This window comes from Streptomyces sp. NPDC093600 (assembly GCF_044764755.1).
Taxonomy (GTDB): Bacteria; Actinomycetota; Actinomycetes; order Streptomycetales; family Streptomycetaceae; genus Streptomyces.
Genome location: NZ_JBIWIU010000003.1, coordinates 170,714 through 401,399 on the forward strand (window position 1 = coordinate 170,714; position 230,686 = coordinate 401,399).

The following is a 230,686-nucleotide window of genomic DNA, read 5'->3' on the forward strand; positions in this document are numbered from 1 at the left end:
GGATTACGAGCCGTGGCGCGCCAGCGTGGTGTCCAGCGCCGGAGCACCCCTGCTCGTGCGGTGACTATGGAGGCACTCGGAGTGCCGGACGGTTTTCTGCCGGATCACCCCCGTTCGCGCGGGGGACCACCCGTGAGTGGGTCAGCTCTTGCAGTATGTCGTCTTGATGGCCTCGGCGATGAGTGTGCCCTTGGCTTCGTCGACGCTGGCCGTGCCGCCGTTGTAACGGTGGGCGGCGTTCTTCGCCACGGTGGCGTCGTCCTTGCCCTTGCGGATGTCGTCGCAGACGCCGACGGAGCGGCTGATGGCCCGCTCGGGTTTGGTGGTGAGGGCGGGGTCGATGGCGGTGAGCGCGGCCATGAGGGCGGTCTTTTGCTCGGGGGTGGGGCGCAGGAACGCGCTGTTCGTGGTGGGCGCCGGCGCGGCTGGGGCGGTGGATGCCTCGGCGCTGCTCTTGCCTGAAGCTGGCGGGTTGGCACTGGTGTTGCACGCGGTGAGAGCGAGTGCGAGGGCGGCAGTGGCTATGAGGCTGATCTTGATACGCATTGGACCAGACTGCCGGAGTGTGGTGGCGGGGTGGGGGAAGTTCACCACGTCGTGATGGGTGCAGGATGCCCTCTCGCTCCTGGACCGCGACTCACCCGCCTGCACCGGGTAATTGGTGGATTGGTGCTCCAGCCCTGCTGTGTTCGAGCACGCCGGAAAAGGCGCCAGTCCGACGCAGACGGAATGCCCCTGCTTGCGCGAGGACCACATCCGCAGGTCACCGCCCCTGCCGTGCCCGCGTGGAACACCCCCGCTCGCGCGGGGACCACGCCACCATGGCGCAGCCGTCGAGCCGCGGAACACCCCCGCTCGCGCGGGGACCACCTGCGCAACAGCACCGTCAGGAGGTGTCGGGCCGGAACCCTCCCGCTCGCGCGGGGGCCGGGTTGCCTCGACGACGTTGAGGCGCCACACCTTCGGGGCACCCCCGCTCGTGCGGGGACCGGATCAGGGCCTCCGTGGTCACGTTGGCCAGTGCTAGAACACCCCGCTCGCGGGGGGACCGGAGGATTAATTGTTTAGTTCTCAAGGTACGGAGGCGGAACGCTTACGCTGGCGGGGAACCAGACCCGCTCCAGGGTGTAGTCGACCGCCTTTTCGGAGCACCCCTGCACGCGGGGGGCCAGCAGTACGCCCGGTGATACCTGCACCTGCGGCGGAACACCCCCGCTCGCGCGGGGACCACACGGGGTCGAAGGATTCCTTCCGACCGTTGATCGGAACACCCCCGCTCGAGCAGGGCCACCGGGACTGGACGCCCTGGATCTCGGCGGCGTCCGGAACATCTCCGCTCGCGCGGGGGCCACACCGGGCTCACCACGGCCGGGTACCGGGACGCCGGAGCATCCCGCTCGCGCAAGGACCACTGGGCCGACGGCACCACCTCGTACATGCTCCACGGAACACCCCCGCTCGCGCGGGGACCACTGGATCGGGTTCGAGGACGTCGGATCCGGAAGCGGAACACCCCCGTTTGCGCGGGGGGGCGCGATTCCCTCCGCGGGGAGCGGAACCGGCCCGTGATTCGGGCCGCGGGCTGTCGAGAATCGCCCGCCGACGGGGCATTGTTCTCATGTAAGGGGTGACGGACCCCTGGGATCCGTCACCCGTGGCTCAGATGAGCCAGCTGACGAGTTCGCTGATCAGGACACGGAGTACCGTGCTGACCACTACACGAGACGCCTTGAGGAGGGCCTCGCGACGCAGGGCGAACTTGGGCAAGAACCGGGACACTGTATCTCCACGTGGCATCACACGGCCGAGGGCAAAGCGCCACGTCCCTCGGGAGGGTCATGCGTTTGTCCCGACAGTGCCGCCGGCTGGAGAGCCAATGAGGTTCCGCGCACCTCAGGGAGGCGTGCAGCGGTAAGTAGTCTACTGCGTCGAGGTGTTGGCGTGCTTGCGGTTGACTGGAACTTCGTTGGCCTTCGTATCGTCCCGGTGGGGCGGCGATGCGTTCGGGTGTGGATCCTTCCGCTTCCCGCTTCTGCAGCAGGCATGCGCTGCGGATCTGCGACAAGGAGAATCCGTGTCACTGGACTCCCGTCTTTGGGGCAAGCATGCCGGGCTGGGCAAGAGTGCCGGCGGTGTGCAGCACGCGCACCCTTTGATCTGTCATCTCCTGGACACGTCCGCTGTTGCCGAGGTCGTCTGGGACGAGTTGTTGACCGTGCGTCAGCGGAGCATGGTGACACAGGCGCTGCAGGTTGAGGATGAGCAGGCGCGTGCGCTTGTGGCGTTCTGGGCGGGGCTGCATGACGTCGGGAAGATCAGTGTGCCGTTCCAGCTGCAGAGCGGAGGGCCGAAGCGCGGGGACGGGGAACTGCAGGCGCAGGAGTTGATGGGTGAGCCGGGGTACGGATTTGGTGCCGGCGCTGCGCAGGACAAACAATCGCATGAAGCGGCGACCCACTGGTGGCTGGTGCGGGCGTTCAAGGAGATCGGCTATCCGTCGTCGCAGCGGCGTCCGCAGACTCAGCTCAGTCATGCCGTGGCCCAGTTGCTCGGCGGGCACGGCGGTGGTTTCCATCCGGTGGTCTATGACAAGGACTCGAGGTGTCCTGTCGCGCGTCACCCCGGTCTGGGAGCGGGAAGCTGGGAGGAGCAGCGGCGGATCCACTTCGATGAGGTACGCAGAGTCACCGGGGCGGAGGTGGTTCCGGCAGGGAAGATGACGCCGGGGGCGGCTGTTGTCCTGGCGGGGCTGGTGATCATGTCGGACTGGCTGGCCAGTATCCAAGAAGGGGTCCGGACCCGGCTGAGGGGGGAGGGGTGGGCTGGAACTCCGGCGGAACTGGATGCTTACTGGCAGGTTGCCCGCACCGCGGCTCCTCTTCTGGTGCAGCAGACGGACCTGCTGGGTACGCGGTTCGCTCGGCCGTCGTACCCGCCTGCGCGCCATGTCGAGTTTGGCCTTGCGGCAAGCATCGCTGGCCAGTTGCCTGACTTGGTAGCCGAGCACGGGCCGGGCATCGTGGTGGTGACGGCACCGGCGTCGCAGGATCGTACAGAAGCGGCTCTTCATGCAGCGGCGGTTCTCGGGCATGCGGCGAATGCGCGGGGGCTTTTTTATGCGCTTCCGACCGGTGCAGCGGCCGACAGTCATATGGAACAGGTGCTTGATTTCGGCCGACAGGCTCTGACAGGGCCCAAGGGGGCGCTGTTGCTTCACAGCTCGTCCCGGTTGAAGCCGGCGGAGGCCATGGAGCAGTGGGTGCAGGCCAATGCGGCAGGGGAGGTCTGTGCGGAGCTTGGTGAGGAGTGGGCCCTGGCAGCGGACAGTTGGCTCAACTCTCACCATCGTGCGCTTCTGGCTCCGTTCGGCACGGGAACGGTGGACGAGCTTTTGCAGGCTGTCATGCCGGTGAAGTTCAACGTGATGAGGCTGTTTGCCTTTTCCGGCAAGGTCATTGTGGTGGATGAGGCTCATGCCCGTGGGGCCTGGGGGCAGAAGCTGATGCTCCGGTTCCTGGAGTGGGCGGCTGCGCTGCAGATCCCGGTCGTTCTGGCCGCTTTGGCTGCGGACAGGTCGGTGGACGCGATGCTGGCGGCCTACCGTCGCGGCGCGGGAGGGGGAATCGAACCCCTGGCGCAGCCTCGTGGGCTGCCAGGGTGGTCGTTCGTGGATGCGCAGTCCGGAGGCAGGCACCTGCCCCTCCAGCCTGCCGGGGACATCCATACCGGCACTCTTAGCATCACGGTCGCTGACGGTGCGCCGTACGACGAGATCCGGCAGGCCCTTGCACCGCTGGCCGCAGCTGGTGAGGGAACAGCCGCTGTGTACTGCTCGACGCCCGAGGAAGCCATCTTCACGTTCCGCCGGCTCACGCAGGACCTGCCCGGGCTTGATGTGACCGTGGTTCACCAGCAGATGCGCAACAAAGACCGATGGCAGCGACTGGCAGCCTGTCGCAGTGTCTTCTCTGTCAATGGTGGGGTGTGCGGCCCTTCCGTGCTGGTGACGACGCCGATGCTGGAGCATGTCCGGGGTCTGCACTTCGACCTGGCCATCTCCGGCCCGGCGCCTCTCGTGAACCTGATGGCTCGTGCGGCGCAGAGCACAGATGACCGCGCGCGGCTTGTCGTGCTTCAAGAGGGCAACCGGACCGAACTGGACGACGCCGCGCTGGTGCGGCGCACCGGCATGGTCCTGGGAACGGGCAGGACGGTTTCCTTGCCCGAGGACCTGCCCTCACTGCTGGGTGAGGTGTACGCCGACGACCTCGTCGACGGCCTGGGAGAGCAAGCGGCTCGTGAGCTCCAGCGGCTCGACAACAAGCGCACGGTTCAAGAACGCAGAGCCAGCGTTACCGCAGGTTGGCTGGCGGTACCTGGACCGCGGGACCTCGATGGCGACCTCAGCCTGCTGAGCCGCGATTACGGTGGCATGGAGCCCGAACTGCTCTCCTCCGTGCTCGGCGAGGAAACGATGCATGTGGTGTGCCTGTACCCAGGGAATCTGTTGGAGGACGGTGTCCTGCAGGTGAAGCTCGAGCGGGACTCCAAGAAGAGACCGAAGGCCGGCCAACTCGTCCCCTACCTGATTCCGGTACCCAAGCGACTCGTCGAGGGTGTGGAGGGCGATGCCAACGCATCGTGGCGTGAGGTGGCCGCGCTCAAGACCGTCCTGCGGTTCAACCTCACCCCGCAGGACGGTGAGTGGGTGTACAGCGACGGGGAAAACCGCTTCTGCATGACTGAAACCGGCCTGATAGCTGGCTGATTTTCGTAACAGCCCGCGCCACCCCGCCCGTCCGTCTAGCATTCGGTGCACGTCTGACACGGGGGAGGGGCGTGACCACGCCTGCGTTCAATCTGATCGACCAGCCATGGATTCCTGTCGCATGGGCGGAGGGAAAGTCAGGCCCACCGGAAGTGGGCCTCAGGGACATGTTCCTGCGGGCACCAGAGATCCGCTCTTTGCTGATCCCGGAAGCTCCGGCTTACTCGGCTCTGCTGCGCGTGCTGTACGCGCTCACCGCCCGAATCACCGGCCTGGACGAAGCCCGCCCCGGAAGCTGGGGCGATCGGCGTGAGAAAGTTCTCGAGCAGGGCCTCTTTGAGCGGAACATGGAACTTCCCCATGGCCGCAGGGCCGGCGTCGAAGGCTACTTCGAGCAGTGGAGTCACCGCTTCAACCTGTTCGATCGTGATCGTCCATGGCTTCAGGACCCCCGCCTGCCCGACCAGTGCGACAGCAAGAACACTGCCGGGGCCCATAAGCTGATCATGAGCCGGGCAGCAGGTAACAATCACTCCTGGTTCGGGCATTGGAGCCATCACGACCCAGTACCCCCCAGCCTCTCGCAAGCGACTCTGTCACTGTTGACCTGGCACTACTGGGGAGCCCCCGGCGCGCTTTCGACACGCACGGTTGGCGAGGTGAGCCACCACTATGCGAAAGCCGCACCCCTGCGAGCTGCGCTGTCGTATCACCCGGAATGCGACAACCTTTTCCTGACGCTGCTGGCCGGACTGACGCCGCCGGCAGACGAGGTCAGCCGGCAGACCGATCTGTGTCCCTGGGAGCGTGATGATCTCCCGGACCCGCTCAAGCCGATGCCCGAACCACTGGGCCCCTGCTCGCAGCTCACCGCCTGCTCGCAGCACTCGCTCTACCTCGTCCCCGACCAGGACGGTGAGCATGTGGCTGATGCGTACATCACCTGGGCCTACGACGCTGAACGGATCCGGCCGCAGGACGACTACCTGATCTGGGACATCGACGGCGACGGAAACGCCTTCCCCCGCCTCGCAGACTCCTCCCGCTCTCTCTGGCGGGACATCGACGCCCTTCTGCTCAAGCAACTGGACGACTCCAGCCCCATCCAGCCAAGAGTCATGGACCACGCCTTCGACGTCAGCGAGTACCTGCGGATACGCGCGCTCGGCTTCGAGCAGGACGCCGCCCAGGCGGCCAACCGCCAATACGTCGATTCCACGACTCCCATGGTTCTGACCCGAGTGGAGCAAGCGGCGATGAGCACCGACCTGCCCGTACGCCAACTCCGCGAGCTGGGCGAGCTCTTCGGGGAAAGGCTGAATCTGGCCACCAAGGAAGCCTGGCTGAAGTACACGGACGACAAGAAAAACAATCCGGGAACCTGGCAGGACGCGGTCGCAGCACGCTACTGGCCGGCAGCGGAGGACGAGTTCTGGTCACGATTTCGACAGCTGACGCGATCCGACAACACCACGGAATCCAACTTCGACTTCCAGAACGCATGCCGGGCCTTCGGGCAGCACGCGCTGGAAGCATACGAGACGGTGACCGGCTCCGTGACACGCACAGCACGAGGCGCGAAGGCCGTCGCCGGCGCGAGAGCGATCATCCTTGCCGCGGTGAAGGACCCGCTCAAGGCCATGGAGCGAGCGAAGAAGAAAAAGGCGGCCAAGAAGTCATGACCACCCCCGCCGACTCAAGGACCCCCGCAGTGACCTCTCAAGCCCCTGAAGCGAGCAAGCGCCAGAAGAACCGTGCCGCGTACGCCGCCTTCACCGCGAACATCGAACGCTTGTGCCGCACGGACCCCGGCGCACATGCAGCGCTACGAGCGGGTCTGCGCCGCGACCTCAACCACCCGCGCGCCCGCCCCATGCACCGGCTGCTGGCCGCCCGAGTGCCGGAAGAGTGCGACGACGCCACAGCGCAGGCGTATTACACCGTAGCCTCGCTGATCGCTGCCCAGCCCCGACACGCCTTCTCGCCCAGCCAGGAAGAAGACGAACACAGCACAGACGAGCCCGAGGCGGCACAGGCGCAAAACCTCCAGGGGGGCGGCGAAGCGGACAAGGAGGATGTTCCCTCTGTGCCCTCCCCGTACGGCTCTTCGTTCGGCTCCACTCTGGGACAAGCCGTCATCGCACAGGGCGCCTCCCTTCGGATGAGCGCCGCAGAAAACCGCATCAACCTTCTGACACGGCAGAGCACCCGCGGCATTCACCTGCACCTGCCTGCTGCGGTCAACCAGGTGCGCGCCGCGGGCGCCCCCATCGATTGGGGGCAGTTGCTGGCAGACCTCGTCGACTGGCCTTACCGGTCCGGACGCATCAGCCGCCGCTGGCTGCAGGACTTCTACCGGATCACCGCCGCCTACCAGGACTGACCCTTCCTCACCCACAGGAGCCACCCCGTGAACCTCAAGCCACGCTTCATCGACATCCACATCGTCCAACCCGTCCCCTACGCGAACCTGAACCGGGACGACACCAACTCGGTGAAAACCATGCTCTACGGCGACGCCCTGCGTACTCGTGTGTCCAGCCAGTCCTGGAAACGGGCCGTCCGCGAGCACTTCCAGGACAAGCTCGGCGACAAAGCCCTGCGTACACGCCGCATTGGCGAGCGGGTCGCCGAGGCCCTCCGCGAACGGGGATGGGACCAGGCGATTGCCGAACGCGCCGGCGCGCATGTCGCGACAGGAAGCAGTATCAAGTGGGAGGTGGCCAAGGGGAAAGACAAGCAACCCATCACGAATAAAATCCTGACCAACGCACTCATCTACCTCCCCGAAGACGCTGTCCAGGAACTAGCGGACATCGCCGAAGCCCATAAAGACGCACTCACGGCCGACTTCACAGGCAAGGGAAGGAGCAAGCCCGAGAGTGCATTGAAAGGAAAGATCGACAAGGTCCTTCTCAAGAGAAACGGAGTCATCAACCTCTTCGGCCGCATGCTCGCAGAGGTCAACCAAGCAGGCGTCGACGGCGCCGTGCAGGTCGCACACGCTTTCACCACGCACACCACCGAAGTCGAACTCGACTACTTCGCAGCCGTTGACGATGTCACCGCGGCGAAAGACGACGAAACCGGCAGCGGCCACATGGGCACAGCCGAGTTCAGCACCGGCACTTTCTACCGGTTCGCTACCGTAGACCTCGAGGAGCTTGTCAAGAATCTGAGCGACGACTACGACATCGGACTCGAAGCCGCCCGCGAACTCGCCGGCCAGTTCCTCCTCTCCTTCATCGAGTCACTACCGCAAGCGAAGAAGAACTCCACCGCTCCGCACTCGCTCCCGCACCTGGTGCACGTAGCAGTCCGCTCCGACCGGCCGCTGTCATTCGCCGCCGCCTTCGAAGAACCCGTACGCTCTGCCCAACACGGCGGCTACGTCACGCGGTCAGTCCAAAACATCGACGCCTATTCCGAGGCCGCGAATACGCTTCTCGGCCGCGACCGCGTCCTGCACGCAGGGCACGCTTCTCTTCATTTCGACAAGCTGGAGCACCTTGGAGAGCGGCACTCCTCCTTCGAAGCTCTCGTCACCGCAGCCGTAGCCACCGCCCTTGCCGAGCACCCGCAGTGACCGCAAGGCCCGCCCGCGGACTGCTACTGCGCCTAGCAGGCCCACTGCAGTCCTGGGGCACCCACAGCAAATACCTGCAGCGTGACACGGCCCGGTTCCCTACCAGGTCCGGCGTCATCGGCATGCTGGCTGCAGGTCTCGGGCGACCGCGCGGCGCCTCCCTGGACGACCTCACGGCGCTGTCGATGACTGTCCGAGTCGACCGCCCCGGTGTCGTACTGCCCGACTTCCATACCGTAGGCGGCGGACTGCCGGCCGACGAGACAGTCATTACCGTCAACGGCGAACACCGACCCGAGAGCAAGGGCACTTTGGTGTCCAAACGCTACTATCTTGCCGACGCCTCCTTCACCGTCGCACTCACATCCGACGACGAAGAGTTGCTCCAGTCGTGTGCTGACGCCCTGAGAACCCCGCACTGGCCCCTCTTTCTTGGCCGTCGATCCTGCCCGCCAGAGGGACCGATCCTGCTCGGAATCGTGGAAGACCCGCTGCACCACCTGACGCGAATGCCACTGGCAACCAAGAAGCCACGCCCCAGCCCGCAGCCGATCGAGTTCTACGGCGACAGACCACTCGGAATTCTTCCCCTACCCACAGTCGTCCCAGACCACGACCACGGCGACCACCACAGCGGCGAAGTCAACGACGAACCAATGTCGTTCGCACCGTCAGCACGCCAGTACAGACCACGACCGCTCTACCGTCGTTCCGCCCTCCTCCCGGATGCCGAGTACGCAGGCTTCGCCACCGACTACCTGAGGAAGCTCCAGCTTTACACCGACACCCATTTCACTGCGCCAAAGAGGAGTGCCTGGTGACACTGTGGCTGACCCGCATCCTGCCCTCGGCCAGCTCTCCTGAAGCCCACCGGGACCTTAGCGGCAACGCTCAAGGACTCCGGTTGCATCAGCGGTTGCTCCAGATGTTCCCTGACGGAGTCGAAGATCCTGCCCGAGTAGCATTCGGCGTCCTGTTCCGAGCCGAGGAAACCCCACGTGGGCCGCAAATCCTCCTGCAAAGCCAAGTCAAGCCCGACCCCTCACGCCTGCCGGACACCTACGGCAGCATCGAAACCCGCTCGCTCGAGAGTCTGTTGTCAAGCCTTTGTAAAGGAACAGTGGTCCACTACCGCTGCGTGGCCAACCCTGTGCGTAAACCCGGAGCAACCTCCCGCGAGGCGTACAAACTCCCTCCCATTGTCGCCCTGAGCGGCAATGCTGCAGTCGAATGGTGGGAACGCCAGGCCACCGCAGCCGGCCTGGAACCCTTGCACATCGACGCTCAGCCACTCGCCAAGGTGAGCGGCTACAAACCTTCCAAGAACCGCACCGCAAAGCAGCTCGTCCAGCACTCCCGCACCCAATTCGACGGGACAGCCCGAGTCCTCGACGCCGACCTGCTGCGCGAGAAGATCGCTGCAGGCATCGGACGGGGCAAGGCATATGGGTGCGGAATGTTGACAGTTGCACCCATCCAGCAGCGTTCATGAGTACGGTTCCTGGCCCAAGGCCGCCGGGCACTTGTTGCTGCGGCTGCTTCTGTGTTCGCGGCCGACGTCCGGCAGCCGGTTTCGCAGTCCTGCTCTTCATACGAGTGGGGATGACCCCCACGGCTTGTTCACAGAGAACTGCGGCGCCAACTGCCCCTGCCCGCGCGGGAACCAGAGGAGCAGCAGGGCTAGGTTCTGTCGTCAAATGTCACGCCCACATCAGGAGTGAGGCGAGGGTGACGGCTGTTTCGTAGGACTCGGTCGTCTTGTCGTAGCGGGTGGCGATCCCGCGCCATTGCTTCAAGCGGTTGAAGCACCGTTCTACGACGTTGTGGTGCTTGTAGACCTCGCGGTCGAAGGCCGGCGGGCGGCCACCTTGGCTGCCTTTTCGGGCCCGGTTGCGGACCTGGTCGGCCCGCTCGGGAATCGTGTGGGCGATTCCGTGACGCCGCAGCCAGGTGCGGATCGCTTTCGAGCTGTAGCCCTTGTCGCCCAGGACGTGATCGGGCCGGTTCCGAGGCCGTCCCGGCCCGATGCGAGGCACCCGGATCGCTTCCATCACGGTGGTGAACCGGGTGCAGTCGTTGGTGTTGCCGCCCGTCACGATGAAAGCGAGCGGGCGGCCCCGGCCGTCACAGGCCAGATGGATCTTGCTGGTCAGCCCGCCTCGGGACCGGCCGAGGGCCGGGTCGCGGAGCCCCCTTTTCGGGCTCCGGCCGCATGCTGGTGGGCGCGGACGATCGTGGAGTCGACCGACACCAGCCAGTCGATGTCGCCCGCCGCGTCGGCTTTCGCCTGGGCGGCCCGCAGCATTCGCTCGAACGTCCCGTCCGCCGCCCACCTGCGGAAACGGGTGTGGAGCGTCGCCCAAGGGCCATACCGGTCGGGCACGTCCCGCCAGGCGGTCCCGGTCCGGAACTTCCACACGATTCCGTTCAGGACCCTGCGGTCGTCCAGCCGTTTCCGTCCCCGCAACGACACGGGCAGCAGCGGCCGGACGAACTCCAACTCGGCATCGGACAGTTCATGGCGACATATCACGACACCATGATCCACCACCCGAGATTATGCGAAGACACCCCCTAGGACGATCGGGTGCGGAACACCCCTGCTCGCGCGGGGATCACCACGTCGTGCACCTGGCCGACGACCCCCACACCGGAACACCCCCGCTCGCGCGGGGACCACGCACCAACCTGCACAGTGGGCAGGGCCACCGCCGGAACACCCCCGCTCGCGCGGGGACCACGCCGAACAGTAAGTAACGGGGAGGCAGAGACCCGGAACACCCCCGCTCGGCGGTCCCTACAACCGCCGGGGCGGAACACCCCCGCTCGCACGGGGACCACGCTCTCAGCACGGCCTCGTGCATCGGGACGCCCGGAACACCCCCGTTCGCGCAGGGACCACGACGCCCCGGACGGCCACGATCGGAGCACCGCCGGAACACCCCCGCTCGTGCGGGGGCCACTCTGTGCTGCCGGAGGGGCGGGACTGGATCGGCGGAGCACCCCCGCTCGCGCGGGGACCACGCTTCCTTGGCCGCCCAGTACATTAGGAAGTCCGGAACACCCCCGCTCACGCGGGGAGCGGATGGCCTGTGAACCGTTGTTCCTGAGCACCGACGGAACACCCCTGCTCGCACAGGGACCGGTTGATGCCGGACCAAAGGCCCCGCACGACGTCCGGAACACCCCGCTTAGGCGGGGACCAACAGATCAGGGTCGAGCTGGCGTAGTAGAGCTGCGTAGCAACCCCCGCTCGCACGGGGACCGATACACGGTGCGCGCCGACCGCCACGCCTGCCCCGGAACGCCCCCGCTCGCGCGTGAATCGGGACGAGGACCTGGTGGCCGCTGGGGCCCGCACCAGAACGCCCCCACTTGAGCGAGGAACGGATGTCCATGCGCGCTGCCTGGCCGCACATCGCCGGAACACCCCCGCTTGCGTGGTGACCGGAGGATCATTTGTTCAGTTCTCAAGGTACGGAGGCGGAATGCCCACGCTGGCGCGGGAACCAGGCCCGCTCCAGGGTGTACTCGACCGCCTTTTCGGAGCACCCCTGCTCGCGCGGGGATCGGTCGTTCAATGCGGTGGTCATGGCAGCATCGTAAGGAGCACCCCCGCTCTCGGGGGTCCGGCAGGATGCCTGGTCGATACCTGCGTCCGCACCGGAACACCCTTGCTGGCGCGGGGACCACACGAACTCGCGGAGCAGGGGCTCGATGAAGATCGGAACACCCCCCGCCCGCGCGGGGACCACTACGTCGAACACGCCGACACCGCGCGCATCGTCGGACCACCCCCGCTCGCGCGGGGACCACGCTGCCGATGACGCGGAGTGCCGGGCGGCTGACGGAACACCCCCGCTCGCGCAGAGACCCCAGCGGACCTCGGCGGCGACGACGAGGACCGGAACACCCCCGCTCGCGCGGGGACCACACGGACCGGGCCTGGTCCGTCCGGCCCCCCTTCGGAAGACCCCCGCTCGCGCGGGGACCACGGCTGGTACCGATTTGTTCGGTCCGACACGATCGGAACACCCCCGCTCGCGCGGGGACCACGCCGGCACCCCCGGCCCCGCCCGCTTCACGGCCGGAACACCCCCGCTCGCGCGGGACCACGACGACATGCCGATCATCTGGAACCCTGCCGACGGAACACCCTCGCTCGCGTGGGGACCACGCCGAGGACGCCGAGACCTACCCCATCGCCCACGGAACACCCCCGCTCGCGCGGGGATCACGGATCGTGGAACACGAACCACGCCTTCTCCGACGGAACATCTCCGCTCGCGCGGGGACCACGCGATGCCGTACTCCTCCTCCAGGTCCCGCTCCGGAACACCCCCGCTCGCGCGGGGACCACCGGCGCGTCCGTCATGTCGATCGTTGCCCCGGCGGAACACCCCCGCTCGCGCTAGGTGTTCTGTCCGGGGAGGTTGTGGACGGGTGATGCAGGTCTCGGCTGAGGCGACTTGAATGGGTGAGGGCCTTCCGGGTTCGGTGTGGATTGCGACGTCTACACCGACCGAAAGGCCCTCGTGGTCCACCGTAATGCACCCCTGACCGAGACCGGACGCCTGTGCCTGGCCCGCTGTGTGGTCGAGGACGGCTGGCCGCTGCGCCGGGCCGCGGAACGCTTCCAGGTCTCGCCGACCACGGCCCAGCGGTGGGCGGACCGTTACCGGCGGCTGGGCGAGGCCGGGATGACCGACCGGTCGTCCCGCCCGCACACCAGCCCGCGCCGGACGCCCACGCGGACCGAACGCCGGATCATCAAAGTCCGGATCCTGCGGCGGTGGGGCCCGGCCCGCATCGCCCACCATCTGGGCCTGGTCCCCTCGACCGTCCACCGGGTGCTGACCCGGTTCGGCCTGGCCCGGCTCACGCACCTGGACCGCGCCACCGGGGCCGTCATACGCCGCTACGAACGCAACCGCCCCGGTGAGCTGGTCCACGTGGACATCAAGAAACTCGGCAACATCCCCGACGGCGGCGGTCACAAGGCCCTCGGCCGCCAGGCCGGCCGCAAGACCCGCAAGAACGCCGGCTACAGCTACCTCCACACCGCCGTCGACGACCACTCCCGCCTCGCCTACAGCGAGATCCTCGCCGACGAGAAGAAGGAGACCGCCACCGCCTTCTGGACCCGCGCACACACCTACTTCACCAGCGTCGGGATTACCGTCGAACGCGTCCTGACCGACAACGGCGCCTGCTACAAGTCCCACACCTGGCGCGACATGCTGACGGCGGCAGGGATCACCCACAAGCGAACCCGGCCCTACCGGCCCCAGACCAACGGCAAGGTCGAACGCCTCAACCGCACCCTGCTCGACGAGTGGGCCTACGCCCGCCCCTACACCTCAGAGCAGGAACGACGCGACGCGTTCCCGCAATGGCTGCACTCCTACAATCACCACCGCGGACACACCGCACTCGCAGGCAAACCACCCGCCAGCCGCGTCCCCAACCTCACAGGGCAATACAGCTAGGGCCACTGCACCACCGTGGACGGCCAGCCGTTCACCGCCGGAACACACCCGCTTGCGCGGGGACCACTCCGACCCGGGTCCCGACTTCCCTTGGGATTACGGAACACCCCCGCTTGCGCGGGGACCACTCATCCAGGCCGAGGACCCCGAAAGGGGGCGTCCGGAACACCCCGCTCGCGCGGGGAGCAGAAGGACGGTGCGCCGCGATGAGCGCCCGGATCTGGAACACCCCCGCTTGCACGGGGACTACGTGGACAGGTCCTTGGTGGAGGCGGTCAGCACCGGAACACCCCCGCTTGCACGGGGACCACGTGGACAGGTCCTTGGTGGAGGCGGTCAGCACCGGAACACCCCCGCTCGCGCGGGGACCACGCTGCCAAGCAGGCGGCCGGGCTGCAGGAGTACGGAACACCCCCGCTCGCGGGGACCACACCCGGCTGCGGGCCATCGCCGCCGGCTTCGACGGAACACCCCCGCTCGCGCAGGGACCGGATCAGGGCCTCCGTGGTCACGTGGGCCAGCGCCAGAACACCCTTGCTCGCGGGGGGACCGGAGGATCATTTGTTCAGTTCTCAAGGTACGGAGGCGGAATGCCCACGCTGGCGCGGGAGCCAGACCCGCTCCAGGGTGTACTCGACCGCCCTCTTCGGAGCACCCCGCTCGTGCGGGGGCGTTCAATACGGCGGACACGCAGCATCGTACGGAGCGCACCGACAGCGAGGGTGTCGACCTCGTCCTGGACCATGCCGGAGGCCGAACCGTCGCCGAGTGCCTGCCGGCCACCAGTGTCGACGGCAGTGTGGTCAACATCGGCCGCCTGGACCGGGCCGAGTCCGGCGTCGACCTGGACGTCCTGTCGTACCGGCACCTGCGTGTCCGTGGGGTGTCCTTCGGATTCTCCCGGCCCGAGTAGCTCGGTGCCGTCCTCTCCGGGGCGGTGAGTGCGCTCGCGCCCGCTCTCCTCGACGGCAGGGTGCAGCCGCTGATCGACAGCAGATACGACTTCCGCACCGCCTACGAGGCCGTGCGGAGGCTCGCTTCTCACCAGGCACTCGGGAAGATTGTCCTGGCAGTGCCCTGAGGGGGAAGGGCGGGACGTAACCCTCGCACGCTCGGTTGGGAAGGTCTCCGACCTGGGTGATGGCTCATCAGGTAAGTCAGCATGAGGCGCCGGGCGTTCCCGGAGGATTGCCTGAACAGGCGTCGGCGGCGGCGCGAAAGTCCAGGTGGGGCCCGTATCGCGGGACCGGAGCGATGTTCCTCACAAACATCGGACGGGGGCGCCGGTGTACAGTCGACACCGCCCTTGACCTGCAGAAAGCAGGCAGGGAGCCGTCCTCAGGGAGTCCAAAGTGCTGCGTACTCTTTCTCCAAGATCTAGCATTTAGACGTCTGCGCAGGTCAGGGGCATGATAGAGGCTCCTCAGGTCAGCAAAAGGTCAGCATGCGTCGCAGCCTTGGCTCCGCTTGCTGACCTTCCGCCTCTGCGCAGCTCCTGTGCATGAATGTGACTGCGCCAAGCCCACCCGCTGCCCGCACCCGTACACGATTCGCTTCAGGGACGCGCTCGGCAAGCAGCGCGAGGAGTCCGGGTACGACACGCAGGACGACGCGATCGAGCGCCTCACGGCGATCTACGCAGAGAAGAAGAGCACGGCGCCATCCGTCGCCGAAGCCCGCCGTGAGCTGGGCCAGCAGAGGGTTGAGGAATACGCGAAGCAGTGGCGACCGCGGCAGCGCAAGATGACGGAGTACTCCACGGGCGAGCACGTCGATAGCTCGATCAATGTGCACATAGTCCCCCGACTCGGATCACGAAAGCTGAACTCCGTTACGCCGATCGTTGTCGAGCGCTTCCTGGACGAATTGGAGGCCGACAAGGTCGGTCGCGGAAATCAGGTGAATATATTCCGCACCCTCAAGGCCATCTTGCGAGACGCTTATGGCAAGGGCGCCATGGCAGACGACCCGGGTGAAGGGTGTCCAAGAGCCGGAGTACGTTCGCCAGAAGGTGGTTATCCCGTCCCTCACCTACGTGAAGAAGGCGCTGACTGTGGCCGACGACGATCTCGCGCTTGAGATCGTCATGATGGTCGGCTGCGGCCTGCGCAACGGTGAGGCCCGGGCGGTGAACGTCAACAATATTGCGGCGGACGACGTCTACAGGGTGCACGAGCAGATTCACTCCAACACGCACAAGCCGGCGAAGCTGAAGCACCGCAAGGCGGGCGAGTTCAGGGAGGTTCCACTCCCACGCTCCGTGAAGGAGGCGTTGGAGCGCTACGAGGAGCAGCACGGCACCACCAAGGACGGCTACCTTCTGCGCGGCCCGAGCGGCTACTACACGGAGCCGATGGAACGCCGTCGTGTGCAGAGACTCTTCAAGGACCTCCCCGCGGAGAACGGCGTCGGTATGTACAGCTTCCGGCACTATTTCGCCTCGAACGCGCTCGGGAGCGGCATACCCATCACCGACGTCGCCGAATGGATGGGGCACAAGTCCATCGAGGAGACGTATCGAACCTACCGGCACCTGATGCCGGGGAGCATCACCAAGGCCGCCCGCATTCTGGATGCCGGCCTCTGGGAAGCAGCCTGATTCGTCCCGGGCGCGTACCCGCTCCTCAGTCTGGCTGGGCCACCGACGGAGGGGCCGCTCGTGTGGGGGTTGATCAGTGGGTGGTGGCGGGGTGCAAGCTGCCACGAGCCCAGGGTTTGGCGGCCCGGATGGCCGTCACCGTGTCCGGTCCTGCTCCACGGCGGAGAGCCCCAGCATGTGGCCGCTGCTCAGCTTGATCGCAGGGCCGCTCAAGGGTCAGCACAGGGCCGACAGAGGTGCTTGTCAGTGGGCGCTGAGAGGATGGGGGAGTGGCAGGCTATGTGTTTGGCTTTGAGGTTCCTCGGGTGTGCAGGGTGCGCGGGGAACGTGCCGCCGCCGAAGATCTGATCCCGCAGGTCGCCGAGGCGTTCCGTGCGGATGATGATCACGTGGTCAGGGAGGCCGGGCGGCTTCGGGAGGGAGCCCTGGCGCTTCCCTCTGTGGTCGCGGCGGCGGGCGCGATGATCGTGCTGGGGGAGCCGGGCGCCGGGAAGACTTCCGTGCTGACACAGCTCACAGATCGGCTGCCCCGCGTCGTCGTCGATGCTTGGGACGGAGACTCCGACGCGTGCCTCTGGGTGACGGGTGGTGACCTTACCGAGCTCTCCTACCAGGAGGAGCTCGGAAACCATCTTGCCTCCTTGCCTCCGGAGGGAGACGCCACCGGGTGTGGTGGAGTTCTGACGGTAGTCCTGGACCAGGCTGATGAGAGCCCACTTCTGCCGTACCTGCCGAGGCGGTTGAGAAGGTCGCTCAGTGGCCGGGATCTCAGCCGGGTTCGGTTTCTCATGGCCTGTCGCACGGCCGACTATCCGGCGACGCTGACGCCTGTGCTGTCCGAGGCTTTCGGTGCCTGTCGGTGCGTTGATCTCGCTCCGTTGAGTCGGCAGGAGGCTGTGGCGCTGGCTGACAGCGCCGGCGTGCCGGGTGAAGACTTGGTGGCGGCGGCTGAGGCGGCGGGTGCCGCCGCGCTGGCCGGCGTACCGCTGACCTTGGAACTGCTGGTCATGACCTACCGGGCTGACGGCCAGCTGCACGGGCTGCCAGAAGAGTTGTTTGCTCGCGGTGTGGCACGGCTTGCTGAAGACCGCGACGCTCGCAGACTTAAGAAGTCCCTGATCACCACGGCCCCGCAGCGCCTGGCGGTAGCGGGACGCGTGGCCGCGTGGATGCTGCTGTCCGGCCACCGTACCGTTTGGCGCGGTGCCACCTTCGAGGCCGGCACATACGATCTGGCGGGCGAGATACTGGCGGGTGGAAAGGAGCGAACCGCTTCTGGTCCGTTCGGGGTGACGCCCCAGGTGGTAGAGGAATGCCTGGCTACCGCGCTGTTCACAGCACCGGACGACGACAGGATGGCTTTCCGGCATTCTTCCGTAGCGGCCTATCTCGCTGCCCGGTACCTGACCGATCGGAAGACCACGCCGCGGCAGCTGGAGAACCTCTTCCTGATCGGCTCACCGGACGGAGAGACGGCAACAATCCCAGCACCTCTGCGGGAGACTGCCGCCTGGTTGGTGGCCATGAAGCCCTCTGCCAGCAGCTGGCTGGCAACCGCCGATCCGGAAAGCCTGGCGGTTCACAGCGCTCTGGTTCGTTCCGACGAGGTCCGCCGACTGACCGTGAGCAGGCTGCTGGAACGTGCAGCACAGGTCGAACTGAGCGACACAAGATGGCAACTCTCTCGCTGGGACCTGCGCCATCCTGGGCTCGCTGACCAGCTCGCCGACGTGCTGGAGACGACCCCCGGCGAAGGTGCGGCCGACTGGCAGACCACAGCGCGAATCCGCCTGGCGATCCAGCTGGCCCAGGAGGCTGGCACGGCTCACCCCAGGTTGGCTGATGGGCTGCTGCGGCTGGTGAGGAACGACGCGTGGCACCAGACGGAACGTCGTCTGGCGGCGCGCGCCGCGTTCACGTGTGACCCAGACCGTGCCGCGCCTGTCCTCGCTGGGACTCTCGACTCGCTATCCGATCTCTCCTACGCCGAGCGTGTGGACCCCGAGCATGAGTTGCGAGGCACCCTGCTGAGCCTGCTCTGGCCGCACCATCTGGACGCCGCGACGATGCTGGCCGCCCTTCGCCCCCCGTCCCCAGACCTATACGGCAACTTCGCCCACTTCTTGAGGACCATGCCCCGGGAGTGCAGAGACCAGGATCTGCCCGATCTCCTGGCTTGGGCACATAGAGCGATCCTCCAGCCGGACAGTGGCTACGTCTTCACTCATGACCGCTTCGAGATCTCGCTAATCAATGGAGTGATCGATCGTGCGCTCCGGGCCCCGGACGCGGCTCAGTACACGGACACCTTGGCGAAGATCATCATCTGCCTACTCCGTGATCACCACAAGGTCGAGGTCCCGGACTGCCTGCAACCCGACGAGCACGGGCACGAAACCCAGGAGACTCAATCACTGCGCAGGCTTCTGACCCAAGCCCTCGTCACGGAAGCCGTGCGGGCAGACTTCGACCCGCGGGAGGCGGCTTGCCTGATCGCGTACGACTGGGAACGCCGCCCATCGCTGCGGCTCGACGGACCCTCGGCCCCCGAGCCAGCTATCCGTCACCAGCTCGTGGATCGGAAGGACTTCCCATGGATGCTGGAGCGGACAAGCCAGGCAGCGGCGTCCGACGACGAGGCGCACATCCAGGTCTACGGCGAGCTGGCCTCCTGCACGTTTCCTCCCGACGACCACCATGCGTTCGAACTGGCCTATGACGACAAGCACCCGGCTTGGCCATATGTACGTTCCTTCTACGAGGCGATATCCCTCGACAGCCGTCTCGCTCAGGCGCTGCGCCGCAACCACAGCGTCGGCAAGAAGCATTGGCCGGAAGCAGCGGATTTCATGGCCGAGCAAGTGCGACTCCTCGGTGAGGCTAGGAAGGGGGACAACGACAGTCTGTGGCAGTTCGTCTGGGGCCTACGGGTGGACCCGCGGACGGGAAAGCTGGTGCAGGACGCATCCGACGCCATGTCAACCTGGCCGGGTGCCGTAGCCCTCGACGACGATCTGATGGACCTCCCTGAGCTAGCCCTTCGCTATCTCACAACCGAACATGACCGCGCGGATTCCTGGCTGCAACACTCGCGCCGCAACAAGTGCTCATGGGCCGGATACGCCCTTCTGACCGAGCTCCACCGAACAAACCGCCTGTTCGAACTGCCCGACTCGGTGTGGGGCTCGTGGACCGCCGCCATACTCACCGAGTACCTGGGCATGTCGACGAGCTACATGGAACCCGCACGGGTGGACCTGCTGCGTCTGGCAGCCCGTCACGCCCCTGAATCTTTGGCTCTGCGCGTCGCCCAGGCGGCTCACGCCGCGCTCACGGCAGGCCAACAGCCCATCGAACTCAACCCCGTCGACCCGCGCTGGGCCTTGGAACTGCGCACGGCCCTAGAGCACCTCGCCACTGAACTCTCCACCTGCCTCCGGCTCGTGCCCGAGTCGACGGGCAAGGGCGAGACAGGCTCACCAACAAGCGAAGACCTGCCCATACGCCTGCCCGAGAGAGATGAGGCACGTGAGGCCGCGCTGCGGACCTGGCACAGCACCCTGGCCTCTCTCCTCACCACCGACAGCAGGACCGTGCACGGCATCATTGACAGCATCCTCGACGCGCCCCGGGAAACTCCGCTTACCACACGAGTCGCAGCCCTCGCCGCCCAGGCCCTGGTGACCGCAGACGCTGACGCGTACTGGCCACGCGTCAAGGCATTGACGGCAACGGACGCGGAGCTCGGCCGCAGACTGGCCGAAGCGTGCGCCAGGACTGAGACGGAGCGAATTCAAAGCTCCCTCAGTGAGGCCGGTGTTGCGGACTTGTACCTCTGGCTCAGCGGCCTGTACGACCCCGAGGGGGACCGGCCCCTTCGCGGCGCGCGCTGGATCGACGCTGATGAGCGAGCCCGAGAATGGAGAGACCGCCTGCTCCCTGAGCTAAGCCGACGAGCCACGGCTGAGGCGGTCCATCAACTGCGCCAACTCGCGACCCAGTACCCCAATCGACTGGCCATCGCCGCAGCACTCGTCGCGGCGACCAAGCAACATGCCGCTGCGACCTGGAGTCAAGTGCGCGCAGAGGACGTGATACGGCTCCTGGAGGATCCAGCGCGACGCGTCATCCGCACCAGCACGGACCTCTTGGACATGGTGCAGGAGGCCCTTGAGGACATGAGTCAGGACCTTCCCGCACACTGCGAACTGCTATGGGACCGTACACCGGGGAAGACTCCTCGAAAGCCGTCGGCAGACAACCCAGCAATCCCCGACGTCTGGCGCCCCAAACCCGAAGCAGCCCTGTGTGCCTACCTCACGCACGAGCTGAGTCTGAGGCTGGCCGGTCACCGCGTCGCGATCAACCGTGAGGTGCTGATCCACCCCACCGATCCATACGGTGCCGGCGACCGCACTGACCTCCTCATCGAGGCGCTGCTCTCACCGGGTGACGACCCCAACATCGCTTCGAGGGAGTCCATAAAACTGGTCATCGAGGTCAAGGGATCCTGGAACGATGAAGTTCCCACGGCTCAAAAAGAACAGCTGGTGGGCAGGTATCTACCCGAAGCCGGGACGGACGCAGGCATCTACATCGTTGGCTGGTATCCCATCGATCTTTGGACTGCCACAGGGGACAGCCGTAAGACCCGGGCGAGGAAGCTCCAGCCTGACCAGCTGCTGGTCGATCTGTTGGACCAGGCGGCGATCCTCTCCCAGGCAGGCCATGTTCACGTTCGGCCCATGGTGATCAATGTTCCGCGCCCCCACAAGCAGTAGGTGCGATCGCGCAGACCGGTGTACCGCTCCCCAGCTTGGACAGTAGGCGGGGCTCTGCTGAGACTCGATCGGGGCTTCCCAGAGCTTGCGCAGACCGGGTCTGGGCCCGTCTGCACCGGGTCCTCCTGGACGAACTCGGCGCAAGCGGCGAGCTGGTCTGTCGCGGTTCGCCGTTGACTCGGTCAGCGTTCGGGCCCTCAAAGGGGGCTCCTGACCGGACCGAATCCGACCGACCGCGGCAAGAACGGATCGAAAATCCACCTCGTCACCGACCGGTCCGGCCTGTCGGTCGCCGTGGCCGTCTCCGCAGCCAACGCCCACGACAGCCTCGCACTGCAGCCCCTGATCGCCTCGATACGCCCGGTCCGCAGCCGACGCGGACCACGCCGACGACACCCGGACAAACTCCACGGCGACAAGGGCTACGACTACCCCTACCTGCGGAGATGGCTTCGCACCCGCGGCATCACACCCTGCATCGCACGCCGAGGCCAGGACAGCTCGCAACGTCTGGGGCACCACCGCTGGGTCATCGAACGCACGATGTCCTGGCTCGGCGCCTACCGCCGACTCCACCGCCGCTACGAGCGCAAGCCCACCCGGCGATCGTCCGGCTCTGGGAGAACGCGTGGGAGGAATTCCCCCCGGTACCTCCGCTCAGACACCAAGATCGGTCGCATCGTCTGCACCACGAACGCGATCGAGTTCGTCAACGCCAGGATCCGGAGGGCGGTCACGGTCCGCGGCCACTTCCCCAACGAGACCACCGCCCTGAAGTGCATCTGCATGGCCGCCATGTCGCTGGACCCTACCGGCAAGGGCCAGGACCGCTGGGCATACGCTGGAACACCACCCTGAACGCCTTCGACATCACCTTCGACGGCCGACTCTCCCCATCCCGTCAGTGAGGCCCCTTGGCCTGGGTGCTGGCACCGTCTGCCACCGCAGGATCCGCAGACAGTACCTGCCGCACCGTGGCGGCGATGCGATCCGCGGCATCCCGTAGTCGGCCGGCCGGATGGGAGGCGTAGCCCACGACGAGGCCAGGGGGACCCGGGCACACGCGGTGCCACGAAAGCGGGTGGGTGAGGACACCGGCACGCCGAACTCGGTCGGCAAGCACGGTGTCCTCAACCGCACCGTTGAGATCGGGAAAGGTGATCAGAAGGTGCAGACCGGCAGCGACCCCCTGGACATCGATCGTGGGGAGCGCCCTCCGCAGGGACGTGAGGAATACGTCCCGCCGTGCTCTGTAGCGGCTGCGGGTAAGGCGGATGTGCCGGTCGAGGTCGCCCTTCGCCGTCAGATGCGCGAGTACGAGTTGGGGCAGCGCTGGGCAGCCGAGATCGCTCGCGTGTTTTGCGTCGATCAGTTCCTCTTGCATGCTTCGTGGAGCGATCAGCCAGCCCAGCCGCATGCCCGGGGCCAGCGTCTTGGAGATGCTGCCGGCATGGGCGACGTGCTCAGGAGCCGAGGCTTGCAGGGCGGGCACCGGTGCTCGGTCGTAACGGTGCTCGGCGTCGTAGTCGTCTTCGATGACAAGGGCGCCATTCCCGGCCCACTCCATGAGCTCCCGGCGTCGCCGCGGCGCCAGGACCACGCCCGTCGGGAACTGGTGCGCGGGTGTGAGAAGCGCGGCACGCAGACCGGTGCGCGCCAACTCAGTCACGCGCATCCCCTCTTCGTCCACTGGAACCGGCACTGGTCTGAGGCCCCAGTGGGCCAGTCCTTCGCGCGCCCCTCGAGATCCCGGATCTTCCACAGCGATCTCAGAGATGCCGGAAAGCCGAAGGGTCTGGGCGAGAAGGGCCAGGGCTTGCGCGACTCCGTTGACGATGATGATGTCATCGACGTCGGCGCGGACTCCGCGTGTGCGCCCAAGCCACCCGGCCAGTTCCTGCCGGAGCTCTCGAGAGCCTCGGGGATCGCCGTAGGCGAGGTCAGCTGCAGTGGCCCTGCCGAGTACCTCTCGCTCCGCGCGAAGCCAGGCGGCACGGGGGAACGCTGAAAGGTCGGGCACGCCCGGGGACAGGTCCGTGTCCACCAGTGCGTCCGCCGGCGGCAGGGGCAGGCGCGGGACCCCGGTCGCGGGCCGGAGCCGTCGCTCCGTCGGCGCAGGCCGGGGTGCGGGCGCCGGCAGCGCACTGACGACGGTGCCCGCACCGACTCGCGCAGTGATCAGCCCCTCTTCGGCCAGCCGCCGGTACGCCTCGATCACCACACCGCGCGAGATGCCGAGATCACCCGCCAGGAGACGTGTGGCAGGCAGACGCATACCGTCCTTCAGGCGCCCGTCGGCGATCGCCGTACGCACGGCCTCCACCAACCAGCCAGTCAGCCCCTTGGCGGGAGCTGAAGCGGACCGCAACTGGAGGAAGTCGGCTCCCTCGCCACTTTCGCCCACTGCCACATCCTCTGATTGGTCCGGTTAGCAGGCAGCCCAATGGTACTGGTGACCGAGCCATTCGGGTGATCACCATGGGTGTGAGCACCACTCGGGGGCTGGTCCGTCCGCACCGGCGCCCGGTGACCGATGGCTATGGAGGTTACGTCCGGTGAGCAGTGCCGTTGCCGACTTCGACCGGTGGATCAGGAATGACTTCGCCCATCTCAATACGGAATTGGAGGAGGCATATTTCGCGGCCAGGACACAGATCCTGCTCGATTGCGCGGAACTCGACGGCATCAAACAGCGGCTCATGCGGGAAGGTGCGGAACTGGCTCGCCGGATCACCGATAGCCGCGCCATGCCCCAGGATCCGCACATGCGTTACGAACTGCTGGGTTCTGTGGGTTACTACCTTGGCGCGTGTCGTCGTCACGAGATTGACGGGGCACAGGCCGCCGCGTGGCCGCTCGCCCGCCTCCTCGGTTCGTCACTGGGTGTCGCGCCCAGATTCGTCTTCGCCCACCAGGCGTTCTACAACCGAGCCGTCCGTGACCGGTTCCGTACCTTCACCTCACTCGAGGACGAACGAACCTTCATCACGTACAACGCGCTGGCCGCCCTTGCCTACCAGCGGACGGCGACCTCGCTCGGGCGCATTTCGCAACTCGGGGTGTCCAGTCCGTTGGCGGCATACCTGCTCCAGGACGCGCTGACAGGTCTCGACGAAGTGCTGCATTTCAGCAAGGTGCTGAGCAAGCAACTGGACACCGAACGATTCTTCTTCAACATCAGGCCGTACTTCAAGCCGTACCGCGTCGGCGGTGTCGAGTACCGAGGCGCGAACGCCGGTGACTTCGCGGCGATCAACTCCATAGACGTACTGCTCGGTCTCTGCTCGCCGTATGACCCCTTCTACCAAGCGGTACTGGCGGAGAAGTACCCCTACATGCCGCCCGAGGAGCAGGCGTTGCTGCGAACGACCACCGCAACCGAGCCACTGCTGGACGCCTTCATTCGGGAGTCAGCGGACGGCCCCCTTACGCCACAACTGCGCGACAACGCCGATCTTTTCCTCTCCGTGTGCCGGCGGTTTGGAGCCGCCTATGCGTTCCACCATCATCAGCTCGTCGGGCCGTTCCTGAAAGAACCGGCCACCTACGCCCCACCGGAACAGCAGAGCGACCTGACAGCAAGCGGGCCCCCGCTGGACGTGGTGATCGAGAACTTGTCCCGGCTGAGCGACCTGCGTGCCGCCCGTCCACGGCCAGGTGCGACGAGCGCGAGGGCCTCGCTCGACAAGCTGCGGGAGTTGCTCGATGCCACTGCCTGAGCCTGAGGATTCGAAGCGACTGATGTCTGTTGATGCCGAGCAGTTCCGGTCCAACTTCCCCGTACTTGAGAGGAAGACCTACTTCGCGACATGCAGCCAGGGCGCCCTTTCCGACGCGCTGACGGGGGCACTCACCGAGTTCCAGAGCAGCCTTGTCGAGTTCGGTGCCCCCTGGCCTCAGTGGACCCGGCGAGTCGAGGAGGCCCGCAGCCGCTTCGCGTCTTTGATCGGGGCCCGTGCCGATGAGATCGCGCTGGTGTCCTGCGCCTCGGAGGGCGCCTATCAGGTGGTCTCGGGAATCGACTGGTCACCGGGAGACAGCGTGGTCACCACTCTGGTCGAGTTCCCCTCGATCGCGCACGTGTGGCTGGCTCAGAGGGCTCGTGGCGCACGGGTGAAGTTCGCTGCGGCCCCCGACGGATTCACTACGGTCGAGGAGTACGAGAGGGCAATCGACCACACCACCCGTCTGGTCTCGGTTCCCTTGATCGGCTACCGCAACGGACATCGGCTCCCAGTGAGGCAGATCACCGCCCTCGCACGCGAGCGAGGGGCGCAGGTCTTCGTCGACGCGTATCAAGGAGCGGGTGTCGAGCCCATCGATGTCCGCGAATTGGACTGCGACTACCTCGTCACTGGCTCGTTGAAGTACCTGCTGGGCATACCGGGGGTGGCCTTCCTGTACGTGCGGAAAGGGACACGCCGGGACCTCGAACCGCAGCTCACCGGTTGGTTCGGACGCGTCGACCCGTTCTGCTTCGACCCGCGGCAGCTCGACTTCGCCCCGGCCGCGAGGCGCTATGAGACCGGCACGCCTCCCATACCGGCCGTGTACGGTGCGGTCGCCGGCATGCGGCTGCTCTCCCTGGTCAGCCCTCATGCGGTTGCCTCTCATGTCAGTGCGCTGACCGGGCACCTTCAGACGGAATTGACAGCGATGGGCGAGCACATCGGTTCACCCTTCCCGGCTGATGAGCGCGGCCCACAGGTCGCTCTCCGCGATGACCACCCTGACCGGATGGCCTCCTTCCTGTCGGAGCGGCACATCGTCGCCAGCCCCCGTGCGGACGTTCTGCGCCTCGCGGTGCACTACTACACCAGCGAGGCGGATGTGCGTGCGCTTCTACGCGGCATCACCGACTACCGGGCACAGTACGGGCTCAGCGCCGCTCGCCCGTGAAGACCATCTACCGCCGTGCCGCCGGTCGCATCGCCCGGTGCAGCGGGTGAAACCGGGCTACCGGGATCGCTGCTTGGGATTTCGTCTCCGCGAGGGCATGAAGTGACACGCCGAGCTTCCGATCGAGGCCACGTTCGCACAGAGCAAGGCCACCAGCACCTTCCCCGCGACGACATAGCCGCAGGCCGCCTCACCTCCCACCTGCCCGCCCACGACGGATGGACCACCGTCACGGTGCCCGCGGCTGACGCGTGGTGGTAGCCGGGCAGATGCGGCGTTGGGCGCGGTCGCGGGTCGCTCAACAAGGTGAAGGCGTCGGGCGGCGGAGGTCGAGGATCCGGATGAGGCGGCTGTCGGCACGACCGAGCGTGGTTTCGAAGGTTATGAGGTCCTTCCGAGGCAGGTCGGGTTCCGGCGGTCGGAGCGGACCGCCGGAACTCTCTGGTCATGGGCTACAGCCAGGGGCCTCGTATGGCGATGGTGCAGCCGGCCTTGGACTGTACGTTGACGTAGAGGGTGTGCCCGTCGGGGTCGAAGGTGGACCCGGCGAACTCCGCGTCCGGGTCACCTGCGACCGGAGCCAGCCGCGCAATGTCGAACAGGGCACCCCCCGCGGTGAGACCGCGCAGGTAGTTCTCCTCTTCGCCGTCCTCGCAGAGAATGAGGGTGCCACGTGGGCTAACGGCGATGTTGTCAGGCATGTCCAGGACGGAAGAGTGCGGCGACTGGTACACCAGGCGGAGGCGTTGGTGACGGATGTCGTATGCCCACACCTGCCCGCGGCCCGCTCCGAACGCAGAAAGCCCGCCCGGGCCGGGGGGGAATTCATCGCCCGGAGCTGCGTCGCCGCCCTGCGTGGAGACAAAATAGACGGAGCCGTCCTGGTAGACCGCGCCCTCCAGCCGGGAGAAGACCGCAGCGCCCTTGGCCTGGCCCTCTCGGCTGACGGTAGGGGCAGCGTCGAACCACGTGGCGCCGGGCGCGAACGTGGGGTCGGGGTCGTCGATGTCGACCCAGCTGACCTCATAGACAGCGCCCTTGGGCTGTCCCAGCTGGAGCTGCGCCCGGGGTGTCCCCGCGACAGCGAGCATCTGCAGACGACCACCGTCGAGGACCCGGCCGGCGCGCATCGGATGGACCGGCGGGAGGTAGCGGTAGAACCCGGACGGGAACAGGGGGTTGTCCTCCGTCAGGTACAGCGCGCCGCCGATGGGGTCGAAGCAGACGGACTCGTGCTGGAACCGGCCTGCCGCGCGGACCGGCTCGTTGGAGGAGGCTCCGCGCAGGGGGACCTCGAATATGTAGCCGTGCTTCTTCTTCAGCTTGCTGTTGTCCGCACCAGGTACCGGGCTCTTCACGTCGGGTCCGTCGACGGTCTCCTCGGCGCTGACCCACGCACCCCATGGCATCGGTCCACCCGAGCAATTCATGATCGTTCCGTTCAGGCTGATCCGCTGATCGGCCAGACGGCCGTGCCGATTGACGGTCAACGTCGTGGTGCCGCCCCCGCCGAGAGAGTCGTAGGCATGCGACAGGTCGCCGAACGCGCCTGGTGTGCCGGGAACCTCGTGGTTGCGAACCAGGACGGTGGTGCCGCCCCAGCCCCGGAAGGCGGCCATGCCGTCGGGGCGGGCGGGTGCGGGGTAGCCGTCGTCCATCGGGTCGCCTACTGCGGAGAAGGAGCGGTAGCTGAACCCGTCCGGCAGGTGCAGGCGCACCTGCCCGTCGCGGTCGTCAGCCACTGGCTTGAGCGGCCCGAGCGCAGGTGTGGCGGGCGCATGGCCGGAGCCGGTCGCCGCTTCGGCGGTGGCCACCAAGCCGTGAAAGGGGCCTGCGGCGAAGGCGGCGCCGCCGGTGACCACGGCGGTGGCGGTCAGAAACTCTCTTCGTTCCACTAAGTTCTCCTGACTGATTCTCGGTTGGCTGAAGCCGTGTTCCGATGAGAGGCGCGGGCTTGGACGCGTGCCCGCCCGTGGATGCGGCGTCTACTTCACGGCTCGGGGAATCTCGGCCTCGCTGATGGGGGCAGTTCCGGCGGGGGCGCCGAGGGGGCAGAAATGCTGGGCAGATAAGGCAAAGCCACTCTCAAGGGCTGCCCCCTGCTGCGGAAGCTCCGCTGCAGCACCGACCGCACCTCGGCATCGTGAAGGCCGATCTCGTCCGTCACCACGCCTCAACCTGCGGTTGAAGGCGCAGTGCTCGAATTGCTTTCAAGGGGTCGTCGGCCATTCTTTGGTCCGTGCCGAAGATCATGGTCGGGTGCGTGTTGGCTTCAAACGGAGCCCAGACGCTGCCAGGGGTGCCGCTCCGGGCGAAGGTTGCCCATGCTGCGCTCATCGCGCGAGCGAGGTCCAAGGGCGGCCGAGGGCCGGTAAACGTCTCGACTCCTGGCTGGTCGAGGTTGTCGAAGACGAAGGGGAGCTCCAGGGAATGGCAGGCGCCGAGGTCCGCGTTACCTGCTGTGGAGCGCCAAGTGAACAGGTAGAGCCACACGTTCGGGTTGTGTGACACATGGGCTTCGGCGAGCCGTGCGGTAGGAGCTCTGAACATCTGCTCCCCCGTTATGGCAGCCAGCAGCGCCAGCGGACTGGGGTCGTTCTCTGTTGCCCGGAAGGCTTCGAGCGCGTTGTGCGGATCCGCGTAGACGGCACCAAACAGGTTGAGCAGCGAAGCGTCGTCGATGGCCGGCGCGTCCGGACCGAGGAGGAACAGACGCCCCTCCTCCAGATTGGTTCCCAGGACAAGTGGGATGTCAGCGGCCACTCCGTTCTCGATCGCTTCGATGGGTGCCTGCGGTAGGACTGCGCCATCGATGACCGGGGCGAAGGGAAGCCCCATCCCTTCGCCCCGGGCGCGCATTGCCTCGCTCACGGACTGCTGTGCCTCCAGCAGTCGTGCCGCCGGGACGTCCAGGAGCTTGTCCGCCTCGTCTTCGGCGATGGACAGCGCGGTCAGGATCTCGCGGGTCACCGCGGTCGCGTGGTCCGGCCCGAGCACGTATTCGGCGCTTCCGCTCTGGGTGATTGCCTTGTGGAAGAGCCCGGCGGCGGCGGGTATCGCCATGAGTGAGACGACGCTCATCGCTCCGGCCGACTGGCCGAAGACGGTGACATTGCCGGGGTCTCCACCGAACGCGGAGATGTTGTCACGGACCCACTCCAGTGCGGCGATCTGGTCGAGCAGTCCGAGGTTCCCGGACTGCTCGTACCCCTCGCCCAGCAGCTGCGCGAGGTAGAGAAATCCGAGTGCGCCCAGTCGGTAGTTGAGCGTAACGACGACCACGTCGTGCTGCTGGGCAAGGCGGCTTCCGTCGAAGACGGTGTCGCGTCCCGACCCGGTGAGGAACGCACCTCCGTGCAGCCACACCATGACGGGGCGCGCCTCGCCGTGAGGACTCGGTGTCCAGGTGTTGAGGGTGAGGCAGGACGCTTCGTCGGTGGGGAACGGCGGCTGGCCGAACATGGCCTCAAGCAGGACATCATGCGGCTGAGGGGCAGCGGGTCCGTAGTCTGTTGCCGGGCGTACGGCGTCCCAGGGATCGGGTGGGCTGGGCGGCTGAAAGCGGAGCGGCCCGACTGGGGGCGCGGCGTAGGGGATTCCTTTGAAAGCGACTCCGTGTTCACTCGTGGAGCCCTTCACCGGCCCGTACACCGTGTGGGTGATCATTAGGAGCCTCCTGAGGCGGGACGGGGCGAAGTGCGAGGCGGGCCGGAGGTCTGGGTCCGGCCCGCCGCTGGATGGCGTGGCGCGCCGCGCGCCTACTTGGGTGCCACCTCCCAGGCGAGGTCGGGAAGGTAGCTGGGGGCGGTTTCGAAGCCGGTCAGCTTCTTGCCGTTGAAGGCATACATCCCGTCCATACGCATCACCGAGACGAACCACGCCTGGTCGACGACGTACCGCATGACGTCCTGGTACAGCGCCGGCTGCTTGTCCGCCTCGGCGGCGGCCGCGGCGGCGAGCATGCGGGTCAGCGTGGGATCCGATGTCGCGAACGGATTGAACGCGGTGGCATGCGGGAGCATCCAGTCCAAGGAGAGTGCGTAACTCGTCGCGCCGCCGTAGGCGAAGCCGAGTGCGGAGTACTTCCTGGAGGTGGCGTTGGCGAGCCACTGTCCGACACTGGTGTCAGTGGTGACGTTGGCGGTGACGCCGATCTTCTTCCACTGCTGGACGACGGCTTGGGTGACGAGGTCGATGCCGAAGAAGCCCTGGGTCTCCATCTTGAGGGAGAAGCCCTTCGGGTATCCGGCTTCCGCAAGGAGCTTCTTGGCCTTGGCCGGGTCATACGGGTAGCGGTTGTCGTAGTCGGCGGCGAAGCCGTCGAGGCCGGGCAGGGATATCTGGCTGGTGGAGTGCCCGTACTTCTGAACCACGGCCTTGGTGATGGCATCACGGTCCACGGCGTAGTTAAGAGCCTGCCGGACGCGGACGTCCTTGAGCGGCTTGGCCAGGGTTCCACCCCGGTCGGCGAGGTTCACCCCCACGAACACGCTCGGCGATCCGACCACCTGCAGGCCCCCGGATTTCGCGGTGTTGACCTGGTTGGCGGTGATGCCCATCGCGTCCGCCTGACCTGTCCTGACAGCCTGAAGACCTGAGTTCGGGTTGGAAACGATCTTGATGACCACCTTCTTCCAGTGGATCCTCTTCTTGTCCCAGTAGTGGGGGTTGGGCTTGTACGTGTAGTGATCACCGGAAGCCGTGTTCGCGGAGTCCAGGACGTACGGCCCAGCACCGAAGGACTTCGTCCCCATCTGCTGGGGCGCCGCCAGGCCCTTGGGGCTGATCACCGACCCGACCATCAGCACTTGGGTCAAGAGCTGGGGCAGGATGGGGTTCGGGCTGGAACAGTGGATCCGTACGGTGAGGGGACCGGTCGCCGTGACCGACTCGATAGCCGACGTCCAGGAGACATTGAGGCCGTTCTTACGGCTGTAGTTCAGCGAGGCCGCCACCGCCTTGGCATCCAGCGGACTGCCGTCGGCGAACTTCAGCCCGCTGCGCAGGGTGAACTCGAACTCCTTGTTGCCGGTCCCTTTGTAGCCCCACGTCGTGGCCAGCCCGGGGCCGGCCTTGCCGTCCTTCCTCTGCCGCAGGACGCTGTCGTAGGTGAGGTTGACGAACCAGTTGTCGGAGCCGACGTTCGCCTTCGCCGGGTCGAGGCTCGCGGGCGGGCTCAGGGACACGACGGTGAGCGTGTCTCCCTGGCCGCCGGCCGCGCCGGACGAGGAACCTGATCCCGATCCTGTGCACGCCGTGGCGCAGACGGCGAGTACCGCCAGCGTCGCCAGGCCACTGGTCATTCGCTTGCTGAACATGGTGCTTCCTTACCTGTGGAGCCCACGGCCGTGGGCTGGTTCTCGTGCGGCTGGGACTCTCGCGTAATGGCCGCTGGGCCCAGTTCCGCGGACCGATGGCAGGCGACGAGGTGCGGGGAAGGGCCAACGTCTCCGCCTCCGCCGGTGAGGGGCGACAGGAGGGGCCGCTCGCGATGACACGTGTCGATAGCGTGCGGACAGCGGTGGGCGAAGACGCATCCGCCGACCGCGGGCGCACCCGTGGTGGGGGTTGCGCCACGCGCCGCCCTGCGGGCGCGCTGGGCGCGCGGGTCGGGTTCGGGTATGGCTTCGAGCAGTGCGCGGGTGTAGGGGTGGCCGGGATCGGCGTAGAGAGTCTGCGCGGGCCCCGACTCCATCACCTGACCGCGGTAGAGGACGACGATGCGGTGGGACAGGTGACGTACGACGGGGAGGTCGTGGGCGATGAAGAGGTAGCTCAGCGAGAGTTCGCTTTGCAGCTCGGCCAGGAGGTTCATGACCTGGGCCTGGATGGAAAGGTCCAGGGCGCTGACCGGTTCGTCGCAGATGACGAGGCTGGGGTGGAGCATCAGGGCGCGGGCGATGGCGATGCGCTGGCGCTGCCCGCCGGAGAACTGGCCGGGGTACCGGTCGGCGGTGTCGGCCGGCATGCCGACCCTTTCGAGCATGTCGCCGACGCGGGCAGCCGTCTGCCGCTGATCGAGCCTTTGATGGACGAGCAGGGGCTCGGCCAGGGCCTGGCCTATCGTGCGGGCGGGGTTGAGGGAGGAGTACGGGTCCTGGAAGACCACCTGGAGCCGTGCGCTGAGGTTCCGTCGGGTGCGGGGCCGGGCGCGGGTGATGTCGGTGCCCTCGAAGTGGACCTGACCCGAGCGCACGGGGTTGAGCCCCAGGACCGCGCGGCCGATGGTGGACTTCCCCGATCCGGATTCGCCGACGAGGCCGACGGTCTCCCCCTCGGCGATGCTCAGGGAGACACCGTTGACGGCGCGCAGGGGCGGGAGGCGACGGCCCTGACGGAATTCGACGATCAGGTTCCGGATGTCAAGTACGGGCGGACTGTTCATGTGCGGGCGCCTTCCGCCAGGAGCTGCTGGGAATGGATGCACCGGGTGACCCGGCCCGGCGCCGGCCGGGTGAGGGCGACTGGCTCACTCGTGCACGCCCCAGTGGCCAGGGCGCAGCGAGCGGCGAAGCGGCAGCCGGAGGGCCAGTCACGCGGTGCGGGCACGGTGCCGGGGATGGTCGGAAGGGCTTCGCCGTCACCGGCCAGATGAGGGTTCGCGGCCAGAAGGCCGGCGGTGTAAGGGTGGAAGGGACGGGTGAACATGGCCTCGACATCGGCTTGCTCGACTACCTGGCCGGCGTACATCACCACCGAGCGGTGGCACAGGTCGGCGACCACACCCCAGTCGTGCGTGACGATGAGCACCGCCATGTCGGTCTCGGCCTGGAGCTTTCGCAGCAGGGCGAGGATCTCCGCCTGCACGGTCACATCCAGCGCGGTGGTCGGTTCGTCGGCGATCAGCAGCTGGGGGTCACCGGCGAGGGCCAGAGCGATCGCGACCCGCTGTGCCATTCCGCCCGAGAGCTGGTGCGGGTAGCGCCTGGCGACCACGGCCGGGTCCGGAATATTGACCATCGTCAGGAGTTCGCGCACGCGATCGCGCGCGGCGCGGCCGCTGCACCTGTGGTGACGCCGGACGGCCTCGGCCAGCTGTTGGCCCACTGTGTACGTGGGGTCGAGGGCGACCATCGGTTCCTGGGAGACGTACGCGATTCCCGACCCACGCACTCTGGCAAGGGCGGCGGGCGAGCCCGCCAGGTCGACGCCGTCGAAGACCACACGTCCGCCGGTGATCCTGCCGCCGCCCGGTATGAGACCGAGGACGCCGAGCGAGGTGACCGACTTGCCGCAGCCTGATTCGCCTACCACGCCGAGTGTTTCGCCCGGCTGCACGTCGAAGCTCACCCCTTGGACGACGGGTGTTCCGGCGATCTCGATCGACAAGTTGCGTACCGAAAGCAGCGCACCAGGATCAGGGGGAGAGGCGTCTTCCCCGGTGGAGGGCTCAGTGTTCGCCCGCGCCGAGCGTGCCGCAGCGTGCCCGGCCATCGTGGAGAACGACCAGCGCTGGGTGGCCGCGTCGCGAATCGCGTCGCCGAGCAGCCCGAGGGCCATCACGGTGATGACCAGAGGGACCCCGGCAGGAACGAGCATCCACGGAGCCCGGTCGATGGCTTGCGACGCATCCGCCACGAGGCCGCCCCACGACGGGTGGGGCGGCTGTGCGCCCAGGCCCAGGAATCCGAGCCCTGCCTGGATGATGACGACGATCGCCGCGAAGAGAGCAGCTTGGACGATCACCATGCTGGTCATGCGCGGAAGGATGTGGCGCCGCAGGATCTGGGCGCTGGTCAGTCCGGCGACCTTGGCCGCGGCGACGTACAGCTCTTCACGAACGCTCAGAGTTTGTGACCGCAGAACGCGGATCAGACCGGGGCTGCCGAGGATGCCGAACGTGATCATGGCGGCGTGCAGATTCCCGGGGAAGACGGACAGCACGACGAGAACGATGATGATGCCGGGCAGCGCGAACAGCAGATCTGCGGTTCGCGTGGTAAGCCAGTCCACGAAGCCGCCCAGGAACCCCGATGCCAGGCCCAGGGTCACGCCGATGAGGAGGTACACGGAGAGTGCCTCACCCACGGCCAGCAGCGTGGAACGGCCGCCGAACAGGAGCCGGCTCAGCAGATCGCGGCCGAGATTGTCGGTGCCCAGGAGGTGGTCCGTCGACGGACCTGCCAGTACGTGGCCGAGGTCCTGATCGAGCGGCCCGTGGGCTGCGATCAGGGACGCACCGAGAGTGGCAAGGGTCAGCAGGACCAGCCAGCTTGCGGAGATCGCGCCGGCTGGGCGCCGCAGTACGCGTCGGACCAGACCTGGCTCTGTGGTGGCCTTTCCTGCCGCTGCTCGCTTCTGCTGGCTCATGAGGCACGCACCCTCGGGTCGAGTTGGCGGTAGGCGAGGTCGACCAGCAGGTTGACGATCACCACCAGCACCGTGATGTAGAGCACGGCTCCCTGGATGACGGGGATGTCGTGCTGGATGGTCGCCTGCTGCGTCAGAAGCCCGAGCCCCGGCATGGCGAACACCGTCTCCACGAACACAGCAGCGGCCAGAAGGCTGATCAGGACTACGCCCAGCACGGTCACCACCGGCAGTGCCGCATTGCGCAGCACATGGCGGTAGAGGATGGACCGCTGCGAGAACCCGTTCGCCTGCATGACGCGGATGAAGTCCCTGCCAAGGGTGTCCATCACGGAGTCGCGGGTCTGCTTGGCGATCACGGCAACGGCGCCCAAGGACAGCGAGGCGACAGGCAGGACCAGCGAACGCCCCCACTGAGCCGGGTCGTCGGAAAAGGGAACGTAACCGGTGACCGGGAACCAACGCAGCTTCACCGACAGGATCGCGATCAGTACGAGTGCGAACCAGAACGCAGGAACCGCCAGGCCGACCAGTGAGAGACCGTCCACGATCTTGACAAGGAAGCCGCCACGGCGAGCGGTGACCAACCCCAGTGATACGCCGAGAATCCCGGACACCGCAGTGCCCGCCACGATGAGCCACAGCGACACCGGAAGCCGGCTGTTGAGCACCGCGGTCACCGGTTCCCCACTGAAGAGGGAGGAGCCGAGGTCTCCGTGCAGGACGCGGACCAGCCAGTCCCAGTACTGCACCGGGAGAGGCTCGTCCAAGCCCAACTGGGCCCGCACCGCCGTGTATTGCTCAACTGTGGCGTGCTGCCCGACGATCGTGCGAGCCGGGTCCCCGGGGACCAAGGACACCAGCACGAAGGTCAGGGCGGAGACGAGGAACAACAGTGGAGTCGACGACAGCAGCCGTCTCCCCACCAGCCGGAGAATTGCCATGCTCACCTCATCGGGATTGTGCAAGCCGACCGGTCATTGAAGGGTTTCCGCCAACGCAAGGGCATTGAGTGCTGTGGGCAGTCGGAGTGCCTCCTCGTCGACCCCCGAGGCGCGCGTCGCGAGGAGACTCCCGCCCCTCCGGGGGCTCTCGATACGGATCGTGGGATGTGGGGCTTCAGACGGCCGGGGAACCGAGGTGGCAGCGGCCGGGGCAGTCCTCAGGCTGTCCGTGGCCAGGGATTCCCGGCCGGCGTCCCGCGCGTACCCATCCCGGGGTTGAGGTGGGGGTGACCGACTGGCGGAGGACCTTCAGGAGAAGCTATCGCGCTCTATTCGCGACCGCCATAATGAGTCAATAAACGTTGGATAACGGGGTCGTCCTCAACCGCCCTGCCGCCGTCCTCATGTCGCACGCGTGATGGGTAAGGAAGCCCCGGTCTTCGTCGACTGAGGCGCCGACACCGGCCGGGGCGTCCTGACCGCTCCCGGGTCTCAGGATGTGGCCGGCCCCAATCCGCGGCCCTCCCAGAAATCACATTCGTGGTCGGCTGCGAAGGTGCGCGAGGTGCTGATGGTGTCCGGGTTGAGCGTCAGCGAGGTGTGCGGGGTGCCGGTCGGCGGCCACGGCGTTTGGCCCGGGACGCTCGGGTTTCCCGAGCGTGCGAAGGCGCCCCAGTACCGCTTCATCTGGTTTCCCAGGGCTGTCTGCTTTTCCGTCAGAGGGCGGTCACCCATCGTGTATGCGAACAGGTAGGCCAGTTCTGCGCTGTGTCCGTTGGACTGGTCCAGCCCCGGTACCTGCGCGCCGTACAGAGTGGGGGAGTCAGGGTCATCGAACTCGTAGGCGTACGTCGGTACTTGCGGTGTGAAGAGTCGGGCCGTCCAGTAGGTGTGACAGGCGAAGGTGGTGTCGGTGAGCACGGCCGAGAGCGCGTGGTACGGGGTGGGGAAGCGGGTCAGGGGATAGCGGGTGAGCACTTCCTCGGCCATGGGCCCGTATGAAGTCCGGATCTGATCCGTGTACTCCTGTGCGGTCAGCCGGGGCTGGGTCAACGCGACGAAGAACCGTGCCTCGGCCCGCGTGCTGCCGATCAGGATCGGTACCTTGTTCCAGTCCCCCGACGCGATGGCCTTGCTGGGCTCCAGCGGCAGCAGCCTGTCGCCGTATGCCGGCCCAGTGACCGGCAGGGTCGTCGCGGCGCTCACCAGATCGGCGGCCCGGGCGCCCCGGATGCAGGCCGCCACGTCGCCCGGAGCGGTGCAGCCCAGTCGGGTGGCGTAGGCGCGCGCCTGGTCCTCGGCCTTTGCCCGTTCAGGCGCGCGCAGCAGTGTGCACGGCCCACTCTGCAGCACGGCCCGGCTGAAGAGGCCCCTGGCCTGTGGGGACGTAAGCATGGCGCAGACGGAGCCGCTGCCCGCGGACTGGCCGGCGATGGTGATGTTGCTCGGGTTGCCGCCGAAGCCGGCGATGTTCTGCCGGGTCCACTTCAGTGCCGCGATCTGGTCCATGAGCCCGAACGAGCCAGACTGCAGTGCGTTGGTCCGGAGGACCTCCGGCAGTGCGAGATACCCGAGCTGCCCCAGTCGGTAGTTGATGCTGACGACGACACTGCCGGTGAGGTCCGCCAGGCTGCGGCCGCCGAACTGGGTGCCCGTGCCCTGGCTGTACGCCCCGCCGTGTATCCAGAGCAGTACCGGTAGCCGAGCCCCGGGGTGCGCGGCTCGCGGTCGGTAGATGTCCAGGTAGAGGCAGTCCTCACTGACCGCCTTCGGGTCGCGCAGCCCGAAGGGCGAGAACTGCAGACAGGCGGGCGCCGCAGTGGCCGCGTCCCGGGGCGTGTTCCAGGCCGCGGGTTCCTGTGGTGGCCGGAACCGCAAGTGCCCTATGGGTGGTGCCGCATAGGGGATGCCCAAGAATTCCTGGGTCCGGTCGTGGGAGCGGCCGATCAGGGCTCCCTGGGCAGTGTGGACCACGGGTCGCGGCTCGCCTCCTGGCACGGTCGCGGCGGCCGCCGGCACCGTACCCATCAGAGTCGTACCGAGCAGTGCGGCCAGAGCGAGCAGCCAGGCAAAATCGGCTCGCGGTCTCACCGTGCGAAGCGTCTTCACTCTTCCTCCTGATTCATGGGGGCGTGTGGGCGAAGGAGGGGCAATCTCGGGCTAGGTGTGCTCGACGGAGCCGTCCCTTTCGCCGGCGGCCAGGGCGGGCCGGTCAACTTGATCGCGGGGCGCCTCGTACGCCGAGGTGTCGGCGATGGGATGTCCAGTCAGTCGTATGGGCGAGCTGCGACACTCCGCCTGTTACACGTGTCACCTGCGGCTAGGGACTGTGTAGCAGCCGGTAGCCGCCAGCGCCAGAGCTCAGGACGAGATTGTTGGGCCGGCAAGTGAGATCGCGTGTCCGCCCACGTACGTCACGTTGGCAGGTACGGGCGCGGGGGTCGGCCGGCAGCTCGCAGGTCGGCTTGGCGAGGGCGATACTGAAGGCCAGGCGTTGCTGGAGGCGATATGCGCGGACCAGAGTCTCGCGTCCTGAGCCCGGACTCGACGTCCGTCAGGCAAGCGGCGGCGATCGTGCTGGATGGCCAGGGTGTGGTCCTCGCCTGTTCGTCGCTGGCCGCGACGCTACTGGAGTGCTCACTCGGCCGCGTATGTGCTCCTCTGCAAGCGTTGCTTACGCGCAGTGAAGACCCATCGGACTCGCCCGGGCGACTGGTGACAGTGTTCGGCAGGGAGCACGGAGGTCACAGGGCTCTCTTGGAGTGCGAGGTAGTCCCGCTGGCAGGGCACGCTCCGGGCCAGTCGCACGACGATGGGCAGTGGCTTGTGCTGGTCACCCCGGTCCGAAGGGTGGTCGAAGCGGGCGAGCGCGACGAGGAGCAACGTGGCAGGGAGCTGTCCCACGCCGCCGCCGCAAGCCTCGGTGGCTCCCTCGATGTGACCGAGACGGCCGAGATTCTCGTGAACCTGCTCGTTCCGGATTTTGCAGACTTGGCGACTGTGGACCTCGCCGATCCGGTGCTGGTCGGTGACGAGCCGGCGCGCCTCGACGCCAGCGGGGATGTCCGCCTGCGCCGGACCGCGGCCGCCCAGAGTCCGGGGATATCCGCTGAGGAGCTCCTCCAGGTGGGTGAAGCTCTTCCCTCTGTCCCGGACAGTAGGTTGATGCGTCCCCTCATGGAGGGGCGGCCCGTGGTCGTGTCCGACGTGTCGGTTCTCAGCGAAGCGCTCGGCGTCGGTGCCGACCAAATACCGCTGTTCGTCCCGCGCGGGGCGCACTCCTCCGTGGCGGTGCCGCTCTTCGCGCGGGGTCTGATCCTCGGCTGCCTCACGGTCTGGCGGAGTCAGCTGCCTGACGAATTCAGCGAGGATGATGCGGCACTCCTCCAGGACGTCGTTTCCCGCGCCGCCCTGGGCGTGGACAATGCCCGCCGCTACACCAGGGAGCACCGGTCGGCGGTGGCGCTCCAAAGGAGTCTGCTGCCGCACTCCACTCTGAATCTCACGGCTGCGGAAACCTCAGGCATCTACCAGCCCGCGAGCGGCGGTGCCGGGGTGGGCGGTGACTGGTTCGACGTCATACCGCTGTCGTCGTCGCGGGTGGCGTTCGTCGTCGGGGACGTGGTGGGCCATGGCCTCGAGTCGACGGCGGCCATGGCGCGACTGCGGACCGCAGTACGCACGCTGGCCGACCTCGATCTGGATCCGGGGGAGCTCCTGACTCACCTCGACGACTTGGTGCTTGGCTTCTCCGGTGAGCAGATGGCCGTGGAGTCCCGTGCGGAGCCGTCGGTGCTCGGAGCTACATGCCTTTACGCCGTCTACGACCCGGTTACGGGGGAATGTGCTGCCGCCGCGGCGGGCCATCCCCCGCCCTTGGTGGTGCCGCCGGGCGGTGAGCCGGTTTTCGTCGACGTGACCCCGGGCCCGCCGCTGGGAGTCGGTGGAATGCCTTTCGAGGTTTCCGTGTTCGGCGTGGAACCCGCGAGCGTGCTGGCGTTCTTCACGGACGGCCTCGTGGAGAGCCGCGGCGGTGACATCGAGCAGGGGATGGAACGACTGAGGAGCGCGCTCGCCTCAGCCGATTCGGCCCGCAGCCTCGATGAGATGAGTAGCGGCCTGATCAACAGTCTGGCGCCTCAACAGCCAGCAGACGACGTGGCCTTGTTGCTGGCCCGGACCAAGGCCATCCCCTCCGACCACGTCGCTGAGTGGAAACTCGAAGCCGATCTGTCTCTCGTCGCGCGAGCCCGCGAGCTGGTGGTCGGCCAGCTGGCCGACTGGCAGCTGGACGAACTGGGCTTCGTGACGGAACTGGTGGCAAGCGAACTCGTTACGAACGCGATCCGCTATGCGGGCGGTCCCGTCGGGCTCAGGCTCATCCGCGATCGAGCGCTCGTCCTCGAGGTCTCCGATCCCAGCAGTACCCTGCCGCGCCTGAGACGCGCGCGCGAGACAGATGAGGGGGGCCGCGGTCTCTTCCTCGTTGCCCAGCTCACCGACCGCTGGGGCAGCCGGTTCACCAGTACCGGGAAGACCATCTGGACGGAGCAGCCCATAGGCGGTCCCCTCGGCTAAAGCGTGTCGCAGAAGGCTGTGAGGCGGGCAGTTTTGCCTGTATGGGTGGGGTGCTGAGGGCTGAGCCGAAGGACCACGCCGAACATCGACGGGACAGGGCCCGTTTCGAGCACGCCTTCGCCCGCATGAAGCACTACAAGATCCTCCGCGACTGCCGCCAGGGCGGCACCCGTCTCCACCACGCCGTCCAGGCGGTCGCCCACATGCACAACCTAACCCTGGCCGCGTGATCACAACACCCCAGGAAGCCGACCCTGACCTGCCTGAACACAGCCTTCTGCGACACGCTTCAGGTCAGACGGCCTCCGCCGGATCAGTGCGGCGCGAGATGGGAAACGGCCGTAGTGACCCTGTCGAAGCGCATGGTGGTGCGGGTGCGCTGGTCGTATCGGTCCCAGCGCGGGATGGCCGGGTGGTTGGGGTCACCGGTACGTATGAACGAGATCCATGCCTGGTGCATGGACTTGGCGAGGCCGTCGCTGGTCCTGGCGTGCAATCCCGCCAGGAACGGCGCATGCGACCAGGCGGCGAGATTGTCGAACACGAAGGGCAGGTCCAGGCAGTGCGGGGCACCCAGCCGGCCGTCGTACGCGGGTGTGGGGAAGTCGAACTCGTACGCCCAGACCGGGCGGCCCTTAGCTGCCCGCGCCTCCGCGAACGCCAGGATGGGCTTCCTGAACGCCTCGTCGGTGGTCAGGTCGACGAGGACGTCGATCGGCCGGGCGCCTGGGCGGGCGGCCGCGTACGCCGCGTACGCTTCGGCCGCGCTGCCGCCGAAGGTGTCCTGCGCCCGGCGGAGTACCTGCTCCTTGGTCGCCGCCGCGTACATTTTGTTGAGGGTGAAGTGGAAGCTCGCTTCCTCCCTGGTCCAACCGATGAGCACGTCGATATCGGCGCCAGGACCGCCGAGCAGGTTCTCGACGGGGTGTCGCAGCACCGTGGAGCCGTCCAGAACCGGCATGAACGGCGCGGTCCAGTGCCCCCATTCCCCGGTGGCCCCGACAAGCCGGACGGTGGCCTCGACCAGCAGCGGCCACGGTACGGTGCGCAGTTCCTCGATGTCCTTCGCGCCGGCGATCTCGAGATAGGCGGCCGTGCGGGCGAGAGACTCGGCGGGTCTGGAGAGCGGCATCCCGAGCGGGGCGCTCTGGAGGATGGCACGCTGGAAGAGCCGGGTGGCGCCCCCGCGTCCCGCGAGCGCAGCGGCAGACAGGGCTCCGGCGGATTGGCCGGCGACGGTGACGTTGCCGGGGTCTCCGCCGAATGCGGCGATGTTGTCGTGGACCCAGCGCAGTGCGGCGAGTTGGTCGGTGAGCCAGACGTTGCCGTGCTCGGCACCGTCGTCCGGCTCGAAGTAGAGCAGGCCGAGCGGCCCCAGCCGGTAGTTGAGGTTCACCACCACCAGGTCCCCGGCCCGGGCGAAGGTTTCACCCGAGTACTGGGGCATCGCTCCGGACCCGGATATGAAGGCGCCGCCGTGGATCCAGACCAGGACCGGTCGGCGCGCGTCGTCCGTGCCGGGTGTCCATACATTGAGCGTGAGGCAGTCCTCATCGAAGGGCGGGAGGCCATGGCTGCCGAGGACGGGGTCGCCCTCGCGGACGGCTTGCGGCGAACTCGGGCTGTACGTGGTGGCATCGAGGGTTCCGCTCCATCCCGGATGTGGCTGGGCGGGGAGCCACCTGAGAGGTCCGACGGGCAGCGCGGCATAGGGCACGCCCTTGAACACGACGATGTCGCCTTCGGCGATGCCGCGGATGCGGCCTGAGTGAGTGTTCACGACGGGTGGGGTTTGGTCCTGAGCGAGACCCATCGGTGCTTCCTTCCAGGACAGTGGTGTCACTCCGTACGCGTGGGCGGGAGCGAGCGCCATGGGAGCCCCATCCGCAGTGGCACGCCGGGCCACGGGGGCCTTGACAACGCCCAATGTATTGCGCATTTTTAGCGAACGTCAATATTATTCGATTCATCGGCAGGGTGGGCTCACGTGGTGATGTGGCGCATCGGTACCACGACGATTCACAAGGTGCTGGAGGCGGAGGTGACTGCTCCCCTCACGGCAGCCTTGCGGACGGACGACACCGCGCTCTTGAAGAGGTACCCGTGGCCGGCGGCCGACTACAGCCGGGCGGACGGCACCTTCGTGATCTCGGTGCACGCGCTGGTGGTGGATACCGGCAGGCGCAAGGTCCTCGTCGACACCTGCGTCGGCAACGCCCGGGCCTCGGTGCCGATGCTGCCCATGTTGGACACGACGTGGCTCGAAGATCTCACCGCCCTCGGATACCCTCCCGAGTCGATTGACACCGTTGTGTGCACCCACCTGCACTTCGATCACATTGGGTGGAACACACGCCTGGTGGAAGGAAGGTGGGTGCCGACGTTCCCGCGGGCGCGCCACCTGGTCACGCGCGTGGAATGGGATCACTGGACCGATGAAGAGGGTCCCGAACTCCACGACACGATGCATCCCTTGGTTGATCAAGAACTCGTCGACTTCGTCGCAACCGACCATCAGGTGTGCGACGGAGTGCGCCTGGAGCCCGCCCCCGGGCACACCCCGGGGCAAGTGGCGGTTGTGGTCGAATCCGAGGGAGCGCGTGCGGTCATCACCAGTGACCTCGTCCACCACCCGGTGCAGTTCATCGAACCCGACGTACCCAGCCTCGCCGACACCGACGCGACGCTGGCCGCCGCGACCAGGCGTGCCTTCGTAGAACGGTACGCCGACACCGGGACGCTGGTCATCGGCACGCACTTCCCCGCACCGACGGCAGGCTTCCTTCGGCGCGGTGGTGACGGGGCCGTACGGTTCGTCGCGGACCGGCGCTGAGCCATGAACTTCCGGCAGCTGCAGTACTTCCTCGCCATCGTCGAGCACGGGGGCTTCAGCCGCGCGGCGGCGGCACTCTACGTGTCACAGCCGTCGCTGTCACAGGCCATCCAGGGCCTCGAGCGCGACCTGGGCGGCAGCCTGTTTCACCGGATCGGCAGGAGGGCGGTTCTGACCGAGGCGGGCACCGCACTGATCGGTCCGGCGCGTGAGGCCCTGCGGGGCCTGGAACTGGCCAGGGCCAGCGTCGGTGCCGTCCGTGAACTGCGTGGGGGCCGCCTCGACATCGCCGCGATGCCCTCACCCGCGATCGAGCCCCTCAGCACCATGGTCCAGAGCTTCACCACCCGGTATCCAGACGTGTCCGTCAACCTGCGTGTGGCTCCCACCCGTGTCGACGTGGTCGACACGGTGCGAACGGGAGGGTGCGAGCTCGGGCTGCTGACCACCACCTCGCCGATCAGGAGTCAGGGCATCATCGCCCATCCCCTCGGAGACCAGCGGCTGGTCCTGGTCACTTCAGCGGACGGTCCCTTTCCGGCCGGCCGGGCCGTCCGCCGCGAGCAGTTGGAAGGGCACCGCCTGATCGTCGGGCAGCGGGGAACCGGGATCAGGGCCTACGTGGAAGACCTGAGGGCCCGAGGCATCGACGTCCGCATCGCGGTGGAGAGCGAACATCGCATGGCGTTCCTGCCCCTGGTGCTCCGCGGCGTGGGACTCGCGGTGGTGACGGAATCCTGGGCCGAATTGTCCAGGAGGGCCGGAGCTCTGGTCCTCGAACTGGAACCGCGCTCCGTACAGCACGACGTCCTGGTGAGCCGCAAGGCGGAGCTGACGCCCGCCGCCCGCGCCTTCCTCGACTCCGCTATTCCACGCGACACATAGGTTCCGCCTATAGGGCGCATCACCGATGCGTCTTGGACCCGCGTGGCGCCTGATTGCTGGAATTCGGTCATGACGAACCACAGCATCGCCCTCATCCCCGGTGACGGCATTGGAACCGAGGTCCTTCCAGCGGCATGCCGCGTACTCGACGCCATCGGGCGCCGCCACGGCATCACCTTCACCTACGAGCAGTTCGACTGGTCCTGCGAGCGGTACCTGCGCGCAGGCTCCATGATGCCGGAGGACGGACTGGACCATCTCCGGCGTCACGACGCGATCCTTCTGGGCGCCGTCGGCTACCCGGGCGTACCCGACCACGTTTCCCTGTGGGGGTTGCTCATCCCGATCCGCCGAGCCTTCAACCAGTACGTCAACCTGCGTCCGATCCGTGTCTTCGACGGCCTTCCCAGCCCAGTCAGCGCCGCCACCCCTGGGGAGGTCGACTTCGTCGTCGTACGGGAGAACACCGAAGGCGAGTACAGCGAGATTGGTGGCAGGACGAACCGCGGGCTTCCCGATGAGACGGCCATGCAACAGGCCGTGTTCACCCGGACGGGAGTGACCCGCGTGGTGGACTTCGCCTTCGGCCTCGCCGAGCGGAGCGGCGGCCGCCTCACCTCGGCAACAAAGTCCAACGGCATCGTGCACACGATGCCCTTCTGGGACGAGCTGGTGGCCGAGCGGGCCACCGAGTACCCCGCGGTCGACTGGGACCAGGAGCACATCGACGCACTGGCTGCCAAGTTCGTCCTCGACCCCGCCCGCTTCGACGTCGTCGTCGCGTCCAACCTCTTCGGAGACATCCTCAGCGACCTCGCGGCGGCCGTGGCCGGCGGCATAGGCATCGCGCCGTCCGCCAATCTCAACCCGCCGCGCGAGCACCCCTCGATGTTCGAGCCGGTCCACGGATCGGCCCCCGACATCGCCGGGCAGGGCATCGCCAATCCGATCGGCGCGATCTGGTCCGCCGCGATGATGCTCGACCACCTCGGCCACCCGGAGGCCGCCACGCACGTCACCGAGGCCATTGCCCGCGTCCTGGCCACAACCTCGGTCCGCACCCGTGACCTCGGCGGCACCGCGACCACCGCCGAGTTCACCTCCGCGCTCATCCAGCACCTCTGACAGGGCGCCGGCGGAGCGGCACACCACCACAGAAGGGGCGGAGCGCACCTGCGCTCCGCCCCTCAAAATCCGCTGCGTCCCCAGGACACGCCCCTAGGGTCAGGGGCGCAGTCCGGCGAGCAGACTGCCCACCTTGGCGAACTCGGCCGGCCCGGTGTTCCAGTCGGCGGACATGGGACTGACCGCGACCTTGTCGGCGTTCACCGCCTCCACGTCGCCGCCCTTGGCGGCGGGCTGCGGCGTGAACCGCACCGTGACCTTCCAGGTGCCGTCGCGGGAGTCAGTGAAGTCCGGCTTCAGTGCCTGCTGGGGGTCCTGGAACGTGGTGGCGACACCGGCGGCGGCTGACTTGCCGTCCGCGCCCACGACCGGGTGGTTGATGTTGAGACCGACGCCCTCGGGCAGCAGCGGCTTGTTCCCGGACCGGGCCTGCAGACGGTCGATGAGCTTCACCGCGAAGTCCATGGTCGGGCGCATGGCGTTGACGGTGGCGACCAGGTCGGGAGCGGCGAAGTCGCCCGTGCTCAGCGCGATGGCAGGCACGCCGTACTCCAGGGCGGCGACTGCGCTGCCCACCGTGCCGGAGTGGTTCGCGAGCCCGGCGACGTTCGGCCCGAAGTTGGTCCCGGAGACGACCAGGTCGGGCGCCCGGCCTTCGAAGACCTCGGAGAGGCCGAAGACGACCGAGTCGCCCGGCGTGCCGTCCACGGCCCACACCTTCGGCTCGGGGTGTTTGACGGTCACCGTCGTCCCGCTCATCATCTTCGTCCCGGTGCCGCTCTGATTGGTGAGCGGCGCGACGATGGTGACATCGTGTCCGGCGGCGGTCAGGACCTGGAACGCCGTACGGATGCCCGGGGCGTTGTAGCCGTCGTCGTTGGTGAGCAGGATCCGCAGCCCGCCGGCGGGCGCGTTCGCCGGCGCGGCCGCCGCGGACGCCGTGCCGGCAAGCAGGGGCATACACAGCAGCAGGGCGGTCGCGGGCAGAACTCGTCTGCTTCTCACGGAGTGCTCCTTGAAGAGAGGTGAAGGGAAACCGGCGGGCGCTCGACCCTCGGCACGCGCCCGCCGGAGACAGGTGGCCGGGCCGCGACCGTGGGGACAGGCGGCCCGGCAAGGTCAGCGCACAGTGCGGATCGGCAGGATGGCCAGTGCGCCGATCAAGGAGAGCGCGCCGCCGACCAGGAAGAGCGGCGTGTAGCCGCCGAAGGCGGTGACTGCCGCGGAGGCGACGAACGGGGCGATGATCTGGGGCCCGGCGTTGGCGATGTTGAGCACGCCCAGGTCGCGGGCGGCATCCTTGGCGCTCGGCAGGACCAGGGTGACCAGCGCGGTGTCGACGGCCATGAAGCAGCCGAAGGCGAGGCCGTTGAGCGCGTTGAAGACGATCATGCCGGTCCAGGTCGGGCTGACCACGGGGACCACCATGACGAGCCCGGCGAGCGCGGCGGAGACGCCGACGAACACCTTGCGGCGGTTCCACCGGTCCGACAGCACACCGCCGACCACCGTCGACACCGCCATGGCGACCATCGTCACCGGCGTGAGCACCGCCATCGCCGCGGGCGGGGTCAGTCCGGCAGGCAGCTCGATGTGATCGTCGAGGATGTACAGCTGGTATCCGATCACGCAGAAGTAGCCGAGGACCATCAGAGCCCGGCCGATGAAGGCCCAGCGGAAATCGTGGCTGGCCAGTGCCGAGAGGAACGCGGCGATCTTCTGGCGGGCCGGGACCGGAGCGGCGGGGACGGAGCGGGGGACGTCCCGGCACAAGGCGCTCAGGAGCAGCGCCGAGCCGGCAGCCAATGCGCCGAGGATGAGGTATCCGGTGCGGGGCTGCGTTGCGGTCTGCGAGGCGATCAGCACGCCGATGGTGCCGCCGATCGGCAGAGCCAGCCCGACCACCGCGGAGGCGGTGCCGCGCTTGGCCATGGGGATCCGGTCCGGCACGATGGCGGTGACAGCAGCCTGGTAGACATTCATAGTCGCCTGGATCAGGCACCAGCCGATGCCGACGAGCAGCGCGGTACGGAAGCTGCCGAGAAACGCCAGGAGGGCCAGGGAGGCCAGTGCGCCGCCCAGTATCCAGGGGTTACGGCGGCCGGAGCGGTCGGACAGGGCACCGCCGATCGGATTGAACGCGGTCCCGAAGACCGCGCTGATCCCGCCGACCAGACCCAGGATGGCGACCTTGTTCGCCGGGTCGATCGCCGCGATCTGCATGGGCAGCAGCACCGAGCCGACACCCATGTAGACGGCCAGCATCGATGAGTTGGCCAGCAGCAGCAACAGCAACAGACCACGGCGCTGGGGGGCTCTGGGCGCGTCATCGATGTGCGTATCGATCATTTCGTTCGTGGTCACGACGACCACCGGAGAGTGCGGGCCGCTGCGGGGCGGCAGGTGGGGACGGACATGCCAACTCCTCGGAGAGGGAGCAGAGGGAGGAAGAACCGCTAATCCAGGAGCGCGCGGCCAGAATGCTCCGGACAAGGGAGCGCACACCGGCGTGGTTACACGTGTTACACACCGGCTGAGACCTGTGTAGCACGCTTCCCGGCCACTCGGCTAGACGTGCCCGGCGTCAAGGGGGCTCCGTTCGCGGATTCCGCCGGCATTCGGCCTACGGGAGTCCTTTGAGGCGCCGGATCGGCCGAAAGATATGTTGCGTTTGCTTCCGGCGTCATATATTCGCGATACCGCCTGCTTCCCTCGCGGCGCCCCCGCGTGATTCGCACGCCCGACCTGGGTGACACGGGTCGCCGGGATCCGGCGTCTGCCTGTGCGCCCGTCCCACTTCACGCCGAGACATGCAGCGCCCGGCCTGGTGTCCCTTCGGATCTGCGAATCCGTACCCACCGCCTTCCCCGCTCGAGGCGAGGAAGGCGCCTGCGAATGAAGGCAGACATGATTGATTCCTGCTCCATGACGGAGCCTCCCCCGAGGTCGTCCGCTCCTCCTCGGCACCACGTTCCCGCCCCTGTGCCCCGCGCAGCGCTGCTGTCTGGAACCGGGCTCCTGCTGGTGGCCCTGTCCATTGGGCTCATGCTCCGGGGTGACGGTCCGGCGATCTTTCAAAGCCTGGACGACCGCTGGGCCCACTGGGTCGGCGGCGGGAAGAGTGGAGCTGCGGGAAGCTTCGCCCTGGTCCTTGACCGGTTGGGCGGCCCTCTGGGGGCGATCTTTCCGCTCGTGCTGGCCGGCGTTCTGTGTGTCTACGGGCGCTGGAGATCCGGGCTGTTCGCGGTCACAGCGGCACTGGTGGCGAACATGCTTGTGGTCCTGCCGCTGAAGTCACTGGTCGACCGCCCGAGGCCTCCGCACCCCCTGGTGCTGGTCAACGACGGGTCCTACCCTTCCGGGCAGGTCTTCGCTGCCGTGACCCTGGTGGTCGCGGTCGGCGTCGTGCTGTTTCCCCCACGCGCGAGACACTGGTGGTGGCTGTTCGGGGCCGCGTATGTGGTGGCCATGATGTGGAGCCGCACCTACCTGCAGACGCAGTGGCTCAGCGATGCCGCCGCGGGAGCCCTCGCCGGCGGGGGAACCGCCCTGCTGGTGCACACGGCCTTTGCTCCCTTGCTTGAGCGGGAGGCGGAACTCATCGCGGCCAACCGGCTCTGGTAGACCGCCACGCCAAAGGAGCGAAAGCCCGTCCCCGTTCCCGTTGACCAACGAGATATGCGCCACCGCTCGAAAGATCGCGGTTACACGTGTAATCTGGTCAGGGGCGCCGCGAGGGGGCGGCGACGCCGACCCCGTGTGCAAGAGCGCCGGGGCCGGCACCCCTCTGATCACCGGACCAGCGCCGCGACCCCGCGGGTCGCCTCATGACACGCAGCCCTATGGGGCTCGACGGCCCCCAACCCGGAGGAGAATCCGATGGCACACAGTCAGGCGGTCCGACCGCGCATCCTTGCCGCTCCGGACGGCACGCCGTTCCGCGACCTGAACGGCAACGGCGTGATGGAACCCTATGAGGATCCCCGGCTTCCCGTGGCCGAACGCGTCGAGGACCTGCTGGGGCGCATGACGCTGCAAGAGAAGGCGGGCCTGCTGTTCCAGACCATGGTCGCCATCAACCCCGACGGCTCCCTGGTCGAACCGCAGCCGGGAGAGCCGGACGACGATCCCATGCGCGCCTCCACCTCCGCGATGGTCACCGGCAAACTCATGAACCACTTCAACCTCTTCGGAGCGGCGGCGCCGCGCCGCATGGCCGAGTGGAACAACCGCCTGCAGGATCTCGCCGCAACGACGCGCCTGGGAATCCCGGTGACCATCTCGACCGACCCCCGTAACGGATTCGTCGACAATCCGGCCGCGAGCGTCCACACGGAAGGCTTCTCGTTGTGGCCGGAGCCGCCTGGCCTGGCCGCTGTCAACGATGAGGAACTGGTGCGCCGGCACGCCGACATCGTGCGGCAGGAGTACCTCGCGGTCGGTATCCGGCTGGCCCTGCACCCCACGGCCGACCTGGCCACCGAGCCCCGCTGGCCGCGCGTCCTGGGCACCTTCGGCTCCGACGCCGAGGTGGCCGCCCGCCTGGTCGGCGCGTACGTGCAAGGACTCCAGGGCGACACGCTGGGGCCCGGCAGCGTCGCGGCGATGACCAAGCATTTCCCTGGCGCCGGACCGCAGTTGAACGGCGAGGACGCTCATTTTCCCTACGGGCGCGAACAGGTCTACCCCGGGCGCAACTTCGACTACCACCTGATCCCCTTCGAGGCAGCCTTCGCCGCCGGGACTTCGCAGATCATGCCGTACTACGCCATCCCTGTCGGCACCCCCTACGAAGAGGTCGGATTCGGCTTCAACAAGGGCGTCATCACCGGCCTGCTGCGCGAGAAGTACGGCTTCGACGGCATCGTCTGCACCGACTGGGGCCTGGTCACCGACACGCAGATCTTCGGGGCACCCTTCCCGGCCCGCGCCTGGGGCGTGGAGGAGCTGGACCGGCTCACCCGGGTCGAACGCATCCTCGACGCCGGAGCCGACCAGCTCGGCGGCGAGGCAGCCCCCGACCTCATCGTGGAACTCGTCACCACCGGCAGGGTGACGCCCGAGCGTATCGATGCCTCGGCCAGGCGTCTGCTGCGGGAGAAGTTCGTCCTCGGACTCTTCGACAACCCCTATGTGGACCCCGACGAGGCCGCCCGGATCTGCGGGAATCCCGAGTTCGCCGCGGCCGGCCTCGCCGCCCAGAGCCGTTCGATCACCATCCTCAAGGACCGTCCCGACAACGCCACCGAGGCCCTGCTTCCGCTCGATCCCGGGGCGCGGATCTATATGGAGGGTGTCGACCCGGCCATCGCCGCACGGTACGCGACCGTCGTGGCCACACCCGAGGAGGCCGAGGTCGCGGTGCTGCGTATCGCAGCCCCCTACGACAAGGAGCGTACGACGGGCTTCGAGTCCTTCTTCCGGGCTGGCCGTCTGGACTTCACCGAGGAGGAGCTGCGGCCCGTACTGGAGGTTGCATCCGCCGTCCCGACGGTCGTCGACATCTTCCTGGACCGAGCCGCGGTGATACCCGAGATCGCGGAACGGGCGGCGGCGCTCGTGGCGAACTTCGGCGCCTCGGACACAGCACTGCTGGATGTTCTCTTCGGCCGGGCGCAGGCCGAAGGGCGGCTGCCCTTCGAACTGCCCCGCTCGATGGCGAGCGTCGCCGCCGGGCACGAGGACGTACCCAACGACTCCGCCGATCCTCTGTTCCCCTACGGTCACGGCATCCGGCTGGGCTGATCCCGCCCCGCGAGCCAGTCCCCGCCGTGTGGGCAGTTGCTGCGCCGACGGACTGCCTTCCCGTCGGCGCAGGTCACCAGCCGCCCAGCGAGTTCCACCAGCCCCACCGCGGTGTCGCCGGGCCGCTGTCGGCCACCGGTTCGTCGTGACGCTTGTCCGGCACTGCCATGACGGGAGGGGGCACGAGCGCTGCGGCGGCACCGGGGCTGGGCGGCACCGGGGTGAAGTTCACCGGAAGTTCGTCGGGGGCGGCGCACCACAGGGAAGGCTGCCGGCGCACAGCGGTGTCGACGGCCTGGAGAGCACCCAGCCGGCGCAGTGCGACCGTGACTGCCGTCTCGGCGACGGACCGGGCCACGTCAGCGGCGGGGCATCGGTGCGAACCGGCTCCCCAGGCCAGGTGGGCTCGGCTGCCCAGCTCTTGAGCGCCGTGTGCGATGAGCTCGGTGTTGGCGGCCGTCAGGCAGGGGATGAGCAGATCCCCTGCGCGAACCCGGCGCCCCGCGAAGGTGAGGTCGTTGCGGGCCCAGCGTCCTGCGATGTTGGGCACCGGCGAGCCGTCCGTCAGGGCCCGGTCGGCGGCGTCCGCGATGGTCAGCCGCCCGGTGGCGACGGCGGTGTGCAAACGGGCATCGACCAGCAGCAGGCGCATGGTGGCGTGGATCCAGCTCAGGGTGGACTGGGCCCCCGACAGCAGGATCACCGCCACGTTGTGGGCCACCTCGGCCTCCGTCAGGCGGGCGGAGTGCGCGAGCAGCCGGGAGGTGAGATCCGGTCCAGGCACCTCCACCTTGTCGGCGACCAGGCGGTGCAACATGTGCATCAGTTCCGCCTCAGCGCGGGCCGCTCCGCTGGTGCCTGCGGCGAGAGGGGCGAGCAGTGCGCCCATCGTGCCCTCCTCCGACGGGGCAAGGCCGATGAGCACCCGGAAGATGCGGCCTACCAGCGGGGCCCCGTACTGGCTGAGGAGATCCGCTGTGGAGTGCGCCGACCATCGGTCGATCAGCGTCTCGGCCTGCACCCTGACGACGCTGCCCAGCCTGCGCAGGTCGATGCTGCTCAGGGCCTCGGCCACCGCATGGCGCTGCCGGCGGTGGGCCTCGTCGTCGAGGCGGTTCACGGCGGGACGCCAGCCAAGGACCGCCAGCAGAGGGGAGTCCTCGGCGAGCAAGCCCCCGGTGACCGCCTTCCAGCGCCGTGCGTCGCTGGAGAAGGCTTGGTCGTTGCGGACGAGCTCGAGCACGTCCTGGTGCCCCATCACCAGCCAGGCCCCGATGCCCGGACCGAGCTCGACGGAGGCGATCGGGCCATAGCGCCGGTGCAGAGCGGCGTAGAGATGGCGCGGGTCTTGTACGAGCAGACCGTCATGGAGGGGGAGTGGCCCACCTCGGGCGGGGCATGAAAGCGAGGGCTGGTTGGACTGGTCCATGGGGCTCCGTTCCGTGCCGATCGGCGGGCATCACATCGGACGCCGGGACCGGCGCTGCAGTCAGCAACATCGGTAATGCGTGTAACCTGAACGGGGAAGCGGTCATCCTGCCGGAAATACGAGCGAAGAAGGACGTCATGGCCAAAGAAACAACTGGCGCCGCCTCGATCACCAGCGCGGACGTGGCCCGCCTGGCGGGAGTGTCCCGGGCCACCGTGTCCTTCGTGCTCAACGACACCCAGGGCCACCGGGTCAGCGACAGCACTCGGGCCCGAGTGCTGGCCGCGGCCAAGGACCTCGGATACGTACCCCATGCCGCCGCCCGCTCCCTGCGCGCCGGGCGCAGCAATCTGGTGCTGCTGCCCGCCTCGGTCTCCGCCATCGGCAGCCTGGTCAGCAGCTGGGTGGACGATCTGCAAAGCGAACTCGACCGGCACGGATACACCACCGTGCTCCACACCGGCCGCTTCGCCGACGCGGCGAGCGCCGCACGGGCCTGGGCCGAACTGCGACCCGCGGCAGTGCTGACGATGAATGCCGACCGCATCACCGCGGAGGCGGCCGGCATCCTGCGCCGCGCGGGTGTGCGTGGGTTGCTCGCCGTCGCGGCCCGGCCCCTGGAAGGAATCCACACCGTGGTCTTCGACCACAGCCGCATCGGTGAAGTCGCAGCCGAACACCTCATCGCCCGCGGCCGGAGCAGGATCGGTGTGGTCCTGCCGCAAGAGCGCGGTCTGGACTCCTTCGGTCGGCCGAGGCTAGCCGGCGCTCAACGGGTCGCCTCTCGAACCACGGCGACGGTGACACCGCTCGACCTCGCCTACACCCGTGAGTCCGCCACCGCCTTGGCCAAGAAGTGGCCGGCACTTGACCTGGACGCGGTCTTCGCCTTCAACGACGAGTACGCAGCTCTCCTCACCCACGCGCTGCGCAGTGAGGGCATCACCATCCCCGGCGACGTGGCTGTCGTCGGCGCTGATGACCTCGTCATGTCCGCCCTTCAGGAGCCGCCGCTGACGACCGTGCGGCTGCGCTTGCCCTCGCCGGCGACCATCGCAGACACCCTGCACCTGCTGATCGAGAAGGGAACGGCACCGCCAGTGCCGGACGTCGAGGCCGAGCTGGTGCACCGGCTGAGCTCCTGAGACGCTCTCAGCGCCGGGGTACTGTGCCTTCCCGGGCAAGTCGGTGCCTGAACAGCCACCAGAACAGCAAGCCGGCGCCGCCGCCCGCCGCGGCGCCGGCCACGGTGTCGCTGAGCCAGTGTGCGTGCAGCCACGTGCGACTCCACATCATGGCCAGGGTGAACAGCGCCCCCGCGATCCACCATGCGCGGCGACGCGCCACCGGTATGACCAGAGCACCGACCAGCACCACCAGGAGCGCCGCCCCGGCGGCGTGCCCGGAGGGGAACGAACCGTGGTCCACCCGGACCAGGGGGTTCGCCGGCCGAGGCCGGTCCACCAGGTGCTTCAAAAGCAGCACCACGGCCATGTTGCCGACCAGATAGGTGGCGAGCAGGCAGGACACGGACCACCAGCGCTTGCGCACGATCAGGAAGATCAGCATGCCCACGGGAACAACCACGCCCAAAGGCCCGCCGAACCAGTTCAGAAAGGCCGCCGCGGCGGCGTAGACGCCTTGGTGCGGGCCCCCCATCCAGACCAGCCAGCGTTCGTCCAGACCTTGAAACGGCGGACGTGCGGCGTTGGCCGTCACCGTGAACGCCAGCAGCGCGGCGAGGAGAAGGAAGAAGACACTGCAGGGGAGCACGCCGGCACCTGGCGGAGCCGGAACGGATCGGCGGTGTCTGGAAGCGGCCGGGACGGCAGGGGAAGCAACCTGAATGCCGGACATTGCAGCCTTTCGCGGCCGCGGCCTGCGCCACGGCCCGTATCTGTGCGTCGAGATCGACTTGAGTACGCCAGCAGGAAGAAGGTGTGGGGCGTCGCAAAGGATCATCCGGCGCCCCACACCGAAGCAGAGATGACTGAGGCCCGTCAGGCGCCCAGGTGCCGGGCCAGGAAGGCGACGCTCCCGGTGACGATGGGAGTGACGTCGGGGGCCCCGAGGAAGATGTGGTCCGCTCCCTCCACCGGCTCGAGGGTCACCTCGCCGCCGGCGCTGCGCAGCTTCTCGGCGAGCAGCTCGCTCTGGTTGTAGGGCACGAGCTTGTCCTCGGTGCCGTGGACCAGCAGGAACGGCGGGGGCGTGGCCCCTTCCGCGTAAGTGACGGGACTCGCGGTGCGGGCCAGCTCACCGCGCTCGTCTTCGACGCCGCCGAGCAGCGTGGTGAACGGGTTGGGGATTTCGACCCCGGGCGTCAGCGGCAGCGGATGCGAGAGCAGCGAGGCGATCTCGGACACCCCGTACCAGTCCACGACGGCCTGCACCGCGGTGTCCCCGTCGGGTATGCCTTCGCCGCCCTCCAGTGCCTCGCCGGCAGGGCCCTCGGGACGGGTGAGACCGGCGAGTGCGGCCAGATGACCGCCTGCCGACTCGCCCCAAACTCCGATCCGCTTCGGGTCGATACCGAAGATGTCGGCGAAGTGCCGGACGTAGCGGATGGCGGCCTTCACGTCGTGGAGCTGAGCGGGGAAGGGTGCCTCAAGGCTGTGCCGGTAGTCGATGCAGACGAGGGCCAGCCCGGCCCGCAGGATCGAACCGTGGAGCAGCTCGACGGGAACCGTCGGCGGGGGATAGCGCCGATCACCTTCCAGCCAGCCGCCGCCGTGGATCCAGATGACCGCGGGGACCGGCGCGTCGGCCGCCGGGACGAGCACGTCGAGCAGCCGGGGCCGGTAGCCGGGAGTGGTCGCGTAGGTGATGCCGTCGAAGCGACGTACATCGTTCTCGGTGACGACGAACGGCACGGGCGCCTGGTAAGGAGGCGGCGGCCATCCGGTGTCGAGCGCGGCCGTCGGCGGTTGCGGCATGGAAGCGATCTCCGATCGGAGTAGATCCAGAATTTGGCACGTCGTGACTTTTGTCCGAAATGCTGGCGCTCCCCTCGGGAGGCGCTAGCATGTTACACGTGTAACTGTCATCGCGGTCAAGTCTTGCGAGTCCAGCGGTACGCTCCCTGTGGGATTTTTGTCGCGCAATATTGACGCTCGCAAGTTTATCGAGATACTTGCTCCACTCTCCCCGCTGCCCCGAGATTGAGGTGCCGCCCCATGGAGCTCTCCCCGTCAGCTCATGTCGACTCGTTCTGCCGTGATCGGCTCCCGCCCTTCGCCCTCTGGCCCGAACTGCACTTCGATCTGCCGGAGTTGCGCTACCCCGACCGCCTCAACTGCGCCCAGCGGCTGCTCGACGACGCCGTCGAGCGCTGGGGGCCCGACCGGCCCTGTCTGCTGACTCCCGCAGACCGGTGGACCTACGGTGACCTGCTGGAGCGCGCCAACCAGGTCGCCCAGGTCCTGACCGAGGACTTCGGCCTCGTCCCCGGTGGGCGGGTCCTGTTGCGCGGCCCCAACAACCCTTGGCTGGTGGCGGCTTGGTTCGGCGTCCTCAAGGCCGGCGGTGTGGCGGTGACCACCATGCCGCTGCTGCGTGCCGGCGAGCTCGCGGAGCTGCACGCGATCAGCCGGCCGGCCGTCGCCATCTGCGACCACCGCTACCTGGACGAGCTCACCGCCGCCGACGCGCCCGGACTTGCCGTACTGGCCTACGGCGGCCCGGGTGAAGCGGACCTCGTGCAACGCTGCGCGGCCAAGGACGGGCAGTTCGCCAACGTGGTCACCGCGGCCGACGACGTGGCCCTGATCGGGTTCACCTCCGGAACGACCGGGCGCCCGAAGGCGACCCTGCACTTCCACCGTGACGTCCTGGCAATAGCCGACACCTTCTCCCGCCACATCCTCAAGCCCCGCCAGGACGACGTCTTCACCGGGACTCCGCCCCTGGCCTTCACCTTCGGGCTCGGCGGACTGGTGGTCTTCCCCCTGCACGCGGGTGCGGCGACGCTGTTGATCGAGCGGGCCGGCCCCGAGCGGCTGGCCGACCTTGTGGCCGAGCACGGCGCCACCGTGCTCTTCACCGCCCCCACCGCCTACCGCGCGATCGTGTCGGCCGGTGCGACCGGGCGGCTGTCCGGGCTGCGCCGCTGCGTCTCCGCCGGAGAGGCGCTGCCGGCATCGGTGTGGGAGGAGTTCCACGCCGCCACCGGACTGCGCATCATCGACGGCATCGGCGCCACCGAAATGCTCCACGTCTTCATCTCGGCTGCCGACGACGACATACGCCCCGGCGCCACGGGCCGGCCCGTGCCCGGATACCGGGCCCGCATCGTCGACGAGGCGGGCGAGCCGGTTCCCGACGGACAGCCCGGACTCCTCGCCGTCACCGGCCCCACCGGCTGCCGGTACATGCAGGACCCGCGTCAGACCACCTACGTGCGGGACGGCTGGAACATCACAGGCGACACCTACATCAAGGACGCCGACGGCTACTTCTGGTACGTGGCCCGCAGCGACGACATGATCGTCTCCTCTGGGTACAACATCGCCGGCCCCGAAGTCGAAAAGGCCCTCGCCACCCACCCCTACGTCGAAGAGTGCGGCGTGGTCGGCGCCCCGGACGACAAGCGCGGAATGCTCGTCAAGGCGTACGTGATCCTGCGCCCCGGTGTCGCCACCGACGAGGTCACCGTCAAGGAGCTCCAGGACCACGTCAAGCAGAGCGTCGCTCCGTACAAGTACCCCCGCGCCATCGAGTTCGTCACGGAACTGCCGCGCACAAGCACCGGCAAGCTCCAGCGCGCCGAGCTACGCCGCCGCGCCCAATCCCCCTCCCGCTAATCGCCCTTCCGAAAGGCATGGTCATGGACAGCACCAGCCCCCAGCACGCAGCCTCCGCCCCGACGGACAGCTGCGCCGGCGGATGCCCGGAGGCGTCCGCCGAGAACCTGCCCAGCGTCGTCATCGAACGGTGTGTGGAGTGGCCCGACACCGACGCGGCCGGCCATTACCACCACTCCACCGTCGTGCGGTGGGTCGAGGCGGCCGAGGCCGTCCTGCTGCGGCGGCTGGGGCTCGCCCATCTCTTCGGCAGCACGCCGAGGGTCCACTTCGAGGCCGACTACCGCGCCCGGCTGTGGTTCGGCGAAAAGGTCCGTACCGAACTGAAGGTCACCAAGGTCGGAACCAGCTCGCTCCACTACGCCTTCACCGTTCACGGCGAGGCGGACGAAGCGGCTGTCAGCGGCCGCATGGTCATCGTCCACTCGGCATCGCGCGCCACCGCCACCACTCCCTGGCCCGACGACGTGCGAGATGTCCTCACCAAGGCCGGCCCCCAGGCCCCCGAACTCATCGCCTGACCCGACCCCACCCCCGCTCTATGTTGAGTTCTTTACGTTCGACAATTATCCGGCATAGTCTGTTTTTGAACCACTAGGAGGAACACCGTGCGTGTAGCAGTCATCGGGGGAGGGCCCGGCGGGCTGTACTTCGCGGCCCTGGCCCAGCAGCTCTCACCGGAGTGGGACATCACTGTCTGGGAGCGCAACGCCCGTGACGACGCGTTCGGCTTCGGTGTCGTCTTCTCCGACGAGACGCTGGACGGGATCGCGCAGGCCGACCCCGCGGTCTTCGCGGCCATGTCCGCGGAGTTCGCCCGGTGGAGCGACATCGACGTCCGCTATGCCGGTGAGGTACACGTCTCCGGCGGGCACGGCTTCGCAGCCTTGGACCGCAATCGGCTGCGGGAGATCCTGCAGAAGCGTTGCGCGGAGCTCGGCGTGGATGTGCGCTACAGCACTCAGGCACCGCCCGTGGAGGAGCTCTCCGCCGACTACGACCTGGTCGTCGCCGCTGACGGAATCCGCTCGGCGACCCGGGAGCACTATGCCGACAGCTTCCGTCCGGAGCTTGACGAACGCCACTGCCGCTACATGTGGCTGTCCACCGACCGGGTCTTCGAGGCGTTCACCTTCATCGTCGAGCAGCGGGACTTCGGCAGCATCCAGGTGCACGCCTACCCGTACAACGACAAGTCCAGCACGTTCATCGTGGAGATCGCCGAGGGCGACTGGCGGCGGGCGGGCTTCGAGGCTTTCGCCGATCGGGAGTTCGCCCGCGGCGAGAGCGACGAGGAGAGTGTGCGGCTGTGCGAGGAGATCCTCGCCGACCACCTCGACGGGCACCGTCTGATACCCAATCAGTCCCGTTGGATCCGCTTCACCACGGTACGCAACGCTTCCTGGCGCCACGAGAACGTCGTCCTGCTCGGGGATGCCGCGCACACCGCCCACTTCTCCATTGGCTCCGGCACCAAGCTCGCCATGGAGGACGCCCTGGCACTGGCCGCCTGCCTGCACGAGAACGCAGACATACCCTCCGCGATCGCCGCGTACGAGGGCGAGCGCAGACCGGTCGTCGAATCCACCCAGCGCGCAGCCCAGGCAAGTCTCGAATGGTTCGAGAACGTCGGCCGTTACACGGACCAGCAACCCCCGCAGTTCGCCTTCAACCTCCTCACCCGCAGCCGCCGCGTCACCTACGACAACCTGCGCGTGCGCGACGAGGAGTTCACCACGGCGGTCGATTCCTGGCATGCGGCCAACAGCCCGCTCGCGGCGCCCGGACCTTCCGGCGGCGCGGCGGGTGCCCCTCCGATGTTCCGCCCGTTCCAGCTGGGTGGTCTGCACCTGCGCAACCGCGTCGTCGTACCGCCCACCGCGCTGTACACCGCTCGGGACGGTCTCCCCGGCGACTTCGAACTCGTCCACCTGAGCACCATGGCCATGAGCGGCTCCTGCCTTGTCTTCGCCGGGATGACGGCGGTCAGCGCGGACGGCCGGGCCACTCCCGGCTGCCCCGGCCTGTACACGGAGGAGCAGGAGGCCGCCTGGCGGCGGATCACCGACTTCGTCCACGGCCAGTCGGATGTCTGCCTGGGTATTCAGCTCACCCACGCCGGCCGCCGTGCGGCGACCGCCATCCCGCGGCCGGACGGCAGGTCCGTTCCCCTGGGCATCGAAGGGTGGCCGCTGGTCGCGGCCTCATCAATCCAGTGGGACGAGGGCGCCGCTGTTCCGCGGGAGGCGACCCGTCAGGACATGGACGCCATCACGCGTGACTTCGTCGCCGCCGCTGGGCGCGCCCACCGGGCCGGTTTCGACGTCCTGGAACTGCAGTACGGTCACGGTCACCTGATGTCCACCTTCCTCTCGCCCCTGACGAACATGCGGACGGACGCCTACGGCGGCAATCTCGCCGGACGGTTGCGCTTCCCGCTGGAAGTGCTGCGGGCGGTGCGCGCCGTATGGCCCGAGGGGAAGGCGCTCGTGGTCCGCATCTCGGCCACGGACTGGGCCGAAGGCGGCACCAGCGAAGCCGACGCCGTGGACATTGCCCGCGCTCTCGCCGCGGCCGGCGCCGACGCGGTCGACGTCTCCACCGGAGAGGTCGTTGCCCATGAGCGCCCCCAGTACGGCCGCAGCTACCAGACGCCGTACGCCGACCTGATCCGCAACACCACCGACATCCCCGTCATCGCGGTCGGCGCCATATCGACGTACGACGACGTGAACTCGATCATCCTGGCCGGTCGTGCCGACCTCGTCGCAGTCGGCCGTGCCCATCTCCATGACCCCCTGTGGACCCTGCACGCCGCAGCCGCCCAGGACTACATGGGCCCGGCGGCGCCGTGGCCGGCCGCCTGGAAGGCGGGCAGCGGTCGCCCTCCGGGCGCGCGCACCGACCGCGTCCCGCCCCGCCTTGAGCTGCTGCGCACGCCCCCCGCCCCCGTCCACCAGCGCTGGCTCCCGCACCACCGGGCCCGCGCGGTCGCCGCGCCCCGCTGAACTGGAGAGACCCGATGGATCTGCCACGCTTCACCGCCGCGGCCGTGCAGGCCGCCCCCATCTACCTGGACGCTACGGCGACCGTCGACAAGGCGACGGAACTGATCGCAGAGGCAGCGGCGGCCGGCGCCGAACTGATCGTCTTCCCCGAGGTGTTCATCGCCGGGTACCCGTACTGGAACTGGACGATGAACCCGGTCCAGGGCTCACCCTGGTTCGAGCGCCTGCTCCGCGCGTCCATCGACATCCCCGGCCCGCATGTCGACCAGCTGCGCGCCGCCGCCCGCCAGCACGGCGTCGTCCTCGTCATCGGCGTCAACGAACGTGCCCCGCACAGCCTCGGCGTCCTCTACAACACCCTGCTCACCATCGGCCCGGACGGTGAACTCCTGGGAGTTCACCGCAAGCTGGTGCCCACCTGGGCGGAGAAACTCACCTGGACCGGCGGTGACGGCAGCTCCCTGAAGGTCCACCACACACCCGTGGGCCCGCTCGGTGTGCTGGCCTGCGGCGAGAACACCAACACGCTGGCCCGATTCACCCTGCTCGCCCAGGGCGAGCTGGTCCACGCCTCCAGCTACATCGCCCTGCCCGTGGCGCCGGCCGACTACGACATGGCGGACGCCATCGCGGTGCGTACCGCCGCCCACAGCTTCGAGGGCAAGGTCTTCTCCGTCGTGGCCTGCTCGACGATCTCGCCCGAGATGGTGGACACCATCGCCGGCGACGACGAGGAGGTGCGGCGCATGCTCGCCCGCCCCCGCAGCGCCCTGTCCGGGATCTTCGGCCCCGACGGGCGGCCCGTCACCGAGCCGCTGGTCGACGACGAAGGCATCGTGTACGCCGAGATCGATCTGGCCAAGTGCATCCAGCCGAAGCAGATGCACGACATCGTCGGCCACTACAACCGCTTCGACGTCTTCCAGCTGCACGTCGACAACCGCCCCCGCACGCCGGTGACCTTCGCCACCGATCCCGCGCACACCGCCGCACCCCTTGCCACCGACCTCACCGGCATCACCGGCATCACCGGCATCACCGGCATCACGAAGGAGGACGCATGACCACCGAGTACGACGACAGCCAGCTGGGCCGAGCACGGGTGTCCGACTCTCCCGAACTCGCCGCGTTCTACGGCGAACTCGCCCAGCTCGAAGCCGGCGCGCTGTGGACCGTGGCCAACGACATCGAGCCCTGGTATCCGCAGCCGAAGTCCGTCCCCGTGCTCTGGCGCTACGACGCGCTGCGGCCGCTGGTCCGCAAGGCCCTCGACCTGGTCAAGGCCGACGACGCCGGCCGCCGGGTCGTCATGCTGGTCAACCCCGGCCGCAAGGACGTCAGCGCCGCGGCCGGCCTCCTCTACACCGGCCTTCAGATCATGGGCCCCGGCGAGGCCATGACCGCCCACCGCCACCAGGCCGCAGCCCTGCGCTTCGTCCACGAGGGCACCGGCGCCTGGACCATCGTCGACGGCCAGAAGCTGAAGGTGGCCCCGGGCGACTTTGCCATCACCCCCAACGGCACCTGGCACGAACACGGCAACGAATCCGACGACGCGCCCGTCATCTGGCAGGACGGCCTGGACATCCCGCTGGTCAACGCTCTGGACGCTGGCTTCTATGAGGTCCACCCCGAGCTCTACCAGACCCCGGGCAAGGTCATCAACTCCTCTGTCCTCACCTACAGCGCGAACCTCATGCCCTACGGCTCGGAGAAGTGGACCAGGCCGTACTCGCCGCTGCTGGCCTTCCCCTGGGAGCCCACCTACGAGGCACTGCGCAACCTCGCCAAGGCCACCGAAGGGTCCCCGTACGACGGTGTCATAGCGGAGTACACCAACCCGCTCACCGGCGGGTCGGTCATGCCCACCATGGGGGCCCACATGCAGCTCCTGCGGCCCGGCCAGGCCACCCTCGCGCACCGCCACACCGGCTCGGTCATCTACACGGCGGCCAAGGGCCGCGGCGTCTCGGTGATCGCCGGCCAGCGCTTCGAGTGGAAGAAGGGCGACATCTTCTGCGTGCCTTCCTGGGCCTGGCACGAGCACCACAACCTCGACCAGTCCGAGGATGCCTGCCTGTTCTCCTTCAACGACTTCCCCGTCATGCGCTCCCTCGGCTTCCACCGCGAAGAGGCGTACACCGACAACGGCGGGCACCAGCCCACCGCCTGAAGCCGCTCCGCCGGACCGGAGCCGCCGGCCCTGACACCGGCACCGGCCCGGCGGAGTGCAAAACCGGGGACGGAAAGCCCTGCCCCGCGACCGCCCCGGGCACGGGGCGGCGGACAAACGCTCCAGCGCTGCCGCCGCCCCACCACCTCGCCAACCCTCTTCCCTCCTCGCATTCAAGGAGCACCCATGCGACTGGTCACCTACACCCACAACGACTCCCCCCACCGCCTCGCCGCACAGGTGGGCAACCAGCTGGTCGACCTCGCCGTCCTCGCCGAGAAGGCTGGCACACACCTGCCCGCAGACCTCCTTTCGTTCATCCAGGCGGGAGCCGGCGCGCACGAGACCGCGGCCCGCCTGCTCGCCGACGGCCCCGCGGCCTGGCCAGCCGAGGCCGTGCACGAGTTCGACGACGTGGACCTGCAGGCCCCGCTGCGCCCTGGCAAGATCATCGGCGTCGGGCTGAACTACGTCGAACACGTCGAGGAGTCCAGCCGCAGTCTGGACACCGACAAGGACCTGCCCCCGCGCCCGGTCCTCTTCAGCAAGCCCGCCACCGCCGTCACCGGCCCCGGCGCGCCGATCCTCCACAACGCGGACCTGACCAATGAGCTGGACTGGGAATGCGAGCTCGCCGTGGTCATCGGACGTACCGCCTTCCGCGTCAGCGAGGAGGACGCCTACGACCACATCTTCGGCTACAGCATCGTCAACGACATCAGCGCCCGCGACCAGCGCCGCTCCGGACAGTGGTTCTTCTCCAAGGCCCAGGACTCCTACGCCCCCTTCGGCCCTGCCGTCGTCACCGCCGACGACATCGCCGACCCGATGGCCCTGGACCTCGAACTGCGCGTCAACGGCGTCACCAAGCAGAAGTCGAACACCCGCCACATGCTCTTTCCCATCGCCCGGCTCATCGCCGACATCTCCTCCGGCGTGACCCTGGAGCCGGGCGACATCATCGCCACGGGCTCCCCTTCCGGCGTCGGCGCCGGCATGGTCCCGCCGGAGTACCTCACCCCCGGCGACACCGTAGAGGCCACCGTCGAAGGCATCGGCACCCTCACCAACCCCGTCGTCGACGCCCGCTGAGGAGCACCCCCATGTCCGCCCGCACCTACCGCATCGGCCAGATCGTCCCGAGCTCCAACGTCACCATGGAGACCGAAGTCCCGGCCATCCTGCGCGCCCGCGAAACCATCGCGCCCGAACGCTTCACCTTCCACTCCAGCCGTATGCGCATGACCCACGTGACCCCCGAGCAGCTCAAGGCCATGGACGCCGACTCCGACCGGTGCGCCCTCGAACTCTCCGACGCCCGCGTGGACGTCCTCGGCTACGCCTGCCTGGTCGCCATCATGAGCATGGGCCTGGGCTACCACCGCACCTCCGAGGAACGCCTGCACAGCCGCACTGTGGACAACGGAGCACCCGCCCCTGTCGTGACCAGCGCCGGCGCCCTCGTCCACGGCCTGAACACCCTCGGCGCGAAGAAGATCGCCCTGATCGCCCCCTACATGCGACCGCTGACCGAGACGGTCGTCGACTACCTCACCCATGAGGGCATCGAGGTCCTCGACTACACAGCACTGGAGATCCCCGACAACCTCGATGTCGCAGCCCACGACCCGGCGAAGCTGCCCGGCCTCGCCAAGGCCCTGAACCACAGCGGCGCCGACGCCGTCGTCCTCTCCGCCTGCGTCCAAATGCCCTCACTGGGAGCCATCGAAGAAGCCGAACAACTGCTCGGCAAGCCCGTCGTCTCGGCAGCGGTGTGCACGGCCCACCAGATGCTGCGCACGCTCGGCCTGCCGGCCATCGCGCCCGGCGCGGGCCACCTTCTGTCCGGCGCTTACGCCTGACGCGCAGCGCAGCCCTGCACCTGGACGGTGACCTGTCCGGCCGGCTCGGTAGGATCGCGACCGCATCCGACGGAAGGCGATCATGGCGGACACTCCCACCCGGCCCAGCTCCTTGATCAACACGGTCTACGGAGCGTTCCTGCGCCGCCTAGGCGGATGGATCTCGGTCGCCGACCTGATCACCCTGATGTCCGAACTCGACGTCGATGGCCCGGCGGCCCGCTCTGCGATCTCCCGGCTCAAGAAAAAGGGCATACTCGAGCCCGAGCGCCGGGCCGCCACTGGCTACAAGCTCAGCGCAGCCGCGCAACCCGTCTTCGACGAGGGCGACCGGCGCATCTTCGGCAGCCTGGAACCGGCGAAGCTCGCCGACGGCTGGGCAGTGGCCGTCTTCTCCGTACCGGAGTCGGAGCGCTCCTACCGCTACCAGTTGCGCACCCGGCTGGCCTGGATGGGATTCGGGAACATCGCCCCTGGAGTATGGCTGGCGCCGAGCCGCCTCCTGGGCGATGCCCGCGACATGCTCATCCGCCGTGGACTGAGTGACTACGCGCATCTCTTCGCCGCGGACTACGCCGCCTTCAGCGACCTGCCCGAAACAGTCAGCTCCTGGTGGGACTTCCCCGCGATCCAGGATCAGTACGCCGCATTCACACGCGAGTACGGGCCCCTCGCGGCGGAATGCGCACAGCAGCGTGACATCGACAGCGCCGAGGCGTTCCGCCGCTACGTCCCCATGCTCACCCAGTGGCGCCGGCTGCCCTACCTCGACCCCGGCCTGCCCGCCGAGCTGCTCCCCGCCGACTGGAACGCGGTCGCGGCACGCCAGACCTTCCAGCAGCTCCACGAAATCCTCGCCACACCGAGCCTGCGACACGTACAGCAGGTCACCGGCCTCGCAGAGGCGACGGAGGGCTCTTAGCGGTCTCTTGCTGCCCAGCTGCCTGAAGGTGTTTCCGCTACGGCGTGGGGAGAGGTTGAGGTCGGGGCGTTGTGCCAGGCGGATCGTCTGGTGGGTGATCAGCAGGTGGTCTGTCGGCCCACAACTCACCCAACCCGTCCGGCCCTGTCGCAATACGCCCGAACCCGCTGCCCACACCGGCCAGGAGCCCCATGAGTGACCCGATCAGCATCCGCACGACCCTGCTGGTCCTGTACTCACCCCAGCTCGAAGAGTGCTGTCGCTTCTACAGCGACCTCGGCCTGCGCTTCGTGACCGAGCAGCACGGCCAGGGCCCCCGTCACTACGCGGCGATCCTTGCCGACGGCATGGTCTTCGAGATCTGTCCCGCCCGCTCAGGCCGCGAGACCGGCGCCGTTCGCCTCGGCCTCGCCGTCATCGGCACCGCCGCGAAACCCCCACTCGCTCCCGGCCACCACCAACTCATAGACCCGGACGGCCGAATCATCGACATCCATGCAACCTGACCAAGATCAATAGCTCGCCAGGTCCTGAAGCTCTCCGCCCCCGGAATGCCGGGGGCGGAGGGCTATATCGTGCGGGACGTTAGCGGGCAGTCACAGCCCGGACTTCTTGCGCCAGATCCGGTGCGAGGCGGCGAGCGGGTCCTCTGCCTCGGAGGGTTCGACGTCCCACAGACGGGTCATCGGTCGGTCCTCTGTGTAGGGGTCCCATCCCGGGTCTCCTGATGTGGCGAAGGAGATCCAGGACGCGCGCAGCTGTTCGGACAGATGAGTGAAGTCTTTGGAGGGGGGCTTGCCGCCGAGCAGGAAGGCCGCCAGTGTTCCCTCCGTGTTGCCGAAGGTGGCCGGGATGTCCACGGTGTGGCAGGCGCCCAGAGCGCCGCCGAAGGCAGGAGCGCTGTAGGTGAAGTCGTAGAGCCAGGCTCGTCCGCCTGCGGCGGTGTGGGCCTGGGCCAGCCATGTGGACGGCATCCGGAACAGCGCGTCGGAGAACATGGTGACGTACAGCTGGGCGTCGGTCAGGCCGGGGTATGCGGTCCGGTAGTCGGCAGCTGCCTGGCGGCCGAGCCCCAGGCCGTCGGTGATGGCGCCTAGATCGAGGTCGCGGATCTTCGCCGGCCGGTCCGGCTTGGGCGTTGTGCGCTCGCGGAATCCCGCGCGGGCCGCCGAGAGCATCATGGGCAGGGCCTTGATCATTGCTGTGGGCTTGATCTTGACGAGGCCGCGTTCCATGGCGAACAGGGTGAACTCGTCGTGCGTGTAGCCGGAGATCAGGTCCACGTCGCGGGCGCAGCCCGAGCGGATGGCAAGCCAGGGCTTGTCGATAACGGTGACGCCGTCGATGACGGGTGAGAAGGCGGTGATCGCCTCGGGGGTCGTCCAGTTCGCCGGGTTGGCACGCATCGCCGGCAGGGGCGCGTCCTGCACCGCCAGCAGCGCCTCGGGCGGCAGAGAATCCAGCCTCTCGACAGCCACACCGGCCGCTTCCGCGATCATTGTGGAGATCCGCTGCGCTTCCTCCTCAGGGAGGAACCGCCCCGCCATGCTCTGGACGATGGCGCGGCGGAAGAGGCCGTGTGCGGCGGGTGCGGACATCAGGGCGGCCACGGACGCGCCTCCGCCGGACTCGCCGAAGATCGTCACGTTGTCCGGGTCGCCGCCGAAGGCCGCGATGTTCTCATGCACCCATGCGAGGGCGGCGGCCTGATCGAGGAAGCCCCGGTTGGCGGGCGCATCCGGAACGAATCCGAATCCCTCGAAGCCGACCCGGTAGTTGAACGTCACCAGGACCACGCCACCGCGGGCGAGGACCTCCCCGTCGTGGATCGGGTCACCGGCATAGCCCGTCTTCCACCCTCCGCCGTAGATCCACACCATGACCGGCAGCCGGTCTCCGGCGCCTCCGGGACTCCACACGTTCACGCTGAGGCAGTCCAGGCCGTCCTGGGGCCGCCAGGCAGCCGGCATGACCGGCACCAGCGGGAGCTGCGGCGGCGCGGCGCCGAAGGACTTCGCCGGCCGGACACCGTCCCAGCCGGGGACCGGCGCCGGCGCCTGGAACCTGAGGGGTCCTTCCGGCGGAAGGGCGTAGGGGATTCCCTTGAAGACCGACAGCCCCTCCGCGGCCGTGCCTTCGATCTTGCCGGCCGAGGTCTCGACGACGACATCCATGGGGTGGCTCCGTTCAAAGTGAGAGTCTGAAGACCGCGTCCAGCAGGCACTTCCCGCCGAACATCAGGTCGCTGATCCGGGCATGCTCGTCGGGCGCGTGGATGAGGCGCATGATGTCCGCATCACTGGCGGAGGGAAAGAATCCGACCACTTTCGTGTCGGGGAAGGCGCGGGCGTCCGTTGCGGCCGGGTTGATGTACGGCAGGATGCGTGCGCCCGGCTCGTGGGCCGCGACAGTCTCGCTGAGAACGCGCAGGATCTCCGGATCGTCGCAGGCAGCGTGGCTCACCCTGCCGTGCAGCAGGGATACTTCCACACGGTCCCCGACCGCTTTTTGCACCTCCGCCACCCAGTGCTCAGGCAGCTCGCCAGGCAGCAGACGACCGTCCAGCACCGCGCTCGCTTCGACGGGTACCACGTTCGGCCGCTGGCCCGCGGACAACAGCGTGGGGGTGGCGGTGTTGTGCAGGGCGGCGACGACGAACTCACGCAGCACCGGATCGATGGGCAGGCTGTTCGCCTTGGCCCATGTTGGGTTGGTCAGCAGGTGCTCGATGGCCTGTGCGCCGGCGCCCGGGTGCAGATCCGCCAAGGTGCTCAGCATGCGATGGGCCACCGGGTGCCGCATCGACCGGGGGGCGAACGCGCGCAACCGCATGAGGGCTTCGACAAGCGTGAAGACCGCTGCGTCCAGGCGCGGTACGGAGGCGTGGCCGCCGGGCCCGCGCGCGGTGATCCGCATCCGGGCGCTGCCCTTCTCGGCGACCTGAACCGTGTAGAGGGGGCCTCCGGGGGTCATCAAGCGCTGCCCTCCGCCTTCGTTGAACGCCCACTCGGCCTCGACGAGGCTTCGGTGGTTTTCCCACAGCCAGTACGCGCCCAGCCGGCTGCCTGCCTCCTCGTCGGCGGTGACCACCAACAGCAGATCCCGGCGCAGGGCAACCCTGTGCGCGGCCAGGAGCTGCATGATGAGCAGGCTCGCGGCGATCTGGCCTTTCATGTCGAGCGCTCCCCGGCCCCACACGCAGGCGTTGGCGGCCTCACCCGAGAGGGGTGGGCGGCTCCACTGACCGGGCTGTGCCCCGACCACGTCGGCGTGGCCCAGCAGCATCAGCGGCGCCCCGCGTCCCGTCCCGGGCAGCCGGGCGACGAGGTTGGCCCGCCCGGGCTCGGCCTCCAGGATCTGGTGCGAGATACCGGAACGGGCCAGCTCGCGGGAGAGATAGCGTGCGACGGTGATCTCGTTGCCCGGCGGGTTCGAGGTGTCCAGGCGGATCAGCGCCGACAGGTGGTCGACGAGGTGCCGTTCCTGATCCGCCCAGGAGAAGGGCAGCGGCATCGCCGGCTTCCCCCGCGGGTGCGAAGGCGAGCTCATACGCGGTGCAGGCGCCGCCAGTAGCCGGCGAGATCGTCGGTGGCGGCGGTGACGGAGTCCAGGCTCATCGTCGTACGGAAGTTGCGGTCGTAGCGGTCCCAGTGCGGCATGGCGTGGTGGTTGGGGTCACCGGTGCGGACGAAGGAGATCCAGGAGGCGTGCATGGTCGCGGCGAGACCGTCTCGGACCCGGGGATTGAGGCCCGTCAGGAACGGTGCCTGGGACCACTTGTCGAAGTTGTTGAAGGTGAACGGCAGTTCCAGGCAATGTGCGGCGCCCAGCCGGCCCTCGTGCGCGGGCGTCGGGAGGTCGAACTGGTACGCCCAGACCGGACGTCCGCGCATCGCCCGCCGCTCGGCCAGCGCCAGGGCCGGTATGCGGAAGAGGTCATCGGAGATGATGTCCATGAGTACGTCCACGGGACGGGCGCCCGGCCGGGCCCCCGCGTATGCGGCGTAAGCCTCGGATGCCCGGTTGCCGAAGGTGTCCGTTGCTCGAGCGAGCACCTGGTCCTTGGTCGTCGCGGCGTACCTCTCGTCCAGTCCGAAGGCGAAGTTGGCCTCTTCCCTGGTCCAGCCGATCAGGACGTCGATGTCGGCCCCGGGGCCGCTGAGCAGCAGCTCAGCGGGGTTGCTGTCCAGCGTGCCCATGTCGATCACTGGCAGGAACGGCGTCGACCAGTAGCCCCAGCGCGCGGTGCGGTCGAACATCTCGAAGGTGGCGGCGATCAGTCGCTGCCAGGGCACGGCCCGCAGCTCCGCGACGTCCTTGGCCCCGAGGATGTCGAGGAAGGCAGCGGTGCGTTGGAGCGACTCGGCGCGGGTGGGAATTTCCAGGCCCAGCGGCGGGCTTTGCAGGATGGCGCGCTGGAACAGCGGGCGGCCCTTGGTGCGGGTGCCGGCGAGGGCCGCGGTCGAGAACGCGCCGCCGGACTGACCGGCCACCGTGATGTTGTCCGGGTCCCCGCCGAACGCCGTGATGTTGTCCTTGACCCAGCGCAGTGCAGCGAGCTGGTCGGTGAGCCAGAAGTTGCCGTCGGCTCCATTCTCGCCGAAGTAGAGGTATCCCAGCGGCCCGAGGCGGTAGTTGATGGTCACGACGACAAGGTCGCCGTTGCGCGCGAAAGTCTCGCCGGAGTAGTTGGGCAGCGAGCCCGATCCGGAGATGAAGCCGCCGCCGTGGATCCACACCATCACGGGCCGCTTGGCGCCGCCGGCTGCCGGTGTCCAGACGTTCAGCGTGAGGCAGTCCTCGTCGAAGGGCGGCGAGCCGTGCGTGCCGAGCACCTGGTCGCCCCCTTCCCGATAGGGCTGCGGCGCGCTCGGACCGAAGGCGGTCGCTTCGCGCGTGCCCTGCCATCCCGGGTGAGGCTCGGCCGGGCGCCACCGGAGGGGGCCGATGGGAGGCGCCGCGTAGGGCACGCCCTTGAATACGGCGAGACCGCCTTCCGTTGCGCCGCGAAGACGGCCCATGGGCAGCTGGACCACGGGCGGCTCGCCCTGGGAAGGAGCGGCGTGCGCCGCCGGCCCGCCGAGCGCACCGGCGAGCAGTGCGCCGCCGGCCAGCGACCCTGTGGTCTTGATGACGTCGCGCCGGGATGGATCGTCGGTCATGTTGCTTCACTCCCTGACTGATCGCGATCTCACCACGCCATATGGCGCAAAATTGACGATGGCCAGTACTACGCCATATCGCGGAAGCGGTCAAGAGGGGGCGAGGGAGTCCGCGCCGCCATCTCGTGAAGTATTGACGTACGTCTGAGAGACACGATAAACACGTGTAACCTTCTGCGCTCCTGCAGAGCTGACATACGTTCGGAGTCACCATGGCACGTCGGTTTCGTCCCGTTGGTCTGATCGCGGTCGCAACAGGTCTCCTGCTGGCCACCACGGCATGCGGCGGGGCCAGTCTCGGCAGCGGCGGTGACCAGCAGAACGGGCCCGTGAAGATCGGGCTCCTCATCCCGCAGTCCGGGACCTACAAGGCGCTCGGCGACGACATGAAGCAGGGCTTCGAGCTCTACGTCAAGCAGCACGGCGGCAAGCTCGGCGGCCGCGAGGTCCAGATCGTGGTCGCCGACGAGGGGGACACGGCCGACTCGGGCAAGGCGGCCGCGGAGAAGCTGGTCAAGCAGGATCGGGTACTGGCGGTGAGCGGGGTGGTGAGCTCGGCCACCATCAACGGGGTCAAGGACCTGTTCGAGACATCCAAGGTACCCCTCGTCGGCTCGAACGCCTCGCCGACAACCCTGACCGGCGCCCAGTACGTATGGCGTACCTCGTATGTCAACGACGAGCCGGGCAAGGCGCTGGGCAAGCACGTCGCCGAGAAGGCCGGCGGTCCGGTCTTCCTGATCGCCGCGGGATACCAGGCGGGCAAGGACGAGATCGAAGGCTTCAAATCGACCTTCCTCCCGGCGGGAGGCAAGATCGCGGGGAAGGAGGTCTACACACCGTTCCCGGGCACCAAGAACTTCCAGCCATATCTCGCGCAGATCCAAAAATCCGGCGCGAAGGCAGTCTTCTGCTTCTACGCCGGCGGTGCGGCCGTGGACTTCGTCAAGCAGTACCGCGATTTCGGCCTGGCCGGCAAGATCCCGCTCTACGCGCCCGGCTTCCTCACCGAAGGTGGCGTACTCAGGGGGCAGGGAGAGGCCGCCAACGGCATCCTCACGGCGTTGAACTACAGCGCGGACCTGGACAACGCGGCCAACAAGGCGTTCGCTCCGGCCTACCGCACCGCATACGGCGCCGACCCGACCACCTACGCGATGGCCTCATGGGACGCGGCGCAGGTGCTTGACAAGGCGATCAAGGCGGCTGGCGCCGATGTGACCCCGGAATCGGTCAACACCGCCATAGCCAAGGTGGGGGACATCGACAGCCCGCGCGGCACCTGGCGGTTCAACCCCGGCGGCACCCCGATCCAGCCCTGGTACCTGCGAGAGGTCAAGCAGGGCGCCAACACGCTCAGCTCAGAGCTCGGCCGGCTGGGCGGCTGACATGCCCCAATGGTTTGACGGCAACGTCGTCAGCGTCGTCGACGGAGTCGCCTTCGGTCTGCTGCTGTTCACGATCGCGGTCGGCCTCTCCCTCGTCTTCGGCATGATGGACGTACTCAACCTGGCTCATGGCACGCTCTACCTCGCCGGCGCCTACATCGCCTACGCGCTGTCCGACGGCAGCCTGACGGGCCTGCTCCTCGCCCTTGCGGCCGGGGCACTGGTGGGCATCGTGGGCGGAGCAGGGCTGACGTTCCTCACACAGCCGCTGGCCCGGCGCGGACACCTCGACCAGGCCGTGCTGACCCTCGGCATCACCTTCATCGTCGCCGATCTCCTCACCGCGACCTTCGGAGGCGATGTGCTGCCCACCGACCCGCCGGCCTTCCTGCGCGGCACGGTCAACCTTCTCGGCCACACGTATCCGGTGTACCGGCTGGTGTTCATCGCCGTCGCGGCCTGCCTCGCGATCGTCATGTACCTCGTCTTCGAACGCAGCTCCATCGGGGCGCTGGTGCGAGCCACCGTCGCCGACCGGGACATGGTCCGCGCGCTGGGCGTCGACATCCGCAAGGTGCTCTACGGGGTCTTCGCGTTCGGCGCGGCCCTGGCCGCAGTCGGCGGTGTCCTGGGCGCACCGATCCTCGGCCCGGGCCCAGGCGTCGATGAGACCGTGCTCGTCCTCTCCCTCGTCGTCGTGGTCGTCGGCGGCCTCGGATCGGTACGCGGTGCGCTCGCCGGCGCCCTGCTCATCGGCCAGGTGCAGACCCTCGGCGTGGCACTGTTCCCGGAGTACGCCCCGTTCCTGCTGTTCGGCACGATGCTGGTCGTCCTCGTCGTCCGCCCCCACGGCCTCGTCGCATCGGCGGTGCGCACATGAACCCCGCACGCTCCGCCGCACGGCGGCCCCTGACAGCCGCTGTCCTCCTGGCACTCGCTGTGGCGCCGTTCCTTCTCGGCCCCTACGCGGTCGGTACGCTGTCGCGGATCCTGGTGTTCGCCCTGCTCGCCCTCAGCGTGAACCTGCTCACCGGCCTGACCGGGCTCCCGACGCTCGGCCAGTCGGCCTACTTCGGCGTCGGCGCCTACACGGCGGCGATCGTGGCCAGAGGGCTCACCGACATCGGGATCCTGCAGCTCCTCATCGCCGCGGGCGTCGCCGCGCTGGTTGCCCTGCCCACCGGCTGGCTGGCTGTCAGGGCCCGGGGAGTGGTGTTCCTGATGCTGACCCTGGCCATCGGGGAAATCGTCTACAGCGCCGCCGTCAACTGGAAGACCCTGACCAACGGCACCGACGGCTTGGCCGCCATCCCGCCCGTCGTCCCGCTGCCCGGGATGTCCGCGCTGGAGCTCGACGGACTGGTCTACTTCTACGTCCTGGGCGTGTTCGTCCTGCTCTTCGCGACTGTGTCCCGCCTGGGCTCTACGCCGTTCGCGCTCGCCCTGCGCGGAATCCGCGACAACGAGTCCCGGATGAAGGCGATCGGATATCCCACCTCGAGATACGCCCTGACCGTGTACTGCGGCGCCGGCGCGCTGGCCGGCGTCGCCGGGGCCTTGTGGGTGTCGGTGCAGCGGTTCGTGTCCCCCGGCGACGCCGGCTTCGAGATCGCCGCCCTGGCGCTGCTGGCCGTCGTCATCGGAGGCTCCGGCTCGATGTGGGGCGCCTGCGCGGGCGCCGCGCTCATATGGCTCACCCGTGACTACCTCGGCAACCTCGAAGCCGTCGCCGGTCGCGGCCCGCTCCTGCTCGGGCTGCTCTTCGTCACCGCCGTCTACATCCTGCCCCGCGGCCTGGCCGGCATACGGCTCCCGCGCAAGCCGAGCCGAAGGAGCACCGCATGAGCGAGCCCGACCTGCTGCAACTGCGCGGGATATCCCGGCACTTCGGGCGGTTCAAAGCACTCGACGAGGTATCCCTGACCGTAAAGGCAGGCTCGCGACACGCGATCATCGGCCCGAACGGGGCTGGCAAATCAACGCTGTTCAGTCTCATCTCCGGAACCTCGGCGGCTACCGCAGGGTCCATCCTCGTCAACGGGCGAGACGTCACCCGGCTCCCCGTGAGCCGGCGGGTCGGACTCGGTGTCGCGGCAACGTTTCAGCACTCCAGCCTCTTCCTGCGCGAGACCGTTCTGGAGAACGTCCTCCTCGCCGTACTGCGGCAGGCCAGTACCCGACCCGGTCTCTGGCGCCCCGTAAACGCCCGGCGGGCGGCCATCGACCGTGCCCGCACCTTCCTGGAGCAGGTGGGCCTCCTCGCCCGGCACGACGTTTCGGCGGCCGCGCTTTCCCACGGCGAACGGCGGCAGCTGGAGGTCGCCGTAGCACTGGCCACCGAACCCCGCCTGCTGCTGCTCGACGAGCCCGCCGCCGGCATGTCGCCGGCGGAGACGGCGCGACTGACCGAACTGATCGTCGCCCTGCCGACCGACGTGACCGTACTCCTGATCGAACACGATCTTGACTTGGTCTTCGAACTCGCCGACACCGTGACCGTCATGCACCTCGGCAGACACCTCACAACCGGCTTGCCGGACGAGGTGCGCGCATCCGCCGAAGTCCAGACCGCCTACCTCGGCACCATGGAGGTCACCTCGTGAAGCCCTTCTTCAGCGTGCACGGTCTGCGCTCCGGTTACGCGGGCGGGACCGTTCTGGGCGGCGTGGACCTCGACCTCGACGCGGGCGGGATCCTCGCACTACTCGGCCGCAACGGCGTCGGAAAGACCACCCTCATCTCCACCGTCATGGGATTCGTCCGACCCTACGAGGGGAGCGTCACCCTGGACGGCCAGGAGATGGCCGGAGCCCGCGTGGACGCGATCGCCCGAGCCGGGGTGGGCATCGTCCCCCAAGGACGGCGGGTCTTCGCGCCGCTCACCGTGGCCGAGCACCTCGCCATCGCCTCCCGCCGCCCTACCGGGCCCTGGACGCGGGGCCGGATCCTCGACCTACTACCCCGGTTGGGGGAACGGCTCGGACACCGCGGCGACCAGCTCTCCGGCGGGGAACAGCAGATGCTCGCGATCGCCCGGGCCCTGCTCGGCAATCCACGCCTGCTGCTCCTCGACGAACCCTCGGACGGTCTCGCTCCCACCGTCGTCGACCAGGTGGGTGACGTGATCCGCGAGATCAGCAGCGACGGCATGACCGTCGTACTCGTCGAACAGAATCTGGGCCTGGCACTCTCCGTCGCCCAGAACGTTGCCGTCATGCAGAAAGGCCGCATCATCCACCAGACAGACTGCGCCCAATTCCAATCCAGCCCGGATACACGGCGTCGCCTATTGGGCGTCGACTGACAAGCCTGGCTGAAAGGGACGGCCTTCTTGTACAGCACCTTGGCGTTCCTGCCTCGGCCGAGCTTGCAGCCCTTCAAGCCCGGTTTCGATGCCCCCTTATAGGCCCAGCTCGTGGACATGTTGAGCATCGTGGCGACCTCAGAAGTGTCCATGAGGACGGGCTCGATGCTGCGGCGCCTGTCCGACGACATTCCAAACGTCCTTGACGCTCGTCCTGTGCCACCGCCAGTAGTCACCGGACCAGCTAGAACCATGGTCATGGGAATCGCCGGTCTGGCTAACCGGCGATCCGCGGCTATGTTGCCGTTCCGCTTCGGCCCATCGGATTCCTGTTGAGCCATGGGCGCCTCCTCCGGCGGCATCCTTGAGGTGGAATGGAGGGGCCTGGGGTCGCCATGAACCCATGGCGGTGCGCATCCCGGTTCCCTGGCGACCGCCCTCGCGCCTGGCCGCCTCCCAGACCGCCAGAGTGACGGTGATCACGGACACCCTTCGGACGCTGCTGCGTAGGCTTGTGCAGTCGTCGCGGTGGGGTCCAGGAAGGTTGGCGAAGCTCTCCTGCAGTCACCTGACGGCTCGTCAGAAAAGTCGGCAATTGGTCAGCATCAGTCCTCAAGAGCCAGGTGAAAGCTGACCGAACATGCGACTCGTTGTAAGGTAGGGAAACCGCCCTTGACCTGCAAAAACGCAGGCAGGGAGCCTAAGTCCGGGAGTACCTCGATGATGCGTACCATGTTCAAGTCCAAGATCCACAGGGCCACCGTGACGCAGGCCGACCTTCACTATGTCGGTTCCGTCACCGTCGACGCCGACCTCATGGAGGCGGCGGATCTGTTGCCCGGGGAGCTGGTCCACATCGTCGACATCGACAACGGGGCCCGGCTGGAGACCTACGTCATCGAGGGTGAGCGCGGGTCCGGTGTGATCGGGATCAATGGTGCCGCCGCGCATCTCGTGCACCCCGGTGATCTGGTGATCCTCATCAGCTACGCCCAGGTCGAGGACGCCGAGGCGCGGAGTCTGGTGCCGCGGGTGGTGCACGTCGACGCGGACAACCGGATCGTGGAGTTGGGCGCGGATGCTTCCGCGCCGGTGCCCGGCAGTGACACCCGGCGCAGCCCGCAGGCCGTCGCCAGCCGCGTCTGAGGCCGGGGGAGGGCCTCCAGGGACCGGACGGCCCCGGCGGCGGGGTTCCGACCCGGATGAATGGTCCCGGCGGGCGGGGGCACGCGTCTCGGGAGAACCTGGTGCAGAAACGGCCCGTCGACCGAGAGGTCCGTCATGACCCACCCGTACCCCGATCCGGTACCCCCGTCGCCGGTTCCGCCCCCGGGGCCGGTGCCCCCGCCCACGCCGGGGCCCCAGCCCGAACCGACTCCCGTCCCGCCGCCGAACCCGGTTCCGGAGCCGCCGCAGCCCACTCCCGTACCGGAACCCGAGCCTCAGCCCCAGCCGGGTCCTGCCGGCCCCTGACCGCCAGGTGACACAGAGGAGTTGAGGTTCCGCCCGGACCCTTGCCACGGCCTCACCCTGCCCCTACCTTGGACGGCTGCTGACGCGTTCAAGGGGGGCGGGGCCATGGCCGTACGCGGACGACACCGCAGACAGCAGCCGAGCCGGATCAACCGGGCCTCGCTCACGGTCACGGCGGGCGGTGCCGGGATCGCGTTGCCGCTGGTCGGCGCCGGTTCGGCACAGGCCGCCGCGCTCGACGTCTGGGAGAAGGTCGCCGCCTGCGAGTCCTCCTCCAACTGGCGCATCAACACCGGCAACGGCTACTTCGGCGGGCTGCAGTTCACCCAGTCGACCTGGGAACGGTACGGCGGCACCCACTACGCCCCGCGCGCCGACCTGGCCTCCAAGGACCAGCAGATCGCCGTCGCCGAGAAGGTGCTCAAGGGCCAGGGCCCCGGAGCCTGGCCGACGTGTTCGGCACGGGCCGGGCTGGTCCGGGGTGGCGACGCCCCCGAGGTCCGGCCCGCGTCCCTGCCCGGGCAGCGGGGCCCGGTGCAGACCGGACGTGCGGCCGAGCGGCCTCCCGCCGCCACGCCGACCACCGTGCCCACGGTCCGTGAGATGTACACCGTCACGCCCGGGGACTCGCTCTCCCGGATCGCCCGCGAGGAGCGGGTGAACGGCGGCTGGCAGCGGCTGTACGAGGCGAATCGCACCGTGGTCGGCGACGATCCGGACCTGATCCACCCGGGGCAGAGGCTGACCCTCCGGATCACCGTGCCCGCCAAGCCCTCGCCCGCCACCGAGAGGCCCGCGGCCAAGACCCCGACGGCCAAGACCCCGACGGGCAAGACCCCGACGGCCCAGGCGCCGACCACCAAGGCCCCGGCACCCAAGCCCCCGACCACCCAGGCGCCGACCACCAGGCCCCCGGAGACCAAGGCCCCGGCACCCAAGCCCCCGGCCGCCAAGCCTCCCGCCACCAAGGGCCCGACCGCCAAACCCGCCGCCACCAAGCCCCCCGCCGCGCAGGCCAAGACCCGGCCCGCCACCCGGCCCGCCGCCGCGCCGCAGGCCGGACGCTTCAGCGCGCCCGTCTCAGGGTCCCTCGGCACCCGCTACCGCGTGTCCGGCTCCTCCTGGTCGAGCGGCTACCACACCGGTGTCGACTTCCCCGTCCCCACCGGGACCTCCGTCAAGGCCGTGGCCGGCGGCACGGTGGTCTCCGCCGGCTGGGGCGGGGCGTACGGCTACGAGATCGTCGTCCGCCACGACGACGGCCGCTACAGCCAGTACGCCCACCTCTCGGCGCTCCACGTCCGTGACGGCCAGCGGGTCAGCGGCGGCCAGCGGATCGCCCGTTCAGGTTCGACCGGCAACAGCTCCGGACCGCATCTCCACTTCGAGGTGCGGACGGGGCCCGGGTACGGCTCCGACATCGACCCCCTGGCCTACCTGCGTGCGCGGGGGGTCTCGATCTGACACCCCCGCATCTGACACCGGCAGCGAGTCCTCCGCCGTCGTCAGGCGGTCCAGCGTGAGCTGGACGATCCCGGCCGCCGCCACGGCGCCGCAGATCAGCGCCGCCACGGTACCGGCGGCGCCGTAGCGGAAGGTCTCGCCGAAGAGCGTGAGCCCCACCGCCGCCGCCACGACCGGGTTGACGACCGTGACCGTGGCCAGCGGCGCGGCGAGGCCCGCGCCGCGGTACGCGGCCTGCGAGAGCAGCAGTCCGGTGACCGCGAGCGCGGAGAGGACCAACAGGCTCGGCCACTGGGCGAGGGGCGCGCTCGCCGTCCACTCCACCGCGACGGTCTTGGTGAAGACGGAGGCGATACCGAAGGACACCCCCGCGGCGGTCGCCAGGACGAGGCTGCGCACCACCGGACGGCCCACCACCCGTGCGGCGCTGAACAGCGCGACGACGACGCCGAGCGTCCCGGCGGCGAGGAGCGAGCGCTCGCTCCCGGCCAGAGACCCGGCCAGGGGCCCGGCCTGGGCACCGCCGGTGAGGCTGAGCAGGCCCGCGAGGCCGACGGTGGCCGTCAGCGCGCCCCGCCAGGCCGTGCGGCCGGCCCGGCGGCCGACGAAGAGCGCGGCCAGGGGCAGCGCGAAGACGATGGTGAGGGCGCCGAGGGGCTGGACGACGCTGAGCGGCCCGTAGGCGAGGGCGGCCACGTGGAGGGCGGCGCCCAGGCCGTTGAGCATCACCGACCCCCACCAGGCCGGGCTCCGCAGCGGAGCGTACGTATGGCTGCCGGCGGTGGCCGCGACCCGCTCCTGCACGATCGCCGCGGTCGCGTAGGCGATCGCCGAGACCAGTGAGAGGAGCACGGCCGCGAGGAGGGGGCTCATACTTCAACGATCTCTCGTTCCGGCGCTCCCGTCGTCCTACCCCGGGACCCCCTCGGGCGTACCACCGTCGCGGTTCGGGCCGCCCGCCGTACGCCCGGGGATGTATACCGCCGCACGTCAGGAGAGGTGAAAAGCCACCTTTCCGCTGTCCAGGTCGAAGCGCGCACCCACGATCAGGGCCCGGTCGAACGCCGTGTCCCGAGCCAGTCTTCGCCGGATCATGGCCACGTTGGCCCGCACCGTGTGCTCCACCCAGTCACCGGGCAGGTGGCGTGTCTCGCGCGCGGCGGGGGCGATCTCCTCCACCACCCGGGCGAGGTGCCCCTCGACCGGACGTCCGGTGCGGACGTACTCCACGGCGGCGGTCGCGGCCCCGCACCGCTCGTGCCCGAGTACCACCACCAGGGGTACGCCCAGCTCCTCCACGCCGAACTGGATCGACCCGAGCACCGCCTCGTCCAGGGCCTGCCCGGCCGACCGTATGGCGAGCAGATCACCGAGCCCCTGATCGAAGACGAGTTCGGGCGCCACCCGGGAGTCGACGCAGCCGAGTATCAGGGCGAAGGGGTGCTGGGCGACGGCCACGGCCGTGCGCCGTACGGCGTCCTCGTGCGGGTGGGTCTGCCGCATGGCCGCGAACCGGGCGTTCCCGGCCCGGAGTTCGGCGAGCGCGCGAGCGGCGGTCGGCGGCTCCCCGGCGCGCGGGCGAGCCGCCGGGGCGGTGGCGGCGCGGGCGGCGGGAACGCCCGCAGCCATGGCCCCGGCGGCTGTCAGGGCCAGCACGGCGCGCCGCCGGGGAGCGGCGGGATCCCGCGGGGCAAGGGCAGCAGGGGGGACGGAAGGAGCGAGGAGGGAGGGAGTGGAAGGGCGAGGAGTCATGCGCCTGAGCGTTACGGTGATGGGCGGCCACCGGAACCGGCTTGGTTCCGTCATGACCCGATCATGACCGGGGCCGACCCCGGCCTTGACCGGAGACGATCCCGGCTTGACCCGGGGCGACCCCAACCTTGACCGGGGGTGACCCGACCTTGACCGCGCCTGTCGGACATCCGGGTGCGGCCGACAGCCGGGAGGCGGTGCGGTGGATCTCGTCGAGAGCGCGTCGGTGGGCGGCTTCTTCGCCTTGCGGACGAGCGCGCCGCCCGGGGCCGTCCCGGCCGCCGCCGACCCGCCCGTCGGTGAGCCCTCGCCGGCCGCCGCTGGCCCGTCCGTCGGTGAGCCCTCGCCGGCCGCCGCTGGCCCGTCCGTCGGTGAGCCCTCGCCGGCCGCCGCTGGCCCGTCCGTCGGTGAGCCCCCGCCGCCGCCCGCCGTACCGTCCATCGGCCAGCCCCCGCCGCTCGCGCGTCTGTACGCGGGGGAGACCGGGCCCCTGACCGCCCGCGTCGACTCGGTCGCGGCCCGGCTCGGCACCCCCGAGCGGCGGGTCGCGGCCTCGCTCGCCCAGCTCGGCCTCGCCGCCCGGCTGTGGTCCGTCGCCCTCGGACCGGCGGCACTGTACGGCCGGTTCCCGGACCTCGACCCGCGCGACGTGTACTGGGACGGGTCGCTCACCTCGCCCGACGATCTCTGGTGGACGGGCACGGCCACCCGCCCCGGCACGGTCGAGGAGCTGCGCGAGGCCGTCCAGGAGGCGCATCTCGTACCGCTGGCCCAGGCCTTCCACGCCGACAGCCGGATCTCGCCCCGCCTGCTGTGGGGCAACGCCGGCTCCGCCCTCGCCGGGGCGCTGCGCGAGCTGGTCCGCTGGGCCCGCGCCCGGGGACGCCCCGAGGTCGGCGAACGCGCCGCCGCGCTCGTCTCCGGGCTCCTCGACCACCCCGACCTGGCCCGCACGGTCCAGGGCCCGGCCCTGCGCCGCACCAGCTGCTGCCTGTACTACCGCAGCCCCGCGGGCGGCCTGTGCGGCGACTGTGTCTTCGACCACCCGCCCGCGCTCAGGGGGCCGACGGGTTTGGAGACACGGCCCCCGGCTCCGTAAAGTTCCTCTTTTGAGATATGGGCGCGCGCGAGCGTACGAGCGATCGAGGAACGGCAGAGGCCATGACGGTGACTGAAGAGACCCAGGAGTACGGGCCGGGCATCGACCCCGAGCGCCTGGCCGTCTGCCTGAGCGTCCTCGACGAGCTCGACAAGCTGGACGTGGACCACCCGGACGCGATCGCGGTCCGCCGCGCGACGGCCGGTATCTACCGGACCGTGAAGCAGCGCCGCCGTCAGGAGCGCCGGGCCGCCAAGACCGCGCACGACAAGGCCGTCACGGAGTCCACCGCCACCGGCTCCGCCCAGCGCATCGACGACGAGACCGAGGGCATCCTGCCCTCGTCCGTCACCGAGGCCGGCCAGATCGCCGGGATACTCCAGCGCCCCCGCTCCTGCTACATCTGCAAGACGCGGTACGTCGAGGTCGACTACTTCTACCACCAGCTCTGCCAGAACTGCGCCGCCGAGAACCGCGCCAGGCGGGACGCCCGCGCCGACCTCACCGGCAAGCGCGCGCTGCTCACCGGCGGCCGCGCCAAGATCGGCATGTACATCGCGCTGCGGCTGCTGCGCGACGGCGCGCACACCACCATCACCACCCGTTTCCCCAACGACGCCATCCGCCGCTTCAAGGCGATGCCGGACAGCGACGAGTGGATCCACCGCCTCAAGATCGTCGGCATCGATCTGCGCGACCCCGCCCAGGTCGTCGCGCTCGCCGACTCCGTCGCGGCCGAGGGCCCGCTGGACATCCTGATCAACAACGCCGCCCAGACCGTCCGCCGCTCCCCGGGGGCGTACAGCGAGCTGCTCGCCGCCGAGTCCGCCCCGCTGCCCGCGGGCGAGCTGCCGCCCGCCCAGGTCATCGGCACCTTCGGCTCCGGCGCGGTGGACACCATCCCCGCGCTGCCGTCCGCCCGCCACGGCGACGCCCTGACCGCGCAGGACGTGACCGAGCTGGCGCTCGTCGGCGGCTCGGCCTCCCTGGAGCGGATCGCGGCCGGTACGGCGATCGACGCCGGCGGCCTCGTCCCCGACCTGCACGACACCAACAGCTGGATCCAGACCGTCTCCGAGGTCGACCCGGTCGAGCTGCTCGAAGTGCAGCTGTGCAACTCCACCGCGCCGTTCATCCTGATCAGCCGGCTCCGCCCGGCGATGGCGGCCTCCGCCGCGAAGCGCACGTACGTCGTGAACGTCTCCGCCATGGAGGGCGTCTTCAGCCGTGGCTACAAGGGCGCGGGCCACCCGCACACCAACATGGCCAAGGCGGCACTGAACATGCTGACGCGGACCAGCGCGCAGGAGATGTTCGAGTCCGACGGCATCCTCATGACCGCCGTCGACACCGGCTGGATCACCGACGAGCGCCCGCACCCGGACAAGATCCGGCTCGCCGAGGAGGGCTTCCACGCCCCTCTGGACCTGATCGACGGCGCGGCCCGGGTCTACGACCCGATCGTGCGCGGCGAGGCGGGCGAGGACCTGTACGGCTGCTTCCTCAAGGACTACGCGCCCGCCAACTGGTAATCGGCCATCCGGTCGACTTTCACCCGATCGCGTCACACTTCCGAGCCCCATAGAGCGCTGGTGCGCTCATTTGGTTACTCTGATGTCCACGGTCGGCCACCGGGGTTTCACCAAACCTCCACGGCCCGCCTGGGGACTGGCCTTCCACCAAGGCCGCGGTCCCGCCCGAAAAACGGCGCCACCGCGACCGAACGGCCATGTCCTCATAGGTACGCGACACAAGGGAGTGCGCGGTGACACCAGAACTGACGAAGCAGGAAAAGCGACCGGCCGAGAGTCCGGAGCGGCCCCGCCGGTCCGGCGAGCTGGGCAGCCTGGAAGTGTGGGCCCGCTCGGCCCCCATCCGACTGGCGGGCTACGAGGACGATCTCGCGGAGCCGCACATTCTGCCCGGCATCGACTGAGTCGTAGCCGTCGCTTCGTCTGTGCCCCCGGCCGAACCTCTCGGCCGGGGGCACAGACGTGTCCCGCCGCGTGATGCTCCGTCCCAGCCGTCCCAGCCGTCCCAGCCTCCCAGCCGTCCCAGCCGTCCCAGCCGTCCCCGCCGTCCCCGCCGTCCTACCGGCGCACGGGCTCGCGGAGCCGGACCGGCGGCATGTACTCCCGCAGCAGCGTCCGGTGCCACCAGGCGCCGGTCTCCCGCAGCTCCCGCCACGTCGTGTACCGGTAGCGGTAGAGCCGTGCCCGGACATGCGTCGGCGGCGCGTCGGGGAAGGGGTTGTGCCGCAGCAGCCGCAGCGTGTCCCGGTCTCCTTCGAGCAGCCGCTCGACGAAGCCGCCGAACCAGTCACGGGCGTACGCGGGGGAGAGTGCGGCGAACCACATCAGCCAGTCGAGCCGCAGATGGTACGGGGCGAACTGGCGGGGCAGCCGGCGCGGATCGCCCGGCTTGCCCTTGAAGCCGTACTCCCGCCACACCGTGCCCGGGTGCGGCTCCGGGTCGTCCGTGCCCTCGATCACGATCTCGTCCCGGATCCGGCCGATCGATCCGAAGGCGCCGTACGTGTTGACCAGGTGGAACGGGTCGTACGAGCGGTTCATCGCCTGGTTCTTGGAGAGCAGGTTGCGGGCCGGGCGGTAGCTGAGGATCAGGACCAGCGCCGTCGCGGCGACGACCACGACCACGTACCAGAGCGGCGGGTCGGGCTGCGGATGGTCACCGACCAGCAGCGATCCGTCCATGGCGGAGAGCGCCAGCACGATGGTGATCCAGTTCAGCCACGCGAAGTTGCCGGAGAGCACCAGCCACAGCTGGGTCGCCACCATCAGGCCGGCGGCGACCGTCGCCACCGGCTGAGGGGCGAAGAGCAGGAACGGTACGGCCAGCTGGACGACGTGGTTCGCGGCCACCTCCACCCGGTGCAGGGGCCGAGGCAGATGGTGGAAGAACCAGCTGAGCGGGCCGGGCATCGGCTGGGTCTCGTGGTGGTAGTGCAGGCAGGTCAGGTCGCGCCAGCAGCGGTCGCCGCGGAGCTTGATCAGCCCCGCGCCGAACTCGACGCGGAAGAGCAGCCAGCGCAGCAGGAACAGCACCAGGATCGGGGGCGCGGTGTCGTCGTTGCCGAGGAAGACGGCGAGGAAGCCGGTCTCCAGGAGCAGCGACTCCCAGCCGAAGGAGTACCAGGTCTGGCCGACGTTGACGATGGAGAGGTAGAGCGCCCACAGGACCGCCCACAGCAGCATCGACACGGGCAGCGGGACCGCGTCACCCGCGCCCGCCACCAGGGCGAGCGCCAGGGCGGCGCCCGTCCAGGCGACCGCGGCGAACAGCCGGTCCGAATAGCGCCAGTGGAAGAGGCTGGGGGCCCGGCGTGGATCCACCCGGCGCACGTACTCCGGCACGGGGAGCATGCCGCGTTCGCCGATGAGGGCCCGGAACTGCAGAGCGGCGGAGACGAACGCGACGAGGTAGAGCCCGGCGAGCCCGCGCTGGAAGACGATCCGGCTCAGCCAGTAGTCGGGTGCGGTGAACCACTCCATCCCCTCCAGTATCGACCCGGGGGGTACGGCGCTCACCCCGCCCGCTCAGCGGCATCCGCTCGGGGGCGCGTCCGCTCGGGGCGCCGAGCTGCCTTCGGAGCGTCGCCCTTCGCCGGGCTACCCATGGGGCGTCAGCCCTTCTCCTCCTCGTCCGCCGTGCGCTCGCCCTCCGCCTGAGACGGGGTGGTGCGCATGGTCTGCGGATGGCGCTGCGTCCGCTCCTGGGGGTCCATGTCCTCGTCGAGCCGCTCGCCCTCGGCCTGCGAGGGGCTCGTGTATTCGTCGTACTGGCTCATCGCCGGCTCCTTGAATGGAACGACCGCGTACAAAACGACCGCGTACAAAACGACCGCGTACAAAACGACTGCGTACAAAACGACTGCGTACAAGGTGCGTACAAAAGGAGCGTAACGCCCGAGGTGCGCCGCTCACTTCTCCCCTTCGACGATTCGCCGCAGCGTACGGCCGAGGCGGCGGGCGTACGCGTGCTGGAAGGCGGGCGCGAGGGGTCCCGCCAGGCGGGTGTACAGGGCGGCGGGGCGGCTGAAGGCGGTGACCGTGAACCAGACCGATCCGTCGGGGTGGAGATCGACCACGAAGGACTCCTCACCGCACTCGGGGTGCCGGGCGCGGGTGCCGTACGCGAATCCGGTGCGGTCCCTCTCGTAGGCCGTCCATACCACCTGGCAGGGGGCGACGAGGCGGACGGGTCCGGCGCCGATCGAGACCTCCACCAGGGCGCCGGGCTCCACGCGGAGCGCGTCGGCGCGGACCCGGGCGCCCGAGGCGCGGTGCATCCGCCAGGTGGTGACGGCGGCCCCGGCGGTCTCGAAGGCCTTCCTGCCGTGGCCGACCCGGACGGTGTGGTGGAGGTACTGGTATCCGGCGGGCAGCCGGCCCGACCCGGTGGCGCCGACCTCGGGATAGGTGAGGACGCCCGGTGCGGCGGCGGGGTGGGTGAGGGCACGGATCAGACGGACCATGAGGCGTTCTCCCGGCGATTGAACGTGTTCAAGCGTTCGCCCCTTGAGCGTAGACCTCCCCTTGAACGCGTTCAAGGGGAGGGGGCCGGGTGGTCCCGGATGGATGTACTCCGTTTGCGGGACCGGGGGGGATGCGACAGACATTGGAGGATGTCGCGAATGTCTCGGGCGGAAGAGGCGGGAGATCACGTGCGCTCATCCACACGCCGGTCACGACGGCCCCTCGCCACGCTCGCCACGCTCGCCGCCCTGACCTCGGGGCCGGTGCTCGCCGGCTGTTCCTCCGGCGACGGCCGCGACGGAGGGGGAGGCGGCGGTGAGCAGGCCGCGGCCGCCTCGCGCGAGGTCCTCCTCCAGCCGGTGGCCGCCCCGGGGCCCGACCCGTTCACTCCCTCCACCGCGCGAGGCCCCGCCCCGCCGGCCACCCCGCCGGACGCGTCCCCGCCCAGGACCCCCGCCCCGGAGGGCCCGGTCCGCGAGGTCACCGGCTCCACGCCCGGCCTCTACGGCGGAACACGGTCCGTCGCCAGCTGCGACGTCGAGCGGCAGGCCGCACTCCTCACCGCCGATCCGGCCAAGGCCCGCGCCTTCGCCGAGAGCGCCGGCATCCCCGACTCCGGCATCGCCGACTGGCTGCGGGGACTCACTCCGGTCCTGCTGCGCGCCGACACCCGGGTCACCAACCACGGTTTCCGCGACGGCCGGGCCACCGCCTTCCCGTCCGTCCTCCAGGCGGGCACGGCCGTCCTCGTCGACCCGTACGGCGCGCCCCGCGTCCGCTGCGCCTGCGGCAACCCGCTGCGCTCGCCCGCCGTCGACCGGGGAGCCGTGCACCGCGGCCGGCCCTGGACCGGCTACCGGCCCGACCGCGTGGTGGTCGTCAAGCCCACCGCGGCCGTCGTCCACAGCCTCGTCATCGTGAACGTCGCGGACGACACCTGGATCGAGCGACGTACCGGATCCGACGGAGAGCGGGACCGTCCGCCCGCCGCCGTACCGCCGTGCGAGCCCGAGGACTGCCTCGCCGCGCCGCCGGACACCTCGCCGTCCGGGACGCCGACCTCCCCCGACGGCTCGGATACGCCCGAGGCCCCGCCGCCCCCGGGCGAGTCCCCGCCTTCCGACACCGACGCGCCCGGTGACGGTCGCGAACGTCCGCCCGACGACCCGCCGAGCGACTTCCCGCCGCCCTCCGCGACCGACTGCCCCACCCCGCCCACGGTCCCGCCCACGCAGATCGCGCCGGGCGAGCCCGATCCGTACGACACGGTCCCGCCGAACCCCGAGGTCCCGTCCGACTGCCCGCCCTGGGTGCCGCCCGAGCTGCCGGAACCTCCGGTCGAACCGGAGGAGCCACCGCTCCCGGAGGACCCGTTCCCGTTCGAGACCGGACCTGAGCAGCCGGAGACCTTCGAAGGCTGACGGCCGGAACCCGGCGCCCGCGTCGCCCCCCGGCGCGCGACGGACCCGATTCCGCGCCCGAGCCCCGATCCCGCCGCGAGCCGAGCCGAACCCGACCCGTGTCCGAGCCACGCCCCGCCCGTGCCCCGATCTCCGCCGTGCGCGCGGCCGGGGCTGCGCCTAGCGTGGCCCCATGGACGCGGGCCGAGGGGGCGCCGAAGCGGCGGAGACCTGCCGCTGCGAAGCAGGGACAGGGGGCGTGACCTGCTGCTTCCTGCGCGCCCATGGCGAGCGGTTCGGCATGGGCAGCTTCGACTGGGACCTGGTCAGCGGCACCATGATCATGGACGCGGGGGCGCTCAAGGTCTTCGACATGGGCCCCGACGAATACGACGGCGACCCCACCACCCTCAGCTCCCGTGTCCTGCCCGACGAGGGACGCCGGCTCGACACCCTCGTCACCCACGCCCTGAAGGACGGCAGCGACCGCTACGGCGCCTACTTCCGCATCCGCCGCCGCGACGGCAGCCAGCGCTGGACCCACACCCAGGGCCTCATCCACCGCGACGAGACCGGCCGCCCCCACCGCATCCTCGGCATCGTCCGCGACGCCTCCGAGGAGCTGACCGAGTCCGCCGCCCGGCTCGGTCTCGACGAGGGCCGGCGCAAGCGCACCAGTGTCGTGGAGAGCACCACCGCGGCCCTCGCCCACGCCCGGACCGTCCAGGACGTCATCGACCTCCTGAACGACTCCCACGGCCTGGAGTACTTCGGCGCCACCAGCCTGGTCATGGGGCTGCTCGAATCGGGCCGGATCCATCTGGTGGCCGAGGGGCCGGCCGGCGCGTTCGTGCCCGGCACCCGGTTCACCCGGGTGGACGAGCCGTACCCGATGAGCGAGGTGGTCCGGACCCTCACCCCCCGGTTCATCGAGTCGGCCGAGGAGTTCGCCGACTCGTACCCCATCCTCTGGCCGCACATCAGCGGCCTCGGCATCACCTCGGCCGCCTATCTGCCGCTGATCGCGCAGGCCCGCCCCATCGGCGCGCTCGGTCTCCTCTACGGCGACAGGACCGGCTTCAGCGCCGACGAGCGCAACCTGCTGGTCGCGCTGGGCAGCAGCATCGCCCAGAGCCTGCAGCGCGCCATGCTCTACGAGCAGGAGCACGACCTGGCCGAGGGGCTCCAGCAGGCCATGCTGCCGCGCCGCATCCCCGACGTGCCCGGCGCCCACATCGCCGTCCGCTACCGCTCGGCCCGCCTGGGCCGGGACATCGGCGGCGACTGGTACGACATCATCCCGCTGCCCGGTGGTCGGGTCGGGGCCGTGATCGGGGACGTCCAGGGGCACGACACCCACGCGGCGGCCGTCATGGGACAGCTGAGGATCGTGCTGCGGGCCTACGCCGCCGAGGGGCACACCCCGGCGACCGTGATGGCCAGGGCCTCCGTCTTCCTCCACGAACTGGACACGGACCGCTTCGCCACCTGCACCTATGTGGAGGTGGACCTCGCGACCGGGGTCATGCAGGTGGTGCGCGCCGGGCATGTGGATCCGCTGATCCAGGACGCCGACGGCAGCTGCCGACGGCTGCCCGTCGAGGGCGGGCTCCCGCTCGGGCTCTCGGCGGAGTTCGGCCGGCTGGACTTCCCGGTGACGGCGCTGGAGCTGGACCCCGACCAGACGCTGCTGCTGTACACCGACGGACTGGTGGAGAAGCCGGGGACGGACCTCGACGAGGGCATGCGGTGGCTCTGCTCGCTGGTACGGCGCGGACCGCGCGACCTCCAGCGGCTCGCCGACGAGCTGTGCGAGGTCGTGGACGAGCAGGGCGGCGACGACGACGTCGCCATCCTGCTGCTGCGCCGCCACGGGGCGTACTTCCCGCGGACCGGCGGGCGGCTCCAGCAGCACGTGGGGCAGAGCGACCCCGAGGCGCTGCGCTCGGCCCGGCACATGATCAGGGCCGCCGTGCGGGCGTGGGGCGCCGCGGACCGCTCGGACGAGATCGAGCTGGTCGCCGACGAACTGGTCACCAACGCGCTGATGCACACCGACGGCGGGGCGATCGTGACCCTGCGGATGCTGGCCGGGCCCGAGCGGCGGCTCCGGGTGGAGGTCGAGGACCGCTCCAGCGCCCTGCCCCGGCGCCGCGAGGCGGGGGAGTCGGGCGTGTCCGGCCGGGGCCTGCTGCTGGTCGAACAGATCTCCGACGTGTGGGGCGTGGAGTCACGCGGCAGCGGCAAATGCGTCTGGTGCGAGTTTGATGTTAACTCTATGTACATAGATCGTACTTGACCGTAACCGACTGTACGCGATTGACTTCGGTCTCCTGCTGCCCTTCTAGGACATGAGGATCCGTTGAGCAGTGAGCTTCTGGCCCCCCTCGATCTGGCCTTCTGGCACCTCGAGTCCGCCCACCACCCGATGCACCTGGGCGCCCTCGCCCACTTCGGCCCGGCCCCCGCCGAGCCGGACGTCCTCGGACTGCTGGCCTGCCGGGCCGCGGCGATCCCCCGGCTCCGCATGCGGGTTCGCGACGTCTGGCTGCCCGTCGGAGGCGCCGCCTGGGCCGCCGACAAGGAGTTCGACGTACGACGGCACGTGCGGGAGATCGCCCTGCCGGGCGCCGACTTCGGCGCCGAGACCGCCCGGCTGGCCGGCGAGCTGATGGAGCGCCCGCTCGAACGAGGACGCCCGCCCTGGGAGATGTACCTGCTCACCGGCGCCCCCGACGGCTCCTTCGCCGTCCTGGTCAAGCTCCACCACGCCCTCGCCGACGGCATGCGCGCCGTCGCCATCGGCGCCGGGATCTTCGACGAGATCGCCGCCGGCCAAGGGGCCGGCGTCCGGCGCGCCCGTCCCGTACCCCCGCGCTCCTGGCTGCCCGGACCCGGCCGGCTCGTCGGCGCCGCCCGCGACCGCATCGAGGACCTCGGCCGGGCCGTCGAGGTCGGCGCCAGCGTGCTCCGCGCCAGCCGGCTCGACGTACGCGACACCGACGCCCTCGCCGCCCACTCCAGCGGCACCCGCCGGGTCGCCACCGCCACCCTGGACATGGACCGGATCCACCGGGTGCGCCGCACCGCGGGCGGCACCGCCAACGACGTCCTGCTCACCGTGGTCGCAGGCGCCCTGCGCCGCTGGCTCGACGGACGCGGCGACCCGCTCCCCGGCACCGACCCGCGCGCCCTCGTGCCCGTCTCCCGCCGGCGCCCCGGAACCCCGGCCGCCGCCGGCAACAGCTTCTCCGCCTACCTCCTGACCCTGCCGGTCACCGAACCCGAGCCGGCCGCCAGGCTGGCCGCCGTACGCCGGGCGATGGACCGCAACAAGGCCGAAGGCCCGCTGCGCGGCGCCGGGGCCCTCGCCGTACTCGCCGACCAACTCCCCCCGCTCGCCCACCGCTTCGGCGCACCGCTGGCCTCGGGGGCCGCCCGCATGCTCTTCGACGTCCTCGTCACCAACGTGCCGCTGCCCCGCTCGGCCCTCTCCCTCGCCGGGGCGCCGCTGCGCGCGCTCCACCCGATGGCGCCGCTCGCCCGGGGCCAGTCGCTCGCCGTCGCCATGTCGCCGTACGGCGGCCGGGTCCACGTCGGGCTTGTCGCCGACGGCGAGGCCGTCCCCGACCTCGACGGGCTGGCGGACGCGCTCGCCGACGAGCTCGACCTGCTGGAGCAGACGGCGGGGAGCTGAACGCGCGGCGCGGCGGCGGCCCTGGCAGGGTGGAGCCATGCCCGAACTGCCCGAGGTGGAAGCGCTGCGAGAGTTCCTCGACGAGCATCTCGTCGGCAAGGAGATCGCCCGCGTGCTGCCCGTCGCGATCAGCGTGCTCAAGACGTACGACCCGCCCCTGAGCGACCTCGACGGCGCCGAGGTCGTCGCGGTCGCCCGGCGCGGCAAGTTCCTCGACATCGAGACCGCGGGCAGGACGGGCGAGCTGCTCCACCTCCTGATCCATCTCGCCCGGGCGGGCTGGCTGCAGTGGAAGGACCCGCTGCCCTCGGGGCCCCCGCGCCCCGGCAAGGGCCCGCTGGCGCTGCGTACCGCACTGACCACCGGCGACGGATTCGACCTCACCGAAGCCGGCACCACCAAGCGCCTCGCCGTCCACCTGGCCCGCGACCCGCTCGACGTGCCGGGCGTCGCCCGGCTCGGCCCCGACCCGCTCGCCGACGACTTCGACCTGGCCGCGTTCACCGCGCTCCTCGCCGGCGAACGGCGCCAGATCAAGGGCGCCCTGCGCGACCAGAGCCTGATCGCCGGCATCGGCAACGCGTACAGCGACGAGATCCTCCACGCGGCGCGGATGTCACCCTTCAAACCGACCCAGAACCTCGACGAGGCGGACACCGCCGCCCTCTACGAGGCCATGCGGACCACCCTGCGCGAGGCGGTGGAACGCTCGCACGGCATCGCGGCCGGCAAGCTGAAGGCCGAGAAGAAGAGCGGCCTGCGGGTGCACGGCCGCACCGGCGAGCCCTGCCCGGTGTGCGGGGACACCATCCGCGAGGTGTCCTTCAGCGACTCCTCGCTCCAGTACTGCCCCACCTGCCAGACCGGCGGGAAGCCGCTCGCCGACCGCAGGATGTCCAAGCTCCTGAAGTAGCCGGTTCTGCGGCGGGCGCGGCCCGCCTACACTCCGCTGCATGCTGCGCGTACTGGCCGTCGACGACGAAGAGCCGGCCCTCGGGGAACTGCTCTACCTCCTGCGTGCCGACCCCCGGATCCGCAGCGCCGAGGGCGCCACCGACGCGACCGGGGCGCTGCGCAGGATCGGGCGGGCCCTGGAGGCGGGGCACGACGGAGAGGAGGCCATCGACGTCGTCTTCCTCGACATCCACATGGCCGGACTCACCGGGCTCGACGTCGCCCGGCTGCTCGCCGGATTCGCCCGGCCCCCGCTGATCGTCTTCGTCACGGCCCACGAGGGCTTCGCCGTGCAGGCCTTCGACCTGGAGGCGGTCGACTACGTCCTGAAGCCGGTACGCCGGGAACGGCTCGCAGAGGCCGTCCGCCGCGTCCACGACCTGGTCCACGCCGCCCCGGTGCCCGTCGGGCCCCTGTGCACACCGGAGCAGGTGCCCGTCGAACTGGGCGGAGTGACCCGCTTCGTGGCCGTCGACGACATCGCGTACGTGGAGGCGCAGGGCGACTACGCCCGCCTGCACACCGATCAGGGCAGCCACCTCGTCCGCATCCCGCTGTCCACCCTGGAGGAGCGCTGGGCCGACCGCGGCTTCGTGCGGATCCACCGCAGCCACCTCGTCGCCCTCGACCGGATCGACGAGCTGCGCCTCGACGGCGGCGCGACCTCCGTGCGGGTCGGCACCGCCGAACTGGCCGTGAGCCGCCGGCACGCCCGCCAGCTGCGCGACCTGCTGATGCGCCGGGCGGCGGGCCGCCCCTGACATCCGGCTCGCGCCCCGGCCAGCATGCCTCGACCGCCGCCCCGGAACGCGTCTACCGCCCGTCATCGCTTCTGCGTAGACTCCACAGGCCCAGCAGATCGAGAGACGCCGGAGCGGACGCCGATGCCCCAGCAGCCACCGCCGCGCAGGCCCCGGCGTGAGACCGTCACACACGCCTCGGCCCTCCGCGACGGTGCCGCCGGTCCGCCCCGGCAGTCCGCCGGCCCCCGCCCGGCCGCCCGGACCGGCCATCCGCCCGCCCGCTACGAGATCAGCGAACAGACCACCCTCGGTCACACCTACGTCCGTTCCCTGATGCGCAGTCAGCTCAGGGCGGCGCTCACCGCCCTCGGCGCGCTCGCCCTCCTGGTCGGCTCGCTGCCCCTGCTCCTCGCGCTCCCCGCCCCCGAGACCGTCGTCTGGGCCGTCCTCGGCGTCGGCGTGTACCCGGTCGTCTGGGCCGTCGCCCACTGGTACGTCCGCCGCGCCGAACGCAACGAACGCGACTTCACCGGCCTCGTCGAGGGCCGCTGAGCGCGGGGGACGGCACGTGAACCACACCTACGCGGTGGCCGCGGTCACCACCGTCGTCCTGGCGACCGTGCTCATCGGCGCCCTGGGCCTGCGGATATCCCGCACCACCTCCGACTTCTACGTCGCCTCCCGCACCGCCGGGCCCGGCCTCAACGCCGCCGCCATCAGCGGCGAGTACCTCTCCGCCGCCTCCTTCCTCGGCATCGCCGGCCTCGTCCTCGTCCAGGGCCCCGACATGCTCTGGTACCCCGTCGGTTACACCGCCGGCTATCTCGTCCTGCTCACCCTGGTCGCGGCGCCGCTGCGTCGCTCGGGCGCGTACACGCTCTCCGACTTCGCCGAGGCCCGGCTCGAATCCCCACCCGCCCGCCGGCTCGCCAGCCTCCTCGTCGTCGGCATCGGCTGGCTCTATCTGCTTCCCCAGCTCCAGGGCGCCGGGCTCACCCTGGAGATCCTCACCGGAGCCCCCGACTGGGTCGGCGGCGTGCTCGTCGCCCTCGTCGTCACCGGCATCGTCGCCGCCGGCGGCATGCGCAGCATCACCTTCGTCCAGGCCTTCCAGTACTGGCTCAAGCTCACCGCCCTGCTCGTCCCCGCGATCTTCCTGACCGCCGCCTGGTTCGGCGACGACACCCCGCGCGTCCGCTTCGACGCCCCGGCGGTCTTCCGCGAGCACACCGTCGTCCGCGTCGCCGACACCGTACGGATCGAGGTCGGCGCCCCGCTCACGCTCACCGTCACCGGCCGGATCGACGCCACGGAGTACGAGCGGCGGCCGGTCACCCTCGACGAGGGCGCCCACCGCGTCGAGGGCGGCACCGAACTCGCCTTCCCCGAGGGTGCGACCGTCCCCGAGCGGGCCTCCACGGGCGCCGACCCCCTCGGCTGGTCCCAGCCGCTGGCCGGCGGGAGCGACGGCCACCAGCTGTACGCCACGTACGGGCTGATCCTCGCCACCTTCCTCGGCACCATGGGGCTGCCCCATGTCGCCGTCCGCTTCTACACCAGCCCGCACGGCCGCGCCGCCCGGCGCACCACGCTCGTGGTGCTGGGCCTGGTCGGCGCCTTCTATCTGCTGCCCCCGGTGTACGGCGCGCTGGGCCGGATCTACGCCCCCGAACTGGCCCTCACCGGCGCCGCCGACGCCGCCGTCCTCGTACTGCCGGACCGGATGCTCGGCGGAGTGCTCGGGGAGCTGCTGGGCGCCCTGCTGGCAGGCGGGGCGTTCGCCGCGTTCCTGTCCACCGCCTCCGGGCTGACCATGTCGGTCGCCGGAGTCCTCACCCAGGACGTGCTGCCCAACCGCGGCGTACGGCATTTCCGCCTCGGTGCCCTGCTGTCCACCGCCGTTCCGCTGACCGCCGGGGTCCTGGCCTCGAAGGTTCCCGTCGCGGACGCCGTCGGCCTCGCCTTCGCCGTCTCGGCGTCCTCCTTCTGCCCGCTCCTCGTCCTCGGCATCTGGTGGCGCCGGCTCACCCCGCCCGGTGCCATCGCCGGACTGCTGCTCGGCGGTGGCTCGGCGCTCACGGCCGTGATGGCGACCCGGGCCGGTCTGCCCGCGGAGGGCTGGGCCCACACCCTGCTGGCCTGGCCGGCCGTCTGGTCGGTCCCCCTGGGGTTCGTGACCATGATCCTGGTCTCGCTGGCCACCCCGCGCCACGTGCCGCCCGGAACCCCGGCGATCCTGGCCCGGCTGCATCTGCCCGAGGAGCTGCTGCGCCAGGGAGCCCGCCGGTGAGCGGCACCGCGCTCGCGGCCGCGGGCGCCGCCGCCGCCGTCCTGCTCGCGGCCGGGTTCGTCCTGGGCCGGATCACCGCCCGGCGCGGCGGACGGGCCGCCGATCCTGACCTCGGCACGCCCGTCGAACGAGCCACCTTCCACACCCTGCACACCGCCTCCCTCGCCGCGCCCCCGCTGCGCGCCGGGCTCACCGAGGACACCGCCCGCAAGGCCGTCGGGCGGCTGCGTTCCCTGCTCGGCACCGAGGCGCTCTGCCTCACCGACCGCTCCGCCGTCCTCGCCTGGGACGGGCCGGGCGAGAGCCACCACCGGGACCATGTCATGGAGCAGGTGGCCGAGATCCTCGCGTCGGGGCGCAGCCGGTCCGCGCACACCGGCTGCGCGGAGTTCGAGTGCCCGCTGCGCTGGGCGGTGATCGCCCCGCTCACGGGTGAGGACGGAGTGCTCGGGGCGCTCGTCGCCTACGGTTCGCGGGAGTCCGCCGTCCTCGTGCGGGCCGCGACCGAGGTCGCCCGCTGGGTCTCCGTACAGCTGGAACTGGCCGAGCTGGACCGGTCGCGGACCCGCGTCGTCGAGGCGGAGATCCGCGCCCTGCGGGCCCAGATCTCCCCTCATTTCATCTTCAACTCCCTGGCCGCGATCGCCTCCTTCGTCCGCACCGACCCCGAGCGGGCCCGGGAGCTGCTGCTGGAGTTCGCCGACTTCACGCGCTACTCCTTCCGTCGGCACGGGGAGTTCGCCCAGCTCGCCGACGAACTGCGCTCCATCGAGCAGTACTTGGCGCTCGCCGGGGCCCGCTTCGGCGAGCGGCTCAAGGTCACCCTGCAGATCGCCCCCGAGGTGCTGCCGGTGACGCTGCCGTTCCTCTGCCTCCAGCCGCTGGTCGAGAACGCCGTCAAGCACGGCCTGGAGGACTCGGTGAACGTCTGCCGGGTCACGATCGCGGCCCGCGACGCGGGCGCGGAGGCCGTGGTGACGATCGAGGACGACGGCGTGGGCATGGACCCGGACGTGCTGCGGTCGATCCTGCGCGGAGAGCGCCCCTCCGGCGCGGGGATCGGCCTGTCGAACGTGGACGAGCGGCTGCGCCAGGTGTACGGCGCGGAGTACGGGCTCGTCGTCGAGACGGGGGTCGGCGCGGGGATGAAGGTGACGGTGCGGATCCCCAAGTACCGGGCGGGAGTGCACCGTACGGCCCTCTAGGGTCCTGCGCCTGAAATTTCGGTCAACGGCATCATCGCCGGCACCGGACTCACCCTCGACGACCCGACACCACCCTGCCTCCCGCCCACCCCCTGGTCCAAGGGGGGCTGGCCGCACCATCCAGGCTCCCGCTGCCCGGATGGTCCGGTGGATCACGGCCGGACAGGCTGAACTCGGTACGGATCCCCCGAGCAAAAGGACCCCCCGTGTTCAGCCGCCGCGCCACCCGCACCGTCGCCGCCACCGTCCTCGCCGCCGCGGCCTGTGCCACACTCACCGTCGGCAGCGCCAACGCCATCGTCAACGGCTCCGACTCCACCGAGCGGTACCCCTTCATGGCGGTGATCCCGGAATCCGCGCCGGAGCACGGGCTGATCGACGGCAACTGCGGAGCCTCCCTCATCGACCCGCAGTGGGTCCTGACTGCGGCGCACTGCGTGAAGATGGAGGGCATGAAGCTGGACGGCATCGTCCGTGTCGGCAGCGACCAGCGGAAGTCCGGCGGTACGGTCCGGAAGATCGACCGGATCTTCGTCCACCCCGGCTACGTGAACGGCGACAACAAGGCCGCCAACAAGGACGACGTCGCGCTGATCAGGCTCGACAAACCGGTCGGCGAGCAGCCCATCGAGATCGCGAAGAAGCCGGGGAAGCCGGGCACGCCCACCCGCCTCATCGGTTTCGGCACCACCGTCGACGGGAAGTTCCAGTTCCCGAACCGGCTCCAGGAGCTGGACACCCGAAGGGGCGCCGAGTCCGAGTGCGCGCCCGGGTACGCGGACCGGACCCGGCTGTGCACGATCTCGACCGTGCCCAGGGCCATGGCGTGCTTCGGGGACTCCGGCGGGCCGCAGGTCCGGAAGGGCCGGGACGGCAAGTGGGAGCTGATCGGCGTCACCTCGGGCCCCGGCGTTCCGGACATGCCGTGCACGGGCGGGCCCGGCCTCTACAGCAGCGCCCCCGCCTATAAAGGCTGGATCGACAAGACCATGAGGAACAACGGCGGCAAGGCGCTCGCGGAGACCGGCACGAACGACAGCACCGCGGCGGTCGCCGCGGGTGCGGCCGGGCTGCTCGTCGCCGGTGGCGGTACGTTCGTCAGCCTGCACCGACGAAAGGCCCGCCTGCGGGGCCGCGCAAGCCTCACCAGGCGCGGGTTCCGGGCATCTGCGAAGCGGTGGGTCAGCTCCGGCGAAGGGGAGTAGTGCAGAGCAGGTCCTTGAGATTGCCGTCGTCGAGGCAGACGCGTACGAATGCGGCTCCTCCGACGACGTCGGCCGGCACGCTGAAGCGGTAGCTCTTGGTGTTGCCGCACGCCGTCTCGGAAAGGACGGAGCCGGCCGAGCCGATCTTGTTTTCGTGGGCGTCGTAGGTGTACGCCCAGGTGCGCCGGCAGTACGCCTCACCGGCCGTGCTCACCGACTTGTGCGTCCCCGTCACCTCGATCGATCGGTTGTACCAGGTGACCGTGCCCTTCGTCCATGTGTTCCCGACGGCGACGTGGAAGGGGGTGGGCAGGCCGGCGGCGGTCTGTGCGCCGGCGGCGGGAGCCCCCAGCAACGTGCCCCCGATGAGCACGGCGGAACCGAGGGCGGCGGCGAGATGAGTCCTCATGCGATCTCCAGGTTGGGTGAGCCGGTTGCGGCTTCACATCCTGGGCGGGTGGACCGCCTGCGGCCTACCTCTTAAGTCACGGCTTAAAGGGGGTGAGACGTCCGGCACGGCGCCTCGCGCACCTGGCCGCCATTATCCGGTGGAGCCGTACAGGGCGGCGCGGCGCCCATGAACCCGGCGCGGCGGCACCCCCGGGGTTTCACGGTTCCCTCAGAGCGCCGGCCCGCAGCAGGGCAAGCCCGAGGGGGGTGATGAAATGCAGTACGGACCCGCCTCGGCGGCTGGTGGTGATGAGGTCCGTGTTCCGCAGCACTCTCGCGTGCTGACTGGCCGCTGCGGCCGTGACGTTGAGGCGGCGGGCCAGTTCGCTCGTCGTGCAGCCTTCCGCTGTCACACGCAGGGCGGCGGCTCGCGTGCGGCCGAGCAAAGACTCCAGGTCCCGCACTGCGGAGCCGTCGGCTTCTGCCGGTTCGCTGCCGGTCAGCGACCGGCGCAGAGCCGGCACGGTCAGTCGGGGAGGCTGGGAGGGGTCGAGCGGGTCCCACAGAAAGCTCACCGGGTGTTTCGAGAAGACCGTGGGCGTGATGATCAGCCCCCTGCCCTGGAGACGCGCCTCAACTCTGCGGGGGTAGGGAGCTTCGAGCACCGGTGGACGCCAGCGGACCAGCGGTGCGCAGATCGAACGCAGCAGCAGATCGATGCCGCCCTCCAACATCAGATTCGCGCAGCGGGTGGTCAGCGCGACCAGCTCGGACCGCCCTTGAGGCCAGTAGGGCTCCACGGTCAGTCGATGGCAGGCGCGCACGGCCTCGGCGAGCTGCTGTCGCGCCTCGCGGTCGCCCTCGGACACCTGCCTGGCCCATGGCAGGTGCTGGGGGTGGAAGTCGAGACCCTCAAGCTCGCGTCGCAGCCGGGACACCGGCGCGTGCAGCAGGTTGTCCACGGCGTGGTCCAAAGAGGGCACATCGCCCATCAGGGCCAGCAGATCAAGCCCTGGACCGCGCACCGGAACCAGGCACGTCAGGGGGCGCGTGTCCGCTCCCATCCGGCCCGCGACCGCTGACCGCCACGTGCGGAGGTGAGGAAGCTCCCGGTTCTCCCTCAGCAGCTCCAGGCTGTAGTAGACCTCGGCTGCTACGCCGATCGTTGCGGCCACCCGGGTCCGGGCGAGGTCCTCGGCCGTGAAGTGAATGCGTAACACCGACTGGCCCCCTGCGTCGAAGTTGAGCGCGTGAGCGCACCCCCAGCATGTCCCAACCCGCCGGGGTCGATGCGGCATTCAGGCGTAGCCCGCTCTTGCTCACTGATCCCTTTCGTGCTCGCACCACTCCTGTTCTACCTGGGGGCAGACGCTGGAGTACCCATGTCCTGCGCCTGAAGTTTCGGGCTCAAGTCCCTCGCTGGTTTTTTGCGGGCCAATATGACCAGCCCCTGCGGGGTCAGTAGAGGTGGAGCGCCAGGTGGCCGAGCGGCAGGCCCACCTGCCAGGCGGGGATCCACACCTGGGCCGACTCGTCGACCGGGAACCCGGGCGCCGACGGCATCGGACCGCCCAGATCGGCCGCGCGGATCTGGGTCGCCTCCAGCTGCCGCCAGGTCTCGCGGGCCAGGGCCAGATCGGGGCCGTCGTCGCCCGCGCCGGCCCGGGCGGCGAGCCGCTCGCGCACCCACCGGTCCCAGGGGTGGTCGTACGCGGTCCGCGCGATCCACTCGTCGAGCCGGCCCGCCGTGCCGGCCAGGGACCGGGCGCCCGGTCCTTCGCAGAGGTGGATCGTGAGGGCCAGCGTCCGCTGCCCGGCTCGGTACTCCAGTGAGCCGGGCGCGACGAGACAGCCCGCGCGGAGCAGATCACCGGCTGTGAACTCGGCACACAACCAGGCCATCGGGACGGCCAGTCCGCCCCCGCTGGTGCCGTTCGTGCTCTCGGGCAGCAACGCTTCCACCTTCTTCGGACGTGTCGGTCGAGGCCCCCAGGACCCCAGGACGCCGGGAACTGAGGACGAGCCTCCACCGAAGAGGACGCGTGTGGGTCGCTCTTTACTCAACTCGCCCGTGTGGTTTCGGATACGTTCCTCCGACGCATCGGTGCCGGTGGGAGCGGTGATGCGGGGGAAGACGTCCGGGGCGGATGGGGAACCGCACGACGATCTCGGGCGGGAGCGACGAGAACCGCGCCGGGGCCCTCAGCCGAGCAGCGCGTACACCGCCGTCGCGTGGGCGGCGGTCTCGCTCGTCCCCTCGGCCGTCATCGCGATGTCCGCGAACGCCATCCGCTTCCCGGTCTTGGTCAGCCGCGCCCGTACCAGGACGTCCCTGCCGAGCACCGCCCGCTGGAAGGTGATCGACTGCTGCACCGTCGTCATGGGCACGAATCCGCCGCGTGCCGCCGCGACGGCGATCACCGTCGCGGTGTCGGCGGCGGCCATCAGCGCCTGACCGGACAGACCGCCGCCCTCGCGGGCCAGCCGGTCGGACCAGGGGAGCCTGAGGACCGCCTCGGCTCCGTCCAGGGAGACCACCGAGAGCCCCAGATCGAGCACCCAGGGGGCGAAGTTGTCGGCGAGAACCTTTTCCGCGCTTGCGAGAGTCAGCGTCACGCGGTCATTGTGCTGCCACGGTCCTCGGCCGGGCAACGCCCGCACGCCCGGGCCGGTATCCCGGCAGCCGGCGGCCGAGCTGGCGCAGCGCGTAGTGCGAACGGGACTTCACCGTCCCGGCCGGTATGCCGAGGTCGGCGGCGGCCTCGTTGACGGTGAGACCGTGGAAGTAGAGCCGGACCAGGACCGCGCGGTGCTCCGGGCTCAGCCCCTCGACGGCCGCCCGTACGTCGAGCGCGGCGACCGCCGACTCGGTGACGTCCGCCGGGTCGGGCGTGGCGGCGAGCATCCCGTCCCCGATCTCGGCGGGCCGGGCGAGGCGGGAGCGCCGGGCGTCGATGGCCAGGCGCCGGGCCACGGTGAAGAGCCACGGCCGCATCGACTCGTAGGGTCCGTCGAACGCCTCCGGGTGGAGCCAGGCCCGTACGAGCGTCTCCTGCGCAAGGTCCTCCGCCCGCTGCCGGTCGCCGTAGGTCAGGCCGAGCAGAAAACCGAGGAGGGCCTGGCCGTGGTCGCGCTGGAGCGCCGCCAGGGCGCGTTCGTCGGTCGTCGCCGTTGTCATGCTTCACACCTCTCCTGCGGCTCCCTGTTCTCGTGGCGTATACGAACGCATGCGAGCGGCGAACGACAGGGAACGCACACGTCCGTGCGGCGAGCGGTCGCACCGAGCGGCGAATGGTGCGGTGAACGGTCGCTGGGAGGTCCTGCGTCCGTTTCAGCGGGGTTTGGTGTGATAATCGGCTTTGTTCCTTGACTGAGGCTTATATCCGCTGTGAATTCATCAGGACAGATGTTCGTCCGATGAACGGCGGAGTCCGGCAGATGACCCAGCGCACGAGACAAGGGGCGGTGGCCGTCGCCACCGTCCTGCTCACCGCGGCGACCGGCTGTGCCGGTGCCGCCCGCACCTCCGGAGCGCCGCCCGCCGGGCAGGACTCCGCACGCCCCGCCGCTCCCGTCGCACCGACCGCCCCCTCGGCGGCCGCCGGTGCGGCCTCGGCGCGCACCGGCTTCACCCTCGTCGCCTCCGGCGACGTCCTGCCCCACGACTCGATCATCCGCCAGGCCGCCGCGGACGCGGGCGGCCGGGGCTACGACTTCCGCCCGATGCTCTCCGGGGTCAAGCCCGTCGTCTCGGGCGCCGACCTGGCGATCTGCCACATGGAGACGGTGTACGGGAAGGAGGGCGGCCCCTACACCGGCTACCCCGCCTTCAAGTCACCGCCCGAGATCGCCGCTGCCCTCAAGGACACCGGGTACGACTCCTGCTCCACCGCCTCCAACCACACCCTGGACGACGGCGCCGCCGGCCTCGCACGCACCCTCGACGCCCTCGACCTGGCGGGGGTGCGGCACGCCGGTTCGGCCCGTACCGCGGAGGAGGCGGCCCGGCCCACCCTCCTGAAGGCGGGCGGCGCGACCGTCGCCCAACTCGCCTACACCTACGGCACCAACGGCTTCCCGCTGCCCGAGGGGCAGCCGTGGGCGGTGAACCTGATCGACGAGGAGAAGATCGTCGCCGACGCTCGGGCGGCCCGGAAGGCCGGCGCCGACGTGGTCGTCGTCAGCCTGCACTGGGGCACCGAGTGGCAGACCGCCCCGGACGACCGCCAGCTGGCCCTCGGCAGATCTCTCACCGCCTCGCGAACCGCGGGCCGCCCCGACATCGACCTCATCCTCGGCACCCATGCCCATGTGCCGCAGGCGTACGAGAAGGTCAACGGCGTCTGGATCGTCTACGGCATGGGCGATCAGATCGCCGGGGACATGATCAACTATCAGGGCGCCTTCGATCCCCGAGGCAACCAGGGCACCCTCGGACGCTTCACCTTCACCCCGCCCGCCTCGCCCGGCGGCCGATGGGAGGTGGCCAAGGCGGAGTTCATCCCCCAGTGGTTCGACACCTCCCGGGGCCGGGTGGTCAACCTCAACGCGGCCATCGAGGAGGGCGGCGGCCAGACCGCCGTACGCGACACCATCCGCGATGTCGTCCTCAGCAGGGGCGCGGCCGCGGACGGTCTGCTGATGGGGGAGTAGGCCGGTTCGGCTCATCGGGTGTTTTCGGGCGGACGGCCGGTGTGGACGCGGGGCGCCGCCCTTCGCCCATGCGAGTCATTGGTCATGAAAAAGGATCAGATGCCCAGCGGGCGTCGTGCGGTGCTGCGCATCGCCGCCGCCCTGGGGGCCACAGCCACCGTGGGAGTCTTCGCGGCGGAGCACGCCGCCACGCCCGTACGGCCGAAGGGCGCGCCTCCCGACCCCGTCGCCGCCCCGGCCGGGGGACCGGCGCCGGGCGCCCAGGCGAGTGCCCGGCTCAAGCCCTCCTCGTACCGGCTCCAGCCGATGACCGCGTACGCGCCGCCGGCCTTCCGCAGGGCGGTGCCGCCCGTCCGGCAGCGGCCCTTCCTGAGGATGTCCGGCGTCGGCCGTTCGATGGTGCTGACCTTCGACGACGGACCCGACCCCCGCTACACCCCGGAGATCCTCGCCACCCTGCGCCGCCACGGTTGCCGGGCGATGTTCTTCGTCTGCGGGGAGATGGCCGTCGAGAACCAGGACCTGCTACGGGAGATGGCGGCGGACGGGCATGTCGTCGGCAACCACTCCTGGTCCCATCCGCTCATCCCCAAGCTGCGTCCCTCCCGCATCCGGGACGAACTCGGCTCCACCAGCGACATCATCGAGCGGACCCTCGGGACGGCGCCCCTGTGGTACCGCGCCCCCTTCGGCGCCTGGAACCGGCACTCCTTCGAGATCGGCGCCGAGCTCGGCATGGAGCCGCTCGCCTGGACCGTGGACACCCTCGACTGGCAGGAACCGGGCACGAACAGCATCGTGCGCCGGGTCCTGGACGGGGCCGCCCCGGGTGTGGTGGTCCTCTCGCACGACGCGGGAGGCGACCGCTCGCAGAGCGTGGCCGCCCTCAAGCGCTATCTGCCCGAGCTGCTCGACGCCGGCTACAGCATCACCGTGCCCCGCCGCTGAGCGCGTACGACGGAGGCCCCCGGCGCCGTGCCGGGGGCCTGTTCCGCGCGGCTCAGCGAGAGCCGACCATGCGGGCGTAGACGACGACGTTGCCGTCGTAGCCGTGGGCCCGTGAGTAGCCGCCGCCGCAGGTGATGACCCTGAGCTCGGGCTCCCCGGTGTCGCCGTAGACCTGGACGCCGGGGAAGTTGTGCTTGGAGTACACCTCGACGCCGTAGATCTCGAAGACGGCGACCCGGCCGTCGTACCGCTCCACCTCGATGTGCTCGCCCTTGTTCAGTGATCCCAGGGAGTAGAAGACCGCCGGGCCCGTCGCGTTGTCGACATGGCCGACGACGACGGCCGTTCCGCGCTGCCCCGGCGCGATGCCGTTCTGGTACCAGCCGGCCAGGTTGGAGTCCTCGGGGGGCGGCGCCGCGATCCAGCCGTTCTCGTCGAGGCCCACCTCCATGATGGGTGCCGCGACCCTGATGGACGGGATCTTCACCCGCGAGGCCTGGGCGAACGGCAGCGGCTCCAGGCCCGTGGCGAGCGAGGGCACCCCGCTCGGGTGGGTGTCGGGAGCGGCGGCGGCCGCGGGCTGCGGCGGGCCCAGCTCGACATCGACTCCGTTGCGCATCATCGCCAGGCCGGACAGCATGACGAGAGCCAGGACGCCCCACGGTTGGCGTCTTCTGCGCTCAAAGACGCTGAAGTCCTTGGGGCTCATGGTTCTCCCTTCGTGGCGTCGTCAGAACGGTAAGGGTGGCGGGCCGGACCGGCGATCAGGGAAAGGCGAACGGGTGGCGAGGGGCGTGGCGGCCGTGCGGTGGCCGTCCGGTGGCGCCGGGAGATCAGTCGTACCTCAGGGCGGGGCGGGTGACGAGAACGATGACCCATCCGAGTAATCATCAGATAAGCGTGCTGACGGACTGTGACCTGCGGCTCCGTCAGGTTCACCGGCTTCCTGCCCGGCGTGTCGCCTCACCGGGGTGGACCAGTGCCGAGATGCGGTGATCGTCCGTAGTTGTGATGGTTCGTCATGGAAGACGTACTCGTCGAATTTCCCGGGGCACCGCTTTGGGGCGTCTTCCACTGGAGGTTCAACCATGCGTGCTGCACGCACTCTGGCGGTGGCCGCCACCGCGATGGCGGCGGTCGGGCTCGCGGCCCCTCTCGCCGCCGCCACGAACGGTCCCAGCAGTGTCACCGTCGGCTCCCTCGGCACCCAGCGGGGAGGCGATTCCAAGAGCGTCACCGTCACGCCCTTCGCGGTCCACCAGGGGTCGACCATCACGATCACCGTCAGGGGCTGCCACGGCGGGACGGTCACGTCCGCCGCCTTCCCGACGACCACCCTCTCCGCGAACTCCAACGGGGTCTCCAGCGCCGTCGCCCGCATCCACAACAACGCCACGCCGGGCAAGCACAAGCTGACCGTCCACTGCAACGACAGCAACCGCGTGCTCACCCAGGAGTTCGTCGTCCTGGCCGGCCAGGGCGCGCAGGGTGGTATCGGCGGCTCGCTCACGCCGAGCTCCACGGAGATGGCCGTCGGCGGTTCGCTCGTCGCCGCGGCCGCGCTCGGCGGCGGTCTGTTCATCGCCCGCCGGCGCCGTCTGAGCGGCGCGGGCGTCTGACCGGCCGAACCTCCCGGTCGGCCGCGCACGCCGGTCGCCCCCGACTCCTGATGGTCCAGGACTCGGGGGCGACGGGCTTGTGGGGTGGGGCCTGTGCGTTCGGGTGGGGCGTGCGACCGCGGGCGGGGGCGGCGGGTTCCGGTGGAGGACACCGGTCCCCGCCGTCAGTGGCGCCGGGGCCGGTCGAGGCCGGACCGGCGTCGCACCACCACGTAGACCAGACCGGTGGCCGCGACGGCGACCAGTCCGGCACCGGCCGCCAGGGTGACCGTGTCGACCCCGCCCGTCGAGCCGCCGAGGCCGCCCTGCACACCGCGCGGGGGGGTCAGGACGGTCGAGCCGGTCGTCGGGGTCGGGGGCGCATGGGTGCCGCTGATGGTCAGGGTCACGGTGTCCTGGACGCCGCCGGTGCAGTTGAACGAGACCGTGTAGACGGCACCCCGCTTGGCATCCCAGTCCACCACGGCGGTGGCCGAGGCTCCGGGCGGGATGGTCACGGTGTCGAAGATGCCCGCGGAGGCGGTGGCCGTGCTGCGGCAGCCGGGAGCGGTGAGCGTCACCCGGCCACCGGGCGCCACGAGCGAGGGGGAGACGACGAAGTCGCCCGGAGCCTTGGCTCGGGGCGCGTTCTGGGCAGGGGCGGGGGCGCCGTCCGCCGCCGAGGCGAGGGGAGCGGCCAGGGCGAGGGCGGCCGCCCCCAGCAGGGCAGTGGACGCGGCACGTATCGCGCGCATGGTGTGTCCTCCGGGTCCTCGAGGAGCAGCCGCGGAAGCGGTTTCCGCGAAAGGGAAGGAAATGCACCTCGACGCCCGCAACGCTAGGAGCGCACTACCACAGCCGCGATCCCAGGCGGGCGAATGGGGCATGGATGTCCACCGTTCGGCTCAGGAAGCGCCCCGTCCGGCCCCGCTCGCCGCCGTCCGCGGCCGCTCGCTCAGCCGCTCAGCTCCGGGAAGAGGTCGGTGAACGGTGTGGCCGTCGCCGACATCCCGCGTCCGAAGGGCGCGTCGAAGTCCCAGATCAGGAAGAGCAGGAACGCGATGAGCGCGCTGAACAGGCCCGCGAGGAGCAGCTCGCGCCCGGTGCGCCGGATCTGCAGGGTGAAGATCAGCCCGACCGTCACCAGGGCCCCGGTGATCAGGCCGAACCAGACCACGCCCGGCATGGTCGCGCCCGCGCTCTGGCCCCGGGCGCCCCGGGCGTCGTCCGCCGCCGCGACCTGGTCCACCAGCGGCTGGTACGCCTGCCCCTCGTGGTCGTTCGCCGGCTGGTAGTCGGTGACGCTCCGGCGGACCTGCTGGAGCAGTTCGGTGCCCTTCTCGCTGAGTTCGCCGTGCTCGGACATGTGGCGCCACTCCTCGTCGACGACGAAGGCGACGTACGCGTCGACGTCGGCGCGGATCCGGGCGCGGACGTCGGCCGGGTACACCTCTACCCGTTCCGAGACCTCGTGCAGCGCCTGGGCCTCCTGGCGCACGGTCTCCTGGGCGGCGCTGCGGGCCTCCCAGACGCCGGCGATGGCGAGACCCAGCACGATCGCGTACACCACGCCGATCATCATCGTCATGTACTCCATGACGTCGGGGGTCTCGGTGGGATCGTCGTCGTCGGGGATCCTCCGGTTGTTGATGACGACGATGGCGAGGACGACGGCGCAGGCGGCGGCCATCGCGATGGTGAGGACGAGCCATTCGGACACGGTGGGCTTCCTTCGGCGGGGCTCAGCGGGAGCGGGGACGCAGGATCGCGGTCGCGAGTACCGCCGGGGCGAGGACCAGCAGCGACATGGACACGAGCGAGGGGCCGCCCTCGGGTTCGGGCCGCGGGGCGGGGCGGTAGGCGGGCAGGGCGACGGGCGCCGGGGCGGGCGGCCGAGGCCGCAGCGAGGGCGTCGGCGTCGGCGTCGGCGCGGGCGCCGGGGCGGGCGCCGCCGGGGGAGGCATCGGTGCCCGAGCCGGGGGTGGCGTCGGCGCCGGCTTCGGCGGGGGCGGTGGGTCCGCTGGTACGGGAGGCGAGGGCTCCGGCCGCGGTGGTGTCGGTTCCGGTGGTGTCGGCTCCGGTGGCGGGGGAGTCGGTGTCGGGCTGGGCGCGGGAGGCGTCGGCTCGGGCGGGGTGGGTGTGGGCGGGCTGGGGGTGGGTGAGCACGCGCCCGGCCCGGCGACCGCGACCGAGGCGTTCGAGCCGCCGGGCCCGGTCACGGCGTAGGCGCAGGCATCGGCGGCGGCGGGCGGCGCGGTGGCCAGGAGCCACAGCAGCGCGGCGGCCGCCATGGGCCGCGCGAGGATCGATCCGTACGGAGACACGCCGACGAGCATGATCACAAAACCGGCGGAACGTGCGGGAAACCGCCCGGATTCCCCGGATGGAGGGGTTCTCGAAGGGCGCCGGTTTGACCTTCCGGCGGAAGATTCTTCGCCGCCTCTTGAGCACCCGGCGCCCGCGCCCCGTATCCAATGCCGGGGACGGCGCCCGACGCCACTCCGACAAGTCATGAGGCAAGGGGAGTTGACATGAGGACCTGGCGGAACACGGCACTCGCGCTGACGGCGGCGGCCGTTCTGGCGCTGACGACGGCGTGCGGTCAGGAGCAGGGCGGCCAGTCGATCGGTAACGCCCCCGCAGGGGCCGCGAACCCTGCCGGGGCGCCCGCGGAGAACGGCTACGCCTCCGGCGGATACGCCTCGGGGGGTTACGGATCCGGCAGCGACTCCTCCGCCGGTGCGGGAGCGGGTGCGGCCGCGCCCGCCGGGCAGCTCGTCGCCTCGGACACCAAGCGGCTCGGCAAGGTGGTCACCGACAGCAAGGGTTTCACCCTCTACCGCTTCGACAAGGACTCCGCGAGCCCGCCCCGGGCCACCTGCGAGGGCGACTGCGCGGTGGCGTGGCCCGTGGTCAGCCCGGAGGGTGCCAAGCCGCCCGCCGGCGTGGACCCGTCGCTGCTCGGCGAGGTGACCCGCGCCGACGGCTCCAAGCAGCTCACGCTCGACGGCTGGCCGATGTACCGGTACGCCAAGGACATACAGCCCGGAGACCTCAACGGCCAAGGTGTCGGTGGCACCTGGTTCGCGGCCGCTCCCGACGGAAAGAAGGCCGCGCCGGCCGCCGAGACTGGCGGAGGAGATGATTCCGGTACCGCCGCGGAGACCGACGGAGGAGATGATTCCGCTAAGGCCGCCGCCGGGCTCTCGGTGCGAAAGGATCCCAAGCTCGGTGACGTCGTGGTGGATTCGCGCGGAATGACGGTTTATCGCTTCACCAAGGATTCCGCCTGGCCGATGAAGACGGCCTGTACGGGACCCTGTCTGAAGAAGTGGCCGGTTGTCGCCCCCGTGGACAAGAACAGCATCGAGGGCGTCACCCGCAAGGGCTTCGTCACCTTCAGCCGCCCGGACGGCGTCAAGCAGCAGACCATCGACTGCTGGCCCCTCTACACCTTCGCCGGCGACGAGAAGCCCGGGGACACCAACGGCCAAGGTGTGGGCGGCACCTGGTACGCCGTGTCACCCGAGGGGAAGCTGGTCGGAGCGCCCCGATAGGTCCCCCCCGCCGCGCTCCGGCCGCCCGGGCCCGCCGTCACACCTCCCGTGACGGCGGGCCCGACGCACGTCCACATGCACGTGAATATGCACGGTCCCAAGGCGTGAAGTCTTCGTTCCGCTCGCACGTGCCAATGGCGTGTGACCAAGAACGGACCGCGAATTTCCGTTTCCCCTCGCTCTCTCGGCGGGCGATCAGTAGCCTCGGCTCGAACACCGGCCGCGAACACATGGCCGCACCCCCGTGGCGACTTGTTGGAGACATTGATGGAGCGTCCCGCCTGGGCTCCGCCGGGTATCGATATTTCGGTGCCGAGCGTGTCCCGTATGTACGACTTCTATCTGGGCGGCTCGCACAATTTCGAAGTGGACCGCGAAGCGGCCCGCAAAGCCATGGAGTTCGTGCCCGGCCTGCCCAAGGTCATGCAGGCGAACCGGGCGTTCATGCGCCGCGCCGTACGGTTCGCCGTCCAACAGGGCGTCACCCAGTTCCTCGACATCGGCTCCGGCATACCGACCTTCGGCAACGTCCACGAGGTCGCCCAGGCCGCCAGCCCCGACGCCCGCGTGGTCTACGTCGACCACGACCCGGTCGCCGTCGCCCACAGCGAGGCCGTCCTGGCGGGCGACGACCGCTCCGCCGTCGTCGCCGCCGACCTGCGCAAGCCGCGGGAGATCCTCAACAGCCCCGAGGTCGGCCGGCTCCTCGACCTCGACCGGCCGGTGGCCCTGCTCCTGGTGTCCGTCCTCCACTTCGTGGAGGACGCGGACGAACCCCAGCAGGCCGTCGCCGAACTCGGCGAGGCACTCGCCCCCGGCAGCCTCCTGATCATCTGCCATGCCGGCTACGAAGGCATCCCCCTGCCCCAGGAGCGGGTCGGCGGAGCGGTCGGCGTCTACCGGGACATCCGCAACCCCCTGGTGATGCGGACCCGCGAGGAGGTCCAGCGCTTCTTCGACGGGTACGAGATGGTCGAACCCGGCCTCGTGTTCATGCCCGACTGGCGCCCCGACGGCCCGGTCGACCAGGAGGATCCGTACGCCTTCTCGGGCTTCGCAGGGGTGGGGCGCAAGGCGTGAAGCCGCAGTCTCAGCCGTCCGGTTCCGGCGCGGAACCGGACGACGTCGAGGACAGACTCAGGCGGTTCGTGACCATCTGGAGCCGGGCCATCTTCCCGGTCACCGCCACCTCGCTGACCCGCGCCGAGTTCGAGGGCCATCTGCTGCCCCTGGCCCGCTCCCTGAGCGCCGCGCTGCACGGCAGACCCTTCGACACCGCCCCCGCCCACCGCGCGGGCGCGGGCCTGGTGGCCGCCCACTGCACGGACCCGGACGCCCTCAGCCGTACCCTCGGCGTCGTCGACTCCTACCTCGTGCTCTACTGCGGCACCGCGCGGGACACGCCCGGCGAGGAGCTGCGGGCCCGCTGCGCCCGGCTGCAGCACGCGATGGCCGCCGGGTTCGCCCAGGCCCTGCGCGAGCGGACACTCGCCGAGCAGGAGGCCATCGCCCGCTCCGCGCTCTCCGCCCGCAGCGCCGCCGAAGTCGCCCTGCACGCCACCGAGAGCCGCTTCCGGGCCGTCTTCGACGGCGCCGCGATCGGCATCGGCATCGCCGACCTCGACGGCAACGTCCTGGAGGTCAACGAGACCCTCACCCGGATGTTCGGCGGCCTGGAGCACCACGTCCGCAGCCGCAACATCAGCGAATGGGGCCACCCCGAGGACGGCCCGCACGTCTGGCGGCTCTACGACGAGCTCGTGCGCGGCGAACGCGAGCACTACCGGGTCGAGAAGCCGTACTACCGCGGCGACGGCACCGTCCTGTGGACCAACCTCACCGTCTCGCTGCTGCGGGACGCCGAGGGGTTCCCGCAGTACCAGCTCGCGCTGATGGAGGACACCACCGAGCGGCGGCTGCTCAACCTGCGGCTGCGCTACGAGGCCACCCATGACGCACTGACCGGACTGCCCAACAGGACCCTGTTCTTCGAGCGCCTGGAGAAGGCGCTCGCACCGTCCGACGGCGCCCGCTTCGGGCTCTGCTACCTCGACCTCGACGGCTTCAAGGCCATCAACGACAGCCTCGGCCATTCGGCCGGCGACCGGCTGCTCGTCGAGGTCGCCGACCGGCTGCAGAGCTGCGCGACCGCGCCCGGCGAGATGGTGGCCCGGCTCGGCGGCGACGAGTTCGTCGCCCTCACGACGGGCGCCGGCACCGAACGGGGCGTCGTGGAGCTGGCGAACCGTATCCTCGCGGCGCTCGCCACCCCCGTCCGGATCGACGGCCGCGAACTGACCGTGCGCGGAAGCGTCGGCGTCGTCGAGGGACCGGCCGGGGAGCGGACCCCCGCCGAGGTGCTGCGCAGCGCCGACATCACGATGTACCGCGCCAAGTCGGCGGGCGGCAACCGCTTCGAGTTCGCCGACGCCGAGGCCGACGCCCGCGCCATCACCCGGCACGGCCTGACCACCGCGCTGCCGGCCGCGCTGGAGCGCGGCGAGTTCTTCATCGAGTACCAGCCGCTCGTCCACCTCGGCGACGGCAGCGTGCACGGCGCGGAGGCCCTCGTACGGTGGTGCCACCCGCAGCACGGCGTGCTCGGGCCCGACCGGTTCATCCCGCTCGCCGAGAACACCGGCCTCATCGTGCCGCTCGGCCGCTGGGTGCTCCAGGAGGCGGTACGCCAGGCCCGGTTCTGGCAGACCCGGCACTCCGACGGGGGGCCGCTGCGGATCAACGTCAACCTCTCGCCGACCCAGCTGCACCACCCGCGGCTGGTCGCCGACACCGTCGACGTCCTGGAACGCTCCGGCCTTGAGCCGGGGGCGCTCTGCCTGGAGGTCACCGAGTCGGCGCTGATCGGCGCCGACGACGACCTGCTCAAGCCGCTGCGGCAGCTCGCCGAGATGGGCGTGGACATCGCGCTCGACGACTTCGGCACGGGCTACTCCAACCTCGCCAACCTGCGCCGACTGCCGGTCAGCGTCCTGAAGCTGGACCGCTCCTTCACCCGGGGCATGCAGCAGCATCCGGCGGACCCGGTCGACCTCAAGATCGTCGAAGGCATCGTCTCGCTGGCGCACAGCCTGGAGCTGGCGGTGACGGTCGAGGGCGTGGAGACGGGCGCCCAGGCGCAGCAGCTGCGGGAACTCGGCTGTGACACGGCCCAGGGCTGGTACTACGCCAGGCCGGGGGCCCCGGACCGGATCCACTCCCTGGTCCTGGCGGACGCGGTGTAGGGCCTCTCGTCCGGATCATGCCGGGCTCGCGGGCCCTGGCGCCCCGCCGCTGTGCCGCACCAACGCGGCGCTCCGGCGCCGTGTCCGCACCGGGGGCGGACGCGGTGCAGCGTCCCGGTGCGGAGCGCACCGGGGGCCGTCACGTCGAGCGCAGCAGCAGTCTCTGGAGCTCGCGGGCCGCACGGGGCGGGGCCACGTCACTGCGGTGCGCGAGCGCGATCGTGCGCCGCAGGCCCGGGCGGGCCAGGGCCGTGACCCGCAGGTCGCGGCCCGCCCGCGCCGCCACCATGGCCGGCACCACCGCGACCCCCAGGCCCGCCCGTACGAAGCCGAGCACCGCGTCCATCTCGCCTCCCTCCACCGTGAACGACGGCTCGAAGCCCTCCGCCCGGCACGCGGCCACCGTCAGCTCCCGCAGGTCGTAGCCGTGCCGGAACATCACCAGCGGCTGGTCGCGCAGATCCGCGATCCGCACCGGCCGCCGCGGGGCCGGGGCCGCCGCGCTCGACACCACCACCAGGTCCTCCCGCAGCAGCTCCACCGTCGTCAGCGCCGGTGACGGACTCGGCAGCGGCAGCACCACCAGCGCCAGATCGAGCGCGCCGCGCGCCAGCTCCCGTACGAGATCGTGCGAGCCGCCCTCCTCGATCAGCAGACGGATTCCCGGGTGCAGATCGTGGAAGGCGCGCAGCACGTCCGGCAGCAGTCCCGTGCACAGACTCGGCGTCGCGCCGAGCCGCACCCGCCCGCGCCTGAGCTGCGCCAGCTCCTGCACCTCCTGCCGGGCCGTGTCCGTGTCGGCGAGGATCCGCCGGGCCAGCGGCAGCAGCGCCTCACCCGCGTCCGTCAGCGCGATGTTCCCCCGTGCCCGGCTGAACAGCTCCGCCCCGAGCTCCTGCTCCAGCGCCTTGATCTGCTGGGACAGCGACGGCTGCGAGACGTGCACCCGCTCCGCGGCCCGGGTGAAGTGACGGGTCTCGGCCACGGCCACGAAGTAGAGAAGCTGCTGGAACTGCATAGGCACAGCCTATCGAGATCAGCCGGACCATGTCTTGGACCTCTCACCCCTTCCGGGCCTAGCGTCACTGGCATGGCTCTGGCAACGAAGACGACGGACCGGGGGACCGGCCGACCACCGTCCCCGACGCGCTCGCGCGGCTTCTGGGGATCGACCCTCGGCAAGAAGACGGTCATGGCCGTCAGCGGCCTGCTCATGCTCGGCTATCTCGTCGCCCATGTGATGGGCAACCTCAAGGTCTTCTTCGGCCCCGAGGAGTTCAACGCGTACGGCCACTGGCTGCGCACCATGGGCGCCCCCGTCCTGCACCACTCCTGGGCGCTGTGGCTCGTACGGATCGTGCTCCTCGCCGCCGTCCTCGCCCACGCCGTCTCCGCCTACCAGCTCAGCCGGCGCGACATCAGGGCCCGCCCCACCGCCTACGCGCACCGGCGGAAGAAGGCGAGCTACGCCACCCGCACCATGCGCTGGGGCGGCGTCATCGTCGCCCTCTTCATCGTCTGGCACATCCTCGACCTGACCACCGGCACCGCGCACCCGGGCGGCTTCCAGGAGGGCCGGCCGTACCAGAACGTCGTCGACACCTTCTCCACCTGGTACGGCAACGTGATCTACATCGTCGCCATGCTCGCCGTCGGCCTGCACGTCCGCCACGGCTTCTGGAGCGCCGCCCAGACCCTCGGCGTCGGCAACGCGCGCCGCGAACGGGCCCTGAGGCTGCTCGCCAACGGGCTCGCCCTCGCCCTGACCCTGGGCTTCGTCTCCGTACCCGTCGCCGTCATGACCGGAGTGGTGAGCTGACATGAGCTTCCTCGACTACGAGACCGGCGCCCCCCTCGCCGACGAGAAGGCCCCCGCCGGACCCATCGCCGAGCGCTGGGACACCCGCCGCTTCCAGGCGAAGCTGGTCAACCCCGCCAACCGGCGCAAGCACACCGTCATCGTCGTCGGCACCGGCCTCGCCGGCGGCTCCGCCGGCGCCACCCTCGCCGAACAGGGCTACCACGTCGTCCAGTTCTGCTACCCGGACTCCCCGCGCCGCGCCCACTCCATCGCCGCCCAGGGCGGCATCAACGCCGCCAAGAACTACCGCAACGACGGCGACTCCATCCACCGCCTCTTCTACGACACCGTCAAGGGCGGCGACTTCCGCGCCCGCGAGTCCAACGTCCACCGCCTCGCCCAGATCTCCGTCGAGATCATCGACCAGTGCGTCGCGCAGGGCGTCCCCTTCGCCCGCGAGTACGGCGGACTCCTCGACACCCGCTCCTTCGGCGGCGTGCAGGTCTCCCGCACCTTCTACGCCCGCGGCCAGACGGGCCAGCAGCTCCTCCTCGGCGCCTACCAGGCGCTGTCCCGGCAGATCGCGGCGGGCAACGTCGAACTGCACGCCCGTACCGAGATGCTGGACCTGATCGTCGTCGGCGGACGGGCCCGCGGCATCGTCGCCCGCGACCTGGTCACCGGGCGGATCTCCACCCACTACGCCGACGCGGTCGTGCTGGCGAGCGGCGGCTACGGCAACGTCTTCCACCTCTCGACCAACGCCATGAACTCCAACGCCACCGCCGTCTGGCGGGCCCACCGGCGCGGAGCGTACTTCGCCAACCCCTGCTTCACCCAGATCCACCCCACCTGCATCCCGCGCACCGGCGACCACCAGTCCAAGCTGACGCTGATGAGCGAGTCGCTGCGCAACGACGGCCGCATCTGGGTACCGAAGGCGAAGGGCGACACCCGGCCGGCCGCCGAGATCCCCGAGGACGAGCGCGACTATTACCTGGAGCGGATCTACCCCTCCTTCGGCAACCTCGTCCCCCGGGACATCGCCTCCCGCGCAGCCAAGAACGTCTGCGACGAGGGACGCGGCGTCGGCCCCGGCGGCCAGGGCGTCTACCTCGACTTCGCCGACGCCATCCGGCGGATGGGCCGCAAGGCCGTCGAGGAGAAGTACGGCAACCTCTTCGACATGTACGAGCGGATCACCGCCGAGAACCCGTACGAGGTGCCGATGCGGATCTACCCCGCCGTGCACTACACGATGGGCGGACTCTGGGTCGACTACGACCTGCAGACCACCGTGCCGGGCCTGTTCGCCATCGGCGAGGCCAACTTCTCCGACCACGGGGCCAACCGCCTCGGCGCCTCCGCGCTGATGCAGGGCCTCGCCGACGGTTACTTCGTCCTGCCGTCCACGATCAACGACTATCTGGCCCGCCACCCGTCGAGCGAGCCGCTCGACGACGACCACCCCGTCGTCCGGGAGGTGCTGGCCGAGACCGAGGACCGGATCAACCTCCTGCTCGCCGTCGACGGCGACCGCACGCCGGACTCCTTCCACCGCGAACTGGGCGAGATCATGTGGGAGTTCTGCGGCATGGCCCGCACGGACGAGGGCCTGCGCAAGGCGCTCGACCGCATTCCGCGCCTCCGCGAGGAGTTCTGGCGCCGGATCAAGGTCCCGGGCACCGGCGAGGAGTTCAACCAGTCGCTGGAGAAGGCCAACCGGATCGTCGACTACCTGGAGCTCGCCGAGCTGATGTGCCTCGACGCCCTGCACCGGACCGAGTCCTGCGGCGGCCACTTCCGCGAGGAGTCCCAGACCCCGGACGGCGAGGCCGCCCGGCGCGACGAGGAGTTCTCGTACGTCGCCGCCTGGGAGTTCCGGGGCTCCGCGGCTCCCGGAGAGCACGGCACCGGCACCGGCGACGCCCCCGTCCTGCACAAGGAACACCTCGACTTCGAGTACGTCCACCCCACCCAGCGGAGCTACGCATGAAGCTCACCCTGCGCGTCTGGCGCCAGAAGAACGCCGGCGCCGAAGGCGCCATGGCCACCTACGAGGTGGACGGCATCTCCTCCGACATGTCCTTCCTGGAGATGCTCGACACCCTCAACGAGGAGCTCATCCTCCGCGGCGAGGACCCCGTCGCCTTCGACCACGACTGCCGCGAGGGCATCTGCGGCGCGTGCAGCCTCGTCATCGACGGCGAGGCCCACGGCCCCGAGCGCACCACCACCTGCCAGCTCCACATGCGGTCCTTCCGCGACGGCGACACGATCGACATCGAACCCTGGCGCGCCGCTGCCTTCCCGGTCGTCAAGGACCTCGTCGTCGACCGCTCCGCCTTCGACCGCGTGATCCAGGCCGGCGGCTACATCAGCGCCCCCACCGGCGCGGCCCCCGAGGCGCACGCGACGCCGGTCCCGAAGGCGGACGCCGACTTCGCCTTCGAGCACGCCGAATGCATCGGCTGCGGCGCGTGCGTGGCTGCCTGCCCCAACGGCTCGGCGATGCTCTTCACCTCGGCGAAGATCAACCATCTGAACGTGCTCCCGCAGGGCGCGCCGGAGCGCGAGACGCGGGTCCTCGACATGGTGGCCCAGATGGACGCGGAGGGCTTCGGCGGCTGCACGCTGACGGGGGAGTGCGCGACGGCCTGCCCGAAGGGCATCCCGCTGCCCTCGATCGCGGCGATGAACAAGGAGTGGCTGCGGGCACGGCGGAAGGTCCGCGGCTGAGTCGCGCTGCGTCACCCGCCGCTGCCCGGCTCAGCACTTCAGGGTGAGGGGCGGCCGCCAGACCTGCCCGTCGCCGGGCACGCCGGGCGTCGGCGCGTAGCTGAGCGGTACGAGGTGGGTGGCCGCCCCGGCCTCGTTGCGGGTCCCGAGCCACAGGTCGATGATCTGCCAGGGCCGGCCGTCCAGGACCGTCACGGTGCGGGGCTGCCCGCCGCACGAGTTCGCGTGGAACGCGCGGCGGCCGAACGCCGGGGCGCCCCACCCGACGTTGCCCGGCGCCGACCAGCCCTCGTAGAGGCTCGGGGCCGTTGCGTAGCCGATGGGGGTACCGGCGCAGTAGCCGCAGCCGTGGTCGGAGTAGGTCAGGACGTACCGCCGGTGGACGGGGTCCCAGTAGCCGCCGGGCCCCTCCGCCCTGCTGATGCCGGCGATCCGCTCGACCCCCCGGCCCGGAGTGCCGCCGGTGCCCCACCGGTCGAGCTCCTGGAGGGAGAGCGCCGCCGTGCCGGCCCGGGTGCAGACGACGGCCGGGCGGGCTCCCGGCGTGGCCGAGTCGATGAAACCGAAGTCGCCGTTGCCCCGGCAGATGTCGAGGTCCGGCTTTCGGTACGACCCCGAGGGTGCCCCGGCCTCCGGACCGCACGGCCCCACCGGACCGTTGCAGCCCATGGCGTTGTAGGCGTTGCGAGCCCCCATCGAGTACTGGCGGGGCGCGTTGAACCACAGGATGAACGCGCCGTCGTCCTCGCCCCAGCCCTTCCGCCGGATCATGCGGGGGTTGAAGCAGCCCTGACCGGTCCGGCCGCACGTCTCCTGCCAGGACTGGAGCGTCGAGGGATCGGTGGACGTGGGGGAGAACAGCAGCCGGGGTTCGCTCCAGGGCCCCTGCGGCTTCCGGGCCGTGCTGACCCCGAAGCCGCACCACTTGGTGCCGCGGACGTACCACTGGAAGCCGCAGCCGTACATGCTGCCGTACATGAAGTAGCGGCGACCGAACTTGACGATCTGCGTGTCATGGAGGTCGACGCCGGAGATCGTGAACGACTTGGGCCGCGACGCGGTGCCGTGCTGGTCGCCCGGGGACGGAGCGGCGGCCAGGGCCGTCGTCGGCATCGACAGGAAGAGCAGCACTGTGGCCAGGATTCGGCGGAAACGCACAGCACATCTTCATCTCTTCGGTCCGGGCGCGAGGTGCGCGACACGGCACTTCCGCGCCCGCATCACGCGGCCGGCCGCGTGCGCGTGACGAGGACTCGGGCTCCGGGCGGGACGTTCTCCGGTATCAGGCGTCCGCGCCGCTCAGGCCCGCGACGCGGGCGAGCCGGCGGTACGAGTCGAGCAGCGCCCCGCGGTCGTACGTACTCGTCGTCACCAGCACCTCCTGCGCCCCGGTCTCCTTCACCACCCGCTCCAGCGCCTCGGCGACCTGCTCCTCCGTGCCGTACACATGGCCCCGCAGCCCCGACTCGAAGAAGCCGCGCTGCTTCTCGGTCATCGCCAGCCGCTCGATCCGCTCGGCGGGCATCAGCGGCGGGAAGACGCCCCGCGTGCGCGAGTACGCCAGTGACCACGCCTCCGGAACCAGCAGACGCCGGGCCTCCTCCTCGCTCCCCGCCACGGAGACCGTGCCCGCGACGACGACGTACGGCTCCCGCGCCCAGGCGGAGGGGCGGAAACCGGACCGGTACGCGTCGATCGCCGTCAGCAGCCGCTCCCGGCCGCGCAGATCCCCGATGACCAGTGGCAGCCCCGCCTCGGCGGCGAGGGAGGCGCCTTCCCCGGTCGCGAGGACGTACGGCGGGACCCTCAGGCCCTCCGCCGGGCGGGCGTGCACCTGGGGATGGGCGGTCTGGGTGCCCGTGAACCAGCCCAGGAGCTCGGTCAGCTGCTCCCCGAACCGTTCGGCGTCCTCCTTGTCCCGCCCCAGAGCCCGCCGGATCCCGTCGGTGAAACCGACCGAGCGGCCGAGCCCCATGTCGATCCGGCCGGGGAACAGCGCTTCCAGGACGCCGAACTGTTCGGCGACGACCATCGGCTGGTGGTTGGGGAGCATCACCCCTCCCGTACCGACCCGGATGGCCGAGGTCGCGCCGGCCACGGCTGCGGCCAGGACGGTCGGCGCCGACCCCGCCACGCCCGGCACGCTGTGGTGCTCCGAGACCCAGAACCGGTGATATCCGAGCCCCTCCGCCTCCCGGGCGAGGCGCACGGTGTCGCGCAGCGCCTGAGCGCCATCCTCGCCCTCCCTGGTGCGGGAGCGGTCGAGCACGGAGAAGCGGATGCCGTCGAGTGAAGAGGTCACGCCCGGTTCAACGTCCTCGCGCCACGAGGATTCCCGAGATTCCCTAGGCTGGCGACGTGACGCGCATCAGCAGGCCAGTGGCCGTCTTCGACCTCGACAACACGCTCTCCGGCACCGCCCACCGCCAGCACTTCCTGGAGCGGCGGCCCCGGGACTGGGACGGCTTCCTCGCCGCCGCGCCCGACGACCCGCCGCTCGCGAAGGGCGTCGAGTTCTGCCTGGAGGCGGCGCGGGAGTGCGAGATCGTCTATCTCACCGGGCGCCCCGAGCGGTGCCGCCGCGACACCGTCGCGTGGCTGACCGCCCAGGGGCTGCCGGAGGGCCGGATCCACATGCGGCGCGACACCGACCGCCGTCCGGCGCGGGTGACCAAGCTGGAGATCCTGCGCGGGCTCGGCCGGGAGCGTGAGATCCGGATGCTCGTCGACGACGACGACCTGGTCTGCGACGCGGCGGAGGCCGCGGGCTTCACGGTCGTACGGGCCCGCTGGGCGGTGCCGTCGGCGGAGCTGAAGGACGCCCAGGAGAGGGAGGGCCGCACCTGACGGCACCGGCAGGCGTCGTCGCCGGCCGCCGCGGGGCCCGTCGCCCGAGCCCCGCGCTTTCCCCGTCGCGGGGCCCGTCGCCCGGGCCCGGTGCCGCCGCCGTCGTCACTCGCCGTCCTCCAGGCGGAAGCCGACCTTCAGACCGACCTGGAAGTGCTCGATCTCCCCGTCGACGATGTGGCCGCGGACCTGCGTCACCTCGAACCAGTCGAGGGACCGCAGCGTCTGCGCGGCACGGCCGATGCCGTTGCGGATGGCCTGGTCGACGCCTTCCGTGGAGGTGCCGACGATCTCGGTGACGCGGTAGGTGTGGTTCGACATGGGGGCCGAACTCCTCTCAATGGGGGTCATTCCACCGTGCCCCACCACGCCCCGGTCCGCGACACGTCGCCCGCTGGGCGGCCGGGCCGAGCCCCGTGCACCTCCGGAACGGAATCGTCCAGGACTTGACCACCCCGTTGGTCCAGACCAGAATCCAGGCCACATACCCGCGCGAACACCCCGTTCGTTCCCCCCACGTCGGGTCAGCTCCTCATGCCGCACTCCATGCCATGGAACGCAGAAGGTGACCTACGTGAAGAACCGCCCTCTCGCCTGCCCTCTCGCCGTCGCCACCGCCCTCGCGCTCACGGGCTGCGGGCTCCTGCCCGGCGGGGACGAAAGCCGCACGGTGAGCGTCTGGCTGATGCGGGACAGCGTCAGCGAGGACTTCCTCAAGCGTTTCACCGCGGCGTACGAAGCCGAGCACGCGGGTGTGAAGCTGCGGTTCACGTTCCAGGAGTGGACCGGCATCGGCAAGAAGGTCACCGAGGCGATCCAGGGACCCGGCGGCCCCGACGTCATCGAGGTCGGCAACACCCAGGTCGCCCAGTACGCGGACACCGACAAGCTCTTCGACCTGACCCTGGAGTCCGTGCGGGACCTCGGCAGCGAGGAGTGGCTGCCCGGCCTCGCCGAACCCGGCCGGATCGCGGGCTCCCAGTACGGCATCCCCTGGTACGCGGCCAACCGGGTCGTGATCTACCACAAGGACCTCTTCGCGGCCGCCGGCGTCACCCAGCCGCCCGCCACCCGCGCCCAGTGGCTCGACGACACCGAGAAGCTCAACCGCGACGGCACCCAGGGCATCTACCTCGCGGGCCAGGACTGGTACACCCTGGCCGGCTTCATCTGGGACGAGGGCGGCGAACTGGCCGAGGAGAAGGGCGGCGACTGGACCGGCGCCCTGGACAGCCCGGCGGCGCTGCGCGGCATGGACTTCTACAAGGACCTGCAGTCCCTCGGCTCGGGCCCCAAGAACGCGGACGAACAGACACCGCCCCAGGCGGAGGTCTTCGCCAAGGGGGACGTCGCCCAGATCATCGCCACGCCCAGCGCCGTCTCCGCCATCACCCGGGCGAACCCGGCGCTGAAGGGCAAGCTCGGCTTCTTCCCGATCCCCGGCAAGAAGGCCGGTGAACCCTGTGCCGTCTTCACCGGCGGATCCGACCTGATCATCCCCGAGAACGCGCCCGAGCGGACCGCCGCCATCGACGTCGTGAAGGCCCTGGCGGGAGAGAAGTGGCAGACCGAACTCGCCCGCGCCATGAACTACGTCCCCAACAAGACGTCGCTCTCCTCCGTCGTCGAGGGCCAGGAGGCCACCGCCGTCATGGCCGTCGGCGCGGCGCGCGGCCGAGCCACCCCCAACTCCCCCCAGTGGGCCGACGTCGAGGCCGCCAACCCCATCAAGCCGTACATGACGGCGGTCCTCCAGGGCGAGGATGCGAAGCGGGCGGCGGAGCACGCCTCCGAGCAGATCACCCAGGCGCTCGCCGAATAGCCGGGCGCTCGCCGAACAGCATTCAGCGCATCCACACCCGCGAGCCCCCGAACGGTCACGTCGAATCCAGCCGGTCACGGAAGAAGTAAGGAGCCGGACCACCGCCTCGCGCGGGCCCGGCCCTCACCGTCCCCCTTCCGTACGCCGGAGGAGCCCGACATGCCCGCACCGTCGCCCGCAGTCGCCGTCGCACCCGCCGTCGCACCCGCCGTCCCGGTCCCGGCCGGCATCCCGACCCAGGCCGGCGTCACGGCCCCGCCCGGCGTGCCGGCCCTGCCGGGCCTCGCCGCCGGCGGTGTCCCCGCCGAGGCCGGGGCGCCCGCCCGCCCGGCCGGGGACCCGCAGCCCCGCTATGTCGTCGGCCTCGCCCGCGACCAGGAGGACGTCCGCGCCGCCCAGCGGCTGCGCCACCAGGTCTTCGCCGGGGAGATGGGCGCACGCCTCGACGGGCCGGAACCCGGCCTGGACATCGACGCCTTCGACGCGTACTGCGACCACCTGCTGGTACGCGAGGAGTCCACCGGCGAGGTCGTCGGAACGTACCGGGTCCTGCCGCCGGACCGCGCCCGGATCGCCGGACGCCTCTACTCCGAGAGCGAGTTCGACCTCGCCCGGCTCGCGCCCGTCCGCCACGACCTCGTCGAGGTCGGCCGCTCCTGCGTCCACCCGGCCCACCGCAACGGCGCCGTCATCGCCCTCATCTGGGCCGGACTCGCCCGCTACATGACCCGCACCGGCCACAACTGGCTGGCCGGCTGCTGCTCGATACCGCTCGCCGACGGCGGCGGACTGGCCGCGGCCACCTGGGGCACCGTCAAGGCCAAGCACCTCGCCCCGGAGGAGTACTGGGTCACCCCGCACCGGCTCTGGACCCCCGACGGCGTCGCCCGCCCCGCGGGCCGCACCGAACTCCCGCCGCTGCTGCGCGGCTACCTCCGGCTCGGCGCCTGGGTCTGCGGAGCGCCCGCCCACGACCCGGACTTCGGCGTCGCCGACCTCTACGTCCTGCTCTCGCTGCGCAACACCAACCCCCGCTATCTGCGCCACTTCCTCTCCCTCGCACCGGCGCGGTGAACGCGGCCCCGCCCCCCTGGCTGCCGGCCGCGCCCTGCACCCCCGGACGGTGCGGCGCGCACCACGGTCCCGGGTGCGCCACCGTGCGGCCCGCCCGAGCCGTCGCGCGGCTGACCGCCGGGCTCGCCGTCGTCCTCGCCGGAGTGCTGCTGGCCCCGCTGACGGCGCTGCTGCCGGCGCACGTCCGGCTGTGGTGGGTGCGGTGGTGGTGCCGGGCGGTGGTACGGGCCTTCGGCGTACGGATCAGGGTCACCGGCGCTCCCGCCCCCACCGGCGGCCCCCTCCTCGTCGTCGCCAACCACATCTCCTGGCTCGACGTCCCGCTCCTCGCCGCCGTCCTGCCCGGCCGCATGGTCGCCAAGCGGGAGATCCGGGCGTGGCCGGTGCTCGGGCCGCTGGCGGCCCGGGGCGGCACCCTCTTCATCGAACGCGACCGGCTGCGGGCCCTGCCCGGCACCGTCCAGGAGATGGCCCGGGCGCTCACCGGCGGCGGGCGGGTGATCGTCTTCCCTGAGGGCTCCACCTGGTGCGGGCGGGCCGCCGGCACCTTCCGCCCGGCCCCCTTCCAGGCCGCGCTGGACGCGGGGGCCGCCGTGCAGCCGGTACGGCTCGACTACCGGCCCGCCGGGCCCGCCGCCTTCGTGGGCGACGATCCGCTGGCCGCCTCTCTCTGGCGGATAGCGGCGGCCCGGGGGCTCGTCGCCGAACTCCGGATATTGGATCCGATATCCAGCATCCGATATACGGACCGGCGCGCCCTCGCCCGCGCGGCTCAGCGCGCCGTCGCCAGCGACAGCGCGAACCGCCCCTCCGTATCCGTCCACCAGTGGGCCGGCTCCAGTCCGGCCGCCGTCAGCTCCGCACGCACGCCCGCCTGACGGAACTTCGCCGACACCTCCGTCCGTACCTCCTCACCCCGCTCGAACGGCACCACCAGATCCAGCTCGCGCACCTTCACCGTGAGCGCGTGGCGGGCCCGCAGCCGCATCTCGATCCACTCCCGCTCCCGGTTCCAGAGCGCCACATGGTCGAAGTCCTCCGGCCGCACGTCGGCGTCCAGCTCACGGGCGATCACGGACAGCACGTTCTTGTTGAAAGCGGCCGTCACCCCGGCCGCGTCGTCGTACGCGGCGACCAGCGTCGCCTCGTCCTTCACCAGGTCCGTGCCGAGCAGCAGGGCGTCGCCCGGCGTCATCATCGCCCGCACCGAACGCAGGAACACCCTCCGCTCGGCCGGCAGGAGATTGCCGATCGTGCCGCCGAGAAAGGCGATCAGGCGCGGCCCGGGCGTGCCCGGCAGCGCGAGACCCCGTGTGAAGTCGGCGACCAGCGCGTGGAGGTGGAGCCCGGGCCGCTCCGCGAGCAGCGCCTCGGCCGCCCCGGTCAGCGCCGACTCGCTCACGTCCACCGGCACATAGCTGTCCAGGCCGGGCAGCAGCGCCTCGATCAGGAACCGGGTCTTCTCCGACGAACCGGAGCCCAGCTCCACCAGCGTCCGGGCGCCGGTGGCCGCCGCTATGTCAGGTGCCCGGGCGGCCAGGATCTCCCGTTCGGCGCGGGTCGGGTAGTACTCGGGCAGCCGGGTGATCTCCTCGAACAGCTCACTGCCCCGCGTGTCGTAGAACCACTTCGGCGGCAGCTCCTTGGGGGTACGGGTCAATCCGTGCAGCACGTCGGCGCGCAGGGCGGCGTCGGTGGCGTCCTCGGGAAGGGTGCGGGTCAGCTGGAACGGGCTCACGCGGAGGGCTCCTTGAGCGGGGACAGGGTGACGTCGGTGCGGGTGGCGGAGAGCAGCGTGCGGTCCGGAACCTCGCGCCAGAGCGGATCGTCGTCGTAGGGCTCGGACGCCACGACCGTGCGCGGCGCGCCGCTCCGGTCGGGGCCCGTCAGATAGAAGAGCGTGTTCCCCCAGGTCGTTGCGGTGATCCGGGACCCGTCGGTGACGAGCAGGTTCAGCCGGGAGCCGGGGGCCGCCCCTGCGGCCTCCCGCACGGTGTCGGCGAGCGCCCGCCCCGGCGCGTCCCCGGCCCGCAGCCGGTGCAGCACAAGGCCCCACAGCAGGGCCGAGTCCGTCCGCGCCTCCAGCCCGAGCAGTTCCCCGGCCGACAGCGCCGCGGCCGGGCCGACCATCGACTCCGGCCAGCCTTCGACGGCGCCGTTGTGGCTGAACAGCCACGGCCCCGCGCCGAACGGTGCCGCCGCGGCCTCCCCGTCGGCACCGGGCAGGGTGGCCCCCCGCACGGCCGCCAGCAGGGCGCCGCTGCGCACCACCCGGGCGAGATCGGCCAAGGACGTGTCGGCCCAGACCGGCACCGCCCGGCGGTAGCGCGCCGGGACCGGGTCCCCCTCCGCGTACCAGCCCACCCCGAACCCGTCCGCGTTCACCACGCCACTGACCTGCGTACGCGGCGCCCACGCCTGCCGGCACAGGGAGTGCTCCGGCCGGAGCACCAGCTCCCCGAGGGGGACCGGCTCGCCGAGGTAGGCGACATGACGGCACATCAGGAAAACTCCGCGTCCCGTGCGGTACGGAATCCGGAGAAGATCTGGCGCCGCACCGGCAGGTCCCAGTTGCGGAACGTGCCCCGGCAGGCGACCGCGTCGACGGCGAACGACCCGCCGCGCAACACCTTGTGCTCGGGGCCGAAGAAGACCTCGGAGTACTCCTTGTACGGAAAGGCCCGGAAGCCCGGATACGGCAGGAAGTCGCTGGACGTCCACTCCCACACGTCCCCGATCAACTGCCGCACCCCGAGCGGCGAGGCGCCGTCCGGGTAGCTGCCCGCCGGAGCCGGCCGCAGGTGCCGCTGGCCGAGGTTCGCGTGCACCGGCGCCGGGTCGGCGTCACCCCAGGGGTAGCGCCGGGAGCGCCTGGTCGCCGGATCGTGGCGGGCCGCCTTCTCCCACTCCGGCTCCGTGGGGAGCCTGCGTCCGGCCCAGCGGGCGTAGGCGTCCGCCTCGTACCAGCTCACATGCACCACGGGCTCGTCCTCGGGGACCGGCTCCGTCACCCCGAACCGGCGACGCAGCCACTGCCCGCCCGCCCGGCGCCAGAACAGCGGCGCCCCGATGCCGTGCCGCCGGATCTGTGCCCAGCCCTCGGGCCGCCACCAGCGTTCGTCGGTGTAGCCGCCGTCCGCGACGAACGCCATATAGGCGCCGTTGGTGACCGGAGCGGTGTCGATGAAGAACGCCGGGACCACCCGGGTATGGGCGGGGCGTTCGTTGTCCAGCGCCCACGGCTCGTCGGAGGTGCCCATCGTGAACGGACCGCCCGGGACGAGGACTTCGGCGGGCAGCGGCCCACCGCCCGCCGTCGGCGGCGGGGGAGCCGTCAGCGCCGCCGGTCCCTTGCGCAGCTGATGGGTGATCAGCATGGTCTCGTCGTGCTGCTGTTCGTGCTGGGCGATCATCCCGAAGGCGAAGGCGGCCTCCACCAGCGGGCGGCCCTCCAGTGGCGTGCGCTCCAGGACGTCCAGGACCCGGCCGCGTACGTCCGAGGCATAGGCGCGCGCCTCGGCGGGCGGCAGCAGCGGCAGGGACGGCCTGCTGGCGCGGGGATGCTCGAAGGCGTCGTAGAGCGAGTCGATCTCGGGCCGCAGCGCGTCACGGCCCGCGACCGCCCGCCACAGCCACTGCTCCTCCTGGTTCCCGATGTGCGCCAGGTCCCACACCAGAGGCGACATCAACGGGGAGTGCTGTGCGGTGAGTTCGTCGTCCTCGACGCACGAGGTGAGGAGCGCGGTGCGCTTCCGTGCCGTCGTGAGAGCCTCCAGCGCCCGCCGCCGCAGCGTCGTCGGATCGTCGGTCACGGTCATGACGTCACCTTCCGGAGTTCGTCGGCCGGGCAGCCGCCAGGGATCACGTACCGCTCGTGGAAAAGGGCCACCGCCCGCTGGACGGACTCGCTCGCCCCCAGCCGGGGGAGCGCCTCCAGCGCGGCCGGGAACGCCACCAGGGCGGCGGCGTGCAGATCGGGATCGGCCAGCCCGTCACGGGCCGCCGCCAGCCAGAGCGGGTTGCGCGGAGCGGCCGCCGAACCCGCGTACTCGGCGAGCGGTTTGACGGCCCGGTACACCGTCTCGGCGGCCTCCGGGTCGTCGAAGAGCGCGGCGGTCACGGCCACCGGCACGATCCAGCCGTCGACGCCGGGCTGCGCGTCGATCATCCGCAGTTCCAGATGGCCGCGCGGCCGTACGGGAGGGAAGAGGGTGGTCAGGTGGTAGCGCAGATCCTCCTCGTCGACCGGGCGTGGCCGTCCCGTACGCAGCCACTCCCGGAAGGTCAGGCCTTCCGGGACGGCCCACGTCCCTTCGTCGGCCCGTACACACAGCACCGGGGTGTCGAGCACGTGCGCCGCCCACGCGGCGCGCGGCTCACCGTCCACGGCGGGCGGCGCGAGCGCGCGGGCCGGGTCGAGATCGGTCCACAGGGCCTGCCGGGTCGATCGCCATCCGGTGAGACGGCCGCCGTGGAGGGGCGAGTTGGCGAACGCGGCCACCAGGACCGCGCCGAGGAGATGCGCCAGCCGCCAGCGGCGGTGATAGCCGAGCGGGCCCGGTTCCTCGAGCCCGGCGTCCAGGCAGACCTGCACCGACGCCGACTCGCACATCATGGCGCGGCCGGCCGGGCCGGTGCGGTCGAGGACGAGCTCCATCGCGTCGTAGCGGGGCTCGCGCAGCAGCCGGTCGCGGGGAGCGTGCCAGGGGTCGACCCCGTACCCGCTGAGCGAGAGTCCTAGGGGGGCGAGCGCGTCACGTACCGCGCGGAGATCGGTCGAGAGGGTGCCGACACACTCCATGAGGGAGGCGGCGGGCGGCGAGCTGAGTTCCAGCTGTCCGCCGGGTTCGAAGGTCAGTGCCGAGGCCAGTGGCAGGGTTCGTACGGTGTCGAGGGCGGAAGCCAGCCGCCGCGACGGGACGGGGAGCCGAGGGTCACGCAGTTCGTGGAGGAGCCACTCCACCTCCACCCCGATCGTGCGGGGCGGTCCCGTCTTGAAGCAGATGCATCGCAGCAGATCCTCCGCTTCGTCCTCGGTCAAGGGCGGACCGCCCGGCGGTATCCCGCTCGACCCCATGCCGGATCCTCCTGTCGTGGAAGGCGCTGACTCCACCTAAAGCCACCCTCGACGGGCGTGCAAGACCGCCCTTCCGCCCCCGCGTGGGAAAACCCCTTGTCGGAAGGGATGGAGTCGATCAAGCTTTCGGTCATGAGCGCACGGTTGCGGGGGATCGCGAAGCAGACCGAGGAGATCGTCGAGGCGGGCCACTACCGCGCCCCCGGCGGGCGGAAGGTGTCGATCGAGACGGAACTGACGGCGGCGGTACGGGCGACACGGCTGTACGGCCCCGAGCCCGTGCCCGTCACCCCGGACACCGACCGCGACACCCTCATCGAGGTCACCGACGAGAGCAGTCTCGCCGCCGCCCGCCGCATGACCCGCGCCCACGACGGCCCGGTGGCCGTCCTGAACTTCGCCTCGGCCCGCAACCCGGGCGGCGGCTATCTCAACGGCGCCCAGGCCCAGGAGGAGGCCCTCTGCCGGTCCTCCGCCCTCTACACCACGCTGCTGCGCGCCCCCGAGTACTACGCCCATCACAGGGCCGGGGGCACCTCCGAGGCGAACTCCTGGGGGACGGACGTCTTCTACAGCGACCGGGTCATCCTCTCGCCCACCGTCCCCGTCTTCCGCGATGACCGGGGCGCCCTCCTGGACGAGCCGTTCACGGTCGGCTTCCTCACCTCGCCCGCCCCGAACGCGGGCGTGATCCGCCGGCAGACACCCCACCTCGCACCCCGCGTCCCGGCCGCCCTGGCCTCCCGCGCCGAGCGGGTCCTGGAGACGGCCGTCGCCGGCGGCTACCGCCGGCTCGTCCTGGGCGCCTGGGGATGCGGGGTCTTCCAGAACGACCCGGCCGAGGTCGCGGGCGCGTTCAGGAGGCTCCTGACGGGCGAGGGCCGTTTCGCCGGTCACTTCGACGAGATCGTCTTCGCGATCCTGGACCGTACGGCGGGCAGGACGACGCTCGCCGCGTTCCAGCGGGTCCTCACGGGAGCCCGACCGGCGGACCCCGGCGCCTGCCTCACTCGCGCCTCCCCGGTGTACCGAAGACGCGCGCTCGCGGACCGAAGGCCCGCGCCTCCCCGGCGCACCGGAGTGTGACCGGGCCTCCCCGGAGCCTGGATGGCCCAACCCACGGGGCGCCGCGCGCCCCGTCCGCCGAGGCTCGGTCCATGGCCCTCGCGACACCGTCCCGCACCCGCACCCGCACCCTCGCCCTCCTGGCCGCGCTGACCGCCCTGCTCATCGCCGCGCCCCCGGCCGCCGGGGCGGCCCAGGACGACCCCCCGCGCACCGTCTCCGCCTGGCTCCCCTACTGGGACCAGGAGGCCGCCTACCTCGCCGCGCTGCGCCACGCCGACCAACTGCACACCGTCAGCCCCTTCTGGTACGAGACGAAGGCCGACGACCGGATCGCCCCGCACCCCGGCGCAGGGGAGCGGCTCGTCATCGACGGCCTCCACCGGGCCGGCATCAAGGTCGTCCCCACCGTCATGGAGACCCTGCCCTCCGGCGTCCTCGCGGGAATCCTCACCGACCCCGCCCGGCGTGCCACCCACGCGAAGGCCCTGGCCGCCGTCGCCGTGTCCCGCGACTACGACGGCCTCGACCTCGACTACGAGTCCATCGCCACCACCGGCGACTCCGCCTACCCGGCCGTACGCGACGGGTACACCGCCCTGGTCGAGGACGTGTGCGCCCGACTGCACGCCCTCGCCAGACAGTGCGTGGTCACGGTGAACCCCAGGACCGCGACCACCGGCCGGGTCTGGGACTACGCCGCCCTCGGCAAGGCGGCCGACCGGGTGCGCATCATGGCGTACAACCTGCACTGGGCGGGTGGCGCCCCCGGACCGATCGCGAGCACCGCCTGGTACGACGAGCTGCTGCGCACCGCCACCTCCCTCGTACCGCCCGAGCGGATCGAGCTCGCCCTGCCCGCCTACGGCTGGGACTGGGCCACGGCGGGCAGCGGGAAGGCGGACGGGGCAGGAAAGGCGGACGCCGGGAAGACCGCGCACGTCACGTGGAAGGAGGCCGAGGCGCTGCGCCGCGCCCACGGCGCCCCCTACCGGCTCGACCCCGTCTCCGGCACCCCGTACTTCACCTACCGGGACGGCGACCTCACCCGTGAGGTGTGGTACCAGGACGCCAAGGGCGTCGCCGGACACCTGCCCGTCCTGCGCCGCCACGGCGTCGTGAACACCGCCCTGTGGGCGCTGAACTTCGAGGACCCCGACCTCTGGCCGGTGCTGGCCGGGCGTGCCCCCACGCCCTGACATGCGCCGCTCGCACCCTCGTGCGAATCTGGGAACGGCCCAGACGTCCGGAGTCCGCTCCAGGAGTCACAGGAGGCACGATCGTGGGCAAGAAACAGACCCGGGTGAACCACGGAGCCCGTACGGGCGGCCACGAACACCGAGCCGTGGCGGCGACGACGAAGGAACAGACCGGCACGTCGGCGACCAGCGAGACCCCCCGCACGCTGCAGCGGCAGGTCGCCCACAAGAAGGAGCGGAAGTTCGGCCACAACTGACCTTCCGCACACGGTGGCCGGGGCCCGGAGCCGCGTGGGCCCCGGCCACGGTGTGGTCCACTCGCCGGACCCGTACGCGCGCGCCGGTACCTCAGATCCAGCCGTCCAGGGCGGTCATGAAGCCGTCGAGGTCGTCCCGGTGGATGGTGTGGCCCGCGCCGACGACCGTGCGGAGCTCGAAACCGCGCTCCTTGAGCATCTGCTCGCTCTCGGGCGAGACCAGCATGCTCGGATCGGCGAGCGTGACCAGCGAGGGGACGACCGGCTCGACGGGCCACGCGTCCCGGCCGGCGAAGCCCACCAGGCCGTGGGCCGTCCGCTCGTCCCAGAGCCGTATCGTCTCGATCTCTATGTCGAGATCCTCCTCCTCCCAGCGGGGATTGAACTCCCGCAGGTGCTCTCGGGTGAGGAACTTGCTCTGCGTGAACAGCTCGGGGCGGTAGCCGCCGGGCCCGGCCGGCAGATGCCAGGCGGGGTCGGAGTAGACCGCGCGGCGCGGTGCGAGCCGCTCCACGGCCAGGGCCAGCGTCAGCCCGCCGAGCGAGTGCCCGATCGCCAACTCTGCGCCGACGGGCAGGGTTTCGACCACATCATCGGCGTAGTCCTCCGGGGTGTACCCCTCCGGGCCGGTGGCGCGGCGGCTGGCGCCGTGACCGCGCAGGTCCACGGCGACGACCCGGTAGCCGCGCGCGGCGAGCGCCGGCCCGACCCTGCGCCAGGTGCGGTGGTCGGACATGATGCCGTGGATCAGCAGGGCGATCCGGTCGCCTGATCCCCAGGTGGTGGTGTGCAACCGCACGGTGACGCCTTTCGGGACGGGGTGCTCAGCGCACGCTACGGATCGGGCGCACGGCCAGCGCCCCGAGCACCGACAGTACGGCGGCGGCCAGGAAGAGGGCCGTGTATCCGCCACTCGCCGAGACGATCAGCGAGGCGACGAACGGGGCGACGATCTGCGGGCCCGCGTTGGCGATGTTGAGCACGCCCATGTCGCGGGCGGCGTCCTCGGCCTTGGGCAGGACCAAGGTGACCAGCGCCGTGTCGACCGCCATGTAGCAGCCGAAGCCCAGGCCGTTGACGACCGAGAAGGCGAGCATCGCGGTCCAGCTCGTCGAGACGGCGGGGATCACCAGGGCGACCGCGGCGAGCGCGGCGGAGGCTCCGACGAAGAGCTTGCGGCGGTCGTAGCGGTCCGAGAGCCAGCCGCCGAGGACGGTGGAGACCACCATCGCGACGCCGTTGACCGGCATCAGGATCGCCACCGCCTCCTCGGCGGACAGCCCGGCCGGCAGCTCGGTGTGGTCCTTGAGGATGTACAGCTGGAAACCGGCGACCGCGAAGTAACCGAGCACCAGCAGCGCGCGGCCGATGAACGCCCAGCGGAAGTCGTGCTCCTTCAGAGCGCTGCCGAAGGCGGCGAGCTGTGCCCTGACGGGCATCGGCGCCTTGGCGGGCATCCTCCGCTCGCGGGCGCAGAGGGTGAAGAGCACCGCCGTGGCCGCGACGATCACCCCGAAGACCAGATAGCCGGTGCGGTAGTCCTCCGAGAAGGCGGCCCCGACCAGGGCACCGATCGTGGAGCCGATCGGCAGGCCGAGACCGACGGCGGCGGAGGCCCTGCCGCGCGCGGAAGGCGGCACCCGGTCGGGGACGACGGAGGTGAGCGCGGCCTGGTAGACGTTCATCACCGCCTGACCCAGACACCAGGCGATCATCACCAGCAGGATGGTGTCGACGCCGCCGAGCAGGAACATCACGGGTACGGCGAGCAGTCCGCCCGCCAGGATCCAGGGGTTGCGCCGCCCGGAACGGTCCGAGAGAGCACCGGCCACGGGGTTGAAGACCGTGGCGAAGATGGCGGAGACACCGGAGACCAGGCCGAAGTTGGCCACCTTCTCCGCGGGGTCGATGGCCTCGATCTGGAGCGCCAGAAGCATGCCGGGGACGCCGACGTACAGGGCGTACATCGCCGTGTTGCCGGCGAGCAGCAGCGGCAGCAGCCCGCGGTTCGGCCGGGGAGCCGGGGAGGACCCGGAGCCGGTGGTGTCGGTGCCGGGGGAGGAAAGGGCCACGTTGCCCTCCTGAAAGGGAGCTCGCCCGACGCCGGGCGAGGAGCGGAAGTGATGGAAGGTGACACGTGAGAGCAGCAGGAAGCGATGGCGGGGCGACACGTGAGCTGACGACACGCGGCCGCCCGGTGAGGCTGTGATGACACGTGTAAGCGCCGCGTGTGAGCACTGTGTAGCACTCGAATCCGGCCATCCGCCAGACCCCGGTCGGGACCGGTCTGGAAAGATGCCGGAGCGATGAGCCAGTCACCCAGACAGTCCGCCGAACGTCCCGTGCCGACGAGCGCCGATGTCGCGCGGCTCGCGGGCGTGTCCCGAGCCACCGTCTCGTACGTGCTGAACAACACCGCGGCCGTACGGATCAGCGAGCCGACCCGCCGCCGGGTGCGCGAGGCGGCCGAGGAGCTGGGCTATGTGCCGCACGCCGCGGCCCGCAGCCTGCGCGCCGGCCACAGCCGGATGGTGCTGCTTCCCAGCGCGCACGTGCCGGTCGGCCCGCTGTACAGCCGGTTCTTCGACGAGCTCCAGTGGGCGCTGCGCCGCCTCGACTACACCGTGGTGCAGTACGGCAGCCTCGGCCTGGAGGGCGACGAGGCCGCCCGGGCCTGGGCCGAGCTCCGCCCCGTCGCCGTGGTCTCCCTCGGTGAGGTCCAGCTCACCCCGAGGGGCGTGAAGATCCTCAAGCGCTCCGGCGCGAAGGCGGTGATCACCGTCGGCCCGCAGCGGATCGAGGGCACGCACGCGCTGGTCATGGACCAGGCGCGGGTGGGCCGTGTCGCGGTCGCGCATCTCGTCGAGCGGGGCAGGCGGCGGATCGGCGTGGTCGTCCCCGAGGAGCCGGGCCTGGAGCTGTTCTCCGGGCCGCGGCTGGAGGGCGCCCGGCAGGCGGTGGAGGACACGGACGCCACCGTCGTACCTCTGCCGCTGCGGTACGAGGAGGAGTCCGCCACCGAACTGGCCGCACGGTGGCGGGAGTCGGGCCTCGACGGGGTCTTCGCGTACAACGACGAGTACGCGATGCTGCTGATGCGGGCGCTGCAGGACGCGGGCGTCTCGGTCCCGGACGAGACCGCGATCGTCGGCTCGGACGACCTGCTCCTCGGGCGGTTGCTGCGGCCCCGGCTGAGCACGGTGCGGATCGACATGGTGCTCGGCGAGGAGCTGGCCGAGCTGGTCGACCGCGCGGTCCGTGACCCGGAGGCCGTCCCGTCGACGCGGGATCTGATGGCCTCGCGGGTGGTGCCGCGCGAGTCGAGCTGAGGCCCGGGATACATGTCCGGCGCGGACCGGGGCGAGCGCTTAGCGTCGGAAGTATGAGGAAAGTTCCGAAGCGTTTCGAGATCCTCCTGGTCCCCGAGCACGTCGAGGACCGCGGTGGCGCGTCCGTGGAGGACAGCGCGGTACGTTCGGCGGTGGTCGAGGCCACCGGCCGCCAGGGCTCCTCGGGCTACCCGCGCTACGAGGGCCACGGCATGGCCGCCGACATCGATCCGGAGACCCGTACGGTCGAGGCCCTGCTGGTCGACGGACGTGAGCTGGACTACGGCCTGACGGCGCTGGTCCGCCACGACGCGGGCCCCTGAGAGCGCCCCGCGCCGTCGCCCACCGGCCCTCCGGCGGATCGACATCTGTATGGACCACATATCGCCCCTCCGGACCGTTGACAGGAGCCGCCGTCCGGCAGAGACTCGGCGCGCGTGATCCCGAAGGAACGTTCACCTGGCGAACGCTTCCTGTCGCAGTCCCCGTGGGAGAGAACCGATGAGCATCCGCGACGTCTACATCGTCGACGCCGTCCGCACGCCGATCGGCAAGTTCGGGGGCGCCCTCTCCTCCGTCCGCCCCGACGACCTCGCCGCCCATGTCGTCAAGGAGCTGATCGGCCGCGTGCCCGATCTCGACCCCGCCCGGATCGACGACGTGTACTTCGGCGACGCGAACGGCGCCGGCGAGGACAACCGCGACGTGGCCCGGATGGCCGTCCTGCTCGCCGGCCTGCCCACCTCCGTGCCCGGCGTCACCGTCAACCGCCTCTGCGGCTCCGGCCTGGAGGCCGTGATCCAGGCCGCCCGCGCCATCGCGCTCGGTGACGCCTCCGTCGTCGTGGCGGGTGGCGTCGAGTCGATGTCCCGCGCCCCCTGGGTCCTGCAGAAGCCCGAGCGCGCCTTCCCGGCCGGACACCAGCAGCTGCACTCCACGACCCTGGGCTGGCGCATGACCAACCCGAGGATGCCCGCCGACTGGACCGTCTCGCTCGGCGAGGGCGCCGAGCTCGTCGCCGACAAGCACGGCATCACCCGCGAACAGCAGGACGCCTTCGCGCTGGCCAGCCACCGGAAGGCGGCCGAGGCGTGGGCGAAGGGGCTCTACGACGCCGAGGTGGTGCCCTACGACGGCGTGGACCTCGCCCGTGACGAGTGCGTCCGCGACAACACCTCGCTGGAGGCCCTGGCCCGGCTGAAGCCGTCCTTCCGTGCCGACGGCGGCACGGTCACCGCGGGCAACGCCTCGCCGCTCAACGACGGCGCGGCGGCCCTGCTCCTCGTGGACGAGGAGGGCCTGCGGGAGACCGGAAGCGAGCCGCTCGCCCGTATCCGGGCCTCGGCCGTCACGGGAATCGAACCGCAGCTCTTCGGTCTCGGCCCGGTCGAGGCCGTCCGGCGGGCGCTCGGCAAGGCGGACCGTTCCTTCGCGGACCTGACGACCTTCGAGCTGAACGAGGCCTTCGCCGCCCAGTCCCTCGGCTGCCTCGCCGAGTGGCCGGAACTCGACCCCGAGATCGTCAATCCGCGCGGCGGCGCCATCGCCATCGGGCACCCGCTGGGCGCCTCGGGCGCCCGGCTCGCCGGCTCGGTGGCCCACCAGCTCGCGGCGGCCGGCTCGGGCACGGGCCTCGCCGCGCTCTGCATCGGCGTCGGCCAGGGCCTGGCGCTGGTCCTGGAGCGCTGAGGAGCGAGTGTTGCGGCGCTGAGCACGGAGCGCCGACAACGAGTACGGAGCGCTGACGCCGATCACCGAGCACCGGCAGCGCGAAGGGCGGTACGGGTTCTCCCCGTACCGCCCTTCCCGTGCGAGACCTACTGCTTGGCGTCCTCGATGGACTTGCGCACCTCGGCCATGTCGAGCTTGCGCGCCTGACCGATCACGTCCTCCAGCGCGGCCTCCGGCAGCGCGCCGGGCTGGGCGAACACGGCCACGTTGTCACGGACGATCATCAGCGTGGGGATCGAGCGGATCTCGAACGCGGCGGCCAGCTCCTGCTGCGCCTCGGTGTCCACCTTCGCGAAGACCAGATCCTCGTGACGCTCCGACGCGGCCTCGAACACCGGCGCGAACTGGCGGCACGGACCGCACCAGGAAGCCCAGAAGTCGATCAGAACGAAGTCGTTGTCGCTCACGATCTGGTCGAAGTTTTCCTTGGTGAGCTCTACGGTGCTCATGCTTCCTACCTCTCCGGGGCTCCTGACGGTGTCCTCACGGTCCCCTGGGGACTCGCCCCGCACAACGGCGCGTCGCCCCCGGCTATTCCAGGACCGCACCGGCCGCGCCTTCCCCTGTGGCCTCCGGGCACACCTGCGGCCAGACTGGGGCCCATGACACGAGCGGTGGAGCATGAGTACGACGTGGTGGTCCTGGGCGCGGGACCGGTCGGCGAGAACGTGGTGGACCGGGCCAGGGCGGCCGGACTGAGCGTGGCGGTGGTGGAGAGCGAACTGGTCGGCGGGGAGTGCTCGTACTGGGCCTGCATGCCCAGCAAGGCGCTGCTGCGCCCGGCCATCGCCCGCTCCGACGCGCGCAAGGTGCCCGGGCTCCGGCAGTCGGTCCAAGGGCCGCTGGACGCCGCCGCCGTGCTCGCCCACCGCGACTACTACGTCTCCCACTGGAAGGACGACAACGCCGTCACCTGGCTCGACTCCACCGGCGCACGGCTCTTCCGCGGCCACGGCCGGCTGGCCGGAACCCGGAGGATCGCCGTCGAGGCACCCGAGGGCGAGCGCCACCTCCTCGCCGCCCGGCACGCCGTCGCCGTGTGCACCGGCAGTCGCGCCGTCCTGCCCGAGCTGCCGGGCCTGACCGGCTCCAGGCCCTGGACCAGCCGCGAGGCCACCAGCGCCCACCGCGTCCCGGACCGGCTCGTCGTCGTCGGCGGGGGAGTGGTCGCCGCGGAGATGGCCACCGCCTGGCAGGCGCTCGGCTCGCACGTCACGGTGCTGGTCCGCGGCGACGGCCTGCTGACCCGGATGGAGCCGTTCGTCGGCGAGCACGTCGCCGAAGCCCTCACCGCGCGCGGGGCCGACGTCCGTACCGGCGTCTCCGTCTCCGCCGTCGTACGGGACGGAAGCACCGGCCCGGTCACGGTGGTCCTGGAGGGCGGCGACCAAGTGGTGGGCGACGAGGTCCTCTTCGCGACCGGCCGCGCCCCCCGCACCGAGGACATCGGTCTGGAGACGGTCGGCCTGGAGCCCGGCTCCTGGCTCTCGGTGGACGACAGCCTCCGGGTCACCGGCCACGACTGGCTCTACGCCGTCGGGGACGTCAACCGCCGCGCTCTGATGACGCATCAGGGCAAGTACCAGGCGCGGATCGCGGGCGCCGCGATCGCCGCCCGCGCCGCGGGCGACTCCCTGCCCGAGGAAGACTCCTGGGGCGCGCACGCGGCCACCGCCGACCACGCGGCGGTGCCGCAGGTCGTCTTCACCGACCCCGAGGCCGCGTCGGTCGGCCTCTCCCTGGCGGAGGCCCGGCGCGCCGGACACCGGGTGCGCGCCGTCGACCTCGACCTCTCCGGCGTCGCGGGCGCCGGTCTGTACGCGGACGGCTACCGCGGCCACGCCCGTATGGTCGTCGATCTCGAACGCGAGATCGTCCTCGGTGTCACCCTCGTCGGGCCCGGCATCGGGGAGCTGCTCCACTCGGCGACCGTCGCCGTGGCGGGAGAGGTCCCGATCGCCCGCCTCTGGCACGCCGTTCCGGCCTATCCGACGCTGAGCGAGGCGTGGTTGAGGCTGCTTGAGGCGTATCGCGACGGCGCCGGAACGTCATGAGCCCGGGGTCGGGGGCGAATGCCGGGTCGGGTGCGGGTGCGCGGCCGGGGGGCTTCGTCAACGACTACGACGGGCCGTGCGCGGTGTGCGGCGCCGTCGTCCCCGCCGGTTCGGGGGTGCTCCGGCACGGCCGGACCGGCGGCTGGGAGGTCTACCACCCCGAACACGTACGGGAGCCGACGCCCCCGGCCCGGCTGGACCACCCCGGCTGGCACCGCCGCCGGCTCATGGCCCTGGACATCGCGACCACCGGCAACCGGGCGGCCGTCGACCGTATCCTCGCCGCCTCCGTACGGACGAGTGACGGCCTGTCATCGGACTGGACATTGGATCCAGGATCCGATCCGCTCTCCCTGGCGCCCGGCAAGAGCCACGGCATCACGATTGACCGGGCGCGAAGGGAGGGCGTTCCGGCGGCGCGCGCGCTCGGCGAGGTGGCGGACCTGCTCGCCGGACACCTCGCGTCGGGGGAGCTGCTGGTCGTCTGGTTCGCGCCCCACGTCCTGACCACGCTCCACGCCGAACTCCTGCGCCACGGGGTTCGCCCGCTGGCCGAGCGGCTTCCGGCGGGCGTCGCCCCCGTCTGCGACCCTCTCGTCCTGGACCGTCACGCCGACCGCTACCGCCCCGGCCGCCGTTCCCTGGACGCGGTCACCGCGTGGTACGGCGTCCCGCACCCCCACCCCGGGGAAGCCGCCTCCGACGCCGAGGCCACCCTCGCCCTCGCCCAGGTCATCGGCGCCTCCTACCCCTCGATCGCCCGGCTGTCACGGCCCGTGCTCCACGCCGAACAGATCCTCTGGAACGCCGAGCTGTCCCGCCACCGGCCCGGCACGCCGGACTGGCCCATGACTCCCGTGGAGCCGTCGGAGTGGGAGAACCCCACGGCGGGGTGAACGCGCGACGCGCCTGGAAGGTCGACGACCTCAGCGGGCTCGCGGGATCAGCCGTTCGGCAGCCGCTCTCGCCGCCTCCAGGGCCGGGCGGGGATCCCGCCCCTGCTCCTGGCCGAGGACGACCCGGGTGCTCAACCCGTCGAGGAGCGCCAGGAGTTCGGAAGCGCGCTCCGTCACCTCCGCGGCGTCCATCGGAGCGAAACGCCCCTGCGCGACGCCTTTGGTGAGCAGCGCCTCCAGGTCCTCCTGCCAGCCCCGGTCCAGGTCGCGCTGGGCCTCGCGGAGGGACTCGTTGGCGGGGGTGCGGGCCCAGAGTTCGATCCACAGCGTCCAGCGCGGATCGCGCGGACCGCGCGGGAGATACAGCCGCAGGAAGAGGTCCAGCTTGCGCTCCGCCGTCAGCCGGCGGGACAGCAGCGAGCGGCGCTCCTCGGCGAGCGCCGTCTCGCTCCAGCGCAACGCGGCCAGCAGCAGCAGGTCCTTGCTGCCGAAGTAGTACAGGATGTGGCCGCCGCTCGTGCCCAGGCGTTCGGCCAGCGCCGACATGGTGAGCGCCGCCAGACCGTCCTCGGCGATGGCCGCCATGGCCTCCTCGAGCATCCGCTCCTGGGCGATGTGCCCGTCACGCCGTCGTGCCGACCCTGCCACCGCTCCGCCTCCGCCGTCCGGTCCCGAGGTCACGACTCTAACCGCAGGTCCCCGAGGTCTTGACGCGGCGGGCACCCCTCCCACATCTTGAATGGCGTTCTAACTTCTAGAACGTCATTCAAGGTCGGCGGGCATGGTGGAGGCGGGAGTGGGAGCGGACATGGCACCACAGGAGAGAGCGGCCGGTGTCGGCCGGGACGAGGTCTTCCAGGTCGAGGGGCACGGCATCGACCCCATCCCCGACACCGAACGGCACGGCAGCGCCAAGGACCTCTTCTGGCTCTGGTTCGGCTCGAACCTCACCTTCACCTACGTGATCAACGGCGCCCTCGCCGTCGCCTTCGGCCTCTCTTTCTGGCAGGCCACCGCCGTCGTCGTCATCGGCGGACTCCTCTTCTTCGCCATCAGCGCCGCCGGACTCAGCGGCGTCCGCACCGGCACGGCGACCCTCGTCATCTCCCGTGCCGCCTTCGGCGTGCGCGGGAACTGGCCCGCCGGACTGCTCAACTGGGTCGTCAGCATCGGCTACACCATCGTCAACACGGTCGTCGGCACCCTCGCGCTCGAAGCGTTCTTCGCCGACCTGGGCTGGGGCGGCGGCGCCGTCGCCCGCGCCGTCGCGCTCGCGGTCACACTGACGCTGACCTTCGCCGTCGCCCTGTGGGGACACGCCACCGTCCAGTTCGCCGAACGCTGGATGGCCTACGCCCTCGCCCTCGGCTTCGCCGCCCTTCTCGTCTTCGTCCTGCCCGGCGCCGACACGGCCGCGCCGGCCACCGGGCCGGGCGCCTCCGGCTGGAGCCTCGCCTTCGTCGTCATGCTCGCCGGCCCCTTCTCGTACCTCCCCATGCCCGCCGACTACACCCGCTATCTGCCGCGCGCCACCTCCCTCAAGGCCCTCACCTGGAGCGGAGCGCTCGGCGGCTTCCTCTCCTCCGTCGCTCTCGGCGTCGCCGGGGTCGCCGCCGCGACCCAGACCGACATGGCGGACGCGGTCGCCGGCGCGGAAGGGCTGCTCCCGGGCTGGTTCCAGCCGCTCTTCCTCGCCCTCGTCCTCGGCGGCTCGGTGACCAACTCGATCATCACGCTCTACTCCTCCAGCCTGAACCTCCAGGTCCTCGGCATCCCCTGGAGCCGCGCCCGCGCCATCGTGATCAGCGCCGCTGTCACCGCGCTCGGCTCCCTCGGCGCCCTGTTCCTCACCGACTTCACCACCTCGCTGCTCTCCTTCCTCTCCCTCCTGATCATCGTCTTCGCCCCGTGGGGCGGGGTCTTCCTCGCCGACATGGTGCTGCGCCGCTGCGCCTACGACTCCGAGGCGCTGCACGCCGGCGCGCGAGGGGCGTACTGGTACCGCGCGGGCTGGCACCCCGCCGGAATGGCGGCCCTGCTCGCCGGCATGCTCTTCGCCGCCCTGACCTGCGACTCCGAGCTGTGGACCGGCCCGCTCGTCGCACCGCTCGGCGGGGCCGACCTCACGCTCCTCGGCGCGGTCGTCTCGGCGCTCGTGTACCTGCTCCTCGCCCGCCACACGGTCGCCCCCAACGGGGTCGCGCCCAGCCGCCCGGAAGGCTCCCCGGCCCACCCGTAAGCCTGCGTAGCCCTCCCTCGTACGCCCATAAGCCCCCGTAAGCCCCCTAAGCCCCCGTACGTCACCGCGACGCCCCCTCAAGGCGCCCCGTGACACATGGAGTTCCCTCTCATGCACACCCCTGTCACCCAGCCCGCCCCCGCCGATCTGGTCCTCACCCACGCCGGTATCCACACCGTCGACCCCGATCTGCCCGAGGCCGAGGCGCTGGCCGTGCGCGACGGACGGATCGTCTGGGTCGGCGCGGACGCCGACGCCGCCGCGTGGACCGGTGCCGACACCCGGATCCTGGACGCCGGCGGCCGCCTCGTCCTGCCCGGCTTCATCGACGCCCACAACCATGTACGCCTCGGCTCCGACGACGCCTGCGTCCAGCTCGCCGGAGCCCGCACCCTCGACGCCATCCACCAGCGGATCACCTCCTGGCGGGCCTCCCACCCCGACGCGGCGTGGATCGAGGCCGAGGCGTTCGACTACTCCGCGATCCCCGGCGGCCGGATGCCCACCGCCGCCGACCTCGACCCGGTCACCGGGGACACACCGGCGATCGTCCTCAGCTACGACGTGCACACCGCCTGGCTCAACACCGCCGCCCTGCGCCGCCTGGGCGTCCACCGCGACCGCACCAGTCTGCCGTTCGGCGAGGCCGTCACCGACCCGGCCACCGGCGAACCCACCGGCTTCGTCCGGGACTTCGCCGTCATGGGACTGTCGCGCGACGGCCACCGCGCCCTGCGAGAGCTCGGCGTGCCGTGGGCCGCGCCCGACCGGCAGTACGGGCGGCTCACCAAGAGCCTGGACGACGCCATCGGTTACGGCATCACCACGGTCGTCGAACCCCAGAACTCCCTCGACGACCTCGCCCTCTTCGAGCGGGCACGCGCCGAGGGCCGGCTCCGCTCACGGCTCGTCGCGGCCCTCTTCCACCCCCGCGGGACCACCGAGGCCGACCTCGACGAATTCGCCGCCGCGGCGAGGAAGTACGACGACGACCGGCTGCGCGTGGGCCCGCTCAAGCTCTACATCGACGACGTCGTCGAACCGCGTACGGCGGCCCTCCTGGAGCCGTACACCGGCTGCGGCCGGCACCGCGGCGACACCTTCTACCCGGCGGAGGAGTTCGCCGAGCTGCTCACCCGGCTCGACGCCCGCGGCTTCCAGTGCTTCGTCCACGCCACCGGCGACCGAGGCATCCGTACGGTCCTCGACGCCGTCGCCCGCGCCCGGGCCGTGAACGGCCCCCGGGACGCCCGGCACCAGATCGTCCACGTGGAATGCCTCGACCCCGCCGACACGCCCCGCTTCGCCGAACTCGGTGTCGTCGCCTGTATGCAGCCCCGCCATGCCGCGCCCGACATCGCGGGACCCGGCCAGGACTGGGCCGAGAACATCGGCCCCGAGCGCTGGCACAAGGCATGGCCGCTGCGCGGCCTGCACGCCGCCGGAGCCGTACTGGCCCTCTCCAGCGACTGGAACGTGGCGGAGATGGACCCCATGGTCGGCATCTACACCGCCGTCACCCGCCGCCCGCTGTCGGGCGGCGGGGAGCCCTGGACGCCGCAGGAGACGATCGACGTCACCACGGCCGTCGAGGGGTACACGATGGGCTCGGCGTACGCCAACTTCCTGGAGAACGACCGGGGTTCGCTGACCGTCGGCAAGCTCGCCGACTTCGTGATCCTCTCCCGCGACATCCTGCGCGTGGACCCCGAGGAGATCCTGGGCACGGTGGCGGAGACCGTCGTGGTGGGGGGCGAGATCGTCAGCACCCGCCCGCGCGCCTGACATCGCGGGCCCCGGGGGCGCCCCCCACCGCGAGGGGCGCCCCCGGGGCGTCGGTCAGAGCCGTCCGAGGATCGTCCGCAGCTGGGTGACCTCGGCGGACTGCGTACGCACCACGTCGTCGGCCAGCTTCTTCGCCGACTCGTTACGGCCGTCCTTCTGTTCGGTCCTGGCCATCGCGACCGCGCCCTCGTGGTGGGCGATCATCAGCTCGGCGAACTTCCTGTCGAAGGCCTCGCCCTTGGCGGCCGCGAGGTCCTTCATGTCCTGCTGCGACATCATCCCGGACATCGTCCCGGAGACCTCGTGGCCGCTGCCGTGGCCGTCATGACCCGCGGACTCGGGCTTGCCCCACTGCTTGAGCCAGGACTTCATCCGCTGGATCTCCGGGTCCTGGGCCTTCTCGATCTGGACGACGAGCTTCTTGATCTCGGGGTCCTGGGCCCGGCCGTCGGCCAGCTTCGCCATCTCCAGGGCCTGCTCGTGGTGCGGGATCATCATCTGGGCGAACGCCACGTCGGCGTCGTTGAACTCACCGGCCGCGTCGGCCGTGGCCGGAGCGGAGGACGCGGCGGAGGTCTTGCCCCCGTGCTCGGTCCCGCTCGGCGAATTGCCGTCCGAGCCACAGGCGGAGAGCAGCAGGCCGGCAGCGGTCGCGGCGCCGATGAGGGCGAGCTTCCGGGCGGCGGGGTTCGTCAGGGCACGCATATGTGTCACACCTCGTGTGCTGTCTGTGCGGCGTACGCCCGTGCGTACGCGCGGAAAAGGCTGAAGGGACGCGTCAGCGGGCGGCGCGAGGCGCCCGCGGTGGCGATTCGGCCTAAAGGCGCAGGACGGACAGCTGGGCGAGGTCGGGGGGACGGGGCGGCGGGGCGTTCGGCCCGAGGCCCGGTGAGAAGCCGGCGATGACCCGGGCGGCCCGGTCGCGTCGGCGGCTGAGTGCCGCCCGGACGAGCCCCGCGAGCAGCCAGACGCTGAGGACGGCCACGCAGAGCGTGGTCATGTCCATCGTCATACCGGAGTCGTGCGACGGGGCGGGCGCGGGCTCCGAATGGCCCGGTCCGGGCGCGTGCGGTCCGGGCGCGTGCGGTCCGGCGGCGGAGACGTGCGCCGTCCCGGCCGCACCACTGCCCGAGGACTCCGACGGATGGCCCACCGAGTGCATCACGAAGACGCCGAGCGCGAGCACGACGACGAGCAGCAGGTGCGCCAGGGCACCTCCCGCTCGCATGCCGCTGTGTCCCAGCCGTTCCGCGCGCACGGTCCGAACCTCCCGGACCGACCCTACCGAAGCCCGGTGTCGGTTCTCGCGAGGGGCGTCGCCGACGTGCCGGATGAGGGATTGCCCCTTGCGGGAGGACGCCTCGGCGGCTCAGGGGCGGACGTGGCTCTCCGCGTCCGCCCTGAGATCACTCCGCCAGCTCCCCGGCCATCGCCGCGGCGAGCCGCAGATGCGGCGCCGCGTCCGCGGTGCGCCCCTGCCGCTCCAGCGTGCGCCCGAGCATGAGGCGGGCGTAGTGCTCCACCGGGTCGCGCTCCAATACGGCCCGGAGCTCGGTCTCGGCGCGGGAGAGCTGGGCCGAGTGGTAGTAGGCGCGGGCGAGCAGCAGGCGCTGGGCCGTCTGCCCGGGGTGTTCGGAGACCAGACCCCGCAGAATGCGCGCGGCGGTGAGGTACTCCTTGGCCTCGAAGAACAGCCGCGCGCGGTCCCAGCGCTCGGCGGCCGTACCGAACTCGTAGTAGGTCTCGCTCATCGGATCTCCTCCACCGGCTTCTGACTCTGCCACCCCGTGAGGGCGTCACCGCCGTCAACAGAACCCGATGGTTGAACATTCCACTATCCTTTTCGCGTGGGCACACCCGCTCCGTGCCCGGACAGGAATAGGTTGAGAGCCATGAGCAATCTTGATCGTCAGGCCGCCCTCAACGTCTGCGGTGGCCGCGGCTTCGTCGTCGCCGAGCCGGTACGGGAACTCCTCAGCCCCCGCCGTGTCCAGCTGGGCGAGTCCACCGAGGTCCGCCGTCTGCTGCCCAACCTCGGCCGCCGCATGGTGGGGGCGTGGGCCTTCGTCGATCACTACGGTCCGGACGACATTGCGGACGAGCCCGGTATGCAGGTGCCGCCGCACCCGCACATGGGGCTTCAGACGGTCAGCTGGCTGCACGAGGGGGAGGTGCTGCACCGCGACAGCACCGGCAGTCTCCAGACGATCCGGCCGCGCGAGCTGGGCCTGATGACCTCGGGCCGGGCCATCTCCCACTCCGAGGAGAGCCCCCGGCCCCACGCCCGCTTCCTGCACGGCGCCCAGCTCTGGGTCGCCCTCCCGGACGGCCACCGCCACGTCGAGCCGCACTTCCAGCACCACGCGAACCTCCCGCAGGTCACCGCGCCCGGCGTCACGGCCACGGTGATCCTCGGCGAACTGGACGGCGCGACGTCCCCCGGCACGGTCTACAGCCCGCTGGTCGGCGCCGACCTGTCCCTGTCGGCGGGCGCCGAGGCGAACCTCCCCCTGGAACCCGACTTCGAGTACGCGGTCCTCTCGATGTCGGGCGAGGCCCACGTCGACGGCGTCCCCCTCCTGCCGGGCTCCATGCTCTACCTCGGCTGCGGCCGCACGGAACTGCCCCTGCGCGCCGCGTCCGACGCCGGTCTGATGCTTCTGGGCGGTGAGCCGTTCGAGGAGGAGATCGTCATGTGGTGGAACTTCGTCGGCCGCACGGACGAGGAGATCCGCCAGGCCCGCGAGGACTGGATGACCACCACCCGCTTCGGTGAGGTCAAGGGCTACGACGGCGCCCCGCTGCCCGCACCCGAGGTCCCGGCGACCCAGCTGAAGGCGCGAGGGAGGGTGCGCTGACCTGCGGCTTCACCTCCGTCGCGGCAGCCTAGGGTCGATCCGTCGATCAGCGCATCCGGGCGGCTTCGGCGCGAATTTACGGCGGGACTCCACGTGCGCTCGCAGGGGGCGATGCGGCGGACCGCGGTTCGAGGGTGAACGCGCGTGTGAGCAGGTCTGATCGGACGCATGCTGACCCTTTGCTGACCTTACTGACGCGCAATCAGGTCGTGGTCGCTTGTCTAGGACGCAGGTGGGAGGGGCGAGGCCTGCAGCCGAACGTCCGCTCGACGACCCAGCGCCGCGGAATCACCTTGAAGCCCTTTGGGCAGGGTCGCGTCGGGTGACTTCAACGTCGATCCCGAGACGGGCGCCGTGGTCGATGGCCTTGGTGCGGTAGCCGGTGTCGGCCCACGCCTTGGTGACACGTGGGTGGTCTGCAGCGATGCTCGAGAGAACCTGAATACCGCCGACGTTGTCGGAGATTCTGGCGGCGGTGACCAGAACAGCCAGGAGAAGGCCGAGTGTGTCGACGCCGAGGTGGCGTTTGCGGCCTGCAATCTTCTTGCCCGCGTCGATGCCCTGGCCAGCCGCGTGCACGTAGGCGGAGGTCTTGACGCTCTGGGGCGTCGAGGATGCAGGCGCTGGGCTCAACGTCGCGGCCTTCCGCCTCCCGGACCAGTCGTCGCAGGAGTCCGTTGAGCCGGTCGAAAACCGCGTCCAGAACACTTCCTCGGTTTCGCAGCCATCGCCACCAGCCTCATCAACTACCGACGACTCACCAGGTGAAACGGCTTCCAGGAACCGTAAGATCCACCTGGCTATGGGGAGGCGACTGCGAGGTGGCGCAAGTGAAACCGGAGAAGCTGAGTGTCGCAGCCGAGATCTCCGCATCTATGAGTGCTCTTGGTGCCACGGAGCCGGAGACCCAGGAGCGGGAGCTCGACGGTGGCGGCTGGATGACCGAATGCGTCATGAGGCTTGACGGCGAGGTCGTGCAGTTCGACGTCATGCACTACGAACGAATCGATACGTCCGTCCGCCTCATCCTCGAGGGATGGCACTTCGATCAAATCGACACGTCACGCCTTCGACAGGTCATCATCAACGTCCTGTCGGGTAATGCGGTGATCAAACCCAGGCGCACGCTTCTTCGTCGCACCGACCACGTCCTGAAGGTGGCGAGCGGCACCGTCACCTACTACGCATGGAGCGGAGCGTTCGCGAAGGAGCGGATGGCTGCTTGGGAGGCACGTCTTCTTCTCCCTGCTGAAAGCTAAGGCTGAGCCAACGCCAGCAGCAACCACGCCCTGATCTTTCGGTTGACCGCCCGGCCGGGCGGTGAGGAGGGTGAGACATGGAACGGGTCGGGGACGCTCGGCTGGCAGCCGAGCCTGAGGCCACCTGGTACGTGGAGGCGGCTTCCACGCCCGGTGCGGGGTGTCCATCGAAGGCCTGACCGAATCCGACGGCTTCCATCTGGCGCAGGACACCGGCGACGGTTTCACCGCACTCTTCCTCGGTGAGGACCTGCGCGACGAAGGTGATGATCGCGTGAGCGACGCCTTCCGCCGCGTCCGGCCCGGCCTGCGCCCAGCCGCGCAGGGTGGCCACGAGGACCCGCCCGACGGCCTCCAAGGCAAAGGAGTCGTCGCACGGGTCCGGGTCGATGCCGCACAGCGCGGTGATCGGGACGACGATCCGCTCGGCGACGTCTGCGAGCAGTGCAGGCATCCGTGGATCCTTACTGGCGAACCCGGCAGCCGCTTCGGTGTCGCCGGCCTCCACGGCCCGGAGGTACCTGAAGGCGCTGAGCACCGCGTCCGGCGTCATCGGGGCGAGCGGCACGGTGGGGTTCTGGACCATGGACGGCTCCTCACGTACGGGCTGCCCGCCGGCCACCCGGCCGCCGGCAACGACGCGTCTGGTTCTCCCGGAACCCGGGCACCACGGGGCCGAGTGCGGGAGGCGCTGCCGGTCGAACACGACGGATCCTGCTCATCCCCTACCAGGCCTGCACGAGAGGGCGATGCGGCTCACCGTGCCCCATTGCCCGTAACGTTGGTCAGCGGCGCATCGGAGAAGCTACGTACAAGAGCGGTGGACCTTGGGTACGAGTGGAAAGCAGCGCGGTGAGCAATTCGCCGACATCTGCGCTGAAACCGGACGGTGCCGACTGCACCCCATCGGTCAGCACCGGAGCACCGTCTCCTGCGTACCGCCTGCCGCCACGACGTATGCGCGTGGCCTGCCCGGCCGGCATGACATCGGCACCGCGCTGCGGCGGACACCGGCATCGGTGTGGAACGACAATCTGACGGACTGCGCCGCCGCGCTCACGTACTACGCGGTGCTCGCGCTTTTCCCCACCCTTCTGGTCACGGTCTCGCTGATCGGGATCGCCGGCGCCTCGGCCACTGAGAGCCTCATCAGCAATGTGATCGCTGTTGTCCCGGCCGAGTCCCGCCCGGTAATGCACAGCACGCTCAGGAGCATGGCCGACCAGCGCACAGCTGCCTGGGTTCTGGCGGTCTTCGGCACGATCGGCGCTCTGTGGTCTTCCTCCAGCTACCTGGGAGTTTTCCGCCGAGCCCTGCACGCCATGCACGGCGTCGAGGACCTCCGGCCCGCATGGAGGACCGCACCACGACTGGTGATCACCGCTCTGGTCTTGCTGGCGCTCCTGGTCACCAGTGCCCTGGTGCTCATCCTGACCGCCGAAGCGGCCCCCGTCCTCGGCCGGCTGGTGGGCATGGACAGCATGGCCGGCACCGCGTGGAACGTACTGAAGTGGCCACTTCTGCTCGGCCTGGTCGCCGTCCTGGTGCTGGTGTTGTTCCGCTCGGGCCCGGCCCAGACGCGCGGCGTGCGGCAACGACTTCTGGGCGACGCTCTGGCCATGGTCCTGTGGCTCGCCGCCTCCGCCGGCTTCGCTCTCTATGCCTCGCAGGTCGGCTCCTACAATCGGCTGTACGGCTCCCTCGCCGGGATCGTCGTCTTCCTGGTGTGGGTCTGGCTGTCCAACCTCGCCCTGCTCATCGGTGCCCAGTTCAACGCGGAACTAGCCAAGATCCACCGTTGATGAGAACCTGCGCCTCTCTCACCCCCAAGGAAACCCGATGGCTGGGCGGTTCGGCCAAGGGGCATCGAGGGGGGCCGACTGGAGAACGCCGACAGTGTTGCTCGCTTCAGAGCTGCCTGCTGAAGATCCGGCATAGGTGTGCCGCGCCCCCTGTTCGACACCGGGCTGCCCGGATCCCGTGTCGTACGGTCCGACGTCGCGGTCGCCCACGGTCCGCAACGGATCTCACCGAACCCGGCGGTGCCGCCGGTAGGGCCGAAAGATCTGAACCAATAGTGGGATTCAGGCCGCGACGAGCTCCTGCGCGCGGTCCGGCGTCTTGACCTTGGGCTTCTTGTTCGGCAGCGAGAGCCGGAAGACCTTGCGCCACGCGGAGAACACCTGTTTGGGCAGCGGCCCGGTGACGTACTCCAGCTCGTACTTTTCGAACAGCGCGCGCACCTTCACCGCGACCTCGGCGTACCGGTTGCTCGGCAGGTCCGGGAACAGGTGGTGCTCGATCTGGTGTGACAGGTTGCCGGTCATGAAGTGCATGGCCCTGCTGCCGCTGATGTTCGCCGAGCCCATCATCTGGCGCAGGTACCACTGGCCGCGCGTCTCGCCCTTGATCGACCGGCGCTCGAAGACCTGCACCCCCTCGGGGAAGTGCCCGCACATGATCACCGAATGGGACCAGATGTTGCGGACCAGGTTCGCGGTGAACGTGGCGGCGAGCGTGGGGAGGAACGACGGGCCCGACAGCATCGGGTGGATCACGTAGTCCTTGAGCACCTGCTTGCGGATCTTGCGGCCCACGGCCTTGGCCTGCGCGCGGAACTCCGGGTTCTTGCGGCGGCGCTTGTGCAGGTTCTTGCCGAGCTCCAGGTCGTACGCTGCGATGCCGTACTCGAAGAAGCAGGCGTTGAGGAAGTTCCACAGCGGCTGGCCCAGGTGGAACGGGTGCCACTTCTGGTCCTCGTCCACGCGCATGATGCCGTAGCCGAGGTCGTTGTCCTTGCCGATCACGTTGGTGTACGTGTGGTGCAGCTCGTTGTGCGAGTGCCTCCACTGATCGGACGGCGAGACGTGGTCCCACTCCCAGGTGGTGGAGTGGATCTTCGGGTCCCGCATCCAGTCCCACTGGCCGTGCAGGACGTTGTGGCCGATCTCCATGTTGTCCATGATCTTCGCCACGGACAGACCGGCGGTGCCGAGCAGCCACGCGGGCGGGAAGATCGAGAACAGCAGTACGCCCCTGCTGACCAGCTCGAGCTTGCGCTGCGCCGAGATGACCTTACGGATGTAGGCGGCGTCTTTCTCGCCGCGGCCGGCGATCACCTCGTCGCGGATCGCGTCCAGCTCGCGGCCGAGCTCCTCGATCTGCTCCGCGGTCAGGTGGGCGGTGGGGTCGATGGCGGTCAAGGTGCTCCTACCGTTCGATGTCGCAGGGGCCCGCCGCGGCGGACACGCAGGTCTGGACGAGGACGCCCGGCTCGGCTTCGGTGATCTCGCCGGTGCGCAGGTCGCGGACGGCGCCCGCCTTGAGCGGCGTGACGCAACCGAAGCAGATGCCCATGCGGCACCCGGAGGGCATGAGCACGCCGGCCTCCTCGCCGATGTCCAGCAACGGCGTGGCGCCGTCCGCGTCGACGGTCTTGCCGGTGGCGCTGAACGTGACCTCGCCGCCGTCGCCGGCGACGACGATGCTGGGGCGGAAGCGTTCGGTGTGCAGGCGCTCTTGGACGCCGTGCTCGGTCCAGTGCTCTTCGGCGGCGTCGAGCAGGCCTGCGGGCCCGCAAGCCCAGGCCTCGCGCTCGGCCCAATCGGGTACGAGTTCGTCGAGACGGGCGATGTCGAGCATGCCGTCGGTGTCGGTGTGCACCTCGGTGAGCCGCAGCTTTCTGTCCGCGACCAGGTCGTGCAGTTCGTTGCGGAAGATCACGTCTTGTGGCTGTGGCGCGCAGTGGACCATGACGACGTCGTCGAACTCGGTGTCGCGCAGCATGCCCATCACGGGCGTGATGCCACTGCCGGCCGTCAGGTAGAGCACCTTGGCGGGTTTGGCCCGCGGCAGCACGAAGTCACCGGTCGCCTGGTCGAGCTGGATCAGCGTGCCCGGTTTCGCCCTGCGGACCAGGTGGTTGCTGACCTTGCCGTCCGGGATCGCCTTCACGGTGATCGTGACGCGGCCGTCCTGGCGGTTTGTCGGCGAGGTGAGGGAGTAGGCACGCCACAGGCGCACCCCGTCGACGTCCACCCCGATCCGCACGTACTGACCGGCTGTGTGGCCGCGCCAGCCCCGTCCCGGCCTGATCACGATGGTCGCGGCGTCTTTCGTCTCGGGGTGCACGGCCTCGATGCGCCCACGCAGGTCAGCGCCCGCACGCAGGGGGCTGACCAGGTCGAGGTAGTCCGACGGCAGCAGCGGCGTCGTGACCATCTCGAGCAGTTTCCACGCCCTGCTGCGGAGGGCTGCACTCGTCATGACTCCAGCTTGCTGCGCCTGAAGGCGTAAAGTCCTGACCGTAGGATGTGAATCTGGTCGGTTGAATTGTTCGCAGGGAACAAAAACATGAGCCATGCACTCCAGAGGGCCAGCGAACTGGCTCTGGACGAGACGACGGTCACCGCACTGCGGGCCGCGCTGAAGAGCACCGCCGACGAGGTCGTCCAGGCGATCATCGACGAGGTCCCTTCCTACGCCAACGCCCTTTCGGGCAGCATGGGCGGAACCATCCGCCGAGCCGTCCGCACCGCCCTGGGGCACTACCTGGACCTCGCGAGCGGGAAGGCCACAGGCGGCGACGCAGGTGACGCAGCCTACGAGCTGGGCCGCGGCGAGGTGCGCGACGGCCGCTCGATGGACGCCCTGCTCAGCGCCTACCGCGTCGGCGCCCGCGTGGCCTGGCGATGCCTGGCAGCGGGTGCCGTACCCGCAGGTCTGCCCGCCGCCGAGGTCGCCAAGTTTGCCGAGCTGACCTTCGCCTACATCGACGAGCTCTCCGCCGCGAGCGCCGCGGGCCACGCCGACGAACTGGCCGCCCGGGGCAGGGCCCACGAGCGCCACCTGGAACACCTGGCCCGCGACCTCCTCGCCGGCGCGAGCCAGGACGTGCTGCTGGCCTCTGCTCAACGGGCCGGGTGGCAGCCTCCGGTTTCGCTGACCGCGGTACTGCTGCCCGCCGCCCAGGCCCGGCCCGCCTACCGCGCGCTCGACCCGAGCACCCTCGTCCTCGACGATCTGCCGGACGCCACCGGTGTGCTGCTCGTGCCCGATGAGGACCGATCACATCTCTTGCGGCAGCTGAGCGACCGCACCGCCGTGGTCGGCCCCGCCCGGCCATGGACTCGTGCGTCCGCCTCGTACGCACGAGCCGTACGCGCACGCTCCCTCTCCTCTGATATTCGCGACACCGAGGACCACCTGCCCGAGCTGGTGCTGAGCGCCGACGTTGACGCGTTCGCAGACCTGCGTGCCCGAGCCCTCGCACCGCTGCGAACCTTGCCTGCCGCGACCGCACGGCGGCTGGAGGAGACGTTGCGGGCGTGGCTGCTGCACCAGGGCAGGCGGGACGAGGTGGCGGCGGCGTTGTTCGTCCATCCCCAGACAGTCCGGTACAGGATGTCGCAGCTGCGGGAGCTGTTTCCGGATCTCGCATCGCCACACCGGGTCCTTGAACTGACGCTGGCGGTCGGTCTTCGGGTCAGCTGACGAGTACTCCCTCGTTCTCGGTGCCATCAGCTGGCTCATGCGGCCCGCCAGGCCGGCGGCCACGGGTACTTTGCGCACCGCTGACGGGGCAGGCGTGGGGAGGGCAGGCCGGGAAGTGCACCGGTCGGGGTACACCGCCGTGTGAAGGGAACTGTTGAAGATTCAGAGTGCGGATATCCGTGAGTGGCGGACCCACGACGCCGTCGACGTCGGTGGCCGCAACATCGTGTACTGGAGGCCGTCTACGTGGACACCAGCAGCGACGAGTCGGCCATGGCGACCGTCCAGGTCGGTCTGCCCACCCGCCGCCATCTGGTCTTCGTCCCGCTGGCCGGCGCGATCGTGGGTCCCGGCTACGTCAAGGTCGACTACGACAAGTCGCTGGTGAAGAAGTGCCCGGCGATCGGCGCGGACGACGTCCCGCCCGCTGAGGACGAGGCCGCGGTCTTCGCGCACTACGGCCTGTCCTACCAGCCCGGCGCGAACGGTGAGCGGCAGCTCGCCCGCCGCTGACCGGCGCAGCCGCACGCTTCGCTGACCGGCTGCGCCGGCGTCTTGGGTCTACCTGGGGAGTAGGGCGCTCACGGTCTTGCTGCCGGTCGCCTGGCGGGTCATGGCGGTGGTGCCGGCGATGCGGTCGAGCATGGGCCAGCCGAAGCCTCCGGTGCCGTCGTTCAGGTCCGGGGGTGCGCATGCGTGGCACCTGGGGGCCGGGGTCGTGTACGGCCACCTCGATGCTGTCCGGGTGCGCGCTCAGGTCCAGGGTGCAGGGGCGGCCGCCGTGGCGCAGGGCGTTGGTGACCGGCGCGGAGACGACCAGGACCACCGTGTCGGCGGCCTCGGGGGCCGAGCGCCGGCAGGAGACCTTTGAGGAACTTCCGGGCGCTGTCGCGTGCGTCGGCTAGGGATGTCGCCGAGCGGAGTGTTGCGACGTTGACGCTCCTCGTATCCCTCAGGGCGCCGCGGTCTCTGGATCGTCGGCGTCCGGTCCTGTCTGCCCGGGGCCTGTGCCCCGGCTGTGGCCCGTCAACCCGGATCGCCCCGGGCACCCATCACTGTTCGAGGGTGATTACCTCCCTGCCGAATACGCGAAAATCTATGTCGGCCAGAGTAGACATTGGGCAGTGGGGTGGTTATGTTTCTCTCGTAACCCAGAAGGACCGCAGGGCCCGGCAGAGACGAACTGCCGGGCCGCAGTACCCGCAGTTCGCATGACGGTGCGGTGGTGGAGTTTCGAAGCCAGGGTGGTTGCAGGAAGGCGACGGGACTGGCGACCGGACCGGGCGGCCCGCAGTGATCAGGGGCCGCCACCGTAGTGGCAGTACCCAGCAGTGAAGTCAGTGAGCAGTACCAGCGGTAGGAAGTTCCTTTCGGTAAGCAGTTGATCAACGAGGGAAGAACGGAGGAACGAAGCGCCATCAGGATCGCCCGGGCGGAAGTCTTGGGCCCGGGTACCGCAGGACATCGATAGTGAGGTGGTCTCCGGTCAAGCAACCGCGATCCCCGCACCCCCGACAGCAGCCAGGTCGGGTCGGCGGACACAGAAGGCCGGCGCAGCATCAGGGCCGGCAGATGGTGTAGTTCCTTCGGGGCCCTGGTGCCGTACGGCACCAGGGCCCCTCCACGCGTTCCATGAAGCTCCATGAGAGAGGTGCAATGACAGCAGACGACCCCTACGGCCGTCTCGACGACGACGACTACCCCGCCTACACCATGGGCCGGGCCGCCGACATGCTCGGCACCACACCGAACTTCCTCCGCGCCCTCGGCGAGGCACGCCTCATCACCCCGCTGCGCTCAGAGGGCGGACACCGCCGCTACTCCCGCTACCAGCTGCGCATCGCCGCCCGCGCCCGCGAACTCGTCGACCAGGGCACCCCGATCGAGGCCGCGTGCCGCATCATCGTCCTCGAGGACCAGCTCGAAGAAGCCCAGCGCATCAACGCCGAGTACCGCCGCACCGCCGAATCGGCGAACCCCACGGTTGCGGCCTGAACGGTGGGCGCCCGCCGGACACCGGCGGGGCCCGCGCACCCATACAGGCGTTTCCTGTGGAAGCGGGGGAGGGTCTCGAAGGTGGCACAAGTCTCCTCCGGGCAGCACGACGAAGGCCCCCGGCGGGTGCCGGGGGCTGCTGTTGGCGGTGCTCGTTGGTGGTGCGCGTTCCTTGGCGCGCGGTGGTGCTCAGTGTGCTTGTTTGGTGTCGTCCGGGTCGTGATGTGAGGGCTGCCAGAGAGCGATGACATTCGCTTCCGACCTGGGGCCGCTTCCCGCGTGACGGGCACCTGAGAAGAGCATTCGTTCGCTGCTCCCGCCTGGCGGGACGTACCGCTGATCGGCCTTTTCTTGCAGGTCAGAGACGTGTGGCGTGCTCTGCATGACAGCGGATATATGGGTTGTCCGGGCCGGTCGGATGTACCGCTACTACTTGCGCGAGACCGTTGTCGGCGACGGCCGCCGCCCGGCCCGCACGCAGCTGCGAGAGGCCCAGGAGCAAGCTGGTGTCCCGGCCGGGTGATGGATGGGCCGGGGGCTTGCCGTGCTCGGCCTGGCGCCGGGTGAGGAGGTCACCGAGGCGCAGCTGCGGAACCTCTTCGGCGAGCGGGGCCGGCACCCGTACGCGGACAGGATCGAGGCCGACCTGTTCGCCAAGGGCGCGTCCCCGAAGAAGGCGTTCAGGCCGGCGCCCTCGGACGCCGGGTGATGGTCACGGGTGTCGACTTCGTCTTTAGGCCGCAGCCGACGATCTACCTGCTGTGGGCGCTGGGGGATGAGGAGACGCGGCGGGTGATCGAGGCCGCGCACGAGCGGGCGATCGTACGGGTGCTGGAGTGGATCGAGGACGAGGTGGCGGTGATCCGGTACGGCAAGGACGGCATCTACCGGGTGCGGCCGCCCCGGCGGTCTGGTCGCCGCGCGCTTCCGCCACTACGAGGCGCGCTCCGGGCGGCCCTTGCTCCATGACCATCTGCTTCTTTCCGTGAAGGGGCAGCGCCTGGACGGGAAGTGGGGGTCGATCCACACCCTGGCCCTGTACGAGAACACCGTGGCCGCCTCCGCGCTCTACAACGAGATCGTGGCGGCGGAGGTCTGCGAGGTGCTGGGGCTGGCGACCGAGCCGCGCACCGTCACGTACGTCACCGCCGTCGACGACGACGGTGAGCTGAAGTTCCTGCCCGTGGTTTCCGAGCGGGCGCGCGCCAAGCTGAACCAGATCGCCGCCCGCAAGACCCGCCCGCCCAAGCAGAAGACTCCCGCGCGCGACGCCCGGGTCACACCGGTTCTCACCCCCCACCCGGCCGTTCGCCGCGGCGCACACCGGCCGCGGCGAACGGCGTCGCGCCGCGAGAGAGAGGTGAGTCCCCGCCGGTGTTACGTCAGATACACGGCGAGCGGGAGGTTCTGCCGCCGCACGTCGCCGGCGACGAGCCCGGCGACCTGCCGCGCCCCGTGGGTGTCGAAGTGGGTGCGGTCGTTGCAGAAGAAGGCTCCTACCGGACCCGACCCGAAGTCACCGTTGTGGGGGCAGAAGCGCAGGCTGTTGTAGAGCGAGACGCTCAGCGTCTGCAGGTCGATGACCGGCGCTCCGGCGGCGGTCCCGGCGGCGAAGGTCTGGTTGACGAAGCCCCGGTTCTTGGTCGCCGTGCTGCCGGAGCAGGTGATGGCGGCGACCGGGGTGAGCAGCACCGGGTGCGCGCCCCGTGCGAGGGCGGCTTTCGCCATCATGGTCATCAGCTGTTGGTAGCGGGCCGGGCCGACGTGCCGGGGGCAGGTCGAGGAGGAGTCGTTGATGCCGAACTGGATGAACAGGTAGTCGCCGGCCTTCATCCCGGTGGTCGCGTTCAGCATGGCCTGCCAGCGGGCCGAGTACGTGGGGGACGTGATGACGCACTCGCCGTCGGAGCCCTTGGTGTTGCTCACGTTGGACTCGTACAGCCAGGACTGGACGCTGCGGCCTCCCACCGCGTGGTTCCTGACGGTCACGTCGGTGTTGAACAGGGCGTCGAACTGGCTGCCCCAGCCGACCGGGCATCGACCGGCGCTCGGGTTTGCCATGGTGGAGTCACCGGCCAGCCACACGGTGACCGGCTGGGCCGCCGTGCGTGGGGCCGGGGCCGCTGCGCTGGAGGCGTCCGCGCAGTCCGCCGCGGTGCTCTCGGCCGCCGAGGCGGCGCGAACGCCGAAGCTCGACAAGGCGATCACCAGCGCGGTGGTGATGAGCATCCGTATACGTAGCCTTTTCATCGTGTTTCCTCTCAGGGACGGGCTCCGCCCCGCTCAGGTCAGCGCAGGTACGCCGCCAGGGACAGGCGCTGCTCCCGGATGCCCTGGAGGAGCAGCTCGCCGAACCGGGTCGCGCCGTACTGCGAGAAGTGGGTGTTGTCGGTGACCCCGTCGACGGAGGAGCGCAGGAAGAGCTGTGCGGAGGCGGACGGGCCGAGCGACTCGACCAGCGCCTTGCTCTTGGCGGTCAGATCGATCACCGGAACGCTCTGCGCCGCACCGAGCGCGCGCATCTCGGCGGGGAGGTTCACGCCGACGCCGTTGACGTGCAGCGCCGTGGGCGTGAGCCGGTTGCCGTTGAACAGCCGTCGGACCGGTGGCGTCACCAGGACCGGGACGCCGCCCTTGGCGCGGACCCGCGAGATCATGGTGTTGAGGTTGTTCCGGTAGGCCGACGCGCTGGTCTGCTTGTCGTTGTGTCCCAACTGGATGAAGACCAGGTCGTTCGCCCTGACCTTCGACAGCAGTGCCGGGAAGAGCGCCGAGTTGCTCAGGAAGCTGCCCGAACTCTCCCCGGAGTCGGCGTAGTTGGCGATGACCGCACCGGGCCGCACAGCGGTCGTGATCATCTGACCCCACCCGGTGTACGGAGCGTTCGGTTGATCGCACACGGTCGAGTCACCGGCCAGGTAGGCGACCAGCGGCTGGGCCGCCGGTTTCACCGAGACGGCCGAGACCTGTGGGTTGGACCCCGAGAACCTGATGTTCAGACCGGGGTTCCCGGTACCGCCCTGACCGGTCGGCTGCCCCTCCGGCTGCCGCACGTTGACCGTGAACGAATACGAGGCGACACTGCCGGCCGCCGTCCTCGTCGCCGGAAGCATCAGCCGCCGGGCCTCCACCCACATCTCGGTCTGCGCGGCGGAAGCGGCACCACCGAGAGAGACCGTCACGTCGTAGTTGCCCGGAGCGACCGCGTAGTGGCAGGTGATCGGCGAGGTGCCGGAACAGCCGGCCGGCAGCGCCCGCGGTGCGGCGACATCGGCCTGCGCCGCACCCGTACCCGCCAACGCCGCAAAGGTCAGGAGGCCGGATGCTCCCAGCCGGGCCCCGCGCCCGCCGCGGCTCCTCAATGGCATGCTCATAACAATCACTTCTCCATCCTTGGTCAGGAAGACGTACGGGGTACGGGCCGATGGCCCGTCGCTCAGGCCTGCGTGAAGCCGTTCATGATGGTGGTGGGCCGCTGGGTGGCGGAGTCCCAGGCACCCATGCCGTAGCCGGTGAACGGGGACATGCACTCCGGTTCCCAGTAGAAGATGCCCTGCCCGCCGTTGGCCTTCAGCGCCTTGGTGTAGGCGACCAGGGCGGCCTGGGTGGAGGAGGCCCTGTCCACCCGGCCGCCGAACTCGCTCTGCAGGAACGGTTTGCCGTAGGCGTCGGAGATCCTCTTCATGTTCGCCACGATGCCGGGGGCGACGTCGGCGCTGCCGTAGGAGGAGAACACCGACATGTCCCACTTGCCGCCGTTGGCCGCGTAGCGGCTGAAGAACGTCGTCATCACGTCGTACTTCTGCGGCTGGGCCAGGTGGATGCACACCGTCGTGTTCGGTGACACGGCCTTCACCTGGGTGTACGCCGCGTTGAGCAGCCCGGTCATCTGCGCCGGGTTGGAGACGCTGCCGACAGGGCGGCAGATCCCGCTGTTGATCTCGTTGCCGATCTGCACCCAGGTCGGGAGCACGTCGTTGTTCTTCATGACCGTCATGGTCTGGGCGACGTACGTGCTCATCGCGGTGCGCATCTGGCTGTGACTCATGTTCCGCCACGCGGCGGGCGGGTTCTGCACGCCGACGGAGTTCCAGGTGTCGCCGAACATGTAGTCGAGCATGATCGACATTCCCGCGGCCTTGACCCGCTTGGCGAAGGCGGCGACCTCGTTGATGCTGCAGTGCCCGTCGGTCGGGCTGCTGGAGGGGTTGACGAAGGTGCGCAACCGCACGGCGGTGATGCCGTACCCCTTGAGAATGGTCAGCAGGTCCTGCTTCTGCCCGCTCGCGTTCCTCCAGGAGAAGCCGCGCGCCTCCATCTGCGGCACCCAGCTGATGTCGACGCCCTTGACGAAACCCGCGGCGGCATGGGCCGGCGTCTCCAGTTCGGCGAACGCGGCGGCGGTGGCGATCGCCCCGGCGGTGGCGGTGGTGGCCTTGAGCAGGGTCCTGCGGCTGACCGGTCCGGAACCGGATACCTCGGTGGGGGGCATGGTCGTTCCTTCCTGCGCGCCGGCCGCACATGAGTCGCTGTGGCCGACGAGCGGTTGGTCGTGGGGGGTGCTTCCAGGCTCGGTGGAGGTCAGTGGGGCGATCGGCGGTGGCCCGTGTGTGGGGGCAGAGAGGCGTTTCGCACCGATACGACCGAGCCGCGCGTGCAGGGTGTCGTTATCCGCCCCGGCCGCGGCCGGTCTCACGGCGAAGCAGCCGGCCCCCGGCCGCCGACCGGCCGCCCCACCGGGCGGGATGGACGGCCGGGGAAGGTTCAGGGCGTGCGGACGGTGGGCCGCGGAGCCGGCGGCATTCCGTTGCCTATGAAGAAGCTCGGGTGTGGCGGCTGGTTGTAGGCGGTGTTCTGCCAGGCCAGGGCGGTGCGGTACATCGTGTCGTGGAGGAGGGTCGTGATCCTGGTGTTCGTCTGGTGCGGCGTGGAGTAGATCCGCAGGGCCGTGTTGCCGGCCGTCGGCCAGACGACCTCCTCGCGCCAGTCGCCGAGGATGTCACCGGACAGGGACGGCGTGGACTTGGTGCCGTTGTTGGAGTGGACGCCGGAAGCGGTGAGCAGGCGGGTGTCGCCGGAGGTGCCGTACTTGTCGATGCGGGTGCCGTCGAGGAGTTCGCGCAAGGGGTCGCCGTCCCACCAGCTGACGAAGTTCATGCTGGACGGCTCCCGGCCCAGAGCGGCGCCCGCGGCCGAGCGCAGGGTGGTGTCCGTGGCCGACCAGGCCTCGGCGCCCGGGCTGCCGGCGTGGACGTCCGCGGCGACCCCGCGGCCGTTGTCCGCACCGGAGGCCGTACGCCACAGGATCTGGCCGGTGCGCGCGTCGGCCATCCACGAGCCGGGCTTGCTCCGGTCCTCGGACACCTTGAAGTACTCCAGGCCCGCGCGGGAGGGGTTGAGGTCTCCGACATGGCCCGCGTCGCCGTGGCCCAGCCTGGTGGTCCACAGCCCGTTGCCGTTGTCGTCCACGGTCATCGCGCCGTAGACGATCTCGTCCTTGCCGTCGGCGTCGACGTCCGCGACGGACAGGCTGTGGTTGCCCTGACCGTCGTAGCCCTTGCTGCTGTTGGCGGAGGAGGCGGTATCGAAGGTCCAGCGACGGGTGAACCGCCCGTCCCGCCAGTCCCAGGCCGCGATCACCGACCGGGTGTAGTAGCCGCGCGCCATGATGAGCGACGGCCGGGAGCCGTCCAGGTACGCGGTCCCGGCGAGGAAGCGGTCGACGCGGTTGCCGTAGTTGTCACCCCAGGAGGAGACGTTGCCGCGGGCCGGGACGTAGTCGACGCTCTGCATCGCCTTGCCGGTCTGCCCGTTGAACATGGTCAGGTACTCGGGCCCGGACAGGATGTACCCGCTGGAGTTGCGGTGGTCGGCGGACGCGTTGCCGATCACGGCGCCGGTGCCGTCCCGGGTGCCGTCGGCGGTCTTCATGGCGACCTCGGCCTTGCCGTCGCCGTCGTAGTCGTACACCTGGAACTGCGTGTAGTGCGCGCCGGAACGGATGTTGCGGCCCAGGTCGATGCGCCACAGCCGGGTGCCGTCCAGCTTGATGCCGTCGACGATCGTGTTGCCGGTGTAGCCGGACTGGGAGTTGTCCTTGGCGTTGGTCGGCTGCCACTTCAGGATCAGATCGAGCCTGCCGTCGCCGTCCAGGTCGCCGACACTGGCGTCGTTGGCCTCATAGGTGTACGGCGAGTTACCCGGAGCGGTGCCCGCGGCCGGCGGCGAGATCGGCACATCCAGGTATCCCGACCGGAATTGCAGCGCCCGCTCGGAGGGGGCCTGCTCGGTGCCGTTCACCACCGGACGCACCGTGTAGTCGGCGGCGTCAGGGGCGCCGGAGTCGAAGTAGTTCGTCGAGCCCGTGATGGGCGAGGAGTTGAGTTTGGTGCCGCCGCGGTAGACGTTGAACGCCACGGCGTTCGGGTCGGTGGCCAGCCAGCGCCACGACACCAGGTTCCCGCTGCTGGTGTGGACACTGGTCAGCCCTCGGTCGAGGCGCTCCACCTGTCGCGCGGTCGCGGCCTGCGCGGTCTGGGGAAGCATGGTGAGCGTGGAGGCGGCGAGTACGGCGGCGGCGAGAACGCCTGCCATGCCGCCGCCCGGGACTCGGCGGATTCCTCGTTGCCGCGGCGCCGTGCGGGGGCGCCGGGGAGAGTCGGTCACAGTGACCTCCGGTGTGGGGGGGGTGATATGCGCGCCTTGCAGTGAAGCGTGGGGTGGTGGACGACGGGTACGCGCACCCGCGAAAGCCGTAGGGGGTGATGCGTTGCGCCGGGGGGTCCCGTTGCCACCGGATACGGCGGGCGGCCCGATCCCTGCGAGTGGCCTGATCATGACAATCCAGTGGGACAATTCAGACGCAAGGGCGAGGAGCGGATACCTCTCAGTTCAGGGCGGCTTCCCACCTGGTGTTGGGTCCGGCTGCGTCGGTGGGGAGGCGGTCGCGTGCGGTGGTGTCGCCGTACATGCTCCAGCGGGCCCAGTCGACGACGGTGTTGGGGAAGCGCCTGTCGCTCCAGAAGCTGGTGTGGTTGCCGCCGATGAAGGTGAGGAAGGCCTTGGGCCGGCTCATTTCCGCGTATGCCTGTCGGGCGGAGGAGTATTGCGTGGTGGAGTCGCGGTCGCCGTGGACGAAGAGGACCTTGGCGGAGACTGAGCTGGAGGGGTTGCCCATGTCCACGCAGGACTGGGGGTTGGCGGAGATGATCCGCCTGTCGGGCCAGGAGGTGAGCAGGCCGTGGGTGACCATGCCGCCCAGGGAGTGGCCCGAGACGCCGACGCCGATGTTGGTGTTGATGTGCCCGGTCAGTGGTCCGCTCGCGTTGAGCGCGAGGGTGTTGGTGAGGATCTGTGAGACGTCCTTGGAGGTGTTGCCGTTGTTGACGTCGGTGAAGTTGTGGTTGAAGTGGGGGGCGGGGACGATGAAGCCCGCGGCGGCCAGGGCCCGGATGATGAACAGGGAGTTCTGTGGGCTGCTTCCGAAGCCGTGGGTGAAGTTGTAGACGGGGAAGACGCCCGCTGCGACGGGGGCGTTCGTCACCGGGTTGCCGCCGGGGGTGCCGGTGGCGGGGTAGTAGACGTAGGTGGTGCACCGGCGGCTGCCACGGGTCCAGTCGTATCGGCGCACACCGACCGCGAACGGCGTGGTCGGCGCGCCCTGGGGCCTGACGAGGGCGCCTGCCTGCCCTGCGCTGAGCAGGGAAGCGCCGACGCCCGCCGCACCGGCCGCGCTCAGCGCCAGGAATGTACGCCGCTGCATGCTCATGGATGACTCCTGTGTGAGTGGGGGGTGATCGCGGGGGGAACGCGGGGGGGTTTCGTGGCCCGGTCGGCCCGTTCGGGAAGGTGACGGTCGAGCCGACCAGCCGTAACTCCCCCATGGGGATGCCTCCTGTCACCACTGATGCGGAGGTGCAAAGGCCCGAGGTGATGGAGGGGCGATGCATGTGATCGGCTCGTTGCGCGCCACATGTCTGTGAACGTTCCCACACCGCTTCGAATGACAGAAAGATTCGCGACCGGACTCTCATCTGTCAACCGCTGCGACCCAATCCGTTTGATCTCAGCTGGGACTGTGACCGATACCGGCACTCATGCCGGCGATCGTGTGGGCACTGATGTCGTGGTGCGGACCGGCCGCGGACCGGGCCGCCACCGAACGGACGTGCTCCTGGGCCGGTTGGGCCAGACCGTCGTACACCGCGACGCACACCGCCCGCGCCCGGGAACGAGGCCAGTCGGCCGGCAGTAGATCGATGGGCAACAGGGGGTCCAGCACCGGGAAGTGGCGGTAGGTGTTCATCACCTGGGTACGAGCACGCACCGCCGCCGCGCCGGTGAGGCCACCGGCGCCGATACGGGGCAGCAGGCTCTTCCACCGCCGGATGAAGACCTCGTACTGGCCGGCGATGCCGGGCAGGTCCCATGCCTCGACCGGGCTGCGGTTGGCCTCCGTCTCGAGATCCACCTGTCGCGCGCGGAACACGCTCACCGCCCCCAGCGCCAACTCGGCCACTTCGGCACGCCCCTTGGGGGTGAGGGGGTGCGGCGACGCCCAGACCGCGTCGTACAGCGGCGCGTACCCCCGCCACCGCAGCGCGGTGCGCAGCGCACGCCGTCGCGTGCTCTCCTGTTCCGGCACGGAGAAGGCGACCAGTGTCCACCATCCGTCCCACGAGTCGGGTTGTGTGGTGAACGTGGCGATCGAGCCACCGCCGGTCCACAGATCGACAGCGGCCTCCCGCGTCAGCCGGTACGAGCTGTAGCGCCCCTGCCGACTGCCCTCCAGCACCCCTCGGCGCGCCAGCCTGCTGATCGTCGTACGGGCGGCGCCGTCGGCCACGTCGAACTCTCCCAGCAACGCCACGATCGCCGCCGCCGGCAGCCAGGACCGGGCCGGAAGCGTGTAGTCAGCGATCAAAGTGACCGCCAAGCCCGCTGGCGAACCCTCGGCCTGCCAGCGCGGCAACCGCATCGGCCGAGTGCCGTCGCAGGAGAAGATCTCCTCGAGGTGGGACAGGTTCGTCACGTTCTGCTACCCCGCGTCGAATACGGCGGTCCCCCTGTGACGGCCTGGCTCGAAGCCCGCACGTGACTCGGGCGGCGACTGCCGCCAACCCTGTCCACCGATGTCGCGGACGGGCGCCTCGCGCCAGGGAACGCACACCCGGAGTCGCCTGACTGACATAGTTGAGCATCAGTTCGATGCCCGGTCGAACACCGGGTGAAGCATGTGTCCAGCAACAAACGGACCTGCCGCCTTGGTTGCGCGTGCCACGGACGGTCCGCCGTCACCGCATCACCCCTACGGTGACCAGGAAGCTTCCTGGGCGATCGACCGCGACCGCGGCCGCGGTGAGCCTGCCGCGGACCCCGGGCGCACTGTGCACGTTCACACCAGTTCGCGCGCAACGCTTGAAACGATCTCCAGCATGCGCTTTCATCGGCACGTGTTTGACCGTGCACGTACACAGGCTTGACGTAGGGCCACACGTCGCAAGGCCGGGCGGCACGGCAAACGGGTCGCGGCGCCGAGTCCGCCGAACTGCTCCGCGGATGCGCCCGCGCTCCCCACTCATGACCACCGGGGGCGCACGACTGTGCCACGACCACCGCCACCGCGCCCGGGCGGGTGGATCCACCTGGTTCTGGCACCCTCGAAACCGGAAGAGAGGAAGTGCCCATGATTTCACTAGTAGGGAAGATCAGAGCCATCTTCCTTGCCGTCATATTGGCGGCAGTCGCATGTGTCTACGGTCTGACGAACCCGGCATCGGCCAACACCGCCGCACAGTCGAACGCTTCACAGATCGTTGCCGATATGGGCGCGGGATGGAATCTGGGGAACCAGCTGGAAGCCAATGCCAACGGCTACCCCAGTGAAACGGCATGGGGTCAGCCGGTCGTAACGCAGGCCCTCATCGACAAGGTGAAGGCGGCAGGATTCAAAACGATCAGGATCCCGGTCTCCTATTTGAGGCACATAGGACCCGGCCCAGGTTACGCGATCAATTCAGCCTGGCTGAACAGGATTCAAGAGGTCGTGAACTACGCCCATGGCCGGGGCCTGTATGTAGTGATCAACATGCACGGGGACGGCTACAAGACCATCAACGGCTCCTGGCTGATCTGTGATTCGTCCTCCCAGGCGGAGATCAAGGGCAAGTACCAGAAGGTTTGGCAACAAGTGGCCTATAGGTTCAGGGATTACGACCACCGCCTGATCCTGGAATCCATGAACGAAGAATTCGACGGGCAATACGGCCGTCCGACCCAACCCTGCTACTCCAACATAAACAGTTACAACCAGATCTTCGTGGACACCGTACGGAAAACTGGCGGAAACAACAGTTCAAGGTGGCTGCTTGTTCCTGGCTGGAACACGAACATCGATTACACCGCGGGGAATTACGGCTTCGCAATCCCGACCGACCAGTATCGGTCCCCCTCCATTCCCGGTAATGAACGGAGGATCATGATCTCCGTTCATTACTACGCCCCATGGGATTTCGCCGGGGAGGAAAGCGGCACCATCACGCAGTGGGGGCGAGCGGCGACCGCTCCGTCGAGAACGTCGAGTTGGGGGCAGGAGGACTACCTGGAGTCGCAGATGAAAAAGATGTACGACGCATTCGTCGTGAAGGGGTACCCGGTAGTTGTCGGCGAATACGGTGCGATCGACAAGTCGTCCTTTGATTGGTCGAACAACAGGTATCGTGCCGACTTTGCACGTGCCGTCGTGGCCACTGCGAAGAAGTACGGGGCAGCCACCGTTTACTGGGACAATGGCGAAAACGGACAGTACGGGTTCGGGCTGTTCAACCGACGTTCCCACGCGGTGACCCAGCAGGGCATCGTCAGCGCCATCATGAGCGGCGTTCGTAGCTCTGCCGGCAGCGCGGGCCTACCGTCAGGCACCTAGGGTCTTTCCGCCACGTCATGAGCCCCCGTCAGCTTGCTGACGGGGGCTCGGTGTTTCTGCGGTGCGGTGCGGTCGCCGCCGGTCGGCATCGGTCCGGTCCGCCCGGGAGCCCCAGCGCGGCACGTGCACGGGGGATCGGTGACGACGAACCGGCCGTTCCGGTGGATGCCGCTGTCCGCGGGAGCCACGGGCCGGCCGCGTTTACCGCCGGCGGGACTGCTGGCCGCCGTCTCGCTGGTCGCTCTCCCCAGGCCGCGAGCGCACGCCGCCCACACCGAGATCGGAAAGGTCCCTGGCGCTCTGCTCAAGCCGGTGAAGGGTGGTCACACGCGTGGAGTACTCGGCGTATCGTGCGGCCGGCAGCATCCATTACGGAGCCGCTCAGCCCCAGTGTCGCAGTATCCGGTCGTACTCGGCCTGGGTGAGGGGCAGGACGGTGCCATGGCGCGGGCGCCCGGGCATGGTGTAACCGGAGACGGCTGACCATTGCCGGGTGTTCAGGTCGGTAGTCGTGAACGGGACGTAGCCACGCCCTCCGTACTCGTCGATGAACATGTACCAGCGCTCCTCGGTGTTCGATTTGAAGACCAACGGACCCTCGCCGTGGCTGATCGCGTTGTTCCCGAGGCACTCGGCGACCGACGAGTAGCCGCGGTTGAGCACGGTCGGCGACTTCTCCGCGAGGATGAACTTGCCGCACGGTGTCTGCGACGCGCTCCGCTCGTCCTTCGTGAAGCGGTAATACGTGCCGTTGTGCTTGACGAGTGTCGAGTCGATCGTCGAATAGCCCTTGTCGACCCAGACCTGTGGGGCGCTGAAGGTCCGGAAGTCGGATGTCGTGGCGTACATCATCCGGTTGTAGGTGGTGCCGGTGTGGTTCGGATCGCTGGCGGAATACAGCTTCGACGCCCAGAACACGACGTACTGGCCGAGTCCCTCGTCGTAATACGCCTCCGGGGCCCAGGTGTTGCCGGCCGTGTCCGGTGACACGCGCGCCAGGCGCGGCGCGCTCCAGTTCACCAGGTCGGTCGACTCCCAGACCACGAGGGACTTGCTACCCGTGCGCTGGACCTGGTCCCAGTTGCCGTTGCCGTACATTCGCAGGTCGGTGGCGATCTGGTAGAACTTTTCGCCCTGTGGCGAGCGGATGATGAACGGGTCGCGCACGCCGCGGGTACCCACAGTCGAGATCAACACAGGCCGCCCACCGTTGAGTTGTCGCCAGTGGGTGGGGTCGTTGCCCTGGCTGAGAGCGAAGTGGACCTGCTCGCCGGCGGAGGTGTTCTCGCCGGTGAAGTGGGTGAACAGATAGCCGGCGTACTTCGGGGGCGCTGCCGCGTCGACCCGGACCAGTTGCCACTGCTGGTTGGCGGCGCCCGTGTCGGCGTACTGGGAGATCCGCGCGCCGTCGGCGGTGGACTGCTCCCAGACGTCCAGCGCCTTGCCGCTGTTGCGGTTGATGAGCTTGACGTATCCGCTACCGGCGTCAACGACTCGGAATTGTTGGTGGGTGCCGCTGCTGTCGGTCCACTGGACGACGTCAGCCCCGTTCGCCGTGGACGCCGAGGCGACGGCCACCACCTTGCCGCTGTGCCGGGCTCGGAGCTTGTGGTAGCCGCTGCCGGCGTCGACGAACTGGAACTGCTGGCCCGCCTGGTCGGCTCGGGTCCGCTGCTGGACGGCGGCGCCGTCGGCGGTCGACTGGTCGGCGACGGCGACCGCTTTGCCGCTGTGCCGCGACACGATCTGGTAGTAAGCCACCGGGTCGATCACGGCCGCTTTCGCCGGCGGTCCCGCGACCAGCGCGGTGCAGCTCGCGATCAACGCGCCTACGATGACGAATACGGTGCGGCGTCCGCGCGGACGTCGCGATGAGGTCGGACCGTGGAAATGCTGTCTCATTGAACCTGTCCCATGTGGTCGCGAGAGTTGTGGGCGCCATGTCTGGGTGCTCCTGCCACCCGCGAGGGGTGGCAGGAGCGTGGTGCGGTTCGCCAGGCGTCCCGGTGACTGTCACCTGACCCGGCTTGTCGGTCGCGCCGGCTGGCGACGGCTTCCAGCGGACGGGGACACCGGTGAGAGAGGGGGATGTCAGCCAGTCGTGGCACCGACATCGAGGTGGTCGACGTTGGGGAGTCCGGCCGCCGTGGTCGGTTCCCACCGGACGGTGTTGCTGCCGGCGTTCAGCGGGACGGTCGCGGTCTTGGTCGACCATGTCGTCCAGGCACCGGTGGATTCGAACGAAACCGTCCCCACCGTGCTTCCGTTGACGATCAGGTTCGCCGGCCTCGCACCGTTGCCGGCGCCATTGGCGAACCGGACCGCCAGCGTCGCCGTACCAGCGGCAGCCGAGGCCACCGTGAACTGCGCGAAGGCCCCCGGAGCGTTGTCGCCGTTGCAGAACCCGCTACCGGAATAGCCGGCTTGGTTCGAGTCGATCGTGCCCTGGCACACCGCCGGCGTGGTCTCTGCCTCGTAACGCTGCCCCGACGGCGGTGGCGTGCCGGCAGAGGTCTTGACGAGTCCGAGTCCGTCGACGAAGAGGCGTCCGTTGTTGCTCGCCGCTCGGATCGTGACGGTCGCGGTACCGGCGGCCAGCGGGATCTGGGCGAGCTCCCGGCGAGTCCAGCCGCTCGACGCCGGGACGTTGAGTGTGCGCGAGCTACCGCCGGCGTCGGTGACCGTCACCTGCGCGGCGCTGAGCGAACCAGTTGTTCTGGCGGAGAGGGACAGCTTGTAGGTGCCGGCCGGCACGGTGATCCTCTGCCGAACGCCACCGGCGTAGGACTGTCCGGCACCGATCTGCAAGCCGAAACGAGACCCGTTCGCCCCGCCGTTGACGTTGGTGACGATCGAACTCGGTCCGGAATCGCGGAAGTTGGTCCATCCCTGCACCTGCGGGACGGTGATCCGGTCGGCTTGGAAGTCGGGGTTGAGCACGTAGTTGTTCGCCGACCCGACACGCCACTCTCCGGTCGTGGCGTTGAACTGCCACTGACTCACCGAGTGGAATTGGGGCCGCGCGCCGGTTTTGGTCACCGGCATCCACTGGTTGTACCCGATGCCGTTCCAGGCGAAGTCGGCCCAGCGGTCGCCTGCGAAGATCACCGTGCTCTGCTTGGTTCCCTTGACCGTCACGAAGAACCCGGTCTGGGTCACGTGGCTGTAGTCCATCTCGGTGCCGGGAAGCGTGTACTCGCCGGTGTAGGCACCCTGGATGTTGCTGGTGGTCGACTCCAGGACGTGCGTGACCGAGGTGTTCCAGCCGTGCAGGTCCGACGCCGCGTGGTAGTACTTGCCGTCGAGCTTGAACATGGCGTTGCCCTCGCGGCCGGAGGAGTTCCTGCCGATCTCCACCCCGGGCTCCGCCCGCAGCGAGTCGGACTCCCTGAGCTTGCTGACGAAGGCGCGGGAGCGTCCTTCGCGGTTGGAGAAGATCAGGTAGTCCTTGCCGTTGTCGTCGGTGAAGACGGTCTGGTCCCCGGTGCCGGTCGTGGGCGAGTTGGTGATCTGGGTCTGGAAGTAGCCGTAGTCGAAGGTGTCGGTAGGTGAGTCGCCCTGCAGGAACAGGACCCCGTGCCCGCCTCCGACATAGGCCTGGGTTGCGAGCACGTACTTGCCGGTGTTCTCGTTGTACGAGACCCCGAGCCGCCCGACCCACCCTGCCTGGCCGAGGGTGGCGCCGTTGTTGATCCTGGTCGAGCGTGTCGCGACGCGGTTCTCGAACTTCCAGTTCACCAGGTCCTTGGACGAGTACACCGGGATCGAGACGAAGCTGACGTCGCCGTCGTACTTCCGCGTCGGAGTGGACCGGTAGAGCTCGGCGCCGGTGTAGTGCACGCCGTACCAGTAGTAGGTGTCGCCGAACTTGAAGACCCCGCCGCCCTGTGAATAGATGGGGTTGCCGCTGGTGTCGTTCCAGAAAGTGTCGTTCGTGATGGTCTGGAACGTGCCTTCGTCAGCAGCCTTCAGATCGGCAGCGGCGGTCATCAGTGCCGTCTTCGCGGCGGCGATGTCCGACGTGGTGGCCGACGGTGTGGCCGCGACATCGGCCGCGGTGGTCAGCGCCTTGGCGAAGGGTTTCCAAGAGCCGGCCGTGTACTTCGCCGGAGCGCGTGTCTGGTAGTCGGACACCAGGTACGCGAGGCCCCGGTCCACCGCCGGTCCAGCAGCGTCACCGTGGTCGTGGAGTTCCGTTGCCGGTGTCTTCGTTGTCGGCGTCATCGTCGATGGGGCCTCCGCCGCAGCGGTGCTCGCCGAGAGCGGCGCCGCCAACGCCAAGGACAACAGAGCGGCGGCGGCCATCTTCCCGTACTTCGAGACGACAAGCGATGTTTGCCTCAAGGTGTCACCTTCCATCGTTCTCGAAGGCGCCGAGATCCGGCGCACTTCCGTTGAAGGGCAGTCCCACGTCGGTGCCCCGGTCGATCAGGGCACTGTTCGTCGCCGGACGGAGGTGGGGCAGCACGGGCAGGCTCCCGTCGGTCTGGCGGGGCGCGTCCCAGCCGGATGTGGACACACCCTGGAACTGGGAGTTCGACAGGGGGATGCCGAGGTTCCAGGAGTTGTACGCGGCGTTCGTGCCGGCCATGTTCGCCGTCGGCGTTCCGGTGTGGGCGATGTTGTTGCGCAGGTTGCCCCCGGCCGACGGCGGCGCCGCGTGAGTCGATTCCCAGCATGTTGAAGTTGGGGTGGTTCCCGTAGCCGGTGTTGTTGAAGAAGTCGTTCGCCACCGGGTGGTGGTTGGCGTAGAAGCCGGCCGCCTTGTTGAGGAATGCCACCGAGGAGCGGACGGTGTGCTTCACCGCGCTGGCGTCGTAGTCGCCCCCGTAGCCGCCCGCCTTGAAGCCGGCTCCGTTGCCGGAGGGCGTCGTCGTCCCCGGCACGTACCCGTTGCGCCAGGCCCACGAGTTCTCGATGACCACGGGCGAGTAGGTGGAGATGAGGTCGAACCCGTCATCGGCGTTCCACCACGCGCGGCAACCCCGGAACACGTTCGCGGCGCGGCCGGCCGGCGTGTAATGCGAACCGAACCCGTCGGCGTTCTCACCGGGCCCGTCACTGCTGCGCGGGTCGTAGTTGTCATGCGCGTCCGAGTCGAGGACGAGGTTGCCGCCCCCGCCGCTGATGAACAGCCCGGTTCCCATGTGGTGGTGGGTGTCGATCTGCTCGAAGACGTTGTTGCTGCCGGAGACCCAGATTCCCCAGGACTCGGCGTTCCGGTTGTTGTTCTGGGGAACGCCGGTGACTTCCAGTCCTTTGAGGTGGATCCAGCTGCCGGTGACGTTGAAGCCCTTGATGCGGCAGTTGTCTGTCATACGTGAGAAATCGAAGACCGGTTTCTCGCCCGGATGAGCCCAGTACCGGATCGGGTTGCCCGAGCTGCCGCTCTTGTTCAGGGTGATCGCGTCGACTCTGGCGGTCTGGCTCGAGCATGCGCTGTTCGCGCGGGTGTAGGCATAGGTGCCGCCTCTGAGGTAGACCGTGTCACCCGCCTTGGTGACGGCCTGCGCACGGGCGATCGATGCCCACGGGGCGGCCTGCGTACCTGCCGCGCCGTCATTCCCGTTCGGGGCGACGTAGTAGATGTTTCCTGCCGCCGCATCGCTCGCGGGCGTGGAGCCGGGGGCCATCGCGATGGAGCTCGCCGTGGCTATCGAGAGCAGGAGGGCACGGGTGGCGGACCTCGCGGTTCTCACAGCGTCATCTCCCGGGGTAGGTGACGTTCGGTCCGGGGCGCAGGGTCATGCCGGCACCGAGGAAGTAGGGGACGTGGCGGAACTGCTCGTCGGGTGTTCGGAGGTGAAGATGATCAGATCTCAGCCACGATCGCGCCGGCACGGCACGGCCCCTCGGGGTGTGGTGAGGGAGGGTTCTCCACCGCGGGACGCGGCACCGAACGGGAGAGTGTGACGGGAAGCTCGGACATCGGTGTCCTCCACCCAAGGTGTGGTTAAAACGTTTACTATCGGCGATGTCATGATCGTGTCAAGGTAGAAGTCGTCTTCCGTGCCAGGCGCTGGTATTGATCGTGTCGCGACTGGACCTTCAGCTCCAGCCGTCCGGTGCAAACGGTTAAACTGATGCTCGCCCGGCAAGCGGATCGCTGCCTTCCCGTACGGGATCGTGGCCGTGACGCGATGTCTGTTCGGTCACCCCGGGAGCGATCAAGGGGTGGGCCGCGCACTCGGAAAGATGGTGCACGCGCCCATGGCAGTGTCACGAAGACGGCTTCTGGCGCTGGGCGCCGGGGCTGCCGCCGGATGGTTCGGGCCGGCTGGCTGCGGGTCGCAGCGCTCGCTCGGCGACTCGGACGAGATCACGCTGTGGACCTGGGACCGGTCGGTGAGCGACGAGCTGGTCGCCCGGGCCGAGACGAGGGGCATTCCCGGGGCCGAGGGCTTCAGAGTCAGCCGCACGAACATCGGCGGCCACTTCAACACCAAGGTGCGTACCGCCCTCGCCGGCAAGTCCCTGGTGCCGGACATCATCGGCATCAACTCCGACGTGGCCACCTACTTCCCCAACCAGGACGTGCTCGTCGACCTGAACGACTTCGGCGCGGCCGAGCTGAAGAGCCGGTACCTGGACTGGAAGTGGAACGAGTGCATCACGCCCGAGGGCCGGATGATCGCGTTCCCCATGGACACCGGCCCCACCGGTCTGTTCTACCGTGCCGACCTGCTTCAGGACGCCGGGATCACGACCGACCCCAAGGAGCTGGCCGCCCGGGCCCCGGACTGGGACGGCTTCATCGCCCTGGGCAAGGAGCTGCAGAAGTCCAGGGAGCGCGCGGTGATCTGCCCCAACATCCACCACGTCTGGCACATCCGGCTGGGCCAGCTGGCCGGCAAGTTCATGACCGAGGACGGCCGGTACATCGGCGACCGGGACGAGCTGCGCGAGGCATTCGAACTGGCCTACCGGATCGGCAGGGAGGGCCTGTCGGCCGGCGCCCCGGAGGGCTCCACCGACCTGTACGGCGTGGTCACGAGCGGCCGCCAGCCGGTCGGCATCGGCGCGGTGTGGTGGGGTTTCGCCTTCCCGGAGTCGGCCGCGCCGAAGACCGAGGGCGAGTGGCGGGTGGCCGACCCGCCCGGCGGCGCCGGCAACGTCGGCGGCTCCTTCCTGGCGATCACCAAGTACTCCAAGAACCCCGAGGCGGCCTACAAGTTCATCACCTGGCTGCTGTCTCCGGAGAACCAGGTCAAGGCGTTCACGGAGATGTCGCTGTTCCCGTCCTCCCCGCACTCCTTCACAAGGCCGCAGATGCGTGAGCCTCGGCCCTTCTACGGCGGGCAGCGCACCATCGAGGTGTTCGGTCCGTCGGCGCGGCAGGTCAAGACCGTCTACAAGAGCCCGTACGACCGGGTGATCAGCCCCGTCTTCGCCGCCGAGCTGGCCAAGGTGGAGTCCGGCAAGGACGTCGACACGGCATGGAGGGACGCCCAGGACACCGTCGAGCGCGAACTGACCCGCGAGGGGGCGATCTGAATGGGCCTTCCCGATACCCTGCGCGGACAGGTCGTCGGGCAGCGCGGGAGTGCCGCCAAGGCGCCGCCGGACGGCTCCAGGCCGCTACCCGGCTGGCGCCGCTCCTGGCCGATGTACGCGGCGGTCTCCCCGTTCTTCATCCTCTTCGCCGTCTTCGGCCTCTTCCCGGTCGGCTTCTCCGTCCATCTGTCGTTCATGTCGTGGGACGGCATCGGAGAGATGAAGTCGATCGGCTGGGAGAACTACGCGTACCTGGTGACCGACTCCGACTTCTGGCAGTCGATCGGCAACACCCTGATCATCTGGATCCTGTCCACCGTCCCGATGATCTTTCTGGCGCTCGTCATCGCCTACGCGCTGCACACCGCCGTGCGGTTCAAGGCGTTCTACCGGGTGGCCTACTTCGTCCCGAACATCACCTCGATCGTGGCGATGACCCTGGTGCTCGGCTCGGTCTTCAGTGACAGCTCCGGGCTGCTCAACAGCGCTCTGCGGGCGATCAACGCCGGCGAGGTCGGCTGGCTGTCCGACCCGTGGGCGATGAAGGTCTCCGTGGCGGCGATCACTACCTGGCGGTGGGTCGGCTACAACGCCATCATCTGCCTGGCGGGTCTGCAGGCCATCTCCAGCGACGTGCTGGAGGCGGCCAAGGTCGACGGCGCCAACAGCCGCCAGACCTTCTTCCGGATCACCATCCCGATGCTCCGCCCGGTGATCCTCTTCGTCGCCATCACCTCCACCATCGGCGGGCTGCAGCTGTTCACCGAGCCGCAGGTCCTGTTCCCGGTGGACGACAACGGGAACGTGGGCGGGCCGGGCGGCGAGGCCACCACCATCGTGCTCTACCTGTACCAGCAGGCGCTCATCTTCAACCGGTTCGGCTACGGAGCGGCCGTCGGCTGGGCGCTGTTCCTCCTGATCGCGGTGTTCTCCGTCATCAACTGGCGGCTGATCGGCGGCCGCGACGAGGACGCGATCGGCACCGGCAAGCGGAAGGAGAAGCCCCGTGCGCGCTGAGACGGCTGCCAGGTCGCGGACGGTCCTGGGCCACGCCGTGCTCCTGCTGGGCGTGCTGATCACGATCTTCCCGTTCTACTGGATGTTCGTGATGGCCTCGAACACCACCGGGGACATCTTCGCCTACCCGCCCAAGCTGATCCCCGGTTCCCACCTGTGGGAGAACATGGACAAGGTGTTCCACGGGATCGACTTCTGGGGGGCGATGGGCATCACCGTCGTGGCCGCCACAGCCGTGACGTTCCTGGTGTTGCTCTTCGACTCGCTGGCCGCCTTCGCCTTCGCCAAGTACGACTTCCCCGGGCGGAGGGTGCTGTTCTGGATCGTGCTGGCCACCTTCATGATCCCGATGCAGTTGACGCTGGTACCGCAGTTCGTCACCCTGGCCTGGCTCGGCTGGGTCGGCTCGCTCAAAGCGCTGATCATTCCCGGCGCGGCCAACGCGTTCGGGATCTTCTGGATGCGGCAGTACGCCCAGGGGGCGATCGCCGACGAGCTGATCCAGGCGTCGAGGGTGGACGGGGCCGGGTTCTTCCGCCAGTGGTGGACGGTAGGCCTGCCGGTGCTTCGCCCGGGGCTGGCGTTCCTGGGAATCTTCACCTTCTTCCACATCTGGAACGACTATCTGTGGCCGCTGATCGTGATGACCGACCCGGCCAGGGTGACGCTGCAGGTGGCCTTGCAGCAGCTGAACGGCGTCTACACCACCGACCAGTCGAGGGTCATCGCCGGAGCACTCATGTCCGTTGTCCCGCTGATCGGGGTTTTCGTGATCGGCTCGCGCCATTTCATCGCCAATCTGGCCGCCGGCGCCATGAAGTTCTGAAGGAGCACGCCACGCCCGGCCTGATCCGAAGGAAAGACCTCAGGCCGGAGCTGAAGCTTCGCCCACGCGTGGGCGGACCGAGCCGCGGACGACGATGTGCGTGCCCAGCAGGACGTGCTCGGCGGCCCCGGGCGTCTCGCTCTTCAGCGCAAGCCGTACGGCGGTGCGCCCCAGCTCCTCGTGCGGAATGTGGACGGTGGTGAGGTCGATGTCGGCGGAAGGGGGAAGATCGTCGAATCCGACCATCGACACGTCCTCGGGGATTCGCAGCCCGCGTTCACGCAACGCCTCGCGCGCGCCCGCGGCGATCTGGTCGTTGCTGGCGAAGACGGCGGTGAAGTCCCCTGGCCCCCTGTCGAGTCGCTCGCGCATCATGCGGTAGCCCTCACGCCGCTCCATCGTGCCGTCGACCTCCAGCCGGGGATCATGAGGCACGCCGTGCGCGGCCAAGGCGGCACGGTAACCGGCGACCCGGCTGTCCGGCGTGGTGTACCCGGCCTGCCGGCCGAGGAACAGGATGTGCTTGTGGCCCGCCGAGAGCAGGTGGCTCGTAGCGGCGAACGCACCGCCGGTGTTGTCGTATTCGACCACGATGGCCGGTACGTCACGGCCCAGCGGTGGGCGGCCGCACAGCACCAGCTGCGAGCCGGCCAGGGCCAGCGCGCGGGCGTAGCCGGCCATGCGCTCGCGGTAGGCGGCGTCGGGTTTGATGTTCCCCACCAGGATGACCGCTTCGGCGTGCTCTTCGCGCATCAACTGGATCACGGCCAGCTCCCGCTCGGGATCTCCGCCGGTGGTGGCGACGATGCAGAGCCGGCCCGCACGCGCGGCCTCCTCGTGCACGCCCTGCGCCACGTGTGCGTAGTGCGGAGAGATGACGGAATTGACCACGATGGCCACGCTCTTGGGCCGCACACCCGCGAGCCCTCGGGCATGGGCGTTGGCCACGTAGTCGAGTTCGCGCACGGCTCGCATGACCTTGCTGCGCGTGGCAGGAGCTTTGGGGTACGTGCCGGAGAGGATGCGTGAGACGGTGGCGACCGAGACGCCGGCATGCCTGGCCACGTCCCGAATCGTCGCGGGGCGGGGCGTTCCGTCGCCGGACGCGTCCCGACGAGGCATCCGACCTCCCTGCGTCCCACTTCGTCGCCGCGGTATGATAAGCGTTTCAAGTTGATGATGAGTGGATCGGTGTGGCACGTCAAGCACGGGGTCGGAGCGTCCCGAGCCGGAAGGTGTCGCGCTGTCGTACGCCGTGACCAGGCGAACCGGCGATCGGTGGGAGCGACCCCCGTATTCACGCGCACGCCATTCCTGACGTGACCCCACCACCGTTCGCGTCCCCCATGCCGCAAACGGTTCAACACGCCACTCCGCCGCCCACTTCGGCCCCGCCGCGTCGTGGTGGCTTGGGAGCGGTGACCTCGTGCGGCCGGTCGGTTCCGTTCGACTTTGAACGTTCCTGTTCGTCCCGTTGACCGGGGCCACCCCATGCACTGAAGTGTCGTCATCCCTCCACCAGGGCGGCGATAGGGCTGCGTCACGACGCACGGTGCTGCCCGTGTCACCTTTCAACGAGGAGAGCGCCATGGACATACCGGCAAGGATCAACCGCCGGACCCTGCTCGCCGTGGCCGGCGGCACGGTCGCGGCCGGAGCCCTCGGCACCGGCGTGGCGCGAGCCGACGCGACGGTGGGTGTCGACCCCGCCGCAGATCAGGGCGCCTGGGAAGGCTGGGGCACCTCCCTCGCGTGGTGGGCCAACGTGTTCGGCAACCGGGACGATTTCGCCGACCTGTTCTTCACCACCAAGACGGTGAGCTACAACGGCGCCTCGCTGCCCGGGCTCGGCATGAACATCGCCCGCTACAACCTCGGCGCGTGCAGCTGGAACGACGTCGCCGGCGCGCGCATGGCCGTTTCGCCCAACATCCCGCGGTTCAAGCAGATCGAGGGCTTCTGGCAGGACTGGCGCAACGAGGACCCGGCGTCCTCGGCGTGGAACTGGAACGCCGACGCCAAGCAGCGCGCGATGCTGGTCAAGGCGACCCAGCGCGGCGCGATGAGCGAGCTGTTCGCCAACTCGCCGATGTGGTGGATGTGCTCGAACCACAACCCGTCCGGGGCGGCAGGCGGTGGCAACAACCTCCAGTCGTGGAACCACCGCCAGCACGCGCTGCACCTGGCCGCCACCGCCCGCCGCGCCCGTGACCAGTGGGGCGTGGACTTCCGGACGGTGGACCCGTTCAACGAGCCGTCGTCGAACTGGTGGAAGGCCGACGGCAAGCAGGAGGGCTGCCACATCGACGCGACGACTCAGCGCAGTGTCATCGCCCACCTGCGCACCGAGCTGGACCGGCTGGGCTTGAGTGGCGTGGCGATCTCGGCATCCGACGAGACGAGCTACGACCTCGCCCGCGCCACCTGGAACGGCTTCGACCCGGCCACCAAGGGCCGCGTGCGCCAGGTCAACGTGCACGGGTACCAGGGCCTCAGCGGTCGTCGTGATCTGCTGGGCAACGACGTGCGCGCGGCGGGCAAGGTCCTGTGGAACTCCGAGCACGGTGACTCGCAGGGCAGCGGCATGATGACGGCCCGCTGCCTGCTGTCCGACTTCCGTTGGCTCAAGCCGACGGCCTGGTGCTACTGGCAGGTGATGGACCCCACGGCCGGCTGGGGTGCGATCCGCTACGACGGCGACTCAGGGCAGGCCGGAGCGGTGGAGACGAAGTTGTACGTGCTGGCGCAGTTCACCCGGCATATCCGGCCCGGTATGCGGATCATCAACGCCGGCGTGGATTACGCGGTGGCGGCGCACGACCCGGCCGCGCGCCGCCTGGTGATCGTTGCCGCGAACAACGGTGCCGCGCAGAACCTGTCGTTCGACCTCTCGCCGTTCGGTACGGTGCCGAACGGCACGGCCACCCGCTGGTCGACGCTGACGTCGGGACCCGGCGACCGGTACACGCGACGCCAAGACCTCACGGTGAGCGGCAAGCTCGTCCGCGTGCCGTTCGCGGCGGGCGCCGTACAGACGATCCAAGTGGACGGGGTGGTCCGGTGAGGAGCGTGGTGACGGCGATGGTGCTCGCCGCCTCCGTAGTCCAGCCCACGGCCGCGCCCGCGGCGCCAGGTGTGACCCTGCTGGCGGACACCGTGCTGGACCAGTCCGCGCTGTACTTCGTGTCGTACGACGGACTGGTCAACAACAACGCGTTCCAGGACGCGCTGATCACCTACAACGGGTACCAGTACGCGGCGTGGTACACGTCCAGCCGCAACGCCGTGGTCGCGCGGCGTGCGTTGAGCGGTGGCGGATGGGAGAAGGCCGTGCTGCCGCACCAGCTGAGCGTCAACGATTCGCACAACGTGATCTCGATCGGGATCTCGCCGCAGGACGGCGCCCTGCACGTCGCGATGGACACCCACAACACGCGTCTGTACTACTCGAAGTCGGTGGCGGGGCTCGCCACGCAGCCCGGCTCCCACCGGTGGTCGGCGTCGGTCTTCGGTGCGGTGCGACGGACCCTGGGGGGCGCCGACCTGGGGAACATGACGTACCCGCAGTTCATCGTGGCGCCCGGGGGCGCGTTGCAGTTCAGCTACCGGACCGGTGGGTCGGGCAACGGCGTGAACGAGTTGGCCGAGTACACGGGCGGCACGTGGCGGAAGCTGGGCGGGTGGTCGTCCGCGACCGGCAACTACACCGGGCCGAACGGTGTCGTGTCCACGACGCGGAACATGTACCTGCACGGGCTCACCTACGATCGGCGTGGGCGGCTGCACGCGGCGTTCACCTGGCGCGAGGGCAATTCCAGAGTGCTGTGCGACTCCGGCGGCCTGACCAACCACGACACCGGTTACGTCTACAGCGACGATCGGGGCCGGACCTGGCGCAACGGCGCGGGCACGGTCGTCGGGACCACCGGCGGCACGCGGGTCTCGGTTAACTCGCCGGGCCTGATCGCGGACCCCTTGGACCCGAACCACGGCCTGATGAACCAGGAAGGCCAAGGCGCGGACTCCATCGGCACACCCCACGTCGTGATCAGCTACGTTCCGGGCCGGTTCACGCAGTGCGTCTCGAACTACGCGCGGCAACGGACCGAGAACGGCCGCACCTTCCACGTCGTGCGCAACTCCAGCGGCACATGGACCAAACGCGAGGTCCCGGTCGCGCCGGGGAGCACGCAACGCACGAAACTGGTCTTCGACCGCAACGACAACGCCTACCTGGTGATGCCGCGTGGCCGGATCGTCTCGGCGAGCAAGGCGGCCGGCTGGACCGACTGGACCCTCGTCTTCGACCGGCCGTCGATGAACGCGTTCGGCGAGGTCAACATCGACACCTCCAGAGTGGCGGTGGACGGCGTCCTGTCGTTCCAGTACCAGCAACGCTCCACCGGCACCACACCGTCGGCGATCCGGGTCGTCGACGTCCGCCTCGGGTGACCGTCCTCAGGACCGCACCGCCGTCGGATGCCGAGCTCATGACCTCGGGCCGCCACGCGCAGGCCACGACGAAGGCTGAGGAGTCGAAGCCGGATGAGTACGCACAAGAGACTGAGATGGTCATCACTGGCTGCGGCAGCCGCCGTGACACTGGGGTCAGCGCTGATCGCCGCGCCTCCCACCCGGGCCGCGGCCGAATCGGTGGACGTCGTGATCGACGGGGACGACGTGCGCGGCGACAACCGCAACGGCCTGCCGTACAAGGGCCTGGGCGTGCTCAGCTGCAACAGCACCAGCAACCTGTTGATGGATTACAAGGCGCAGCACCCGGGTCGGTACTGGCAGCTCGTCAGGGTGCTGTTCGGCGGCAAGAGGCCTCTGATCAACCATGTCAAGGTCGAGATGGGGTCGGACACGAACACCTCGACCGGCGCCGATCCGGCGACCATGCGTACTCCGGACGAGTTCGCCGACGCATCGCGTTCTCCCGGATTCCAGCTGGCCGCAGACGCCAAGACCGTCAACCCGGAGCTGAAGGTCTCGATTCTCCGCTGGGAAATGCCCGCGTGGGTCCAGAAGGAATGGGACAACGGCTCGGGCGACGACGAGATGTACAAGTGGTACAAGGAGACGATCCTCGACGCGTACGAGAAGTACGGGTACATGTTCGACTACGTCGATCCGGACAAGAACGAGACGCGGAATCCCGACGAGGCCTTCATCAAGCGGTACAAGAACGCGATGGTGACCGACAAGGACTTCGCGAACCCGAGGTACGGCATCCCGGCGGGCCAGCGGGAGAAGGCCGGGAAGGCCTACCGCGACATCAGGATCATCGCCTCTGACGAGAACGACACGCATCACATCGGGCCCTCCGTGCTCAGCGACAGGGAACTCTTCGGCATCGTCGACGCGGTGGGATATCACTACAACACCGAGGACCGGCGCGAAGGGAATGTCGACAGCGACACGTATCTGCCGTACACCAAGCTGGCCACCGGCGAGAACAAGCACCGTGCGGACAAGGAGGTCTGGTACAGCGAAGGGGTCGCCTCGTTCGGCTACACCGACTACCGCGTCAACAACACCGAGGGCCCGAACGGATCGAGCACCGGCATCGGCGGCGTCCAGAGCGCCCTCGACCTCGCGAACCGCTCCGTGAAGTCGTACGCGAACTCGAAGCGGACGCACTACGTCTTCCAGCCGGCGATCGGTTCCTTCTACGAAGGTGCGCAGTACAGCCACAAGGAACTCGTCAGCGCCCGCGACCCCTGGTCGGGCCACCTCCACTACGACGCGTCCCTCTACGTGATGCAGCACCTCACCCAGTTCGCGAAGACCGGCTGGGAGAACGACTCGAACACGGCGGGTATCTGGCGCACCGTGCCGGAGGCCAGTTACAGCGGCGTGAGCGGCACCGTCGACCTCGACGGCTCGAACGGGGCCCCGAGTTACATGACGCTGGCCGATCCCCGTAAGAAAGACTTCTCGACGGTCGTCGTCAACGACAGTGACCAGCCCAGGACGTACCGGCTCAGAGCAGAGAACATGCGGCTCGGTGACACGGCCATGGAGATCTGGGAAACACGGGCAGCGGACAAGGGCCAGGCCTACGACGCGAACTTCAAGCGCCTCGTCGACGAGATCCGCCCCGGCGGTGACGGCCACTACGTGTACACGGTCAAGCCGCGTTCGATCGCGACCCTGACGACGCTCGACCGGAGCGACGACCCGGAGACGAGGCAGCGGCTGCCCCGGTCCGGGGAGCGCACTGTGCTAGACACCGATGCGAGCGGCAAGCAGCACAACACCCGTGACCGACTGCTCTACGCCGACGACTTCGGCTACGAGGAGGAGGGAAAGGTCCGGGTGGGGACGGCCAACGGAACGCGCCAGGTGTCCCAGGACTACCTGAAGGCGCGCGGCAACCAGCCTCGCTACATGGTCGACCAGACGGGCGCCTGGGAGGTCGGCAAGGACGCGCGCGGGAACAACGTGCTGTACCAGCACATGGACCAGTCCATGAAGGACACCCATGCCTGGAACAAGAACGCACCCAACACGACGGTCGGCGACTTCCGGTGGGAGAACTACAGGGCCACGGCCGACGTCTCCTTCCCGGACCGGGAGGGCGGGCTCGCCGCCCTGGGCGTCCGGCACCAGAAGGGCATGGCGATCAGTGACGCCGCCTACAACGTGCGCATCGGTGCGGACGGCGCATGGACGTTCTACGAGTACGGCAAGGCGATCGAGACGGGAACGGTCGCAGCGTCGGACGGCTATCGCCTCGCCATCGAGGCGAGGGGCGCGGCGATCACGGCCTTCGTCGACGGGAAGCCCGTCCACACGTACGAGGACCCGACTCCGCAGACCGCAGGCCGCGTCAAGTTCGGCAGTGGCTTCCACAAGACGGCGTTCGACAACCTGAAGGTCGAGAAGATCGACGGGTACACGCCGTACACGGACGTCCAGCTGGACAACATGGACCACGCGGTGACGTACGAGGGCGGATGGAGCCGGAAGGCCTCCTTCGGCGACGCGATGGACTGGTACCGGTCGACGTCGACGAGCACGGCGCCCGGCGCGTCCATCACCGTCCCGTTCAAGGGCACGGGTATCGACGTCATCGGCGGCAACGACGGCAGCGCCGTCCTCGATGTCCACATCGACGGCGTGCTGGTCGCGAAGGACGTGAAGACCGCCACCACCGACAAGCGCCTGGCGACGTACGCGCTGCGCGGCCTGCCGGACGGCAAGCACGAGGCGAGGTTGGTGCTGAAGTCCGGAAAGCTCGTCGTCGACGCCCTCCACGCCGTCTCCGGCGACGTGGACGGAACTGTCGATACGGGACCCATCCGTCGTGCCCTGGCGGAGGTCGGCACGCCGCAGCAGGACGACCACACGGCCGGCTCCTGGCGGGTGTTCGCGCAGGCCTCCGCCGCGGCGAAGACCGCCCTGTCCGGGCAGAAGGGCCTCGATGTGCTCGGCGCCGAGCACATCGCGAGCAGGCTCGAGGCAGCGTACGTCCAGTTGGCGCGCTAGGAGGCCACCGTGCGGTGAGCGGCTCCCGGTGCGCCCGCCCGATCAGATCAGCACCCGGCCGCGCACACGACCAGGGCAGCCCCGACGGCCTCGCCGTCGGGGCTGCCGGCGATGTCGGCCGGCCGGGTGATCAGCGGTGTCCAGGGAGCGACCGGCGCGACGCGGGCCGGTTCGCGTTGCCGGGCAGGGGTGGCGACGAGGCCGGCAGCGATGAGGCGCGGATCATCAGCTCCGGCACGATGACGGCCCGCTGCGCTTGCCGACGCCCGCCCTCGATGAGGCGTGCCACCATCATCTCGACGGCCGTACGGCCCACCAGCGCCTTGGGCGGCCGCACCGCCGTGATGGCCGGATCGGCGAGGTGGGCGACCTCGTCGTCGTAGCTGACGAGCGCCATGTCGTCGGGAACGCGGATCCCTTGCTCGGTCAGGTACTGGACCATCGAGATGGCATCGGGATCGCTGTGGATGATGAGCGCGGTGATGCGGGAGCGGCGGCAGCCGTCGAGGATGTCGCCGATGATCCCGCGGTGCCCGGGCACGTTGAGCGCGACGCTCTCACGTATCAGGAAGTCGGCGGACAGGCCGAGTTCACCGCAGGCACGGTGCCAGCCCACGGCGAGGTGAGTCGACGTGGGACTGCCCTTGGACAGGACGAGCCCGATGTTGCGGTGGCCGAGCGAGTGCAGGTGCCGGACCGCCATCTCCAGGCCGAGCGCGTGGTCGCTGCGCACCCATTCGAGCTGATGCGGCGTCGGGGTCCACTCGGGTGTCTGCCGTTCCACCAGGACGACCGGGACGGGCAGTCTGCCGATCCAGTCGATCATCTCGTGCATCTCGCGCATGTCGGGGCCGTCCAGGTTCGGTGCGAGCAGCAGGCCCTGCACCTGCCCCGATTCGGTCAGCCGGACGATCTGTCGGCGGTCCTCCGCCCGGTCGTAACTGGAGCCCCGCAGTTGCACATGCACACCGTGTGCGGCCGCGGCGTTGCGGACGCCGCTGACGATCTGCGGCCAGTAGAAGTCCAGCGAGGGGACCACCATCCCGAGCGTGAAGGCGGGCGTCGCGAGCCGCCGCCGGCGCACCGGATCCTGCTCCAGCGCCGACGGCAGCGTGGCCCCGCCGTGCACCCGGGTCAGCAGACCGCGTTCGGCCAGGGCGGCGATATCGCGCCGGATCGTCAGTTCGCTGACCGACAGCTCCCGGGCGAGATCGCGTACGCGAACGGCCCCGTGCAGCCGCAGCTGGTCCATCAGCCGCTCTCGGCGCTGCAGGGCGAACATGTGCTCACTTCCCATGGGCCCCATGGAGCGCCCCTCCCGTCCGGTACGGAACTCGGTGCGATGTTCGAGTTCGATCGACTCGTGTCGTATGCGTTCGAGCTCTGGTGGTTCTGTCTGGGCGACCACTATCTCTGACTCAGCGTCTTCTGACCGGCACTCGCCGGAAACACGAATGGCACCTGCCCTGGCGGCGTGTGCCCCGAGGCAGAGGAGCCCGCACCCCATGCAGACCAAGCCCCGCGCTCTGGTCGTGATGAGCAGGTCCAGCTTCGAGGCACACTTCGACCGGGACCGGCTCCAGCGTCTCGCCGAAGTGGTGACGCTGGACGAGCCGTGCTGGACGGACGACCTCGACAGCGCGTCATCGCGCGAGCGGCTGGCCCGCGCCGAGGTGCTGCTCACGTCGTGGGGGGCGCCCGCGCTGACCCCGCAGCGGCTCGCCGCGGCACCCCGGTTGCGGGCCGTGCTGCACGGCGCGGGCAGTGTGCGCGACCTGGTCGGCCAAGAGGTGTGGCGGCGAGGAATCCGGGTGACCAGCGCCGCGGACGCCAACGCCGTCCCGGTGGCCGAATACACCCTCGCGGCGATCATCTTCGCAGGCAAGAAGGCACCGTTCCTCGCCGCCGACGAGCAACGCGCGTACGGGGGCTGGGGATCGGTCACCGGGTACGGAGACCTGTCCAACTTCGGCCGGACCGTGGGCATCGTCGGCTTCTCGCGGATCGGCCGCCAGGTCGTGGACCTGCTGAAGGTGCTGCGGGGCACCACCTGCCTGGTGGCCGACCCGTACGCGGATCCCGACGAGGTGGCCCGCGCCGGCGCGACCCTGGTGCCGCTGGAGGAGATGTTGTCGCGGGTCCACGTGCTGTCCGTGCACGCCCCCGAGCTGGACGAGACCCGTCATCTCATCGGCGCCGAGCAACTGCGCGGGCTCCCCGACTTCGCGACGGTCATCAACACCGCCCGCGGATCGCTCGTCGACTCCGACGCGCTGGCCGCCGAGTGCGCCTCCGGGCGGCTGTTCGCCATCCTCGACGTCACCGACCCCGAACCGCTGCCCGCCGACTCGCCGTTGCGCCGCCTCGCCCGCGTGATGATCACCCCGCATATCGCCGGGTCGATGGGCACCGAGATCGGGCGGCTGACCGACCACGTGCTCGACGAACTCGCCCGCTGGGTCGCCCGCCGGCCCCTGCGGGCCGAGATCACCGCGGAGACCTGGGCCCTGGGCCTGGGCGCCTGACCACCCCCGCACATCCCGCCTCGTCCGTCCTCCCCCCCGTCCCTGACCGCTCCCAGAGCGCTCGAAGGAGAGCCGCTGATATGAAGTTGAAGACGAGCTTCGCCGCTGTCGTGCCGTTGGTCGTCGCCGCGAGCCTGGTCACCTCCGGCTGCGGCGCCGGCGGCAGCACGTCGGACGGCAGGACCGTCGTCCGGATCGCGGTGTGGGACTACGAGAAGACCCCCGAGTTCAAGGCGCTGATCGACGGATTCGAGGCCAAGAACCCCACGATCGACGTCCAACCGGTCGACATCCTCGCCGAGAGCTACTCGGACAAGATCACCACGATGCTGGCGGGCGGCGACACCGTCGACGTCCTGACCATGAAGAACGTCACCGACTACGCCCGTTACGCCACCCGAGGCCAGCTCATGCCGCTGAGCGACCAGGTCGCCAAGCTGCCTCAGGAGTCCTACGCGGGACTGAAGGACTTCGACCTCAGAGGCGAGTACTACGCCCTCCCGTACCGGCAGGACTTCTGGGTGCTCTTCTACAACAAGAAGATGGTCGGCGAGGAGGACATGTCGAAGCTGACCTGGTCCCAGTACGCGAAGCTCGCCAAGCAGTTCACCAAGGGCTCGGGGTCCGACAAGGTCTACGGCACCTACCTGCACGTCTGGCGCTCCGTGGTGCAGGCCATCGCCTCCGCGCAGACCGGCGGCGACCAGCTCGGCGGCGACTACACCTTCCTGAAGGACCAGTACACGATCGCCCTCGACCTGCAGAAAGCGAAGGCGACCCTGCCGTTCTCCACCGCCTTCAGCCAGAACATCACGTACGACTCCCAGCTGACCACGGGCAAGGCGGCCATGGTCCCGATGGGCACCTGGTGGGCGGCCGCACTGCTCGCGGAGAAGAAGCAGGGCAAGAACCCCGTCGACTGGGGCATGGCCCCGATGCCGCAGATCACCGCAGACGGCAGGACGACCACCTTCGGATCGCCGACCGCGTTCGCCGTCAACAAGAAGGCACGCCATGCGGAGGCCGCCGAGAAGTTCGTGACGTGGGCCTCCGGACCCGAGGGTGCCGACGCGGTCGCGAAGATAGGCATCGTCCCCGCGTACACCAGCGGCGAGATCATGGACACCTTCTTCTCCGTCAGCGGCATGCCGGACGACGCCGTCTCGCGCAAGGCGATGGAGCCGACCAAGGTGCAGCTCGAAATGCCGGTCAGCGACAAGACGTCCGACATCGACCAGATCCTCAAGGAGGAGCACGAACTGGTGATGAGCGGCGAGAAATCCCTCGACGAGGGCATCGAGGAGATGGGCGACCGCGTGAAGAACGACGTCCGGTGAGTACGGTCTCCCCACCGAGCACGCGGCCCGCGGCGGCGCACACCGTCGCCGCGAGGCGCCGTCGCCGCCGCGTCACCCTGACCGGCTGGTCGTTCATCCTCCCCAACTTCCTGGGGTTCGCGGCCCTCACGCTCGTCCCGGTACTCGGCGCCCTCGCGATCTCCTTCACCCACTGGGACTCCTACAGCACCCCCCAGTGGGCGGGCCTCGACAACTTCCGCCGGATGTGGGGCGACGACACCTTCTGGATCGCCCTGGAGAACACCTTCTGGTACGCGGCCGGACACATCCCCCTCACCCTGGCGGTGTCCCTGGGACTGGCCGTGCTGCTCAACCAGAGGCTGCGCGGCGTCCGGATGCTGCGGACGGCCTTCTTCTTCCCGTACATCACCTCGCTGGTGGCCGTCGCCGTGGTGTGGAACATGCTGCTGAGCCCCGAAGTGGGCCCGGTCAACCAGTTCCTCCGGTCCATCGGCATCGCCCATCCGCCGGGCTGGACCAGCTCCCAGGACTGGGCCATGCCCGCGCTCGTCATCGCCGGCGTGTGGCGGGACATGGGCTACTACATGGTGCTGTTCCTGGCCGGACTGCAGACCGTGCCGGCCGAACTGCACGAAGCGGCACGGGTGGACGGCGCGGGGCCCTGGAGACGGTTCCGGCACGTCACCCTGCCCTGCCTGCGGCCCACCACCTTCTTCGTCCTGGTGATGCTCACCGTCTCCAGCTTCAAGGTCTTCGACCTGGTGCAGGTCATGACCGAGGGCGGCCCCGGCCGCTCGACGCTGGTCCTGTCCCAGGTGATCTTCCGCGAGGGCATCACGCAGGGGCGCTTCGGATACGCCTCCGCGGTATCCCTCACCCTCTTCGTGATCTGCCTCGTGATCACGGTCGTCCAGTTCCAGATGCGGCGAAGGAGCGAGCGATGAGCACCACCGTGCTGCGAAAGGAGAGCACCCAGGGCCCCGCCTCCGAGCCGTCCGGTCCACCACCACAGCGCGCCCGACCCGGCCGTACCCTGGCGGGCACCGCCGCTCGGGCCGGACTGTACGCGGTCCTGGTCGCGGTTGCGCTCGCGGTCCTGCTGCCGTTCATCTGGATGCTGATCTCGTCGGTCAAGGCCGACCGCGACGTGTTCACCGTGCCCATCGAATGGATCCCGAAGGAACTCCACTGGGAGAACTTCACCAGCATCTGGACGCGTGTCCCGTTCGGCGCCTACCTCGGCAACTCGCTCTTCCTCAGCGTCGTGATCACGTTCCTGCAGGTACTCACCGGCAGCTTCGCCGCGTACGGATTTGCCAAGATCCGCTTCCCCGGCCGGGACCTGCTCTTCATCGGCTACATCGCCACCATCGCCGTGCCCTGGCAGGCGTACATGGTGCCGCAGTACATCATCATGCAGAAGCTCGGCCTGGTGAATACCCACGTCTCGCTGATCCTGCTGCAGGCGTTCGGCGCGTTCGGTGTCTTCCTGATGCGTCAGTACTACCTGACCATTCCGGACGAGATCAGCGAAGCGGCCCGCCTCGACGGGCTCACCGAGTACGGCATCTGGGCGCGGATCATCCTGCCGCTGTCCAAACCGGCCCTCGCCAGCCTGGCGCTGCTGACCTTCGTGAACACCTGGAACGACTACATGGGCCCGTTCATCTACCTGACGGACAACCGGTTGTGGACCGTGCAGCTGGGTCTGCGTTCCTTCGTCGGGCAGTACGACGCCGAGTCCGCGATGATCATGACGGGGTCGGTGCTGTCCGTGCTGCCGATCCTGACGGTCTTCCTGCTCGGCCAGCGCTACTTCGTACGCGGCATCGCGACCACCGGCGTCAAGGGCTGAGGGAGAGGAGACCGCACATGAGCGGCGCGCCCGGCTTTGACGGTACGCCTGTGACGAGCCGGCGGCCACGGCTCAACGTCACCCACGATTCCTGGGAACTCATCTGGTCCCATGTCCACCGTGTCCTGGTCGTCAACCTGGGGATCACGGTCACCAACCTGCCCCTGCTGGCCGCCCTGCAGCTGAGCGGTCAACCCTGGCACCACCCCGTGCTGTTCGGGTTGCTGCTGCTCGTGCTGCCGGGTCCCTCGATCGCCGCCGCGTTCGCGTATCTCGACGCGGCGGCTGTGGACGAGCGGGCTCCGGTACGGCTGTTCGCCCGCGCCTACCGGCGGCTGTACGGCCGGGCGCTGCTGGTCTCGGCGCCCTTCGTGCTGGCCGTGATCGCGGCCGTCACGGATGTCGTGACCCTTCGAACGGCCGCGGTCGGACCCGTGCTCGTGCCGTTGGCGGCGGTGGTCGGTCTGGTGGCCGCCGCCTCCTGGCCCGTCGCCCTCGCCCACTCGGCCGCGGGGCTCGCGGCCGGACGCCGACTCTTCCTGCTGGCGTCCTACGCGGTGGTCAGGCACGGGCTGCTCGCCGTGACGAACCTCGTGCTGATGGTGGTGACCCTGCTCCTGGTGAACCAGGCACCGCTGCTGGGCCTTGCGGTGCTGCCCGGGTGCGTGCTGTTCGTGCTGTGGCGCAACTGCGAGGCCATGATCGCCTGGTACCGCCCGTAAGGGGCAGAGCTCCGGGTCAGTTCTCCTCGCCGACGCCGGAAGAAGCGTCCCGCTGGGCCGCGACGGCGTCGAGGTGCTCCACGGTGAGCGGCTCGAAGGCGATCCGGGTGCGGGAACCGTCGTCCGCCCACCGCACCTCGACCGCGTCCGCCCGAGCCCGCACCTCGGTGACCGCTTCGGCCAGGGGCGCCGGTTCGGGCTCCGCGGTGAGGGTGGCAAGGGCCGCGTACAGGGCGGTGCCCTCCGTGCCGGCGGTGAGCCGCGGCAGGAGGGCCCAGCGGGTGAAGGCCGTGCCCTGGGGGGCGCGCTGTTCGTCGCGGCCGCTCCAGCCGTGCAAGGGGTGCAGCGCGGAGTGCAGGGACTCGTCGGGGCCGGTCGCCCAGCCGGTCTGGGTGACACGGGCGCCGTGCGGTGCCCCGACGACACGGTGCACCCGCAGTTCGTGGCGGCCCCGGACCATGGTGACGCTCTCCACCCGCAACCCCGGCACCAAGGGCGGGCCGCTCACGAAGACCGGGGTGTGCCAGGACGCCGCCCAGCCCCAGCGGTCGCCGTGACCCGCGCCCAGGGGATGGATGCGGCGGCGAACGCTGCGCACCCCTGCCACCTCCACCCCGAAGTGGTTGTCCGCGGCGTTGTCGCGCGCCGTGGGTCCGGTCCGGGTGGAGTAGGCCTGGCGGGCGTAGAGCGGGTCGTCCTGGTCCGCCGACTCGGACTCGTGCGGGCGCACATGGTCGCTGCCGTGGTTGTGCAGCCGTACGATCCCGTCGCCGCGGGTGCTCTGTATCAGCAGGCCCGGCGCGGGCAGCGCGAGCACCCGGTCCCCGGCCTCGCTGGGCGCGGGTTCCTCGGTCGCGGTCCACAGCGGATGGGCGGCCGGGGCGAGCAGGCAGACGAACGCCTTCGACGCCCAGTACGGCGACGCGGGCGCCGAGTAGGACTGCAGGCTCGCCTCGTGCGGGCCGTGCCAGCCGAGGCTGAGCAGCCCGTCGTCGCCGACGGAGCCACGGTCGAGGAAGTAGCGCAGGGATCCGCTCAGCAGCCTCCGTGAGGTGCCGGGGCTCAGCGGCGTATGGCCGGTGAGGGCGCCGAGCGCCACGGACGAGGCCGCGGCGAAGCGGTAGGTGAGGGAGCGGCCGAAGTGGATCGGGGCGCCGTCGCCGCCGAAGAGGAGCCCGAAGCTCTCCAGGTGTTCGTGCAGGCGTGTGCCGTACTGCGCCAACTCGGAGTCCGAACCCGTGAGATGGGCGTCCAAGGTCGGGTACAGGTGCAGGGCCCAGCCGTTGTAGTGGTCGAAGGCGCGGCCGTCACCGTCGGCGTACCAGCCCTGGCCGCGGTACCAGCTCTCCAGGAGGTCCAGGGCACGCTCGCGTGCGCGGGTCGTCTCCGCGTCGCCCCGGCCCACCGACTCCAGGAAACCGGCCACGGTGCAGGCGAAGAGGTACCAGTTGTTGGGCGCGGGCACATGGCGCAGTGCGCCGCGCAGCCACTCCTCCGCACGGTCCTGCACGGCGCAGTCGAGCCGGTCCCACAGCCAGGTCCGCGTCAGCCGCAGACCGAGCGCCACCGACGCCGACTCGACCATCGGCTGGCCCTGGATGTGGTGGTCGAGGATGACCGGCCAGGACTCGGCGTCGGCGCGCCCCGGTGTGCGGGTACCCGCCGCGAGGCCCTGCGCATACCGGTCGAGCCAGCCGTGCGGGTCCTCGCCCTCGGCGCCCGCGACACGGAACGCGGCGGCCAGGAAGGTGCGGGCGTACCCCTCCAGACCGTCCGAGCGCACCCCCGAAGCCGACGGCCTGCCCGGCAGGTCGAGGAGGGCGCCGCGAGGGGTCGCCCACCGCCAGGCCGCGGCGAGCAGCCCGTCGGCAGTGGCCTCCCAGTGGGCGCGCGTATAGCCGGTGTACGGGCTCGACACCCGGTCCTCACGGGGCAGTCGGAGGAAGCTCATGCGGGAAACGCCAACCTTTCGCGTCGTACGGGATGGGCGAAGCCGTCGCCGGCTCACTTGACGGCCCCCGCGGTCAGACCCGACTTCCAGAACCGCTGCAGGAGGATGAAGGCCAGGATCAGCGGCAGGACCGCGAGCAACGAGCCCGTGATCACCACGGGGTAGTACTCGGGCGAGGTCGTGGCCGCGCTGTTCCACTGGTACAGGCCGAGGCTGACCGGATACAGCTGCTGGTCCGAGAGCATCACCATGGGCAGGAAGAAGTTGTTCCAGATCGCGGTGAGCTGAAAGAGGAACACCGTCACCAGGCCCGGCCCCAACATCCGCAAGGAGACCCGCAGATACGTCGTCAGCTCGCCGGCGCCGTCCACGCGGGCGGCTTCGACCACCTCGTCGGGCACGTACCCCTGGCTGAAGATCCGCCCCAGATAGACACCGAAGGGATTGAACAGGACCGGGATGAACACCGCCCAGAAGGTGTTCACGAGGCCCGCGGACGAGGCCATCAGATACAGCGGCAGTGCCAGCACGGTTTGCGGCACCATCACCGCCGCGAGCACCAGTCCGAAGACCTTCTCCTTGTGCCGGAAGCGGTACTTGTCGAAGGCGTAGCCGCAGGCCACGCTGATCAGCGCGCTGAGCGCAGCGCCCACGACGGCGTACAGCAGGCTGTTCATGTACCAGCGGCTGTACAGGCCGCCGTCCATCGCGAACAGATCGCGCAGATTCCGCACGAGGGAGAAGTCGGCGAGCGAGAAGAAGTCGCTGCCGAACAGCGCGTCCCGGTTCTTGGACGCGGCGAGCAGCAGCCACAGGACGGGCAGCAGGGTGTAGAGGACCGCGATGCCGACCACCGTGTTGACAGCGGTGCGGCCGAGCAGGCCGGGGCGGCGCGCCGCGGTGGGGGAGTGGGAGGTGGCGCTCATCGTGCCTCCTCCGGTCGGGTGCGGTTCGTCCAGCGGGTGACGCCGTACGACAGGGCGATGGTGCACAGCAGCAGGACCACCGAAGCGGCGGCGGCGAGCCCGTAGTTGTTCCGGGTGAAGGCCGCGTCGTGGATGTACATGCTCGGCGAGAAACGCGAGTTGATCATCTGCGACGACTGGCTGAGTAGCATCGGCTCGGTGAACAGCTGCAGCGCCCAGATCAGGGTGAACATGGCGACCATGACGATCGAGGAGCGCACCATGGGCGTCTTGACCTGGAGTGCGGTGCGTACCGGACCCGCCCCGTCGACCACCGCGGCCTCGATCACCTCGCGAGGAACGGCTTGCAGGGCGGCGTAGAAGATCACCATGTTGTAGCCGAGGTTGCTCCACAGGGCTATGTTCACGATCGACGGGAGCACGGTGTGCACCCCGAGGAAGTCGATGGTGAGGTCGCCCTTGGCGAGCAGATCGACGACCGGGCTGAGGCCCGGTGTGTACAGATACAGCCAGATGAGGGCCGCGATGACGCCGGGCACCGCGTGGGGCAGGAAGAGGCCCAACTGGGCCCAGGCCCGCAGCCGTACGACGCCGGAGTCGAGCAGCAGGGCGAGCGCGAGGGCGCCGGCCACCAGCAGCGGGAGGTAGATCAGGCAGTAGAGGACGACGAGGCCGAGGCTGCGCAGGAAGGTCGGGTCGGTGAGGACGGCCGTGTAGCTGCGCAGACCCACGAAGACCGTGCGCTCCGCGCCGAAGCCGAGGCCGGGCTGGTCGTCGCTGAAGAAGCTCAGCCAGACCGCGGTGCCGACGGGTATCAGAAAGACCGTCACCAGCAGGATGAGGAACGGGGTCATCAGGACGCCGCACGCCATGAGTGAACGGCGACGGGCGCTCGCGCGGGCTCGGGCGCGGCGGACGGGGGCGGTCTCGTCGGCTGCGCGGGTGGTGGGCGCTGGGGGCGAGGTCGTGGTCATCGGGGGTCCCCCGCCTTTCTGCGGACGGCCGTCGGCGTACGGAAGTTCTGCCGCTGCCGGTCGGTGTCGCGCTGCCGGCCGGTGCGCGGACCGGTCATGACCGGTGCTCGGTCGTGGTCAGGCCGAGGGCCTTGAGGTCCGGCATGGTGCCTGCGTGGGCCGCGCGAACGGCGTCGAGGAGCGAGCCCTGGCCGCCGCCGGCGCGTGCGAAGCCGTCCTGCATCACCTGGTGGGTCGCGGTCATCCGCGGGCCCCACACCCAGCCGGGTCTGATCTTGCGGGCCTCTTCCTCGAAGAGGCGGTAGATGTCCTGGCCCGCGTAGTAGGCGCGGTCGAAGGCGGCCCGGCCGACGGAGACCAGTCTCGAGGCCGCCGGATACTGGCTGCTGGAGCCGCTGGAGAGACGGGCACGCAGGGCGTCGGGGTGCGAGACCTGCCACTCGATGAACTCCATGGCGGCCTCCGGGTGTCGGCTGTCCTTGGTGACGGCGAAGGTGGAGCCACCATGGGTGCCGACGGCCGGGTCGGCGGGGTCCCATTGAGGGATCGGGGCGACGGCCCACCGGCCCTTCTGACCCGGTCTGGCGTTCATCTGCGCGCCCGCGTCCCAGGCGCCGCTGAGCCGGGTCAGGACGAGCCCCTTGCTGATCTGGGCGTCGTGCTGCCTGGTGGAGGAGGCGTTGACGAAGACCAGGTCCTCGTCGATGAGGCGTTGCCAGTACGCCGCGACCTTGCGGGTCGGCGGGTCTGCGAGGCTGACGTTCCAGGCTCCGCCGCGGGTGTCGAACCACTGGGCGCCCGCCTGCCACGCGTACGCGGCGAACTGAGTGCCCCCGTCGGTCGGGAAGATCACCAGACGCCGGTCGCGGGTCTTGCTCTTCACCGTGCGCGCCAGCTCGGCGAACTCGTCCCAGGTGCCCGGGACGTCGAGCCCGTACTCCTGGAACAGATCCGTGCGGTAGTGCAGCACCATCGGCTCCACGTCCAGCGGGACGGTGAAGACCCGCTTCTCGAACGTGGTCAGGCCCAGGGACTGCGGCAGCAGCTTGGCGCGCAGCCGGTCGCTCACCAGGGAGGTGAGGTCTCGGGCGACGCCGTCGATGGCGAAACCGGGGACCTCGGGGTATTCGATGGTGGCGACGTCCGGGGCGTTTCCGGCGCGGGCGGCGCTGCTGAGCTTGGAGTACCCGCCCTGGGTCCCCGAGGGGACCTGCTGGAACACGACCCGGATCCGGTCATGGGTCTTGTTGAATGCGTCGACCACTTCCTGGCTTCCGCGCAGTGCGGACCAGAAGGTGATCTCGGTGGTGCGGCCCTTGCCGCGCGACGTACCGCTGCCGCGGCCCGAGCAGGAGCTCAACGCGCCCGTCAGGGGGAGTGCGGCTGTCGTGGCGAGCAGGGTCCGGCGGCTCGGTCGACCAGGCATGGGTGCCTCCCGCGGCTCTTGTTCGGGACACCGGAATCCTGATCGCGTGAACGATGGGGGTCAATACATCGATCAAAAGAAACCAAAGCAGTCAATCGATCCTCGGCCATCGGGCAGAGCGGCCAGGCGAGTCGCGGCTACGGGGCCCACCGACTCTGCGACGATCCGCGGATCTTCAACTCCGGCAGCAGCTCGACCCGCCGCCCCCGTCCGGCCGCAGCCCCTTCCCGCTCCCCGAGCCGCCGCAGGAGCAGCTCGGCCGCCGCCCGGCCGACCTCGTGCTTCGGCGGGGCCACCGCGGTCAGCGGGGTGTTGCCGAGCGCGGCGACCACATCGTCGTACGCCACCACCGAGCAGTCCTGCGGCACCCGCACCCCGCTGTCGATCAGCTGCTGTACGAGGATCAGCGCGTCCACATCGCCGTGCAGCACGGCCGCGGTGGCGCCGCGCTCGCCCAGCCGCGCCGCGAGATCCAAGGGAGCGGGCGCCGCCCCGGCACCGACATCCTGGGCGCTGAGCACCACACTCCAGTGCTCGATCTCTGTGCGGGACGCGGCGATTTCGGTAAAGGCGGCCCGCAGCGCGCGTGCCGTCGGGCTGTCGTCGCGGGCGGCCAGAACGATCCGGCGATGACCGAGCCGCACCAGATGGTCGACGGCGAGATGCACGCCGTACCAGTGGTCGGTACATACCGAGTCCATGGCATGCAGCACACTGCCCGCACGAGGGCGCCGCTCCATCAGCACCGTGGGCACCTCAACCCGGGCCAGCCAGGCGTAGTCCGCCTCCTCCTCGGCCGCGGTGCGCCAGCGCGGCGCGATCAGCAGCCCCCGCACATCCTGCGCCAACACCCGGTCCACCAGCGGCCGTTCAGCGCCCCCCGCCTGCGGTGCGATATGCAGCGCCACCCGTATTCCGGCCTCTGCCAGCACGCCGCGCGCACCGTGCATGGTCTCGTACAGATACGTGTGCCGCTCAGGCACCATCAGCGCCACGGTCCCACCGTCGGTCACCGGACCGGACGGCGCGACGGCCCGCTCCACCGCACCGACCGAACGGGCCACGCCGTGCCCGCGCCGCAACCGGCCCTCCCGCGCCAGCGCCTCCACATCGCGGCGCACAGTGATCACCGAGACCTCGAGGTCGGCGGCGAGGTCACTCAGTCGGGCCTCACCCCGCGACTCCACGAAGGCGAGTATCCGCTGCCGCCTGACATCCCTCGGCTCCCGCATACGGCCGACCCCCTCGCGACGTACCCGTCGGGTGTTCGTTTGAGCGTTTCGCAGGAGCCTATCGATCGCCGCCCCGTGCCTGCCAGGTCGCGGTCACCCACCGCACTCCGACCCCTAGAGCCATGGTGTCCCACCACATACGCCCCTGACCTGCGCGCGGACCTGTTCCGGAGGATGAGCGTGACCAGCGCCGCCGTCGGCCTGCGAAATGCCTGACGCCCGCGTCAGACGTCCTTGTCGGGCAGATGCACGTCGGCCGTGTCGGGCCGGTGGTCGGGCAGCGCCGAGCGTGCGGTGGACTCGCGGTGCAGCCGCAGGAACTCCAGGTGCCGCTCGTACTGGTCGAGGATGGTTTCGACACCGACGGTGCCACCGGCTGCTTCGCCGATGCCGGAGCCTGGGAACCCCTCCTCACCCTCTTCGAGAAAGGGCGGATTTCGCGACGACAGGGGACGGCACCTATCCCGTCTGGGTCGGTCGTTCCGAGGCCGGCGAAGTGGTCGGGGTCGCAGTGCTGGTTGAGAGGATGCCCGAACTGCTCCCGGAAGGCGGAGCCACCGCCGGTGCCTGACGTGGCCTACGCGCTGTCCGGGGACCCGCCGCCGCGTGCCCACGGACGGGACCTCCATGAACAGGTGGAGGAAAACCGGGAGCCGAGGCGTCCGCGCGGCCGGGAGGACCGCGGCCGGCGGCGGGCAGGCTGCTGCTGGGCCGCCGCCGGAGGTATCCGTAGGCGACGTGGACGACAGCGGAAGGCGGCCCGTTCGCGGGAGTGTGCGGGTCGACGGGCCGCCTTCGGGAGGCCGTACTCCCTCCGTACTCGGTCCGGCTCAGTCCGTCGAGAGGGTCTCCAGGAGGTCACCCACGCTGGTGTCGGGCAGGGCACGGGCCATGTCCGCCAGGGCGACGATGCCGACCAGGGTGTGGCCGTCGATCACCGGCAGCCGACGGACCTTGTGCTCGGCCATGGTGCGCAGGATCTCGCCCGCGTCGTCGTCGGCGCCGATCGTCACCGCCTTGCCCTGTGCCAGGTCGCGGGCCTTCACCTCGGCGGGGTCCTTTCCGGCGCCGAGGACCTTCACCACGATGTCGCGGTCGGTCAGCATGCCCTTGAGCCTCTCGTCGGAGCCGCAGATCGGCAGCGCTCCGACGCCCAGTTCGGTCATCTTCCTGGCGGCGTCCAGGACGGTCTCCTTGGCGCGGACGCAGGTGACGTCGGGCGTCATGAGGTCCCGCGCGGTGGCCGTCGTCATCCGCTCCTTCTCGGCCTCCCCGGCCTCGGTCCTCGCGGCCTGCTTCGTGTCACCGCCCGCGGTGCCGGCGGACTGCGGCCCGCCGGAGAGGACCCCGGTGCGGCGCAGGGCGGCGTAGCCGACGCCGATGCCGATGGCGACCGGCCATTCGATGACGTCCGCGGCTCCCAGGACGCCCAGTCCGAGGTACAGCGGCAGTCCTCGTTTGGTGGGAAGAACCCGCCGGGCGGCGGAGACGGGGAGCATGGCGGCGTTCAGCGCGCCGTTCGCCACCTGCCCGGCCGACGGGATGGTCAACGTGACTGTCCGCTGATGGGAAGTGTGGGTCGTGGAGGTCACGGCTATCGCCTCGCCTCTCCGGTCAAAAGATTCGTCCACTTATCAGTAGGTCTATCCCATATCGCAGCTTTCATGGGTTTCGATCAGACTGCTTCTGAAATAGTTCGGCACGCACGTCGCGGATTCGTCGCGGATCCGCATCGGCCGCACTGATCGGGGAGGTACGGTTCATGCCACCGGATCCCGCCTCTGACACGGGAACGACGTCCTTGCTGGGCTCCCTCGTCTCGGAGGTCTCCTCCCGCATGGCCGCCGGTGCGCGAGCCGCGTGGGGGATGGCCGAAGGGCTGCTGGAGGGGCCCCGCCGCGAGGTGTGGTGGAGTCCGGAGCGCTGCTACATCGCGGTGTCCGGTGTCCAGGGCCCCGGAGGTCCCGCCGTGGCCCGTCGGGTGCGGCGAGCGCTGGAGGAACATCCGGGCGTGCGGTGGGCGCGGGTCAACGCGCCCATGGAACGGGTGATCATCGCCGTCGGCTCTCCCCCTCCACCCGAGAGCGAGCTCGTGGCGCTCGTGGAGCAGGCCGAGGGCGACCACGCCGCGGACGCCGAGGCGTTCGACGAGTGGCACCCTGAACCGCACCACCCCGCGGAAGGCCCGCCGTTCCCCGCGGTGCCGGCCCTGCTGGCCGACAGTCTGGGCCTCACCCTCGTCACCCTTCGGAAGCTTGCCCCCTGGTTCGGGCTGCCCCCTGAACTGGCCGGTGTCGTCGACGGCCTTCGCCGCCATCCCCGCCTGCGGCATCTGCTCGAGGACCTCAGCGGCGGCGAACAGGACGACTCACTGCTTCCCGTGCTCGCCGCCCTCGTCCAGGGCGTGACCACCGGCGGCGGAGGGCTCGCCCTCGACATCCTGCAGCGCCTCGCGCTGTGGCGGGAGGCCGGCGCCGAACGTACGGCGTGGCGCGAGGGCGAGGCCCGGCTCGTGCGCGGCCCGGAGGAAGCCGCCGCCGACCCGGTGACGGTCGGCCGCGCCGGCCCGTCGCCCAAGGACGACACCGACCGCTACACGGAACGGTCCATGGCGGCGGGCCTGGCCGCGGCGCTCGCCGTGCTGCCGTTCGCCGGCGTCCGGCGGGCGCTCGCCGTCGCCATCTCCTCCGTCCCCAAGGCGCCGGCCGCCGGCCGCGAAGGCTTCGCCGCCAGCCTGGGACGCCACCTCGCCCTGCGTGGCGCGGTGACGATGGACCGTACGGCGCTACGACACCTGGGCCAGGTCGACACCATCCTTCTGGAGGAGAAGGCGCTGCGGGGCGACCGCTACGAGCCCGTCGACCTGGAACTCCTCAAGGACGCCGACCCCGAGCGGACGGTCGAGCGCCTCTTCGCGCTCTACGACGCCGACGCGCCGCTGGCCGCCAGGCGCGACGGCGAGTGGACGCTGGCCCCCCTCGACGAGCTCGACCTGGAGAAACGCACCGGCCGCAAGGCCGCGAAGCGGCTGCGGCGGCGGGGGAGCGAGAAGATCCTGGGGCTGGCTCACGGGCGCCGGCTCCGTGCCGTGGCAGGGCTCGCCACTCCCTCCGCCCCCGGCGCCGAGGCCGTGGCCGCGGCCGCGCGCCGCGCCGGGGCCCGCGTCGTCGTGGCGTCCGAGCGGGTGGCGGCCGGCCAGGCGTGGGACCAGGCACCGGACCGGTCACCGGATCGGGCGGCGGGCGGCGCGGCGGACCGGACGCCGGGCCAAGCGTCCGGCACGGCGGCAGGCGACGCGGCGGAAGAGCCCTCCGGCACGGCGGCGGATCAGGCGTCGGGCGACGCGGTGGACCAGACGTCGGCCGATGCGCCGGAGAAGGCCTCCGGCAAGGCGCCCGGCAACGCGCCCGGTAATGCGGCGGATCGGGCGGCTGACCAGGACGTGCGGATGCCCTCGTACGCCGACGCCGTCGTGCCCGGCGGCGACCGGTTGGCGGCCTCCGTACGCGCCCTGCAGGCCGAAGGAGCCGTCGTCCTGCTGATCTCCGGAAACCGCGAGGCGCTGGGCGCGGCCGACTGCGCGATCGGCGTGCACACCAAGGAGGAGTACACCCCCTGGGGAGCCCACGTACTGGTCGGCACGGATCTCGAAGCGGCGGGCTTGATCGTCGACGCGGTCGGCACGGCCGCCCTCGTCGACCGCGACAGCCACCACCTGGCCGCCGGCGGCAGCGGCATCGGCGCGATCGCCGCCTCGCAGGCTCCGGCCTGGCGGGCGACCGCCCGGGTCCTCGCGGTGAGCGACACCGCCGGCGCCGCGGCCTTCTGCCTGGGCGTGTGGCGCGCTCGGCAGCTCCTGAGCCGTCCCCTCGCCCCACCGGTGAGCAGCGTCCCCTGGCACCTGATGCCGGCCGACCGCGTGCTGCGGCGACTGGAGACCCGCCCGGAGGGGCTCACCGCCCAGGAGGCCGCCGCCCGTACCGCCGAGGCGCAGGCCGGCAAGCCGACGAAGCTCACCCTGCCCTTCGCCTTCGTCGAGGAGCTGTCCAATCCCCTCACCCCGATCCTCGCCGCGGGCGCCGCCCTGGCCGCGGCCGTGGGATCCCGTACGGACGCGGGCCTGGTCGCCGCCATCACCGGCATGTCCGCTCTTGTCGGCGGCTTCCAGCGCGTCCGCACCGACCGGGCCCTGGAGGAGCTCTTCGCCCAGTCGGCCATCGGGGCGCGAGTGCGACGCGACGGCCGCGAGCGGCTGGTCACCTCCGGCGATCTGGTGCCCGGCGACATCGTCGTCCTGGGGCCCGAGGACGTCGTGCCCGCGGACTGCCGGCTGCTGGAGACCGAGGGCATCGAGGTCGACGAGTCCTCCCTCACCGGCGAGTCCCTCGCCGTCGGCAAGGACCCGGCACCCGTGGTCGCACCGGACATCCCCGGCCGCCGCTCCATGCTCTACGAGGGAACCATGATCTCCTCCGGGCGTGCCGTCGCCGTCGTCGTGGCGACCGGGGCGGCCACGGAAGCCGGCCGCAGCCTGGCCACCGCACGCCAGGCCGCGCCGGAGACGGGCGTGGAGGCACGGCTCACCTCCCTCACCCGGTCCAGCATGCCCATCGCGCTGGGCTCCGCCGCCGCCGTGGCCCTCTCCGGCCTGCTCCACGGCCGGCCCCTCACCGACAACCTCGCCTCCGCCGTCAACCTGGCCGTCGCGTCGGTCCCCGAGGGCCTGCCCTTCCTCGTCAACGCCGCCCAACTGGCCGCCGCCCGACGCCTGGCGGACATCGGCGCCCTGGTCCGCAACCCCCGTACCATCGAGGCCCTCGGCCGCGCCGACGTCCTCTGCTTCGACAAGACCGGAACCCTCACCGAGGGCACCCTGCGGCTCGCCGACATCAGCGACGGCGACGGCGCGGTACCCCTGGACCGGCTCGACACGCGGCACAAGGAGATCCTCGGAGCCGCACTGCGCGCGACGCCACCCGCCCGTCAGGCCGAACCGATGGCCCATCAGACGGACCACGCGATCGTCGAGGGCGCCCGCCACGCGAACGTCACCACCCGTACCGGAGCGGCCCGCTGGCGCCGCACGGACGCCCTCCCCTTCGAACCGTCGCGCGCCTACCACGCGACGGTCGGCCACACCGCCGGGGGTGTCCTGCTCAGCGTCAAGGGGGCGCCGGAGAACGTCATCGGCCGATGCGCCCGTCGCCGCCTGCGGCAAGGCGCCGAACCCCTCGACGACGCCGGAAGGACGGCCCTCGCCGCGGCCGCGGAGGAACTCGCGGCGGCCGGGCGGCGCATCCTCGCCGTGGCCGAACGGCGCATGGAACCGGGCGACGACCTCATCGACGAAGCCGTGGAGGACCTGGTGTTCCTCGGCTTCATCGCGCTCGCCGACCCCGTGCGTACCAGCGCCGCCCCGGCCACCGCCCAACTCCACCAAGCCGGTGTGCAGACCGTCATGCTCACCGGTGACCACCCCGCCACGGCCGACGCCATCGCCTCCACCATCAGCGATGTCCGCGACCCCAAGGTCTGCACAGGGCCGGAGCTCGACCAACTCGACGACGACGCCCTGGACGAGTTGCTGCCCACCGTCGACGTCATCGCCCGGTGCAGCCCCGCCCACAAGGTCCGTATCGTCCAGGCGTACCAGCGGCTCGGCCGGGTCGTCGCCATGACCGGCGACGGCGCCAACGACGCCCCCGCGATCCGGCTCGCCGACGTCGGCATCGCCCTGGGCCGCCGCGGCACCCCCGCCGCGACCGCCGCCGCCGACCTCGTCGTCACCGACGACCGGCTGGAGACGATCGTCTCCGCCCTCATGGAGGGCCGCGCCATGTGGGCGTCCGTGCGCGCCGCCCTCGCGATCCTCATCGGCGGCAACCTCGGAGAGGTCACGTTCAGCGTCCTGGCCTCCGGCATCACCGGAACCACGCCCCTGAACGCCCGTCAGATCATGCTCGTCAACCTCCTCACCGACCTCGCCCCCTCCCTGGCCATCGCCGTCCGCGAACCCTCCGGCCAGACCGGCGAACGCCTCCTCCAGGAAGGCCCGCACCGCTCCCTGGGCACCGCCCTCACCGACGAGATGCTCATGCGCGGCCTCATCACCGCGCTGGGCGCCGTCCTGGCCTGGGCCGCCGCACGCCTGACCGGTCGCGGACGCCGGGCCGGCACGGTCGCGCTGGCCGCCGTCGTCGGCACGCAGCTCGCCCAGACGCTGACCGCCGGCGGCCTCGACCGCAACGTCCTCGCGGCGGGCATCGGCTCCGCGGCCGTCCTCGTCGCCATCATCCAGACGCCCGGCGTCAGCCAGTTCTTCGGCTGCACCCCGCTCGGGCCCGTGGCCTGGGGCATCACACTCGGCGCGATGGCCGCCGCGCTCCTCCTCGGACACTCCCTGGCACCCCTCATCGCCTCCCTCACCCGCGCGAAGACCGACGCCGGCGGGAAGGGGGAAGCCCGCGACGACGCCGAGCCGAGCGGCGACGCCGAGCCGAGCGAGGATGCCGGGTCGCACACGACCGCCGAGGCTCCCGCCGGTCAGGCGTAGCGGCGGTGGACGTCGCCCTTCGTCGGAGGGGGCGGTCCCGGTCAGGAGGGGAGTGGCGGGCGCCTACTCCTCGGTGTGGTCGATACCCCTGTACGCGGACGACGCCCTGTTCGTCAGGTAGTCGGCAGCCGCCGAGGGCAGGGCTTGGACTTTCCCGGCCGAAAATCTGACCGATTCACCCATTTATGTCCCTTTTATGGGTACGTGGCCGGATGACATTTCTTCTTGGAGGTCATCATGGCGTCAACGCATCGCGCACCCATCGAAGAGCACCCCGACCTGATGGAACTGCGCGCTCGGCACGACCGCGCCGCCGCCACACCACGAGCCCAGATGATCGAGGCCCTCGCCGTCCTCACGGGCCTCTACCTCGCGGCGTCCCCCTGGATCGTCGGCTTCAGCGGCTTCACCAGCCTCGCCGTCACCAACCTCATAGCCGGCATCGCCTACACCCTGCTCCTCGGGGGCCTCGGCAACTCCTACGAGCGCACTCACTCCATGGCCTGGGCCGCCGCCGCGATCGGCGTCTGGACCTGCGTCGCCCCCTGGGTCGTCGCCGGCGATGTCGCCCGCACCAGCACCATCACCAGCAACCTCATCACCGGCGTCATCGCCACCCTCCTCGCCCTCGCCGCCGCGTCCGCGGCGCGCGACCGCACCGAGGGCAGCCGCGGCCGCGGCGCCCGAGGAACCCGCTCCATGTCCGAGGACCGCTGACAACCGGTAGCCGGTCGACAGCCGGTCACCCACCTCAGAGGGGTGACGACGCGCTGCCCGTGGCTCGGTGCCGACCCAAGCACCGGCGCCGCGGGCAGCACGCGTTCGCCGGTCGTGCCGCAGGCATGCCGGCGTGTCCTCGCCCGCGGCCGGTTCTTCCAGCGTGTGGGACTCCGTATGTGGTGCCTTTCCCTTGGTGCCGATGGGGTTCGCGCCGGGCGGCATCCTCACGGGCCGGCGCCACCGTCGGCTCCGTGCTCGGGCGGCCCGGAGGGCGTGTCACCGGCGGTACGTGGTGAAGCCTGCTGGAGGCGGTCGATCATCTTCGACGCCTCCGCCTTCGTCAGTTCGGGCGGCACCTCCTCGCCCGCCTCACGAGCCAGCGTCCGCAGATAGCTCAGCTGCGGACCGGTGGCCGGTTCGTCGCCCGTCACCCAGTTCTCGACATCCTTGCTCGGGTCTTGCGCGTCGCTCATGACACACGGCTACCCGATTCCGGCCGCGAATCCCTCCTCCCACTCCGGCCGCACCGGAGGGATGAACCGTCGTCTCCACCGGACGGGCGGGGCGGCGTCGGCGATCACACCCGTCGTTCCGAACCACCGGGCCGGCGTCCTGCGTCCGCAGGTGGCGTAAGGAAGCACCCGAAGGGCACCCGCCGAGCGGTGGCACCGGCGATCCGGTGGTTGAGTGACTCATCGGACATGGCGCGAAGAACGCGAAGAAGGGGTTCTCCATGCGAGTGCGTGATTCCGTGGTCGTCATCACCGGCGCTTCCAGTGGCATCGGCCGGGCCACCGCCCTCGCCTTCGCCCGTAAGGGCTGCTCCGTGGTCCTGGCGGCGCGGCGCGAGGAGGCCCTGGAGGAGGTCGGACGGGAGTGCGAACGCCATCGCGGCGCGGAGGCACTCGTCGTACCGACCGACGTCACCGACCCCGGAGCCGTCGACGATCTGGCCCGGCGGGCGGTGCAGCGCTTCGGCCGCGTCGACGTCTGGGTCAACTGCGCGGCCGTCACCGTGTTCGGCCCCTTCGAGGAGACTCCGCTGGAAGACTTCCGCAAGGTCCTGGACGTCAATGTCATGGGGTACGTGCACGGCGCCCGCGCCGCCCTGCGGGTCATGCGCCGGCAGGCCGGCGGAACACTGATCAACGTCTCCTCCATCGTGGGCCTCGTCAGCCAGCCGTACACCCACGCCTATGGCATGTCGAAGTACGCCGTCCGCGCGCTGGGCGCGAGCCTGCGCCAGGAGTTGAGGCTGGAGAAGGATAAGGGCATCCACGTGTGCACGGTGCTGCCGGCCACCATCGACACCCCGCTGTTCGAGCACGCCGCGAACTACACGGGACGCAAGCCGCTGGCGATGCCCCCGGTCTACAGCCCCGAGCGCGTGGCCCGCACCATCGTGGAACTGGCGCGCGTGCCCCGTCGTGAAGTCGTGGTCGGGCCCATGGGCCGTTCCATGGTGCTGGAGTCCAGGATCATGCCGGGCATGGCGGAGCGGATGATGGCCCACCAGGTGGACAAGAAGCATCTGTCGCGCAAGGAGCCCGCCCCTGCCGGGCACGGCAACCTGCACGTGCCGGCGCCGGGCACCGGCGCGGCCCATGGCGGGTGGGGCGGACGCCGCCGTACCGCGATGCGCCGGCTGAGCGCCGCCACCGTGCTGGCCTGCGCGGCGGCGGGCGTGGTGCGACGGGTCCGGGCGCACTGAGCCGAGGCGCGCGCTCGACGTCCGAGGCGTCTCGCCGGCACGGGTGAAGAGGAGTGCGTGGCCGGTTGACCGCCGCCGCAGGGGGCACTCGGGCACTCGGACGACGAAAGGGGTGGTGCCGATGGGCGCGGAACGGGACGCACGAAGGGCCGGCGGAGAGGCCGACGAGCGGCCCATGGGCGGTTACGCGATGGCGCTGGCGGGTTATGCCACCTACGCGGCGGGCTTGGCGGCCCTGATCCGACGCTACGGTCGGCCGCCGGAGCGGCACGACGCACAGGACATCGCCCTCACCGCGATCGCCACCTTCCGGATCAGCCGCCTGCTGACGAAAGGATCGGTGACCAGCCCGCTGCGGACGCCCTTCACCGTCTACGAGGGCACGCAGGGGCCGGCCGAGGTCAGCGAACGACCGCGCCACGGGCTGCGGCACACGGTTGGTGAGCTGCTGACGTGCCCGTTCTGCATGAGCGTCTGGGTGAGCACCACCCTGACCGCGGGGCGCTGCCTGTGGCCCCGGGCGACGCGGACCGCGATGGCCGTCATGGCGTCCGTGGCCGGCGCCGACGCGCTCCAACTGGCCTACAGCGAGCTCATGGAGAAAGTGACGGAAAGTGACTGACCGAGACCTGCTGCGGTCCGTCCGTGAACATGGCCTCGGGGACGGCGGTCAGCGCGGTACGCGCATAGCTGTGAGGCGTGCGCGGGCCCTGGCCGGTCAGCGTGTCGGCTCGACCGCGCGCCGCCGTCACGATGACATCCGTCCTCACCCCGGCGCCGCGCTGCCGCGCTCCGCAGATCGCTTCGGCGACTACCCCACCCGCGGCACCTGTAGACGCGGCTGGTGGCGGAGCTTGTCCGGCGGCCGACCGGGGTGCCGGTGACCCCTCACCTCGCGGGAGAGGCGACCGGACCAACGCCGCGATCCCGGTCCTCTGGGGACCGAGATCGCGGGTGACCGGCTCGCTCGCCGTGAGTGCCGAGCTGCGCGAGCCCGGCATGGTCCGAACGAGAGCCTCTAGCCGTTGCCCATCGCCTTGCGGACCGCGTCTTTCGTACGGTCCATGAGTGCCGCCACCGGGCCCACGAGGACGTTGGCGGCGGCGGACTCCACACCTGGGTGCGGCCGGGTCGGTGCCATCGCCTCCGCGGCCTTCACGCCCCTGGCCATGGCGGCCAGCTTCGCCGCGTCGCCGCTGCGGCGGATATGGGTGAACTCGTAGCGCTCCTCCGCACGGGCATGTTCCTGCACGTCGGCCCGGAGCGTCAGCAGCTGGGGGAGGAACTTCGGGTCGTCGGTGTCCATGTCGTCGAGCGCCGCGAGCGCCTCCTTGGCGGCCCGCTCCTCGGCGAGGCGATCCGCCACGACCTGCTCACCGCCCGGGAGGGCGCGGCGCGCGAAGGGATGGACGACCTCCTCCTCGGCGGTCTCGTGCACCGCGAGGAGCCGGACCAGCCGGCGGAAGGCGTCGCGCCGCTCGTCGCCCCTGCTCTGTTCGACCTCGTCGAAGAGGTTGCGGATGTCCCCGTGCTGGCGCATGAGCAGTGCCACGACGTCGTCGTCCGCGGCGTCGTCGTCACCGGCCATGGGGGTGTCGGTACGGGTCACGTCGGGCCCTCCTACTTCTCGCGCATGGCCGGGTCGGGGTGCTCGCCCTCGGTCTCGACGCGGTACTCGCGTCCGAACATCTCGCCGTGTTGCGCCATGACCCGCTCGCTCGGCGGCTCCTCCCCACCGTGGATCTGCGCCTGCATCTGCTCGAAGCGCTCGTGCGCCTCCCGCACATAGCCCGTGCCCAGGGTCGTGAGGTCCATCTGGGTGTCGAGCAGCTCGCGCAGGTACGCCTTGTTCGGCTCGAACGTCAGCACGTTCGGCAGCTCGGGCGCCAGCACCGACTCGGGGTCGCGGCCGTCGTGGCGGCGCATGAGATCACAGGCCAGGCGCAGGTGCTCCAGCTCCATGTTCAGGTGCAGCTCCCAGACGGCCTTCACCTTGGGGTCGCTCTCCTGCTCCATGAAGGAGTAGTACAGATAGCACTCGTTGTACTCGTGGTTGACCAGCTGCTCCCACCACGTCTCACCGGGGTCGACCAGCGACTCGTAGTGGGTGACGTGCTCCTCCTCGATGAGCCCGATCTCCTGGTACAGCTGCCGGGCGATCGGCTCCATGTAGGTGGGGCCGGTGTTCATGTAGAAGTTCATCGTCTGCTGCTCCGCCGACAGGATCGTCAGCGCGTGCAGCTTCGACAGCGGGTTGGTGGCGTCCCGGTCGTACGGGTCGCGGACGTTGTCGAACGGGTGACGGTGGTGGTACTTCGTCGGCCGCCCCGGCATGACCTCGTCCAGGTTGTCGACGATCGACTCGGCCTTGCGGTGCTCGATCATCTCGTACAGGTTCGCGTACCGGTACAGATGGTCGAAGTCCTCCAGCACACCGAACTGGTACGCCTGCTTCAGGTACGGGTCGGGCTCCATGCGGGCCACCCACGCGGTGAGGTCGACCGCCACCTGCTCGTAGGCGATCGTGGTCTCCAGGACCGACGACACGCCGGGCAGCAGCCAGTTCACCGCCTTCTGCTGCTGCGCCTCGATGTACCGCGTCTGCGCCAGCTGCCGCTTGACGTCCGGGTCCACTGTGTTGCGGGCGAGGTTGTGACTGAAGACGATCGCCTCGACCTCGATGCCGTTCATCGTGATGATGCGGCACCGGGTGTACGGATCGCAGTGGTCGGGGTCGATCGGCGTGACGTTGAGCTCGCGCCAGTTCCTGATCTGGCGGTCCAGCGGGATGCCGCGCTCCTGCAGCGGATTGAACGTCATCCAGGCCTCCTCTGGGGGAACGGTACGGTCGGGTACCCCCGAAGGAGCCGGGCGAAAAATGCGGAATCAGGGGCCTGTCCATTCCTAGCCATTCGGCCCGGCGGCATCACGTGCGGCTGCCCACGATCACCTCATTGCTCACTTCCGTCGCGGCAGCGGACCGGCGTCGGAGTGGCGGCCGGGGCGGATCGCGGCATGGCGTCGGCCCGGGCCGGGGCCGTTGCGCGCCGCCAGGGCGTCGGCGACGGCGCCGGTCGTGAAGGCGTGGACCCCCTTGTGCAGGAGGTCCACCGCGAGCTCCCCGCGCGGCCAGGTGGACGGGGGGGCGCCCACGCCGGTGGCGTTCTCCAGGATCTGGTCATTGGTGAGGCGGACGACGGCGAACTTCGCCGAGGACACCGGCCCGCGAAGCCCCGCCTGCGCCATGACCGACCGCAGGACGCCGAGCGCGGCGGCCTGGCCGAAATGCATCGCCCAGTTCAGCGGCAGCGGCTGCCGAGGGTCATCACGAGCCCCCCGACGGTTCCTGCCAGCAGGCCCTGCCAGAGCACACGCTTCATCATGGTGGGCCGGGTACCCGCTCCGCGGACGTCCACTCACCGCACCGGACCGCCCCGGCGGCTCCCCGCTGTGAGCCGGACTACGACCGGACTACGACCGGACGACGGCTAACGGGCCCGGATGCCGGGCACCGCGACGGGGCGGAGCACCATCAGGGACTCCTCCTGGCAGGCCACCATCGCGAAGGGGAACCTGTCGACCTCCAAGCAGAGATCGACATCGTCGGGGTGGTATCCGCTCCGCAGCCCCGCGGCGAGATCGGCCGCGGCGCGCGAAGTCCTCGCGCGGTGGAGATACGGGGCCGCCTCGACAGCGCCTCCGGCCATGGACCGGCCGATGTACTCGGCGCAGGCCAGGTCCTCGTCGGCCCGGCCGCCCTCGCCGGTGACCACGAACGTCACGGGGCCGGAGTCCTCGTTCCGGAGGAACCGCGCGGTCGGGCCGGCCACCACGAAGCTCGCGCACAGGACCAGCGGTGCGTTCGCGACGGCCAGCGCGCCCACGGTCCCCGCCGTCGTCTTCTGCACCAGCGTGCGGCCGGAGAAGTCGCGCGACCTGAGCAAGCCCGGTGAGTTCACCGCGTCGAACCCCGCCGCCGGAGCCCCGTCCTTCAGAGCCAGCCAGCCCGAGTGGCTCTCCTTCAGGGCGAGCGCCTCGCGCTCCGTCGAGGCCAGAACGATCTTCTCGGCGCCACGCGAGAAGGCCCAGGCCGCCACGGTGAAGGCGCGCATGACGTCGATGACGACGGCGACACGGGGAACGCCGGTCAACTCGGGGATACCGACGAAGTGATAGTCCATCGCCCCATTCTGACGCCCCTGGATCATCCGACGGGCACGATTGATCGAGGATGACCGCGGGTGATCGCGAACACCCCGCGCGGCACAGCAATCGTGACGTGGATCACGGGAACCCCTGTGGTCGGTCGGACAGTCGAGAGTTGTGACCACTGAAATGCGCGCACGTATCCGGGCCGGGGACCCCCCGGCCTTCGCCGAGCTCTTCGACTCCTGTGCCAAGAGCGTCTACAACCATGCCTTTCGCCTGACCGGGGACTGGTCGGTCGCGGAGGACGTCATGTCGGCGACCTTCATGGAGGCGTGGCGCCTGCGTCACACGGTGGACCCCGAAGGAGGGTCGCTCCGGCCGTGGCTCCTCGGCGTCGCCACGAACGTCGCCCGCAACCACGTACGCGGCAACCGCCGTTACCGGGCCGCCGTCGCCGCGTACGTGGCGACCGGCGCGGCACACGCCGAGCTGCCCGACCCGGCCGACGAGGTCGCCGGCCGGCTGGACGACCGGCGCCGTATCGAAGCCACCCTCACGGCGCTCGGCAAGCTCCGCAGGACCGAGCGAGAGGTCCTCGTCCTCTGCCTACACGAGGGACTGGAGTACACCGAAGCCGCCAAGGCGCTGCGCATCCCGGTCGGTACGGTCCGCTCCCGTCTCTCACGAGCCCGCGGCAGGCTGCGCAGACTCGCCGCCACGGAACTGGAACGGGGAGACCGGGAACCCGCCGCCCGCCCGAGACAGACAACAGGTGACCGCGCGAACGCGGTCCGGCCCGCACAGGAAGGAATCCGATGAACGTCAACCCCGCCCAGCACCGCCCGGTCGGCACGCGGCAGACCGGAGACGTCCCGACGTTCGAGGAGCGCGATCTTCCCGCGGGCCGCCACCAGTTCCACAAGGAGCGCCTGATGAGCCAGATCCACCACGACCGCCTCTCCGACGCCGCGGCGAAGCCGGCGCCCGGCCCGCGCAACCCCTTCCTGCGCAGGGCGGTCCTCCTGCCGGCCGCGACCGCTCTCGTCGGCGCCCTGGCCGTCGGTGTCCTGCTCTTCGCGCCCGGTGACGCCGGCGACCGCGAGGACAACCGCGCGAGCGGGCCCGTCCTCACCACCGAGATCGGCGCCGCGGACCCCAAGGGCGCGCGGCCGCTGCTGGACCGTATCTCTCTCGCGGCGGCGGACACCCGCGCGCCGCGACCGGGCGCGGGCCAGTACGTCTACATCGAGACGAAGACGGCGAACACGCATGTCAGGACCGTCAACGGCAAGGCGTCCGTCGTCAGCGAGCCCCTCCACACCCGCCAGTCCTGGAGGTCGCCCGACGGCCTCAAGGGATGGCTGATCGAGCCCGGCAACACCGGCCCGGAGGGCATCACCCTCGAGGGCCGCGACGAGAAGGGCGACGTACCGACTCCGCATCTCGGTGCCCCCTCCCACGACTACCTCGCGGCCCTGCCCACCGACCCGGACGCCCTGCTGCGGAAGATCTACAAGGAGACCGCGGGGCAGGGCAGGGGGCCGGACCAGCAGGCCTTCACCACCATCGGTGACCTGCTGACCGAGAGCTGGCCCTCGCCGCGGCTCACGGCGGCGCTCTACAAGGCCGCCGCGAAGATCCCGGGCGTGGTGTCGGTGAACGGCGCGACCGATGCCGTGGGCCGTAGCGGTGTCGCGGTCGCCCGGCTCGACGAGACCAGCGGCCAGCGCACCGAGTGGATCTTCGACAGCAGGAGCCTCACCTTCCTCGGCGAGCGGACCGTCCAGGTCGAGAAGGGCACCGCGGACGGCGAGCTCATCAAGCCCGGCACCGTCGTCTTCACGCACGCGATCATGCAGCGGGCGTTCGTCGACGCGATCAAGGAGGTCCCGGGGAGGCGCGGCTGACAGCCCCACGGCGTGGGGTCGAAGGCCGGGCGAGAACGAGGCGCTGGGGGCTGGGGCACACGGGTGGTGGTCTCGGAGTTGCGAGGAACGGCTCGGCGTGTTTGCGGGTAAAAGGTGCAAAGGGTGCCTAGCGTCCACTACGCACGAGTTGCTCGACAACGGATTACGTCGACTCTGACGGAAGTGGAGATGTAGTGCACAAGCTTCGCAAGGTTGCTCTCGTGGCTGCCATGGTCGGGAGTGTCACGATGTTCGGGGCCTCCGTCGCCTCCGCCACCAACGCCCACGGCGCCGGGGAGGGCAGCGGCTCCGGGTGCGATCAGCGCGTCGAGATCAGAAACGATTCATCCGGCCTCATCAACCTGTCGCACATCAACCTGACGCTCTTCGGCACCGGCCCGGCCCAGGCCGCGGCTGTGTCGCAGGTCTGCGGCGACGGCACCGCCGCCAGTGCGGCCGTCGCCGACTCGTCGAACGAAGGCGGGATCCTGAGCGGGCTCCTCGGCGGCGGCCTGCTCTGAGCGCTGGGACCGGCTCACCGGGCAGCTCCGGACACACGTCCGGGGCTGCCTTGTGTGTTGCCCGGCGCCGGCCACCACCCGGCCGGGTTCGGTCGCATCAGGGCTCCGCGGTCTGGCCGTTCCGGGCGTCGGCGGTGGGGCCCGTCCGGGCCGGAGCCAGGCGGGTGAGCAGCGGCCCCGCGATGGCCAGGATGAACACGTACGACGTCACCAGCGGTACGAGAGGGTCGTGCAGGGTGCCGGCGAGGCCCACGATGATGAGGGAGAACTCTCCCCGGGCGATCAGGGCGGTCCCCGCACGCCACTTTCCACGTCGGCCCACTCCGTCGCGCGAGGCGGCGTACCGGCCGGTGAGGACCTTGGTGACCAGGGTGGCGGCGGCCAGCGCGAGTGCGGCGGGGAGCATGGGCAGCAGGTCGGCGGGGTCCACGGAGAGCCCGATGGCCAGGAAGAACACCGCGGCGAACAGGTCCCGCAGGGGGCTGAGCACGGCGCGGGTGCGGGTGGCGGTCTCACCGGTGAGGGTGAGGCCGACGAGGAAGGCGCCGACCGCGGCCGAGGCGTGCACGAGCTCGGCGAGCGCCGCGACGATCAGGGTGAGGCCCAGGACCCTCAACAGCAGTTGCTCGGCATCGGGGTGGGCGACGAGTCGGCCCAGGTGATGGCCCCATCGGAAGGAGACGGTGAACGCGGCCAGCACCGCGCCGGCCGCCGCCAGGACGCCCAGGATCGCCTGCCACCACACGCCGCCGGAGGCCAGGACGGCGAGGACGGGCAGGTAGAGGGCCATGGTGCAGTCCTCGAGGACCAGCACGGAGAGGATCGCCGGGGTTTCCCGGTTGCCGAGTCGGCGCAGATCGGACAGCAGACGGGCGACGATTCCCGATGACGAGATGTAGGTGGCTCCGGCCAGTGCCAGGATGCCGATGCCGTCCATGCCGATGAGCCATCCGGCCACCGCGCCGGGAGTGGCGTTCAGCACCACGTCGACCAGCGCGGACGGTACGTGCCGCCGCATGCTGACCGCGAACTCGGGCAGCGAGAACTCCAGGCCGAGCACCAGAAGCAGGAGAATCACGCCGATGGCGGCGCCGGTCTCGACGAACTCGCCCGCTGCCGGAACGGGAGCGATACCTCCTTCCCCCACGGCGAGCCCGGCCAGCAGATAGAGCGGGATGGGGGAGAGGCTGAAGCGCCGGGCGAGGGTCCCCAGCACGCTCAGCGCGGCGAGGATGATGCCAAGCTCCAGAAGCAGCGCGACCGGCGTACGCACCCGGCTCAGCCCCGGATGATCTGTTTCACGCCCGCGATGCCCTCGTGGGTACCGATCACCACCAGGAGGTCCCCGCCCCGCAGGACCTCCTGCGGGGTGGGCGAGACGATGACCTCCTCGCCCCGTACCACCGCGACGATCGACGCCCCCGTCCTGCGCCGCGCGCGTCGCGCCCAGAGGCCGTCCGTCGTACGCACTTCCGGGGTCCACCTCGACCTGCCCGAAGACCAGGCCAGGTACCTCCTTGGTCAGGTCCGCGAACCGTTCCGCGATCCGGGGTGCGCCCAGGATCTCGGCGACCGTGTCGGCCTCCTCGCTGTCGAGTTGGAGCACCGGGCGGCCCTCGTCCGGATCCTCACCCTCGTAGACGACCAGCTCGAAGTCGCCCGTGCGCCGGGCCACCACGCTCACCCGGTCGCCCTTGCGGCTGGTGAACTCGTAGCGCAGGCCCACGCCGGGCAGCAGTACTTCGGTGACGTCCATCTCCACATCCTCGGGCGGCCGGTGGGGGGCGGCACGCGCGGGTGGGCCGTGCGGGTCACGGAAAACCCGGCGGGAACCGTTGACGTGTACAGGTCGCATGCCTAAGGTCTGGTCGAAGTTACGTACAGCGTCCGATATATCGAACACCCAACCTCCTTGGTATCTCGAACACCTCGACCCGGTGGCAGTCCGCTACCGGCTGCCGGCTGTCGAAAGGGACCCGCCTTGTTCCGCATCCGCTCCTGGATCACCCTCATGGCAGCACTGCTCGTGATGCTCGCGCCGGTCGCCACGCAACCGGCCGCGGCGGCCGAGGGACGTCCGTACACGAACCCCGTCAAGTCGCAGAAGGGCGCCGACCCCTGGCTGGAGTACTACAACGGCCACTACCACCTCGTCACCACGTCCTTCACCGGCGTGCTGACCATACGGAAGTCGCCCACCCTGGCCGGTCTGTCCACCGCCCCGAGCGTCCAGGTCTGGAGCGACACCACGCCCAGCCGCAACACCAACTTCTGGGCACCCGAACTGCACTTCTTCGACGGCCGCTGGTACCTCTACTACTCGGCGGGGCAGAGCGGCGTCCCCTGCTGCGACTCCCAGCGCACCCACGTCCTGGAGAGCGCGGGCAGCGATCCCATGGGCCCGTACACCTACAAGAACCAGCTCACCGGATCGAACCTCGACCCCGGCGGCTGGCTCATCGACGCCAGTGTGCTGCGGCACGGCGGCAGGCTGTACCTGCTCGGCAGCGGCTCCGTCGACGGAAGCCGCCAGAGCCTGGTCATCGCCCCGATGAGCAACCCGTACACGGTCAGCGGCTCCGCCTTCACCGTCATCTCCCGCCCCACCCTGAGCTGGGAGACCCAGGGCGGCACGGTCAACGAGGGCCCCGAGCCGCTCTACCGCGACGGCAGGACGTTCGTCGTCTACTCCGCCAGCGCCTGCTGGGGGCCGGACTACAAGCTCGGCCGGCTGGAACTCACCGGCGGCAACCCGCTGCTGGCCTCCTCGTGGACCAAGAACCCCACGCCGGTCTTCTCCCGGAACGACTCCGCGGGGGTCTACGGTCCCGGCCACAACGGCTTCTTCACCTCGCCCGACGGCACCGAGAACTGGATCGTCTACCACGCCAACGACTCGGCCTCCGACGGCTGCGACAACGGCCGTACCACCCGCGCCCAGAAGTTCACCTGGAACGCCGACGGCACGCCCGACTTCGGCGCCCCGGTCGCCCTCGGCACGACCCTGCCCGGCCCGTCCGGAGAGACGGCGGCCACACCGGCGGCGTACACGCTGGTGAACCGCAACAGCGGCAAGTGCCTGGACGTCGCGGGCGGCAGCACCGCGGACGGTACGAACATCGCGCAGTGGACCTGCAACGGCGGCGCCCACCAGAAGTGGCGGATCGAGGACCTCGGCAACGACACCAGCCGGCTCGTCAACGTCGCGACCGGCAAGGTCATGGACACGGCCGCCTGCTCCGCCGCCGACGGCGCCGATCTGCGGCAGTGGTCGTGGCTGGACAACAACTGCCAGAAGTTCCGGCTCGTGCACACGGCCTCGGGCGACCACGTACGGATCGTCAACGAGAACAGCGGCAAGGTCGCCGACGTCGCCGACTGCGGCACGGCGAACGGCGCCGACGTACGCCAGTGGACCTGGCTGAACAACGCCTGCCAGCAGTGGCAGCTCAAGCCGGTGGCGTGAGCGCCGTGACGAAGGAGCGGAAGACCGTGAGACGCGACATCACCAGGATGGTCATGGCACTGTTCGCCGCATTCGCCGTGCTGACCGCCGGAACCCCCGCCCACGCGGCGGCTCCGGCCTCACCGGCCGTGACCTTCACCAACCCGGTCGCCGAACAGCGCGCCGACCCCCACATCCTCAAGCACACCGACGGCTACTACTACTTCACCGCGACCGTCCCGGCGTACGACCGGATCGTCATGCGGCGGGCCACCACCCTCCAGGGCCTGTCCACCGCCGCCGAGACCACCATCTGGCGCAGACACACCAGCGGTGAGATGGGCGCGCACATCTGGGCGCCGGAGATCCACTTCATCGACGGCAAGTGGTACGTCTACTTCGCCGCCGGTTCCACCAGTGACGTCTGGAAGATCCGGCCGTACGTCCTGGAGACCGGCGCGGCCAACCCGCTGACGGGCACCTGGAGCGAGAAGGGCCGCATCGCCCTGCCGCTGGACACCTTCTCGCTCGACGCCACCACCTTCGTCGTCGGCTCGACCCGCTACCTCTCCTGGGCGCAGAACGACCCGGCCGTCGGCGCGGGCACCAACCTCTACCTGGCCAGGATGTCCAACCCCTGGACGATCAGCGGCAGTCCGGTGATGATCTCCCGGCCGACCCACGCCTGGGAGAAGGCCGGCCACACGGTCAACGAGGGCCCGGCGGTCATCCAGCGGGGCGGCAAGGTCTTCATGAGCTTCTCGGCCAGTGCCACCGACAGCAACTACTGCCTGGGACTGCTGACCGCCGCCGCCGGCGCGGACCTGATGAACCCCGCCTCCTGGACCAAGAACCCGAACCCGGTGTTCACCAGCAACGCCGCGACCGGTCAGTACGGCCCCGGGCACAACACCTTCACGACGTCCGAGGACGGGAAGTCGGACGTCCTCGTCTACCACGCCCGCGACTACAAGGACATCAGCGGCGACCCGCTCGACGACCCCAACCGCCGCACCCGCTACCAGAAGCTCTACTGGAACGCCGACGGCACCCCGAACTTCGGCATCCCGGTCGCCGACGGAGCCACCCCCGTCCGCTTCTCCTCGTACAACTTCCCCGACCGGTTCATCCGGCACTGGGAGTTCCGGGCGAGGATCGACGCGGACGTCACCACTCTCGCGGACTCCCAGTTCCGCGTCGTCACCGGCCTGGCAGGCACCGGAACCGTCTCCCTCGAATCGGCCAACTTCCCCGGCCACTACCTCCGCCACAAGAACCACGAGGTGTGGGTGGAGAAGAACGACGGGAGCGCGACCTTCGAGAGCGACGCCAGCTTCCACCGCCGCCCGGGCCTGGCCGACCCGGCCGCCGGCGTCTCCTACGAGTCGTACAACTTCCCGGGCCGCTACCTCCGCCACTACGCACACCTGCTCGTGACACAGCCCGCGCAGACGGCGACCGCGAAGGCGGACGCGACGTTCTACGCCCAGTAGGACCGGGCGATCCGCCGGGTGCCGCGCCCCCCCCACTCGACGAGCCCCTTCCGGCCGGCCTGTGTCCAGGCCGGCCGGAAGGGGCTCATGGTCGTTCCGTTCCGTGTCCGGGGCGACGATCGTTCGCCCGCCCTCTTCCTCCTCCAACTCCAGGGAACTGCCGAGATTTCGCACAACGACATCGGCCGGAAGCCCGAACACGTCGATGCCGTACAGCTTCACCACATCCTCGCGGTGCGGGCTGAAGACCTCGATCGCGTTCACGACATCGCCTGATTCCAGGTGGGTGATTCCTTCGTCTGGGACATGCCCCAGATCCTCACGTCACGGGCAGGCACTCGGCGAGCAGGTCGACGACGTCGCGCCAGGCTCGCTGCGCGTGCCGTGGGTGGTAGCCGACGCCGGGGACCACAGGGTGGTCGACCGGCGGGTGGTGGAATGCGTGCAAGGCGCCGCCGTAGACCGCGAGGCGCCAGTCGACGCCCGCGGCCTGCATCTCGGCGGTGAACGCGTTCCGTTGCGCGGGCGCCATGATCGGGTCTTCCGACCCGACCCCGGCCCACACCGGGCAGCGAATGCGCGCCGCCTCGCCCGGTCGGCCCGTGGTAGTCGCGTTGACTGTCCCGATCGCGCGCAGGTTGACGCCGCCGCGCCCGAGTTCCAGCGCGATGGCTCCCCCGGTGCCATAGCCGACGGCGGCTATCCGGTCGGGGTCGGTCCGCGGTTCGGTGCGCAACACGTCGAGCGCCGCATGGCCGATGTCCCGCATCCGGTCGGGGTCGGCGAGCAGCGGCAGGCAACGGGCCAGCATCTCCTCGGGGTCGCCCAGATAGCGCCCGCCGTGAAGGTCGAAGGCCAGCGCTACATATCCCAGTTCGGCGAGAGCGTCGGCCCGGCGGCGCTCGACATCGCTGAGCCCCATGCCCTCTGGTCCGAGCAGCACCGCGGGCCGGCGGTCGACACCGGACGGGAGCGCGAGGTGCCCGATCATCGTCAAACCGTCGGCCGGATACTCGACCGTGCGCGTCGTAACCGTCGTCATGAGACTGGACTGTAGTGACCGTCGAGCCCGGTCCGGCCGGTGTTCTGCCGCTGGCGGAACAGTGCGGGTATCCCTCTGAAGATACGGCGAGGGCTCACGAGGACCCGGCCCCGATCAGCCGGCACCACCGCATCGCCCTGATCCGCAAGATCGTGACCCAGCGACGATCTCCCGCTCATGGAACGGAACGCGGCTGCCCCGATCCTCCTCTGTGCCCAGCCCGTCCGTCGGCTCGTCCGCACCGCCGCAGGCGTCCCCACCCTCAACGGCCGGATCGCCACCCTGCGGCAACTCGTCCTAGCCCCCCGGCGCCGCGACGGCGCCGAGGGCTCACCCCGTCTTCAGGTGTCCTGGCGCCCCCTTAGTTCCTCGACGGCGGCGCGCGCCGCGGTGCCGATCACCGCGTCGGCGCGCGGCAGCTTGGTGTCGGACCGGGCGGCCTGGGTGAAGACCACGGCGGTGTAGGTGCTGCCGTCCGCGAGTTCGACGACACCGGCCTCGTGGCGCATCGCACCGAAGGTGCCGGTCTTGCCGTAGACGGTGACGTCGTCGTAGGGGAATCCGGAGCCGAGCCGATGCGCCCACGGCTGCTTGCGCATCACGTCGCGCATGAAGGCGCAGCGGTCGGCGGAGGCGGCTTCTCCGGTCCAGATCGCGCGCAGCAGCCGCGTCATGTCCGCCGGTGTCGTGGACGCCTTGAACGCCGGGTCGTACACGCCCGGTGGTGCGACGGTGTCGTTGTCCGCCACGTGTGCCAGGGCCGCGTCCAGCGAGGGGGCGCCAGTGTCGGCGAGCAGTCGGCTGAAGGTGCTGACCACACCGCCGTGGATATGGGTGTCGGGCATGCCCAGGTCGCGGCACATGGCTTCGACGACGTCCGGGCCGACCGCTCGGAGCACGGCGTGGGCCGAGGTGTTGTCCGAGATGGTCATCATCAATACCACCATGTCGCGCAGCGACAGGGTGACCGGGTCGTGCAGGATCGAGATCCCGGTCGGGCCGGGAACGCGCTCGTCCGGCTCCAGCGTCAGCCGGCGACGCGGATCGATCAGTCCCGCGTCCGCGAGCCGGCAGAAGGCGACCATCAGCGGAAGCTTGTAGACCGAGCCCATGGGCAGCCGTTCGCCGGGATCGATGGTGACCTGGGCCGACGGGCGGTGGAGCTCCGCCACGTGCAGCCAGCCACGGACGCCCGCGTCGTCGAACATGCCGCGGATGGTCCGCTCCACGCCGCTGCCGGTCCTCCGGCCGGTCGTCCTGCCGGTCCTCCTGTCGTTCACGGTGCCGCCTTCCGGGCCAGGGCGTCCTCGAGCAGCCGCGCTGTCTCGGCGGTCTCCTTCGAACCCGGACGCCTCGGGTCCCAGGCCACCCTCAGCCGCAGGGGGAGCGGCGGGTCCGTCGCCGTCCGCCGCTCGACCCCGGAGGCCGTCAGCGTGTCGTCCGCCGTGACGAGCACCGCCTGACCGGCCGCCACCAGGGCGAGACCGGCGCGCTCGTCGGAGACCACCACGGTCTCCACCCGGCGCCCACGGCTGGCCAGGGTGTCGATGAACAGGTCGTGGGCCGCGGGCGCTTCGGCGCGCGGACGCACGGCGACGGGCAGGCCCGACGGCAGCGTGTCACCGGCGTCCCCGTGGCCGGCGGGTGTCAGGATCCAGGTCGGCAGCAGGATCACCCGACCAGCGGCGAGACCGTGGAGTACGGAGGGATGGCGGATCACGGCGATGTCGAGCCGCCCGGCCGCGACGTCGCCGAGCAGCGCGGCGGTCGGCGCCGTCACCATGCCGATCCGGGTCCGTTCCCCGGCCCGGACCGGCGCGGCCGCCACGTCGGCCGCGAGGGGCGCCGGCACTTCGGGCGCGAGTCCCAGCCGCAGACGACGGCCGTCGGCGTGCTCGCGGGCGCCGGTCTCGCGGAGTTCCGCAAGGGCGGCCAGGGCTCTGCGGGCGTGCGGGAGCAGCAGGGTCCCCTCCTCGGTGAGGGACACTCCTCGCTCACGGTCGAACAGGCGCACGCCGAGCAGGGCTTCCAGCCGTCGCAGGCCCTGCGAGAGGGGCGGCTGGGTGATGCCCACGCGCTGTGCCGCAGTCCCGAAGTGTTCCTCCTCCGCCAGCGCGATGAAGATTTCCAGATGCCGTTCCGTCAGCACTCTGCCTCTCCTGACGTGCAGCGATACATCATGCGAATCATCGTGATGCCGAGATCGTATTCGACATACGGGAGGCGGGCGGGCTTGACTCCGGGATCACGCGAACGCCGGCCCGGCCACGAACGCCCGACCCGACCGTGAACGGAGAGCACCTTGACGTACACCGACCGCTGGAACGGTCCCGCCCCGCACCGGCGGCCGCGGCGCAAGCGGTGGCCGCTCGCCATCGGCGCGGCCGCCCTGCTGGTGGTGGCGGGAGGCGGGTACGCCGCTTTCAGCCTCTGGGGCGGTGATCAGCGGGAGGATCCGCATGTGACCGCCGCCCGCAAACCCCTGACCGCGTTCCTCACCGCCTGGGCCGGGCACGACCCGGGGAAGGCGGCCACGCACACCGACACGCCCGACGCCGCCGCGTCGCTCCTCACGTCCGTACTGACCAATCTCAAGCCCTCCAGGACCACCCTCACCGAGGGCGAGGGGCAGAAGAAGAACGAAGGCGAAGTGCACTTCCCCTTCACCGTGGACATGGCGATCCCGGGCGCCGGTGACGTCACCTGGCACTCCCGGGCGCGGATGATCCGCACAGCCGGCGCGTGGAAGGTCGAGTTCACCTCGCCGATGATCCATCCCGAGCTGAAACCGGGGCAGACACTCGCGCTCCAGAGCTCCAACGACAGGGCGAAGGTGCTCGACACCCACGGCGCCCCGCTCCAGGCGGACAGCCTCGTCGGCACCGTCGACCCCGCCAGCGGCAAAGGCGCGTCCGGCCTGGAAGCCCGCTACGACGCCATCCTGTCCGGTGGGACGAAGGTGAAGAAGACCCTGGTGGTCGCGGACCGGGCGAGCGGGCGCGCCGTCAAGAACCTCACCGAGGCTCCCAAGGCAGAGGGCCGCCCCGTGCGCACCACCATCGACCCCCGCGTCCAGCAGGCTGCGGCCAAGGCCCTGACCGGCGTCGAGAAGAACGCGGCCATCGTCGCCATCGACCCGCGCAACGGCCACATCCTCGCCGCCGCCAACCGGCCCGCCGGCCTCAACCGCGCCCTCGAAGGGCGCTACCCGCCCGGATCCGTCTTCAAGGTCGTCACAGCGGCGGCTCTCCTGAAGGGCGGCGTACGACCCGAAACGCCCGCCGCCTGCCCGAAGTTCGCCCAGGTCGACGGACAGCGCTTCGAGAACCAGCGCCAGTTCGACCTTCCGGCGGGCTCGACCTTCGAGGACGTCTTCGCGCGGTCCTGCAACACCTACTTCGTCAACGCCCGCGGCCGGCTCTCCGCCACCGACCTGCGCGACGCGGCCCAGGCGTTCGGCATCGGCGGCAGCTGGGACGTGGGCACGAGCACCTACGACGGCAGCGTCCCCGTCACGACGAGCGACAACGACAAAGCCGCCGCCACCATCGGCCAGGCACGCGTCCAGGTCTCACCCCTGGTGATGGCATCGGTCGCGGCCACCGTCAAGAACGGAACGTTCCACCAGCCGATGCTGGTGCCCGACGCGGTGAAGAAGAAGCACCAGGCCCCGGTGGCGCTCGACGCCGAGGTGACCGGCCGGCTCCGCGACCTGATGCGCGCCACGGTGACCTCCGGTTCCGCCCACGCCCTGAAGGGCCTGTCCGGCCGGCCCCACGCGAAGACCGGAACCGCCGAATTCGGCACCGAGACCCCGCCGCGCACCCACGCGTGGATGATCGGCTACCAGGGCGACTCCGACCTCGCGTGGGCGGTGCTCCTGGAGGACGGCGGTTCCGGCGGCGCCGACGCCGGTCCGGTCGCCGCCCGGTTCCTGAGCCACCTGGCCCGCTGACGGCCACCGCGCCCCCTCCCGCGTCGTGACCGCCGCTCCGCCGACGACCGGCCGCCCGTGCCGCGATGCGACCACTCGGTACGAACCCCACAAGAGAGAGCCCGCACACCATGCCCACCCGGACCCTTGCCTCCCGTCGTGCCGTACTCGCCACCCTGGCCGGCCTCGCGGCGCTGCCCCTCCCCGGATGCGCGGCCACCCCGGACGCCGCCTCCCCGACCCACTCCGGCCCGACGCCACCCGCCTCCAAGCCCTCCTCGTCGACGCCCGCCGATCCGCGTACGGCGCGCGCGTTCGGCGAACTGGAGAGGAAGTTCGACGCCCGGCTGGGCGTCTACGCGCTCGACACCGGCAGCGGCCGGACCGTCGTCCACCGGCCCGACGAACGTTTCGCCTACGCCTCCACCTGCAAGGCGCTGCTCGCCGGCGCCATGCTGGAGAGGAACTCGCTGCGGCAGCTCGACCGGCTCGTGCGGTACGGCCGCGAGGACCTCGTCAGCCACTCACCGGTCACCGAGCGGCATGTCGCCACCGGAATGACCCTGCGCGAGCTGTGCGACGCCACGATCCGCTACAGCGACAACGCCGCGGCCAACCTCCTCTTCCGCGAGCTCGGCGGCCCCCGGGCTCTGCAGGACGCCCTGCGCGGCCTCGGCGACCGGGTCACCCGCTGCGACCGCTACGAGGTGGCCCTCAGCGAGGGCACCCCCGGCGACCCCCGCGACACCAGCACGCCCCGCGCCCTCGCCACCGACCTGCGCGCCTACGTCCTCGGCGACACCCTTCCCCCGGAGAAGCGCGCCGTGCTGGCCGACTGGCTCAAGCGCAACACCACCGGCGACCACACCATCCGCGCCGGGACCCCGGCCGGCTGGCAGGTCGGCGACAAGACCGGCTCGGGCGGCTACGGCACCCGCAACGACATCGCCGTCCTCTGGCGCCCCGGCGCCGCACCGATCACCCTCGCCGTCCTCTCCCGCCGCGACACCAAGGACGCCGAACGCGTCGACGCCCTCATCGCCCGAGCCACCGAGGTCGCACTCGCCGCGATCGTCTAGGGCGCCGCGGCGCCGACGGCCTGGACGTACAAGCCCGCAAAAGGGGTAGGCGAGGTCTGCACGAGGAACCGGAGAGCTGATCGTCTTCCCTGCCGGCCCCCTCCCGAGGGGGCGAGCAGGGCTTCGACGAAGGACAGGGAGAGGTGTGTCCGACCCGACGGCCAGGGCGAGGGCCTGGTGCCGAAGCCGTCTGCTGAGCGCGCGGGACTTCGTGACCGGTGCGGTACGCGGGCCCGGCGACGCGCGCGACGGGATGCTCCTGCTGCTCAAGGGAGCCGCCGCCGCCACGGTCGCCTGGTGCCTGTCCTCCTGGCTGCTGCCCTCGAACGTCACCGCGTTCGCCCCGTTCACCGCGCTGCTCGCCCTGCAGTCGACGGTCTACCGGTCGCTGTGGGACTCGGCGCAGTACCTCGGCGCCATGGCGATCGGGACCGCCGTGGCGGCCGGGTTCGGCAGCACCGCCGGCGTCCACGTCTGGAGCCTGCTCGTCCTGGTCTTCACCGCCCTGCTCGTGGCCCGCCTGGACCTGCTGGGACAGCAGGCCACCCAGGTTCCGGTCGTGGCCCTCTTCGCCTTCGTCGGCGGCGGCGGACGGATCGACTACATCGGGCACCTCGTCGGGTCCGCCACCATCGGAGTGTGCTGCGGCCTCGTCGCGCACCTCGCGATCGCCCCCTCGCCGCACACGGACACCGCCCAGCAACGGGTCGAGGACCTGGCCGCCCGGGCCCGGAGCATGCTCCGCACCCTGGCGCGCACCGCCGAGGGGAGGACCACCGACGAGGGCGCGCGGGAGGACTGGCCCCGCCGCTGCGAAGAGCTGGCCGCCCAGGCGAAGGACGCGCGCGCGGTGCTGGACAGGGAGCACGAGAACACCAAACTCAACCCCCGGCGCCGGTGGAGCAGCGCGGAGGAGGCGCTGCAGCGCTGTCACGAGACGATCAGCATGGTCGAGCGCACAGGCACCCACATCCGGTCCATCGCCCGCGCGCTGGAGTACGAACCGGAGGCCTCCGCCTCCTCGTCCGGACCGTCCCGCACACCGCGGGCGTCCGTGTCGGCGGACTTCCTCCCCTCCTACGCCGAGCTGCTGCACGGCACCGCCGCCGCGCTCGAATGCCTGGGCCCGCCCCACGGACCGGAGGACCCCGACCGGCTCCGCGCCTGCCTCGACGAGGCCGCACGCCGCTATGAGGAGGTGGCGACCATGGCGCGGAACGGCCCTCTCGACCATCCCGGGGAGTGGCCCGTCCACGGCACCGCCCTCCTGGAGGCGGCCCGGATCCTCGACGAGATCGAGGGCACCTTCTCCCGTACCGCCGAGACGCCCGAGTGAGGGCCGGAGCGGCCCGGTGCCGTAGGGTCCGGCCGTATGCATGTGGTTGCGGTCCTCGCGCTCGATGACGTGTCGGCCTTCGATCTGGCCATCCCCTGCCAGGTGTTCGCGTTCGCCACCCACCCGGACGGATCGCCGGCGTACGACATACGCGTGTGCACCGACCGCGACGTCACGGCGTCGGCCGGGCCCGCGCAGCCCTTCCAGCTGTCGTCCCCGTACCGGTGGGAGGACGCCCGTGACGCCGACACCGTCATCGTTCCCGGAATCCCGGCCGAGCAGATCCCCGACCCGCGCGCGGTCGGAGTGCTGCGCGAGGCGGCGGCCGCGGGCGCGCGCGTGGCCTCCATCTGTACGGGAGCCTTCGTGCTCGCCCGCGCCGGACTGCTGGAGGGGCGCAGCGCGACGACGCACTGGCGGTTCGCGGACTCGCTGGCCGAGCGGTTCCCCCGTACCCGAGTCGACCCGTCGGTGCTGTTCGTGGACGAGGGTCAGGTCCTCACCTCGGCGGGGATCGCCGCGGGGCTCGACCTGTGCCTGCACCTGGTGCGCCGCGACCACGGCGCGGTCGTGGCGGCGGAGGTCGCCCGCATGATGGTCATGCCCCCGCAACGAGCCGGGGGACAGGCGCAGTTCATCCAGTACCCCGCCCCGGACTGCGACTCGGCCGACCTCGGCGACACGATGCGGTGGATGCGGGACAAGCTGAACGAGCCGCTGTCGATCGCCGACATCGCCGCCCACGCCATGATGAGCCGCCGGAGCCTCGCACGGCACTTCCGCGCGCAGACGGGGACCACGCCGCTCCGCTGGCTCCTCGCCCAGCGCCTGCAGCGCGCGCGGGAACTCCTGGAGAGCACCGACCTGCCGATGCGGCGGGTCGCCGAGGAAACCGGATTCGGGTCCGTGGAGACGTTCCGCCACCACTTCGCCCGCCAGGTCGGCACCACCCCGTCCGCGTACCGGGCGGCCTTCCGCGGGTGACACCGCCGGCGGCCCTCGGCCTGGCCGTATCTTGCGCACCTTGGGCATGAGCGCCACTGTCGGCACTCCCCGCCCGCCGGAAGACTGAACGCGTCTTCGCCCCGGCGGCCCTGGACAGGCGACGCACGGGGCACGGTTCACGTCTTCACGGAGGACCCCTTGTCCCGTATGCCCAGGCGCGGCCTGCTCCGCTCCGGAGCCGCCGTAGCGGCCGGTACCGGCCTTTCGTACGTCACGGCCGGCACGGCCCACGGGAAGGAGGCCGGCCTGGCGCCGACGCGTCCGCGCCGCGCACCGCTGCGCGTGCACACCGTGCTGTACGACGGTGTGGAGGAACAGGACTTCGCCGGCCACATCGAGGTCTTCGGGATCGCCGGGGAGGACCGCGTCGCGCAGTCCTTCGTCACCGTCGACGGACCCGGCACCGTGACGACCGCGGCCGGTATGGAGATCGTCTGCCGCGCCCCCTGGACCCCCCGCTCCGCCGACCTGATCGTGGTTCCCAGCGCCGGATACGGCGAGGGCTCCGGCCTCGAACGGGAGGTGCGGCGGGGGGTGCTGCCCCGGGCGCTCGCGGCGGCACGGCGGCGCGGGCTCGTCCTGGGCGCCGTGTGCACCGGCACCATGCTCCTGTCCGCCGCGGGGATCACGGCGGGGCGCCCCTGCACCACGCACCACATCGCCGAGGACGACCTCAAGGCGCAGGGCGGCCGGGTGGTCGGCGGCCGGGTCGTCGACGACGGTGACCTGGTGACCTGCGGCGGGGTGACCTCGGGCATCGACCTCGGACTGTGGCTGCTTGAACGGTTCTTCGGCCCGGAGACGGCGTTGTTCGCCGAGGAGGTCCTCGAGTACGAGCGCCGTGGCACCGTCTGGCGCGCGTAGCGGATCTGCTCAGCCTTTCCCCCCTCGCGCCCCTGGGGACGGCGAACCCCTCGCGCCCCCTGGGGACGCCGGACCCCTCGCCGCCGCCCGGACGGCGAACCCCTCGTCCTCGTCCTCGACCAGCAGATCGGCACGCCATGACCACGTACGGGATCCTTCTCTTCGACACCGTCGAGGAGCTCGACTTCGTCGGCCCCTGGGAGGTGTTCACCAGCTCCAGCGCCCTGCGCGACGGAGCCGACCGGGCCGTGCTCATCGCCGAGCGTTCCGCTCCGGTCCGCTGTGCCAACGGCATGCGTGTACTGCCGGACCACACACTCGACGACCATCCGCCGCTGGACGTCATCCTCGTGCCGGGCGGTTACGGCGCCCGCGAGATCCAGCCGCACCACCCACGGGTCACCGACTGGCTCGCCGCCACCTCCGCCCGCGCCTCGTGGACCGTCGGCGTCTGCACGGGCTCCTTCCTGCTGCACGCCGCGGGGCCGGCCCACGGTCGGAGGGTGGCCACCCACTGGCAGTACGAGGCGGCGCTCGAGGCACGCGGGGACGTCACCGTCGTCCGCGACGCCCGCTACGTCGTCGACGGCCCGCTCCTGACCAGCCAGGGCGTCTCCGCCGGCATCGACAGCGCACTGTGGCTCGTCGGCCGTCTGCACGGGCGGGACCACGCCCGCGCCGTCCGCCGGGAGATCCAGTACGACCCCGCACCCCCCTACCTCGCCGACGAACCCCTGCCCCGCTGAACAGGGGGACACGGCTGCTCCCCGCCACCCCGTTCCCATGAGAAGAGGAGAACCGAACAGACATGAACCGCCGAACTCTGCTGCGCACGACCACCGCCCTCGGCGCCGCGTCCCTCGCGGCCGGCGCGACCACCCCCGCACATGCGACCACCCCCGCGCACGCGGCCGCCCCGGGGGCGGCTCCCCGCCGGACGGATCCCCTCCGCGTACACGTCGTCATGTTCGACGGCGTGGAGGAGCTCGACCTGAGCGCCCCCTACGAACTCCTCTCCGCCGCCGATTACTTCACCGACCGCCAGGTCGACGTCCGTTACGTCACGCTGGACGGCAGGCCCACCGTCTCGGCGGCCTTCGGGACCACGATCCGCGTCGACCACCGCTGGGCCCCCGAGGAGGCGGACCTCCTGGTCGTACCCGGCGGCGGATACGCGCGCCGGGAGGACCCCGGCGTGTGGGCCGAGATCCGGCGCGGCGCCCTTCCCAGGGCCCTTGCCCGAGCGCCCCGACCGGGGCTGACCATCAGCGCGCTGTGCACCGGCGTGATGCTGCTCTCCGCCGCCGGACTGACCCGCGGGCGGCCGTGCACCACCCACCACCGGGCGCGCGCCGACCTCCAGCAGCAGGGGGGTGTCCTGAAGAACGCCCGTGTCGTCGACGACGGCGACCTGGTGACGGCCGGCGGTGTCACCTCCGGTCTCGATCTCGCCCTGTGGCTGGTGCGCCGGGAGCTGGGCGTCGACGCCGCGCTCGGCCTGGAGGAGATGCTGGAGTACGAAGCGCGCGGAACGGTGTGGACGTCGGGACGCGGACGACAGGACTGAGCGGTACGCCTACACGGCCGCCGGGCCGGCGCGCGGTGGCGCCGCGCGGACGCCGTCGACCGCACCAGGGGCGTGTTCCGGCCGTACGCGCGGCCGCCGGGCCTCCTCGGCGGCGAGGGACGCGGAGCCGAGGAGCTGGGCGAGACCGCGGCGGGTGGCGGCGATGACGACACGGTCCTCGCGGCGCAGGACGTAGCCGGGGTGGAGGTCCCACAGGAGTTGGGGCTCCTCCCCGGTGCGGTGGCCGGCGGCGAGGTCGGGGCGGCGGGTCGTCGGGGAGGCGGTGTCGAGCGCGAGGACGCGCCAGGCGCCGGGGCGGAACGCTTCGGCGACCGTGCGGTCCGCGAGGAGGGGGTTGTCCGCCACCTCCACGGCCGCGAAGAGCAGGACCCGGCGCTCGACCGGGATGGCGCCCAGGATCTGGCGGCCCATCATCGCGCCCGCGAACGCCGGCGCGGCCAGGTGCGAGACGCTGCGGCTGCGGGTGAGGGCGTCCGGGTGGGCCGTGCGCAGGGTGCGGTGGACGGCGGTGGCGAAGTCGTCGTCGTACAGGCGCAGGGCGACACGCAGGTCGGGTTTGACCGAGCGGGCGTAGAGCGCGGCCTCCAGGTTGGTGGTGTCGGAGCTGGTGAGGGCGAGCAGAGCATGGGCGCGGTGGATCTTGGCGGATTCCAGGACACCCTCCTCGGTGACATCGCCGAGGACGACGGGGACTCCGAGGCTCCGGGCGAGCGGGACACCGCGGGCGTCGGGGTCCTCCTCCACGCAGACGACGGGAATGTCGAGTTCGCGGAGCCGGGACAGGACACGGGACCCGATTTTGCCCAGACCGAGCAGGACGACGTGACCGGACAGGCCGCGGGGCGGGCGCCGCAGGGCGCCGGCGCCCCGGAATGTGCCCAGTGCCTCCAACCCGGCGGCGATGAGGAGAGGCAGCAGGGCCAGGCCGACGAGGCCGGACAGGAGCTGGAGGATCTGGCGGGGGAGGGGCTCGCCCACGGCCGGGTCGCCGATCGAGAACAGGTCGAGCAGCGTGAGGTACGCGGCGTGCACCGGGCCGGCGTCGGTGGCGACCGTGGCGGCCACGCTCAGCGCGAGCACCGAGGCGACGATGCCGGCGAGGGCCCACCGCAGGCGGCTGGAGAAGAGTTCGCCGAGGGGCGCGCCCCGACGGGACAGCCGCCGCGTCGGCACGGTGGGACCGGCGTACCGCACGGTCTCCAGGACGACGGTTCCGCGCCCGGCGGCGCCCGCCACGGTGCGGTCGGCGGGCAGGAGTTCGGGGCCCTGCGCGCCGCTGCCGTCCGAGCCCTCCGCACCCGCCGGGTCCGCCGTGGTGGACGACAGGAGAGCCAGCGTGCACAGGCCGGCGTCCGGTACCTCGCCCCGGCCGGACGGTGTCCTCTCGGCGGCGCGCAGCAGGAGCCCGTCGGCCTGGACGACCTTGCTCGTCCCTGCGACGGCCGTGGCCGCGAGCGCGGGTGCGGCGGTGTCCGCGTCGGAGAGGACGGTGGTGGAGGCGTCGAGACGCGTGCGGTCGACGCCGGGCGTGCCCACCAGGGCGACCTGGTCGAGGAGTTCCTCCAGGTGCACCCCGAGCTTGCGGTTGTACATACGGACCACGAGCCGCAGTCCGGGGCTCAGACGACGGGCGGTGAGCGCGGCCCTGAGGTTGGTCTCGTCATCCTCGTACAGCAGGGCCAGCGCCGCCGCCTCGCCCACGCCGGCCCGCAGGAGCGCCCGCTCACCGGGGGAGGACGACAGGACTTCCCGTACGAGCGGAGGCGCCCCGCCGCTCGTGCCGTCCGGCGCCGTGCCTGCCACGGCCGTACCGAACCGGCTGATCGGCCCGGCCGCGCGGGACGGGTCCGGCAGGTCGGTTCCCGCCGGCCCCTCGGCCTGCTCGCTCGGTACGACGAGAACGACACGCCGGCGGTAGACGTCCCGGAGTTCGGCGGCCAGTCGGCGCGCCAGCCCGTCGTCCCCGCAGACGACCATGTGCCCGGGCGGTCTCCCGTGCTCGTTCCGCGGCATGCTCGCATCCCCCCAGTGGCGTTCCGCCCGGCCGGTGCTGCCGGTCTAGTCGGTGATCTGAATGGCCCCGTTGTCCGAGGACGCCGCGGCCGGGGCCGGCCCCTTCTGCCGGGTGATGCCCTGGAGCAGGGCGGCGAGGTCCACTCCGGTGGTGGAGCTGAGGAGTTCCATGCCCTGGGCGACGTTGTCGGCGACGGTACGGGACAACTGGCCGGCGCCGTCGGTGGAGATGACGGTCATCTTGTCGATGGCAGACAGCGGCTCGGACGCCTTGGCGACCACCTGGGGAAGCACCTCGACGAGCATCTGGAGGACGGCCGCGTCACCGTACCCGGCGAAGGCGTCGGCCTTCTTCCGCATCGCCTCCGCCTCGGCGGAGCCCTTCGCGGCGATCGCGGCCGCCTGCGCCTCGCCCTCGATGCGCACGGCGTCGGCGAGCGCGGCCCGGTGCGCCTTCTCACCCTCACCGGTGAGGCGGGAGCGCTGGGCGTCCGCCTCGGCCTGCTTCACCAGCGCGATCCGCCGGGCCTCGGCCTCCTGCTCGGCCTGGTAGCGGGCGGCGTCCGCCGGCTTGCGGACCTGGGTGTCGAGCTGCCGGTCGGTCAGGGCGGCCTGCCGCTCCGCGACCTTCTCCTGCTCGCTGAGGATGTCCTGCTGCCGGGCGGCCTCGGCGAGCGGACCCGCGGCGTTCGCCTGGGCCGCGGCCTCGTCCGTCTGCGCCTTGATCTCCGCCTGCTTCAGGTAGAGGGTCCGCTGCGCGATCGCGATCTCCTCCTCCGCCTTGAGCCGAGCCTGCTCGGCGGCGCGCCGGGCGACGGCCTCGGCGATGTCCGCCTCCTGCTTGGCCCGCGCGGCCTCGGGCCGGCCGAGGTCCTCCAGGTACGAGCCCTCGGTGGTGATGTCCTGGATCTGGAACGCGTCGAGGACCAACCCCTGCCCGGACAGGGACGCCTCGGCCTCCTCCGCGACCTGCCCGGCGAACGCGGCCCGGTCGCGGATGATGTCCTCCACCGACATCCGGCCCACGATCGACCTCAGCGCGCCGGACAGCACCTCCTGCGTGAAGCCGACGATGCCGTCCTGCTGCATCAGGAACCGCTGGGCCGCGGCCCGGATCGAGTCTTCGTTGCCACCCACCTTGACGATCGCGACACCTTCCAGGTTCGCCTTGACCCCGCGCAGGGTGACGGCGCCGCGCACCGCGACCGGGATGTGCCGGCTGGAGAGGTCGAGGGTGAACTTCTGCTGCACGAACGGGACCACGAACACGCCGCCACCGACGACGACCTTCTGGCCGCTGTTGTCGGTGAACACCCGCCCCGTCGCAGGGTCGGTGGCCTGCTTGCCACGCCGGCCGGTGATGATGAACGCCTCGCTGGGCCCCGCGACCTTGTAGCGCGTGACGACGACGAGGGCGAGCAGAACGGCGAGTACGCCGATGCCCACCACGGCGATGAGGACAGGACTCATGACAGGACCCCCAGGAGTCGGAGAGATATGAGCGGTCGGTCGGTCGGGGGGTGCCGGGGGCGCGGAGGTGGTCAGCGGTCCACCGGGCGTACGACGACCGAGGTCGGCGAGAGCACGGCCTCGACCCACACCTCGGCGCCCCGGTCGACGGGGACCGGGGACTTCGCCGCGTACTTCACCGGCTGCGCGCCCAGGTACAGCAGCACCTCGCCGTAGCCGTCGGCCGGGATCGCCGTGACCACGGAGCCCGAACTGCCTCGCAGATCGTCACCGCGCGGTGCGGACGCGCCTTCGCCGCGCATCAGCGCCCGGCTGAACTTCCAGGTCAGCCAGCCCGCGACGCCCCCCGCCGCCACGCCCGCACCGGTGGCGACCCCCGCCCCCGTGCCGGTGGTCCCCAGGACGATCGCGCCCGTGAAACCGAGCGCGGAGACGAACCCCGCGATCACCGGCAACGACAGAAACCCGTCGAGCCCCCCGCCGAGCCCGTCGAGGACACCCTCCACCACCCCGTCGAGGACCAGGGACAGAACGAGCAGCACGAGACCCGCGATGCCGAGACCGAGAAACCAGCCCATGTACGTCACCTCGCCCCGTGCGTCGGTTTTCCGTCGTCGAGGGGATGGTGACACGGCAGCGCACGGGAGTTCACTGCCGGTTCCCGGCAATCTTTACGCGTTCTTGATGCCGAGAACGGCCCCTGGGACACGTCCGGTCGGTACTGGGGTGTTGGGTCCTCGGTGGGCGGACCTTCCGCCCGTAGGCTGACGTCATGCGGCTGCTTCTGACCTCCGACACGCATGTGCCCGCCCGGGCGAAGAGCCTGCCGGACGAACTCCTGGCGGGTGTCGAGGAGGCCGACGTGGTGATCCACGCCGGGGACTGGATCGACGAGGCCACCCTGGACCTGCTGTCGTCGCGGTCGCGCCGGCTGATCGGTGTGTACGGCAACAACGACGGCCCCGCGCTACGACGGCGGCTGCCCGAGGTCGCCCGCGCGGAACTGGGCGGGCTGCGGTTCGGAGTCGTGCACGAGACCGGACCGGCCACCGGGCGGGAGCGGCGCTGCGCCGAACGCTTCCCGGACCTCGACGTCCTGGTGTTCGGGCACAGCCACATCCCCTGGGACTCCGTCGCTCCCGGCGGCTTGCGGTTGCTCAACCCCGGCTCTCCCACGGACCGCAGGCGCCAGCCCTTCCGTACCTTCATGACCGTGACGGTCGCGGACGGGAACCTTCAGGACGTGACCGTGCGCCGCCTGCAGCCGAGGAGCTGAGAGGGTCGGTCGCCGAACGGGCCCGGAAGTGGTCCGAATGCGGCGGGTCGGCGGCGGGGCCGGGTGGTTACGCTCTTCTCTCCAGGGATGTCGAGCGCAGGGGGAGTGCATCGTGCGCAGTGCCGTCGTGACGCCCGAGGGTGACCGGATTCGCTGGCTGGAGCTACCGGGCCGGGAGCCGGCCCGCGTCTATGTGCACGGTCTGGGCGCCACCTCGGCCGCCTACTTCACCGAGGCCGCCGTCCACCCCCTGCTGGCGGGCCACCGCTCGCTCCTCGTCGACCTCCTCGGGCACGGCCTCAGCGACCGGCCCACGGATTTCGACTACACCCTGGAGTCGCACGCCGATAGCCTCGCGGACGCCCTGACCGTCGCGGGCGTCAGCGGTGCGCAGCTGATAGGGCACAGCATGGGCGGCTCGGTGGCCATCGTGCTGGCCGCCCGCCATCCGCACCTGGTCTCCCGCCTGGTCCTGGTCGACGCCAACCTCGATCCGCTCCCGGCCCCGATACCGAGCCTGCCCACCGGTGGCAGCAGCGGCATCGCCGCCTACACCGAGGAGGCGTTCCTGGCCGGAGGCTGGGAGGAGGTACGTGACCGGGTCGGTCCGCACTGGTGGGCCACCATGCGCCTGACCGGTCGTCAGGCCCTGCACCGCAGCGCGGTCTCCCTCGTCCGGGGGACCGTCCCCACCATGCGCGAGCTCCTGCTGAACCTGAAGATCCCCCGTACGTATCTGCTGCCCGAGGCGGACGGCCCGCTCCCGGGCGCCGACGCGCTCGCCGAGGCGGGGGTGGCCGTGGTCGCGATCCCGGACTGCGGACACAACATCATGCTGGACAACAAGGAAGCGTTCGCCCACGTCACCGCGGCCGCGCTGGCGGACCCCGCCGCGGAATGACGGAACGGCGGGGCTGCAGGGGCGGGTGACGGTACGTCAGGGAGCGGAGATGACCGGGCGAGGCGTACGACGTACGGCCCGGACCCGCGTCGGGGGCGTACGGCGACGGCTCGCCCGGCATCGTTCATCCTCTCCGCGTCACGAGGTCACGCCGTCACGGCTTGACCGCGATCTGCTGAGCCGGGTCGGTGGTGTCCGTCACCGTGTAGACGGCGTTGAAGGTGGAGGTCGTCGCGCTGGTCGGGCAGCCGAACCCGCCGGTGACCTTGATCGGGACCGAGGCGTTGGTGAAGGTCAGGGTGGACGGGGCGCCGTTTGTCCAGGTGCCGGGCGCGTTCGCCGGGCCGTTCGGCGCGGTGACGACCGTGCAGGAGGCCAGACCTGTCGTCTTGACCACGAGACCGCCCGTCGGGACGGTCATGGTCGCCGTGATCGGAGCCCCGTTCTGCATGGACACCTGCCAGGCGCCGCTGGTGGTGACGGTGGGGGTCACCCCCGGTGTGCTGGAGGTGCAGGAGCTGTAGGTCGGGGCGGAGATGGGGGAGGAGACCGGGCCGGCCGGGTTGTGGTTGCCGGGGGCGGCCGGGACGGTGCCGGTGGCCACCGAGACCGTGCAGGAGATGGTGACCGAGCCGGCCTTGAGGGTGGCCTTGCCGCTCAGTGTGGCTTTGAAGGCGTGGCCGGCCGGGGTGACCGTGGTCGAGCCGGCCGCCGCC

Annotated in this window: 188 protein-coding genes and 12 pseudogenes (1 of these 200 only partly in view); 114 read left to right on the forward strand and 86 right to left on the reverse strand. The window is 70.1% G+C overall.

What is annotated here, in order from left to right; all coding sequences use genetic code 11:
- Positions 1–141: 141 nt before the first annotated feature.
- A complete protein-coding gene (locus ACIRB4_RS10755; protein WP_403289859.1) occupies positions 142–546 on the reverse strand; it encodes a hypothetical protein in 405 nt (134 codons plus the stop codon).
- 1,528 nt (positions 547–2,074) lie between these two features.
- On the opposite strand from ACIRB4_RS10755, the gene ACIRB4_RS10760 reads away from it, so the two are divergent.
- The 6 genes from ACIRB4_RS10760 (at position 2,075) to cas6e (ending at position 9,846) form a co-directional block, all read left to right on the forward strand.
- Positions 2,075–4,768: a CRISPR-associated endonuclease Cas3'' gene (locus tag ACIRB4_RS10760; protein ID WP_403289860.1), complete on the forward strand. Its 2,694-nt coding sequence runs from the start codon at positions 2,075–2,077 to the stop codon at positions 4,766–4,768.
- Positions 4,769–4,839: 71 nt separating this feature from the next.
- The gene (casA, locus tag ACIRB4_RS10765) at positions 4,840–6,450 is read left to right on the forward strand and encodes a type I-E CRISPR-associated protein Cse1/CasA (RefSeq protein ID WP_403289861.1); all 1,611 of its coding nucleotides are present in this window, start codon (positions 4,840–4,842) and stop codon (positions 6,448–6,450) included.
- Between the two features lie 29 nt (positions 6,451–6,479).
- Positions 6,480–7,151 (forward strand): type I-E CRISPR-associated protein Cse2/CasB, encoded by a 672-nt coding sequence (casB, locus tag ACIRB4_RS10770; RefSeq protein WP_403289862.1) that lies wholly within the window; start codon positions 6,480–6,482, stop codon positions 7,149–7,151.
- 27 nt (positions 7,152–7,178) lie between these two features.
- The gene (gene cas7e / locus ACIRB4_RS10775) at positions 7,179–8,354 is read left to right on the forward strand and encodes a type I-E CRISPR-associated protein Cas7/Cse4/CasC (RefSeq protein ID WP_403289863.1); all 1,176 of its coding nucleotides are present in this window, start codon (positions 7,179–7,181) and stop codon (positions 8,352–8,354) included.
- Positions 8,351–9,175, forward strand: coding sequence for a type I-E CRISPR-associated protein Cas5/CasD (gene cas5e / locus ACIRB4_RS10780; protein ID WP_403289864.1), 825 nt, complete (start codon positions 8,351–8,353; stop codon positions 9,173–9,175). The genes cas7e and cas5e overlap by 4 nt, the downstream gene beginning before the upstream one ends.
- On the forward strand, positions 9,172–9,846 hold the full coding sequence (gene cas6e / locus ACIRB4_RS10785) for a type I-E CRISPR-associated protein Cas6/Cse3/CasE (RefSeq protein WP_403289865.1): 675 nt from the start codon (positions 9,172–9,174) through the stop codon (positions 9,844–9,846). The genes cas5e and cas6e overlap by 4 nt, the downstream gene beginning before the upstream one ends.
- A gap of 208 nt (positions 9,847–10,054) precedes the next feature.
- Here the strand turns inward: cas6e and ACIRB4_RS10790 are convergent.
- Both ACIRB4_RS10790 and ACIRB4_RS10795 read right to left on the reverse strand, forming a co-directional pair.
- A pseudogene (locus ACIRB4_RS10790) lies at positions 10,055–10,884 on the reverse strand (IS5 family transposase).
- A gap of 940 nt (positions 10,885–11,824) precedes the next feature.
- Positions 11,825–11,947, reverse strand: coding sequence for a hypothetical protein (locus ACIRB4_RS10795; RefSeq protein ID WP_403289866.1), 123 nt, complete (start codon positions 11,945–11,947; stop codon positions 11,825–11,827).
- A 942-nt stretch (positions 11,948–12,889) separates the two neighbouring features.
- Here ACIRB4_RS10795 and ACIRB4_RS10800 point away from each other — a divergent pair.
- The 7 genes and pseudogenes from ACIRB4_RS10800 to ACIRB4_RS10830 form a co-directional block, all read left to right on the forward strand.
- Complete coding sequence (locus ACIRB4_RS10800) at positions 12,890–13,843, forward strand: IS481 family transposase (protein ID WP_403289867.1); 954 nt, start codon at positions 12,890–12,892, stop codon at positions 13,841–13,843.
- Positions 13,844–14,780: 937 nt separating this feature from the next.
- Positions 14,781–14,924: a zinc-binding dehydrogenase gene (locus ACIRB4_RS10805; RefSeq protein WP_403289868.1), complete on the forward strand. Its 144-nt coding sequence runs from the start codon at positions 14,781–14,783 to the stop codon at positions 14,922–14,924.
- A gap of 386 nt (positions 14,925–15,310) precedes the next feature.
- Entirely contained in the window at positions 15,311–15,922 is a 612-nt protein-coding gene (locus ACIRB4_RS10810) for a hypothetical protein (protein WP_403289869.1), read from the forward strand.
- Complete coding sequence (locus ACIRB4_RS10815; RefSeq protein ID WP_403289870.1) at positions 15,879–16,442, forward strand: tyrosine-type recombinase/integrase; 564 nt, start codon at positions 15,879–15,881, stop codon at positions 16,440–16,442. Before ACIRB4_RS10810 ends, ACIRB4_RS10815 begins: the two co-directional genes overlap by 44 nt.
- A 269-nt stretch (positions 16,443–16,711) precedes the next feature.
- On the forward strand, positions 16,712–21,223 hold the full coding sequence (locus tag ACIRB4_RS10820) for a hypothetical protein (RefSeq protein ID WP_403289871.1): 4,512 nt from the start codon (positions 16,712–16,714) through the stop codon (positions 21,221–21,223).
- A gap of 98 nt (positions 21,224–21,321) precedes the next feature.
- Positions 21,322–21,823: pseudogene (locus tag ACIRB4_RS10825) on the forward strand (IS5 family transposase); the annotation flags it as partial.
- Positions 21,824–21,825: 2 nt separating this feature from the next.
- Positions 21,826–22,131 (forward strand): annotated as a pseudogene (locus tag ACIRB4_RS10830) (transposase); the annotation flags it as partial.
- On the opposite strand, the gene ACIRB4_RS10835 reads toward ACIRB4_RS10830, so the two are convergent.
- Positions 22,125–23,627: a PLP-dependent aminotransferase family protein gene (locus ACIRB4_RS10835; RefSeq protein ID WP_403289872.1), complete on the reverse strand. Its 1,503-nt coding sequence runs from the start codon at positions 23,625–23,627 to the stop codon at positions 22,125–22,127. The pseudogene ACIRB4_RS10830 and the gene ACIRB4_RS10835 sit on opposite strands and share 7 nt — an antisense overlap.
- A gap of 151 nt (positions 23,628–23,778) precedes the next feature.
- On the opposite strand from ACIRB4_RS10835, the gene ACIRB4_RS10840 reads away from it, so the two are divergent.
- Both ACIRB4_RS10840 and ACIRB4_RS10845 read left to right on the forward strand, forming a co-directional pair.
- Positions 23,779–24,942: a monodechloroaminopyrrolnitrin synthase PrnB family protein gene (locus ACIRB4_RS10840; RefSeq protein WP_403289874.1), complete on the forward strand. Its 1,164-nt coding sequence runs from the start codon at positions 23,779–23,781 to the stop codon at positions 24,940–24,942.
- 22 nt (positions 24,943–24,964) lie between these two features.
- A complete protein-coding gene (locus ACIRB4_RS10845) occupies positions 24,965–26,122 on the forward strand; it encodes an aminotransferase class V-fold PLP-dependent enzyme (protein ID WP_403289875.1) in 1,158 nt (385 codons plus the stop codon).
- A gap of 452 nt (positions 26,123–26,574) precedes the next feature.
- On the opposite strand, the gene ACIRB4_RS10850 is transcribed toward ACIRB4_RS10845, so the two are convergent.
- From ACIRB4_RS10850 to ACIRB4_RS10880, 7 genes are all read right to left on the reverse strand, one after another.
- On the reverse strand, positions 26,575–28,017 hold the full coding sequence (locus ACIRB4_RS10850) for an alkaline phosphatase PhoX (protein WP_403289876.1): 1,443 nt from the start codon (positions 28,015–28,017) through the stop codon (positions 26,575–26,577).
- A gap of 268 nt (positions 28,018–28,285) precedes the next feature.
- Complete coding sequence (locus ACIRB4_RS10855) at positions 28,286–29,788, reverse strand: carboxylesterase/lipase family protein (protein ID WP_403289877.1); 1,503 nt, start codon at positions 29,786–29,788, stop codon at positions 28,286–28,288.
- Positions 29,789–29,880: 92 nt separating this feature from the next.
- The gene (locus tag ACIRB4_RS10860; protein WP_403289878.1) at positions 29,881–31,440 is read right to left on the reverse strand and encodes an ABC transporter substrate-binding protein; all 1,560 of its coding nucleotides are present in this window, start codon (positions 31,438–31,440) and stop codon (positions 29,881–29,883) included.
- Positions 31,422–32,507, reverse strand: coding sequence for an ABC transporter ATP-binding protein (locus tag ACIRB4_RS10865; protein ID WP_403289879.1), 1,086 nt, complete (start codon positions 32,505–32,507; stop codon positions 31,422–31,424). The genes ACIRB4_RS10860 and ACIRB4_RS10865 overlap by 19 nt, the downstream gene beginning before the upstream one ends.
- A complete protein-coding gene (locus ACIRB4_RS10870) occupies positions 32,504–34,432 on the reverse strand; it encodes a dipeptide/oligopeptide/nickel ABC transporter permease/ATP-binding protein (protein WP_403289880.1) in 1,929 nt (642 codons plus the stop codon). The genes ACIRB4_RS10865 and ACIRB4_RS10870 overlap by 4 nt, the downstream gene beginning before the upstream one ends.
- Positions 34,429–35,376 (reverse strand): ABC transporter permease, encoded by a 948-nt coding sequence (locus ACIRB4_RS10875; RefSeq protein ID WP_403289881.1) that lies wholly within the window; start codon positions 35,374–35,376, stop codon positions 34,429–34,431. The genes ACIRB4_RS10870 and ACIRB4_RS10875 overlap by 4 nt, the downstream gene beginning before the upstream one ends.
- Positions 35,377–35,868: 492 nt before the next feature.
- Entirely contained in the window at positions 35,869–37,485 is a 1,617-nt protein-coding gene (locus ACIRB4_RS10880; RefSeq protein ID WP_403289882.1) for a carboxylesterase/lipase family protein, read from the reverse strand.
- Positions 37,486–38,202: 717 nt separating this feature from the next.
- Here ACIRB4_RS10880 and ACIRB4_RS10885 point away from each other — a divergent pair.
- A complete protein-coding gene (locus ACIRB4_RS10885) occupies positions 38,203–39,954 on the forward strand; it encodes a SpoIIE family protein phosphatase (RefSeq protein ID WP_403289883.1) in 1,752 nt (583 codons plus the stop codon).
- An 83-nt stretch (positions 39,955–40,037) separates the two neighbouring features.
- Positions 40,038–40,184: pseudogene (locus ACIRB4_RS10890) on the forward strand (IS5/IS1182 family transposase); the annotation flags it as partial.
- Positions 40,185–40,267: 83 nt separating this feature from the next.
- Here ACIRB4_RS10890 and ACIRB4_RS10895 read toward each other — a convergent pair.
- The gene (locus ACIRB4_RS10895) at positions 40,268–41,734 is read right to left on the reverse strand and encodes a carboxylesterase/lipase family protein (RefSeq protein WP_403289884.1); all 1,467 of its coding nucleotides are present in this window, start codon (positions 41,732–41,734) and stop codon (positions 40,268–40,270) included.
- Between the two features lie 213 nt (positions 41,735–41,947).
- On the opposite strand from ACIRB4_RS10895, the gene ACIRB4_RS10900 reads away from it, so the two are divergent.
- The 3 genes from ACIRB4_RS10900 to ACIRB4_RS10910 all read left to right on the forward strand — a co-directional run bounded on the left by ACIRB4_RS10900 (position 41,948) and on the right by ACIRB4_RS10910 (position 44,797).
- Positions 41,948–42,787 (forward strand): MBL fold metallo-hydrolase, encoded by an 840-nt coding sequence (locus ACIRB4_RS10900; protein ID WP_403290431.1) that lies wholly within the window; start codon positions 41,948–41,950, stop codon positions 42,785–42,787.
- A 3-nt stretch (positions 42,788–42,790) separates the two neighbouring features.
- On the forward strand, positions 42,791–43,672 hold the full coding sequence (locus ACIRB4_RS10905) for a LysR family transcriptional regulator (RefSeq protein ID WP_403289885.1): 882 nt from the start codon (positions 42,791–42,793) through the stop codon (positions 43,670–43,672).
- Between the two features lie 69 nt (positions 43,673–43,741).
- Positions 43,742–44,797: a tartrate dehydrogenase gene (locus ACIRB4_RS10910; protein WP_403289887.1), complete on the forward strand. Its 1,056-nt coding sequence runs from the start codon at positions 43,742–43,744 to the stop codon at positions 44,795–44,797.
- A gap of 99 nt (positions 44,798–44,896) precedes the next feature.
- On the opposite strand, the gene surE is transcribed toward ACIRB4_RS10910, so the two are convergent.
- Both surE and ACIRB4_RS10920 read right to left on the reverse strand, forming a co-directional pair.
- Positions 44,897–45,802, reverse strand: a complete 906-nt coding sequence (gene surE / locus ACIRB4_RS10915) for a 5'/3'-nucleotidase SurE (protein WP_403289888.1) — start codon at positions 45,800–45,802, stop codon at positions 44,897–44,899.
- A 114-nt stretch (positions 45,803–45,916) separates the two neighbouring features.
- Positions 45,917–47,161 carry an MFS transporter gene (locus ACIRB4_RS10920; protein ID WP_403289890.1) on the reverse strand — a complete coding sequence of 415 codons (1,245 nt, stop codon included), beginning with the start codon at positions 47,159–47,161 and terminating at the stop codon, positions 45,917–45,919.
- Positions 47,162–47,779: 618 nt separating this feature from the next.
- Here ACIRB4_RS10920 and ACIRB4_RS10925 point away from each other — a divergent pair.
- Positions 47,780–48,421: a phosphatase PAP2 family protein gene (locus ACIRB4_RS10925; protein ID WP_403289892.1), complete on the forward strand. Its 642-nt coding sequence runs from the start codon at positions 47,780–47,782 to the stop codon at positions 48,419–48,421.
- A gap of 255 nt (positions 48,422–48,676) precedes the next feature.
- On the forward strand, positions 48,677–50,542 hold the full coding sequence (locus ACIRB4_RS10930; RefSeq protein WP_403289894.1) for a glycoside hydrolase family 3 protein: 1,866 nt from the start codon (positions 48,677–48,679) through the stop codon (positions 50,540–50,542).
- Positions 50,543–50,615: 73 nt separating this feature from the next.
- On the opposite strand, the gene ACIRB4_RS10935 is transcribed toward ACIRB4_RS10930, so the two are convergent.
- Positions 50,616–51,971, reverse strand: a complete 1,356-nt coding sequence (locus ACIRB4_RS10935; protein WP_403289895.1) for a cytochrome P450 — start codon at positions 51,969–51,971, stop codon at positions 50,616–50,618.
- 137 nt (positions 51,972–52,108) lie between these two features.
- On the opposite strand from ACIRB4_RS10935, the gene ACIRB4_RS10940 reads away from it, so the two are divergent.
- Complete coding sequence (locus tag ACIRB4_RS10940) at positions 52,109–53,116, forward strand: LacI family DNA-binding transcriptional regulator (RefSeq protein WP_403289897.1); 1,008 nt, start codon at positions 52,109–52,111, stop codon at positions 53,114–53,116.
- Positions 53,117–53,123: 7 nt separating this feature from the next.
- Here ACIRB4_RS10940 and ACIRB4_RS10945 read toward each other — a convergent pair whose 3' ends face one another.
- Together ACIRB4_RS10945 and ACIRB4_RS10950 are read right to left on the reverse strand one after the other, a co-directional pair.
- On the reverse strand, positions 53,124–53,744 hold the full coding sequence (locus tag ACIRB4_RS10945; RefSeq protein ID WP_403289898.1) for a phosphatase PAP2 family protein: 621 nt from the start codon (positions 53,742–53,744) through the stop codon (positions 53,124–53,126).
- A gap of 227 nt (positions 53,745–53,971) precedes the next feature.
- A complete protein-coding gene (locus tag ACIRB4_RS10950; RefSeq protein ID WP_403289900.1) occupies positions 53,972–54,907 on the reverse strand; it encodes an alpha/beta hydrolase fold domain-containing protein in 936 nt (311 codons plus the stop codon).
- Positions 54,908–55,147: 240 nt separating this feature from the next.
- On the opposite strand from ACIRB4_RS10950, the gene ACIRB4_RS10955 reads away from it, so the two are divergent.
- The 9 genes from ACIRB4_RS10955 (at position 55,148) to ACIRB4_RS10995 (ending at position 65,244) form a co-directional block, all read left to right on the forward strand.
- Positions 55,148–56,773, forward strand: a complete 1,626-nt coding sequence (locus ACIRB4_RS10955) for an AMP-binding protein (RefSeq protein WP_403289901.1) — start codon at positions 55,148–55,150, stop codon at positions 56,771–56,773.
- A gap of 23 nt (positions 56,774–56,796) precedes the next feature.
- Positions 56,797–57,294 (forward strand): acyl-CoA thioesterase, encoded by a 498-nt coding sequence (locus ACIRB4_RS10960; RefSeq protein ID WP_403289903.1) that lies wholly within the window; start codon positions 56,797–56,799, stop codon positions 57,292–57,294.
- Positions 57,295–57,381: 87 nt separating this feature from the next.
- Complete coding sequence (locus ACIRB4_RS10965; RefSeq protein ID WP_403289904.1) at positions 57,382–59,781, forward strand: bifunctional salicylyl-CoA 5-hydroxylase/oxidoreductase; 2,400 nt, start codon at positions 57,382–57,384, stop codon at positions 59,779–59,781.
- 14 nt (positions 59,782–59,795) lie between these two features.
- Positions 59,796–60,845, forward strand: coding sequence for a carbon-nitrogen hydrolase family protein (locus ACIRB4_RS10970; RefSeq protein WP_403289906.1), 1,050 nt, complete (start codon positions 59,796–59,798; stop codon positions 60,843–60,845).
- Positions 60,842–61,954 carry a cupin domain-containing protein gene (locus ACIRB4_RS10975; protein ID WP_403289907.1) on the forward strand — a complete coding sequence of 371 codons (1,113 nt, stop codon included), beginning with the start codon at positions 60,842–60,844 and terminating at the stop codon, positions 61,952–61,954. The genes ACIRB4_RS10970 and ACIRB4_RS10975 overlap by 4 nt, the downstream gene beginning before the upstream one ends.
- 186 nt (positions 61,955–62,140) lie before the next feature.
- Positions 62,141–63,046 (forward strand): fumarylacetoacetate hydrolase family protein, encoded by a 906-nt coding sequence (locus ACIRB4_RS10980; protein WP_403289909.1) that lies wholly within the window; start codon positions 62,141–62,143, stop codon positions 63,044–63,046.
- An 11-nt stretch (positions 63,047–63,057) separates the two neighbouring features.
- Entirely contained in the window at positions 63,058–63,816 is a 759-nt protein-coding gene (locus ACIRB4_RS10985; RefSeq protein ID WP_403289910.1) for an Asp/Glu racemase, read from the forward strand.
- An 82-nt stretch (positions 63,817–63,898) separates the two neighbouring features.
- Positions 63,899–64,738: a PaaX family transcriptional regulator C-terminal domain-containing protein gene (locus ACIRB4_RS10990; RefSeq protein ID WP_403289911.1), complete on the forward strand. Its 840-nt coding sequence runs from the start codon at positions 63,899–63,901 to the stop codon at positions 64,736–64,738.
- Positions 64,739–64,929: 191 nt separating this feature from the next.
- On the forward strand, positions 64,930–65,244 hold the full coding sequence (locus ACIRB4_RS10995; RefSeq protein WP_403289913.1) for a glyoxalase/bleomycin resistance/dioxygenase family protein: 315 nt from the start codon (positions 64,930–64,932) through the stop codon (positions 65,242–65,244).
- A 90-nt stretch (positions 65,245–65,334) separates the two neighbouring features.
- On the opposite strand, the gene ACIRB4_RS11000 is transcribed toward ACIRB4_RS10995, so the two are convergent.
- From ACIRB4_RS11000 to ACIRB4_RS11010, 3 genes are read right to left on the reverse strand one after another with little or no spacing between them, the layout of a single operon-like run.
- A complete protein-coding gene (locus tag ACIRB4_RS11000; RefSeq protein ID WP_403289914.1) occupies positions 65,335–66,912 on the reverse strand; it encodes a carboxylesterase/lipase family protein in 1,578 nt (525 codons plus the stop codon).
- 13 nt (positions 66,913–66,925) lie between these two features.
- Complete coding sequence (locus ACIRB4_RS11005; protein WP_403289915.1) at positions 66,926–68,251, reverse strand: M20/M25/M40 family metallo-hydrolase; 1,326 nt, start codon at positions 68,249–68,251, stop codon at positions 66,926–66,928.
- Positions 68,252–68,283: 32 nt separating this feature from the next.
- On the reverse strand, positions 68,284–69,900 hold the full coding sequence (locus ACIRB4_RS11010) for a carboxylesterase/lipase family protein (protein WP_403289916.1): 1,617 nt from the start codon (positions 69,898–69,900) through the stop codon (positions 68,284–68,286).
- A 212-nt stretch (positions 69,901–70,112) separates the two neighbouring features.
- Between ACIRB4_RS11010 and ACIRB4_RS11015 the strand changes: the two genes are divergently transcribed.
- The 7 genes from ACIRB4_RS11015 to ACIRB4_RS11045 all read left to right on the forward strand — a co-directional run bounded on the left by ACIRB4_RS11015 (position 70,113) and on the right by ACIRB4_RS11045 (position 77,529).
- Positions 70,113–71,288, forward strand: a complete 1,176-nt coding sequence (locus tag ACIRB4_RS11015) for an ABC transporter substrate-binding protein (RefSeq protein WP_403289917.1) — start codon at positions 70,113–70,115, stop codon at positions 71,286–71,288.
- 1 nt (position 71,289) lies between these two features.
- Positions 71,290–72,168, forward strand: coding sequence for a branched-chain amino acid ABC transporter permease (locus ACIRB4_RS11020; RefSeq protein ID WP_403289919.1), 879 nt, complete (start codon positions 71,290–71,292; stop codon positions 72,166–72,168).
- Positions 72,165–73,133 carry a branched-chain amino acid ABC transporter permease gene (locus ACIRB4_RS11025; RefSeq protein WP_403289921.1) on the forward strand — a complete coding sequence of 323 codons (969 nt, stop codon included), beginning with the start codon at positions 72,165–72,167 and terminating at the stop codon, positions 73,131–73,133. Before ACIRB4_RS11020 ends, ACIRB4_RS11025 begins: the two co-directional genes overlap by 4 nt.
- A complete protein-coding gene (locus ACIRB4_RS11030) occupies positions 73,130–73,891 on the forward strand; it encodes an ABC transporter ATP-binding protein (RefSeq protein ID WP_403289922.1) in 762 nt (253 codons plus the stop codon). The genes ACIRB4_RS11025 and ACIRB4_RS11030 overlap by 4 nt, the downstream gene beginning before the upstream one ends.
- On the forward strand, positions 73,888–74,592 hold the full coding sequence (locus ACIRB4_RS11035; protein WP_403289924.1) for an ABC transporter ATP-binding protein: 705 nt from the start codon (positions 73,888–73,890) through the stop codon (positions 74,590–74,592). Before ACIRB4_RS11030 ends, ACIRB4_RS11035 begins: the two co-directional genes overlap by 4 nt.
- 720 nt (positions 74,593–75,312) lie before the next feature.
- The gene (gene panD / locus ACIRB4_RS11040; protein ID WP_403289925.1) at positions 75,313–75,738 is read left to right on the forward strand and encodes an aspartate 1-decarboxylase; all 426 of its coding nucleotides are present in this window, start codon (positions 75,313–75,315) and stop codon (positions 75,736–75,738) included.
- Positions 75,739–76,170: 432 nt separating this feature from the next.
- Positions 76,171–77,529 (forward strand): transglycosylase family protein, encoded by a 1,359-nt coding sequence (locus tag ACIRB4_RS11045; RefSeq protein ID WP_403289927.1) that lies wholly within the window; start codon positions 76,171–76,173, stop codon positions 77,527–77,529.
- Here the strand turns inward: ACIRB4_RS11045 and ACIRB4_RS11050 are convergent.
- Both ACIRB4_RS11050 and ACIRB4_RS11055 read right to left on the reverse strand, forming a co-directional pair.
- The gene (locus ACIRB4_RS11050; RefSeq protein ID WP_403289929.1) at positions 77,410–78,402 is read right to left on the reverse strand and encodes a DMT family transporter; all 993 of its coding nucleotides are present in this window, start codon (positions 78,400–78,402) and stop codon (positions 77,410–77,412) included. The genes ACIRB4_RS11045 and ACIRB4_RS11050 overlap by 120 nt on opposite strands.
- A 117-nt stretch (positions 78,403–78,519) precedes the next feature.
- Positions 78,520–79,158: a carbonic anhydrase gene (locus ACIRB4_RS11055; protein WP_403289930.1), complete on the reverse strand. Its 639-nt coding sequence runs from the start codon at positions 79,156–79,158 to the stop codon at positions 78,520–78,522.
- A gap of 562 nt (positions 79,159–79,720) precedes the next feature.
- Here ACIRB4_RS11055 and ACIRB4_RS11060 point away from each other — a divergent pair.
- The 3 genes from ACIRB4_RS11060 (at position 79,721) to ACIRB4_RS11070 (ending at position 82,316) form a co-directional block, all read left to right on the forward strand.
- A complete protein-coding gene (locus ACIRB4_RS11060; RefSeq protein ID WP_403290434.1) occupies positions 79,721–80,380 on the forward strand; it encodes a (2Fe-2S)-binding protein in 660 nt (219 codons plus the stop codon).
- Positions 80,381–80,442: 62 nt separating this feature from the next.
- A complete protein-coding gene (locus ACIRB4_RS11065; protein WP_403289932.1) occupies positions 80,443–81,912 on the forward strand; it encodes an SDR family NAD(P)-dependent oxidoreductase in 1,470 nt (489 codons plus the stop codon).
- 233 nt (positions 81,913–82,145) lie between these two features.
- Positions 82,146–82,316 carry a hypothetical protein gene (locus tag ACIRB4_RS11070; protein ID WP_403289934.1) on the forward strand — a complete coding sequence of 57 codons (171 nt, stop codon included), beginning with the start codon at positions 82,146–82,148 and terminating at the stop codon, positions 82,314–82,316.
- A gap of 154 nt (positions 82,317–82,470) precedes the next feature.
- Here the strand turns inward: ACIRB4_RS11070 and ACIRB4_RS11075 are convergent, their stop codons facing one another.
- The 3 genes from ACIRB4_RS11075 to ACIRB4_RS11085 form a co-directional block, all read right to left on the reverse strand.
- A complete protein-coding gene (locus tag ACIRB4_RS11075; RefSeq protein WP_403289935.1) occupies positions 82,471–83,892 on the reverse strand; it encodes a lipase maturation factor family protein in 1,422 nt (473 codons plus the stop codon).
- Between the two features lie 131 nt (positions 83,893–84,023).
- The gene (locus ACIRB4_RS11080; protein ID WP_403289936.1) at positions 84,024–84,188 is read right to left on the reverse strand and encodes a hypothetical protein; all 165 of its coding nucleotides are present in this window, start codon (positions 84,186–84,188) and stop codon (positions 84,024–84,026) included.
- 132 nt (positions 84,189–84,320) lie between these two features.
- Positions 84,321–84,875, reverse strand: a complete 555-nt coding sequence (locus ACIRB4_RS11085; RefSeq protein ID WP_403289937.1) for a DUF1990 family protein — start codon at positions 84,873–84,875, stop codon at positions 84,321–84,323.
- 189 nt (positions 84,876–85,064) lie between these two features.
- Between ACIRB4_RS11085 and ACIRB4_RS11090 the strand changes: the two genes are divergently transcribed.
- The 9 genes from ACIRB4_RS11090 (at position 85,065) to ACIRB4_RS11130 (ending at position 96,370) form a co-directional block, all read left to right on the forward strand.
- Positions 85,065–86,297: a DUF6777 domain-containing protein gene (locus tag ACIRB4_RS11090; protein ID WP_403289938.1), complete on the forward strand. Its 1,233-nt coding sequence runs from the start codon at positions 85,065–85,067 to the stop codon at positions 86,295–86,297.
- Positions 86,298–86,577: 280 nt separating this feature from the next.
- A complete protein-coding gene (locus ACIRB4_RS11095; RefSeq protein ID WP_403290437.1) occupies positions 86,578–88,575 on the forward strand; it encodes a SpoIIE family protein phosphatase in 1,998 nt (665 codons plus the stop codon).
- A gap of 63 nt (positions 88,576–88,638) precedes the next feature.
- Positions 88,639–89,973 (forward strand): wax ester/triacylglycerol synthase family O-acyltransferase, encoded by a 1,335-nt coding sequence (locus tag ACIRB4_RS11100; protein ID WP_403289939.1) that lies wholly within the window; start codon positions 88,639–88,641, stop codon positions 89,971–89,973.
- 37 nt (positions 89,974–90,010) lie between these two features.
- Positions 90,011–90,886 (forward strand): Fpg/Nei family DNA glycosylase, encoded by an 876-nt coding sequence (locus ACIRB4_RS11105; protein WP_403289940.1) that lies wholly within the window; start codon positions 90,011–90,013, stop codon positions 90,884–90,886.
- A 40-nt stretch (positions 90,887–90,926) separates the two neighbouring features.
- Entirely contained in the window at positions 90,927–91,688 is a 762-nt protein-coding gene (locus ACIRB4_RS11110) for a LytR/AlgR family response regulator transcription factor (RefSeq protein ID WP_403289941.1), read from the forward strand.
- 123 nt (positions 91,689–91,811) lie between these two features.
- The gene (locus ACIRB4_RS11115; RefSeq protein WP_403289942.1) at positions 91,812–92,222 is read left to right on the forward strand and encodes a hypothetical protein; all 411 of its coding nucleotides are present in this window, start codon (positions 91,812–91,814) and stop codon (positions 92,220–92,222) included.
- 16 nt (positions 92,223–92,238) lie between these two features.
- Positions 92,239–93,960 carry a cation acetate symporter gene (locus ACIRB4_RS11120; RefSeq protein ID WP_403289943.1) on the forward strand — a complete coding sequence of 574 codons (1,722 nt, stop codon included), beginning with the start codon at positions 92,239–92,241 and terminating at the stop codon, positions 93,958–93,960.
- Complete coding sequence (locus tag ACIRB4_RS11125) at positions 93,957–95,165, forward strand: sensor histidine kinase (RefSeq protein ID WP_403289944.1); 1,209 nt, start codon at positions 93,957–93,959, stop codon at positions 95,163–95,165. Before ACIRB4_RS11120 ends, ACIRB4_RS11125 begins: the two co-directional genes overlap by 4 nt.
- A 206-nt stretch (positions 95,166–95,371) precedes the next feature.
- Entirely contained in the window at positions 95,372–96,370 is a 999-nt protein-coding gene (locus ACIRB4_RS11130; protein ID WP_403289945.1) for a S1 family peptidase, read from the forward strand.
- On the opposite strand, the gene ACIRB4_RS11135 is transcribed toward ACIRB4_RS11130, so the two are convergent.
- From ACIRB4_RS11135 to ACIRB4_RS11155, 5 genes are all read right to left on the reverse strand, one after another.
- Complete coding sequence (locus ACIRB4_RS11135) at positions 96,348–96,779, reverse strand: hypothetical protein (protein ID WP_403289946.1); 432 nt, start codon at positions 96,777–96,779, stop codon at positions 96,348–96,350. The genes ACIRB4_RS11130 and ACIRB4_RS11135 overlap by 23 nt on opposite strands.
- Before the next feature lie 199 nt (positions 96,780–96,978).
- Positions 96,979–97,980, reverse strand: coding sequence for an ArsR/SmtB family transcription factor (locus ACIRB4_RS11140; RefSeq protein ID WP_403289947.1), 1,002 nt, complete (start codon positions 97,978–97,980; stop codon positions 96,979–96,981).
- Between the two features lie 238 nt (positions 97,981–98,218).
- A complete protein-coding gene (locus ACIRB4_RS11145; protein ID WP_403289948.1) occupies positions 98,219–98,713 on the reverse strand; it encodes a hypothetical protein in 495 nt (164 codons plus the stop codon).
- Positions 98,714–98,962: 249 nt separating this feature from the next.
- Positions 98,963–99,376, reverse strand: a complete 414-nt coding sequence (locus ACIRB4_RS11150) for a PaaI family thioesterase (RefSeq protein WP_403289949.1) — start codon at positions 99,374–99,376, stop codon at positions 98,963–98,965.
- A gap of 4 nt (positions 99,377–99,380) precedes the next feature.
- Positions 99,381–99,938 carry a sigma-70 family RNA polymerase sigma factor gene (locus ACIRB4_RS11155; RefSeq protein WP_403289950.1) on the reverse strand — a complete coding sequence of 186 codons (558 nt, stop codon included), beginning with the start codon at positions 99,936–99,938 and terminating at the stop codon, positions 99,381–99,383.
- 260 nt (positions 99,939–100,198) lie between these two features.
- On the opposite strand from ACIRB4_RS11155, the gene ACIRB4_RS11160 reads away from it, so the two are divergent.
- Positions 100,199–101,413, forward strand: a complete 1,215-nt coding sequence (locus ACIRB4_RS11160; RefSeq protein ID WP_403289951.1) for a CapA family protein — start codon at positions 100,199–100,201, stop codon at positions 101,411–101,413.
- Between the two features lie 99 nt (positions 101,414–101,512).
- A complete protein-coding gene (locus ACIRB4_RS11165) occupies positions 101,513–102,361 on the forward strand; it encodes a polysaccharide deacetylase family protein (RefSeq protein WP_403289952.1) in 849 nt (282 codons plus the stop codon).
- Between the two features lie 52 nt (positions 102,362–102,413).
- Here the strand turns inward: ACIRB4_RS11165 and ACIRB4_RS11170 are convergent, their stop codons facing one another.
- Positions 102,414–103,070, reverse strand: coding sequence for a class F sortase (locus ACIRB4_RS11170; RefSeq protein WP_403289953.1), 657 nt, complete (start codon positions 103,068–103,070; stop codon positions 102,414–102,416).
- Positions 103,071–103,449: 379 nt separating this feature from the next.
- Between ACIRB4_RS11170 and ACIRB4_RS11175 the strand changes: the two genes are divergently transcribed.
- Positions 103,450–103,980 carry a hypothetical protein gene (locus ACIRB4_RS11175; protein ID WP_403289954.1) on the forward strand — a complete coding sequence of 177 codons (531 nt, stop codon included), beginning with the start codon at positions 103,450–103,452 and terminating at the stop codon, positions 103,978–103,980.
- Between the two features lie 164 nt (positions 103,981–104,144).
- On the opposite strand, the gene ACIRB4_RS11180 is transcribed toward ACIRB4_RS11175, so the two are convergent.
- From ACIRB4_RS11180 to ACIRB4_RS11190, 3 genes are all read right to left on the reverse strand, one after another.
- Complete coding sequence (locus tag ACIRB4_RS11180) at positions 104,145–104,714, reverse strand: hypothetical protein (RefSeq protein WP_403289955.1); 570 nt, start codon at positions 104,712–104,714, stop codon at positions 104,145–104,147.
- Positions 104,715–104,914: 200 nt separating this feature from the next.
- A complete protein-coding gene (locus tag ACIRB4_RS11185; protein WP_403289956.1) occupies positions 104,915–105,679 on the reverse strand; it encodes a DUF4239 domain-containing protein in 765 nt (254 codons plus the stop codon).
- Between the two features lie 22 nt (positions 105,680–105,701).
- A complete protein-coding gene (locus ACIRB4_RS11190; RefSeq protein ID WP_403289957.1) occupies positions 105,702–106,283 on the reverse strand; it encodes a hypothetical protein in 582 nt (193 codons plus the stop codon).
- A gap of 207 nt (positions 106,284–106,490) precedes the next feature.
- On the opposite strand from ACIRB4_RS11190, the gene ACIRB4_RS11195 reads away from it, so the two are divergent.
- The 3 genes from ACIRB4_RS11195 to ACIRB4_RS11205 all read left to right on the forward strand — a co-directional run bounded on the left by ACIRB4_RS11195 (position 106,491) and on the right by ACIRB4_RS11205 (position 110,758).
- Positions 106,491–107,516: an SCO0930 family lipoprotein gene (locus ACIRB4_RS11195; RefSeq protein WP_403289958.1), complete on the forward strand. Its 1,026-nt coding sequence runs from the start codon at positions 106,491–106,493 to the stop codon at positions 107,514–107,516.
- 267 nt (positions 107,517–107,783) lie between these two features.
- Positions 107,784–108,596: an SAM-dependent methyltransferase gene (locus ACIRB4_RS11200; protein ID WP_403289959.1), complete on the forward strand. Its 813-nt coding sequence runs from the start codon at positions 107,784–107,786 to the stop codon at positions 108,594–108,596.
- Positions 108,593–110,758 (forward strand): putative bifunctional diguanylate cyclase/phosphodiesterase, encoded by a 2,166-nt coding sequence (locus tag ACIRB4_RS11205; protein WP_403289960.1) that lies wholly within the window; start codon positions 108,593–108,595, stop codon positions 110,756–110,758. Before ACIRB4_RS11200 ends, ACIRB4_RS11205 begins: the two co-directional genes overlap by 4 nt.
- 139 nt (positions 110,759–110,897) lie before the next feature.
- Here ACIRB4_RS11205 and ACIRB4_RS11210 read toward each other — a convergent pair whose 3' ends face one another.
- Entirely contained in the window at positions 110,898–111,776 is an 879-nt protein-coding gene (locus ACIRB4_RS11210; protein ID WP_403289961.1) for a LysR family transcriptional regulator, read from the reverse strand.
- Positions 111,777–111,848: 72 nt separating this feature from the next.
- Between ACIRB4_RS11210 and ACIRB4_RS11215 the strand changes: the two genes are divergently transcribed.
- From ACIRB4_RS11215 to ACIRB4_RS11225, 3 genes are read left to right on the forward strand one after another with little or no spacing between them, the layout of a single operon-like run.
- On the forward strand, positions 111,849–112,577 hold the full coding sequence (locus ACIRB4_RS11215; protein ID WP_403289962.1) for a succinate dehydrogenase: 729 nt from the start codon (positions 111,849–111,851) through the stop codon (positions 112,575–112,577).
- Position 112,578: 1 nt separating this feature from the next.
- Positions 112,579–114,555 carry a fumarate reductase/succinate dehydrogenase flavoprotein subunit gene (locus ACIRB4_RS11220; RefSeq protein ID WP_403289963.1) on the forward strand — a complete coding sequence of 659 codons (1,977 nt, stop codon included), beginning with the start codon at positions 112,579–112,581 and terminating at the stop codon, positions 114,553–114,555.
- Positions 114,552–115,298 carry a succinate dehydrogenase/fumarate reductase iron-sulfur subunit gene (locus ACIRB4_RS11225; RefSeq protein ID WP_403289964.1) on the forward strand — a complete coding sequence of 249 codons (747 nt, stop codon included), beginning with the start codon at positions 114,552–114,554 and terminating at the stop codon, positions 115,296–115,298. The genes ACIRB4_RS11220 and ACIRB4_RS11225 overlap by 4 nt, the downstream gene beginning before the upstream one ends.
- Before the next feature lie 30 nt (positions 115,299–115,328).
- Here the strand turns inward: ACIRB4_RS11225 and ACIRB4_RS11230 are convergent, their stop codons facing one another.
- Positions 115,329–116,456, reverse strand: a complete 1,128-nt coding sequence (locus ACIRB4_RS11230; RefSeq protein WP_403289965.1) for a hypothetical protein — start codon at positions 116,454–116,456, stop codon at positions 115,329–115,331.
- Positions 116,457–116,580: 124 nt separating this feature from the next.
- Positions 116,581–117,600, reverse strand: a complete 1,020-nt coding sequence (locus tag ACIRB4_RS11235) for an LLM class flavin-dependent oxidoreductase (RefSeq protein ID WP_403289966.1) — start codon at positions 117,598–117,600, stop codon at positions 116,581–116,583.
- A gap of 56 nt (positions 117,601–117,656) precedes the next feature.
- Here ACIRB4_RS11235 and ACIRB4_RS11240 point away from each other — a divergent pair, with 56 nt between their 5' ends.
- Positions 117,657–118,145, forward strand: a complete 489-nt coding sequence (locus tag ACIRB4_RS11240) for a hypothetical protein (protein WP_403289967.1) — start codon at positions 117,657–117,659, stop codon at positions 118,143–118,145.
- Positions 118,146–118,250: 105 nt separating this feature from the next.
- Here ACIRB4_RS11240 and ACIRB4_RS11245 read toward each other — a convergent pair whose 3' ends face one another.
- A complete protein-coding gene (locus ACIRB4_RS11245) occupies positions 118,251–118,466 on the reverse strand; it encodes a dodecin (RefSeq protein ID WP_403289968.1) in 216 nt (71 codons plus the stop codon).
- A gap of 253 nt (positions 118,467–118,719) precedes the next feature.
- Here ACIRB4_RS11245 and ACIRB4_RS11250 point away from each other — a divergent pair, with 253 nt between their 5' ends.
- From ACIRB4_RS11250 to ACIRB4_RS11260, 3 genes are all read left to right on the forward strand, one after another.
- Complete coding sequence (locus ACIRB4_RS11250) at positions 118,720–119,967, forward strand: extracellular solute-binding protein (protein WP_403289969.1); 1,248 nt, start codon at positions 118,720–118,722, stop codon at positions 119,965–119,967.
- 159 nt (positions 119,968–120,126) lie between these two features.
- On the forward strand, positions 120,127–121,041 hold the full coding sequence (locus ACIRB4_RS11255; protein ID WP_403289970.1) for a GNAT family N-acetyltransferase: 915 nt from the start codon (positions 120,127–120,129) through the stop codon (positions 121,039–121,041).
- Positions 121,038–121,919: a lysophospholipid acyltransferase family protein gene (locus tag ACIRB4_RS11260; RefSeq protein WP_403289971.1), complete on the forward strand. Its 882-nt coding sequence runs from the start codon at positions 121,038–121,040 to the stop codon at positions 121,917–121,919. Before ACIRB4_RS11255 ends, ACIRB4_RS11260 begins: the two co-directional genes overlap by 4 nt.
- Here the strand turns inward: ACIRB4_RS11260 and egtD are convergent.
- The 4 genes from egtD to egtA are packed head-to-tail and all read right to left on the reverse strand — an operon-like array spanning position 121,814 to position 126,118.
- Positions 121,814–122,779 carry an L-histidine N(alpha)-methyltransferase gene (gene egtD / locus ACIRB4_RS11265; RefSeq protein WP_403289972.1) on the reverse strand — a complete coding sequence of 322 codons (966 nt, stop codon included), beginning with the start codon at positions 122,777–122,779 and terminating at the stop codon, positions 121,814–121,816. The genes ACIRB4_RS11260 and egtD overlap by 106 nt on opposite strands.
- On the reverse strand, positions 122,776–123,543 hold the full coding sequence (egtC, locus tag ACIRB4_RS11270) for an ergothioneine biosynthesis protein EgtC (protein ID WP_403289974.1): 768 nt from the start codon (positions 123,541–123,543) through the stop codon (positions 122,776–122,778). The genes egtD and egtC overlap by 4 nt, the downstream gene beginning before the upstream one ends.
- Positions 123,543–124,859: an ergothioneine biosynthesis protein EgtB gene (egtB, locus tag ACIRB4_RS11275; RefSeq protein WP_403289975.1), complete on the reverse strand. Its 1,317-nt coding sequence runs from the start codon at positions 124,857–124,859 to the stop codon at positions 123,543–123,545. The genes egtC and egtB overlap by 1 nt, the downstream gene beginning before the upstream one ends.
- Positions 124,856–126,118 (reverse strand): ergothioneine biosynthesis glutamate--cysteine ligase EgtA, encoded by a 1,263-nt coding sequence (gene egtA / locus ACIRB4_RS11280; protein WP_403289976.1) that lies wholly within the window; start codon positions 126,116–126,118, stop codon positions 124,856–124,858. The genes egtB and egtA overlap by 4 nt, the downstream gene beginning before the upstream one ends.
- A gap of 132 nt (positions 126,119–126,250) precedes the next feature.
- Here egtA and ACIRB4_RS11285 point away from each other — a divergent pair, with 132 nt between their 5' ends.
- From ACIRB4_RS11285 to ACIRB4_RS11295, 3 genes are all read left to right on the forward strand, one after another.
- Positions 126,251–127,204 (forward strand): TIGR02452 family protein, encoded by a 954-nt coding sequence (locus tag ACIRB4_RS11285; RefSeq protein ID WP_403289977.1) that lies wholly within the window; start codon positions 126,251–126,253, stop codon positions 127,202–127,204.
- A gap of 71 nt (positions 127,205–127,275) precedes the next feature.
- Entirely contained in the window at positions 127,276–128,382 is a 1,107-nt protein-coding gene (locus tag ACIRB4_RS11290) for a glycosyl hydrolase family 18 protein (RefSeq protein ID WP_403289978.1), read from the forward strand.
- An 83-nt stretch (positions 128,383–128,465) separates the two neighbouring features.
- A complete protein-coding gene (locus tag ACIRB4_RS11295; RefSeq protein WP_403289979.1) occupies positions 128,466–128,639 on the forward strand; it encodes a hypothetical protein in 174 nt (57 codons plus the stop codon).
- 91 nt (positions 128,640–128,730) lie between these two features.
- Here ACIRB4_RS11295 and ACIRB4_RS11300 read toward each other — a convergent pair whose 3' ends face one another.
- Entirely contained in the window at positions 128,731–129,438 is a 708-nt protein-coding gene (locus ACIRB4_RS11300; RefSeq protein ID WP_403289981.1) for an alpha/beta fold hydrolase, read from the reverse strand.
- Positions 129,439–129,463: 25 nt separating this feature from the next.
- Positions 129,464–130,711 (reverse strand): MFS transporter, encoded by a 1,248-nt coding sequence (locus tag ACIRB4_RS11305; protein WP_403289982.1) that lies wholly within the window; start codon positions 130,709–130,711, stop codon positions 129,464–129,466.
- Positions 130,712–130,945: 234 nt separating this feature from the next.
- Here ACIRB4_RS11305 and ACIRB4_RS11310 point away from each other — a divergent pair, with 234 nt between their 5' ends.
- The 3 genes from ACIRB4_RS11310 (at position 130,946) to ACIRB4_RS11320 (ending at position 133,657) form a co-directional block, all read left to right on the forward strand.
- Positions 130,946–131,968, forward strand: coding sequence for a LacI family DNA-binding transcriptional regulator (locus tag ACIRB4_RS11310; protein ID WP_403289983.1), 1,023 nt, complete (start codon positions 130,946–130,948; stop codon positions 131,966–131,968).
- 53 nt (positions 131,969–132,021) lie between these two features.
- Positions 132,022–132,291, forward strand: a complete 270-nt coding sequence (locus tag ACIRB4_RS11315; protein ID WP_403289984.1) for a hypothetical protein — start codon at positions 132,022–132,024, stop codon at positions 132,289–132,291.
- A 178-nt stretch (positions 132,292–132,469) separates the two neighbouring features.
- Entirely contained in the window at positions 132,470–133,657 is a 1,188-nt protein-coding gene (locus ACIRB4_RS11320; protein WP_403289985.1) for a thiolase family protein, read from the forward strand.
- A gap of 128 nt (positions 133,658–133,785) precedes the next feature.
- On the opposite strand, the gene trxA is transcribed toward ACIRB4_RS11320, so the two are convergent.
- Positions 133,786–134,148 (reverse strand): thioredoxin, encoded by a 363-nt coding sequence (gene trxA / locus ACIRB4_RS11325; RefSeq protein ID WP_356896301.1) that lies wholly within the window; start codon positions 134,146–134,148, stop codon positions 133,786–133,788.
- Positions 134,149–134,301: 153 nt separating this feature from the next.
- Here trxA and ACIRB4_RS11330 point away from each other — a divergent pair, with 153 nt between their 5' ends.
- Together ACIRB4_RS11330 and ACIRB4_RS11335 are read left to right on the forward strand one after the other, a co-directional pair.
- Positions 134,302–135,753, forward strand: a complete 1,452-nt coding sequence (locus tag ACIRB4_RS11330; protein WP_403289986.1) for a dihydrolipoyl dehydrogenase family protein — start codon at positions 134,302–134,304, stop codon at positions 135,751–135,753.
- Positions 135,750–136,649: a 3'-5' exonuclease gene (locus tag ACIRB4_RS11335; RefSeq protein ID WP_403289987.1), complete on the forward strand. Its 900-nt coding sequence runs from the start codon at positions 135,750–135,752 to the stop codon at positions 136,647–136,649. Before ACIRB4_RS11330 ends, ACIRB4_RS11335 begins: the two co-directional genes overlap by 4 nt.
- Before the next feature lie 30 nt (positions 136,650–136,679).
- Here the strand turns inward: ACIRB4_RS11335 and ACIRB4_RS11340 are convergent, their stop codons facing one another.
- Entirely contained in the window at positions 136,680–137,297 is a 618-nt protein-coding gene (locus ACIRB4_RS11340) for a TetR/AcrR family transcriptional regulator (protein WP_403289988.1), read from the reverse strand.
- Positions 137,298–137,457: 160 nt separating this feature from the next.
- Between ACIRB4_RS11340 and ACIRB4_RS11345 the strand changes: the two genes are divergently transcribed.
- A complete protein-coding gene (locus ACIRB4_RS11345) occupies positions 137,458–138,888 on the forward strand; it encodes a purine-cytosine permease family protein (protein WP_403289990.1) in 1,431 nt (476 codons plus the stop codon).
- Between the two features lie 111 nt (positions 138,889–138,999).
- The gene (locus tag ACIRB4_RS11350; protein WP_403289991.1) at positions 139,000–140,673 is read left to right on the forward strand and encodes an amidohydrolase; all 1,674 of its coding nucleotides are present in this window, start codon (positions 139,000–139,002) and stop codon (positions 140,671–140,673) included.
- A 54-nt stretch (positions 140,674–140,727) separates the two neighbouring features.
- Here ACIRB4_RS11350 and ACIRB4_RS11355 read toward each other — a convergent pair whose 3' ends face one another.
- The 3 genes from ACIRB4_RS11355 to ACIRB4_RS11365 form a co-directional block, all read right to left on the reverse strand.
- The gene (locus ACIRB4_RS11355) at positions 140,728–141,378 is read right to left on the reverse strand and encodes a DUF305 domain-containing protein (protein ID WP_403289992.1); all 651 of its coding nucleotides are present in this window, start codon (positions 141,376–141,378) and stop codon (positions 140,728–140,730) included.
- A gap of 112 nt (positions 141,379–141,490) precedes the next feature.
- Entirely contained in the window at positions 141,491–141,901 is a 411-nt protein-coding gene (locus ACIRB4_RS11360; RefSeq protein WP_403289993.1) for a DUF6153 family protein, read from the reverse strand.
- Between the two features lie 178 nt (positions 141,902–142,079).
- A complete protein-coding gene (locus ACIRB4_RS11365) occupies positions 142,080–142,424 on the reverse strand; it encodes a tetratricopeptide repeat protein (RefSeq protein ID WP_403289994.1) in 345 nt (114 codons plus the stop codon).
- A gap of 141 nt (positions 142,425–142,565) precedes the next feature.
- Here ACIRB4_RS11365 and ACIRB4_RS11370 point away from each other — a divergent pair, with 141 nt between their 5' ends.
- Positions 142,566–143,531, forward strand: a complete 966-nt coding sequence (locus ACIRB4_RS11370; RefSeq protein ID WP_403289995.1) for a pirin family protein — start codon at positions 142,566–142,568, stop codon at positions 143,529–143,531.
- A 253-nt stretch (positions 143,532–143,784) separates the two neighbouring features.
- Here ACIRB4_RS11370 and ACIRB4_RS11375 read toward each other — a convergent pair.
- Positions 143,785–144,231: pseudogene (locus ACIRB4_RS11375) on the reverse strand (transposase); the annotation flags it as partial.
- 130 nt (positions 144,232–144,361) lie between these two features.
- Between ACIRB4_RS11375 and ACIRB4_RS11380 the strand changes: the two are divergent.
- The gene (locus ACIRB4_RS11380) at positions 144,362–144,790 is read left to right on the forward strand and encodes a hypothetical protein (protein WP_403289996.1); all 429 of its coding nucleotides are present in this window, start codon (positions 144,362–144,364) and stop codon (positions 144,788–144,790) included.
- Here ACIRB4_RS11380 and ACIRB4_RS11385 read toward each other — a convergent pair.
- Entirely contained in the window at positions 144,705–145,376 is a 672-nt protein-coding gene (locus ACIRB4_RS11385) for a hypothetical protein (RefSeq protein ID WP_403289997.1), read from the reverse strand. The genes ACIRB4_RS11380 and ACIRB4_RS11385 overlap by 86 nt on opposite strands.
- 241 nt (positions 145,377–145,617) lie before the next feature.
- On the opposite strand from ACIRB4_RS11385, the gene ACIRB4_RS11390 reads away from it, so the two are divergent.
- The gene (locus ACIRB4_RS11390) at positions 145,618–146,592 is read left to right on the forward strand and encodes a YihY/virulence factor BrkB family protein (RefSeq protein ID WP_403289998.1); all 975 of its coding nucleotides are present in this window, start codon (positions 145,618–145,620) and stop codon (positions 146,590–146,592) included.
- Positions 146,593–146,874: 282 nt separating this feature from the next.
- Here ACIRB4_RS11390 and ACIRB4_RS11395 read toward each other — a convergent pair whose 3' ends face one another.
- Positions 146,875–147,993 carry a fatty acid desaturase family protein gene (locus ACIRB4_RS11395; RefSeq protein ID WP_403289999.1) on the reverse strand — a complete coding sequence of 373 codons (1,119 nt, stop codon included), beginning with the start codon at positions 147,991–147,993 and terminating at the stop codon, positions 146,875–146,877.
- Between the two features lie 7 nt (positions 147,994–148,000).
- Complete coding sequence (locus ACIRB4_RS11400) at positions 148,001–149,056, reverse strand: ferredoxin reductase (RefSeq protein ID WP_403290000.1); 1,056 nt, start codon at positions 149,054–149,056, stop codon at positions 148,001–148,003.
- Positions 149,057–149,143: 87 nt separating this feature from the next.
- On the opposite strand from ACIRB4_RS11400, the gene ACIRB4_RS11405 reads away from it, so the two are divergent.
- Complete coding sequence (locus ACIRB4_RS11405; RefSeq protein WP_403290001.1) at positions 149,144–150,283, forward strand: PucR family transcriptional regulator; 1,140 nt, start codon at positions 149,144–149,146, stop codon at positions 150,281–150,283.
- A 151-nt stretch (positions 150,284–150,434) separates the two neighbouring features.
- Positions 150,435–150,796, forward strand: a pseudogene (locus ACIRB4_RS11410) (PRC-barrel domain containing protein).
- Between the two features lie 48 nt (positions 150,797–150,844).
- Here ACIRB4_RS11410 and ACIRB4_RS11415 read toward each other — a convergent pair.
- A pseudogene (locus tag ACIRB4_RS11415) lies at positions 150,845–151,239 on the reverse strand (ATP-binding protein).
- Between the two features lie 700 nt (positions 151,240–151,939).
- On the opposite strand from ACIRB4_RS11415, the gene ACIRB4_RS11420 reads away from it, so the two are divergent.
- The 4 genes and pseudogenes from ACIRB4_RS11420 to ACIRB4_RS11435 form a co-directional block, all read left to right on the forward strand.
- Positions 151,940–152,278, forward strand: coding sequence for a MerR family transcriptional regulator (locus ACIRB4_RS11420; RefSeq protein ID WP_403290002.1), 339 nt, complete (start codon positions 151,940–151,942; stop codon positions 152,276–152,278).
- Between the two features lie 526 nt (positions 152,279–152,804).
- Positions 152,805–152,987 (forward strand): hypothetical protein, encoded by a 183-nt coding sequence (locus ACIRB4_RS11425; RefSeq protein WP_403290003.1) that lies wholly within the window; start codon positions 152,805–152,807, stop codon positions 152,985–152,987.
- Positions 152,921–153,247 (forward strand): annotated as a pseudogene (locus ACIRB4_RS11430) (relaxase domain-containing protein); the annotation flags it as partial. The gene ACIRB4_RS11425 and the pseudogene ACIRB4_RS11430, both read left to right, overlap by 67 nt.
- A pseudogene (locus ACIRB4_RS11435) lies at positions 153,237–153,446 on the forward strand (relaxase domain-containing protein); the annotation flags it as partial. The pseudogenes ACIRB4_RS11430 and ACIRB4_RS11435, both read left to right, overlap by 11 nt.
- 209 nt (positions 153,447–153,655) lie before the next feature.
- Here ACIRB4_RS11435 and ACIRB4_RS11440 read toward each other — a convergent pair.
- From ACIRB4_RS11440 to ACIRB4_RS11465, 6 genes are all read right to left on the reverse strand, one after another.
- Positions 153,656–154,528 carry a GDSL-type esterase/lipase family protein gene (locus ACIRB4_RS11440; RefSeq protein WP_403290004.1) on the reverse strand — a complete coding sequence of 291 codons (873 nt, stop codon included), beginning with the start codon at positions 154,526–154,528 and terminating at the stop codon, positions 153,656–153,658.
- A gap of 38 nt (positions 154,529–154,566) precedes the next feature.
- Entirely contained in the window at positions 154,567–155,646 is a 1,080-nt protein-coding gene (locus tag ACIRB4_RS11445; RefSeq protein ID WP_403290005.1) for a rhamnogalacturonan acetylesterase, read from the reverse strand.
- 68 nt (positions 155,647–155,714) lie between these two features.
- Complete coding sequence (locus ACIRB4_RS11450) at positions 155,715–156,770, reverse strand: glycosyl hydrolase 53 family protein (protein WP_403290006.1); 1,056 nt, start codon at positions 156,768–156,770, stop codon at positions 155,715–155,717.
- Positions 156,771–157,042: 272 nt separating this feature from the next.
- Positions 157,043–158,872, reverse strand: coding sequence for a rhamnogalacturonan lyase (locus tag ACIRB4_RS11455; RefSeq protein ID WP_403290007.1), 1,830 nt, complete (start codon positions 158,870–158,872; stop codon positions 157,043–157,045).
- Positions 158,873–159,164: 292 nt separating this feature from the next.
- The gene (locus ACIRB4_RS11460) at positions 159,165–160,046 is read right to left on the reverse strand and encodes an alpha/beta hydrolase family protein (protein ID WP_403290008.1); all 882 of its coding nucleotides are present in this window, start codon (positions 160,044–160,046) and stop codon (positions 159,165–159,167) included.
- A gap of 297 nt (positions 160,047–160,343) precedes the next feature.
- Positions 160,344–161,309: a PaaX family transcriptional regulator C-terminal domain-containing protein gene (locus tag ACIRB4_RS11465; protein ID WP_403290009.1), complete on the reverse strand. Its 966-nt coding sequence runs from the start codon at positions 161,307–161,309 to the stop codon at positions 160,344–160,346.
- 654 nt (positions 161,310–161,963) lie between these two features.
- Here ACIRB4_RS11465 and ACIRB4_RS11470 point away from each other — a divergent pair.
- Entirely contained in the window at positions 161,964–163,202 is a 1,239-nt protein-coding gene (locus ACIRB4_RS11470) for a glycoside hydrolase family 5 protein (RefSeq protein ID WP_403290010.1), read from the forward strand.
- A gap of 396 nt (positions 163,203–163,598) precedes the next feature.
- Here the strand turns inward: ACIRB4_RS11470 and ACIRB4_RS11475 are convergent.
- The 4 genes and pseudogenes from ACIRB4_RS11475 to ACIRB4_RS11490 form a co-directional block, all read right to left on the reverse strand.
- A pseudogene (locus ACIRB4_RS11475) lies at positions 163,599–164,528 on the reverse strand (glycoside hydrolase family 43 protein); the annotation flags it as partial.
- A gap of 24 nt (positions 164,529–164,552) precedes the next feature.
- Positions 164,553–165,104, reverse strand: a pseudogene (locus ACIRB4_RS11480) (RICIN domain-containing protein); the annotation flags it as partial.
- A gap of 189 nt (positions 165,105–165,293) precedes the next feature.
- On the reverse strand, positions 165,294–167,426 hold the full coding sequence (locus tag ACIRB4_RS11485) for a family 43 glycosylhydrolase (RefSeq protein WP_403290011.1): 2,133 nt from the start codon (positions 167,424–167,426) through the stop codon (positions 165,294–165,296).
- 116 nt (positions 167,427–167,542) lie between these two features.
- Positions 167,543–168,835: a right-handed parallel beta-helix repeat-containing protein gene (locus ACIRB4_RS11490; RefSeq protein ID WP_403290012.1), complete on the reverse strand. Its 1,293-nt coding sequence runs from the start codon at positions 168,833–168,835 to the stop codon at positions 167,543–167,545.
- A gap of 577 nt (positions 168,836–169,412) precedes the next feature.
- Here ACIRB4_RS11490 and ACIRB4_RS11495 point away from each other — a divergent pair.
- Genes ACIRB4_RS11495 through ACIRB4_RS11505 form a run of 3 tightly spaced genes read left to right on the forward strand, consistent with a single transcriptional unit; the run spans position 169,413 to position 172,539 of the window.
- A complete protein-coding gene (locus ACIRB4_RS11495; RefSeq protein WP_403290013.1) occupies positions 169,413–170,696 on the forward strand; it encodes an ABC transporter substrate-binding protein in 1,284 nt (427 codons plus the stop codon).
- Positions 170,697–171,713, forward strand: a complete 1,017-nt coding sequence (locus ACIRB4_RS11500) for a carbohydrate ABC transporter permease (RefSeq protein ID WP_403290014.1) — start codon at positions 170,697–170,699, stop codon at positions 171,711–171,713. It abuts the gene before it with no gap.
- On the forward strand, positions 171,703–172,539 hold the full coding sequence (locus ACIRB4_RS11505; protein WP_403290015.1) for a carbohydrate ABC transporter permease: 837 nt from the start codon (positions 171,703–171,705) through the stop codon (positions 172,537–172,539). Before ACIRB4_RS11500 ends, ACIRB4_RS11505 begins: the two co-directional genes overlap by 11 nt.
- Before the next feature lie 39 nt (positions 172,540–172,578).
- On the opposite strand, the gene ACIRB4_RS11510 is transcribed toward ACIRB4_RS11505, so the two are convergent.
- The gene (locus tag ACIRB4_RS11510) at positions 172,579–173,661 is read right to left on the reverse strand and encodes a LacI family DNA-binding transcriptional regulator (protein WP_403290016.1); all 1,083 of its coding nucleotides are present in this window, start codon (positions 173,659–173,661) and stop codon (positions 172,579–172,581) included.
- A 466-nt stretch (positions 173,662–174,127) separates the two neighbouring features.
- On the opposite strand from ACIRB4_RS11510, the gene ACIRB4_RS11515 reads away from it, so the two are divergent.
- The 3 genes from ACIRB4_RS11515 (at position 174,128) to ACIRB4_RS11525 (ending at position 180,033) form a co-directional block, all read left to right on the forward strand.
- A complete protein-coding gene (locus ACIRB4_RS11515; RefSeq protein ID WP_403290017.1) occupies positions 174,128–175,603 on the forward strand; it encodes a glycoside hydrolase in 1,476 nt (491 codons plus the stop codon).
- 17 nt (positions 175,604–175,620) lie between these two features.
- Entirely contained in the window at positions 175,621–176,991 is a 1,371-nt protein-coding gene (locus ACIRB4_RS11520) for a BNR repeat-containing protein (RefSeq protein WP_403290439.1), read from the forward strand.
- 144 nt (positions 176,992–177,135) lie between these two features.
- Complete coding sequence (locus ACIRB4_RS11525; RefSeq protein ID WP_403290018.1) at positions 177,136–180,033, forward strand: GH59 galactosidase; 2,898 nt, start codon at positions 177,136–177,138, stop codon at positions 180,031–180,033.
- Between the two features lie 130 nt (positions 180,034–180,163).
- On the opposite strand, the gene ACIRB4_RS11530 is transcribed toward ACIRB4_RS11525, so the two are convergent.
- Entirely contained in the window at positions 180,164–181,330 is a 1,167-nt protein-coding gene (locus tag ACIRB4_RS11530) for a substrate-binding domain-containing protein (RefSeq protein WP_403290019.1), read from the reverse strand.
- A 208-nt stretch (positions 181,331–181,538) separates the two neighbouring features.
- Here ACIRB4_RS11530 and ACIRB4_RS11535 point away from each other — a divergent pair, with 208 nt between their 5' ends.
- From ACIRB4_RS11535 to ACIRB4_RS11555, 5 genes are all read left to right on the forward strand, one after another.
- Positions 181,539–182,558 (forward strand): hydroxyacid dehydrogenase, encoded by a 1,020-nt coding sequence (locus ACIRB4_RS11535; protein ID WP_403290021.1) that lies wholly within the window; start codon positions 181,539–181,541, stop codon positions 182,556–182,558.
- Between the two features lie 80 nt (positions 182,559–182,638).
- Positions 182,639–183,895, forward strand: a complete 1,257-nt coding sequence (locus ACIRB4_RS11540) for an ABC transporter substrate-binding protein (RefSeq protein ID WP_403290022.1) — start codon at positions 182,639–182,641, stop codon at positions 183,893–183,895.
- Positions 183,892–184,821, forward strand: a complete 930-nt coding sequence (locus ACIRB4_RS11545; protein WP_403290024.1) for a carbohydrate ABC transporter permease — start codon at positions 183,892–183,894, stop codon at positions 184,819–184,821. The genes ACIRB4_RS11540 and ACIRB4_RS11545 overlap by 4 nt, the downstream gene beginning before the upstream one ends.
- Positions 184,818–185,732, forward strand: a complete 915-nt coding sequence (locus ACIRB4_RS11550) for a carbohydrate ABC transporter permease (protein WP_403290025.1) — start codon at positions 184,818–184,820, stop codon at positions 185,730–185,732. The genes ACIRB4_RS11545 and ACIRB4_RS11550 overlap by 4 nt, the downstream gene beginning before the upstream one ends.
- Positions 185,733–185,749: 17 nt before the next feature.
- Positions 185,750–186,454 (forward strand): hypothetical protein, encoded by a 705-nt coding sequence (locus ACIRB4_RS11555; RefSeq protein ID WP_403290026.1) that lies wholly within the window; start codon positions 185,750–185,752, stop codon positions 186,452–186,454.
- Positions 186,455–186,470: 16 nt separating this feature from the next.
- Here ACIRB4_RS11555 and ACIRB4_RS11560 read toward each other — a convergent pair whose 3' ends face one another.
- The 6 genes from ACIRB4_RS11560 to ACIRB4_RS11585 all read right to left on the reverse strand — a co-directional run bounded on the left by ACIRB4_RS11560 (position 186,471) and on the right by ACIRB4_RS11585 (position 194,216).
- A complete protein-coding gene (locus ACIRB4_RS11560) occupies positions 186,471–188,405 on the reverse strand; it encodes a DUF2264 domain-containing protein (RefSeq protein WP_403290027.1) in 1,935 nt (644 codons plus the stop codon).
- Positions 188,406–188,458: 53 nt separating this feature from the next.
- Positions 188,459–189,331, reverse strand: coding sequence for a carbohydrate ABC transporter permease (locus tag ACIRB4_RS11565; protein ID WP_403290028.1), 873 nt, complete (start codon positions 189,329–189,331; stop codon positions 188,459–188,461).
- A complete protein-coding gene (locus ACIRB4_RS11570) occupies positions 189,328–190,305 on the reverse strand; it encodes a carbohydrate ABC transporter permease (protein WP_403290029.1) in 978 nt (325 codons plus the stop codon). The genes ACIRB4_RS11565 and ACIRB4_RS11570 overlap by 4 nt, the downstream gene beginning before the upstream one ends.
- Positions 190,306–190,399: 94 nt before the next feature.
- Positions 190,400–191,731 (reverse strand): ABC transporter substrate-binding protein, encoded by a 1,332-nt coding sequence (locus tag ACIRB4_RS11575; protein WP_403290030.1) that lies wholly within the window; start codon positions 191,729–191,731, stop codon positions 190,400–190,402.
- A gap of 137 nt (positions 191,732–191,868) precedes the next feature.
- Positions 191,869–192,963 carry a substrate-binding domain-containing protein gene (locus ACIRB4_RS11580; protein WP_403290031.1) on the reverse strand — a complete coding sequence of 365 codons (1,095 nt, stop codon included), beginning with the start codon at positions 192,961–192,963 and terminating at the stop codon, positions 191,869–191,871.
- Positions 192,964–193,793: 830 nt separating this feature from the next.
- Positions 193,794–194,216: a CBS domain-containing protein gene (locus tag ACIRB4_RS11585; protein WP_403290442.1), complete on the reverse strand. Its 423-nt coding sequence runs from the start codon at positions 194,214–194,216 to the stop codon at positions 193,794–193,796.
- A 614-nt stretch (positions 194,217–194,830) separates the two neighbouring features.
- Between ACIRB4_RS11585 and ACIRB4_RS11590 the strand changes: the two genes are divergently transcribed.
- Together ACIRB4_RS11590 and ACIRB4_RS11595 are read left to right on the forward strand one after the other, a co-directional pair.
- Positions 194,831–199,516, forward strand: coding sequence for an HAD-IC family P-type ATPase (locus ACIRB4_RS11590; protein ID WP_403290445.1), 4,686 nt, complete (start codon positions 194,831–194,833; stop codon positions 199,514–199,516).
- A 237-nt stretch (positions 199,517–199,753) separates the two neighbouring features.
- Entirely contained in the window at positions 199,754–200,233 is a 480-nt protein-coding gene (locus tag ACIRB4_RS11595; RefSeq protein WP_403290032.1) for an SPW repeat protein, read from the forward strand.
- A 227-nt stretch (positions 200,234–200,460) separates the two neighbouring features.
- On the opposite strand, the gene ACIRB4_RS11600 is transcribed toward ACIRB4_RS11595, so the two are convergent.
- Positions 200,461–200,709 (reverse strand): DUF3072 domain-containing protein, encoded by a 249-nt coding sequence (locus tag ACIRB4_RS11600; protein ID WP_403290033.1) that lies wholly within the window; start codon positions 200,707–200,709, stop codon positions 200,461–200,463.
- Positions 200,710–200,969: 260 nt separating this feature from the next.
- Between ACIRB4_RS11600 and ACIRB4_RS11605 the strand changes: the two genes are divergently transcribed.
- Together ACIRB4_RS11605 and ACIRB4_RS11610 are read left to right on the forward strand one after the other, a co-directional pair.
- A complete protein-coding gene (locus ACIRB4_RS11605; protein WP_403290034.1) occupies positions 200,970–201,947 on the forward strand; it encodes an SDR family oxidoreductase in 978 nt (325 codons plus the stop codon).
- Positions 201,948–202,068: 121 nt separating this feature from the next.
- Positions 202,069–202,569 carry a DUF1360 domain-containing protein gene (locus ACIRB4_RS11610; protein ID WP_403290035.1) on the forward strand — a complete coding sequence of 167 codons (501 nt, stop codon included), beginning with the start codon at positions 202,069–202,071 and terminating at the stop codon, positions 202,567–202,569.
- Between the two features lie 396 nt (positions 202,570–202,965).
- Here ACIRB4_RS11610 and ACIRB4_RS11615 read toward each other — a convergent pair whose 3' ends face one another.
- From ACIRB4_RS11615 to ACIRB4_RS11630, 4 genes are all read right to left on the reverse strand, one after another.
- Positions 202,966–203,535 carry a hemerythrin domain-containing protein gene (locus ACIRB4_RS11615; protein ID WP_403290448.1) on the reverse strand — a complete coding sequence of 190 codons (570 nt, stop codon included), beginning with the start codon at positions 203,533–203,535 and terminating at the stop codon, positions 202,966–202,968.
- Between the two features lie 32 nt (positions 203,536–203,567).
- Complete coding sequence (locus ACIRB4_RS11620) at positions 203,568–204,767, reverse strand: hypothetical protein (protein ID WP_403290036.1); 1,200 nt, start codon at positions 204,765–204,767, stop codon at positions 203,568–203,570.
- Positions 204,768–204,905: 138 nt separating this feature from the next.
- Positions 204,906–205,238 carry a hypothetical protein gene (locus ACIRB4_RS11625; RefSeq protein WP_403290037.1) on the reverse strand — a complete coding sequence of 111 codons (333 nt, stop codon included), beginning with the start codon at positions 205,236–205,238 and terminating at the stop codon, positions 204,906–204,908.
- A gap of 197 nt (positions 205,239–205,435) precedes the next feature.
- Positions 205,436–206,128, reverse strand: coding sequence for a 2-phosphosulfolactate phosphatase (locus ACIRB4_RS11630; protein ID WP_403290038.1), 693 nt, complete (start codon positions 206,126–206,128; stop codon positions 205,436–205,438).
- 142 nt (positions 206,129–206,270) lie between these two features.
- On the opposite strand from ACIRB4_RS11630, the gene ACIRB4_RS11635 reads away from it, so the two are divergent.
- From ACIRB4_RS11635 to ACIRB4_RS11645, 3 genes are all read left to right on the forward strand, one after another.
- Complete coding sequence (locus ACIRB4_RS11635) at positions 206,271–206,915, forward strand: RNA polymerase sigma factor (protein WP_403290039.1); 645 nt, start codon at positions 206,271–206,273, stop codon at positions 206,913–206,915.
- Positions 206,912–208,003 carry a CU044_5270 family protein gene (locus tag ACIRB4_RS11640; protein WP_403290040.1) on the forward strand — a complete coding sequence of 364 codons (1,092 nt, stop codon included), beginning with the start codon at positions 206,912–206,914 and terminating at the stop codon, positions 208,001–208,003. Before ACIRB4_RS11635 ends, ACIRB4_RS11640 begins: the two co-directional genes overlap by 4 nt.
- Before the next feature lie 221 nt (positions 208,004–208,224).
- A complete protein-coding gene (locus ACIRB4_RS11645) occupies positions 208,225–208,524 on the forward strand; it encodes a hypothetical protein (protein WP_403290041.1) in 300 nt (99 codons plus the stop codon).
- Positions 208,525–208,621: 97 nt separating this feature from the next.
- On the opposite strand, the gene ACIRB4_RS11650 is transcribed toward ACIRB4_RS11645, so the two are convergent.
- Together ACIRB4_RS11650 and ACIRB4_RS11655 are read right to left on the reverse strand one after the other, a co-directional pair.
- Entirely contained in the window at positions 208,622–209,797 is a 1,176-nt protein-coding gene (locus ACIRB4_RS11650; protein ID WP_403290042.1) for a cation:proton antiporter, read from the reverse strand.
- Positions 209,798–209,802: 5 nt separating this feature from the next.
- Positions 209,803–209,994 carry a cation:proton antiporter regulatory subunit gene (locus ACIRB4_RS11655; RefSeq protein ID WP_403290043.1) on the reverse strand — a complete coding sequence of 64 codons (192 nt, stop codon included), beginning with the start codon at positions 209,992–209,994 and terminating at the stop codon, positions 209,803–209,805.
- Positions 209,995–210,535: 541 nt separating this feature from the next.
- Between ACIRB4_RS11655 and ACIRB4_RS11660 the strand changes: the two genes are divergently transcribed.
- From ACIRB4_RS11660 to ACIRB4_RS11670, 3 genes are all read left to right on the forward strand, one after another.
- On the forward strand, positions 210,536–211,990 hold the full coding sequence (locus ACIRB4_RS11660; RefSeq protein WP_403290044.1) for a family 43 glycosylhydrolase: 1,455 nt from the start codon (positions 210,536–210,538) through the stop codon (positions 211,988–211,990).
- Positions 211,991–212,043: 53 nt separating this feature from the next.
- Entirely contained in the window at positions 212,044–213,462 is a 1,419-nt protein-coding gene (locus ACIRB4_RS11665; RefSeq protein ID WP_403290450.1) for a family 43 glycosylhydrolase, read from the forward strand.
- Positions 213,463–213,549: 87 nt separating this feature from the next.
- Entirely contained in the window at positions 213,550–213,738 is a 189-nt protein-coding gene (locus ACIRB4_RS11670; protein WP_403290045.1) for a hypothetical protein, read from the forward strand.
- Positions 213,739–213,768: 30 nt separating this feature from the next.
- On the opposite strand, the pseudogene ACIRB4_RS11675 reads toward ACIRB4_RS11670, so the two are convergent.
- The 3 genes and pseudogenes from ACIRB4_RS11675 to ACIRB4_RS11685 form a co-directional block, all read right to left on the reverse strand.
- Positions 213,769–214,504, reverse strand: a pseudogene (locus ACIRB4_RS11675) (dienelactone hydrolase family protein); the annotation flags it as partial.
- Between the two features lie 341 nt (positions 214,505–214,845).
- Entirely contained in the window at positions 214,846–215,784 is a 939-nt protein-coding gene (locus tag ACIRB4_RS11680) for a serine hydrolase (protein WP_403290046.1), read from the reverse strand.
- Positions 215,781–216,653 (reverse strand): LysR family transcriptional regulator, encoded by an 873-nt coding sequence (locus tag ACIRB4_RS11685; protein ID WP_403290047.1) that lies wholly within the window; start codon positions 216,651–216,653, stop codon positions 215,781–215,783. The genes ACIRB4_RS11680 and ACIRB4_RS11685 overlap by 4 nt, the downstream gene beginning before the upstream one ends.
- A 153-nt stretch (positions 216,654–216,806) precedes the next feature.
- Here ACIRB4_RS11685 and ACIRB4_RS11690 point away from each other — a divergent pair, with 153 nt between their 5' ends.
- The 7 genes from ACIRB4_RS11690 (at position 216,807) to ACIRB4_RS11720 (ending at position 224,289) form a co-directional block, all read left to right on the forward strand.
- Positions 216,807–218,459, forward strand: a complete 1,653-nt coding sequence (locus tag ACIRB4_RS11690; RefSeq protein ID WP_403290049.1) for a penicillin-binding transpeptidase domain-containing protein — start codon at positions 216,807–216,809, stop codon at positions 218,457–218,459.
- A gap of 110 nt (positions 218,460–218,569) precedes the next feature.
- Complete coding sequence (gene bla / locus ACIRB4_RS11695; RefSeq protein WP_403290050.1) at positions 218,570–219,517, forward strand: class A beta-lactamase; 948 nt, start codon at positions 218,570–218,572, stop codon at positions 219,515–219,517.
- A 145-nt stretch (positions 219,518–219,662) separates the two neighbouring features.
- Complete coding sequence (locus tag ACIRB4_RS11700; RefSeq protein ID WP_403290051.1) at positions 219,663–220,853, forward strand: aromatic acid exporter family protein; 1,191 nt, start codon at positions 219,663–219,665, stop codon at positions 220,851–220,853.
- Positions 220,854–220,889: 36 nt separating this feature from the next.
- Positions 220,890–221,837 carry a GlxA family transcriptional regulator gene (locus ACIRB4_RS11705; protein WP_403290052.1) on the forward strand — a complete coding sequence of 316 codons (948 nt, stop codon included), beginning with the start codon at positions 220,890–220,892 and terminating at the stop codon, positions 221,835–221,837.
- A 168-nt stretch (positions 221,838–222,005) separates the two neighbouring features.
- Positions 222,006–222,722 (forward strand): DJ-1/PfpI family protein, encoded by a 717-nt coding sequence (locus ACIRB4_RS11710; protein WP_403290452.1) that lies wholly within the window; start codon positions 222,006–222,008, stop codon positions 222,720–222,722.
- A gap of 137 nt (positions 222,723–222,859) precedes the next feature.
- The gene (locus tag ACIRB4_RS11715; RefSeq protein ID WP_403290053.1) at positions 222,860–223,468 is read left to right on the forward strand and encodes a DJ-1/PfpI family protein; all 609 of its coding nucleotides are present in this window, start codon (positions 222,860–222,862) and stop codon (positions 223,466–223,468) included.
- A gap of 62 nt (positions 223,469–223,530) precedes the next feature.
- The gene (locus tag ACIRB4_RS11720; RefSeq protein WP_403290054.1) at positions 223,531–224,289 is read left to right on the forward strand and encodes a DJ-1/PfpI family protein; all 759 of its coding nucleotides are present in this window, start codon (positions 223,531–223,533) and stop codon (positions 224,287–224,289) included.
- Between the two features lie 9 nt (positions 224,290–224,298).
- Here ACIRB4_RS11720 and ACIRB4_RS11725 read toward each other — a convergent pair whose 3' ends face one another.
- From ACIRB4_RS11725 to ACIRB4_RS11735, 3 genes are all read right to left on the reverse strand, one after another.
- Positions 224,299–226,287: an NAD-binding protein gene (locus tag ACIRB4_RS11725; RefSeq protein ID WP_403290455.1), complete on the reverse strand. Its 1,989-nt coding sequence runs from the start codon at positions 226,285–226,287 to the stop codon at positions 224,299–224,301.
- Between the two features lie 81 nt (positions 226,288–226,368).
- A complete protein-coding gene (locus ACIRB4_RS11730) occupies positions 226,369–227,793 on the reverse strand; it encodes a flotillin family protein (protein WP_403290055.1) in 1,425 nt (474 codons plus the stop codon).
- Positions 227,794–227,864: 71 nt separating this feature from the next.
- The gene (locus ACIRB4_RS11735; protein WP_403290056.1) at positions 227,865–228,371 is read right to left on the reverse strand and encodes a hypothetical protein; all 507 of its coding nucleotides are present in this window, start codon (positions 228,369–228,371) and stop codon (positions 227,865–227,867) included.
- Between the two features lie 194 nt (positions 228,372–228,565).
- On the opposite strand from ACIRB4_RS11735, the gene ACIRB4_RS11740 reads away from it, so the two are divergent.
- A complete protein-coding gene (locus ACIRB4_RS11740) occupies positions 228,566–229,069 on the forward strand; it encodes a metallophosphoesterase family protein (protein WP_403290057.1) in 504 nt (167 codons plus the stop codon).
- 112 nt (positions 229,070–229,181) lie between these two features.
- A complete protein-coding gene (locus ACIRB4_RS11745) occupies positions 229,182–229,970 on the forward strand; it encodes an alpha/beta fold hydrolase (RefSeq protein WP_403290058.1) in 789 nt (262 codons plus the stop codon).
- 154 nt (positions 229,971–230,124) lie between these two features.
- Here ACIRB4_RS11745 and ACIRB4_RS11750 read toward each other — a convergent pair whose 3' ends face one another.
- Positions 230,125–230,686, reverse strand: the 3' portion of a protein-coding gene (locus ACIRB4_RS11750; protein ID WP_403290059.1) for a hypothetical protein. 95 nt of this gene lie beyond the right edge of the window; 562 of the gene's 657 nt are visible here — the last part of the coding sequence; its start codon lies off the right edge, out of view; the stop codon is at positions 230,125–230,127.

Coding starts and splice junctions, on each gene's coding strand:
- bla (WP_403290050.1), top strand. CDS start 218,570: ATGCCCACCCGGACCCTTGCCTCCCGTCGTGCCGTACTCGCCACCCTG.
- ACIRB4_RS10795 (WP_403289866.1), bottom strand. CDS start 11,947: ATGACCACCGCATTGAACGACCGATCCCCGCGCGAGCAGGGGTGCTCC.
- ACIRB4_RS11420 (WP_403290002.1), top strand. CDS start 151,940: ATGACAGCAGACGACCCCTACGGCCGTCTCGACGACGACGACTACCCC.
- ACIRB4_RS11330 (WP_403289986.1), top strand. CDS start 134,302: ATGACACGAGCGGTGGAGCATGAGTACGACGTGGTGGTCCTGGGCGCG.
- ACIRB4_RS11350 (WP_403289991.1), top strand. CDS start 139,000: ATGCACACCCCTGTCACCCAGCCCGCCCCCGCCGATCTGGTCCTCACC.
- ACIRB4_RS11425 (WP_403290003.1), top strand. CDS start 152,805: ATGGGCCGGGGGCTTGCCGTGCTCGGCCTGGCGCCGGGTGAGGAGGTC.
- ACIRB4_RS11200 (WP_403289959.1), top strand. CDS start 107,784: ATGGAGCGTCCCGCCTGGGCTCCGCCGGGTATCGATATTTCGGTGCCG.
- ACIRB4_RS11000 (WP_403289914.1), bottom strand. CDS start 66,912: ATGGATGTCGTCGTCGAGACCTCGGCCGGCAAGATCGAAGGCACGGCC.
- ACIRB4_RS10930 (WP_403289894.1), top strand. CDS start 48,677: ATGGCACACAGTCAGGCGGTCCGACCGCGCATCCTTGCCGCTCCGGAC.
- ACIRB4_RS10855 (WP_403289877.1), bottom strand. CDS start 29,788: ATGATCACCCACACGGTGTACGGGCCGGTGAAGGGCTCCACGAGTGAA.
- ACIRB4_RS11610 (WP_403290035.1), top strand. CDS start 202,069: ATGGGCGCGGAACGGGACGCACGAAGGGCCGGCGGAGAGGCCGACGAG.
- ACIRB4_RS11315 (WP_403289984.1), top strand. CDS start 132,022: ATGAGGAAAGTTCCGAAGCGTTTCGAGATCCTCCTGGTCCCCGAGCAC.
- ACIRB4_RS11135 (WP_403289946.1), bottom strand. CDS start 96,779: ATGAGGACTCATCTCGCCGCCGCCCTCGGTTCCGCCGTGCTCATCGGG.
- panD (WP_403289925.1), top strand. CDS start 75,313: ATGATGCGTACCATGTTCAAGTCCAAGATCCACAGGGCCACCGTGACG.
- ACIRB4_RS11455 (WP_403290007.1), bottom strand. CDS start 158,872: ATGGCAGGCGTTCTCGCCGCCGCCGTACTCGCCGCCTCCACGCTCACC.
- ACIRB4_RS11400 (WP_403290000.1), bottom strand. CDS start 149,056: ATGACGAGTGCAGCCCTCCGCAGCAGGGCGTGGAAACTGCTCGAGATG.
- ACIRB4_RS11520 (WP_403290439.1), top strand. CDS start 175,621: ATGGTGCTCGCCGCCTCCGTAGTCCAGCCCACGGCCGCGCCCGCGGCG.
- ACIRB4_RS11515 (WP_403290017.1), top strand. CDS start 174,128: ATGGACATACCGGCAAGGATCAACCGCCGGACCCTGCTCGCCGTGGCC.
- ACIRB4_RS11005 (WP_403289915.1), bottom strand. CDS start 68,251: ATGCCGCTGCCCTTCTCCTGGGCGGATCAGGAACGGCACCTCGTCGAC.
- ACIRB4_RS11160 (WP_403289951.1), top strand. CDS start 100,199: ATGACCCAGCGCACGAGACAAGGGGCGGTGGCCGTCGCCACCGTCCTG.
- ACIRB4_RS11085 (WP_403289937.1), bottom strand. CDS start 84,875: ATGGTCCGTCTGATCCGTGCCCTCACCCACCCCGCCGCCGCACCGGGC.
- ACIRB4_RS11560 (WP_403290027.1), bottom strand. CDS start 188,405: ATGAGCTTCCTCCGACTGCCCCGTGAGGACCGGGTGTCGAGCCCGTAC.
- ACIRB4_RS10990 (WP_403289911.1), top strand. CDS start 63,899: ATGGCGGACACTCCCACCCGGCCCAGCTCCTTGATCAACACGGTCTAC.
- ACIRB4_RS11105 (WP_403289940.1), top strand. CDS start 90,011: ATGCCCGAACTGCCCGAGGTGGAAGCGCTGCGAGAGTTCCTCGACGAG.
- ACIRB4_RS10755 (WP_403289859.1), bottom strand. CDS start 546: ATGCGTATCAAGATCAGCCTCATAGCCACTGCCGCCCTCGCACTCGCT.
- ACIRB4_RS11725 (WP_403290455.1), bottom strand. CDS start 226,287: ATGGTCGTCTGCGGGGACGACGGGCTGGCGCGCCGACTGGCCGCCGAA.
- ACIRB4_RS11310 (WP_403289983.1), top strand. CDS start 130,946: ATGAGCCAGTCACCCAGACAGTCCGCCGAACGTCCCGTGCCGACGAGC.
- ACIRB4_RS11470 (WP_403290010.1), top strand. CDS start 161,964: ATGATTTCACTAGTAGGGAAGATCAGAGCCATCTTCCTTGCCGTCATA.
- ACIRB4_RS11110 (WP_403289941.1), top strand. CDS start 90,927: ATGCTGCGCGTACTGGCCGTCGACGACGAAGAGCCGGCCCTCGGGGAA.
- ACIRB4_RS11460 (WP_403290008.1), bottom strand. CDS start 160,046: ATGAGCATGCAGCGGCGTACATTCCTGGCGCTGAGCGCGGCCGGTGCG.
- ACIRB4_RS11580 (WP_403290031.1), bottom strand. CDS start 192,963: ATGCGGGAGCCGAGGGATGTCAGGCGGCAGCGGATACTCGCCTTCGTG.
- ACIRB4_RS11715 (WP_403290053.1), top strand. CDS start 222,860: ATGACCACGTACGGGATCCTTCTCTTCGACACCGTCGAGGAGCTCGAC.
- ACIRB4_RS10950 (WP_403289900.1), bottom strand. CDS start 54,907: ATGCCGCAACCGCCGACGGCCGCGCTCGACACCGGATGGCCGCCGCCT.
- ACIRB4_RS11155 (WP_403289950.1), bottom strand. CDS start 99,938: ATGACAACGGCGACGACCGACGAACGCGCCCTGGCGGCGCTCCAGCGC.
- ACIRB4_RS10940 (WP_403289897.1), top strand. CDS start 52,109: ATGGCCAAAGAAACAACTGGCGCCGCCTCGATCACCAGCGCGGACGTG.
- ACIRB4_RS11570 (WP_403290029.1), bottom strand. CDS start 190,305: ATGACCACGACCTCGCCCCCAGCGCCCACCACCCGCGCAGCCGACGAG.
- ACIRB4_RS11055 (WP_403289930.1), bottom strand. CDS start 79,158: ATGGCTGCGGGCGTTCCCGCCGCCCGCGCCGCCACCGCCCCGGCGGCT.
- ACIRB4_RS11530 (WP_403290019.1), bottom strand. CDS start 181,330: ATGGGAAGTGAGCACATGTTCGCCCTGCAGCGCCGAGAGCGGCTGATG.
- ACIRB4_RS10935 (WP_403289895.1), bottom strand. CDS start 51,971: ATGGACCAGTCCAACCAGCCCTCGCTTTCATGCCCCGCCCGAGGTGGG.
- ACIRB4_RS11555 (WP_403290026.1), top strand. CDS start 185,750: ATGAGCGGCGCGCCCGGCTTTGACGGTACGCCTGTGACGAGCCGGCGG.
- ACIRB4_RS11030 (WP_403289922.1), top strand. CDS start 73,130: ATGAGCGAGCCCGACCTGCTGCAACTGCGCGGGATATCCCGGCACTTC.
- ACIRB4_RS11605 (WP_403290034.1), top strand. CDS start 200,970: ATGCGAGTGCGTGATTCCGTGGTCGTCATCACCGGCGCTTCCAGTGGC.
- ACIRB4_RS10955 (WP_403289901.1), top strand. CDS start 55,148: ATGGAGCTCTCCCCGTCAGCTCATGTCGACTCGTTCTGCCGTGATCGG.
- ACIRB4_RS11020 (WP_403289919.1), top strand. CDS start 71,290: ATGCCCCAATGGTTTGACGGCAACGTCGTCAGCGTCGTCGACGGAGTC.
- egtA (WP_403289976.1), bottom strand. CDS start 126,118: ATGGGGTCGAGCGGGATACCGCCGGGCGGTCCGCCCTTGACCGAGGAC.
- ACIRB4_RS11065 (WP_403289932.1), top strand. CDS start 80,443: ATGACGGTGACTGAAGAGACCCAGGAGTACGGGCCGGGCATCGACCCC.
- trxA (WP_356896301.1), bottom strand. CDS start 134,148: ATGAGCACCGTAGAGCTCACCAAGGAAAACTTCGACCAGATCGTGAGC.
- ACIRB4_RS11095 (WP_403290437.1), top strand. CDS start 86,578: ATGGGCAGCTTCGACTGGGACCTGGTCAGCGGCACCATGATCATGGAC.
- ACIRB4_RS11735 (WP_403290056.1), bottom strand. CDS start 228,371: ATGGGCTGGTTTCTCGGTCTCGGCATCGCGGGTCTCGTGCTGCTCGTT.
- ACIRB4_RS10980 (WP_403289909.1), top strand. CDS start 62,141: ATGCGACTGGTCACCTACACCCACAACGACTCCCCCCACCGCCTCGCC.
- ACIRB4_RS11080 (WP_403289936.1), bottom strand. CDS start 84,188: ATGAGCCAGTACGACGAATACACGAGCCCCTCGCAGGCCGAGGGCGAG.
- ACIRB4_RS10985 (WP_403289910.1), top strand. CDS start 63,058: ATGTCCGCCCGCACCTACCGCATCGGCCAGATCGTCCCGAGCTCCAAC.
- ACIRB4_RS11320 (WP_403289985.1), top strand. CDS start 132,470: ATGAGCATCCGCGACGTCTACATCGTCGACGCCGTCCGCACGCCGATC.
- ACIRB4_RS11740 (WP_403290057.1), top strand. CDS start 228,566: ATGCGGCTGCTTCTGACCTCCGACACGCATGTGCCCGCCCGGGCGAAG.
- ACIRB4_RS11600 (WP_403290033.1), bottom strand. CDS start 200,709: ATGAGCGACGCGCAAGACCCGAGCAAGGATGTCGAGAACTGGGTGACG.
- ACIRB4_RS11710 (WP_403290452.1), top strand. CDS start 222,006: ATGCCCAGGCGCGGCCTGCTCCGCTCCGGAGCCGCCGTAGCGGCCGGT.
- ACIRB4_RS11220 (WP_403289963.1), top strand. CDS start 112,579: ATGAGCTTCCTCGACTACGAGACCGGCGCCCCCCTCGCCGACGAGAAG.
- ACIRB4_RS11665 (WP_403290450.1), top strand. CDS start 212,044: ATGGCACTGTTCGCCGCATTCGCCGTGCTGACCGCCGGAACCCCCGCC.
- ACIRB4_RS11180 (WP_403289955.1), bottom strand. CDS start 104,714: ATGCGCGCGATACGTGCCGCGTCCACTGCCCTGCTGGGGGCGGCCGCC.
- ACIRB4_RS10970 (WP_403289906.1), top strand. CDS start 59,796: ATGGATCTGCCACGCTTCACCGCCGCGGCCGTGCAGGCCGCCCCCATC.
- ACIRB4_RS11010 (WP_403289916.1), bottom strand. CDS start 69,900: ATGACCGACGATCCATCCCGGCGCGACGTCATCAAGACCACAGGGTCG.
- ACIRB4_RS10875 (WP_403289881.1), bottom strand. CDS start 35,376: ATGGCAATTCTCCGGCTGGTGGGGAGACGGCTGCTGTCGTCGACTCCA.
- ACIRB4_RS11670 (WP_403290045.1), top strand. CDS start 213,550: ATGGTCGTTCCGTTCCGTGTCCGGGGCGACGATCGTTCGCCCGCCCTC.
- ACIRB4_RS11575 (WP_403290030.1), bottom strand. CDS start 191,731: ATGCCTGGTCGACCGAGCCGCCGGACCCTGCTCGCCACGACAGCCGCA.
- ACIRB4_RS11370 (WP_403289995.1), top strand. CDS start 142,566: ATGAGCAATCTTGATCGTCAGGCCGCCCTCAACGTCTGCGGTGGCCGC.
- ACIRB4_RS11705 (WP_403290052.1), top strand. CDS start 220,890: ATGCATGTGGTTGCGGTCCTCGCGCTCGATGACGTGTCGGCCTTCGAT.
- ACIRB4_RS11175 (WP_403289954.1), top strand. CDS start 103,450: ATGCGTGCTGCACGCACTCTGGCGGTGGCCGCCACCGCGATGGCGGCG.
- ACIRB4_RS11075 (WP_403289935.1), bottom strand. CDS start 83,892: ATGGAGTGGTTCACCGCACCCGACTACTGGCTGAGCCGGATCGTCTTC.
- ACIRB4_RS11405 (WP_403290001.1), top strand. CDS start 149,144: ATGAGCCATGCACTCCAGAGGGCCAGCGAACTGGCTCTGGACGAGACG.
- ACIRB4_RS11215 (WP_403289962.1), top strand. CDS start 111,849: ATGGCTCTGGCAACGAAGACGACGGACCGGGGGACCGGCCGACCACCG.
- ACIRB4_RS10960 (WP_403289903.1), top strand. CDS start 56,797: ATGGACAGCACCAGCCCCCAGCACGCAGCCTCCGCCCCGACGGACAGC.
- ACIRB4_RS11730 (WP_403290055.1), bottom strand. CDS start 227,793: ATGAGTCCTGTCCTCATCGCCGTGGTGGGCATCGGCGTACTCGCCGTT.
- ACIRB4_RS11500 (WP_403290014.1), top strand. CDS start 170,697: ATGGGCCTTCCCGATACCCTGCGCGGACAGGTCGTCGGGCAGCGCGGG.
- ACIRB4_RS11585 (WP_403290442.1), bottom strand. CDS start 194,216: ATGACGACGGCCACCGCGCGGGACCTCATGACGCCCGACGTCACCTGC.
- ACIRB4_RS11290 (WP_403289978.1), top strand. CDS start 127,276: ATGGCCCTCGCGACACCGTCCCGCACCCGCACCCGCACCCTCGCCCTC.
- ACIRB4_RS10860 (WP_403289878.1), bottom strand. CDS start 31,440: ATGTTCAGCAAGCGAATGACCAGTGGCCTGGCGACGCTGGCGGTACTC.
- egtB (WP_403289975.1), bottom strand. CDS start 124,859: ATGACCGTGACCGACGATCCGACGACGCTGCGGCGGCGGGCGCTGGAG.
- ACIRB4_RS11360 (WP_403289993.1), bottom strand. CDS start 141,901: ATGCGAGCGGGAGGTGCCCTGGCGCACCTGCTGCTCGTCGTCGTGCTC.
- ACIRB4_RS10905 (WP_403289885.1), top strand. CDS start 42,791: ATGAACTTCCGGCAGCTGCAGTACTTCCTCGCCATCGTCGAGCACGGG.
- ACIRB4_RS11485 (WP_403290011.1), bottom strand. CDS start 167,426: ATGACGCCGACAACGAAGACACCGGCAACGGAACTCCACGACCACGGT.
- ACIRB4_RS11355 (WP_403289992.1), bottom strand. CDS start 141,378: ATGCGTGCCCTGACGAACCCCGCCGCCCGGAAGCTCGCCCTCATCGGC.
- ACIRB4_RS11115 (WP_403289942.1), top strand. CDS start 91,812: ATGCCCCAGCAGCCACCGCCGCGCAGGCCCCGGCGTGAGACCGTCACA.
- ACIRB4_RS11385 (WP_403289997.1), bottom strand. CDS start 145,376: ATGGTCCAGAACCCCACCGTGCCGCTCGCCCCGATGACGCCGGACGCG.
- ACIRB4_RS11210 (WP_403289961.1), bottom strand. CDS start 111,776: ATGCAGTTCCAGCAGCTTCTCTACTTCGTGGCCGTGGCCGAGACCCGT.
- ACIRB4_RS11450 (WP_403290006.1), bottom strand. CDS start 156,770: ATGCCCCCCACCGAGGTATCCGGTTCCGGACCGGTCAGCCGCAGGACC.
- ACIRB4_RS11620 (WP_403290036.1), bottom strand. CDS start 204,767: ATGACGTTCAATCCGCTGCAGGAGCGCGGCATCCCGCTGGACCGCCAG.
- ACIRB4_RS11245 (WP_403289968.1), bottom strand. CDS start 118,466: ATGTCGAACCACACCTACCGCGTCACCGAGATCGTCGGCACCTCCACG.
- egtC (WP_403289974.1), bottom strand. CDS start 123,543: ATGTGCCGTCATGTCGCCTACCTCGGCGAGCCGGTCCCCCTCGGGGAG.
- ACIRB4_RS11720 (WP_403290054.1), top strand. CDS start 223,531: ATGAACCGCCGAACTCTGCTGCGCACGACCACCGCCCTCGGCGCCGCG.
- ACIRB4_RS11345 (WP_403289990.1), top strand. CDS start 137,458: ATGGCACCACAGGAGAGAGCGGCCGGTGTCGGCCGGGACGAGGTCTTC.
- ACIRB4_RS11025 (WP_403289921.1), top strand. CDS start 72,165: ATGAACCCCGCACGCTCCGCCGCACGGCGGCCCCTGACAGCCGCTGTC.
- ACIRB4_RS11590 (WP_403290445.1), top strand. CDS start 194,831: ATGGCCGAAGGGCTGCTGGAGGGGCCCCGCCGCGAGGTGTGGTGGAGT.
- ACIRB4_RS11540 (WP_403290022.1), top strand. CDS start 182,639: ATGAAGTTGAAGACGAGCTTCGCCGCTGTCGTGCCGTTGGTCGTCGCC.
- ACIRB4_RS11565 (WP_403290028.1), bottom strand. CDS start 189,331: ATGAGCGCCACCTCCCACTCCCCCACCGCGGCGCGCCGCCCCGGCCTG.
- ACIRB4_RS10975 (WP_403289907.1), top strand. CDS start 60,842: ATGACCACCGAGTACGACGACAGCCAGCTGGGCCGAGCACGGGTGTCC.
- ACIRB4_RS10870 (WP_403289880.1), bottom strand. CDS start 34,432: ATGAGCCAGCAGAAGCGAGCAGCGGCAGGAAAGGCCACCACAGAGCCA.
- ACIRB4_RS11495 (WP_403290013.1), top strand. CDS start 169,413: ATGGCAGTGTCACGAAGACGGCTTCTGGCGCTGGGCGCCGGGGCTGCC.
- ACIRB4_RS11490 (WP_403290012.1), bottom strand. CDS start 168,835: ATGGCCCCCGGCTCCACGCCCGCGAGCGATGCGGCGGCAGGAAACATC.
- ACIRB4_RS11510 (WP_403290016.1), bottom strand. CDS start 173,661: ATGCCTCGTCGGGACGCGTCCGGCGACGGAACGCCCCGCCCCGCGACG.
- ACIRB4_RS11225 (WP_403289964.1), top strand. CDS start 114,552: ATGAAGCTCACCCTGCGCGTCTGGCGCCAGAAGAACGCCGGCGCCGAA.
- ACIRB4_RS10845 (WP_403289875.1), top strand. CDS start 24,965: ATGTCTGTTGATGCCGAGCAGTTCCGGTCCAACTTCCCCGTACTTGAG.
- ACIRB4_RS11440 (WP_403290004.1), bottom strand. CDS start 154,528: ATGAAAAGGCTACGTATACGGATGCTCATCACCACCGCGCTGGTGATC.
- ACIRB4_RS11625 (WP_403290037.1), bottom strand. CDS start 205,238: ATGCATTTCGGCCAGGCCGCCGCGCTCGGCGTCCTGCGGTCGGTCATG.
- ACIRB4_RS11640 (WP_403290040.1), top strand. CDS start 206,912: ATGAACGTCAACCCCGCCCAGCACCGCCCGGTCGGCACGCGGCAGACC.
- ACIRB4_RS11045 (WP_403289927.1), top strand. CDS start 76,171: ATGGCCGTACGCGGACGACACCGCAGACAGCAGCCGAGCCGGATCAAC.
- ACIRB4_RS11660 (WP_403290044.1), top strand. CDS start 210,536: ATGGCAGCACTGCTCGTGATGCTCGCGCCGGTCGCCACGCAACCGGCC.
- ACIRB4_RS11595 (WP_403290032.1), top strand. CDS start 199,754: ATGGCGTCAACGCATCGCGCACCCATCGAAGAGCACCCCGACCTGATG.
- ACIRB4_RS11285 (WP_403289977.1), top strand. CDS start 126,251: ATGAGCGCACGGTTGCGGGGGATCGCGAAGCAGACCGAGGAGATCGTC.
- ACIRB4_RS11365 (WP_403289994.1), bottom strand. CDS start 142,424: ATGAGCGAGACCTACTACGAGTTCGGTACGGCCGCCGAGCGCTGGGAC.
- ACIRB4_RS11015 (WP_403289917.1), top strand. CDS start 70,113: ATGGCACGTCGGTTTCGTCCCGTTGGTCTGATCGCGGTCGCAACAGGT.
- ACIRB4_RS11170 (WP_403289953.1), bottom strand. CDS start 103,070: ATGAGCCCCAAGGACTTCAGCGTCTTTGAGCGCAGAAGACGCCAACCG.
- ACIRB4_RS10900 (WP_403290431.1), top strand. CDS start 41,948: ATGTGGCGCATCGGTACCACGACGATTCACAAGGTGCTGGAGGCGGAG.
- ACIRB4_RS11630 (WP_403290038.1), bottom strand. CDS start 206,128: ATGGACTATCACTTCGTCGGTATCCCCGAGTTGACCGGCGTTCCCCGT.
- ACIRB4_RS11550 (WP_403290025.1), top strand. CDS start 184,818: ATGAGCACCACCGTGCTGCGAAAGGAGAGCACCCAGGGCCCCGCCTCC.
- ACIRB4_RS11445 (WP_403290005.1), bottom strand. CDS start 155,646: ATGCCATTGAGGAGCCGCGGCGGGCGCGGGGCCCGGCTGGGAGCATCC.
- ACIRB4_RS10910 (WP_403289887.1), top strand. CDS start 43,742: ATGACGAACCACAGCATCGCCCTCATCCCCGGTGACGGCATTGGAACC.
- ACIRB4_RS11050 (WP_403289929.1), bottom strand. CDS start 78,402: ATGAGCCCCCTCCTCGCGGCCGTGCTCCTCTCACTGGTCTCGGCGATC.
- ACIRB4_RS11335 (WP_403289987.1), top strand. CDS start 135,750: ATGAGCCCGGGGTCGGGGGCGAATGCCGGGTCGGGTGCGGGTGCGCGG.
- ACIRB4_RS10995 (WP_403289913.1), top strand. CDS start 64,930: ATGAGTGACCCGATCAGCATCCGCACGACCCTGCTGGTCCTGTACTCA.
- ACIRB4_RS11195 (WP_403289958.1), top strand. CDS start 106,491: ATGAGGACCTGGCGGAACACGGCACTCGCGCTGACGGCGGCGGCCGTT.
- ACIRB4_RS11255 (WP_403289970.1), top strand. CDS start 120,127: ATGCCCGCACCGTCGCCCGCAGTCGCCGTCGCACCCGCCGTCGCACCC.
- ACIRB4_RS11535 (WP_403290021.1), top strand. CDS start 181,539: ATGCAGACCAAGCCCCGCGCTCTGGTCGTGATGAGCAGGTCCAGCTTC.
- ACIRB4_RS11615 (WP_403290448.1), bottom strand. CDS start 203,535: ATGGCCGGTGACGACGACGCCGCGGACGACGACGTCGTGGCACTGCTC.
- ACIRB4_RS10865 (WP_403289879.1), bottom strand. CDS start 32,507: ATGAACAGTCCGCCCGTACTTGACATCCGGAACCTGATCGTCGAATTC.
- ACIRB4_RS11165 (WP_403289952.1), top strand. CDS start 101,513: ATGCCCAGCGGGCGTCGTGCGGTGCTGCGCATCGCCGCCGCCCTGGGG.